At 49.8% G+C, this 211,002-nt stretch carries 216 protein-coding genes, 1 tRNA gene, 1 other RNA gene, 8 pseudogenes and 1 other annotated feature (1 of these 227 cut by a window edge); of the genes and pseudogenes, 129 read left to right on the top strand and 97 right to left on the bottom strand.

Annotation, left to right across the window (positions count from 1 at the left end; all coding sequences use genetic code 11):
• Positions 1 to 166: 166 nt before the first annotated feature.
• The 6 genes and pseudogenes from C3D30_RS11525 (at position 167) to C3D30_RS11500 (ending at position 3,226) form a co-directional block, all read left to right on the top strand.
• A pseudogene (locus tag C3D30_RS11525) lies at positions 167 to 899 on the top strand (helix-turn-helix domain-containing protein).
• Positions 900 to 1,087: 188 nt separating this feature from the next.
• A complete protein-coding gene (essD, locus tag C3D30_RS11520) occupies positions 1,088 to 1,303 on the top strand; it encodes a phage lysis protein EssD (protein WP_000839582.1) in 216 nt (71 codons plus the stop codon).
• Positions 1,303 to 1,800, top strand: a complete 498-nt coding sequence (gene rrrD / locus C3D30_RS11515; protein ID WP_001135277.1) for a lysozyme RrrD — start codon at positions 1,303 to 1,305, stop codon at positions 1,798 to 1,800. The genes essD and rrrD overlap by 1 nt, the downstream gene beginning before the upstream one ends.
• Positions 1,797 to 2,255: a lysis protein gene (locus tag C3D30_RS11510; RefSeq protein ID WP_001082731.1), complete on the top strand. Its 459-nt coding sequence runs from the start codon at positions 1,797 to 1,799 to the stop codon at positions 2,253 to 2,255. The genes rrrD and C3D30_RS11510 overlap by 4 nt, the downstream gene beginning before the upstream one ends.
• 201 nt (positions 2,256 to 2,456) lie before the next feature.
• Positions 2,457 to 2,954: a KilA-N domain-containing protein gene (locus tag C3D30_RS11505; RefSeq protein WP_000839225.1), complete on the top strand. Its 498-nt coding sequence runs from the start codon at positions 2,457 to 2,459 to the stop codon at positions 2,952 to 2,954.
• Positions 2,951 to 3,226 (top strand): hypothetical protein, encoded by a 276-nt coding sequence (locus C3D30_RS11500; RefSeq protein WP_001283922.1) that lies wholly within the window; start codon positions 2,951 to 2,953, stop codon positions 3,224 to 3,226. The genes C3D30_RS11505 and C3D30_RS11500 overlap by 4 nt, the downstream gene beginning before the upstream one ends.
• Before the next feature lie 588 nt (positions 3,227 to 3,814).
• Here the strand turns inward: C3D30_RS11500 and C3D30_RS11485 are convergent.
• Positions 3,815 to 4,225, bottom strand: coding sequence for a DUF1398 domain-containing protein (locus C3D30_RS11485; protein WP_000079508.1), 411 nt, complete (start codon positions 4,223 to 4,225; stop codon positions 3,815 to 3,817).
• Between the two features lie 57 nt (positions 4,226 to 4,282).
• Entirely contained in the window at positions 4,283 to 4,516 is a 234-nt protein-coding gene (locus tag C3D30_RS11480) for a YlcI/YnfO family protein (protein WP_001331705.1), read from the bottom strand.
• Positions 4,517 to 4,904: 388 nt separating this feature from the next.
• Between C3D30_RS11480 and C3D30_RS11470 the strand changes: the two genes are divergently transcribed.
• The 26 genes and pseudogenes from C3D30_RS11470 to appY all read left to right on the top strand — a co-directional run bounded on the left by C3D30_RS11470 (position 4,905) and on the right by appY (position 27,798).
• Entirely contained in the window at positions 4,905 to 5,450 is a 546-nt protein-coding gene (locus C3D30_RS11470) for a DNA-packaging protein (protein ID WP_000453587.1), read from the top strand.
• Positions 5,425 to 7,350, top strand: coding sequence for a phage terminase large subunit family protein (locus tag C3D30_RS11465; RefSeq protein WP_020240606.1), 1,926 nt, complete (start codon positions 5,425 to 5,427; stop codon positions 7,348 to 7,350). The genes C3D30_RS11470 and C3D30_RS11465 overlap by 26 nt, the downstream gene beginning before the upstream one ends.
• Positions 7,347 to 7,553: a phage head-tail joining protein gene (locus C3D30_RS11460; RefSeq protein WP_000193669.1), complete on the top strand. Its 207-nt coding sequence runs from the start codon at positions 7,347 to 7,349 to the stop codon at positions 7,551 to 7,553. Before C3D30_RS11465 ends, C3D30_RS11460 begins: the two co-directional genes overlap by 4 nt.
• Positions 7,550 to 9,151, top strand: coding sequence for a phage portal protein (locus tag C3D30_RS11455; RefSeq protein WP_001552789.1), 1,602 nt, complete (start codon positions 7,550 to 7,552; stop codon positions 9,149 to 9,151). The genes C3D30_RS11460 and C3D30_RS11455 overlap by 4 nt, the downstream gene beginning before the upstream one ends.
• Positions 9,132 to 10,463, top strand: coding sequence for a S49 family peptidase (locus tag C3D30_RS11450; protein WP_001516225.1), 1,332 nt, complete (start codon positions 9,132 to 9,134; stop codon positions 10,461 to 10,463). The genes C3D30_RS11455 and C3D30_RS11450 overlap by 20 nt, the downstream gene beginning before the upstream one ends.
• A gap of 9 nt (positions 10,464 to 10,472) precedes the next feature.
• A complete protein-coding gene (locus tag C3D30_RS11445) occupies positions 10,473 to 10,805 on the top strand; it encodes a head decoration protein (RefSeq protein ID WP_000146971.1) in 333 nt (110 codons plus the stop codon).
• 55 nt (positions 10,806 to 10,860) lie between these two features.
• On the top strand, positions 10,861 to 11,886 hold the full coding sequence (locus tag C3D30_RS11440; protein WP_000118191.1) for a major capsid protein: 1,026 nt from the start codon (positions 10,861 to 10,863) through the stop codon (positions 11,884 to 11,886).
• Between the two features lie 41 nt (positions 11,887 to 11,927).
• Complete coding sequence (locus tag C3D30_RS11435; RefSeq protein ID WP_000158882.1) at positions 11,928 to 12,323, top strand: DNA-packaging protein FI; 396 nt, start codon at positions 11,928 to 11,930, stop codon at positions 12,321 to 12,323.
• 11 nt (positions 12,324 to 12,334) lie between these two features.
• The gene (locus C3D30_RS11430; RefSeq protein WP_000753007.1) at positions 12,335 to 12,688 is read left to right on the top strand and encodes a head-tail joining protein; all 354 of its coding nucleotides are present in this window, start codon (positions 12,335 to 12,337) and stop codon (positions 12,686 to 12,688) included.
• Between the two features lie 11 nt (positions 12,689 to 12,699).
• Positions 12,700 to 13,278 carry a phage tail protein gene (locus tag C3D30_RS11425; RefSeq protein ID WP_000975075.1) on the top strand — a complete coding sequence of 193 codons (579 nt, stop codon included), beginning with the start codon at positions 12,700 to 12,702 and terminating at the stop codon, positions 13,276 to 13,278.
• On the top strand, positions 13,275 to 13,670 hold the full coding sequence (locus C3D30_RS11420; protein ID WP_000683145.1) for a phage minor tail U family protein: 396 nt from the start codon (positions 13,275 to 13,277) through the stop codon (positions 13,668 to 13,670). Before C3D30_RS11425 ends, C3D30_RS11420 begins: the two co-directional genes overlap by 4 nt.
• A 7-nt stretch (positions 13,671 to 13,677) precedes the next feature.
• Positions 13,678 to 14,418: a phage tail protein gene (locus tag C3D30_RS11415; protein WP_024165097.1), complete on the top strand. Its 741-nt coding sequence runs from the start codon at positions 13,678 to 13,680 to the stop codon at positions 14,416 to 14,418.
• 15 nt (positions 14,419 to 14,433) lie between these two features.
• A complete protein-coding gene (gene gpG, locus C3D30_RS11410) occupies positions 14,434 to 14,856 on the top strand; it encodes a phage tail assembly chaperone G (RefSeq protein ID WP_000479163.1) in 423 nt (140 codons plus the stop codon).
• Positions 14,838 to 15,272, top strand: a complete 435-nt coding sequence (locus tag C3D30_RS11405) for a phage tail assembly protein T (protein WP_000459470.1) — start codon at positions 14,838 to 14,840, stop codon at positions 15,270 to 15,272. The genes gpG and C3D30_RS11405 overlap by 19 nt, the downstream gene beginning before the upstream one ends.
• The gene (locus tag C3D30_RS11400) at positions 15,265 to 17,826 is read left to right on the top strand and encodes a phage tail tape measure protein (RefSeq protein WP_000840308.1); all 2,562 of its coding nucleotides are present in this window, start codon (positions 15,265 to 15,267) and stop codon (positions 17,824 to 17,826) included. The genes C3D30_RS11405 and C3D30_RS11400 overlap by 8 nt, the downstream gene beginning before the upstream one ends.
• Positions 17,823 to 18,152 carry a phage tail protein gene (locus tag C3D30_RS11395; protein ID WP_000847332.1) on the top strand — a complete coding sequence of 110 codons (330 nt, stop codon included), beginning with the start codon at positions 17,823 to 17,825 and terminating at the stop codon, positions 18,150 to 18,152. The genes C3D30_RS11400 and C3D30_RS11395 overlap by 4 nt, the downstream gene beginning before the upstream one ends.
• Positions 18,152 to 18,850, top strand: coding sequence for a phage minor tail protein L (locus tag C3D30_RS11390; RefSeq protein WP_001152574.1), 699 nt, complete (start codon positions 18,152 to 18,154; stop codon positions 18,848 to 18,850). Before C3D30_RS11395 ends, C3D30_RS11390 begins: the two co-directional genes overlap by 1 nt.
• A 5-nt stretch (positions 18,851 to 18,855) precedes the next feature.
• Entirely contained in the window at positions 18,856 to 19,599 is a 744-nt protein-coding gene (locus tag C3D30_RS11385; protein WP_032141264.1) for a C40 family peptidase, read from the top strand.
• Positions 19,596 to 20,168 (top strand): tail assembly protein, encoded by a 573-nt coding sequence (locus C3D30_RS11380; protein ID WP_000847703.1) that lies wholly within the window; start codon positions 19,596 to 19,598, stop codon positions 20,166 to 20,168. The genes C3D30_RS11385 and C3D30_RS11380 overlap by 4 nt, the downstream gene beginning before the upstream one ends.
• 60 nt (positions 20,169 to 20,228) lie before the next feature.
• Positions 20,229 to 23,711: a phage attachment tail tip protein J gene (gene gpJ, locus C3D30_RS11375; RefSeq protein WP_105270861.1), complete on the top strand. Its 3,483-nt coding sequence runs from the start codon at positions 20,229 to 20,231 to the stop codon at positions 23,709 to 23,711.
• 58 nt (positions 23,712 to 23,769) lie between these two features.
• Positions 23,770 to 24,133 (top strand): annotated as a pseudogene (locus C3D30_RS20855) (prophage tail fiber N-terminal domain-containing protein); the annotation flags it as partial.
• Positions 24,134 to 24,576: 443 nt separating this feature from the next.
• Complete coding sequence (locus tag C3D30_RS20850; RefSeq protein WP_420315587.1) at positions 24,577 to 25,791, top strand: phage head spike fiber domain-containing protein; 1,215 nt, start codon at positions 24,577 to 24,579, stop codon at positions 25,789 to 25,791.
• Positions 25,788 to 26,066, top strand: coding sequence for a hypothetical protein (locus C3D30_RS11365; RefSeq protein ID WP_000654170.1), 279 nt, complete (start codon positions 25,788 to 25,790; stop codon positions 26,064 to 26,066). Before C3D30_RS20850 ends, C3D30_RS11365 begins: the two co-directional genes overlap by 4 nt.
• Before the next feature lie 12 nt (positions 26,067 to 26,078).
• Positions 26,079 to 26,372, top strand: a complete 294-nt coding sequence (locus tag C3D30_RS11360; protein ID WP_000355360.1) for a hypothetical protein — start codon at positions 26,079 to 26,081, stop codon at positions 26,370 to 26,372.
• A 19-nt stretch (positions 26,373 to 26,391) separates the two neighbouring features.
• Positions 26,392 to 26,502 (top strand): annotated as a pseudogene (locus tag C3D30_RS11355) (tail fiber assembly protein); the annotation flags it as partial.
• Positions 26,503 to 27,048: 546 nt separating this feature from the next.
• Positions 27,049 to 27,798, top strand: coding sequence for a DNA-binding transcriptional activator AppY (gene appY, locus C3D30_RS11350; RefSeq protein WP_000386784.1), 750 nt, complete (start codon positions 27,049 to 27,051; stop codon positions 27,796 to 27,798).
• Positions 27,799 to 28,047: 249 nt separating this feature from the next.
• Here appY and ompT read toward each other — a convergent pair whose 3' ends face one another.
• The gene (gene ompT / locus C3D30_RS11345; protein ID WP_001201818.1) at positions 28,048 to 29,001 is read right to left on the bottom strand and encodes an omptin family outer membrane protease OmpT; all 954 of its coding nucleotides are present in this window, start codon (positions 28,999 to 29,001) and stop codon (positions 28,048 to 28,050) included.
• Between the two features lie 535 nt (positions 29,002 to 29,536).
• Here ompT and C3D30_RS11340 point away from each other — a divergent pair.
• Positions 29,537 to 29,704: pseudogene (locus C3D30_RS11340) on the top strand (isocitrate/isopropylmalate family dehydrogenase); the annotation flags it as partial.
• Between the two features lie 110 nt (positions 29,705 to 29,814).
• On the opposite strand, the pseudogene C3D30_RS11335 reads toward C3D30_RS11340, so the two are convergent.
• Positions 29,815 to 30,088, bottom strand: a pseudogene (locus tag C3D30_RS11335) (IS3 family transposase); the annotation flags it as partial.
• 864 nt (positions 30,089 to 30,952) lie between these two features.
• On the opposite strand from C3D30_RS11335, the gene C3D30_RS11325 reads away from it, so the two are divergent.
• The 3 genes and pseudogenes from C3D30_RS11325 to C3D30_RS11315 form a co-directional block, all read left to right on the top strand.
• A tRNA-Ile gene (locus C3D30_RS11325) sits at positions 30,953 to 31,028 on the top strand.
• 769 nt (positions 31,029 to 31,797) lie between these two features.
• A pseudogene (locus tag C3D30_RS20845) lies at positions 31,798 to 31,884 on the top strand (lysis protein); the annotation flags it as partial.
• Between the two features lie 10 nt (positions 31,885 to 31,894).
• Positions 31,895 to 32,157, top strand: a pseudogene (locus C3D30_RS11315) (transposase); the annotation flags it as partial.
• A gap of 110 nt (positions 32,158 to 32,267) precedes the next feature.
• On the opposite strand, the gene C3D30_RS11310 reads toward C3D30_RS11315, so the two are convergent.
• Positions 32,268 to 32,984, bottom strand: coding sequence for a YebC/PmpR family DNA-binding transcriptional regulator (locus C3D30_RS11310; protein ID WP_000532905.1), 717 nt, complete (start codon positions 32,982 to 32,984; stop codon positions 32,268 to 32,270).
• A gap of 299 nt (positions 32,985 to 33,283) precedes the next feature.
• Positions 33,284 to 33,613, bottom strand: a complete 330-nt coding sequence (locus C3D30_RS11305) for a YkgJ family cysteine cluster protein (RefSeq protein WP_010345776.1) — start codon at positions 33,611 to 33,613, stop codon at positions 33,284 to 33,286.
• A gap of 876 nt (positions 33,614 to 34,489) precedes the next feature.
• Between C3D30_RS11305 and pdeG the strand changes: the two genes are divergently transcribed.
• Together pdeG and ymgF are read left to right on the top strand one after the other, a co-directional pair.
• Positions 34,490 to 36,013, top strand: a complete 1,524-nt coding sequence (pdeG, locus tag C3D30_RS11295; RefSeq protein WP_105286893.1) for a cyclic di-3',5'-guanosine monophosphate phosphodiesterase PdeG — start codon at positions 34,490 to 34,492, stop codon at positions 36,011 to 36,013.
• A gap of 171 nt (positions 36,014 to 36,184) precedes the next feature.
• Positions 36,185 to 36,403, top strand: coding sequence for a cell division-associated protein YmgF (ymgF, locus tag C3D30_RS11290; protein ID WP_105286892.1), 219 nt, complete (start codon positions 36,185 to 36,187; stop codon positions 36,401 to 36,403).
• Positions 36,404 to 36,709: 306 nt separating this feature from the next.
• On the opposite strand, the gene C3D30_RS11285 is transcribed toward ymgF, so the two are convergent.
• From C3D30_RS11285 to minC, 6 genes are all read right to left on the bottom strand, one after another.
• Positions 36,710 to 37,045, bottom strand: coding sequence for a YmgD family protein (locus tag C3D30_RS11285; protein ID WP_000178040.1), 336 nt, complete (start codon positions 37,043 to 37,045; stop codon positions 36,710 to 36,712).
• Between the two features lie 3 nt (positions 37,046 to 37,048).
• Positions 37,049 to 37,393, bottom strand: a complete 345-nt coding sequence (locus C3D30_RS11280; protein WP_000730702.1) for a YMGG-like glycine zipper-containing protein — start codon at positions 37,391 to 37,393, stop codon at positions 37,049 to 37,051.
• Between the two features lies 1 nt (position 37,394).
• A complete protein-coding gene (locus C3D30_RS20840; RefSeq protein ID WP_370906317.1) occupies positions 37,395 to 37,547 on the bottom strand; it encodes a hypothetical protein in 153 nt (50 codons plus the stop codon).
• Between the two features lie 446 nt (positions 37,548 to 37,993).
• The gene (gene minE / locus C3D30_RS11275; protein ID WP_001185665.1) at positions 37,994 to 38,260 is read right to left on the bottom strand and encodes a cell division topological specificity factor MinE; all 267 of its coding nucleotides are present in this window, start codon (positions 38,258 to 38,260) and stop codon (positions 37,994 to 37,996) included.
• Positions 38,261 to 38,263: 3 nt separating this feature from the next.
• On the bottom strand, positions 38,264 to 39,076 hold the full coding sequence (minD, locus tag C3D30_RS11270) for a septum site-determining protein MinD (protein ID WP_000101043.1): 813 nt from the start codon (positions 39,074 to 39,076) through the stop codon (positions 38,264 to 38,266).
• Between the two features lie 23 nt (positions 39,077 to 39,099).
• Positions 39,100 to 39,795, bottom strand: a complete 696-nt coding sequence (minC, locus tag C3D30_RS11265) for a septum site-determining protein MinC (protein ID WP_010345785.1) — start codon at positions 39,793 to 39,795, stop codon at positions 39,100 to 39,102.
• 128 nt (positions 39,796 to 39,923) lie between these two features.
• Here minC and C3D30_RS11260 point away from each other — a divergent pair, with 128 nt between their 5' ends.
• From C3D30_RS11260 to ycgN, 3 genes are all read left to right on the top strand, one after another.
• A complete protein-coding gene (locus C3D30_RS11260) occupies positions 39,924 to 40,217 on the top strand; it encodes a YcgL domain-containing protein (RefSeq protein ID WP_021550642.1) in 294 nt (97 codons plus the stop codon).
• A 71-nt stretch (positions 40,218 to 40,288) separates the two neighbouring features.
• The gene (locus C3D30_RS11255) at positions 40,289 to 40,948 is read left to right on the top strand and encodes a fumarylacetoacetate hydrolase family protein (protein ID WP_000284294.1); all 660 of its coding nucleotides are present in this window, start codon (positions 40,289 to 40,291) and stop codon (positions 40,946 to 40,948) included.
• Between the two features lie 92 nt (positions 40,949 to 41,040).
• Positions 41,041 to 41,487: a cysteine cluster protein YcgN gene (gene ycgN, locus C3D30_RS11250; protein ID WP_016231670.1), complete on the top strand. Its 447-nt coding sequence runs from the start codon at positions 41,041 to 41,043 to the stop codon at positions 41,485 to 41,487.
• A 543-nt stretch (positions 41,488 to 42,030) separates the two neighbouring features.
• Here the strand turns inward: ycgN and znuB are convergent.
• Together znuB and znuC are read right to left on the bottom strand one after the other, a co-directional pair.
• Positions 42,031 to 42,816: a zinc ABC transporter permease subunit ZnuB gene (gene znuB, locus C3D30_RS11245; protein ID WP_000571472.1), complete on the bottom strand. Its 786-nt coding sequence runs from the start codon at positions 42,814 to 42,816 to the stop codon at positions 42,031 to 42,033.
• Positions 42,813 to 43,568: a zinc ABC transporter ATP-binding protein ZnuC gene (gene znuC, locus C3D30_RS11240; RefSeq protein WP_000202981.1), complete on the bottom strand. Its 756-nt coding sequence runs from the start codon at positions 43,566 to 43,568 to the stop codon at positions 42,813 to 42,815. Before znuC ends, znuB begins: the two co-directional genes overlap by 4 nt.
• Positions 43,569 to 43,646: 78 nt before the next feature.
• Between znuC and znuA the strand changes: the two genes are divergently transcribed.
• The 3 genes from znuA to lpxM all read left to right on the top strand — a co-directional run bounded on the left by znuA (position 43,647) and on the right by lpxM (position 47,007).
• The gene (gene znuA / locus C3D30_RS11235) at positions 43,647 to 44,579 is read left to right on the top strand and encodes a zinc ABC transporter substrate-binding protein ZnuA (RefSeq protein WP_024195121.1); all 933 of its coding nucleotides are present in this window, start codon (positions 43,647 to 43,649) and stop codon (positions 44,577 to 44,579) included.
• Positions 44,580 to 44,594: 15 nt separating this feature from the next.
• Positions 44,595 to 45,917, top strand: a complete 1,323-nt coding sequence (mepM, locus tag C3D30_RS11230) for a murein DD-endopeptidase MepM (protein ID WP_001184035.1) — start codon at positions 44,595 to 44,597, stop codon at positions 45,915 to 45,917.
• 118 nt (positions 45,918 to 46,035) lie between these two features.
• Entirely contained in the window at positions 46,036 to 47,007 is a 972-nt protein-coding gene (gene lpxM / locus C3D30_RS11225; protein ID WP_010357026.1) for a lauroyl-Kdo(2)-lipid IV(A) myristoyltransferase, read from the top strand.
• Positions 47,008 to 47,128: 121 nt separating this feature from the next.
• Here the strand turns inward: lpxM and pyk are convergent, their stop codons facing one another.
• Together pyk and hexR are read right to left on the bottom strand one after the other, a co-directional pair.
• Positions 47,129 to 48,571, bottom strand: a complete 1,443-nt coding sequence (gene pyk, locus C3D30_RS11220) for a pyruvate kinase (protein ID WP_000091160.1) — start codon at positions 48,569 to 48,571, stop codon at positions 47,129 to 47,131.
• A 126-nt stretch (positions 48,572 to 48,697) separates the two neighbouring features.
• On the bottom strand, positions 48,698 to 49,567 hold the full coding sequence (gene hexR, locus C3D30_RS11215; protein ID WP_001056712.1) for a DNA-binding transcriptional regulator HexR: 870 nt from the start codon (positions 49,565 to 49,567) through the stop codon (positions 48,698 to 48,700).
• A gap of 22 nt (positions 49,568 to 49,589) precedes the next feature.
• On the opposite strand from hexR, the gene C3D30_RS20600 reads away from it, so the two are divergent.
• The 4 genes from C3D30_RS20600 (at position 49,590) to kdgA (ending at position 54,104) form a co-directional block, all read left to right on the top strand.
• Positions 49,590 to 49,889 carry a hypothetical protein gene (locus C3D30_RS20600; RefSeq protein WP_000156104.1) on the top strand — a complete coding sequence of 100 codons (300 nt, stop codon included), beginning with the start codon at positions 49,590 to 49,592 and terminating at the stop codon, positions 49,887 to 49,889.
• A 15-nt stretch (positions 49,890 to 49,904) separates the two neighbouring features.
• Positions 49,905 to 51,380 carry a glucose-6-phosphate dehydrogenase gene (zwf, locus tag C3D30_RS11205; protein ID WP_000301722.1) on the top strand — a complete coding sequence of 492 codons (1,476 nt, stop codon included), beginning with the start codon at positions 49,905 to 49,907 and terminating at the stop codon, positions 51,378 to 51,380.
• Between the two features lie 234 nt (positions 51,381 to 51,614).
• On the top strand, positions 51,615 to 53,426 hold the full coding sequence (gene edd / locus C3D30_RS11200; RefSeq protein ID WP_001069467.1) for a phosphogluconate dehydratase: 1,812 nt from the start codon (positions 51,615 to 51,617) through the stop codon (positions 53,424 to 53,426).
• Between the two features lie 36 nt (positions 53,427 to 53,462).
• Entirely contained in the window at positions 53,463 to 54,104 is a 642-nt protein-coding gene (gene kdgA, locus C3D30_RS11195; protein ID WP_000800514.1) for a bifunctional 4-hydroxy-2-oxoglutarate aldolase/2-dehydro-3-deoxy-phosphogluconate aldolase, read from the top strand.
• 56 nt (positions 54,105 to 54,160) lie between these two features.
• On the opposite strand, the gene purT is transcribed toward kdgA, so the two are convergent.
• On the bottom strand, positions 54,161 to 55,339 hold the full coding sequence (purT, locus tag C3D30_RS11190) for a formate-dependent phosphoribosylglycinamide formyltransferase (RefSeq protein ID WP_105286891.1): 1,179 nt from the start codon (positions 55,337 to 55,339) through the stop codon (positions 54,161 to 54,163).
• 141 nt (positions 55,340 to 55,480) lie between these two features.
• Here purT and yebG point away from each other — a divergent pair, with 141 nt between their 5' ends.
• The 4 genes from yebG (at position 55,481) to ptrB (ending at position 59,453) form a co-directional block, all read left to right on the top strand.
• Positions 55,481 to 55,771: a DNA damage-inducible protein YebG gene (gene yebG, locus C3D30_RS11185; RefSeq protein WP_000257576.1), complete on the top strand. Its 291-nt coding sequence runs from the start codon at positions 55,481 to 55,483 to the stop codon at positions 55,769 to 55,771.
• A 66-nt stretch (positions 55,772 to 55,837) separates the two neighbouring features.
• On the top strand, positions 55,838 to 56,194 hold the full coding sequence (gene yebF / locus C3D30_RS11180; RefSeq protein ID WP_105286890.1) for a protein YebF: 357 nt from the start codon (positions 55,838 to 55,840) through the stop codon (positions 56,192 to 56,194).
• Between the two features lie 329 nt (positions 56,195 to 56,523).
• Positions 56,524 to 57,183: a tellurite resistance TerB family protein gene (locus tag C3D30_RS11175; RefSeq protein WP_105286889.1), complete on the top strand. Its 660-nt coding sequence runs from the start codon at positions 56,524 to 56,526 to the stop codon at positions 57,181 to 57,183.
• Positions 57,184 to 57,392: 209 nt separating this feature from the next.
• Positions 57,393 to 59,453: an oligopeptidase B gene (ptrB, locus tag C3D30_RS11170; protein ID WP_000936903.1), complete on the top strand. Its 2,061-nt coding sequence runs from the start codon at positions 57,393 to 57,395 to the stop codon at positions 59,451 to 59,453.
• On the opposite strand, the gene exoX is transcribed toward ptrB, so the two are convergent.
• The 3 genes from exoX to holE all read right to left on the bottom strand — a co-directional run bounded on the left by exoX (position 59,450) and on the right by holE (position 61,124).
• Complete coding sequence (gene exoX, locus C3D30_RS11165) at positions 59,450 to 60,112, bottom strand: exodeoxyribonuclease X (protein ID WP_000944292.1); 663 nt, start codon at positions 60,110 to 60,112, stop codon at positions 59,450 to 59,452. The two genes, ptrB and exoX, sit on opposite strands and share 4 nt — an antisense overlap.
• Before the next feature lie 24 nt (positions 60,113 to 60,136).
• Positions 60,137 to 60,793, bottom strand: coding sequence for a carbon-nitrogen hydrolase family protein YobB (gene yobB, locus C3D30_RS11160; RefSeq protein WP_000222244.1), 657 nt, complete (start codon positions 60,791 to 60,793; stop codon positions 60,137 to 60,139).
• A gap of 100 nt (positions 60,794 to 60,893) precedes the next feature.
• Positions 60,894 to 61,124: a DNA polymerase III subunit theta gene (gene holE / locus C3D30_RS11155; RefSeq protein ID WP_000916765.1), complete on the bottom strand. Its 231-nt coding sequence runs from the start codon at positions 61,122 to 61,124 to the stop codon at positions 60,894 to 60,896.
• Between the two features lie 138 nt (positions 61,125 to 61,262).
• Between holE and yobA the strand changes: the two genes are divergently transcribed.
• From yobA to pphA, 4 genes are all read left to right on the top strand, one after another.
• Entirely contained in the window at positions 61,263 to 61,634 is a 372-nt protein-coding gene (yobA, locus tag C3D30_RS11150) for a CopC domain-containing protein YobA (protein ID WP_000255066.1), read from the top strand.
• Between the two features lie 3 nt (positions 61,635 to 61,637).
• The gene (gene copD, locus C3D30_RS11145) at positions 61,638 to 62,510 is read left to right on the top strand and encodes a copper homeostasis membrane protein CopD (RefSeq protein ID WP_105286888.1); all 873 of its coding nucleotides are present in this window, start codon (positions 61,638 to 61,640) and stop codon (positions 62,508 to 62,510) included.
• 12 nt (positions 62,511 to 62,522) lie between these two features.
• Complete coding sequence (locus C3D30_RS11140; protein WP_105286887.1) at positions 62,523 to 62,864, top strand: YebY family protein; 342 nt, start codon at positions 62,523 to 62,525, stop codon at positions 62,862 to 62,864.
• A 409-nt stretch (positions 62,865 to 63,273) separates the two neighbouring features.
• Positions 63,274 to 63,930, top strand: a complete 657-nt coding sequence (pphA, locus tag C3D30_RS11135) for a protein-serine/threonine phosphatase (protein WP_105282436.1) — start codon at positions 63,274 to 63,276, stop codon at positions 63,928 to 63,930.
• Here the strand turns inward: pphA and C3D30_RS11130 are convergent, their stop codons facing one another.
• The 5 genes from C3D30_RS11130 to yebS all read right to left on the bottom strand — a co-directional run bounded on the left by C3D30_RS11130 (position 63,931) and on the right by yebS (position 69,986).
• Positions 63,931 to 64,122: a YdfD/YebW family protein gene (locus C3D30_RS11130; protein ID WP_000457830.1), complete on the bottom strand. Its 192-nt coding sequence runs from the start codon at positions 64,120 to 64,122 to the stop codon at positions 63,931 to 63,933.
• 105 nt (positions 64,123 to 64,227) lie between these two features.
• On the bottom strand, positions 64,228 to 64,464 hold the full coding sequence (locus tag C3D30_RS11125) for a DUF1480 family protein (RefSeq protein ID WP_010345804.1): 237 nt from the start codon (positions 64,462 to 64,464) through the stop codon (positions 64,228 to 64,230).
• A 117-nt stretch (positions 64,465 to 64,581) separates the two neighbouring features.
• Positions 64,582 to 66,021 carry a 16S rRNA (cytosine(1407)-C(5))-methyltransferase RsmF gene (gene rsmF / locus C3D30_RS11120; RefSeq protein ID WP_105286895.1) on the bottom strand — a complete coding sequence of 480 codons (1,440 nt, stop codon included), beginning with the start codon at positions 66,019 to 66,021 and terminating at the stop codon, positions 64,582 to 64,584.
• Between the two features lie 79 nt (positions 66,022 to 66,100).
• Positions 66,101 to 68,734, bottom strand: coding sequence for a lipid-binding membrane homeostasis protein YebT (yebT, locus tag C3D30_RS11115; RefSeq protein WP_000076946.1), 2,634 nt, complete (start codon positions 68,732 to 68,734; stop codon positions 66,101 to 66,103).
• Positions 68,703 to 69,986 carry a membrane integrity lipid transport subunit YebS gene (gene yebS / locus C3D30_RS11110; RefSeq protein WP_001207286.1) on the bottom strand — a complete coding sequence of 428 codons (1,284 nt, stop codon included), beginning with the start codon at positions 69,984 to 69,986 and terminating at the stop codon, positions 68,703 to 68,705. Before yebS ends, yebT begins: the two co-directional genes overlap by 32 nt.
• Before the next feature lie 129 nt (positions 69,987 to 70,115).
• Here yebS and msrC point away from each other — a divergent pair, with 129 nt between their 5' ends.
• The 4 genes from msrC (at position 70,116) to htpX (ending at position 74,549) form a co-directional block, all read left to right on the top strand.
• Positions 70,116 to 70,613 (top strand): free L-methionine (R)-S-oxide reductase MsrC, encoded by a 498-nt coding sequence (msrC, locus tag C3D30_RS11105; protein WP_001373833.1) that lies wholly within the window; start codon positions 70,116 to 70,118, stop codon positions 70,611 to 70,613.
• A gap of 96 nt (positions 70,614 to 70,709) precedes the next feature.
• On the top strand, positions 70,710 to 71,408 hold the full coding sequence (gene proQ, locus C3D30_RS11100; protein ID WP_105286886.1) for an RNA chaperone ProQ: 699 nt from the start codon (positions 70,710 to 70,712) through the stop codon (positions 71,406 to 71,408).
• Positions 71,409 to 71,427: 19 nt separating this feature from the next.
• A complete protein-coding gene (gene prc / locus C3D30_RS11095; protein ID WP_001055792.1) occupies positions 71,428 to 73,476 on the top strand; it encodes a carboxy terminal-processing peptidase in 2,049 nt (682 codons plus the stop codon).
• A gap of 191 nt (positions 73,477 to 73,667) precedes the next feature.
• Entirely contained in the window at positions 73,668 to 74,549 is an 882-nt protein-coding gene (gene htpX, locus C3D30_RS11090; RefSeq protein ID WP_000984500.1) for a protease HtpX, read from the top strand.
• Between the two features lie 45 nt (positions 74,550 to 74,594).
• Here the strand turns inward: htpX and C3D30_RS11085 are convergent, their stop codons facing one another.
• Entirely contained in the window at positions 74,595 to 75,968 is a 1,374-nt protein-coding gene (locus tag C3D30_RS11085) for an MFS transporter (protein ID WP_105286885.1), read from the bottom strand.
• Positions 75,969 to 76,144: 176 nt separating this feature from the next.
• On the opposite strand from C3D30_RS11085, the gene kdgR reads away from it, so the two are divergent.
• Positions 76,145 to 76,936, top strand: coding sequence for a DNA-binding transcriptional regulator KdgR (gene kdgR / locus C3D30_RS11080; protein WP_105286884.1), 792 nt, complete (start codon positions 76,145 to 76,147; stop codon positions 76,934 to 76,936).
• Between the two features lie 141 nt (positions 76,937 to 77,077).
• Here the strand turns inward: kdgR and C3D30_RS11075 are convergent, their stop codons facing one another.
• Positions 77,078 to 77,317: a YobH family protein gene (locus C3D30_RS11075; protein ID WP_001211004.1), complete on the bottom strand. Its 240-nt coding sequence runs from the start codon at positions 77,315 to 77,317 to the stop codon at positions 77,078 to 77,080.
• A gap of 157 nt (positions 77,318 to 77,474) precedes the next feature.
• Between C3D30_RS11075 and mgrB the strand changes: the two genes are divergently transcribed.
• The 5 genes from mgrB (at position 77,475) to rlmA (ending at position 79,987) form a co-directional block, all read left to right on the top strand.
• Positions 77,475 to 77,618: a PhoP/PhoQ regulatory lipoprotein MgrB gene (gene mgrB / locus C3D30_RS11070; RefSeq protein WP_000714530.1), complete on the top strand. Its 144-nt coding sequence runs from the start codon at positions 77,475 to 77,477 to the stop codon at positions 77,616 to 77,618.
• 74 nt (positions 77,619 to 77,692) lie between these two features.
• A complete protein-coding gene (locus tag C3D30_RS11065) occupies positions 77,693 to 77,980 on the top strand; it encodes a YebO family protein (RefSeq protein ID WP_001006854.1) in 288 nt (95 codons plus the stop codon).
• 666 nt (positions 77,981 to 78,646) lie between these two features.
• Positions 78,647 to 78,763 carry a DUF2627 domain-containing protein gene (locus tag C3D30_RS11055; RefSeq protein ID WP_032141266.1) on the top strand — a complete coding sequence of 39 codons (117 nt, stop codon included), beginning with the start codon at positions 78,647 to 78,649 and terminating at the stop codon, positions 78,761 to 78,763.
• Between the two features lie 39 nt (positions 78,764 to 78,802).
• Positions 78,803 to 79,012 carry a transcription antiterminator/RNA stability regulator CspE gene (cspE, locus tag C3D30_RS11050; RefSeq protein WP_001062678.1) on the top strand — a complete coding sequence of 70 codons (210 nt, stop codon included), beginning with the start codon at positions 78,803 to 78,805 and terminating at the stop codon, positions 79,010 to 79,012.
• Positions 79,013 to 79,177: 165 nt separating this feature from the next.
• Entirely contained in the window at positions 79,178 to 79,987 is an 810-nt protein-coding gene (gene rlmA / locus C3D30_RS11045) for a 23S rRNA (guanine(745)-N(1))-methyltransferase (RefSeq protein ID WP_105286883.1), read from the top strand.
• Here rlmA and mntP read toward each other — a convergent pair.
• From mntP to manX, 5 genes are all read right to left on the bottom strand, one after another.
• Entirely contained in the window at positions 79,984 to 80,550 is a 567-nt protein-coding gene (gene mntP, locus C3D30_RS11040; protein WP_001353153.1) for a manganese efflux pump MntP, read from the bottom strand. The genes rlmA and mntP overlap by 4 nt on opposite strands.
• A 416-nt stretch (positions 80,551 to 80,966) precedes the next feature.
• On the bottom strand, positions 80,967 to 81,425 hold the full coding sequence (locus C3D30_RS11030; protein WP_105286881.1) for a DUF986 family protein: 459 nt from the start codon (positions 81,423 to 81,425) through the stop codon (positions 80,967 to 80,969).
• Positions 81,426 to 81,480: 55 nt separating this feature from the next.
• Positions 81,481 to 82,332, bottom strand: a complete 852-nt coding sequence (gene manZ, locus C3D30_RS11025) for a PTS mannose transporter subunit IID (RefSeq protein WP_001516270.1) — start codon at positions 82,330 to 82,332, stop codon at positions 81,481 to 81,483.
• Between the two features lie 12 nt (positions 82,333 to 82,344).
• Positions 82,345 to 83,145, bottom strand: coding sequence for a PTS mannose transporter subunit IIC (gene manY / locus C3D30_RS11020; protein ID WP_000406930.1), 801 nt, complete (start codon positions 83,143 to 83,145; stop codon positions 82,345 to 82,347).
• Between the two features lie 62 nt (positions 83,146 to 83,207).
• Positions 83,208 to 84,179, bottom strand: a complete 972-nt coding sequence (manX, locus tag C3D30_RS11015) for a PTS mannose transporter subunit IIAB (protein WP_000150535.1) — start codon at positions 84,177 to 84,179, stop codon at positions 83,208 to 83,210.
• A gap of 316 nt (positions 84,180 to 84,495) precedes the next feature.
• On the opposite strand from manX, the gene C3D30_RS20735 reads away from it, so the two are divergent.
• Both C3D30_RS20735 and yoaE read left to right on the top strand, forming a co-directional pair.
• Entirely contained in the window at positions 84,496 to 84,654 is a 159-nt protein-coding gene (locus C3D30_RS20735; protein WP_272941839.1) for a protein YoaL, read from the top strand.
• Entirely contained in the window at positions 84,642 to 86,198 is a 1,557-nt protein-coding gene (gene yoaE / locus C3D30_RS11000) for a CNNM family cation transport protein YoaE (protein ID WP_000394977.1), read from the top strand. Before C3D30_RS20735 ends, yoaE begins: the two co-directional genes overlap by 13 nt.
• Positions 86,199 to 86,201: 3 nt before the next feature.
• Here the strand turns inward: yoaE and pdeD are convergent, their stop codons facing one another.
• The 4 genes from pdeD to pabB all read right to left on the bottom strand — a co-directional run bounded on the left by pdeD (position 86,202) and on the right by pabB (position 91,421).
• A complete protein-coding gene (gene pdeD / locus C3D30_RS10995; RefSeq protein ID WP_016231673.1) occupies positions 86,202 to 87,800 on the bottom strand; it encodes a cyclic di-3',5'-guanosine monophosphate phosphodiesterase PdeD in 1,599 nt (532 codons plus the stop codon).
• Positions 87,801 to 87,929: 129 nt separating this feature from the next.
• Entirely contained in the window at positions 87,930 to 89,294 is a 1,365-nt protein-coding gene (gene sdaA / locus C3D30_RS10990) for an L-serine ammonia-lyase (RefSeq protein WP_000624293.1), read from the bottom strand.
• A 183-nt stretch (positions 89,295 to 89,477) separates the two neighbouring features.
• The gene (locus tag C3D30_RS10985; RefSeq protein ID WP_000386576.1) at positions 89,478 to 90,056 is read right to left on the bottom strand and encodes a CoA pyrophosphatase; all 579 of its coding nucleotides are present in this window, start codon (positions 90,054 to 90,056) and stop codon (positions 89,478 to 89,480) included.
• Between the two features lie 3 nt (positions 90,057 to 90,059).
• A complete protein-coding gene (gene pabB / locus C3D30_RS10980) occupies positions 90,060 to 91,421 on the bottom strand; it encodes an aminodeoxychorismate synthase component 1 (RefSeq protein WP_105286880.1) in 1,362 nt (453 codons plus the stop codon).
• Between the two features lie 73 nt (positions 91,422 to 91,494).
• Between pabB and C3D30_RS10975 the strand changes: the two genes are divergently transcribed.
• Entirely contained in the window at positions 91,495 to 91,674 is a 180-nt protein-coding gene (locus tag C3D30_RS10975; RefSeq protein ID WP_000457334.1) for a YoaH family protein, read from the top strand.
• Positions 91,675 to 91,859: 185 nt separating this feature from the next.
• On the opposite strand, the gene C3D30_RS10965 is transcribed toward C3D30_RS10975, so the two are convergent.
• Both C3D30_RS10965 and C3D30_RS10960 read right to left on the bottom strand, forming a co-directional pair.
• Positions 91,860 to 92,159: a DUF1889 family protein gene (locus C3D30_RS10965; protein ID WP_001111982.1), complete on the bottom strand. Its 300-nt coding sequence runs from the start codon at positions 92,157 to 92,159 to the stop codon at positions 91,860 to 91,862.
• Positions 92,160 to 92,600: 441 nt separating this feature from the next.
• Positions 92,601 to 92,945, bottom strand: a complete 345-nt coding sequence (locus C3D30_RS10960; RefSeq protein ID WP_024191110.1) for a RidA family protein — start codon at positions 92,943 to 92,945, stop codon at positions 92,601 to 92,603.
• Positions 92,946 to 93,076: 131 nt separating this feature from the next.
• Between C3D30_RS10960 and yoaA the strand changes: the two genes are divergently transcribed.
• The 5 genes from yoaA (at position 93,077) to rnd (ending at position 99,448) form a co-directional block, all read left to right on the top strand.
• Entirely contained in the window at positions 93,077 to 94,987 is a 1,911-nt protein-coding gene (gene yoaA, locus C3D30_RS10955; protein ID WP_000128823.1) for a DNA repair helicase YoaA, read from the top strand.
• 57 nt (positions 94,988 to 95,044) lie between these two features.
• Positions 95,045 to 95,740, top strand: a complete 696-nt coding sequence (gene tsaB, locus C3D30_RS10950; protein WP_001220970.1) for a tRNA (adenosine(37)-N6)-threonylcarbamoyltransferase complex dimerization subunit type 1 TsaB — start codon at positions 95,045 to 95,047, stop codon at positions 95,738 to 95,740.
• A 39-nt stretch (positions 95,741 to 95,779) separates the two neighbouring features.
• Complete coding sequence (yeaY, locus tag C3D30_RS10945; RefSeq protein ID WP_000290576.1) at positions 95,780 to 96,361, top strand: Slp family lipoprotein YeaY; 582 nt, start codon at positions 95,780 to 95,782, stop codon at positions 96,359 to 96,361.
• Between the two features lie 204 nt (positions 96,362 to 96,565).
• Entirely contained in the window at positions 96,566 to 98,251 is a 1,686-nt protein-coding gene (gene fadD / locus C3D30_RS10940; protein WP_105286879.1) for a long-chain-fatty-acid--CoA ligase FadD, read from the top strand.
• An 81-nt stretch (positions 98,252 to 98,332) separates the two neighbouring features.
• On the top strand, positions 98,333 to 99,448 hold the full coding sequence (gene rnd, locus C3D30_RS10935) for a ribonuclease D (RefSeq protein ID WP_021550660.1): 1,116 nt from the start codon (positions 98,333 to 98,335) through the stop codon (positions 99,446 to 99,448).
• A 54-nt stretch (positions 99,449 to 99,502) separates the two neighbouring features.
• Here rnd and yeaX read toward each other — a convergent pair whose 3' ends face one another.
• The 4 genes from yeaX to dmlA all read right to left on the bottom strand — a co-directional run bounded on the left by yeaX (position 99,503) and on the right by dmlA (position 104,626).
• Entirely contained in the window at positions 99,503 to 100,468 is a 966-nt protein-coding gene (gene yeaX, locus C3D30_RS10930) for a carnitine monooxygenase reductase subunit YeaX (RefSeq protein WP_105286878.1), read from the bottom strand.
• Positions 100,469 to 100,523: 55 nt separating this feature from the next.
• A complete protein-coding gene (gene yeaW / locus C3D30_RS10925; protein WP_105286877.1) occupies positions 100,524 to 101,648 on the bottom strand; it encodes a carnitine monooxygenase, oxygenase subunit YeaW in 1,125 nt (374 codons plus the stop codon).
• A gap of 31 nt (positions 101,649 to 101,679) precedes the next feature.
• Entirely contained in the window at positions 101,680 to 103,290 is a 1,611-nt protein-coding gene (gene yeaV, locus C3D30_RS10920; protein ID WP_000987501.1) for a BCCT family transporter YeaV, read from the bottom strand.
• A gap of 250 nt (positions 103,291 to 103,540) precedes the next feature.
• Positions 103,541 to 104,626, bottom strand: a complete 1,086-nt coding sequence (dmlA, locus tag C3D30_RS10915; protein ID WP_105286876.1) for a multifunctional D-malate/3-isopropylmalate/tartarate dehydrogenase — start codon at positions 104,624 to 104,626, stop codon at positions 103,541 to 103,543.
• Positions 104,627 to 104,728: 102 nt separating this feature from the next.
• On the opposite strand from dmlA, the gene dmlR reads away from it, so the two are divergent.
• The 5 genes from dmlR to C3D30_RS10890 all read left to right on the top strand — a co-directional run bounded on the left by dmlR (position 104,729) and on the right by C3D30_RS10890 (position 107,529).
• Positions 104,729 to 105,646, top strand: a complete 918-nt coding sequence (gene dmlR / locus C3D30_RS10910) for a DNA-binding transcriptional regulator DmlR (protein WP_016158134.1) — start codon at positions 104,729 to 104,731, stop codon at positions 105,644 to 105,646.
• Between the two features lie 132 nt (positions 105,647 to 105,778).
• Positions 105,779 to 106,417, top strand: a complete 639-nt coding sequence (leuE, locus tag C3D30_RS10905) for a leucine efflux protein LeuE (protein WP_000457214.1) — start codon at positions 105,779 to 105,781, stop codon at positions 106,415 to 106,417.
• 170 nt (positions 106,418 to 106,587) lie between these two features.
• Entirely contained in the window at positions 106,588 to 106,947 is a 360-nt protein-coding gene (gene yeaR / locus C3D30_RS10900) for a DUF1971 domain-containing protein YeaR (RefSeq protein WP_000939314.1), read from the top strand.
• Positions 106,948 to 106,950: 3 nt separating this feature from the next.
• Positions 106,951 to 107,133 (top strand): DUF1869 domain-containing protein, encoded by a 183-nt coding sequence (locus C3D30_RS10895; RefSeq protein ID WP_000513737.1) that lies wholly within the window; start codon positions 106,951 to 106,953, stop codon positions 107,131 to 107,133.
• Positions 107,134 to 107,280: 147 nt separating this feature from the next.
• Positions 107,281 to 107,529, top strand: coding sequence for a GlsB/YeaQ/YmgE family stress response membrane protein (locus C3D30_RS10890; protein WP_000512152.1), 249 nt, complete (start codon positions 107,281 to 107,283; stop codon positions 107,527 to 107,529).
• A 57-nt stretch (positions 107,530 to 107,586) separates the two neighbouring features.
• Here C3D30_RS10890 and yoaJ read toward each other — a convergent pair whose 3' ends face one another.
• From yoaJ to C3D30_RS10875, 3 genes are read right to left on the bottom strand one after another with little or no spacing between them, the layout of a single operon-like run.
• On the bottom strand, positions 107,587 to 107,661 hold the full coding sequence (gene yoaJ / locus C3D30_RS10885; RefSeq protein ID WP_001386836.1) for a protein YoaJ: 75 nt from the start codon (positions 107,659 to 107,661) through the stop codon (positions 107,587 to 107,589).
• A 2-nt stretch (positions 107,662 to 107,663) separates the two neighbouring features.
• Positions 107,664 to 107,762, bottom strand: a complete 99-nt coding sequence (locus tag C3D30_RS10880; protein ID WP_032155883.1) for a YoaK family small membrane protein — start codon at positions 107,760 to 107,762, stop codon at positions 107,664 to 107,666.
• A 32-nt stretch (positions 107,763 to 107,794) separates the two neighbouring features.
• On the bottom strand, positions 107,795 to 108,820 hold the full coding sequence (locus tag C3D30_RS10875) for a sensor domain-containing diguanylate cyclase (RefSeq protein WP_010349484.1): 1,026 nt from the start codon (positions 108,818 to 108,820) through the stop codon (positions 107,795 to 107,797).
• Positions 108,821 to 109,004: 184 nt separating this feature from the next.
• Here C3D30_RS10875 and C3D30_RS10870 point away from each other — a divergent pair, with 184 nt between their 5' ends.
• On the top strand, positions 109,005 to 109,259 hold the full coding sequence (locus C3D30_RS10870) for a putative hemolysin (protein WP_000691925.1): 255 nt from the start codon (positions 109,005 to 109,007) through the stop codon (positions 109,257 to 109,259).
• Positions 109,260 to 109,280: 21 nt separating this feature from the next.
• Here C3D30_RS10870 and C3D30_RS10865 read toward each other — a convergent pair whose 3' ends face one another.
• Positions 109,281 to 109,628: a DUF488 domain-containing protein gene (locus C3D30_RS10865; protein WP_010349485.1), complete on the bottom strand. Its 348-nt coding sequence runs from the start codon at positions 109,626 to 109,628 to the stop codon at positions 109,281 to 109,283.
• Positions 109,629 to 109,682: 54 nt separating this feature from the next.
• Positions 109,683 to 110,864: a 2-nitroimidazole transporter gene (gene nimT / locus C3D30_RS10860; protein WP_000621406.1), complete on the bottom strand. Its 1,182-nt coding sequence runs from the start codon at positions 110,862 to 110,864 to the stop codon at positions 109,683 to 109,685.
• A 96-nt stretch (positions 110,865 to 110,960) separates the two neighbouring features.
• Between nimT and C3D30_RS10855 the strand changes: the two genes are divergently transcribed.
• Positions 110,961 to 111,755: an AraC family transcriptional regulator gene (locus C3D30_RS10855; RefSeq protein WP_000972229.1), complete on the top strand. Its 795-nt coding sequence runs from the start codon at positions 110,961 to 110,963 to the stop codon at positions 111,753 to 111,755.
• Here the strand turns inward: C3D30_RS10855 and C3D30_RS10850 are convergent.
• Entirely contained in the window at positions 111,739 to 112,185 is a 447-nt protein-coding gene (locus C3D30_RS10850; RefSeq protein WP_000460713.1) for a DUF441 domain-containing protein, read from the bottom strand. The two genes, C3D30_RS10855 and C3D30_RS10850, sit on opposite strands and share 17 nt — an antisense overlap.
• Positions 112,186 to 112,354: 169 nt before the next feature.
• Here C3D30_RS10850 and yoaI point away from each other — a divergent pair, with 169 nt between their 5' ends.
• Positions 112,355 to 112,459, top strand: a complete 105-nt coding sequence (gene yoaI, locus C3D30_RS10840; protein ID WP_000999631.1) for a small membrane protein YoaI — start codon at positions 112,355 to 112,357, stop codon at positions 112,457 to 112,459.
• On the opposite strand, the gene yeaK is transcribed toward yoaI, so the two are convergent.
• From yeaK to yeaG, 5 genes are all read right to left on the bottom strand, one after another.
• Positions 112,460 to 112,963 (bottom strand): mischarged aminoacyl-tRNA deacylase, encoded by a 504-nt coding sequence (gene yeaK / locus C3D30_RS10835; RefSeq protein WP_000138049.1) that lies wholly within the window; start codon positions 112,961 to 112,963, stop codon positions 112,460 to 112,462.
• Between the two features lie 42 nt (positions 112,964 to 113,005).
• Positions 113,006 to 114,496 carry a diguanylate cyclase DgcJ gene (gene dgcJ, locus C3D30_RS10830; protein WP_010354168.1) on the bottom strand — a complete coding sequence of 497 codons (1,491 nt, stop codon included), beginning with the start codon at positions 114,494 to 114,496 and terminating at the stop codon, positions 113,006 to 113,008.
• Between the two features lie 180 nt (positions 114,497 to 114,676).
• A complete protein-coding gene (locus C3D30_RS10825; RefSeq protein WP_123058449.1) occupies positions 114,677 to 116,020 on the bottom strand; it encodes a sensor domain-containing diguanylate cyclase in 1,344 nt (447 codons plus the stop codon).
• Positions 116,021 to 116,300: 280 nt separating this feature from the next.
• The gene (locus tag C3D30_RS10820) at positions 116,301 to 117,584 is read right to left on the bottom strand and encodes a YeaH/YhbH family protein (RefSeq protein WP_000219690.1); all 1,284 of its coding nucleotides are present in this window, start codon (positions 117,582 to 117,584) and stop codon (positions 116,301 to 116,303) included.
• Positions 117,585 to 117,707: 123 nt separating this feature from the next.
• On the bottom strand, positions 117,708 to 119,642 hold the full coding sequence (gene yeaG / locus C3D30_RS10815; RefSeq protein ID WP_001019882.1) for a protein kinase YeaG: 1,935 nt from the start codon (positions 119,640 to 119,642) through the stop codon (positions 117,708 to 117,710).
• Positions 119,643 to 120,077: 435 nt separating this feature from the next.
• On the opposite strand from yeaG, the gene mipA reads away from it, so the two are divergent.
• Positions 120,078 to 120,821: a scaffolding protein MipA gene (gene mipA / locus C3D30_RS10810; RefSeq protein ID WP_000163764.1), complete on the top strand. Its 744-nt coding sequence runs from the start codon at positions 120,078 to 120,080 to the stop codon at positions 120,819 to 120,821.
• A gap of 89 nt (positions 120,822 to 120,910) precedes the next feature.
• Positions 120,911 to 121,765, top strand: coding sequence for a methylglyoxal reductase YeaE (gene yeaE, locus C3D30_RS10805; RefSeq protein ID WP_001186328.1), 855 nt, complete (start codon positions 120,911 to 120,913; stop codon positions 121,763 to 121,765).
• Between the two features lie 50 nt (positions 121,766 to 121,815).
• Here the strand turns inward: yeaE and C3D30_RS10800 are convergent, their stop codons facing one another.
• Both C3D30_RS10800 and gapA read right to left on the bottom strand, forming a co-directional pair.
• Entirely contained in the window at positions 121,816 to 122,700 is an 885-nt protein-coding gene (locus tag C3D30_RS10800) for a D-hexose-6-phosphate mutarotase (RefSeq protein WP_010349492.1), read from the bottom strand.
• An 83-nt stretch (positions 122,701 to 122,783) separates the two neighbouring features.
• Positions 122,784 to 123,779 (bottom strand): glyceraldehyde-3-phosphate dehydrogenase, encoded by a 996-nt coding sequence (gapA, locus tag C3D30_RS10795; RefSeq protein WP_000153502.1) that lies wholly within the window; start codon positions 123,777 to 123,779, stop codon positions 122,784 to 122,786.
• Between the two features lie 341 nt (positions 123,780 to 124,120).
• Between gapA and msrB the strand changes: the two genes are divergently transcribed.
• Both msrB and C3D30_RS10785 read left to right on the top strand, forming a co-directional pair.
• Positions 124,121 to 124,534, top strand: coding sequence for a peptide-methionine (R)-S-oxide reductase MsrB (gene msrB / locus C3D30_RS10790; RefSeq protein WP_001284609.1), 414 nt, complete (start codon positions 124,121 to 124,123; stop codon positions 124,532 to 124,534).
• Between the two features lie 41 nt (positions 124,535 to 124,575).
• Entirely contained in the window at positions 124,576 to 124,848 is a 273-nt protein-coding gene (locus C3D30_RS10785; RefSeq protein ID WP_010345857.1) for a YeaC family protein, read from the top strand.
• A gap of 156 nt (positions 124,849 to 125,004) precedes the next feature.
• Here the strand turns inward: C3D30_RS10785 and pncA are convergent, their stop codons facing one another.
• The 4 genes from pncA to sppA form a co-directional block, all read right to left on the bottom strand.
• Entirely contained in the window at positions 125,005 to 125,646 is a 642-nt protein-coding gene (pncA, locus tag C3D30_RS10780) for a bifunctional nicotinamidase/pyrazinamidase (RefSeq protein ID WP_001120530.1), read from the bottom strand.
• Positions 125,647 to 125,656: 10 nt separating this feature from the next.
• Positions 125,657 to 126,673, bottom strand: coding sequence for an asparaginase (ansA, locus tag C3D30_RS10775; protein WP_001170164.1), 1,017 nt, complete (start codon positions 126,671 to 126,673; stop codon positions 125,657 to 125,659).
• Between the two features lie 131 nt (positions 126,674 to 126,804).
• Complete coding sequence (locus tag C3D30_RS10770) at positions 126,805 to 127,515, bottom strand: SIMPL domain-containing protein (RefSeq protein ID WP_001030439.1); 711 nt, start codon at positions 127,513 to 127,515, stop codon at positions 126,805 to 126,807.
• 115 nt (positions 127,516 to 127,630) lie between these two features.
• Positions 127,631 to 129,487 carry a signal peptide peptidase SppA gene (gene sppA / locus C3D30_RS10765; RefSeq protein ID WP_001259801.1) on the bottom strand — a complete coding sequence of 619 codons (1,857 nt, stop codon included), beginning with the start codon at positions 129,485 to 129,487 and terminating at the stop codon, positions 127,631 to 127,633.
• A 161-nt stretch (positions 129,488 to 129,648) separates the two neighbouring features.
• Between sppA and C3D30_RS10755 the strand changes: the two genes are divergently transcribed.
• The 3 genes from C3D30_RS10755 (at position 129,649) to topB (ending at position 133,320) form a co-directional block, all read left to right on the top strand.
• Positions 129,649 to 130,200: an NAD(P)H nitroreductase gene (locus C3D30_RS10755; protein WP_105286875.1), complete on the top strand. Its 552-nt coding sequence runs from the start codon at positions 129,649 to 129,651 to the stop codon at positions 130,198 to 130,200.
• A 116-nt stretch (positions 130,201 to 130,316) separates the two neighbouring features.
• Complete coding sequence (selD, locus tag C3D30_RS10745; RefSeq protein ID WP_001298241.1) at positions 130,317 to 131,360, top strand: selenide, water dikinase SelD; 1,044 nt, start codon at positions 130,317 to 130,319, stop codon at positions 131,358 to 131,360.
• 4 nt (positions 131,361 to 131,364) lie between these two features.
• Complete coding sequence (gene topB / locus C3D30_RS10740) at positions 131,365 to 133,320, top strand: DNA topoisomerase III (protein WP_105286874.1); 1,956 nt, start codon at positions 131,365 to 131,367, stop codon at positions 133,318 to 133,320.
• 72 nt (positions 133,321 to 133,392) lie between these two features.
• Here the strand turns inward: topB and gdhA are convergent, their stop codons facing one another.
• The gene (gene gdhA, locus C3D30_RS10735) at positions 133,393 to 134,736 is read right to left on the bottom strand and encodes an NADP-specific glutamate dehydrogenase (protein WP_000373052.1); all 1,344 of its coding nucleotides are present in this window, start codon (positions 134,734 to 134,736) and stop codon (positions 133,393 to 133,395) included.
• 323 nt (positions 134,737 to 135,059) lie between these two features.
• On the opposite strand from gdhA, the gene C3D30_RS10725 reads away from it, so the two are divergent.
• Positions 135,060 to 135,332 (top strand): YnjH family protein, encoded by a 273-nt coding sequence (locus C3D30_RS10725; protein WP_105286872.1) that lies wholly within the window; start codon positions 135,060 to 135,062, stop codon positions 135,330 to 135,332.
• Here C3D30_RS10725 and nudG read toward each other — a convergent pair.
• Positions 135,292 to 135,705, bottom strand: coding sequence for a CTP pyrophosphohydrolase (gene nudG, locus C3D30_RS10720; protein WP_105284794.1), 414 nt, complete (start codon positions 135,703 to 135,705; stop codon positions 135,292 to 135,294). The genes C3D30_RS10725 and nudG overlap by 41 nt on opposite strands.
• Before the next feature lie 86 nt (positions 135,706 to 135,791).
• Here nudG and C3D30_RS10715 point away from each other — a divergent pair, with 86 nt between their 5' ends.
• Positions 135,792 to 136,412 carry a CDP-alcohol phosphatidyltransferase family protein gene (locus C3D30_RS10715; RefSeq protein ID WP_010348804.1) on the top strand — a complete coding sequence of 207 codons (621 nt, stop codon included), beginning with the start codon at positions 135,792 to 135,794 and terminating at the stop codon, positions 136,410 to 136,412.
• Between the two features lie 8 nt (positions 136,413 to 136,420).
• Here the strand turns inward: C3D30_RS10715 and ynjE are convergent, their stop codons facing one another.
• The 9 genes from ynjE to xthA form a co-directional block, all read right to left on the bottom strand.
• On the bottom strand, positions 136,421 to 137,728 hold the full coding sequence (gene ynjE / locus C3D30_RS10710) for a thiosulfate sulfurtransferase YnjE (RefSeq protein ID WP_105286871.1): 1,308 nt from the start codon (positions 137,726 to 137,728) through the stop codon (positions 136,421 to 136,423).
• Positions 137,729 to 137,794: 66 nt separating this feature from the next.
• Entirely contained in the window at positions 137,795 to 138,448 is a 654-nt protein-coding gene (locus C3D30_RS10705) for an ATP-binding cassette domain-containing protein (protein ID WP_105286870.1), read from the bottom strand.
• On the bottom strand, positions 138,448 to 139,983 hold the full coding sequence (locus C3D30_RS10700) for an ABC transporter permease family protein (RefSeq protein ID WP_105286869.1): 1,536 nt from the start codon (positions 139,981 to 139,983) through the stop codon (positions 138,448 to 138,450). Before C3D30_RS10700 ends, C3D30_RS10705 begins: the two co-directional genes overlap by 1 nt.
• Positions 139,956 to 141,122, bottom strand: coding sequence for an ABC transporter substrate-binding protein (locus C3D30_RS10695; RefSeq protein WP_105286868.1), 1,167 nt, complete (start codon positions 141,120 to 141,122; stop codon positions 139,956 to 139,958). The genes C3D30_RS10700 and C3D30_RS10695 overlap by 28 nt, the downstream gene beginning before the upstream one ends.
• Positions 141,123 to 141,131: 9 nt before the next feature.
• Positions 141,132 to 141,680, bottom strand: coding sequence for a carboxymuconolactone decarboxylase family protein (locus C3D30_RS10690; RefSeq protein ID WP_105286867.1), 549 nt, complete (start codon positions 141,678 to 141,680; stop codon positions 141,132 to 141,134).
• Positions 141,680 to 142,387, bottom strand: a complete 708-nt coding sequence (locus tag C3D30_RS10685; protein ID WP_021550676.1) for a TVP38/TMEM64 family protein — start codon at positions 142,385 to 142,387, stop codon at positions 141,680 to 141,682. Before C3D30_RS10685 ends, C3D30_RS10690 begins: the two co-directional genes overlap by 1 nt.
• A 14-nt stretch (positions 142,388 to 142,401) precedes the next feature.
• Positions 142,402 to 143,079: a lipoprotein YdjY gene (gene ydjY / locus C3D30_RS10680; RefSeq protein ID WP_000939194.1), complete on the bottom strand. Its 678-nt coding sequence runs from the start codon at positions 143,077 to 143,079 to the stop codon at positions 142,402 to 142,404.
• A gap of 4 nt (positions 143,080 to 143,083) precedes the next feature.
• Entirely contained in the window at positions 143,084 to 143,794 is a 711-nt protein-coding gene (locus C3D30_RS10675) for a TVP38/TMEM64 family protein (RefSeq protein ID WP_010356792.1), read from the bottom strand.
• A 166-nt stretch (positions 143,795 to 143,960) separates the two neighbouring features.
• The gene (gene xthA / locus C3D30_RS10670) at positions 143,961 to 144,767 is read right to left on the bottom strand and encodes an exodeoxyribonuclease III (protein WP_000673948.1); all 807 of its coding nucleotides are present in this window, start codon (positions 144,765 to 144,767) and stop codon (positions 143,961 to 143,963) included.
• A 444-nt stretch (positions 144,768 to 145,211) separates the two neighbouring features.
• Between xthA and astC the strand changes: the two genes are divergently transcribed.
• From astC to ves, 7 genes are all read left to right on the top strand, one after another.
• Positions 145,212 to 146,432, top strand: a complete 1,221-nt coding sequence (astC, locus tag C3D30_RS10665; protein WP_105286866.1) for a succinylornithine/acetylornithine transaminase — start codon at positions 145,212 to 145,214, stop codon at positions 146,430 to 146,432.
• The gene (gene astA / locus C3D30_RS10660; protein ID WP_000989448.1) at positions 146,429 to 147,463 is read left to right on the top strand and encodes an arginine N-succinyltransferase; all 1,035 of its coding nucleotides are present in this window, start codon (positions 146,429 to 146,431) and stop codon (positions 147,461 to 147,463) included. Before astC ends, astA begins: the two co-directional genes overlap by 4 nt.
• Positions 147,460 to 148,938 carry a succinylglutamate-semialdehyde dehydrogenase gene (gene astD / locus C3D30_RS10655; RefSeq protein WP_105286865.1) on the top strand — a complete coding sequence of 493 codons (1,479 nt, stop codon included), beginning with the start codon at positions 147,460 to 147,462 and terminating at the stop codon, positions 148,936 to 148,938. Before astA ends, astD begins: the two co-directional genes overlap by 4 nt.
• On the top strand, positions 148,935 to 150,278 hold the full coding sequence (gene astB, locus C3D30_RS10650) for an N-succinylarginine dihydrolase (RefSeq protein ID WP_105286864.1): 1,344 nt from the start codon (positions 148,935 to 148,937) through the stop codon (positions 150,276 to 150,278). The genes astD and astB overlap by 4 nt, the downstream gene beginning before the upstream one ends.
• Positions 150,271 to 151,239, top strand: a complete 969-nt coding sequence (gene astE, locus C3D30_RS10645) for a succinylglutamate desuccinylase (RefSeq protein ID WP_000368468.1) — start codon at positions 150,271 to 150,273, stop codon at positions 151,237 to 151,239. Before astB ends, astE begins: the two co-directional genes overlap by 8 nt.
• A 329-nt stretch (positions 151,240 to 151,568) precedes the next feature.
• Entirely contained in the window at positions 151,569 to 152,054 is a 486-nt protein-coding gene (gene spy, locus C3D30_RS10640; protein WP_001228965.1) for an ATP-independent periplasmic protein-refolding chaperone Spy, read from the top strand.
• 202 nt (positions 152,055 to 152,256) lie between these two features.
• Positions 152,257 to 152,832, top strand: a complete 576-nt coding sequence (gene ves, locus C3D30_RS10635; RefSeq protein ID WP_010345878.1) for an environmental stress-induced protein Ves — start codon at positions 152,257 to 152,259, stop codon at positions 152,830 to 152,832.
• Here the strand turns inward: ves and cho are convergent.
• Together cho and nadE are read right to left on the bottom strand one after the other, a co-directional pair.
• Positions 152,792 to 153,679 (bottom strand): excinuclease Cho, encoded by an 888-nt coding sequence (gene cho / locus C3D30_RS10630; protein ID WP_105286863.1) that lies wholly within the window; start codon positions 153,677 to 153,679, stop codon positions 152,792 to 152,794. The genes ves and cho overlap by 41 nt on opposite strands.
• A 229-nt stretch (positions 153,680 to 153,908) precedes the next feature.
• Entirely contained in the window at positions 153,909 to 154,736 is an 828-nt protein-coding gene (gene nadE / locus C3D30_RS10625) for an NAD(+) synthase (RefSeq protein ID WP_000175014.1), read from the bottom strand.
• Positions 154,737 to 154,936: 200 nt separating this feature from the next.
• On the opposite strand from nadE, the gene osmE reads away from it, so the two are divergent.
• The 7 genes from osmE to chbG all read left to right on the top strand — a co-directional run bounded on the left by osmE (position 154,937) and on the right by chbG (position 160,823).
• Positions 154,937 to 155,275: an osmotically-inducible lipoprotein OsmE gene (osmE, locus tag C3D30_RS10620; RefSeq protein ID WP_001039038.1), complete on the top strand. Its 339-nt coding sequence runs from the start codon at positions 154,937 to 154,939 to the stop codon at positions 155,273 to 155,275.
• Between the two features lie 300 nt (positions 155,276 to 155,575).
• Complete coding sequence (gene chbB, locus C3D30_RS10605) at positions 155,576 to 155,896, top strand: PTS N,N'-diacetylchitobiose transporter subunit IIB (RefSeq protein WP_000412169.1); 321 nt, start codon at positions 155,576 to 155,578, stop codon at positions 155,894 to 155,896.
• A 73-nt stretch (positions 155,897 to 155,969) separates the two neighbouring features.
• Positions 155,970 to 157,328 carry a PTS N,N'-diacetylchitobiose transporter subunit IIC gene (chbC, locus tag C3D30_RS10600; protein ID WP_000073031.1) on the top strand — a complete coding sequence of 453 codons (1,359 nt, stop codon included), beginning with the start codon at positions 155,970 to 155,972 and terminating at the stop codon, positions 157,326 to 157,328.
• A gap of 51 nt (positions 157,329 to 157,379) precedes the next feature.
• Positions 157,380 to 157,730: a PTS N,N'-diacetylchitobiose transporter subunit IIA gene (chbA, locus tag C3D30_RS10595; RefSeq protein ID WP_000968919.1), complete on the top strand. Its 351-nt coding sequence runs from the start codon at positions 157,380 to 157,382 to the stop codon at positions 157,728 to 157,730.
• Between the two features lie 7 nt (positions 157,731 to 157,737).
• Positions 157,738 to 158,580, top strand: coding sequence for a transcriptional regulator ChbR (chbR, locus tag C3D30_RS10590; RefSeq protein ID WP_000983663.1), 843 nt, complete (start codon positions 157,738 to 157,740; stop codon positions 158,578 to 158,580).
• A 119-nt stretch (positions 158,581 to 158,699) separates the two neighbouring features.
• A complete protein-coding gene (celF, locus tag C3D30_RS10585; protein ID WP_105286862.1) occupies positions 158,700 to 160,052 on the top strand; it encodes a 6-phospho-beta-glucosidase in 1,353 nt (450 codons plus the stop codon).
• A gap of 12 nt (positions 160,053 to 160,064) precedes the next feature.
• Positions 160,065 to 160,823: a chitin disaccharide deacetylase gene (gene chbG / locus C3D30_RS10580; RefSeq protein WP_105286861.1), complete on the top strand. Its 759-nt coding sequence runs from the start codon at positions 160,065 to 160,067 to the stop codon at positions 160,821 to 160,823.
• A gap of 46 nt (positions 160,824 to 160,869) precedes the next feature.
• Here the strand turns inward: chbG and katE are convergent, their stop codons facing one another.
• Entirely contained in the window at positions 160,870 to 163,131 is a 2,262-nt protein-coding gene (katE, locus tag C3D30_RS10575) for a catalase HPII (protein WP_105286860.1), read from the bottom strand.
• Between the two features lie 182 nt (positions 163,132 to 163,313).
• Between katE and cedA the strand changes: the two genes are divergently transcribed.
• Positions 163,314 to 163,577 carry a cell division activator CedA gene (gene cedA, locus C3D30_RS10570; protein ID WP_001241546.1) on the top strand — a complete coding sequence of 88 codons (264 nt, stop codon included), beginning with the start codon at positions 163,314 to 163,316 and terminating at the stop codon, positions 163,575 to 163,577.
• Between the two features lie 45 nt (positions 163,578 to 163,622).
• Here the strand turns inward: cedA and tcyP are convergent, their stop codons facing one another.
• From tcyP to hxpB, 3 genes are all read right to left on the bottom strand, one after another.
• Positions 163,623 to 165,014 carry a cystine/sulfocysteine:cation symporter gene (tcyP, locus tag C3D30_RS10565; RefSeq protein ID WP_001010734.1) on the bottom strand — a complete coding sequence of 464 codons (1,392 nt, stop codon included), beginning with the start codon at positions 165,012 to 165,014 and terminating at the stop codon, positions 163,623 to 163,625.
• Between the two features lie 132 nt (positions 165,015 to 165,146).
• Complete coding sequence (locus tag C3D30_RS10560; protein ID WP_105286859.1) at positions 165,147 to 165,737, bottom strand: metal-dependent hydrolase; 591 nt, start codon at positions 165,735 to 165,737, stop codon at positions 165,147 to 165,149.
• 162 nt (positions 165,738 to 165,899) lie between these two features.
• The gene (hxpB, locus tag C3D30_RS10555; protein WP_000106839.1) at positions 165,900 to 166,568 is read right to left on the bottom strand and encodes a hexitol phosphatase HxpB; all 669 of its coding nucleotides are present in this window, start codon (positions 166,566 to 166,568) and stop codon (positions 165,900 to 165,902) included.
• Positions 166,569 to 166,714: 146 nt separating this feature from the next.
• On the opposite strand from hxpB, the gene C3D30_RS10550 reads away from it, so the two are divergent.
• Complete coding sequence (locus C3D30_RS10550; RefSeq protein WP_000222184.1) at positions 166,715 to 167,251, top strand: YniB family protein; 537 nt, start codon at positions 166,715 to 166,717, stop codon at positions 167,249 to 167,251.
• A 40-nt stretch (positions 167,252 to 167,291) separates the two neighbouring features.
• Here the strand turns inward: C3D30_RS10550 and C3D30_RS10545 are convergent, their stop codons facing one another.
• The 3 genes from C3D30_RS10545 to pfkB all read right to left on the bottom strand — a co-directional run bounded on the left by C3D30_RS10545 (position 167,292) and on the right by pfkB (position 169,578).
• Positions 167,292 to 168,152, bottom strand: a complete 861-nt coding sequence (locus C3D30_RS10545) for a fructosamine kinase family protein (protein ID WP_000267675.1) — start codon at positions 168,150 to 168,152, stop codon at positions 167,292 to 167,294.
• A gap of 105 nt (positions 168,153 to 168,257) precedes the next feature.
• Entirely contained in the window at positions 168,258 to 168,548 is a 291-nt protein-coding gene (gene ghoS, locus C3D30_RS10540; RefSeq protein WP_000896962.1) for a type V toxin-antitoxin system endoribonuclease antitoxin GhoS, read from the bottom strand.
• A 97-nt stretch (positions 168,549 to 168,645) separates the two neighbouring features.
• Entirely contained in the window at positions 168,646 to 169,578 is a 933-nt protein-coding gene (gene pfkB, locus C3D30_RS10535; RefSeq protein WP_000251743.1) for a 6-phosphofructokinase II, read from the bottom strand.
• 286 nt (positions 169,579 to 169,864) lie between these two features.
• Between pfkB and C3D30_RS10530 the strand changes: the two genes are divergently transcribed.
• Positions 169,865 to 170,623 carry a DUF481 domain-containing protein gene (locus tag C3D30_RS10530; RefSeq protein WP_000771389.1) on the top strand — a complete coding sequence of 253 codons (759 nt, stop codon included), beginning with the start codon at positions 169,865 to 169,867 and terminating at the stop codon, positions 170,621 to 170,623.
• Positions 170,624 to 170,682: 59 nt separating this feature from the next.
• Here C3D30_RS10530 and yniD read toward each other — a convergent pair whose 3' ends face one another.
• Positions 170,683 to 170,790, bottom strand: coding sequence for a small membrane protein YniD (gene yniD, locus C3D30_RS10525; protein WP_001142445.1), 108 nt, complete (start codon positions 170,788 to 170,790; stop codon positions 170,683 to 170,685).
• 300 nt (positions 170,791 to 171,090) lie between these two features.
• Here yniD and thrS point away from each other — a divergent pair, with 300 nt between their 5' ends.
• The 14 genes from thrS to selO all read left to right on the top strand — a co-directional run bounded on the left by thrS (position 171,091) and on the right by selO (position 183,842).
• Positions 171,091 to 173,019 (top strand): threonine--tRNA ligase, encoded by a 1,929-nt coding sequence (thrS, locus tag C3D30_RS10520; protein ID WP_001144184.1) that lies wholly within the window; start codon positions 171,091 to 171,093, stop codon positions 173,017 to 173,019.
• Between the two features lie 3 nt (positions 173,020 to 173,022).
• Positions 173,023 to 173,565 (top strand): translation initiation factor IF-3, encoded by a 543-nt coding sequence (infC, locus tag C3D30_RS10515; protein ID WP_001700733.1) that lies wholly within the window; start codon positions 173,023 to 173,025, stop codon positions 173,563 to 173,565.
• 92 nt (positions 173,566 to 173,657) lie between these two features.
• On the top strand, positions 173,658 to 173,855 hold the full coding sequence (gene rpmI, locus C3D30_RS10510; RefSeq protein ID WP_001124225.1) for a 50S ribosomal protein L35: 198 nt from the start codon (positions 173,658 to 173,660) through the stop codon (positions 173,853 to 173,855).
• A 52-nt stretch (positions 173,856 to 173,907) separates the two neighbouring features.
• Positions 173,908 to 174,264 (top strand): 50S ribosomal protein L20, encoded by a 357-nt coding sequence (gene rplT, locus C3D30_RS10505; RefSeq protein WP_000124850.1) that lies wholly within the window; start codon positions 173,908 to 173,910, stop codon positions 174,262 to 174,264.
• 116 nt (positions 174,265 to 174,380) lie between these two features.
• Positions 174,381 to 174,505, top strand: a sequence feature (Phe leader region).
• Positions 174,387 to 174,431 carry a pheST operon leader peptide PheM gene (gene pheM, locus C3D30_RS10500; RefSeq protein ID WP_001386830.1) on the top strand — a complete coding sequence of 15 codons (45 nt, stop codon included), beginning with the start codon at positions 174,387 to 174,389 and terminating at the stop codon, positions 174,429 to 174,431. (Overlaps the previous feature by 45 nt.)
• 208 nt (positions 174,506 to 174,713) lie before the next feature.
• On the top strand, positions 174,714 to 175,697 hold the full coding sequence (gene pheS, locus C3D30_RS10495) for a phenylalanine--tRNA ligase subunit alpha (RefSeq protein ID WP_000018588.1): 984 nt from the start codon (positions 174,714 to 174,716) through the stop codon (positions 175,695 to 175,697).
• A 14-nt stretch (positions 175,698 to 175,711) separates the two neighbouring features.
• Positions 175,712 to 178,099, top strand: a complete 2,388-nt coding sequence (pheT, locus tag C3D30_RS10490) for a phenylalanine--tRNA ligase subunit beta (RefSeq protein ID WP_105282746.1) — start codon at positions 175,712 to 175,714, stop codon at positions 178,097 to 178,099.
• 4 nt (positions 178,100 to 178,103) lie between these two features.
• A complete protein-coding gene (gene ihfA / locus C3D30_RS10485) occupies positions 178,104 to 178,403 on the top strand; it encodes an integration host factor subunit alpha (RefSeq protein ID WP_001229265.1) in 300 nt (99 codons plus the stop codon).
• Positions 178,404 to 178,503: 100 nt separating this feature from the next.
• The gene (btuC, locus tag C3D30_RS10480) at positions 178,504 to 179,484 is read left to right on the top strand and encodes a vitamin B12 ABC transporter permease BtuC (protein WP_105284808.1); all 981 of its coding nucleotides are present in this window, start codon (positions 178,504 to 178,506) and stop codon (positions 179,482 to 179,484) included.
• A 62-nt stretch (positions 179,485 to 179,546) separates the two neighbouring features.
• Positions 179,547 to 180,098 (top strand): bifunctional thioredoxin/glutathione peroxidase, encoded by a 552-nt coding sequence (btuE, locus tag C3D30_RS10475; RefSeq protein WP_001154179.1) that lies wholly within the window; start codon positions 179,547 to 179,549, stop codon positions 180,096 to 180,098.
• Positions 180,098 to 180,847: a vitamin B12 ABC transporter ATP-binding protein BtuD gene (gene btuD, locus C3D30_RS10470; RefSeq protein ID WP_000029455.1), complete on the top strand. Its 750-nt coding sequence runs from the start codon at positions 180,098 to 180,100 to the stop codon at positions 180,845 to 180,847. The genes btuE and btuD overlap by 1 nt, the downstream gene beginning before the upstream one ends.
• Positions 180,848 to 180,924: 77 nt before the next feature.
• A complete protein-coding gene (locus C3D30_RS10465) occupies positions 180,925 to 181,389 on the top strand; it encodes a C40 family peptidase (RefSeq protein WP_001209771.1) in 465 nt (154 codons plus the stop codon).
• 240 nt (positions 181,390 to 181,629) lie between these two features.
• Positions 181,630 to 182,343 (top strand): EAL domain-containing protein, encoded by a 714-nt coding sequence (locus C3D30_RS10460; RefSeq protein ID WP_016158169.1) that lies wholly within the window; start codon positions 181,630 to 181,632, stop codon positions 182,341 to 182,343.
• A 62-nt stretch (positions 182,344 to 182,405) separates the two neighbouring features.
• The gene (gene selO, locus C3D30_RS10455) at positions 182,406 to 183,842 is read left to right on the top strand and encodes a protein adenylyltransferase SelO (RefSeq protein ID WP_000175584.1); all 1,437 of its coding nucleotides are present in this window, start codon (positions 182,406 to 182,408) and stop codon (positions 183,840 to 183,842) included.
• Positions 183,843 to 183,845: 3 nt separating this feature from the next.
• On the opposite strand, the gene hemP is transcribed toward selO, so the two are convergent.
• From hemP to ppsR, 3 genes are all read right to left on the bottom strand, one after another.
• Entirely contained in the window at positions 183,846 to 184,037 is a 192-nt protein-coding gene (hemP, locus tag C3D30_RS10450; RefSeq protein ID WP_010349995.1) for a hemin uptake protein HemP, read from the bottom strand.
• Between the two features lie 131 nt (positions 184,038 to 184,168).
• Complete coding sequence (aroH, locus tag C3D30_RS10445; protein ID WP_001082211.1) at positions 184,169 to 185,215, bottom strand: 3-deoxy-7-phosphoheptulonate synthase AroH; 1,047 nt, start codon at positions 185,213 to 185,215, stop codon at positions 184,169 to 184,171.
• Between the two features lie 156 nt (positions 185,216 to 185,371).
• Positions 185,372 to 186,205: a posphoenolpyruvate synthetase regulatory kinase/phosphorylase PpsR gene (gene ppsR, locus C3D30_RS10440; protein WP_000368056.1), complete on the bottom strand. Its 834-nt coding sequence runs from the start codon at positions 186,203 to 186,205 to the stop codon at positions 185,372 to 185,374.
• Positions 186,206 to 186,536: 331 nt separating this feature from the next.
• Between ppsR and ppsA the strand changes: the two genes are divergently transcribed.
• A complete protein-coding gene (gene ppsA, locus C3D30_RS10430) occupies positions 186,537 to 188,915 on the top strand; it encodes a phosphoenolpyruvate synthase (protein WP_000069365.1) in 2,379 nt (792 codons plus the stop codon).
• 55 nt (positions 188,916 to 188,970) lie between these two features.
• On the opposite strand, the gene fadK is transcribed toward ppsA, so the two are convergent.
• The 5 genes from fadK to C3D30_RS10405 are packed head-to-tail and all read right to left on the bottom strand — an operon-like array spanning position 188,971 to position 194,030.
• Positions 188,971 to 190,617, bottom strand: coding sequence for a medium-chain fatty-acid--CoA ligase (gene fadK, locus C3D30_RS10425; protein ID WP_105286858.1), 1,647 nt, complete (start codon positions 190,615 to 190,617; stop codon positions 188,971 to 188,973).
• Between the two features lie 56 nt (positions 190,618 to 190,673).
• The gene (locus C3D30_RS10420; RefSeq protein WP_105286857.1) at positions 190,674 to 190,967 is read right to left on the bottom strand and encodes a ferredoxin family protein; all 294 of its coding nucleotides are present in this window, start codon (positions 190,965 to 190,967) and stop codon (positions 190,674 to 190,676) included.
• Entirely contained in the window at positions 190,964 to 192,253 is a 1,290-nt protein-coding gene (locus tag C3D30_RS10415) for an FAD-dependent oxidoreductase (protein ID WP_105286856.1), read from the bottom strand. Before C3D30_RS10415 ends, C3D30_RS10420 begins: the two co-directional genes overlap by 4 nt.
• A 54-nt stretch (positions 192,254 to 192,307) precedes the next feature.
• Positions 192,308 to 193,246 (bottom strand): electron transfer flavoprotein subunit alpha, encoded by a 939-nt coding sequence (locus tag C3D30_RS10410; protein WP_105286855.1) that lies wholly within the window; start codon positions 193,244 to 193,246, stop codon positions 192,308 to 192,310.
• 19 nt (positions 193,247 to 193,265) lie between these two features.
• Complete coding sequence (locus C3D30_RS10405; protein WP_105284813.1) at positions 193,266 to 194,030, bottom strand: electron transfer flavoprotein; 765 nt, start codon at positions 194,028 to 194,030, stop codon at positions 193,266 to 193,268.
• Between the two features lie 314 nt (positions 194,031 to 194,344).
• Between C3D30_RS10405 and C3D30_RS10395 the strand changes: the two genes are divergently transcribed.
• The gene (locus C3D30_RS10395; RefSeq protein ID WP_000284822.1) at positions 194,345 to 195,256 is read left to right on the top strand and encodes an AraC family transcriptional regulator; all 912 of its coding nucleotides are present in this window, start codon (positions 194,345 to 194,347) and stop codon (positions 195,254 to 195,256) included.
• Between the two features lie 42 nt (positions 195,257 to 195,298).
• On the opposite strand, the gene C3D30_RS10390 is transcribed toward C3D30_RS10395, so the two are convergent.
• From C3D30_RS10390 to ydiK, 9 genes and pseudogenes are all read right to left on the bottom strand, one after another.
• Complete coding sequence (locus C3D30_RS10390; protein ID WP_105286854.1) at positions 195,299 to 196,450, bottom strand: acyl-CoA dehydrogenase; 1,152 nt, start codon at positions 196,448 to 196,450, stop codon at positions 195,299 to 195,301.
• Between the two features lie 13 nt (positions 196,451 to 196,463).
• On the bottom strand, positions 196,464 to 198,059 hold the full coding sequence (locus C3D30_RS10385; protein ID WP_105286853.1) for an acyl CoA:acetate/3-ketoacid CoA transferase: 1,596 nt from the start codon (positions 198,057 to 198,059) through the stop codon (positions 196,464 to 196,466).
• 146 nt (positions 198,060 to 198,205) lie between these two features.
• Positions 198,206 to 198,964: a type I 3-dehydroquinate dehydratase gene (aroD, locus tag C3D30_RS10380; protein ID WP_000860205.1), complete on the bottom strand. Its 759-nt coding sequence runs from the start codon at positions 198,962 to 198,964 to the stop codon at positions 198,206 to 198,208.
• Between the two features lie 30 nt (positions 198,965 to 198,994).
• Positions 198,995 to 199,861: a quinate/shikimate dehydrogenase gene (gene ydiB / locus C3D30_RS10375; RefSeq protein WP_000383454.1), complete on the bottom strand. Its 867-nt coding sequence runs from the start codon at positions 199,859 to 199,861 to the stop codon at positions 198,995 to 198,997.
• A gap of 11 nt (positions 199,862 to 199,872) precedes the next feature.
• Positions 199,873 to 201,127: pseudogene (locus C3D30_RS10370) on the bottom strand (MFS transporter).
• Positions 201,128 to 201,353: 226 nt separating this feature from the next.
• Entirely contained in the window at positions 201,354 to 202,568 is a 1,215-nt protein-coding gene (locus tag C3D30_RS10360; RefSeq protein WP_000841936.1) for an MFS transporter, read from the bottom strand.
• Positions 202,569 to 202,667: 99 nt separating this feature from the next.
• A complete protein-coding gene (locus tag C3D30_RS10355; protein WP_105286851.1) occupies positions 202,668 to 203,024 on the bottom strand; it encodes a YdiL family protein in 357 nt (118 codons plus the stop codon).
• A 135-nt stretch (positions 203,025 to 203,159) separates the two neighbouring features.
• An RNA gene (gene rprA, locus C3D30_RS10350) (antisense sRNA RprA) lies at positions 203,160 to 203,267 on the bottom strand.
• Positions 203,268 to 203,453: 186 nt separating this feature from the next.
• Positions 203,454 to 204,566, bottom strand: coding sequence for an AI-2E family transporter YdiK (ydiK, locus tag C3D30_RS10345; RefSeq protein ID WP_000248654.1), 1,113 nt, complete (start codon positions 204,564 to 204,566; stop codon positions 203,454 to 203,456).
• A 388-nt stretch (positions 204,567 to 204,954) separates the two neighbouring features.
• Here ydiK and ydiJ point away from each other — a divergent pair, with 388 nt between their 5' ends.
• From ydiJ to sufB, 5 genes are all read left to right on the top strand, one after another.
• Complete coding sequence (gene ydiJ, locus C3D30_RS10340; RefSeq protein WP_105286850.1) at positions 204,955 to 208,011, top strand: D-2-hydroxyglutarate dehydrogenase YdiJ; 3,057 nt, start codon at positions 204,955 to 204,957, stop codon at positions 208,009 to 208,011.
• Complete coding sequence (gene menI, locus C3D30_RS10335) at positions 208,008 to 208,418, top strand: 1,4-dihydroxy-2-naphthoyl-CoA hydrolase (protein ID WP_000637978.1); 411 nt, start codon at positions 208,008 to 208,010, stop codon at positions 208,416 to 208,418. Before ydiJ ends, menI begins: the two co-directional genes overlap by 4 nt.
• 99 nt (positions 208,419 to 208,517) lie before the next feature.
• The gene (locus C3D30_RS10330; protein ID WP_001296104.1) at positions 208,518 to 208,706 is read left to right on the top strand and encodes a YdiH family protein; all 189 of its coding nucleotides are present in this window, start codon (positions 208,518 to 208,520) and stop codon (positions 208,704 to 208,706) included.
• Positions 208,707 to 209,258: 552 nt separating this feature from the next.
• Positions 209,259 to 209,627 (top strand): Fe-S cluster assembly scaffold SufA, encoded by a 369-nt coding sequence (gene sufA / locus C3D30_RS10325; protein ID WP_000367151.1) that lies wholly within the window; start codon positions 209,259 to 209,261, stop codon positions 209,625 to 209,627.
• Between the two features lie 8 nt (positions 209,628 to 209,635).
• Positions 209,636 to 211,002, top strand: partial view of a Fe-S cluster assembly protein SufB gene (gene sufB, locus C3D30_RS10320; RefSeq protein WP_069916654.1) — the 5' portion only. The gene runs 121 nt beyond the window's last position; the window shows 1,367 of its 1,488 coding nt (coding positions 1-1,367); its start codon is at positions 209,636 to 209,638; its stop codon lies off the right edge, out of view.

Raw genomic sequence — 211,002 nt, 5'->3', positions numbered from 1 at the left:
CAGCTATATATAATATAACAGATTGGTTTAATAATTTGTCTTTGTGAGTTAAATACATAATTTTATACTTGTGATGCAATGAGATTTTCCTTATTGTTGAACTGGCGAATATTGATTTTCCACCTATACTTACCTGGTGTAACCCCAATGATATCAGGTGGATAATATGCCATACATATGTTCTATCATTTTGGTGTTGAACTCGTTTGATGTCCGAATTGGTAAAGAAGATATTTTGTTTAAAAAAGGAAGTGCTGTTCTCATTGATTACAATTTAAAAGATTTTTTTTTCATCAAATATAGATCATGTAATGATCGTAGATGTTGAAGAGAAAACAGTTAATGATTTCTTTAAAAGCAACACACTCTCACCTTTTTCTGTAAGAAGGTTTTATCCGGCATACTTGATGGTGGAATGTGAAGATTTTTCATTGTTAAAGAACTTGATTGCATGCTTGAATTGTGATGGCAGAACTGTGGATTTTGTTAGAAATCAAATATCACTTGCATGTCTTGCTATCTTATCTTCAGAGAAAATAGTGCAAAGTTTTTTATTTGGATGTCTTAATAGTTTAGGAAGTAAAGTTAAGGCTATTATTCACACGGATATATCTGCAACATGGAGACTTTGTGATATATCTTCAAGACTGTATCTGAGTGAAAGTCTGTTAAAAAGAAAATTAAAGCACGAAGGCTTATCATTTAGTAAATTAATTCTTGAAGAGCGAATGGTGATGGCGGAAAGGTTATTAAGCTACAATTTATATTCTGTTGGAAAAGTTGCTGAGATATGCGGTTATGAAAACACGTCATATTTTGTAAGTGTTTTCAGAAGATATTTTGGTGTTCCTCCCCATCAATATTCATCAAGATTTTTTTTAGAAAAAGACATGATGTAACGTGATGCGTTTTAATGATTTTGTAATTTTCGTATTTGATAATTGTATGATGCTTTCAGCTACGCCAGAATAATCGCTGGCGTTTTTCTTTTTGAATAGATGTTCAAGCCTTACGCTAATGTAACTTCTATACCTTTCCTCTTCGTTCCGAACCGTGTACACCATCCGTTATTTGCGGAGGTGAGGCTATGAAATCCATGGATAAGTTAACAACGGGCATTGCCTACGGCACCTCCGCAGGCAGTGCTGGCTACTGGTTTTTACAGCTGCTCGATAAAGTCACGCCCTCACAGTGGGCAGCAATAGGTGTGCTGGGTAGCCTGGTATTTGGCCTGCTGACGTACCTGACAAACCTTTATTTCAAGATTAAAGAAGATAAGCGCAAGGCTGCGAGAGGTGAATAATGCCTCCATCATTACGAAAAGCCGTTGCTGCTGCTATTGGTGGCGGAGCAATTGCTATAGCATCAGTGTTAATCACTGGCCCAAGTGGTAACGATGGTCTGGAAGGTGTCAGCTACATACCATACAAAGATATTGTTGGTGTATGGACTGTATGTCACGGGCATACAGGAAAAGACATCATGCTCGGTAAAACGTATACCAAAGCAGAATGCAAAGCCCTCCTGAATAAAGACCTTGCCACGGTCGCCAGACAAATTAACCCGTACATAAAAGTTGATATACCGGAAACAATGCGCGGCGCTCTTTACTCGTTCGTTTACAACGTGGGCGCTGGCAATTTCAGAACATCGACGCTTCTTCGCAAAATAAACCAGGGCGATATCAAAGGCGCATGTGATCAGCTACGTCGCTGGACATATGCTGGCGGTAAGCAATGGAAAGGTCTCATGACTCGTCGTGAGATTGAGCGTGAAATCTGTTTGTGGGGTCAGCAATGAACAGAGTAACCGCGATTATCTCCGCTCTGGTTATCTGCATCATCGTCTGCCTGTCATTGGCTGTTAATCATTACCGTGATAACGCAATCGCCTACAAAGAGCAGCGCGATAACAAGGCCAGTGAACTGGAGAAGGCGAACGCCACCATCGCTGACATGCGGAAGCGTCAACGTGATGTAGCAGAACTCGACGCAAGATACACAAAGGAGCTTGCTGATGCTAACGCGACTATCGAAAGTCTCCGTGCTGATGTTTCTGCTGGGCGTAAGCGCCTGCAAGTCGCCGCCACCTGTGCAAAGTCAACGACCGGAGCCAGCGGCATGGGCGATGGAGAAAGCCCAGGACTTACAGCAGATGCTGAACTCAATTATTACCGTCTCCGAAGTGGAATCGACAAGATAACCGCGCAGGTTAACTACCTGCAGGAATACATCAGGACGCAATGCCTGAAATAATTTTTTTGCAAATCACAAAGTCCATTTAATGAGCCTCGCGATGCGGGGCTTTTTGCAATAAATGCGTACCGCAACGCATGTTTTTTACACCGAACCTGCCCCTTTGGAATGGGCCTTTGAGGATACCAGTTAGTGCTGGCGAGCCTCGGTGGGCTGGTTTCCTGTGCGGCAAAGGTTCATTTCAAAGAGTAGGTACACGCTATGAAATCATTAACCCTCTTCAATCAACCAATTCGTATCGGTGAAGATGGCATGATCTGCCTCACTGATATGTGGAAAGCCAGTGGTAAAAGTGAATCTGAATCGCCTTACCACTACCTGCGAAACAAGCAGACCAAAGAGTTCTTAGCCGAGCTGGAGAAAAACCACGAATCTGTGGTTTTTACTGAGCGCGGTGTACACGGTGGAACATATGGCGGGAAGTTTGTTGCTTACGATTATGCGGCTTGGTTAAACCCCGGGTTCAAGTACGCGGCCTATAAAGTCCTCGATGACTACTTCACCGGAGAACTTCAGCATCGCAACAGCTTAAGTGCGCAGCTCAACATGAAATGTCATGAGTTTGACCAGAAGAAAGACATGGCGAGCTTCTGCGGACAAGGGCTGGCAGCATGGCGCTATACGAAGCCAGTGTTGGTCGCTGAGATTAACTCCCTGGCTAACCAGCTGCAGATTACGATCCCCGGGCTTCCGGGATGAGTGATCGGGTTATTGAATGCGCCTCCAGAGCGGGGCGCGACTTCTCAGAGTTCATGAAAGGCGAGAAGGGCATGATGGAAGCATTGGCCTCGGTGGATGAGTTTGGCGAGCAGCTGCGCCTCAACGGCTGTGTCAATCATCACTTTGTTAGCTACATGATGCGGAACTCGATCATGCAGGCATTCATGGACATGGCAAAAGCCGAGAGGAAAGAAGAGCGCCGGCGTAAGCGAGCGGAAGCAAAAGCAAAAGCAAAAGCAAAAGTGAAGTAGCCATTACAAAGCCCATTTACGGGTGGGCTTGATAATGAAACCGGAATTTATTCTGGGCCACCAGTTAACGGCAGTACCACGAAACAACCCAAGCCAGTAAGTGGGGAAATAACACCGGCAGCCACTGAAAGATGAACCTCCTGCCTTATGGCAAAAAAGATTCTTTGTGGTGGCGGACTGATGGAAAGACATCCTAATTTCAGCCAAACATTGAAGGAGTTGTTATGTCAACAGAAGGTTTCAATAACCCATCAAAATTCCGGGATGAGTGGGATAGCAGCGTAAAGAGTAAGTGATGCCATCACAAAAGCCATTCCCTACAGAGTGGCTTTGATAATGGCTTATACCCTACACGGGATAACTTAACTGATATCCCTTTTAAAGGATAAAGGTATTCAAGCCTGACACATCATGCGCTGTATCGTCGCCGTATTCCCGTATTAACAGAGACCGTAGCCTGACGGGGAACTCCTTCTGCGCGAGTGTGCGGGAATAATCAAAAACGATGCACACCGGGGTTACCGGGTACACATATTTCATCATGCCAGCGAGTCCGGTTCTGGCACGGAAGAAACCGGACGTTATGATTTAGTGCGGAAATATTTGTGTAGTGTTCTGAATGTTCTCAGTAAAGAGTAATGAATTATCAAAGGTATAGTAATATCTTTTGTTTTCGTGGATATTTGTAATCCATCTGAAAACCCCTGCTGTAGCAAGATTTTTCCTGTATTCGTAAAATGATAACTCTCCTGATTTGAATCCTTTTAAGGTGGCTTCTATAAGGCATTTATTTTTTGAAAATCTTACATTTACAACCTTACCCTGTCCTTTTATTAAAACCGTATTATCGTTTTCAAGAACAAGATGAATATTCTCTGTGGCTAAATAGTAAATGTAATGTGAGACATTGTGACGTTTTAGTTCAGAATAAAACCAGTGATAGTTTAAATTATTTCGCACTTTATCGAATATTTGTTTAAAAATGGCAACCTGAGCCATTGTAGTACCTTCCATGTGATATGATGGGGCGTAGTCTGCACGATTATCTAAATTGCTTCAATCTGGTCTGACCTGTTTTCTGAGCAATTCAGTAATGTCACTCTTTTCTTTGTTTGCTTCAGGCGAAACTCTTTTTTCTGAGCACAGTCTCCGGCGGCAGGCTTCAATGACCCAGGCTGAGAAATTCCCGGACCCTTTTTGAACAAGAGCGATGTTAATTTGTTCAATCATTTGGTTAGGAAAGCGGATGTTGCGGGTTGTTGTTCTGCGGGTTCTGTTCTTCGTTGACATGAGGTTGCCCTGTATTCAGTGTCGCTGATTTGTATTGTCTGAAGTTGTTTTTACGTTAAGTTGATGCAGATCAATTAATACGATACCTGCGTCATAATTGATTATTTGACGTGGTTTGATGGCGTAGATGCACGTTGTGACATGTAGATGATAATTATTATCATTTTGCGGGTCCTTTCCGGCGATCCGACAGGTTACGGGGCGGCGACCTCGCGGGTTTTCGCTATTTATGAAAATTTTCCGGTTTAAGGCGTTTCCGTTCTTCTTCGTCGTAACTTAATGTTTTTATTTAAAATACCCCCTGAAAAGAAAGGAAACGACAGGTGCTGAAAACGAACTTTTGGGCCTCTGTCGTTTCCTTTCTCTGTTTTTGTCCGTGGAATGAACAATGGAAGTCAACAAAAAGCAGCTGGCTGACATTTTCGGTGCGAGCATCCGTACCATTCAGAACTGGCAGGAGCAGGGAATGCCCGTTCTGCGAGGTGGCGGGAAGGGTAATGAGGTGCTTTATGACTCTGCCGCCGTCATAAAATGGTATGCCGAAAGGGATGCTGAAATTGAGAACGAAAAGCTGCGCCGGGAGGTTGAAGAACTGCGGCAGGCCAGCGAGACAGATCTGCAGCCAGGGACTATTGAGTACGAACGCCATCGACTTACGCGTGCGCAGGCCGACGCACAGGAGCTGAAAAATGCCAGAGACTCCGCTGAAGTGGTGGAAACCGCATTCTGTACTTTCGTGCTGTCGCGGATCGCAGGTGAAATTGCCAGTATTCTCGACGGGATCCCCCTGTCGGTGCAGCGGCGTTTTCCGGAACTGGAAAACCGACATGTTGATTTCCTGAAACGGGATATCATCAAAGCCATGAACAAAGCAGCCGCGCTGGATGAACTGATACCGGGGTTGCTGAGTGAATATATCGAACAGTCAGGTTAACAGGCTGCGGCATTTTGTCCGCGCCGGGCTTCGCTCACTGTTCCGGCCGGAGCCACAGACCGCCGTTGAATGGGCGGATGCCAATTACTATCTCCCGAAAGAATCCGCATACCAGGAAGGGCGCTGGGAAACACTGCCCTTTCAGCGGGCCATCATGAATGCGATGGGCAGCGACTACATCCGTGAGGTGAATGTGGTGAAGTCTGCCCGTGTTGGTTATTCCAAAATGCTGCTGGGTGTTTATGCCTACTTCATAGAGCATAAGCAGCGCAACACCCTTATCTGGTTGCCGACGGATGGTGATGCCGAGAACTTTATGAAAACCCACGTTGAGCCGACCATCCGCGATATTCCGTCGCTGCTGGCGCTGGCCCCGTGGTATGGCAAAAAGCACCGGGATAACACGCTCACCATGAAGCGTTTCACCAATGGGCGTGGCTTCTGGTGCCTGGGCGGTAAAGCGGCAAAAAACTACCGTGAAAAGTCGGTGGATGTGGCGGGTTATGATGAACTTGCTGCTTTTGATGATGATATTGAACAGGAAGGCTCTCCGACGTTCCTGGGTGACAAGCGTATTGAAGGCTCGGTCTGGCCAAAGTCCATCCGTGGCTCCACGCCCAAAGTGAGAGGCACCTGCCAGATTGAGCGTGCAGCCAGTGAATCCCCGCATTTTATGCGTTTTCATGTTGCCTGCCCGCACTGCGGGGAGGAGCAGTACCTTAAATTTGGCGATAAAGAGACGCCGTTTGGCCTCAAATGGACGCCGGATGATCCCTCCAGCGTGTTTTATCTCTGCGAGCATAATGCCTGCGTCATCCGCCAGCAGGAGCTGGACTTTACTGATGCCCGTTATATCTGCGAAAAGACCGGGATCTGGACCCGTGATGGCATTCTCTGGTTTTCGTCATCCGGTGAAGAGATTGAGCCGCCGGACAGTGTGACCTTTCACATCTGGACGGCGTACAGCCCGTTCACCACCTGGGTGCAGATTGTCAAAGACTGGATGAAAACGAAAGGGGATACGGGAAAACGTAAAACCTTCGTGAACACCACGCTCGGTGAGAGGTGGGAAGCGAAAATCGGCGAACGTCCGGATGCTGAAGTGATGGCAGAGCGGAAAGAGCATTATTCAGCGCCCGTTCCTGACCGTGTGGCTTACCTGACTGCCGGTATCGATTCCCAGCTGGATCGCTACGAAATGCGCGTATGGGGATGGGGGCCGGGTGAGGAAAGCTGGCTGATTGACCGGCAGATTATTATGGGCCGCCACGACGATGAACAGACGCTGCTGCGTGTGGATGAGGCCATCAATAAAACCTATACACGCCGGAATGGTGCAGAAATGTCGATATCCCGTATCTGCTGGGATATTGGGGGCATTGACCCGACCATTGTGTATGAACGCTCGAAAAAGCATGGGCTGTTCCGGGTGATCCCCATTAAAGGGGCATCCGTCTACGGTAAGCCGGTGGCCAGCATGCCACGTAAGCGAAACAAAAACGGGGTTTACCTTACCGAAATCGGTACGGATACCGCGAAAGAGCAGATTTATAACCGCTTCACACTGACGCCGGAAGGGGATGAACCGCTTCCCGGTGCCGTTCACTTCCCGAATAACCCGGATATTTTTGATCTGACCGAAGCGCAGCAGCTGACTGCTGAAGAGCAGGTCGAAAAATGGGTGGATGGCAGGAAAAAAATACTGTGGGACAGCAAAAAGCGACGCAATGAGGCACTCGACTGCTTCGTTTATGCGCTGGCGGCGCTGCGCATCAGTATTTCCCGCTGGCAGCTGGATCTCAGCGCACTGCTGGCGAGCCTGCAGGAAGAGGATGGTGCTGCAACCAACAAGAAAACACTGGCAGATTACGCCCGTGCCTTATCCGGAGAGGATGAATGACGCAACAGGAAGAACTTGCCGCTGCCCGTGCGGCACTGCATGACCTGATGACAGGTAAACGGGTGGCAACAGTACAGAAAGACGGACGGCGAGTGGAGTTTACGGCCACTTCCGTGTCTGACCTGAAAAAATACATTGCGGAGCTGGAAGTGCAGACCGGCATGACACAGCGACGCAGGGGACCTGCAGGATTTTATGTATGAAAACGCCCACCATTCCCACCCTTCTGGGGCCGGACGGCATGACATCGCTGCGTGAATATGCCGGTTATCACGGCGGTGGCAGCGGATTTGGTGGGCAGTTGCGGGCGTGGAACCCACCGAGTGAAAGTGTGGATGCAGCCCTGCTGCCCAACTTTACCCGTGGCAATGCCCGCGCAGACGATCTGGTACGCAATAACGGCTATGCCGCCAACGCCATCCAGCTGCATCAGGATCATATCGTCGGGTCTTTTTTCCGGCTCAGTCATCGCCCAAGCTGGCGCTATCTGGGCATCGGGGAGGAAGAAGCCCGTGCCTTTTCCCGCGAGGTTGAAGCGGCATGGAAAGAGTTTGCCGAGGATGACTGCTGCTGCATTGACGTTGAGCGAAAACGCACGTTTACCATGATGATTCGGGAAGGTGTGGCCATGCACGCCTTTAACGGTGAACTGTTCGTTCAGGCCACCTGGGATACCAGTCCGTCGCGGCTTTTCCGGACACAGTTCCGGATGGTCAGCCCGAAGCGCATCAGCAACCCGAACAATACCGGCGACAGCCGGAACTGCCGTGCCGGTGTGCAGATTAATGACAGCGGTGCGGCGCTGGGATATTACGTCAGCGAGGACGGCTATCCTGGCTGGATGCCGCAGAAATGGACATGGATACCCCGTGAGTTACCCGGCGGGCGCGCCTCGTTCATTCACGTTTTTGAACCCGTGGAGGACGGGCAGACTCGCGGTGCAAATGTGTTTTACAGCGTGATGGAGCAGATGAAGATGCTCGACACGCTGCAGAACACGCAGCTGCAGAGCGCCATTGTGAAGGCGATGTATGCCGCCACCATTGAAAGTGAGCTGGATACGCAGTCAGCGATGGATTTTATTCTGGGCGCGAACAGTCAGGAGCAGCGGGAAAGGCTGACCGGCTGGATTGGTGAAATTGCCGCGTATTACGCCGCAGCACCGGTCCGGCTGGGAGGCGCAAAAGTGCCGCACCTGATGCCGGGTGACTCACTGAACCTGCAGACGGCTCAGGACACGGATAACGGCTACTCCGTGTTTGAGCAGTCACTGCTGCGGTATATCGCTGCCGGCCTGGGTGTCTCATATGAGCAGCTTTCCCGGAATTACGCCCAGATGAGCTACTCCACGGCACGGGCCAGCGCGAACGAGTCGTGGGCGCACTTTATGGGACGGCGAAAATTCGTCGCATCCCGTCAGGCGAGCCAGATGTTTCTGTGCTGGCTGGAAGAGGCCATCGTTCGCCGCGTGGTGACGTTACCTTCAAAAGCGCGCTTCAGTTTTCAGGAAGCCCGAAGTGCCTGGGGGAACTGTGACTGGATAGGCTCCGGTCGTATGGCCATCGATGGTCTGAAAGAAGTTCAGGAAGCGGTGATGCTGATAGAAGCCGGACTGAGCACCTACGAGAAAGAGTGCGCGAAACGCGGTGACGACTATCAGGAAATTTTTGCCCAGCAGGTCCGTGAAACGATGGAGCGCCGCGCGGCTGGTCTTAAACCGCCCGCCTGGGCGGCTGCAGCATTTGAATCCGGGCTGCGACAATCAACAGAGGAGGAGAAGAGTGACAGCAGAGCTGCGTAATCTCCCGCATATTGCCAGTATGGCCTTTAATGAGCCGCTGATGCTTGAACCCGCTTATGCGCGGGTTTTCTTTTGTGCGCTTGCAGGCCAGCTTGGGATCAGCCGCCTGACGGATGCGGTGTCCGGCGACAGCCTGACTGCCCAGGAGGCACTCGCGACGCTGGCATTATCCGGTGATGATGACGGACCACGACAGGCCCGCAGTTATCAGGTCATGAACGGCATCGCCGTGCTGCCGGTGTCCGGCACGCTGGTCAGCCGGACGCGGGCGCTGCAGCCGTATTCGGGGATGACCGGTTACAACGGCATTATCGCCCGTCTGCAACAGGCTGCCAGCGACCCGATGGTGGACGGCATTCTGCTCGATATGGACACGCCAGGCGGAATGGTGGCGGGAGCATTTGACTGCGCTGACATCATTGCCCGTGTGCGTGACATAAAACCGGTATGGGCGCTGGCCAACGATATGAACTGCAGTGCAGGTCAGCTGCTTGCCAGTGCCGCCTCCCGGCGTCTGGTCACGCAGACCGCCCGGACAGGCTCCATCGGCGTCATGATGGCTCACAGTAATTACGGTGCTGCGCTGGAGAAACAGGGTGTGGAAATCACGCTGATTTACAGCGGCAGCCATAAGGTGGATGGCAACCCCTACAGCCATCTTCCGGATGACGTCCGGGAGACACTGCAGTCCCGGATGGATGCAACCCGCCGGATGTTTGCGCAGAAGGTGTCGGCATATACCGGCCTGTCTGTGCAGGCTGTGCTGGATACAGAGGCTGCAGTGTACAGCGGTCAGGAGGCCATTGATGCCGGACTGGCTGATGAACTTGTCAACAGCACCGATGCGATCACCGTTATGCGTGATGCACTGGATGCACGTAAATCCCGTCTCTCAGGAGGGCGAATGACCAAAGAGACTCAATCAACAACTGTTTCAGCCACCGCTTCGCAGGCTGACGTTACTGACGTGGTGCCAGCTACGGAGGGCGAAAACGCCAGCGCGGCGCAGCCGGACGTGAACGCGCAGATCACCGCAGCGGTTGCGGCAGAAAACAGCCGCATTATGGGGATCCTCAACTGTGAGGAGGCTCACGGACGCGAAGAACAGGCGCGCGTTCTGGCAGAAACCCCCGGAATGACCGTGGAAACGGCCCGCCGCATTCTGGCCGCAGCACCACAGAGTGCACAGGCGCGCAGTGACACTGCGCTGGATCGTCTGATGCAGGGTGCACCGGCACCGCTGGCTGCAGGTAACCTGGCATCTGATACCAATAAAGAATTACTTAATACACCTGAAGCTTTACCGGTATAAGAGGCAGTTATGGCGTCAAAAGAAGAGTTTAACCATTACCAGCCGCTGGGTAACAGTGATCCGGCTCATACAGCAATTGCGCCTGGCGGATTGAGTGCGAAAACGCCTGCAATGACCCCGCTGATGCTGGATGGCACTACCCGTAAGCTGGTTGTGTGGGATGGCACCACCGACGGTGCAGCCGTTGGCATTCTGGCGGTTGCTGCTGACCAGACCAGCACCACACTGACGTTCTACAAGTCCGGCTCGTTCCGTTATGAGGATGTGCTCTGGCCGGAGGCTGCCAGCGACGAGACTAAAAAACGGACCGCGTTTGCCGGAACGGCAATCAGCATCGTTTAATCTTCCCCTTCATCAACAAAGGCCGCCTGTGCGGCTTTTTTTATGGAAATAATTTATGTCTGTATATACAACTGCAGAATTACTGGCATCGACCCAGCATCACTTTAAGTTCGATCCGCTGTTTCTGCGTCTCTTTTTCCGTGAAACCTATCCTTTCACCACGGAAAAAGTCTATCTCTCACAAATTCCGGGACTGGTAAACATGGCGCTGTACGTTTCGCCGATTGTTTCCGGTGAGGTTATCCGATCCCGTGGCGGCTCCACCTCTGAATTTACGCCGGGTTATGTCAAGCCGAAGCATGAGGTGAATCCGCAGATGACCCTGCGTCGCCTGCCGGATGAAGATCCGCAGAACCTGGCTGACCCGGCTTACCGTCGTCGCCGTATTATTCGGCAGAATATGCTGGATGAAAATCTGGCGATTGCCCAGGTCGAAGAGATGCAGGCAGTTTCTGCCGTGCTTAAGGGCAAATACACCATGACCGGTGAAGCCTTCGATCCGGTTGAGGTGGATATGGGCCGCAGTGCGGCGAATAACATCACGCAGTCCGGCGGCACGGAGTGGAGCAAGCGTGACAAGTCCACGTATGACCCGACCGACGATATCGAAGCCTACGCGCTGAACGCCAGCGGTGTGGTGAATATCATCGTGTTTGATCCGAAAGGCTGGGCGCTGTTCCGTTCCTTCAAGGCCGTCAAGGAGAAGCTGGATACCCGTCGCGGCTCTCATTCCGAGCTGGAGACAGCGGTAAAAGACCTGGGCAAAGCGGTGTCTTATAAGGGAATGTATGGCGATGTGGCCATCGTCGTGTATTCCGGACAGTACGTGGAAAACGGCGTCAAAAAGAACTTCCTGCCGGACAACACGATGGTGCTGGGGAACACTCAGGCACGCGGTCTGCGCACCTATGGTTGCATTCAGGATGCGGACGCACAGCGCGAAGGCATTAACGCCTCTGCCCGTTACCCGAAAAACTGGGTGACCACCGGCGACCCGGCGCGTGAGTTCACCATGATTCAGTCAGCACCGCTGATGCTGCTGGCTGACCCTGATGAGTTCGTGTCCGTACAACTGGCGTAATCATGGCCCTTCGGGGCCATTTTCTCTCTGTGGAGGAGTCCATGACGAAAGATGAACTGATTGCCCGTCTCCGCTCGCTGGGTGAACAACTGAACCGTGATATCAGCCTGACGGGGACGAAAGAAGAACTGGCGCTCCGTGTGGCAGAGCTGGAAGAAGAGCTTGATGACACGGGCGACACTGCCGGTCAGGATACCCCTCTCAGCCCGGAAAATGTGCTGACCGGACATGAAAATGAGGTTGTATCAGCGCAGCCGGATACCGTGACTGATACGGCTGATCTGGTCACGGTTGTGGCACTGGTGACGCTGCATACTGATGCACTTCACGCCACGCGGGATGAGGCTGTGGCATTTGTGCTGCCGGGAACGGCGTTTCGTGTCTCTGCCGGTGTGGCAGCCGAAATGACAGAGCGCGGCCTGGCCAGAATGCAATAACGGGAGGCGCTGTGGCTGATTTCGATAACCTGTTCGATGCTGCCATTGCCCGCGCCGATGAAACGATACGCGGGTACATGGGAACGTCAGCCACCATGACATCCGGTGAGCAGTCCGGCGCAGTAATACGTGGTGTTTTTGATGACCCTGAAAATATCAGCTATGCCGGACAGGGCGTGCGCGTTGAAGGCTCCAGCCCGTCCCTGTTTGTCCGGACTGATGAGGTGCGGCAGCTGCGGCGTGGAGACACGCTGACCATCGGTGAGGAAAATTTCTGGGTAGATCGGGTTTCGCCGGATGATGGCGGAAGTTGTCATCTCTGGCTTGGACGGGGCGTACCGCCTGCCGTTAACCGTCGCCGCTGAAAGGGGGATGTATGGCCATAAAAGGTCTTGAGCAGGCCGTTGAAAACCTCAGCCGTATCAGCAAAACGGCGGTGCCTGGTGCCGCCGCAATGGCCATTAACCGCGTTGCTTCATCCGCGATATCGCAGTCTGCGTCACAGGTTGCCCGTGAGACAAAGGTACGCCGGAAACTGGTAAAGGAAAGGGCCAGGCTGAAAAGGGCCACGGTCAAAAATCCGCAGGCCAGAATCAAAGTTAACCGGGGGGATTTGCCCGTAATCAGGCTGGGTAATGCGCGGGTTGTCCTGTCCCGCCGCAGGCGTCGTAAAAAGGGGCAGCGTTCATCCCTGAAAGGTGGCGGCAGCGTGCTTGTGGTGGGTAACCGTCGTATTCCCGGCGCGTTTATTCAGCAACTGAAAAATGGCCGGTGGCATGTTATGCAGCGTGTGGCCGGGAAAAACCGTTACCCCATTGATGTGGTGAAAATCCCGATGGCGGTGCCGCTGACCACGGCGTTTAAACAGAATATTGAACGGATACGGCGTGAACGTCTTCCGAAAGAGCTGGGCTATGCGCTGCAGCATCAACTGAGAATGGTAATAAAGCGATGAAACATACTGAACTCCGTGCAGCCGTACTGGATGCACTGGAGAAGCATGACACCGGGGCGACGCTTTTTGATGGTCGCCCCGCTGTTTTTGATGAGGAAGATTTTCCGGCAATTGCCGTTTATCTCACCGGCGCTGAATACACGGGCGAAGAGCTGGACAGCGATACCTGGCAGGCGGAGCTGCATATTGAAGTTTTCCTGCCTGCTCAGGTGCCGGATTCAGAGCTGGATTCGTGGATGGAGTCCCGGATTTATCCGGTGATGAGCGATATCCCGGCACTGTCAGATTTGATCACCAGTATGGTGGCCAGTGGCTATGACTACCGGCGCGACGATGATGCGGGCCTGTGGAGTTCAGCCGATCTGACTTATGTCATTACCTATGAAATGTGAGGACGATATGCCTGTACCAAATCCAGCAATACCGGTGAAAGGTGCCGGAACCACCCTGTGGGTTTATAACGGGAGCGGCGACCCTTATGCAAACCCGCTTTCAGACGTTGACTGGTCGCGTCTGGCTAAAGTTAAAGACCTGACGCCCGGCGAACTGACCGCTGAGTCCTATGACGACAGCTATCTCGATGATGAAGATGCAGACTGGACTGCGACCGGACAGGGGCAGAAATCTGCCGGAGATACCAGCTTCACGCTGGCGTGGATGCCCGGAGAGCAGGGGCAGCAGGCGCTGCTGGCGTGGTTTAATGAAGGCGATACCCGTGCCTATAAAATCCGCTTCCCGAACGGCACGGTCGATGTGTTCCGTGGCTGGGTCAGCAGTATCGGTAAGGCGGTGACGGCGAAGGAAGTGATCACCCGCACGGTGAAAGTCACCAATGTGGGACGTCCGTCGATGGCAGAAGATCGCAGCACGGTAACAGCGGCAACCGGCATGACCGTGACGCCTGCCAGCACCTCGGTGGTGAAAGGGCAGAGCACCACGCTGACCGTGGCATTCCAGCCGGAAGGCGCAACCGACAAGAGCTTCCGTGCGGTGTCTGCGGATAAAACAAAAGCCACCGTGTCGGTCAGTGGTATGACCATCACCGTGAAAGGTGTTGCTGCAGGCAAGGTCAACATTCTGGTCGTATCCGGTAATGGTGAACTTGCTGCGGTTGCAGAAATCAACGTCACCGCCAGTTAATCCGGAGAGTCAGCGATGTTCCTGAAAACCGAATCATTTGAACATAACGGTGTGACCGTCACGCTTTCTGAACTGTCAGCCCTGCAGCGTATTGAGCATCTCGCCCTGATGAAACGACAGGCAGAACAGGCGGAGTCAGACAGCAACCGGAAGTTTACTGTGGAAGACGCCATCAGAACCGGCGCTTTTGTGGTGGCGATGTCCCTGTGGCATAACCATCCGCAGAAGACAAAGCTGCCTTCCATGAATGAAGCCGTTAAACAGATTGAGCAGGAAGTGCTTACCACCTGGCCCACGGAGGCAATTTCTCATGCTGAAAACGTGGTGTACCGGCTGTCCGGTATGTATGAGTTTGTGGTGAATGATGCTCCTGAACAGGCAGATGACGCCGGGCCTGCAGAGCCTGTTTCTGCGGGAAAGTGTTCGACGGTGAGCTGAGTTTTGCCCTGAAACTGGCGCGTGAGATGGGGCGACCCGACTGGCGTGCCATGCTTGCTGGGATGTCATCCACGGAGTATGCCGACTGGCACCGCTTTTACAGTACCCATTATTTTCATGATGTTCTGCTGGATATGCACTTTTCCGGGCTGACATATACCGTGCTCAGCCTGTTTTTCAGCGATCCGGATATGCATCCGCTGGATTTCAGTCTGCTTAACCGGCGTGAGGCTGACGAAGAGCCTGAAGATGATGTGCTGATGCAGAAAGCGGTAGGGCTTGCCGGAGGCGTTCGTTTTGGCCCGGACGGGAAAGAAGTTATCCCCGCTTCCCCGGATGTAGCGGACATGACGGAGGATGACGTAATGCTGATGACAGTATCAGAAGGGATCGCAGGAGGAGTCCGGTATGGCTGAACCGGTAGGCGATCTGGTCGTTGATTTAAGTCTGGATGCGGCCAGATTTGACGAGCAGATGGCCAGAGTCAGGCGTCATTTTTCCGGTACGGAAAGTGATGCGAAAAAAACAGCGGCAGTCGTTGAACAGTCGATGAACCGGCAGGCGCTGGCTGCACAGAAAGCGGGGATTTCCGTCGGGCAGTATAAAGCCGCCATGCGTATGCTGCCTGCACAGTTCACCGACGTGGCCACGCAGCTTGCAGGCGGGCAAAGTCCGTGGCTGATCCTGCTGCAACAGGGGGGTCAGGTGAAGGACTCCTTCGGCGGGATGATCCCCATGTTCCGGGGGCTTGCCGGTGCGATCACCCTGCCGATGGTCGGGGCCACCTCGCTGGCGGTGGCGACCGGTGCGCTGGCGTATGCCTGGTATCAGGGCAACTCAACCCTGTCCGATTTCAACAAAACGCTGGTCCTTTCCGGCAATCAGTCGGGGCTGACGGCAGATCGTATGCTGGTCCTGTCCAGAGCCGGGCAGGCGGCAGGGCTGACGTTTAACCAGACCAGCGAGTCACTCAGCGCACTGGTTAAGGCGGGGGTAAGCGGTGAGGCTCAGATTGCGTCCATCAGCCAGAGTGTGGCGCGTTTCTCTTCTGCATCCGGCGTGGAGGTGGACAAGGTCGCTGAAGCCTTCGGGAAGCTGACCACTGACCCGACGTCGGGGCTGACGGCGATGGCGCGCCAGTTCCATAACGTGACGGCGGAGCAGATTGCGTATGTTGCTCAGTTGCAGCGTTCCGGCGATGAAGCCGGGGCATTGCAGGCGGCGAACGAGGCCGCAACGAAAGGGTTTGATGACCAGACCCGACGCCTGAAAGAGAACATGGGCACGCTGGAAACCTGGGCAGACAGGACAGCACGGGCATTCAAATCCATGTGGGATGCGGTGCTGGATATTGGTCGTCCTGATACCGCTCAGGAGATGCTGATTAAGGCAGAGGCTGCGTTTAAGAAAGCGGACGACATCTGGAATCTGCGCAAGGATGATTATTTTGTTAACGATGAAGCGCGGGCGCGTTACTGGGATGACCGTGAAAAGGCCCGTCTTGCGCTTAAAGCCGCCCGAAAGAAGGCTGAACAGCAGAGTCAACAGGACAAAAATGCGCAGCAGCAGAGCGATACCGAAGCGTCACGGCTGAAATATACCGAAGAGGCGCAGAAGGCTTACGAACGGCTGCAGACACCGCTGGAGAAATATACCGCCCGTCAGGAAGAACTGAACAAGGCACTGAAAGACGGGAAAATCCTGCAGGCAGATTACAACACGCTGATGGCGGCGGCGAAAAAGGATTATGAAGCGACGCTGAAAAAGCCGAAACAGTCCGGCGTGAAGGTGTCTGCGGGCGATCGTCAGGAAGACAGTGCTCATGCTGCCCTGCTGACGCTTCAGGCAGAACTCCGGACGCTGGAGAAGCATGCCGGAGCGAATGAGAAAATCAGCCAGCAGCGCCGGGATTTGTGGAAGGCGGAAAATCAGTTCGCGGTACTGGAGGAGGCGGCACAACGTCGCCAGCTATCCGCACAGGAGAAATCCCTGCTGGCGCATAAAGATGAGACGCTGGAGTACAAACGCCAGCTGGCTGTACTTGGCGATAAGGTCACGTATCAGGAGCACCTGAATGCGCTGGCGCAGCAGGCGGATAAGTTCGCACAGCAACAACGGGCAAAACGGGCAGCCATTGAGGCGAAAAACCGGGGGCTTACTGACCGGCAGGCAGCGCGGGAAGCCACAGAACAGCGCCTGAAGGAACAGTATGGCGATAATTCGCTGGCGCTGAATAACGTCATGTCAGAGCAGAAAAAGACCTGGGCGGCTGAAGACCAGCTTCGCGGGAGCTGGATGGCAGGCCTCAAGTCCGGCTGGAGTGAGTGGGAAGAGAGCGCCACGGACAGTATGTCGCAGGTTAAAAGTGCAGCCACGCAGACCTTTGATGGTATTGCGCAGAATATGGCGGCGATGCTGACCGGCAGTGAACAGAACTGGCGCAGCTTCACCCGCTCCGTGCTGTCCATGATGACAGAAATTCTGCTTAAGCAGGCAATGGTGGGGATTGTCGGGAGTATCGGCAGCGCCATTGGCGGGGCTGTTGGTGGCGGCGCATCAGCGTCAGGCGGTACAGCCATTCAGGCAGCTGCGGCGAAATTCCATTTTGCGACCGGAGGATTTACGGGAACCGGCGGCAAATATGAGCCAGCGGGGATTGTTCACCGTGGTGAATTTGTCTTCACTAAGGAGGCAACCAGCCGGATTGGCGTGGGGAATCTCTACCGGCTGATGCGCGGCTATGCCACCGGCGGTTATGTCGGTACACCGGGCAGCATGGCGGACAGCCGCTCGCAGGCGTCCGGGAAGTTTGAGCAGAATAACCATGTGGTGATTAACAACGACGGCACGAACGGTCAGATAGGGCCACAGGCGCTGAAGGCGGTTTATGACGTAGCCCGTAAGGCGGCAATGGATGTTGTGACCGGGCAGATGCGCGATGGTGGTCTGTTCTCCGGAGGTGGACGATGAAAACCTTCCGCTGGAAAGTGAAACCCGGTATGGATGTGGCTTCGGCCCCTTCCGTAAGAAAGGTGCGCTTTGGTGATGGCTATTCTCAGCGAGCGCCTGCCGGGCTGAATGCCGACCTGAAAACGTACAGCGTGACGCTTTCTGTTCCCCGTTGGGAGGCCACGGCGCTTGAGTCGTTTCTGGCTGAGCACGGGGGCTGGAAATCCTTTCTGTGGACGCCGCCTTATGAGTGGCGGCAGATAAAGGTGACCTGCGCAAAATGGTCGTCGCGGGTCAGTATGCTGCGTGTTGAGTTCAGCGCAGAGTTTGAACAGGTGGTGAACTGATGCAGGATATCCGGCAGGAAACACTGAATGAATGCACCCGTGCGGAGCAGTCGGCCAGCGTGGTGCTCTGGGAAATCGATCTGACAGAGGTCGGTGGAGAACGTTATTTTTTCTGTAATGAGCAGAACGAAAAAGGTGAGCCGGTCACCTGGCAGGGGCGACAGTATCAGCCGTATCCCATTCAGGGGAGCGGTTTTGAACTGAATGGCAAAGGCACCAGTACGCGCCCCACGCTGACGGTCTCTAACCTGCACGGCATGGTCACCGGTATGGCGGAAGACCTGCAGAGTCTGGTCGGCGGAACGGTGGTCCGGCGTAAGGTTTACGCCCGTTTTCTGGATGCGGTGAACTTCGTTAACGGAAACAGCGACGCCGATCCGGAGCAGGAGGTGATCAGCCGCTGGCGCATCGAACAGTGCAGCGAACTGAGCGCGGTGAGTGCCTCTTTTGTACTGTCCACGCCGACTGAAACGGATGGTGCTGTTTTTCCGGGGCGCATCATGCTGGCTAATACCTGCACCTGGACCTATCGCGGTGATGAGTGCGGTTATCACGGTCCGGCTGTCGCGGATGAATATGACCAGCCGACGTCCGATATCACGAAGGATAAATGCAGCAAATGCCTGAGTGGCTGTAAGTTTCGCAATAACGTCGGCAACTTTGGCGGCTTCCTTTCCATTAACAAACTTTCGCAGTAAATCCCATGACAGAGACAGAATCAGCGATTCTGGCGCACGCCCGACGATGTGCGCCAGCGGAGTCGTGCGGCTTCGTGGTGAGAACGCCGGAGGGGGAAAGATATTTTCCCTGCGTGAATATCTCCGGTGAGCCGGAGGAGTATTTCCGGATGTCGCCGGAGGACTGGCTGCAGGCAGAGATGCAGGGTGAGATTGTGGCGCTGGTCCACAGCCATCCCGGTGGTCTGCCCTGGCTGAGTGAAGCCGACCGGCGGCTGCAGGTGCAGAGTGATTTACCGTGGTGGCTGGTCTGCCGCGGGGAGATTCATAAATTCCGCTGTGTGCCGTATCTCATCGGGCGGCGCTTTGAGCACGGGGTGACGGACTGTTACACGCTGTTCCGGGACGCTTACCATCTGGCGGGGATTGAGATGCCGGATTTTCACCGCGAGGATGACTGGTGGCGTAACGGTCAGAATCTCTATCTGGATAATCTGGAGGCCACAGGGCTGTATCAGGTGCCGTTGTCAGCGGCGCAGCCGGGCGATGTGCTGCTGTGCTGTTTTGGTTCATCGGTGCCGAATCATGCCGCCATTTACTGCGGCGACGGCGAGCTGTTGCACCATATTCCTGAACAACTGAGCAAACGAGAGAGGTATACCGACAAATGGCAGCGACGCACACACTCCCTCTGGCGTCACCGGGCATGGCACGCATCTGCCTTTACGGGGATTTACAACGATTTGGCCGCCGCATCGACCTTCGTGTGAAAACGGGGGCTGAAGCCATCCGCGCACTGGCCACACAGCTCCCGGTGTTTCGTCAGAAACTGAGCGACGGCTGGTATCAGGTACGGATTGCCGGGCGGGACGTCAGCACGTCCGGGTTAACGGCGCAGTTACATGAGACTCTGCCTGATGGCGCTGTGATTCATATTGTTCCCAGAGTCGCAGGGGCCAAGTCAGGTGGCGTATTCCAGATTGTCCTGGGGGCTGCCGCCATTGCCGGATCATTCTTTACCGCCGGAGCCACCCTTGCAGCATGGGGGGCAGCCATTGGGGCCGGTGGTATGACCGGCATCTTGTTTTCTCTCGGTGCCAGTATGGTGCTCGGTGGTGTGGCGCAGATGCTGGCACCGAAAGCCAGAACTCCCCGTACACAGACAACGGATAACGGCAAACAGAACACCTATTTCTCCTCACTGGATAACATGGTTGCCCTGGGCAATGTTCTGCCGGTTCTGTACGGTGAAATGAGCGTGGGGTCACGCGTGGTTTCTCAGGAGATCAGCACGGCAGACGAAGGGGATGGTGGTCAGATTGTGGTGATTGGTCGCTGATGCAAAATGTTTTATGTGAAACCGCCTCCGGGCGGTTTTATCGTTTATGGAGCATGACGAATGGGTAAAGGCAGCAGTAAGGGGCATATCCCGCGCGAAGCGAAGGACAACCTGAAGTCCACGCAGCTGCTGAGTGTGATCGATGCCATCAGCGAAGGGCCGGTTGAAGGTCCGGTGGATGGATTAAAAAGCGTGCTGCTGAACAGTACGCCGGTGCTGGACAGTGAGGGGAATACCAATATATCCGGCGTCACGGTGGTGTTCCGGGCCGGTGAGCAGGAGCAGACACCGCCGGAGGGATTTGAATCCTCCGGCTCCGAGACGGTGCTCGGTACAGAAGTGAAATATGACACGCCGATCACCCGGACCATCACGTCGGCAAACATTGACCGTCTGCGTTTTACTTTCGGCGTGCAGGCACTGGTGGAAACCACCTCAAAGGGGGACAGGAATCCATCGGAAGTCCGCCTGCTGGTTCAGATACAACGTAACGGTGGCTGGGTGACGGAAAAAGACATCACCATTAAGGGTAAAACCACTTCACAGTATCTGGCCTCGGTGGTGGTGGATAACCTGCCGCCGCGCCCGTTCAGTATCCGGATGCGCAGGATGACGCCGGACAGCACCACAGACCAGCTGCAGAACAAAACGCTCTGGTCGTCATACACCGAAATTATCGATGTGAAACAGTGCTACCCGAACACGGCACTGGTCGGCGTGCAGGTGGACTCGGAGCAGTTCGGCAGTCAGCAGGTGAGCCGTAATTATCATCTGCGCGGGCGTATTCTGCAGGTGCCGTCGAATTATAACCCGCAGACGCGGCAATACAGCGGTATCTGGGACGGAACGTTTAAACCGGCATACAGCAACAACATGGCCTGGTGTCTGTGGGATATGCTGACCCATCCGCGCTACGGCATGGGGAAACGTCTTGGTGCGGCGGATGTGGATAAATGGGCGCTGTATGTCATCGGCCAGTACTGCGACCAGTCAGTGCCGGACGGCTTTGGCGGCACGGAGCCGCGCATCACCTGTAATGCGTACCTGACCACACAGCGCAAGGCGTGGGATGTGCTCAGTGATTTCTGCTCGGCGATGCGCTGTATGCCGGTATGGAACGGGCAGACGCTGACGTTCGTGCAGGACCGACCATCAGATAAGGTGTGGACCTATAACCGCAGTAATGTGGTGATGCCGGATGATGGCGCGCCGTTCCGCTACAGCTTCAGCGCCCTGAAGGACCGCCATAATGCCGTTGAGGTGAACTGGATTGACCCGAACAACGGCTGGGAGACGGCGACAGAGCTCGTGGAGGATACGCAGGCCATTGCCCGTTACGGCCGTAACGTCACGAAGATGGATGCCTTTGGCTGTACCAGTCGGGGGCAGGCACACCGCGCCGGGCTGTGGCTGATTAAAACGGAGCTGCTGGAAACGCAGACCGTGGACTTCAGCGTGGGTGCTGAAGGGCTTCGCCATGTACCGGGGGATGTCATTGAAATCTGCGATGATGACTATGCCGGTATCAGCATCGGTGGGCGTGTGCTGGCGGTGAACAGCCAGACCCGGACGCTGACGCTCGACCGTGAAATCACGCTGCCATCCTCCGGCACCACGCTGATAAGCCTGGTTGACGGGCAGGGGAATCCGGTCAGCGTGGAGGTCCAGTCCGTCACCGACGGTGTGAAGGTGAAAGTGAGCCGTGTTCCTGACGGCGTTGCCGGATACAGCGTGTGGGGGCTGAAGCTGCCGATGCTGCGCCAGCGCCTGTTCCGCTGTGTGAGTATCCGTGAGAACGATGACGGCACGTATGCCATCACTGCCGTGCAGCATGTACCGGAGAAAGAAGCCATCGTGGATAACGGGGCGTACTTTGACGGCGACCAGAGCGGAACGGTGAACGGTGTCACGCCGCCCGCGGTGCAGCACCTGACTGCAGAAGTCACCGCAGACAGCGGGGAATACCAGGTGCTGGCGCGCTGGGACACGCCGAAGGTGGTGAAGGGGGGGAGCTTTATGCTTCGCCTGACCGTGGCAGCGGATGACGGCAGTGAGCGGCTGGTCAGCACGGCCAGGACGACGGAAACCACATACCGCTTCAGGCAACTGGCGCTGGGGAACTACAGGCTGACAGTCCGGGCGGTAAATGCGTGGGGGCAGCAGGGGGATCCGGCGTCGGTATCGTTCCGGATTGCCGCACCGGCAGCGCCATCGCGGATTGAGCTGACGCCGGGCTATTTTCAGATAACCGCAACGCCGCATCTTGCCGTTTATGATCCGACGGTACAGTTTGAGTTCTGGTTCTCGGAAAAGCGGATTGCGGATATCAGGCAGGTTGAAGCCAGCGCGCGTTATCTTGGTACGGCGCTGTACTGGATAGCCGCTAGTATCAATATCAAACCGGGCCATGATTATTATTTTTACATTCGCAGTGTGAACACCGTTGGCAAATCGGCATTTGTGGAGGCTGTTGGCCAGCCGAGTGATGATGCATCCGGCTATCTGGATTTTTTCAAAGGAGAGATAGGGAAAACCCATCTGGCTCAGGAGTTGTGGACGCAGATTGATAACGGTCAGCTTGCGCCTGACCTGGCTGAAATCAGGACGTCCATTACGGATGTCAGCAATGAAATCACGCAGACCGTCAATAAGAAACTGGAAGACCAGAGTGCAGCGATCCAGCAGATACAGAAGGTTCAGGTTGATACAAATAATAACCTGAACAGCATGTGGGCTGTGAAGCTGCAGCAGATGCAGGACGGACGCCTTTATATCGCGGGTATTGGTGCCGGTATTGAGAATACCCCTGACGGTATGCAGAGTCAGGTGCTGCTGGCGGCGGACAGGATTGCGATGATTAATCCTGCGAATGGCAATACAAAGCCGATGTTTGTTGGTCAGGGCGATCAGATATTTATGAATGAAGTGTTCCTGAAATATCTGACGGCTCCCACCATTACCAGCGGCGGTAATCCTCCGGCATTTTCCCTGACACCGGACGGGCGGCTGACGGCGAAAAATGCGGATATCAGCGGTAACGTGAACGCGAACTCCGGGACGCTCAACAATGTCACGATTAATCAGAACTGCCGGATTCTGGGAAAACTGTCAGCCAACCAGATTGAAGGCGATATTGTTAAAACGGTGGGAAAAGCCTTTCCGAGAAATAGCAGTTATGCCAGCGGTACAATAACGGTCACGGTGTACGATGACCAGGCTTTTGACCGTCAGATAGTAATCCCCCCCGTTCTGTTTCGCGGTGGTAAGCATGAAAACTTCAACAGCAACAACCAACAGTCATACTGGTATTCAACCTGTAAGCTGCAGGTGCTGAAGAACGGACAGGAAATCTTTCAGCAACCCGCGACGGATGTCAGCAGGGTATTTTCATCAGTCATTGATATGCCTGCCGGACACGGCCATGTCACCCTGACTTTCAATGTTTCTTCATATGGTGCAAATAACTGGACGCCAACGACCAGTATCAGCGACCTTCTTGTTGTCGTGATGAAGAAATCAACAGCCGGCATCAGTATCAGTTGAATTTTAAAACCCAAATTCGGGCACCAGAAATGGTGCCTTTTTTATTTGTGGAGTGAATATGGCAGTACAGATTTCAGGTGTGCTGAAAGACGGTGCAGGAAAACCGATACAGAACTGCACCATTCAGCTCAAAGCAAAACGTAACAGCACCACAGTTGTGGTGAACACGGTGGCCTCAGAAAATCCGGATGAAGCCGGACGTTACAGCATGGATGTTGAGTATGGCCAGTACAGCGTCGCCCTGCTGGTTGAAGGTTTTCCGCCTTCACATGCCGGGACCATCACCGTGTATGAGGATTCTAAGCCGGGGACATTGAATGATTTTCTGGGCGCTGCAACAGAAGATGATGTTCGTCCGGAGGCACTGTATCGTTTTGAAAAGATGGTGGAAGAGGCGGCACGCAACGCTGAAGCCGCCTCTCAGAGCGCAGCGGCAGCAAAGAAATCAGAAACAGCAGCGGCATCGTCCAGGAACGCGGCGAAAACATCAGAGACGAATGCAGGTAACAGCGCGAAAGCGGCAGCTTCTTCAAAAACAGCCGCACAAAATGCAGCAACAGCGGCAGAACATTCAGAGACAAATGCCCGTGCGTCAGAGGAAGCCTCCGCAGACAGTGAAGAGGCTTCCCGCCGTAATGCAGAGTCAGCCGCTGAAAATGCCGGAATCGCCACCACAAAAGCGCGGGAGGCCGCAGCAGACGCAACAAAGGCCGGGCAGAAAAAGGATGAGGCTCTGTCGGCAGCGACACGAGCAGAAAAGGCGGCAGATCGCGCAGAAGCCGCAGCGGAAGTGACTGCAGAGCCCTATGCGAATATAGTGCCGCCGCTGCCTGATGTATGGATACCGTTTAACGATACACTGGATATGATTACGGGGTTTTCGCCATCATATAAAAAGATTGTTATTGGTGACGATGAAATAACAATGCCAGGCGACAAGATTGTTAAGTTTAAACGTGCTTCAACAGCAACGTATATTAATAAGTCCGGCCAACTCAAGCTTGCTGAAGTTGATGAACCGCGATTTGAGCGCGATGGCTTATTGATTGAAGGACAGAGGACAAATTATCTGAGGAACTCAAATAAACCAGACTCATGGACTGTTCATTCCGCACTGAATAAAACATTTGGCACTGATAAACAGGGGTTCAATTATGCCACGGTGACACCCACGGAAAGTATAGTGGGAACAACAGGTGGCTATACTGTGCATGGTGTGGTTGCAGCAGACAGATTCCCGCTGGCAAGTGGTGAATGTTTCACTTTTTCGTGCCGGGTTAAAGGCGCTAAAGCACGATGCAGGTTAAGAGTTTCAGTTATTATTGGTGGAACAGATACCTTCTCTGCTGACTCTTATCTTGATCTGGATACCCGGATCGCAACAGTAAGCGGTAATACATCCCTTATAACAGCCAAAGCTGAACAACAGGGCGAGTGGACCTACTATGAGGCCACTTATACAGCTAATACGGACATTGATACCGTTAACTGTGCTTTTTATATGACAAATAAAATAAGTAATGAGCCATTCTATGATGACTCAACATTAACCATGACGACGCCGCAAATTGAACTGGGCAATACGGCATCGTCATTTATTGTAACTACAATGCCAACAACACGCGCAAGTGATGTGGTTACTATCCCATCGCAGAATAACCTGTCAACACGGCCTTTTACGGTATTGTGCGAAGTAAGCAGGAACTGGAGTACACCGCCCAATGTTGCGCCAAGGATATTTGATGTTGGAGGGCACAGTATTGATGATAATTATTTATCGCTGGGGTTTGTTTCAACAGGAAAGATAAGCGCCAACGTAGGAATGGTTCAGCCACAAATTGCCTCAGATGGAGAAAGGTTCATTGTGGGTGTGAGAGCTAAATCTGATTTATCAGTAAATGCAATATGCAATGGTAATTATACAACAAACCTTAATGGTAAAATATTTGGAGTTACAGCAACATCGTACCGGTTTGGTGGGCAGACCGCAGCAGGAACGCGTCATTTGTTTGGACACATCAGAAATTTCAGAGTCTGGTTTAAAGAATTAAATGACAGGCAAATCAAGGAGGCAGTATGAAAGATTTAACTTTGAAATTTCCTGGAAACAGAGAGTTTAAATCCTTCCTGTCATCTCTTGACTGGGAGGAAGATGAAGACCTCCAGAATAAACTGTTAGTCGATGAAATTGGTTTCACCTACACAGAAACAGGGGTAACTGAAGAGGGAGAACCTGTCTGTATCCGGAATGACGGTTATTTTGTCAACATTCGCATTCTTGATGACTTGTTTGATGTTTCTGTATTCTCTGATTATGTCGTGGAGCTGGAAACACCGCTTCGGGAATGGAGCTGAAAGGAGGAAATAATGGATATAAGCCCCTTACTTCATGCACTTTGTGCTGTGGCTGCGCAGATACTGGTTGGTCTTTTTACCGGAAACTGGGCTTACGGAGCGATAGCTGGTTGTACGTTCTTCATTGCGCGTGAACACACCCAGGCAGAATATCGCTGGATTGAAATGTTCGGACATGGCAAGCGTATGAATATGCCGTGGTGGGGCGGTTTTGATCCGCGAGCTTGGGATGTGGCAAGCCTGATGGATTTTGCTGTGCCGGTGGTGGCGTGTCTGCTGGTCTGGCTGTTGGTTAATCGTGGGTGAAAAAAGGTGAGCTGTATATGCAACGGAGGAAGAAACCCCGTTGCTGGAAGCCAGGAAAAAGTATCGGGTGTTGCTAAACCGTGTGGACACTTCCGTAGCACCAGATATCGAGTGGCTTATTCAACCATAATAAACAGTATGTATATCATAGGTTATTAATTGTGAGTTTTTTCGGTGTGTTATTTGTTTGTTTGATGTTATGCTTTTGCGCCCCAAAAGGTTGTTTAGATGTATTTTATCAATTGATTTTCAATATCGTTTAATAAAGAAAAATTAAGCAAGCTGGATGTTGGTTTTTTGTTAATTGAATGGTTCTAATAATGTTTTTTTACTGTTGTTGAATGTGACTTGATAAGAAATGCAAGTAAAAATGATACTCTTTTTATTTTAAATTCAAACGGTTGACATATATATAGCAAGAGGTTTCAGGTGCGTTGTAGTGAGTTTATGTTAATAAAAAGCATAGTAATCGTTGAAAAAATGTAACTTTGAAATACGTTAGAATAAAAAACAATATACATATAATAATTTAATCTTAAATGAAATTTATTAAAATTTGCAAACTATAATTTTGTGTATAAAAATATAAATGCACATCATCCTGATTATGATTGTGTATTTAATTGGTTGTTATTTGACTACTATCAACTTGTTTTAATTTTATGATAGGTGCAAGATGGATTATGTTTGCTCCGTAGTTTTCATCTGTCAATCATTTGATTTAATTATAAACAGGAGAGTTATCTCGTTCAAAAAAAATTCATTGTTTATTGTAAGCGACAAAATTAGAAGAGAGTTACCAGTATGCCCCTCTAAACTAAGAATTGTTGATATAGATAAGAAAACATGTTTATCCTTTTTTATCGACGTGAATAATGAGTTGCCTGGCAAATTTACTCTTGATAAGAATGGCTATATTGCTGAAGAGGAACCTCCATTATCGCTTGTTTTTTCTCTGTTTGAAGGGATTAAAATAGCAGACTCACACTCCCTTTGGTTAAAAGAAAGACTATGTATATCCTTACTTGCCATGTTCAAAAAACGCGAAAGTGTAAATTCATTTATACTAACAAATATAAATACATTTACCTGTAAAATTACTGGAATAATCAGTTTTAATATTGAGCGGCAATGGCATTTAAAAGATATTGCGGAATTGATTTATACGAGTGAAAGTTTAATAAAAAAAAGATTAAGGGATGAAGGAACGTCATTTACTGAAATATTGAGAGATACTAGGATGAGGTATGCAAAAAAACTCATAACTTCAAACTCTTATTCTATCAATGTCGTAGCCCAGAAATGTGGCTATAACAGTACTTCATATTTCATATGTGCATTTAAAGATTATTATGGTGTCACGCCATCTCATTATTTTGAGAAAATAATCGGCGTCACAGATGGAATAAACAAAACAATTGACTGATAATATTTATTACAAGTTGTCTACATGTTAATTATAATATTATACAGCGTGTTTTTTGATGTGATATTCTGGAACCATTAATTTGTAATTGGGTTGCTGTCGCCTATTTTATACACACTATAATTGATGGTTTTCTATGTGATTTAGTTAATAACCTTCTGGGTTTATTTTAAGGGTTAATTGTTACATTGAAATGGCTAGTTATTCCCCGGGGCGATTTTCACCTCGGGGAAATTTTAGTTGGCGTTCTTAAAATGTGTACTTAAGACCAGCAGTAGTGATGAAGTTATAGTTTTCTATGCCTGCTCCATTTTTGCTGTAGTCTGAAGTGTTATTATTGTGATCATAAAGTGAAGTATTACCTTTTTTATTCGTAACCCGATTCCATGCGCCTTCAACATAAACTTTTGCGTTAGGTGTGACGTAATAACCTGCATTGACTGCAACAGAATAGTAATTTTGGTCTTTGACCTTACTGCGATAAGTGATTCTTTTTCCCGGGTCATAGTGTTCATCGTTATCAGATGATTCCACCCAGCCGCTGTATTTAAATGTGCCACCTAGCTCAAAATCTTCATAACGATAACTTCCAGTCAAGCCAATGTAGGGCATTTTAAAACGTTGTTTGTAGCCGATTGCTCTTTCTCCATTCGGGAAGGAGCCGATATCATCTCTGAATCCCTCCTCAGAACTGTAGATATAGGAACCACCTCTGGCTGTAAAGCTATAACGGCTTTCCTGATATCCGGCCATGAGTCCCAGGCGGTAATTGGGTTCGTTGAGGAGCCAGCCTTTGATATTCAGATCAAATTCGTTGGCATAATTGAGTTGTGTATCAGGATGTCTACTTTCATCCGTCCAGGTTCCGGGGTTACTGGAATCCATCCAGTCCTGATCGACCATATTGCCACCTCGGCTGCCGAGTGTTGTCCAACCAGCAGCCCCGATAGATATCTGAGGCATCAAATCCCAATTAATTGCACCTTTAATAATTGCAGCGTTATTGAATTTCCAGTCAAGTTGACTGACTTTTCGGCTTCCTTCTTCGGCTAGATAAACACGCTCTTTTGTTTTTCCGCTCAGAGTTCCAAGACTAATGTCCGCATTTATGTTGTCAGGAGTAAACGATAAAGTCTCGGTAGAAGCAAAAGAGTTGATCGCAATAGGGGTTGTCAGGACTATTCCCAGAAGTTTCGCCCGCATAAAAGTTCTCCATTCAATCGTTTTAATGATTGAATATGTATTTTTTATATCTAACTTAATGAGTCAATTACATATTGCTCCACTGTTTATATTTTGTTTAGTATTGAATGATTATCACAATGCGCTATCTGTTTTTGGTTTAATTATCTGTTATTGTTTCATATTGCGGTTTTACTGTGTGGTTTTTTTATGATTTTGTGGTGCTTTTATCTATTTAAGTGCCATGCCTTTAGAGGCATATAAGCGAAAATAGCATGAGGTTTATCCTCAATTACTATGTTTTTTAGTACAAAAAAGAGGGACAAAACTGAGACACATAAGGCCTCACAAAGGTCTGCAAGGCCTCACATGTATTGAGATGTTAATAAAATGTAGGCTTGTAATTTTGATATAAATGGTAGATAAAACCTTTCCCCAAAATAAAAACGAACGTCAATGAAATCAAACGGTTGAATAAAGTTGATTTTGGCTAATAAAAAGACAATAAAATAATTTTTATCATTAAATATCAATGAATTGAACTTAATGTTTTTATATACTGCTGCGCCATATGGGCTGGACTGAAGCGGCTGACCTGATTGTTAAAGGTATGGAAGGCGCAATCAACGCGAAGACCGTAACCTATGACTTCGAACGTCTGATGGAAGGCGCTAAGCTGCTGAAATGTTCAGAGTTTGGTGATGCGATCATCAAGAATATGTAATCACTACATGTGTTAAATATTATAACGGGCGTATAACACGCCCGTTTTTTTGTTAGCTTGCTAAGGGTTATCAAAACCCTCTGATAGTTTGGTGGGCAGATAGCAGTTCTACTCATTGTGGAGATGCTTTTTTCTCCGGCCGAACTGTGGCTGATGGCATGTAGCTCAAGTACCTGACTGCGTAATACGGCACGTCTGCCGTCTGGTTAGTATTTGTAGCTACTGCGATGAACCCTGAACACGTGGCAGAGAGTGACTACAGGATAACACGCCCTGAGTTTCCCGATTATCGAGAACTGTTCAAGGGAGCCGCATCAAGAGCACGGTAGCCTTTTTAAATATCTCGTTTTCCATTTCAATTCGTTGTCGCTTTTTCTTTAGCTTACTTTTCCCGTATCTGTGATAAGTTAAGCGCAATGATAGACTTTTTATGTCTGTGTTAGGATATTAATACAAACCCGCAGATATACAGTTTTTTGCATCGATAATTCACAGGTAAATCCGAAAAAATCTTCGCCAGCGGACTGTCGGAGATGAAATGTTCAGCCTTGATTTATGCTCAGCAATTTCGGAAAACTGACTAGTTGATATATATAGTGTGGTCTGTAAACACATTGATTGTGAACGTCAATATCTTGTCAGGGTCTCACTACATAGTCGCAATGCATCATTCAGAACCTTATAACTCTCCTGTGTAGCATCTTTTATACCAGTCTCCCTTATTGGTCTTCCTTCTGTTGAATATTCGATCCAGAATGAACCAGAGAAGTTTGACATTTTGTATGTTGCGAATTCTTTTGCATTAATAGGCAGCCTGGTGCCATTGAGATCCATTATATAACCACTTTCATGGATGGACCTGGAAAGGCAATTGATTATTTCGTTTATTGGGACACTACTGTCTAAGTGAGGATGCTCCACAACGGCTCCTGTACAGAGAATGCTTAGAAATATTATAAAAACATTTTTTTTCATAGTTAAGATATTTTATAATGTTTTTGATATGTGGTCTATCGTGGTGATAGATATATCTGTTGAATCCTTTTGTTTCAAAATATGATGAAATTTTTGTTTTGATAATTGTTAAAGCCTTACTTGTTTTTATAAGGTGATATAAATCATCAAAATATACAATACGATTAATACCTTTATTTGATAAGAAAATATCAACTTTTATTTTTCTTTTATTTATAATGCGATAATGTAGACTGTATATATATGTTTCTAAGGGAGTAAATTCGTTTTTCTGGCCCTTTAGCTCAGTGGTGAGAGCGAGCGACTCATAATCGCCAGGTCGCTGGTTCAAATCCAGCAAGGGCCACCAACCATACAGTCATTAGCTCAGCAGGCAGAGTCACTGACTTGTAACCAATGGGGCACCAGTTCAATTCAGGTAGTCGGTACCATGCGTTGATGTTAAAAAATCATCGCATGGTGAATCCTCTGTGCGAAGGGGAGAACAGCAGATCGCTATCACTCCTTTTTCTTTATTTGAGCAAATTTTGATATTGTGCCGAAATAGTATAAACCTGCCGTTGAGTGGATTTTGTTGTTTCGGATGCAGGAAAATCCGTAATTATCATATTCCGATAACAAATTAATTGTATTTGATAAAATTATGTATTTTCGAGATTATGGTATTGATACCATTTTTCTTATTTGTTAAAAAATCCCTGCATGGTGAATCCCCCTGTGCGGAGGGGCATATCAGCAAGGTTGCAAATATCCTTCGGCTTTAGCGGCAATATTGCGGGTTCGGATGCTGATGCCGGACTCACCGGGAGGCACCCGGCACCATGCAGATGATGGAACATTGCGCATACAAAAACCTGCCCTTCTCCGGAAGGGCTTTTTTATGGGCAAGTATCATGAGTTATATATCGGATATTTTTATTGCCTTTCGATATTAGTTACAAGGTACAGGACTGTGCAATACCTGAACCTATATGTAATGTGTTGAATTCATAAGATTGCCAGTAGGCGCCCTTTTTATTTGCTGACGTTAGCCTCGTTGCTCACTGCAATCTGATTTATTCAATAGCCCTTCTTCAGGGTGATATCGATAATCAGAGGTATCAGAAGCTGAGGACATTTCCTTTACTGATATGCAGCTGTGCCAGTGCGATGTTGCTGTACTCGATGCGAAATACATAAAGGAGTTAGCCGATGCGAAAGCAGAATGCTGTGTATGTGGAGATCCCGTCGAAAATGAGCGTATCGAGGTTAATGGGCTGTCTGAAGGGTAAACGCAGTCTGATGCTCTATGAGCATTTAGAGATCTAAAATTCAAATACAGGAACAGGGAATTTTGGTGTAGAAGTTATTATTTAGATACGCTGGGTAAGAACACAGCGAGGATACAAGAATATATAAAGCACCAGCTCGAAGAAGATAAAATTGGCGAACAATTATTGAACCCATATCCAGGCAGCTTGTTTACGGGTCGTAAGTAACGAAGTTGAATGCAAATGTTAGATCATATGCACCAGTTAGGGCGCGGCTGGAAACAGAGCCTTATAGGCGCATCTGAAAAACCTCCGGCATAGCCGGAGGATATTTATAATTAGAGATTGGCAACGTTATGATAAACTTTTTGGACATCATCATCATCTTCGAGGGCATCAACAAGCCCTTCAAAGATTTCTAAATCTTCTGGTGAAAGTTCAACTTCTGATTGAGCAATCAATTCTAATTCTGTTGTTGAAAACTCAGTAATGCCGGCAGCTTTCAGAGCTGCAATTCCTTTGTGAAGATCTGTAGGTTCAGTATAAATAACGATGCTTCCTTCTTCTTCAGTTACATCACGAACATCTACTTCGGCATCGAGCAAGATTTCAAAAATATGGTCAGGATTTGTTCCTTTAAATACAATCACACCAGTATTGTCAAACATATAGCTGACAGAACCTGCTGCTCCAATATTTCCGCCTTTTTTATTGAAAATTGTGCGAATATTAGCAATTGTACGATTAACATTTGAAGTCAACGTTTCAGCGATAATCATTGAACCATTTGGTCCAAAGCCTTCATAACGTCCTTGTACGAACGTTTCATCTCCGCCACCTTTGGCTTTATCAATGGCTTTATCAATAACGTGTTTTGGAACTTGTGCCTGCTTCGCACGTTCAATAACGAATTTTAAAGATGTGTTTAATTCTGGGTCTGGTTCACCTTGTTTAGCGGCAGCATAGATTTCCACACCGAATTTTGCATATATTTTAGACGTTGCACCGTCTTTAGCCGTTTTTTTAGCAACAATATTGGCCCATTTACGTCCCACTGGAATGATCTCCTCGAAATTTATTTACATTACTGACAAGTTGATAACCTGTGTTTATTCGCCATATTATAGCATAACACGGAAAAAATCGTCTATGAAAAATAAAATATGATAATGTTACAGATGTACTTTAATTTCATCAATGTTTAATAATTATTGATGAGCTGTTTTATAATTTATTTTGGTTTTCTTCTGTGTTTATTATTAATGGTTTGACCGCGACAGTAATGTCGCGGCATATTTGGTTTTACTACCTGGATATATTGTTGAGGATGACGATCGTACAGGGCTAATTAAATTTAAATTGGAGGTAGTCCATATTTAGCTCGGGCGCGATTACATGCCTCATTAATTTCACCATGCTCGCCTGACATGGCGAATTCTCTACATGTGGATGAGCGGTTTTTATATATTGTGCAGCAGGCGTTTTTTCCAGGCGTTCCTGCCAGGGCAATACAGCGTGGGTTCTTCTGGTTAGTACCGCGCATACATCGGTGGTAAGGGGATATCTGCTCAGTAAGATGAGCCGGTATGGTTCCGCCTGCATCATCAGCTTCGGCCCAGTAAAAAGAGACGCGGAAAAATGCACAACAGGCACCACACGCCATGCATGGATTCAGATTGCTCATAATTCACCAGTACTTCTATATAAATATCACAACAAAACCGCAGACACGACGTATAAAGGCGCGTGCCTGCGGCAGGCTGGCGAACTTTCTATAGTGCGAGTATTGAATGATTACCAGCCGTTATCAATTTTACATATCTATTTAGATATGACCAGACAAGTTGAATGCAATCAGGAAGAGTTAATCTTTACAATTTGTAACATGGGGGGGAAGAAAATGTCTTACGTAACCAGAGTTCGCATTATATGGTTTCTATAGCCTGACTTGCTAAATAAGAATCTATCGCGCTCTTTCTAATTCTAACTGGTTATAGATGTTATCAGAAAAAGTTATTTTTCTGGTTTTCAAAAATGTAAAAAATACACGTTTTGACTTGTACAATTTATATCACTGCTCTCGGTTTTTCACATTCATTCCAGTGACATTGCTGTATGTAATGGATCTGATTTTGGATGCCGCTATTGATGGATACAGTCTGTTATGAGCAGGTGCCGTGTGCTATTGAAGAAAAAGCTGGGTCGCGTAGAGTAACAATTTACACTGCCTTACCTCGGTATCACCTTTACTGTCCCCATCGACGTTGTACCAGTTCAGCATATCCTTACTCATTGATATAGTTAAGTATTAAAGGATGAGTACACAGAGAACGTTGCCTACCCAATATTCTTGTTCTGGTTTGTTGCTCAATACGTCTTCTCTGCCTTAGGGGCAATCAATTAACGCGCACTTGAGATTTTTATCCAACATTGAAGGTATTGCGGCATAGTGGGGTAAAATTTCATCAAGAACGTGGATATTTCTGATTCTCTCTACCATGCTCTCTGTAGACGCCAGATTGAGCGAATGAACAGAGAATAATGGTCCTGGGACACGCGAATGCGCAATACACTTATCCCCATCCTCGTTGCGGTGTGCCTGTTTATTACTGGCGTCTCTATTTTGAATATTCAGCTCTGGTATTCCGCAAAAGCAGAGAGTCTTGCAGGGGCGAGGTACGCCGCCAACAACATTAATCATATTCTTGAGGAAGCGTCACAGGCGACTCAAACGGCAATGGAAATTGCAGGGAAGAGGTGCGATCTGGATGAACAATATCAGCTAGGTACAGAAGCCGCGCTGAAACCCCATCTGCGGACGATCATCATTCTCAAACAAGGTGCGGTCTGGTGTACATCGCTGCCGGGTAATCGAGTACTGCTATCTCGTATTCCTGTGATACCTGACAGTAATTTGCTGTTGGCTCCGGCGCTTGACACTGTAAATAGATTACCCATTCTGCTCTATCAGATTCAGTTCGCTGAGACGCGTATTCTGGTGACTATTAGCGACCAGCATATCCGTGGGGCGCTCCATGTGCCGTTGAAGGGGGTGAAATATAGTTTGCGCGTGGGGGATAATATTATTGGGCCGTCGGGAGATGTGACAACTCTCAATGGCAGACATCAACTTTCTGGACGGGTTAACTCCACTGAATATCATTTCAGTATTATCTATAACCAGCCGCCACTATTTAGCTTTACCAGAATGATAGACAAAGGTTTGGGTATTTTGATATTCAGCTTGTTAATATCCTGTTCCGCTGCCTTTTTACTTGATAAATATTTCAATAAAATAGACACACCTGAAGAGATTCTGCGTAGAGCGATAAGTAATGGTGAGATTGTGCCTTTTTACCAACCGGTAGTTAATGGTCGGGAAGGGACGTTACGCGGCGTAGAAGTCCTTGCCCGATGGAAACACCCACGTGGAGGATATATTTCACCTGCAGCGTTTATTCCACTTGCTGAAAAATCAGGGTTGATAGTTCCGCTCACTCAAAGTTTGATGAGTCAGGTCGCCACACAAATGAACGCGATCGCCAGTAAACTGCCGGAAGGATTTCATGTTGGGATCAATTTTAGCGCCTCGCATATTATTTCGCCGACATTTGTTGAAGAATGTCTGACATACCGCGACAGCTTCACTCGCCATGATTTGAATCTCGTTCTTGAAGTTACCGAGCGTGAAGCGTTGCATGTTGATGAAAATTTGGTTCAGCGATTGAACATTCTGCATGAAAATGGTTTTGTAATCGCGCTGGATGATTTTGGTACGGGCTACTCAGGACTTTCTTATCTCCATGATCTGCACATCGATTATATTAAGATTGATCACAGTTTCGTCGGTCGGGTCAATGCAGATCCTGATTCCACCCGGATTCTGGACTGTGTGCTGGATCTGGCGCGCAAACTTTCTATCAGTATTGTCGCCGAAGGCGTCGAGACGAAGGAGCAGCTCGACTATTTGAACCAGAATAATATTACGTTCCAGCAAGGGTACTATTTCTATAAACCGGTGACGTATATTGAACTCGTCAAAATTATTCTGTCAAAACCGAAGGTGAAAGTGGTTGTTGAGTGAATATTGTACTAATTGATATAGCATGATGATATTTGGCTGAAAATTGATCAGCAAGGCGATGAAATGGTGCAATTGTAGACAGGTAATTAGCTCGTTGCTTCTTGTTACTATTGTTCATTATTTTGTTTGCTATAATTGTCTGAAGATTTTGTCAGGATCACCGTAAGTAGCATGAACAAAAGTAATAGCCTGGATTATTTCTCTTTGTATATCATCTTTTCCATTGCGTTTATGCTGATCTCCATCCTGATTATCCTGGTCGCCAAACCCAGCATCTGGCTAGGAGAAGTGCTTGTTACCATAAATTTAATCAATGCACTGGTTTGGTTGGTAATCAATTTGCTTAACCGGTTAAGAGAGAAGCTGGTAAGCCAAAAGGATCAGCATTAATCCTTCTTTTCAATAAGTTTTGACACTCTGGGCTTACAGGATATTTAGTCTGGAATGCTTATAAATCCAATCAGTAGATGATTCATCTTTGAAACTGGAAAAACTGGTCAGGTTTAGTTTTGGGGAAATTACTCTGCGGTGAGGAGTGTGTATACGTATATGATTGCAGTAAAATAGTTTTTGATACAGTGAAAACTGACGGAATAAACCAAAGCCAAATACTAACACTTCATTTTTGTTTATAAGCATATCCATCCGCTAAAAATATACCGCGTCGAATAAATCGGCGCGGTACTACATTAACTATTATTTTTTGCCGATGGCACGCATGGTGTCATCAATTGCGGTAATTAACAGCATTTGCGGATCTTTAGCACAAACCTGATTCAGTTTTTCTACCACTTTGGCACTCAGTTCTGGAGATTGCTCAATTTTTAAATCACGGCTAGTAACGCTGGCATTACCCATTACCGCGACGATATCTGCAACCTGTGCGCTGTCAGTTTTTGCCATTTCGTTGGCTTCTGCGCAAGTAATGTAGGTTTCTGCCGGCAGGCCGTTCTTAATATTATAATCCTGCGCCCAGGTCATTGGTGCGAAAACAAACAGTCCAGCCAGTAAAGCAAATTTTTTCATCGTCATACCTTATTTCATTTTACCCAGAATGGCACCACCTGTACCACCAATCACAGCACCTTTAATCGCGCCTTCCAGACCATTGCCGGTCAGGACGCCTGTAACTGCGCCAACGGCCGCGCCTACTTTTGCGCCTTTACGGGCATTTTTACCATCGCGACCTTTTTCAGTTACTGCGCCAACACCTGCACCTACAGCAGCACCTTTCAGTACGCCATTTACACCATTGCCAGTCAGTAAGCCTACGCCTGCGCCTAACAATGCGCCTTTAGTGGTGCGATTCATATCCGCCATGGCTGGCGTGGAGCAGAGTAATATTGAGATGAGCCCGAAGGCGAGTGTTTTTTTCTTCAACTTAGATGTCCGGTATTAAGTAAGTTGCACACACAATAATTTCGTCTTCAATTAAGAGCAGCTTAACTAAAGAACGCTCGATATTATTCAGATCATTCAAAATGAGCGCGGTTTGTATAATAAGAGTTATGTTTTTTGCTTGAATGGGAATAATCTTAAATAAGAATTAACTCATTGATTTTGAATATTTTATTCAAGAAATGTCATCAAATGTTAACATTGCATTGCAAAGGTAAGGCAATCTGAAATATCAATATTATTGTGTAATTTATATGTGAACAATATTTGTCAGAAAACGTAATGTCAGTGATTTTATTGTGGTGGCGATAATGTGAATTAGTTGCGACTTAATTTGACGCTAAAGCTTGAAGGGGGAGTGTTACCGTTTATACAAAACAGGAGGTAATTCCCATTTCCTGTACTAACAACGCAGCAACCAAATGAGCGAACTCAACAGAGGGAAGGGGGCTGTGCCTGGACGCCGATGACAACATTACTTAATAGCGAACCAGGGAAGAGAAAAATTTAACCAGGGTGTAATCTGACAGATACCTGTATAAATAACCGGTAACTGTCAGATCGGACCTGAGCTAATACAGCTTATTTCAGCTCTTCTGCTTCCGGCAGGGTCACGTTCAACTCAAGAATGGAAATATCACCATCTTTTTGCTCAAGCTGTACGGTCACCATCTCGGGATCGATTTGTACGTATTTACAAATGACCTCAAGAATATCTTTACGCAACTGGGGCAGATAGTGTGGTTCTGCATCGCTGCGACGGCGTTCAGCAACAATAATTTGCAACCGTTCTTTTGCAATGTTGGCCGTGTTTTTCTTCCGTGAGAGAAAGAAATCGAGTAATGCCATAACTTATCCTCCGAACAAGCGTTTGAGGAAGCCTTTCTTCTCTTCTTCAATGAAGCGGAAAGGACGTTCTTCTCCCAACAGACGTTCTACGGTATCAGCGTAGGCTTTACCCGCATCGGCGTTGATATCGAGAATAACCGGTTCCCCCTGGTTAGAGGCGCGCAATACTGATTGATCCTCTGGGATCACGCCGACGAGCTTGATGCGCAGGATCTCCAGCACGTCTTCCATGCTCAACATGTCTCCTTTGTGCACGCGACCAGGGTTATAGCGCGTTAACAGCAGGTGCTCTTTAATGGGTTCTTCGCCGTTTTCTGCGCGACGTGATTTCGACGCCAGAATACCTAAAATACGGTCAGAGTCACGAACTGATGAGACTTCCGGGTTGGTGGTAATAATGGCCTCATCAGCGAAATAAAGAGCCATTAATGCACCGGTTTCAATACCCGCCGGTGAGTCACAAACGATAAACTCAAAGTCCATCGCTTTCAGGTCATCAAGAACTTTGGCCACCCCTTCGCGGGTGAGGGCGTCTTTATCGCGAGTTTGCGATGCCGGGAGAATATAGAGATTATCAGTACGCTTATCCTTAATTAACGCCTGATTTAGCGTTGCATCGCCCTGAATGACGTTGACGAAATCGTAAACGACCCGGCGCTCGCAACCCATAATCAGGTCGAGATTACGCAAGCCGATATCAAAATCGATCACGACAGTTTTCTTTCCCTTCTGGGCCAAACCAGTGGCGATGGCCGCGCTGGAGGTTGTCTTTCCAACGCCCCCTTTCCCCGAAGTAACAACAATAATGCGTGCCATAAAAATTCCTTGTTAAAAAGGGATCAATTTAACGATTGAACGGTCAAAGCGTTTTCGACTAATTGCAGTCGTGCCGCTTTGCCATAAAATTCTGCTGGGATTTTATCGCTCAGCCAGTATTCACCGGCGATAGATACCAGTTCTGCCATCAGACTCGTACAAAATATTTGTGCTTCCCGGTCACCACTTGCCCCGGCTAGCGCACGACCGCGCATCATGCCATAGACATGAATGTTACCATCTGCGATCAATTCTGCCCCTGCGCTAACATGGCTTGTAACAATCAGATCACATTGTGGCGCATAAATGCGCTGACCGGAACGTACAGGGGTATCTATTAAGCGCGTTTTTGTGTCCGGTGTTGTATTTTTCGCAGGAACCTGGGGGGCCGGTGCTGGACGTGGCGCTTTTTCCTTTCCTTCAGTCAGGATTGGCAACCCCATCTTTTCGATTTCAGCTTTCAGCTTCGCATTTTTGCAGCCACTGACACCAATGATCCGCAAGCCTGTTGCTGAGATAGCTTTGTGCATTGCTGGCCAGTTGACCTGTTCTTCGAGGCCACTGACATTGAGTACGATGGGAGCATGATTTAAAAATGCCGGAGCCTGAGCGATTTTGTCTTCCAGCGCCTGATGAATAACCTTAGGTTCTGCCTCATGCAGATGAACCACAGATAAGGTGAAGCTGCTACCTTTAAGCTCGATTGGCGTGTTTGACATCCTGGCCTTACTCAATTAGCTAATTACCATCATCATCAGCGTGCGATGATATTACGAAGACTATAAGGCATGTTATAGTCTGGATTATATTGAGGCAAGTCACCCCCCCATTTATTCAGAGTAAAATTATGTTTTGTGTGATCTATCGAAGTAGTAAACGTGACCAGACCTATTTATATGTTGAAAAAAAAGACGACTTTTCACGTGTTCCAGAGGAGCTGATGAAAGGTTTTGGTCAACCGCAACTTGCGATGATTCTTCCATTGGATGGGAGAAAGAAACTGGTAAATGCCGATATTGAGAAAGTTAAACAGGCCTTAGCTGAGCATGGCTATTATCTTCAATTGCCACCACCTCCTGAGGATTTGCTGAAGCAACATCTTTCTGTGATGGCGAAAAATACAGACGGCACTAAAAAATAACCAATATCCGGCGGTGGCATCATATTTGTCGGAGCGGGTTTTAAGATCCACGATGAAGTGAGAGGAGCGTTATGTATCAACATCACAACTGGCAAGGTGCGCTGCTGGATTATCCGGTGAGTAAAGTAGTTTGTGTTGGCAGTAATTATGCCAGGCATATTAAAGAGATGGGGAGTGAAGTGCCTGAAGAGCCCGTGTTGTTCATTAAACCTGAAACGGCACTGTGCGATCTGCGCCAGCCATTGGCTATCCCCTCAGATTTCGGTGCGGTTCATCATGAAGTGGAACTGGCTGTGTTGATTGGGGCGACGCTACGTCAGGCCACGGAAGAGCATGTGCGAAAAGCTATTGTGGGTTACGGCGTGGCGCTCGATCTGACATTACGTGATATTCAGGCAAAAATGAAGAAAGCCGGGCAGCCGTGGGAAAAGGCCAAAGCGTTTGATAACTCTTGTCCACTTTCCGGGTTTATTCCCGCCGCAGAGTTCACTGGCGATCCGCAAAATATATCGCTGGGGCTGAGCGTAAACGGCGAACAACGCCAACAAGGTACGACTGCGGACATGATCCATAAAATCGTTCCGCTGATTGCTTATATGAGCAAGTTTTTTACCCTCAAGGCAGGTGACGTTGTGTTAACAGGCACGCCTGATGGTGTCGGCCCGCTACACAGTGGCGATGAACTGACTGTTACTTTCGATGGTCATTCTTTGACAACTCGCGTTTTGTAATACTTTTTTGCCGCCTGAATGAGGCGGCAAAACTTGCATCGCTGTGCCAGACTGGTTATAAGGTGCGTTTTAACGTAATGGCGGAACACCTGATGAGCGATATACCTTTCTGGCAAAGTAAAACCCTTGATGAAATGAGCGATGCAGAATGGGAGTCGTTGTGTGATGGTTGTGGTCAGTGCTGCCTGCATAAACTGATGGATGAAGACACCGACGAAATCTACTTCACTAACGTCGCTTGCCGTCAGCTTAATATTAAAACCTGTCAATGTCGGAACTACGAACGCCGCTTCGAGTTTGAACCCGACTGCATTAAATTAACCCGCGAAAACCTGCCAACATTCGAATGGCTACCGATGACCTGTGCTTATCGGTTGCTGGCGGAAGGGAAGACATTGCCAGAGTGGCATCCGCTGATGACTGGTTCGAAAGCGGCAATGCACGGTGAGCGAATCTCTGTACGTCATATTGCAGTGAAAGAATCAGAAGTGATCGACTGGCAGGATCATATACTCAATAAACCGGACTGGGCGCAGTGAGTAGTTGAAACAGAAGGGGTTACTTTCTCGTTTTGAACGGGGCACTGTTGGTGCATCAGAACTGAAATTTACATCCAGAATTGCCAGGGGATTGTCATTATTATTTGCCCCCAATGCGAACAGAAAAATGCCCCTCTGTGCAGTAATGAAGATTGGATTTACTCCTGCACTTAATGCCCGGCGAGCAAATGTGCTGCAATTCATACACCTTACGAACTTATACTGATACTCCTATTTCTCGGTGCTACATTCCTGTATTTATTGCCAGTTTCCAGAGACTGCTTATCTGCTCACTCACGTTTTTTCGAGAGAACGATGATATTTTTCGCGGGTTAGTGGATCTGGTTTCGCTTTTTCGTGGAGAAATAACTGCAAAGGAAAATTCTTAATATCGTCGTTTAATTTGTCGAATGCGGACATGGATTTTATGCAGACCATATAAACATTCTCTGGTCGCTCGTTCTTACAGAATGGTTTTTTGGTGATACTCGTAATGCGGTGACCTGGTCGATGAAACTGGCACTGTATAGTGCCAGTCGCAATTTAGTTGGCTTGCTTTTTCATCATACTGATAATAAACAACAGCGCCGCACACAGCACCACCGACGGGCCTGCTGGCGTATCGTAAAACGCGGAAAAGGTTAAACCACCAGTTACGGCAATCATCCCCACCAAAACCGCGACACCAGCCATCTGCTCCGGCGTGCGGGCAAAACGACGTGCAGTAGCCGCAGGAATAATCAGCAGCGAGGTAATAATCAACGCGCCGACAAATTTCATTGCCACGCCAATCGTCAATGCCGTCACCAGCATCAACAATAATTTTACGCGCTGTAATTTTACGCCATCGACAAACGCCAGATCCGGGCTAATCGTCATCGACAGTAAATTGCGCCATTGCCAGAACAGAATTGCCACCACGATGACCACGCCAATCGCAATGGAGATAAGATCTTCCGGCGTCACTGCCAGCAAATCACCGAACAGATATGCCATCAAGTCAACGCGAATGTTAGACATCAGGCTGACGACGACCAGACCCAGCGACAAAGCACTGTGCGCCATAATTCCCAATAATGTATCGATCGCCAGTTGTGGGCGCTTTTCCAGCCATACCAGACCGCCCGCCAGCAGCAGCGTAACCGCAATCACTGCATAGAAAGGATTCACATCCAGTAGCAGGCCAAACGCGACGCCAAGTAAAGATGCATGCGCCAGCGTGTCGCCGAAATAAGACATACGGCGCCAGACAACAAACGAACCCAGCGGACCAGCAGCACAGGCCAGCATGATCCCGGCTAACCAACCAGGAAATAATAATTCAATCATGAGCGATCATTTCCCCGACGCAGAATAATCCGCCCCTGTAAATCATGGCGGTGATTATGATGATGGCGATATATACCCAGCTGCTCAGCGCCGCGAGGTCCAAACATCGAAATAAATTCTGGATGCAGGGAAACGACTTCCGGTGTGCCGGAACAACAGATGTGGTGATTGAGGCAAAGTACTTCATCGGTTTTTGCCATCACCAGATGCAGATCGTGAGAAACCATTAATACGCCACAATCCAGTTCGCGACGCAGTTGATCAATCAGGTCGTACAACGCAACCTGACCATTTACATCCACGCCTTGAGTGGGTTCATCCAGCACTAATAATTGCGGTTGATTTAACAACGCGCGCGCCAGCAGTACACGCTGCGTTTCGCCGCCAGAGAGCTTTTGCATTGGCGCGTCAATCAGATGCCCGGCCTGAACGCGTTTCAGTGCGGGCAGAATGTCTTCTTTATATGTACCGGGGCGTAAGCGTAAAAAACGGTTTACGGTCAGTGGCAACGTGGTGTCGAGATAGAGCTTTTGCGGCACGTAGCCGATACGCAGTTTTCCGTGGCGCTTGATAACACCTTCATCTGGTGTTACCAGCCCGAGCACAACCCGCACCAGCGTCGACTTACCTGCGCCGTTCGGCCCAAGTAAGGTCAAAATTTTTCCAGGTTTAAGTTCCAGCGACACATCAGAGAGGACGCGGCGTTGGCCAAAAGAAACCGAGACATTTTCCAGGGAAACCAGACTTGTCATGTTAATTTTAGTCTTGCAGTAGTCATGAAATGTTATAATATCACACTTCTTGTATTCATTACGATGATTGGTCGCATTATGTTACATAAAAAAACGCTTCTTTTCGCAGCATTATCCGCCGCTCTCTGGGGTGGTGCAACACAGGCGGCAGATGCCGCCGTTGTTGCTTCGCTTAAACCTATTGGATTCATCGCTTCCGCCATTGCTGATGGGGTAACAGAGACTGAAGTATTACTGCCTGATGGTGCTTCTGAACACGATTATTCACTGCGTCCATCGGATGTAAAACGCTTACAGAACGCGGACTTAGTCGTCTGGGTTGGCCCGGAGATGGAAGCGTTTATGCAAAAGCCGGTGAGCAAATTACCTGAGGCGAAACAGGTAACGATTGCGCAGCTAGATGATGTGAAACCGATGCTGATGAAAAGTATTCACGGCGATGATGATGATCATAACCACGCGGAAAAAAGTGACGAAGATCACCATCACGGCGATTTCAACATGCATCTTTGGCTCTCCCCAGAGATAGCGCGGGCTACAGCGGTTGCAATCCATGAAAAATTAGTGGAACTTATGCCGCAAAGTCGAGCCAAACTTGACGCCAACCTGAAGGATTTTGAGGCACAATTAGTTGCAACCGATAAACAGGTTGGTAATGAGCTCGCGCCGCTCAAGGGAAAAGGTTATTTCGTTTTTCATGATGCTTACGGCTACTTCGAAAAACAATTCGGACTGACACCGCTTGGTCATTTTACCGTTAACCCAGAGATTCAACCGGGCGCGCAGCGTTTACATGAAATAAGAACACAGTTGGTTGAGCAAAAAGCAACCTGCGTTTTTGCTGAACCACAGTTCAGGCCAGCGGTCGTTGAAAGCGTCGCACGAGGGACATCCGTTCGTATGGGAACGTTGGATCCCCTTGGGACGAATATCAAACTGGGTAAAACAAGCTATTCAGAATTTCTGAATCAATTAGCCAACCAGTACGCGAGCTGCCTGAAAGGAGATTAATGAGGAAGTGATTACGTGCAACAGATAGCCCGCTCTGTCGCCCTGGCGTTTAATAATTTACCGCGACCACACCGCGTTATGTTGGGGTCGCTCACCGTTCTTACTCTGGCCGTCGCTGTCTGGCGGCCCTATGTTTACCACCGCGACGCCACGCCAATTGTTAAAACCATTGAGCTGGAACAAAACGAAATCCGTTCACTCTTACCTGAAGCCAGTGAACCGATTGATCAAGCCGCACAAGAAGATGAAGCCATTCCGCAAGATGAACTGGACGACAAGATCGCCGGAGAAGCGGGTGTGCATGAATATGTTGTTTCCACAGGCGATACGCTAAGTAGCATCCTCAATCAATATGGTATTGATATGGGTGATATCACCCAACTGGCTGCTGCGGATAAAGATCTGCGTAACCTGAAAATTGGTCAACAACTCACCTGGACATTAACCGCAGAGGGCGATTTACAACGTCTGACCTGGGAAGTTTCTCGTCGGGAAACGCGTACCTATGACCGCACTGCAGCAAACGGTTTTAAAATGACCAGCGAAATGCAGCAAGGGGAGTGGGTTAATAATCTACTGAAAGGCACTGTAGGGTCGAGCTTTGTTGCCAGCGCCAGAAGTGCTGGTTTAACCAGTGCTGAAGTGAGCGCAGTGATTAAAGCGTTACAGTGGCAGATGGACTTTCGGAAGGTTAAAAAAGGCGATGAATTTGCGGTATTAATGTCACGTGAAATGCTTGATGGCAAACGTGAACAAAGCCAGTTACTGGGCGTACGTTTGCGTTCTGAAGGTAAAGATTACTACGCTATCCGTGCCGAAGATGGCAAGTTCTATGATCGTAACGGTACTGGTCTGGCGAAAGGATTCTTGCGATTCCCGACGGCGAAGCAGTTCCGTATCTCGTCTAACTTTAACCCGCGTCGTCTGAACCCGGTAACAGGCCGCGTTGCGCCGCACAGGGGCGTTGATTTCGCGATGCCACAGGGTACGCCGGTACTTTCGGTGGGTGACGGTGAAGTGGTTGTAGCCAAACGCAGTGGCGCCGCAGGTTATTATGTTGCGATCCGTCATGGCCGCACCTATACCACGCGTTATATGCACCTGCGCAAGATTCTGGTGAAACCGGGGCAGAAGGTAAAACGTGGCGATCGTATCGCGCTTTCTGGTAATACCGGGCGTTCAACCGGGCCGCATTTGCACTATGAAGTATGGATCAACCAGCAGGCCGTAAACCCGCTGACGGCGAAACTGCCGCGTACCGAAGGGCTGACTGGCTCCGATCGCAGTGAGTTCCTGGCGCAGGCCAAAGAGATTGTGCCGCAGCTACAGTTTGATTAATTAACACCCATTCGCAGCCGGTACGCAGTCAGTACCGGCTTTTTTATTTGGTGCGGGGCAAGTTGCGCCGCTACACTATCAGCAGATTGATATTTGCCTTATCCGAAACTGGAAAAGCATGGAAACGAAAAAAAATAATAGTGAATACATTCCTGAGTTTGATAAATCCTTTCGCCATCCGCGTTACTGGGGAGCCTGGTTGGGTGTGGCGGCGATGGCCGGCATTGCCTTAACCCCTCCGAAATTCCGCGATCCCATTCTGGCGCGGCTGGGACGTTTTGCCGGACGATTGGGTAAAAGCTCACGTCGTCGTGCGTTAATCAATCTGTCTCTTTGCTTTCCAGAACGTAGCGAAGCTGAACGCGAAGCGATTGTGGATGAGATGTTTGCCACAGCGCCGCAGGCGATGGCGATGATGGCAGAACTGGCGATACGCGGGCCGGAAAAAATTCAGCCGCGCGTAGACTGGCAGGGACTGGAAATCATCGAAGAGATGCGGCGTAACGACGAGAAAGTGATCTTTCTGGTGCCGCACGGCTGGGCGGTAGATATCCCCGCGATGCTGATGGCCTCGCAAGGGCAGAAAATGGCGGCGATGTTCCATAATCAGGGCAATCCGGTTTTTGATTATGTCTGGAACACCGTGCGTCGTCGTTTTGGCGGTCGTCTACATGCGAGGAATGACGGCATAAAACCGTTCATCCAGTCGGTTCGTCAGGGGTACTGGGGCTATTATTTGCCCGATCAGGATCATGGCCCGGAGCACAGTGAATTTGTTGATTTCTTTGCAACCTATAAAGCGACGCTGCCCGCGATTGGTCGTCTGATGAAAGTGTGTCGTGCGCGTGTCGTACCGTTGTTTCCGATTTATGACGGCAAGACGCATCGTTTGACGATTCAGGTGCGCCCGCCGATGGATGACTTGTCAGAGGCTGATGACCATACCATTGCGCGGCGGATGAATGAAGAAGTCGAGATTTTTGTTGGTCCGCGACCAGAGCAATACACCTGGATTTTAAAATTGCTCAAGACTCGCAAACCGGGCGAAATCCAGCCTTATAAACGTAAAGATCTTTATCCTATCAAATAGAAAAAGCCTCTCACGAAGAGAGGCTTTCGTCTGATGATAAGTTCAAGTTTGCTTCAAATCTGTTGAATTATCATTGAATTGCAGGCCGGGCAAGGCGTTTTCACCGTATCCGGCAATGTACTTACTCTACGGTTAAAATACGCGTGGTATTGGTAGAACCCACGGTACTCATCACATCGCCCTGGGTGACAATTACCAGGTCACCAGACATCAGGTAGCCTTTATCGCGCAGCAGATTTACCGCTTCGCTGGCAGCAACCACGCCATCATTCGCGCTGTCAAAATAGACCGGCGTTACACCACGATAAAGCGCAGTCAGATTCAGGGTGCGCTCATGGCGAGACATCGCAAAAATCGGCAGTCCGGAGCTGATACGGGAAGTCATCAGCGCGGTACGACCTGATTCGGTCATGGTGATGATAGCGGTAACACCTTTCAGGTGGTTAGCCGCATACATCGCGGACATGGCGATAGCTTCTTCCACATTGTCGAATTGAACGTCCAGACGATGTTTAGACACGTTGATGCTTGGGATTTTTTCCGCACCCAGGCAAACGCGCGCCATGGCTGCAACGGTTTCTGACGGATACTGACCCGCAGCGGTTTCTGCAGACAACATTACTGCGTCAGTACCATCCAGCACGGCGTTTGCCACGTCCATAACTTCTGCTCGAGTCGGCATTGGGTTGGTAATCATTGACTCCATCATCTGGGTCGCAGTGATTACCGCACGGTTCAGCTGACGCGCGCGACGAATCAACGCTTTCTGAATGCCGACCAGTTCAGGATCGCCAATTTCTACGCCGAGGTCGCCACGTGCAACCATCACCACGTCAGAGGCGAGAATAATGTCGTCCATCGCGTCCTGGCTGCAAACTGCTTCTGCACGTTCAACCTTGGCGACAATTTTCGCATCACAACCTGCGTCGCGCGCCAGACGGCGAGCATAGTTCAGATCTTCGCCGCAGCGAGGGAAGGAGACAGCCAGGTAATCCACGCCAATCAGCGCCGCAGTCTGGATATCTGCTTTATCTTTCTCGGTCAGTGCTTCAGCCGACAGGCCGCCGCCGAGTTTGTTGATCCCTTTATTGTTGGAGAGAGGGCCGCCGACGGTCACTTCGGTGAACACTTTCATGCCCTGGACTTCCAGCACTTTTAACTGAACGCGACCGTCGTCGAGCAGCAAAATATCGCCAGGCACGACGTCAGCAGGCAATCCTTTATAGTCGATACCGACTTTTTCTTTATCGCCTTCACCTTTCCCCAGGTTGGCGTCCAGCAGGAATTTATCCCCAATATTGAGGAATACCTTACCTTCTTTAAAGGTAGATACACGAATCTTTGGCCCCTGAAGGTCACCCAGAATAGCCACATGACGCCCCAGTTTTGCGGCAATTTCACGAACTTTATCCGCGCGCATTTTGTGATCTTCAGGCGAGCCGTGAGAAAAGTTCATACGTACAACGTTTGCGCCGGCAGCGATAACTTTTTCAAGGTTATTATCGCGATCAGTAGCAGGGCCTAACGTGGTAACGATTTTGGTTCTGCGAAGCCTTCTGGACATGTAATACTCCGTTGACTGAAACTACAAGGTGTTGCTTGAACATGAAATCCGAATGAAATAAAGCCATTTTGGCGATAAATTAATCTCATTCGGATGTCGTATAAGATTAGAACAGTGGCAATCGTTTTAACGATCGTCACTTAAATTAAGTAACTGCTTATCAAAACGCGATTCCTTGAGAGCTTCCTTGACCCGCTTCAAGTTATCTCTGAATTTTGCGCCGCGTCGCAAAGTAAATCCTGTTGCCAGCACATCTATCACGGTCAACTGGGCAAGTCGAGAGACCATGGGCATATAAATGTCAGTATCTTCCGGTACGTCGAGGGTAATTGCCAGCGTTGCTTCCCGGGCGAGTGGTGTACCAGCAGAGGTGAGGGCAATCACCATTGCGTCGTTTTCCCGCGCCAGTTGTGCCAGTTCAACCAGATTTTTGGTCCTGCCGGTGTGGGAAATCAACACAACGACGTCTCCATCGCTACAGTTCATACAACTCATTCGCTGCAGTACGATATCGTCCGAGTAGATCACCGGAACATTGAAGCGAAAAAACTTATTCATTGCATCGTGAGCAACAGCGGCAGAAGAACCTAACCCGAAAAAGGCAATTTTCTTCGCCTGGGTGAGGAGATCAACAGCACGATTGACGGCGGACTTATCCAGCGAGTGGCGGACGTGATCGAGAGTAGCCATTGCCGACTCAAATATTTTCCCTGTGTATGATTCAACGCTGTCATCTTCACTGACGTTGCGATTAACATAGGGTGTGCCATTAGCCAGACTTTGCGCCAGATGCAGTTTAAAATCAGGAAAACCGCGAGTGTCCATGCTGCGACAGAATCGATTGACTGTCGGTTCGCTAACATTGGCTTCCAGTGCCAGCGCAGCAATACTCGAATGGATCGCGTTGTCGGGCGAGACAAGAATGACCTCGGCAACTTTGCGTTCTGATTTGCTCAAATGTTCCAGCTGAGACTGGATTTTTTCCAGCATATTCATGATGTAAAGAGACTCACGGGTAATGACGATTTCCACACTGAAAGAAATCGAAATGCAGTTTTGTCAGATATTACGCCTGTGTGCTGTGTTAATGACAAAAGCAGATAAAAAAGTTGTTATTTTTTTTCATAACATGATCAGTGTCAGATTTTTACCCAAAGGAAAACGATGGTTTTTTTATCAGTTTTGCCGCACTTTACGCGCTTTTGCCGTAATCGCACGGGTGGATAAGCGTTTACAGTTTTCGCAAGCTCGTAAAAGCAGTACAGTGCACCGTAAGAAAATTACAATTATACCCAGGCTTAAGTACCGGGTTAGTTAACCTAAGGAGAATGACATGGCGGTAACGCAAACAGCCCAGGCCTGTGACCTGGTCATTTTCGGCGCGAAAGGCGACCTTGCGCGTCGTAAATTGCTGCCTTCCCTGTATCAACTGGAAAAAGCCGGTCAGCTCAACCCAGACACCCGGATTATCGGCGTAGGGCGTGCTGACTGGGATAAAGCGGCATATACCAAAGTTGTCCGCGAGGCGCTCGAAACTTTCATGAAAGAAACCATTGATGAAGGTTTATGGGACACCCTGAGTGCGCGTCTGGATTTTTGTAATCTCGACGTCAATGATACGGCTGCATTCAGTCGTCTCGGTGCGATGCTGGATCAAAAAAATCGTATCACCATTAACTACTTTGCCATGCCTCCTGGCACCTTTGGTGCAATCTGCAAAGGGCTGGGTGAGGCGAAACTGAACGGCAAACCGGCACGCGTGGTGATGGAAAAACCGCTGGGTACGTCGCTGGCGACCTCGCGTGAAATCAACGATCAGGTAGGCGAATACTTCGAGGAGTGTCAGGTTTACCGTATCGACCACTATCTGGGTAAAGAAACGGTACTGAACCTGCTGGCGCTGCGTTTTGCTAACTCACTGTTTGTGAACAACTGGGACAATCGCACCATTGATCATGTTGAGATCACGGTGGCAGAAGAGGTTGGGATCGAAGGGCGCTGGGGCTATTTCGATAAAGCCGGTCAGATGCGCGATATGATCCAGAACCACCTGCTACAAATTCTCTGCATGATTGCGATGTCTCCGCCGTCTGACCTGAGTGCCGATAGCATCCGGGATGAAAAAGTGAAAGTACTTAAGTCGCTGCGCCGCATTGATCGCTCTAACGTGCGTGAAAAGACGGTGCGTGGGCAGTACACCGCAGGTTTTGCGCAGGGCAAAAAAGTACCGGGTTATCTGGAAGAAGAGGGCGCGAACAAAAGCAGTAACACGGAAACCTTCGTGGCGATCCGCGTCGACATCGATAACTGGCGCTGGGCTGGCGTACCGTTCTACCTGCGTACCGGTAAACGTCTGCCGACTAAATGCTCTGAAGTGGTGGTCTATTTCAAAACGCCAGAACTGAATCTGTTTAAAGAATCCTGGCAGGATCTGCCGCAGAACAAATTAACCATCCGTCTGCAACCTGATGAGGGCGTGGATATCCAGGTACTGAATAAAGTTCCTGGTCTTGACCATAAACATAACCTGCAAATCACTAAGCTGGATCTGAGCTATTCAGAAACCTTTAATCAGACACATCTGGCTGATGCTTACGAACGTCTGTTGCTGGAAACGATGCGCGGTATTCAGGCGTTGTTTGTGCGTCGCGATGAAGTAGAAGAAGCGTGGAAATGGGTGGATTCTATTACTGAAGCCTGGGCGATGGACAACGATGCACCGAAACCGTATCAGGCCGGAACCTGGGGACCTGTTGCCTCGGTGGCGATGATTACTCGTGACGGTCGTTCCTGGAATGAGTTTGAGTAATATCTCGACTTATCCTTACGGGTTATTTTACCGGTAACATGATCTTGCACAGATTGTAGAGTAATTTTTACACTTTTGAGCCTCGTGTGGATTCACCCACGAGGCTTTTTTTATTACACTGACTGAAACGTTTCTGCCCTATGAGCTCCGGTTACAGGCGTTTCAGTCATAATTTTCCTGAATGAAACGCGTTGTGAATCATCCTGCTCTGACAACTCAATTTCAGGAGCCTTTATGAATCCACAATTGTTACGCGTAACAAATCGAATCATTGAACGTTCGCGCGAGACTCGCTCTGCATACCTCGCCCGGATCGAACAAGCGAAAACTTCGACCGTTCATCGTTCGCAGTTGGCATGTGGTAACCTGGCACACGGTTTCGCTGCCTGCCAGCCAGAAGACAAAGCCTCTCTGAAAAGCATGTTGCGTAACAATATTGCTATCATCACCTCCTACAACGACATGCTCTCTGCCCACCAGCCTTATGAACACTACCCGGAGATTATTCGTAAAGCACTGCATGAAGCCAACGCGGTCGGTCAGGTTGCAGGTGGTGTTCCGGCTATGTGCGATGGTGTAACCCAGGGGCAGGACGGCATGGAACTGTCGCTGCTAAGCCGCGAAGTGATTGCAATGTCTGCGGCGGTGGGGCTGTCCCATAATATGTTTGATGGCGCGCTGTTTCTCGGCGTGTGCGACAAGATTGTCCCGGGTCTGACGATGGCAGCCCTGTCGTTTGGTCATTTGCCTGCGGTGTTTGTGCCGTCTGGACCGATGGCAAGCGGTTTGCCAAATAAAGAAAAAGTGCGTATTCGCCAGCTTTATGCCGAAGGTAAAGTGGACCGCATGGCACTACTGGAGTCAGAAGCCGCGTCTTATCATGCGCCGGGAACATGTACTTTCTACGGTACTGCCAACACCAACCAGATGGTGGTGGAGTTTATGGGGATGCAGTTGCCAGGCTCTTCTTTTGTTCATCCGGATTCTCCGCTGCGCGATGCTTTGACCGCTGCCGCTGCGCGTCAGGTTACACGCATGACCGGTAATGGTAATGAATGGATGCCGATCGGTAAGATGATCGATGAGAAAGTGGTGGTGAACGGTATTGTTGCACTGCTGGCGACCGGCGGCTCCACTAACCACACAATGCACCTGGTGGCGATGGCGCGTGCGGCGGGTATTCAGATTAACTGGGATGACTTCTCTGATCTTTCTGATGTCGTACCGCTGATGGCGCGTCTCTACCCGAACGGCCCGGCTGATATTAACCACTTCCAGGCGGCGGGTGGTGTACCGGTGCTGGTACGTGAACTGCTCAAGGCGGGTCTGCTGCATGAAGATGTCAACACGGTAGCGGGTTTTGGCCTTTCGCGTTATACCCTCGAACCGTGGCTGAATAACGGTGAGCTGGACTGGCGCGAAGGCGCAGAAAAATCGCTCGACAGCAATGTGATTGCTTCCTTCGAGCAGCCTTTCTCTCATCATGGCGGGACAAAAGTGTTAAGCGGTAACCTGGGCCGTGCGGTTATGAAGACCTCTGCCGTACCGGTAGAAAACCAAGTGATTGAAGCGCCTGCGGTTGTTTTTGAAAGCCAGCATGACGTTATGCCGGCCTTTGAAGCGGGTTTGCTGGACCGCGATTGTGTGGTCGTTGTCCGTCATCAGGGGCCAAAAGCGAACGGAATGCCAGAATTACATAAACTCATGCCGCCACTTGGTGTATTATTGGACCGGTGTTTCAAAATTGCGTTAGTTACTGATGGACGACTCTCTGGTGCTTCAGGTAAAGTGCCGTCAGCTATCCACGTAACACCAGAAGCCTACGATGGCGGGCTGCTGGCAAAAGTGCGCGACGGGGACATCATTCGTGTGAATGGACAGACAGGCGAACTGACGCTGCTGGTAGACGAAGCGGAACTGGCTGCTCGCGAACCGCACATTCCTGACCTGAGCGCGTCGCGCGTGGGAACAGGACGTGAATTATTCAGCGCCTTGCGTGAAAAACTGTCCGGTGCCGAACAGGGCGCAACCTGTATCACTTTTTAAGACGACAAATTTGTAATCAGGCGAGAGAAAACTCTGATGAAAAACTGGAAAACAAGTGCAGAATCAATCCTGACCACCGGCCCGGTTGTACCGGTTATCGTGGTAAAAAAACTGGAACACGCGGTGCCGATGGCAAAAGCGTTGGTTGCTGGTGGGGTTCGCGTTCTGGAAGTGACTCTGCGTACCGAGTGTGCAGTTGATGCTATCCGTGCTATCGCCAAAGAAGTGCCTGAAGCGATTGTGGGTGCCGGTACGGTGCTGAATCCACAGCAACTGGCAGAAGTGACCGAAGCGGGTGCACAGTTCGCAATCAGCCCGGGTCTGACTGAGCCACTGCTGAAAGCGGCGACTGAAGGTACAATTCCTCTGATCCCAGGGATCAGCACTGTTTCCGAACTGATGCTGGGTATGGACTACGGCCTGAAAGAGTTCAAATTCTTCCCGGCTGAAGCTAATGGCGGCGTGAAAGCCCTGCAGGCGATCGCAGGTCCGTTCTCCCAGGTGCGTTTCTGCCCGACTGGTGGTATTTCTCCGGCTAACTACCGTGATTACCTGGCGCTGAAAAGCGTACTGTGCATCGGTGGTTCCTGGCTGGTTCCGGCGGATGCGCTGGAAGCGGGCGATTACGACCGTATTACTCAACTGGCGCGTGAAGCAGTAGAAGGCGCTAAGCTGTAAAAATTAAAAATGCCCGATTGTGAATCGGGCATTTTTGTCGCTTGCTTTTAACAGATTTAACCTTGCACTTTCACCTGACCGGCGGCGTGCTTCGCGCGTTCAATCGCCTCATCAACACTCTCTGCGGTCGCCAGAGCCACACCCAGACGACGGCTGCCATCAATTTCCGGCTTACCAAATAATCTAATCTGTAGACCTGCGCCTACGGCATTCTGCACATTATCAAACGTGACATTCTGACTGGTCAGTTGCGGCAGGATAACGGCTGAAGCGGCTGGACCATACTGGCGGATCCCACCAACAGGCAGTCCAAGGAACGCGCGTACATGCAGGGCAAACTCTGAGAGATCCTGAGAAATTAACGTCACCATCCCGGTGTCATGCGGGCGAGGGGAGACTTCACTGAAAATCACCTCATCACCACAGACAAACAACTCGACACCAAACAGCCCATAACCGCCCAGTGCCAGCACTACTTTACGGGCAATCTCCTGCGCACGTTCAAGGGCAAGTGGGCTCATTTGCTGCGGTTGCCATGATTCACGGTAGTCTCCATCTTCCTGACGATGACCTACTGGCGCACAGAAATGGACACCATCCACGGCGCTGACGGTCAGTAGTGTAATTTCGAAGTCAAACTTAACCACGCCTTCAACAATCACACGACCCGCTCCGGCGCGACCACCTTGCTGGGCGTACTCCCACGCCTGAGCAAGTTGTTCGGCAGAGCGAATAAATGTCTGCCCCTTGCCGGAAGAACTCATCACCGGTTTAACAATACAGGGATAGCCAATGGCGGCAACCGCCTCGCGAAAAAGGTTTTCGCTGTCGGCAAAACGATACGTTGAAGTGGGAATATGAAGCTCTTCTGCCGCCAGACGGCGGATGCCCTCGCGATTCATGGTTAATTTTGTCGCGCGCGCGCAGGGGACAACATTCAGTCCTTCCTCTTCAAGCTGGATCAGCATATCGGTGGCAATAGCTTCAATCTCTGGCACGATATAGTGCGGCTTTTCCAGTTCAACCACGCGGCGCAATGCATCACCATCCAGCATATTAATGACATGGGAGCGGTGCGCGACATGCATGGCTGGCGCGTCGGCATAGCGATCAACCGCAATCACCTCTACGCCGAGGCGCTGGCACTCGATTGCCACTTCTTTACCCAGTTCACCGGAACCTAATAACATCACGCGAGTTGCTGCCGGACGCAGCGCAGTGCCTAATAACGTCATAACGAATATCCCCTGATTAATTCCGCGTGAAGTATAAACGAAAACGTTTGCGTGTGTCTTTATTGCTTGATTGCTTGCGTTGATTTCTCAACTGAAAAGAAATATACTGTATAAAATTACAGTTATGATGAGAGGCTGCAAATGGCGGTTGAAATTAAATACGTAGTCATTCGTGAGGGCGAAGAGAAGATGTCGTTTACCAGCAAAAAGGAAGCCGATGCTTATGACAAAATGCTTGATACGGCGGATCTGCTCGACACCTGGCTGGCAAATTCCCCGGTCAAAATGGAAGACGAGCAACGTGAAGCTCTTTCACTGTGGCTGGCAGAACAGAAAGATGTCCTGAGTACCATTCTGAAAACAGGCAAATTACCGTCTCCGCAGGTGGTCGATAATAGCAACGATGCGGAAGATGAGACCCACGCCGCCTGAAGCAACTTGCGCTCCTGACAATTTGTACCATGCTTTCTCCTGAATCATTGTGCTATGGAGAAAAACATGAAAAAAAGAGGAGCGTTGTTGGGGCTGTTACTGCTTTCTGCCTGCGCATCAGTTTTCGCTGCAAATAACAAAACCAGCAAGTCGGTAACTTTCCCAAAGTGTGAAGGTCTGGATGCAGCCGGAATTGCCGCGAGTGTAAAACGCGATTATCAACAAAACCGCGTAGCGCGCTGGGCAGACGATCAAAAAATCGTTGGTCAGGCAGATCCGGTAGCGTGGGTCAGTTTGCAGGATATTCAGGGTAAAGATGATAAATGGTCAGTTCCGCTGACTGTGCGCGGTAAAAGTGCCGATATTCATTATCAGGTAAGCGTGGACTGTAAAGCGGGAATGGCCGAGTATCAGCGTCGTTAATGGCTAGTAGTCATTGCGCATCATTCCTGGCGGATGCGGCGTAAAAGCTTGTCCGCCTTACAATACTTCAGACCCGTAGGCATGATAAGGCGCGACCGCATCGCAGCAGGCAATCAGCAACAGATAATCCCAATCAATCCTTCCCCCAAATTTCCAACATAGCATTTCCAACATAGCAGCTCCACAGCAAGCACCTTATCTGACGCGAATTTCCGTCGCTGACTTCCTTTTCGGTCCGCTTATTTGCGCATCTTTTGCCGCAATATACACTTTCTGACATCCTCATCCGCTATGCTACAGGCACTAAAAATGGTTATTGAGGAGCAAATATGGCTAACTGGTTAAATCAACTGCAATCCCTTCTTGGGCAAAACAGTTCTTCTACCTCCTCGTCTACGGATCAGGGATTGGGCAAACTTTTAGTGCCGGGCGCATTAGGCGGGCTGGCAGGGCTGCTGGTCGCAAATAAATCAGCACGTAAACTTCTCACGAAATATGGCACCAATGCGTTGCTGGTTGGCGGCGGAGCGGTAGCGGGTACGGTGCTGTGGAACAAATACAAAGATAAAATTCGTGCGGCGCATCAGGATGAACCGCAGTTCGGTACTCAAAGCACGCCGCTGGATGAGCGTACGGAACGTTTGATCCTTGCACTGGTCTTTGCCGCTAAAAGTGATGGTCATATTGATGCCAAAGAACGTGCGGCTATCGACCAGCAATTGCGTGAAGCCGGCGTGGAAGAGCAGGGGCGTGTACTCATTGAGCAGGCAATTGAACAACCGCTGGATCCGCAGCGCCTGGCGAACGGGGTTCGTAATGAAGAAGAGGCGCTGGAAATCTATTTCTTGAGCTGTGCAGCTATTGATATTGATCATTTCATGGAGCGTAGCTACCTGAATGCATTGGGCGACGCGCTGAAAATTCCCCAGGATGTTCGTGAAGGGATCGAACGCGATCTCGAACAGCAAAAGCGCACTTTGGCGGAATAATTCCGCTCTCTGGATAGCCCGATAGTTGAGTTTATCTGGCTATCCAAAACCGCACAGCCATTTGAACGGACTGATTTTCTCTGTCAGCATATCATTCGATATCCACGCCATTACCTGTCATCATCTGAGCAATGACAACCCTGTTTCGCTTGCATCCCGGGTGAGTTTTGCCACCCTTATAAGATGTTTCAACCAGAAAGAACAATAACATGCTACCAAAAGCTGCCCGCATTCCCCACGCCATGACGCTTCATGACGATACGCGCATCGATAATTACTACTGGCTGCGGGACGACACACGCTCGCAGCCGGAAGTACTGGACTACCTGCAACAAGAAAATAGCTACGGTCATCGGGTGATGGCCTCGCAACAAGCCTTGCAGGATCGCATATTAAAGGAAATTATCGACCGTATTCCGCAAAGAGAAGTTTCTGCGCCCTACATCAAAAATGGCTACCGCTACCGGCATATTTATGAACCTGGCTGTGAATATGCCATCTACCAGCGTCAGTCGGCGTTCAGTGAAGAGTGGGATGAGTGGGAAACATTGCTCGATGCCAACAAGCGCGCGGCGCACAGTGAGTTTTATTCGATGGGCGGAATGGCAATTACCCCCGATAACACCATTATGGCGCTGGCAGAAGATTTCCTTTCGCGACGCCAGTACGGCATCCGTTTTCGCAATCTTGAAACGGGCAACTGGTATCCCGAATTGCTGGATAATGTCGATCCCAGCTTTGTCTGGGCGAATGACTCGTGGACTTTCTATTATGTGCGTAAGCATCCGGTGACGCTGCTGCCTTATCAGGTTTGGCGCCACGCCATCGGGACTCCGGCATCGCAAGATAAACTGATCTACGAAGAAAAAGACGATACCTATTACGTCAGTTTGCATAAAACGACATCGAAGCACTATGTAGTCATTCACCTGGCCAGCGCCACCACCAGTGAAGTTCGCTTGCTGGACGCGGAAATGGCCGATGCCGAGCCGTTTGTTTTTCTGCCGCGCCGCAAAGATCACGAATACAGTCTTGATCACTACCAGCATCGGTTTTATGTGCGTTCCAACCGCAACGGCAAAAACTTTGGCTTATACCGTACCCGTATGCGTGATGAGCAACAGTGGGAAGAGTTAATTCCGCCACGCGATAACATCATGCTGGAAGGATTTACGCTGTTTACCGACTGGCTGGTGGTTGAAGAGCGTCAGCGCGGGTTAACCAGTTTGCGCCAAATTAACCGCAAGACACGGGAAGTCATCGGCATTGCCTTTGATGATCCGGCCTACGTGACCTGGATTGCCTACAATCCAGAACCTGAAACCGCGCGATTGCGTTACGGTTATTCCTCCATGACCACGCCAGATACTTTGTTTGAACTGGATATGGATACCGGCGAGCGCCGCGTGCTGAAACAAACTGAAGTACCCGGTTTTGATGCGGCGAATTACCGCAGTGAACACTTGTGGATCACTGCCCGGGATGGCGTCGAAGTTCCGGTTTCGCTGGTCTATCATCGTAAGCACTTCCAGAAAGGCAACAATCCGCTGTTGGTATACGGTTATGGTTCTTACGGCGCAAGCATTGATGCCGATTTCAGTTTTAGCCGCCTGAGTTTGTTGGATCGTGGATTTGTCTACGCCATTGTGCATGTTCGTGGTGGCGGCGAACTGGGGCAACAATGGTACGAAGACGGTAAATTCCTGAAGAAGAAAAATACGTTTAATGATTACCTTGATGCCTGCGATGCATTGTTAAAACTGGGCTATGGCTCTCCTTCGCTCTGTTATGCAATGGGAGGCAGTGCGGGGGGAATGCTGATGGGGGTCGCGATTAACGAACGCCCCGAGCTGTTCCACGGCGTTATCGCCCAGGTGCCGTTTGTTGATGTTGTAACAACGATGCTTGATGAATCAATACCTCTTACCACTGGCGAATTTGAAGAGTGGGGGAATCCGCAGGATCCGCAATATTATGAGTATATGAAAAGCTACAGCCCGTATGACAACGTCACCGCGCAGCCTTATCCGCATTTGCTGGTAACGACCGGTTTACACGATTCACAGGTGCAATACTGGGAACCGGCAAAATGGGTGGCTAAATTGCGCGAGCTTAAAACCGATGACCATCTGTTATTGCTGTGTACCGACATGGACTCAGGGCACGGCGGTAAATCGGGGCGCTTCAAATCTTACGAAGGTGTGGCGATGGAATATGCTTTTCTGGTTGCGCTGGCGCAGGGGACATTACCCGGTCAGCCAGCGGCTTAAGCATTCTCCAGATAATGCTTCAACGTTAAACGCAATTCCGGGCTCATACTGTCGAGGTTATTAAACAACCAGCGCAGGTAGCCCGGATCGCGCTCTGCAACTTCTGATACTGCTTTACCGCGATACTTGCCAAACGTGAACGTCGTTAACAATGATGGACGTCCAGTGATATCCGCCATTTGTTCCACCGTCCAGCCGGATGTGTTCATAATATCGATAAGCAAGGCTGCGGTGATGTAACAGTCATACAGCGCACGGTGGTGATGCAAGCCTGGCGGCGTTTGTACACTGAGTTTACGTGTTTTATACAACGCCATATTGCTGTACTTGATTCCTGGCCACAAACGACGAGCCAGTTTCATCGTGCAGATCCACTCGCCAGGCATTTCAGGCAGTACGCGGCGGTCAAAGCTGGCGTTGTGTGCGACATACCATTCACTACCATAGTAGTGCGGGATCACCTCCTCAATCCACGGTTTGTCGGCGACCATGGCTTCGGTAATTCGGTGAATTGCCATAGCCTGTGGGCTGATGGGACGGTCGGGGCGCACCAGGTGGCTCATGGGGTTGACGATTTTCCCGTCAACCACATCAACTGAGGCAATCTCGACGATCCCTCCCTGTAAACCGCAGGTTTCTGTATCGATAATACGCAGCATGGCAAAACTCCGGGCCGAAAACGCCTAGCGTAATGGAATGATATCGCCTTGCCAACCCTGCGGTGTGCGTTGACCAACTAACAATAACGAACCGCGATCGGCGCGAACAATAAGGCTGCCATGCTCATCCCATAGCGCGCTGTTGCCCCGGGCATTAGCCATCAGTACGGCGATGGAGAACTGATGTGAGAAAAATTGTAAGTGGCGAGTAGAAGCTAACAGGTCGGGCTCACTGATGCACTGACCGGTGGTAAACAGCGAACAGGTTGGGGGCATATCAATGCCTTCAGGTTGTCCATCCACCACAGTGATGGTTTTCGAATGTCGATCCAGACATGCGCCGTGGCTTTGATGATAAATTCCGGGCGCGTTCATCCCTGGGGCGAATACTGCAATACCACGAATAAAACGTTCATTATGTTCAACGGGGAGGCCGGTAATAATGGTCATTCGCCATGTTGTCGCGGCATAACAAAGCGGGGCTAACAGCGAAAGGTCGGGCGGGGCAGGCAGAGATCGTCGTTTATAATCACAGCCCAATAGAGAAAGCGAGGGAAAAACTAAAAGTTCGCACTGCTGTCTGGCGGCAGCCCTCACGAACTCCAGATGATGGGCTACCTGCTCAGTGAGTGAGGCATTACGAGGCTCATATTGTGCTGCTGCGACTTTCCTGTATGTCATGATGACTTCCTTTTCACAGTGTCCGCAAATATTGGTGCGTATAAGAAAATACTCACAATTTAGCAGGCATCATGTAAGAAAGTGTAACTTAATATAAGGTTTATTTAAGTTTAGGCTCGTAAGGTAAACGTGACAGATTTACAGAGGCGAGACGGTGGGTGATAAGGCGCTCACGAAACCAGCTTCGCAGGTGTTCCGGTTGTTCACGTTCAACCGCCTCAGCAATTACCGGCATATTGTAACGTTCTTTAAATGCCACCCCGGCAGCCGCCAGATCGACATTAACTTTATCCATTTCAGTTTGATCCAGTTTAGCCAGATTCTTCAGCATATTGTGTCTCCTCGTTAATTGCGGGCAAAAGTTACTAAGAGTCAGCCAGGATGGCAAGCCGGAATTGATGATCCTCGACTCTATCATTAGACAAGGTTATGCTCTGTAAAAAAGTTATTACAAAAAGGAATAGATAATATGGTTTCAACTGCACGTTCTCTTCGTTACGCACTCGTATTTTTTGCCGCTTCGCTGGCGCCTTCTGTCTGGGCACATGCGCATCTGACGCATCAGTATCCTGCGGCGAATGCGGAGGTTACTGCTGCCCCACAGGCCATTACTTTAAACTTCTCTGAAAGTATTGAACCCGGATTCAGCGGCGCCAAAATCATCGGTTCAAAGAATGAAGATATTAAAACATTACCCGCGAAGCGTAATGAACAAGACAAAAACCAATTGATTGTTCCGCTTGCCGACGCCCTGAAGCCCGGAAGTTATACCGTCAACTGGCATGTTGTCTCGGTGGACGGGCATAAAACCAAAGGGCATTACACCTTTACAGTGAAATAAAACATGCTGGCGTTTACCTGGGTCGCACTGCGATTTATCCATTTTACCTCCCTGATGCTGGTCTTTGGCTTCGCGATGTATGGCGCATGGCTGGCTCCAATGGCACTTCGTCGCTTGCTGACGAAACGTTTTCTGCGTTTACAACAACATGCTGCCGTCTTGAGTTTGAGCAGCGCCGCTGCGATGTTCGCCGTTCAGGGCGGGTTGATGGGCGCGGGATGGTCGGATGTGGTTTCGTTGAACATTTGGCAATCGGTGTTACAAACGCAGTTTGGTGGTGTCTGGATTTGGCAAATCGTTCTCGCCCTCGTTACGCTAACTGTAGCTCTGATGCAACCAGGGAACATGCCACGTTTGTTGTTTGTGCTAACTACCGCGCAATTTATCCTGATGGCGGGAGTAGGACATGCGACGTTAAACGAAGGATTAACGGCGAAAATCCATCAGACGAATCACGCTGTACATCTGATTTGCGCGGCTGCATGGTTTGGTGGCTTGCTGCCGGTTGTCTGGTGTATGCGGTTGGTGAAAGGGCGCTGGCGACGTCAGGCCATTCATGCACTGGTGCGATTCTCCTGGTGTGGGCATTTTGCGGTGATTGGCGTGCTGGCAAGCGGCGTGCTTAATGCATTATTCATTACCGGATTTCCCCCAACACTTGCGACTTACTGGGGGCAACTTTTATTGCTCAAAGCCATACTGGTGATGATTATGGTAGCCATTGCACTGGCAAATCGTTATGTTCTGGTGCCACGGATGGGGCAAGATGAAGACCGTGCGGCTCCGTGGTTTGTGTGGATGACAAAACTCGAATGGGCGATAGGTGCGGTAGTGCTGGTGATTATCAGCCTGCTGGCAACTCTCGAACCTTTTTGATGGATTACGAAAATGATGAAAAAAAGTATTCTGGCATTTGTATTGCTTACCAGTTCGGCAGCGGCGCTGGCGGCGCCACAAGTGATCACCGTTAGTCGCTTTGAAATTGGCAAAGACAAATGGGCATTTAATCGTGAAGAAGTGATGCTGACATGCCGACCGGGCAATGCGCTGTATGTCATTAACCCCAGCACTCTGGTGCAGTACCCTTTGAACGATGTCGCGCAAAAAGAAGTTACCAGCGGAAAGACCAACGCCCAGTCTATCTCAGTGATCCAGATTGATGATCCTAACAAACCAGGTGAAAAAATGAGTCTGGCACCGTTTATTGAAAGAGCTGAGAAACTCTGTTAATTATCTATAGTAGTCTTTTGATTTCCAATAAAAAACCGCCCGTATGCTTTCACCAGAACGGGCGGTTTTTAACATTTAAGAGGATGATAAACGCGCTTTTTTTCTGACCACTTTACGCGCGGACTGGAAAACCTGGCGTCGTCATCTATTCTTAAAGGGCAAGGCAACTAAGCCTGCATTAATGCCAACTTTTAGCGCACGGCTCTCTCCCAAGAGCCATTTCCCTGGACCGAATACAGGAATCGTGTTCGGTCTCTTTTTATCTATAAAGCCAGTTTGATGATTACATCACAGTTTTTACTGCACTGACTTCACCATCAACCATAACACACACTCTACTGCTTCAGTCCAGGCTTTTTTAACATTCTTGTTAAGATAATGTGATCTTCTGCGCGGGAGTAAGGAATTGATGAAACAGGCGAGACACATCTATCAGAAGATTGATGGCAGTCAGTGGCGACATATCTGGCTGGTGGGGGATATTCATGGCTGCCTGGCGCAACTGCGTAAGAAATTGTGGCACTGCCGGTTTGACCCGTGGCAAGACTTGCTGATCTCGGTTGGTGACGTTATCGATCGTGGCCCGGAGAGTTTGCGTTGCCTGCAATTACTGGATCAACGCTGGGTCAGAGCGGTAAGGGGCAATCATGAGCAGATGGCGATAGATGCGCTGGATTCACAGCAGATGTCTTTGTGGTTTATGAATGGCGGTGACTGGTTTGCCACACTGACCGGGCGCCAATGTGAGCAGGCGAGAATGGCGCTGGAAAAGTGCTGGTCTTTGCCGTGGATAATTGAATTAAGCTGTAGTAGCGGATTGCATGTCATCGCCCATGCGGATTACCCCAACGATATTTATGAGTGGCATAAGGAAGTCGATCTGCATCAGGTGTTGTGGAGTCGATCGCGATTGCGTGGGAGTCAAAAAGGGCAGGGAATTACAGGTGCCGATCATTTCTGGTTTGGGCATACGCCATTACGGCATCGCGTGGATATCGGTAACTTGCATTATATTGATACCGGCGCCGTCTTCGGAGGTGAGTTGACTCTTGTGCAACTGCAATAATTAAAAGTCACTGTGCTCGTGTGCAGGTCGCCAGAAACCATCAATAAAATCCTCAATCGGAAAACAGCCGCCGTGACGGATCCGTTGATCGTCCATTGAATAGAGGCACTGCTGTTCCGTATTGTAGACATCAACCACAATATCGTCACAACCAGCGTCCAGATAGCAAACAAAAAGTACCAGCGCGAACATTTCATCCTCGAAGTGCGGTGCCGTACCGTTAAGTTTAGGGGAGATTTTACAACGGGGGAAATAACCAGGATAAATAACCCGTCATGCCGACGGGTTCTTTTTGGATCAGGCAAGACGCATAATCCAGGCATCAGACTTTTGATCGTAGCGGGTACGGTAAAGGACAGAGTGTTCGCCGTTTAGCAGGGCTGGAATGCTGGTTTCGGCGTCCCAGGCATCAAGTTGCATACATAAATCCGGGTCAGATTTACAGGGGATGGTTAACGTTCGGTCACCAGGCGATTCGCCGGTTAACTCGCCGTCGTCGATTTCAAAAGCGCCTATGCGTACACTGGTTTTCATCTTCATGCTCTCCATTTAAGTGCCGGTTGTGGTACGACCAGTCCGATCGCACCATTTTTCAGCGTAGTTGAGGCAGCCGAATGCGCCAGTCAAAACGTGCGCTTTTTTTGTGCGTTGTCAGGCGTTACCGGTAAACAGTTTTCCGTCACGTACCAGCTCCCGTGGGTAACTGTTTTTCAGCCGTGAGCCAATACGTTTGGCTAAACCGATTGGCTGATGCTGGAAGGTGACCAGCACATCATCCGTAACTGGTGCGGTTTGCGGGTAGACGTCGCGCCCGCGATACCACTCTTCCGCTTCCTGTGGTGTCAGTTCAAACGCGTTAGTGTGGTCGGGGGAGGCAAGGGCAATGACGGCTTCATGCTGCCAGCGATAACCTTTGTTATGCGTTTCAGCAAGTTTAATCCCCAGACGGGAAAACCGGACCTTACCGATCAACGCTTCAATGCCCACCGGGAATAACCAGATTTCTTTATCGCGCTGCCAGAGGCGCAGGTTTTCATCCCAGTTTAAGCCGACACTTGCAGCTGCCTGCCGAATTTGTGCGGTTTCGCGATCTTTCACCGGGGTAAACGGAAAATTGCCCACTTTATATTTCGGCGCAGGCAACGCGGGAATCGCCTGAGTTTTACGCAGACGAGCAACGAAAAAGCCTTCGCAATCATAAATTTGTGGGAAGACGTGCAAAAAGCCTTCCTCGGTCAGCGCCTTGTCCGCGCCAGAGAAGAGATCGCCCAGCGGTAAAAACTCTACAGCATCAGGGTAAGTCTCTTTCAGCCACAGGCAAACGGCTTCGTTCTCTTCCCGGTTTAAAGTACAGGTCGAGTAAACCAGCGTGCCGCCAGGACGTAACGCATGAAAGGCACTGTCGATCAGTTCCCGCTGGGTGGCTGCGATCTCCTGATTGCTTTCTGGTGACCAGTTTTTCAGCGCATCGGGATCTTTACGCACCACACCTTCGCCGGAGCAGGGAGCATCCAGCAAAATAGCATCGAACATTTCTGGCAACGCTGCACCAAACACGCGACCATCAAAATGAGTCAGAGCCACGTTACTGATACCGCAGCGGCTGATATTGGCATGTAACACTTTAACCCGGCTGGCGGAAAACTCATTGGCAAGGATAGCCCCTTCGTTATTCATCCGTGCGGCAATCTGCGTCGTTTTTGAGCCTGGTGCAGCAGCGACATCCATCACCCGCTGTGGGGCGTTACCGTCGGCAAACAATGCGGCAACGGGCAACATTGAACTGGCTTCCTGAATATAAAACAGGCCACTCAAATGCTCAGCGGTACTGCCCAGCGGTAATGCATCTTCATCGTCGCGTTCAATCCAGAAACCTTCTTCACACCACGGAATTGGCGTAAGCGTCCAGTCATAAGGAGCGGTTAATTGCAGGAAATCAGCAACGGAGATTTTCAGCGTATTAACGCGAATGCTGCGGCGCAACGGGCGCTGACAGGCGGCAAGAAAATCATCAAATGAGAGCGTCGAAGGCATTGCTTCACGCATTTGCGTCAGAAAGGCGTCCGGGAAATAAACGGTGTGTTGGGCCACGAGCATGTACCACTGGCAAAAAAACAGGCGCGCAGTTTAGCATAAACGCTCCGGCGCAGGTACGCCGGAGCAGTGTGCATTATTTGGGTAGCGCGGTTCCCCACTCACGCCACTCTTTCGGTTCGCTTTCCAGCAACAAGAAGTGTTTGCCTTCCTGGGCTTTCGGTGCCAGCGGAGTACCAGGCGGAGTGGCAAAAGCGATCCCACCACGGATAAACTGGTTAAACGTACCGGTTTTCACTACGCCACCCGTAAGACCAAAGTCCAGACTGTAGCCCGATGCCAGCCAGAAGACGGAATTGTTACGCACCAGGTGTTGATAACGTTTACTAATGCGCATCGCAATCATCACCCGATCCGATAGTGTGCCCAGCGTCATTCCAGTGACCGTACCCACTTCCAGACCACGGAACAGTACCGGTGTACCGATGCCTAACGATCCGGCCTCTGGCGCTTCAACAATAATGCTTAAGCCATCCAGGTAACGAGAATCGGTAATGGTAGCCTCCTGTAATTCAAAGTCGCGGCGAGGATTTCCACGACCGGGTTCGACATTGATATACGGCTGGAGGATGGTATCAAGGTGCTCAACGCCGGCTGCCGAAATCTGCGGTGTGACCACCGAAAAGCGTGTACCACCGCGAGCGAAAGTCTGGACATATTCCGGATAGAGCACCGCTTTTGCCTGTACTTCATTACGTGCGGTTATCAGATCCAGCGTCTGGATTTGCCCGATATCAATACCGAGGTAGCGAATTGGCATACCGACTGCCAGTTTTCCGGCATCAAAAGCGTGGAGCGTAATCTGCCCGCCGACGGCACGAGCCGCCGTTTCTGACGCATACAGAATACGCTTATCGCCTTTACGCTGGCTGGCGCTGGCGCCGCTGAGGTTATCGAAGCTGATAGCCCCCTTTAACGCCCGTGAAAGTGGCGAAGCCTGTACGGTCAGGCCGCTACCATTAAGCTGAACTTTCGCCCCGCCTTCTGCCCAGAACACGCTGTTGCTGGTCAGAAGGTTGCGATATTCCGGCTTAATATGCAGGTCGATATCAAAGGCGTTAGCCCGTGGGCGCACGGTGATGACTTCGCCAACCTCAAACTTACGGTACAGCACTACCGATCCCGCCTGCACGTCTGGTAATGTTTCTGCACTCAAACTCACGGTCGTGGTGGGCAAATCGCTAAGGCTGTTTTCCAGGGCTTTTTCCAGATTGGCATAAAGCGGATAGCTGGCTTTCATTTCGCCTGTATCGCCCGGCAGAATACGTATTCCTCCGTTGATCCATTCAGAGGCGCTGGCACCGAGAAACTCAACGCCGTCCAGTCCCACTTTCACATCGACACGGCTGTTGACGACAAATTTGCTGTCGCCTTTTACCAGCTCGCGATGCTGTGGTTCAATGGCGACGGTAAAGGTGACGCCTTTGCTGGTGAGTTTACGTTCAATTACCTGACCGACCTGCACGCCATGCAGAATGAGCGGCTGGCCTGCATCAATACCGTAACTTTCTGGCGCGGTCAGGGTCAGCGTCAGAACATCAGGTTCATGCAGCAGGGCTTTCTCCCCAGGCACAACGACAAACTCCTTGCGCGGCTCACCATCGCCTGGCACCAGCTCGAAGGTTTTGCCCGTGAGCAGGGCGCTGAGGTTGGCATCGCTGAGGGATAATTTCGGGTTGCGTAATTCGATGCGGGTATTTTCCCGTAACAGCGTTACGACGCTGGGATCAACGGTCATTTCTCCGGTGACTTTGCCGCCTGGGTTTAAATCCAGTTTCGTCAGTTGTCCGACTTCCAGCCCCTGATACATTAACGGCGTTGAGTCGGCGGTTAATCCGGCACCGCTCGGCAGTTCCAGTTTTATGATTACCCCACGCTGGCTGTGGGCGAGATCTTCATACAAACCAAAGGTATCTTCCGCTTCAGCAGGTTTCGACTCTTCCGGCGAATCGAAGGCAATCGCACCGTTAACCAGCGCAGCCAGACTTTCCAGTTTCACTTTCGCACCACTGATACTGACATTGGCATCAACGCCAGAAACGTTCCAGAAGCGACTCCCTTTTTTCACCAGATCGGTAAAACGCCGCTCAATCAGGACATCAATCACCACGCCCTGGTTATTGGGGTTGATCGCATAGTCGTAGACACGTCCCACCGGGATCTTGCGAAAATAGACCAGCGAACCACTATTCAGCGAACCAAGATCGGGAGCCTGTAGGTGGATCATCAGATCACCATTATCCAGTCGATATTTCGGTTGGGTATCGAGGGCGACAAAGTGATCCTGCTCTTTGCCTTTGCCTGGCATCATGCCGATATAGTTACCCCCAACCAGCGCATCCAGCCCGGAGACACCTGCCAGAGAGGCTTTTGGTGTCACCAGCCAGAACTGCGTCTCTTCGCGCAGCGCATCTTTCATATCGGACTTGATGCTGACCCTGACTTCAATCTTACGAAGATCATCGCTGAGGCTGACATCCTGAACTGTTCCGACTTCAACACCCTGATAACGAACAGGTGTGCGGCCAGGGACAATGCCGTCCGCCGACATAAAGTCGATGGTGACGGTGTTCCCCCGATCCTGATAACTGTCCCAAATCAGCCAGCCGGCAATCATTAGCGCAATGAACGGCAGTAGCCAGAAAGGTGAGATACGGCGTTTAGTTTTAATCTGCGCTTCAGTCGTCGAAGCGGGCGTTTCCTGACTCATGTGCATCCCAAAGTAAGCGGCTGTCCAGCCATTCCACTGCAAGAATAGTTAAAATAACCGCTGCGCCGAAATAAAACGCAGCCGGTCCCATAGTAAAAGCGAGGATCTGATCGCGATTGATCAGCGACATAGTTAAAGAAATGACAAACAGATCGAGCATCGACCAGCGACCAATCCAGGTCACCATTCGCAGTAACAGTATTCGCGTGCGTAGCCCTTGCTGGCATTTAAAATGAATGCTCAATAATAAAGTGAACATAACAATCACTTTGGTAAACGGCACCAGAATACTGGCGATAAACACAATTCCGGCGACCGCAATATTGCTATTTGCCAGCGACATAATGCCGGAAAGAATCGTATCTTCTTGTCGTCCACCGTTCAGATAAATGATCGAGATAGGCAACAGGTTGGCTGGTAACAACAAGACGACTGAAGCCAACAGCGCCGCCCAACATTTTTGAAGACTATGATGACGACGCAGGCGAAGCGGGATATGGCAGCGGGGGCAGCGACCGCGCGGATCAGGGTAGCCGGTAAAGTGACACCCCAGGCAAACGCGTAGTTTCGCGTCCCTGCGCGTGGCAGGGCGTTCAGGATAAAATCGCTCCCACAGCTGTTCAACATTAAGATGTGACAACGTCACCGTCGTTAAAATCACCAACGCCACAAAAGAGAATAAGCCGACACCAGCCTGGATATGGGCATAATCCTGTACCTTTATAGAAGCAACACCAATGCCGACCAGGTAGATATCCAGCATCACCCACTCTTTCAGTCGCTCAAGCATCAGCAGTACCGGGCGTAAGTTCATCCCCAGTCGGTTGCCAAACCACAAATAAGCAATAGATGTGACGAGGATAAGTGGGGCGCCGATAACGCAGAAAAACACCATCGCGCCCGTTACAGGATCACCTTGTTTAGTCATTTGCCAGATGCCTTGCATGACATTGGCGTCAATACGAATACCTAACAGCCAGATATGCAACAGTGGTTCGCCCCAGGCAAACGGCATCAGCAACAGCATGGTGAACGCCATTGCCGCCAGGCGCGTTAGCGACCAGTCACGCCCGTCACGAATTTTGGCCTGACAGCGCGGACAATAGGCACTTTGATGCGAATTTATCTCGGGCAGGCTAAACAGCATGTCACATTGCGGGCAACGTTGGTAATCACCACGCGGCAGTTCCTCGCCGATTGAGCTCACTGTTATCTTTTTTGTTGGCGTAATTTGCGGGGTGTTAAGTGCCATGACGAGCCAAATATAGTAAGAATTAGCATTAATCTTAACCCATGATGGGAATGATCTTGAGCATTAACGCATTTAATGCTTATTTTAATAGGCTGGCAGTTTCAGGTAAGACAACTAAGTGATTATATAATGAACAAAACAGAATTTTACGCGGACTTAAACCGCGACTTTAATGCGCTGATGGCGGGAGAAACCAGTTTTCTGGCAACGCTGGCAAACACCAGCGCGTTGTTATACGAACGTCTGACAGACGTAAACTGGGCCGGTTTTTATTTACTTGAGGACGATACGCTGGTGCTCGGACCATTTCAGGGCAAAATTGCCTGTGTACGGATCCCCGTCGGGCGCGGCGTGTGTGGCACTGCGGTTGCCCGCAATCAAGTACAACGAATCGAGGATGTTCACGCTTTTGACGGGCATATTGCTTGTGATGCGGCGAGTAATTCTGAAATTGTCCTGCCGCTGGTGGTGAATAATCAGATTATTGGTGTTCTCGACATCGACAGTACCGTCTTCGGTCGCTTTACAGACGAGGACGAGCAAGGCTTACGTCAGCTTGTGGCACAGCTTGAAAAGGTGCTTGCAACGACGGATTACAAAAAATTCTTTGCGAGCGTCGCAGGATAATCAACGGATAACGTAGCATTTACTGATGGCGTCATTATAATGACGCCTGTTCATGCCTGCGCTTGTTGGCTACGTCCGTTGTAATCAGGAAATTTCATGGAAAATCAACCTAAGTTGAATAGCAGTAAAGAAGTAATCGCGTTTCTGGCCGAACGTTTTCCCCACTGTTTCAGTGCGGAAGGTGAAGCGCGTCCGCTGAAAATCGGTATTTTTCAGGATTTGGTCGATCGTGTTGCCGGGGAAATGAACCTGAGCAAAACGCAACTGCGATCTGCTTTACGTCTCTACACTTCGAGCTGGCGTTACCTTTACGGTGTTAAACCCGGCGCAACGCGTGTCGATCTTGACGGCAACCCATGCGGTGAGCTGGACGAGCAGCATGTAGAACATGCTCGCAAACAGCTTGAAGAAGCGAAAGCACGCGTTCAGGCTCAGCGTGCTGAACAGCAAGCGAAAAAACGCGAAGCTGCCGCAGCTTCTGGTGAGAAAGAAGATGCACCACGCCGCGAACGTAAACCACGTCCTGCCGCGCAACGCCGTAAAGAAGGCGCCGAGCGCAAACCTCGCGCGCAAAAACCGGCTGAGAAAGCGCCAAAAACAGTAAAAGCACCTCGCGAAGAACAGCATACCCCGGTTTCTGACATTTCAGCTCTGACTGTCGGACAAGCCCTGAAGGTGAAAGCTGGTCAAAACGCGGTGGATGCCACCGTATTAGAAATCACCAAAGACGGCGTCCGCGTCCAACTGAATTCGGGTATGTCTTTGATTGTGCGCGCAGAACACCTGGTGTTCTGAAACGGAGGCCGGGCCAGGCATGAACATGTTTTTTAGGCTTACCGCGTTAGCTGGCCTGCTTGCAATAGCAGGCCAGACCTTCGCTGTAGAAGATATTACGCGTGCTGATCAAATTCCGGTATTAAAGGAAGAGACGCAGCATGCGACTGTGAGTGAGCGCGTAACGTCGCGCTTCACCCGTTCCCATTACCGTCAGTTCGATCTCGATCAGGCGTTCTCGGCCAAAATCTTTGACCGCTACCTGAATTTGCTTGATTACAGCCACAATGTGCTGTTGGCAAGCGATGTTGAACAGTTCGCGAAAAAGAAAACCGAGTTGGGCGATGAACTGCGTTCAGGCAAACTCGACGTTTTCTACGATCTCTACAATCTGGCGCAAAAACGCCGTTTTGAACGTTACCAGTATGCGTTGTCTGTACTGGAAAAGCCGATGGATTTCACCGGCAACGACACTTATAACCTTGACCGCAGCAAAGCGCCCTGGCCGAAAAACGAGGCCGAGTTGAACGCGCTGTGGGACAGCAAAGTCAAATTCGACGAGTTAAGTCTGAAGCTAACGGGAAAGACGGATAAAGAAATTCGTGAAACCCTGACTCGCCGCTACAAATTTGCTATTCGTCGTCTGGCGCAAACCAACAGCGAAGATGTTTTCTCGCTGGCAATGACGGCGTTTGCACGCGAAATTGATCCGCATACCAACTACCTTTCTCCGCGCAATACCGAACAGTTCAATACTGAAATGAGTTTGTCGCTGGAAGGTATTGGCGCAGTGCTGCAAATGGATGATGACTACACCGTTATCAATTCAATGGTGGCGGGTGGGCCGGCAGCGAAGAGTAAAGCTATCAGCGTTGGTGACAAAATTGTCGGTGTCGGACAAACCGGTAAACCGATGGTTGATGTGATTGGCTGGCGTCTTGATGATGTCGTTGCCTTAATCAAAGGGCCGAAAGGCAGTAAGGTTCGTCTGGAAATTTTACCTGCGGGTAAAGGAACCAAGACCCGGACAGTAACGCTGACGCGTGAGCGCATTCGTCTGGAAGACCGTGCAGTTAAAATGTCTGTGAAGACTGTCGGCAAAGAAAAAGTCGGTGTACTGGATATTCCGGGCTTCTATGTTGGCTTGACGGACGATGTCAAAGTTCAACTGCAGAAACTGGAAAAACAAAATGTCAGCAGTGTCATTATCGACCTGCGTAGTAACGGTGGTGGGGCGCTGACTGAAGCTGTATCGCTCTCAGGGCTGTTTATTCCTTCCGGTCCGATTGTGCAGGTTCGTGATAACAACGGCAAGGTTCGCGAAGATAGCGATAACGACGGTCAGGTTTTCTATAAAGGCCCGTTGGTGGTGCTGGTTGACCGTTTCAGTGCTTCGGCTTCGGAAATCTTTGCTGCTGCCATGCAGGATTACGGTCGTGCGCTGGTTGTGGGTGAGCCGACATTCGGTAAAGGCACAGTCCAGCAGTATCGTTCTCTGAACCGCATCTACGATCAGATGTTACGTCCTGAATGGCCGGCGCTGGGTTCAGTACAGTACACAATCCAGAAATTCTATCGCGTTAACGGCGGCAGTACGCAACGTAAAGGCGTAACGCCAGATATCATCATGCCTACGGGCAATGAAGAGACGGAAACCGGTGAGAAATTCGAAGATAACGCGCTGCCGTGGGATAGCATTGATGCTGCAACCTATGTGAAATCAGGAGACTTAACGGCGTTTGAACCGGAGTTGCTGAAGGAACATAATGCGCGTATTGCGAAGGATCCTGAGTTCCAGAACATCATGAAGGATATCGCTCGCTTCAACGCCATGAAGGACAAACGCAACATCGTTTCTCTGAATTACGCTGTGCGTGAAAAAGAGAATAACGAAGACGATGCGACGCGTCTGGCGCGGTTGAACGATCGCTTTAAACGCGAAGGAAAACCGGAGTTGAAGAAACTGGACGATCTGCCAAAAGATTACAAGGAGCCAGATCCGTATCTGGATGAAACAGTAAACATCGCGCTTGATTTAGCGCGTCTGGAAAAAGCCAGACCTGCGGAACAGCCCGCTCCCGTCAAGTAACATCAATCAGGCACAAGAAATTGTGCCTGATTTTTTAACAGTGGCAAGATGCCGTAAATCAGATGCTACAAAATGTAAAGTTGTGTCTTTCTGGTGACTTACGCGCTATCCGGACTTGAAAATAGTCACGTAGCCCATACGATGTGGGTATCGCATATTGCGTTTTGTTAAACTGAGGTAAAAAGAAAATTATGATGCGAATCGCGCTCTTCCTGCTAACGAACCTGGCCGTGATGGTCGTTTTCGGGCTGGTACTGAGCCTGACAGGGATACAGTCGAGCAGCGTTCAGGGGCTGATGATTATGGCCTTGCTGTTCGGTTTTGGTGGTTCCTTCGTTTCGCTTCTGATGTCCAAATGGATGGCATTACGATCTGTTGGCGGGGAAGTGATCGAGCAACCGCGTAACGAAAGGGAACGTTGGCTGATCAATACTGTTGCAACCCAGGCACGTCAGGCTGGGATTGCTATGCCGCAAGTGGCTATCTACCATGCGCCGGATATCAACGCCTTTGCAACCGGTGCGCGCCGTGATGCTTCTCTGGTTGCTGTCAGCACCGGTTTGTTGCAAAACATGAGCCCGGATGAAGCCGAGGCAGTAATCGCTCACGAAATCAGCCACATTGCCAATGGTGATATGGTCACGATGACGCTGATTCAGGGCGTGGTGAACACCTTCGTTATCTTTATTTCTCGTATTCTCGCGCAACTGGCTGCTGGCTTTATGGGCGGTAACCGTGACGAAGGTGAAGAGAGCAACGGCAACCCTCTGATCTACTTTGCTGTCGCGACGGTGCTGGAGCTGGTATTTGGTATTCTGGCGAGCATTATTACCATGTGGTTCTCGCGTCATCGTGAATTCCACGCCGATGCGGGGTCTGCCAAACTGGTTGGGCGTGAAAAAATGATTGCCGCGCTGCAGCGCCTGAAAACCAGCTATGAGCCGCAAGAAGCAACCAGCATGATGGCTTTCTGCATTAATGGTAAATCGAAATCGCTGAGTGAGCTGTTCATGACTCACCCGCCGCTGGATAAACGTATTGAAGCTCTGCGCACGGGTGAATATCTGAAGTAATATGAAGTAAATGCTAAAAAGCGCGTCCTGGTCGACGCGCTTTTTTTATGGCTGAGATCGTGGTTGGGTAATCCGTAACCCACTGACGCAAGCAGCAATCACGGCCAGAATAGCCGCAGTCATCAGCGAGACGTGCGTACCATTATCGCCAAACTGATTTAACATCAGAGCCACCAGAGCCGCGCCGCTACTCTGACCAAGCAGACGAGCTGTACCTAACATGCCACTGGCACCACCGCTACGTTCTCGAGGAGCGGAGGTGATGATGGTGTGGTTATTGGGTGACTGGAATAAGCCAAATCCGGCGCCGCATAAGACCATTGGCCAGATAATGTTGATATCCGCAGGAGAAGCGGGCAGCAGAACCAGTGAAAACAGACCCGCAGCCATAATGAACAATCCCAAAGCACCAAGTAACCCTGCATGTACGCGTTCTATCAGATAGCCTGCCAGCGGTGCCATCACCATGGTAGCTAACGGCCACGGCGTCAGGAGTAAACCCGTTTCTACTTCACTGCGCCCAAGCACGGTTTGCAGGTAAAAGGGCAGGGAAACCATTGCCAACATCTGTGCGCAGAAAGAGCAAATAGATGTGCAAATAGAAAGTGAAAACAGCGGAATGCGCAGTAAATCCACCGGTAGCAGCGGTACGGGAAGAGCGAGCTGGCGGCGAATAAAGAAAATACCCACGACAACCATTACCGCCAGTTCCGCAGCAATCAACGTCAGCGATTGCCCCTGAGCGAAACCACTCAACGCAGTAATAAGCAGGCCGAAGGTTAACGCGTTCATCACGGCGCTGGGCAGGTCAAAACGCGGCTTACTGGAGCGAGAACCATTAGGTGGCAGAAAACGCATCGCCAGAAGCAGAGCGATAATACCCAACGGCACGTTGATTAAAAATAACCATTTCCAGGAAGCAAAGGAAAGAATTGCCGCTGCAATTGTCGGACCGGCAGCCGAGGAGACGGCGACAATAAACGAGTTAATTCCCATCCCCCTACCCAGAAAACGCTGCGGGTAGATCAGGCGGATAAGTGCAGTATTGACGCTCATCAGTGCTGCGCCGCCGAAACCTTGTATTACGCGCGCCAGGGTGAGCATTTGCAGCGAATCAGAAAGGGCGCAGAACAGCGAAGACAACAGAAAAACCACCAGACCGCATTTGTAAATGCGTCGGTAGCCAAACATATCTCCCAGAAACGAGAATGAGAGCAAAGAGACGACAATGGCGATTTGATAGGCGTTCACTACCCAGATGGAGCTGGCTGGCGTGGCATGAAGGTCTGTGGCGATTGTTGGTAAGACGACGTTGGCGATAGCGCCGTCGAGGACCGCCATCGAAATACCAATAATAATGGTCAAAATCGCGCCGTATCGCTGAGGCAACGGCAGACCATCGGCCTGAACTTTTGGCATAGGAATTTTATATCTTTTGGTAATAATCAACAGGGTTATGATTCTAGCACTGATATTCACTGCGGATGTCGCAGAATTGTAACTAACCGGCAAAAGATGGATTGCGACCACCCAGGCACGAAATTATAATAAAAAACAGTTCTGATTTTTATAAAACACTCGCAATGAGGTGATAAATGGCTAACGCAGATCTGGATAAACAGCCTGATTCTGTATCTTCTGTACTGAAAGTTTTTGGCATTCTGCAGGCGCTGGGCGAAGAGCGCGAAATAGGGATAACCGAGCTGTCACAGCGCGTCATGATGTCAAAAAGCACCGTTTATCGCTTTTTACAGACCATGAAAACCCTGGGCTATGTGGCGCAGGAAGGGGAGTCGGAGAAATATTCGCTGACGCTAAAATTGTTTGAACTGGGCGCCCGGGCGTTACAAAATGTTGATCTTATTCGTAGCGCAGATATCCAGATGCGTGATCTTTCCCGCCTGACCAAAGAGACCATCCACCTTGGTGCGCTGGATGAAGACAGCATTGTTTACATCCACAAAATTGACTCTATGTACAATTTGCGCATGTATTCACGGGTTGGTCGTCGTAATCCGCTTTACAGTACTGCGATTGGTAAAGTCTTGCTGGCCTGGCGCGATCGTGATGAAGTGAAGCAAATCCTTGAAGGCGTTGAGTATAAACGCAGTACCGATCGTACCATTACCAGCACGGAAGCGTTATTACCGGTGTTGGATCAGGTGCGTGAGCAAGGTTATGGCGAAGATAACGAAGAGCAGGAAGAGGGGCTGCGCTGTATCGCAGTTCCGGTATTTGACCGCTTTGGCGTGGTTATTGCTGGTTTGAGTATTTCCTTCCCGACCCTGCGTTTTTCTGAGGAGCGTTTGCAGGAGTACGTGACTATGCTGCATACGGCGGCGCGTAAAATTTCCTCTCAAATGGGGTATCACGACTATCCGTTCTGATTAGAGGAAGAACCTGTCTGTATAATATTCAGACAGGTTCTGTATTTCGCGTGAGTTAAATAAAGTTACAAATGGCGTAACATAGTACGCTATGGCGATGAATGTGCTTTTTATCTTCGGTTTAAGTAGTTATTTATGCCTTTAACCATTATCTACAACGTTATTGCTTTTACGTAACAGCGGGCAATCTGTTATCCCGAAAAGCCCACTTTTAGTGTGCAGATATTGTACCGTGCTGGTGCCTCTGGCGGTCAGATAGGAACATTGCAAACCTAACCCTGCGGCATTTTCCTTGCTTCCAATCAGAACGCCATATCCGCTTAGTAATAATCCTGTCCATACCAGTGCTATCAACATAATTGTGCGAATAATGAATCGCATTATGACCTCTTCTCTTTTTTGTTCGCCTAATCGTAGCGGTAATATGGGCTGAAGCAAGCGTATAGTTCCGAAAAAGCACGAATATCGACATAGTTAGGCGCTGTTTAACTAACGCATGATAGTTTAATGACATAAGGTAGTTTAAACGGAGACTGGAGTGAAAAAGTTTCGATGGGGCGTTCTGGTTGTCGCTGTGCTGGCTTGCTTGCTGCTATGGGCGCAGGTATTCAATATGATGTGCGATCAGGATGTACAATTTTTCAACGGAATTTGTACCATCAATCAATTTATCCCATGGTGATATCATTTTTTCAACAGTAGATTTCCTTCCTGTGTAGCAGTGGTAGAATGGCGCCTCTACTTAGAGGTGGTGAAATGAACGAAGTTGTAAATTCAGGCGTGATGAACATTGCGTCTTTGGTTGTATCGGTGGTTGTTCTCGCTATTGGGCTCATCTTGTGGTTTTTCATCAACCGTGCCAGTTCACGGACTAACGAACAGATTGAACTTCTTGAGGCATTGCTGGATCAGCAAAAACGGCAAAATGCGCTGTTACGTCGTTTGTGCGAAGCAAGCGAACCTGAAAAAACGAATGCCAGTGCTGCTGAGAACCAAAAAGCTGCTGAAGATGACGATATCATCCGTCTGGTAGCTGAACGGTAATTCTTCCTCAAATTTGAGTAACCCAGGTGCAGACGGGTTACTCATCTTATCATTCATATATGCACTATAGTGGTGCAATTGATTCAAATTAATACTCTGGTCTGACTTCAATTATTTATCGTGTTATTTATTTCATAATATCGATATCAGAAAAAGATATTTACCTCACTAAGTCATTGGGATGTTTACATCGGAATAGTGATCAATCACGGTATTGTTTATTAGCGAAACGTTTCTCTTCTCACTTTTTAGTAATTCATCAATTTTTCTTATTTTAAAATAATAATATGCCTTAAGTATAGTTTCTTCATTGTGTTCGTGTTTGTTGTTAACTGACTGTTTTGTGAGGTGAATTTATATAATATTTTATTCGTTATATATCATAAAAAGTGATATCGCTCGCATTGCGTAATAAGTTGTAGTGCTGCTCTGGAAGAACTGAAGTTATTGAACTATGTTAGAAACTGCATCAGGTCAAGTATCTGTTTGTAATGGTATGGTTAAGTGCATCGATATATCGGCACGTATTCCGTTGCATAAATGTGCAAAAAAGTGGAAGGCGTATCGAGATTTGTGCGGCTGATCGAGACATGTTTAAAAATGGCTTGCCATAATTAACGTTGTATGTGATAACAGTTTCGGGTTAAACGAGGTACAGTTCTGTTTATGTGTGGCATTTTCAGTAAAGAAGTCCTGAGTAAACACGTTGTCGTTGAATACCGCTTCTCTGCCGAGCCTTATATTAGTGCCTCATGCAGTAATGTGTCAGTTTTATCTCTGTAATGCCTGCGGGCGAAGAAAACAATCTAAGGAATTTTTCAAATGGCAAAGATTAAAGGTCAGGTTAAGTGGTTCAACGAGTCTAAAGGTTTTGGCTTCATTACTCCGGCTGATGGCAGCAAAGATGTATTCGTACACTTTTCCGCTATTCAGGGTAATGGCTTCAAAACTCTGGCCGAAGGCCAGAACGTTGAGTTCGAAATTCAGGACGGCCAGAAAGGTCCGGCAGCTGTTAACGTAACAGCAATCTGATCGAAACCACTGATCTGAAGTGTAAACGCGCTTCAATCTCGCTATAAAGCCTCGTCCAAATGCGAGGCTTTTTACTTTGTTTTATTCACGCTCTTGCCTGCGGATATTTGCCCGACGCGCAATTCGCGTTACACTTGCGGCCTTTAGTATCCTGCCGGAGTTGTCATGTCGTTTTCCTGTCCACTTTGTCATCAGCCGCTATCGCTTGAAAAAAACAGCTATATCTGTCCCCAACGGCATCAATTTGATATGGCGAAAGAGGGATATGTTAATTTGCTGCCCGTTCAGCATAAACGATCCCGCGATCCGGGCGACAGTGCGGAAATGATGCAAGCGCGGCGCACATTTTTAGATGCCGGCCATTATCAGCCGCTTCGTGATGCGATAGTCGCTCAATTGTGTGCTTGTCTTGATGAGCACGCAACGGCAATACTGGATATTGGCTGTGGGGAAGGGTATTACACTCATGCTTTTGCTGAGGCATTGCCGGGTGTGACTACTTTTGGTCTGGATGTCTCTAAGGTTGCGATTAAAGCTGCGGCGAAACGTTATCAGCAGGTTACCTTTTGTGTCGCTTCCAGCCACCGTCTGCCGTTTTCTGATAGCAGTATGGATGCCATTATCCGTATCTACGCGCCGTGCAAAGCAGAAGAATTAGCGCGCGTGGTCAAACCGGGAGGATGGGTCATTACCGCTACCCCGGGACCACGACATTTAATGGAGCTGAAGGGGCTGATTTACGACGAAGTACATCTACATGCGCCCCATACGGAACAACTGGAAGGTTTTACATTACAGCAGAGCGATGAATTGTGTTATCCGATGCGCCTGCGCGGAGATGAGGCCATTGCGTTGTTACAGATGACTCCGTTTGCCTGGCGCGCCAAGCCAGAAGTCTGGCAAACGCTGGCGGCAAAAGAAGAATTTGATTGCCAGACGGACTTTAATATTCACGTCTGGCAACGAACAAATTAGCCGTGGTAGTGCGTCCAGAGGATCTGGACGCCAATGCCAATAAGCACCAGCCCGCCAAGAATTTCCGCTTTTTTCCCAATAATTGAACCGATAAAGCGACCCACCATCATACCTAATGTTGACATGATCAAGGTGGCGCAGCCAATCGCCAGAGCAGTAGCAATAATATTAACTTGCAGGAAAGCAAGACCAACACCCACAGCCATGGCATCCAGGCTGGTGGCAATCGCGGTGGTTACCAGTAGCCAGAAACCGTGTCGACGGCGCGGCTCTTCATCTTCATCATCTGCGCCACGAAAACCCTCAATAATCATTCGCCCGCCGAGGAATATCAGCAGAACAAACGCAATCCAGTGGTTCCATTCAAGGACAAACCTGCTGGCTAACATGCCCATTCCCCAGCCGATCAGCGGCGTCAGGGTTTCGACAGCACCAAAAATAAGGCCGGTTCGCAACGCTTCAGAAAATTTCGGTTTATGGAGGGTGGCACCTTTACCGATTGATGCAGCAAATGCATCCATCGACATACCAAACGCAAGAAGAACAGTAGCAGTGATATTCATGACAACGTCCTGACCGGGGTATCCATAAAACACATCACCGCCCCCAGCAAACATGCACACATGAACGACAAGAAGCGCCCATGCAGGCATAGCGATTGATGTGCATATGGTCTCGCCTGACTGAAGGTGTTCAGTCCGTACGTGCCACGTTTTGCAACGAGTATGTTGACACGTACATTTCCGGAGTCTGGAAATCGGCTACTCCCCAAATGAGGGCGCAACCTTAACATATTTTGAGAATATAAAACAACTGTTGGAATATATTATTTCATTGCATTATTGATAACGATTTTCATTTAGATTTATATATCAATAAAACGTTAAAATAAATAACAAATAAGGGAATGGATAATATAGCCGAAGCTATGTCTGGTTATTAAGAATACACTAAACATAGCTTCGGCTAAATCTATAACTTATTGAGTAGACACGAGAAGTTTATAAATCTTTTCCAGATCGTCGATATTTCGAACGCGGATTAACAAACGGCGCTGTTCTAATTGCATAACCAGTACGCCATCTTCCGATAAGTTCATCGCTCTAATTCGGCGATATTCAATCCAGACATTGGCGAAGAAAAAACCTTGCTGTTTAAAAATGATTTTCGGAACCCGGATCCAGAAAATATAAAAGCCCATTAGCGCCAGTGTACTTAATAACCAAGTGGTTATTTGTGCGCCATGGTTGGTCACATTGTTATAGATAAGAATGACAATCAGCCCGACGAAGATAACGCTATCGATGCGACCGCGCCGGAGCAAAGGAATTGCCAGCAGGGTGGGGCCGTTGCGTCGGGGCATGATGAACTGATCGTATATCGCAAAGGCAAGTAGTGCGGCGATGAACAGAATCAGTACCAGATCCGTGATTGTCATTAATCCTCCAGATAAAAAAAACGGGGCCAATAGGCCCCGGTAGTGTACAACAGTATTACAGTCCCAGCAGGCCGCAAGCGTAACCAGCGATACCGATGACGAAGAAGCCAACGATGATCCACAGAGGGTTAACTTTTTTGCGCAGCAGCCACATACAGGCGAAGGTCAGCAACAGCGGCACCAGGCCTGGCATTAACTGGTCAAGAATGGTCTGAACAGTGGTAACGTGCTCTTTACCCGTCTGGTCGGTGATGCGAGAGACAACCAGCGGGATGTTGACATGTGTCCACTTGTTAACCAATGCCCCCATGACAAACAGGCCGAGAATAGACGCCCCTTCCGTCAGTTTTTGCAGGAAGCCGCCACCCATATCTTTAACGATATCGATACCTTTGGAGTAACCATACGCTACGCCGTAGTAACGGGTTGCCAGACGTACCAGGTTAAACAGGATAAAGAACAGCAGCGGACCTAACAGGCTGCCGCTCATCGCGATCCCGGCACCCAGCGCCGCGAATACCGGACGTACCGTACCCCAGAATATTGGGTCGCCCACGCCTGCCAGCGGCCCCATCAGACCTACTTTGATACCGTTGATAGCACCGTCGTCGATCTCTGCGCCGTTAGCACGCTGTTCTTCCAGCGCCAGGGTTACGCCGAGGATTGGCGCCGCCACAAACGGTTGGGTGTTAAAGAATTCGAGGTGACGTTTAATCGCCTGTTTACGGGCATCGTTGTTCTCAGGGTAGAGGCGACGAATCGCCGGAACCATAGAGAAGCAGAAACCCAGTGCCTGCATACGTTCGAAGTTCCATGAACCCTGGAAGAGGTTAGAACGCAGGAAGACGCCACGAATATCACTCGGAGTGAGTTTTTTCTCGGTGGTAGTTTTAGTTGTATCAACCATTTCGCTCACCTGTTAGTCCAGTTCGTTATCGAGATCGTTGTTACCAGCAGCCTGAACAGGCGCACCGGCTACGCGGTTATATTTCGGGCTAAGTTGGATGTAGAGCACTGCCATAACAGTACCAATCACACCCAGAGCAACCAGGTTAAAGTTGGTGAATGCGGCGGTTACGAAGCCGAGGTAGAAGAACGGCATCAGGTAGCCTGCACGCATCATGTTGATAACCATTGCATAACCAACCACCACGATCATGCCACCGGCGATATTCAGACCATTAGTCACCACTTCCGGAATGGCGTTCAGCATGTTCTGAACTTCACTGGTGCCTACAGACAGCGCAACAATCACGGCTGGGATAGCCACACGCATCGCTTGCAGGAACAGAGAAGAAACGTGGATCCAGGAAATTGCCGTCAGGTTGCCATTATCAGCCGCCTTATCCGCAGCGTGCTGGAAAGCAACGGTGATGGTACGAACGATGATGGTCAGCACCTGGCCCGCAGCGGCCAGCGGGATTGCCAGCGCGATACCAGCACCGATGCTCTGATGACCGGCGATAACCAGAATGGTAGAAATGATGGAAGCCAGAGCGGCATCAGGCGCAACTGCGGCACCGATGTTCATCCAGCCAAGCGCGATCATTTCCAGAGTACCACCGATAATAATACCGGTTTTCATATCGCCAAGAACAATACCCACCAGGGTACAGGCGATTAGCGGACGGTGAAACTGAAATTCATCGAGGATTGATCCCATACCTGCGATACAGGCTACGATAAATACCAGCACAATTTGAAGAGTGGTAATCTCCATTGTACTTCTCCTGTTTACGTAAGACTTAAGTGTGAAAACTGAGTGATAATCAACACAATACGTTACTTATCGATTTTGCTGATCAGATCCATCATTTTCAGTTTCGGATCGGTGGAAACCTTACGGACTTCCAGCTCGATACCACGGGCATTCAGTTTTTTGAACGCTTCGATATCTTTTTCATCAACCGAAACCGCGTTATTCACCTGGGTTTTACCCTGACGGAATGCCATACCGCCAACGTTAACAGAGGTAATTTTCACGCCGCCTTCCACGAGGCGCTCAACATCTGTCGGATTGGTGAATAACAGCATTACACGTTCGCCAGCATATTTCGGGTTGTTGTAGACGCGGATCATCTTGGCAACATCAACCACGTGTGCTGTTACGCCCGGAGGTGCAACCTGGGTGAGCAGTGTCTTACGAACGGTATCCGCAGCCACTTCATCACTAACAACGATAATACGGGAGACATTGGTTTCTTTAGTCCAGCGGGTAGCGACCTGACCGTGAATCAGACGATCGTCGATACGCGCAAGGCCAATAACCATGTAGTCATTTGGTCCCATTGGTTTTGCAGGAGCGGGAGCCGCTTTTGGTGCTGCGGCAGCGGGCGCTGGTGCGGATTTTTCAACCGGTTTGGCTTTCAGTGCTTTCACGCCTTCACGGCCTGTTTCTACAGCCAGCGCCACCAGTTCATCAAAGCCTGGGTCATCATCACGGGCCATTAACGTCTCCACCAGCATTGGAATGTTAACGCCTGCGATCACTTCATAATGCTCTTTGTCGACGACAATACGGCTGGCAGCATTGAACGGGCTGCCGCCCCATGTATCAACGAGAAACAGCACGCCTTTAGTGGTGTCGAGTTTTGCCAACTGAGCGTTGTACTTTTCGATCAGCGTCTCGGCATTTTCACCTGGAACGAAATCGATCCAGCCGACGTTTTCCTGCTCGCCTAACAGCATCTCTGCCGTTTTAAGCAACTGCTCTGCAGCCCAACCATGTGTGCCTATAACAATAGCAATGGTCACTTGCTACCTCCTTTATTATTGTTAACACCTCAACGTGCCAGATGTATTTTTTGAATCGTCGTCCACAATCGAATCGATTCAGATAAGGGTTACAACCAAAAACCCCTGCGTTTCGCGATTTATTTTAGATAGCGAAAAAAATATTTTATGTGATGAAGATCCGTAATTTAACTTTGGATTAGCAAAATTCCGAAAGGTAAAATATCCTCGTTACATTCGTTTGCAAAGGAAGGTAAATCTTTGCCAAATCAGAGTTCTCTCTGATATGTTTAACTCCCGTTTAACAATCAAGGAGTATGGGGCAGCAGCCCGCAGTATGGATCGTCACCGACGTCATTTCAGCATCAGGCCTTTCAGCGCCTGCCTTTCTGGCATTTTTTGCCGCACCTTTTGTTTGCATTTTGTCGTTACGCCTGCATTATTTCTGGCGCCGAATAGCTATTCCTTAAGCAGGAGCTTGTCATGGAATTCTTAATGGACCCCTCGATTTGGGCGGGGCTACTCACGCTTGTCGTTCTTGAAATCGTGTTGGGTATCGATAACCTGGTTTTTATCGCCATTCTTGCCGATAAACTGCCGCCAAAACAACGTGATAAAGCACGTTTGTTGGGGCTGTCGCTGGCGCTGATCATGCGTCTGGGACTGTTATCGCTGATTTCATGGATGGTCACCCTGACCAAACCGCTATTTACCGTGATGGATTTTTCCTTCTCCGGCCGCGATCTGATTATGTTGTTCGGGGGGATATTCTTGCTGTTTAAAGCGACAACGGAGCTGCATGAACGGCTGGAAAACCGCGATCATGATTCTGGTCATGGCAAAGGCTATGCCAGTTTCTGGGTGGTCGTAACACAGATTGTCATCCTCGATGCCGTCTTTTCGCTGGATGCGGTGATTACTGCAGTAGGGATGGTCAACCATCTGCCGGTGATGATGGCGGCGGTGGTGATTGCAATGGCGGTCATGTTGCTGGCGTCGAAGCCGCTGACGCGATTCGTTAACCAGCATCCAACGGTAGTGGTGCTCTGTCTGAGCTTCCTGTTAATGATTGGTCTGAGTCTGGTAGCAGAAGGTTTTGGTTTCCACATTCCGAAAGGTTACCTGTATGCCGCGATTGGCTTCTCGATCATTATCGAAGTATTTAATCAAATTGCGCGCCGTAACTTTATTCGTCACCAGTCGACTTTACCGCTGCGTGCACGTACTGCCGATGCCATCCTGCGTTTGATGGGCGGTAAACGTCAGGCGAATGTTCAGCATGATGCGGATAACCCGATGCCGATCCCCGTGCCGGAAGGTGCGTTTGCCGAAGAAGAGCGATACATGATTAACGGTGTACTGACACTGGCGTCGCGCTCTCTGCGCGGAATTATGACGCCGCGCGGCGAAATCAGCTGGGTTGACGCTAACCTTAGTGTCGATGAAATCCGTGAGCAGTTGCTTTCTTCGCCACATAGCCTGTTCCCGGTATGTCGCGGTGAACTGGATGAAATCATCGGCATCGTGCGTGCGAAAGAATTGCTGGTGGCACTGGAAGAGGGCGTTGATGTAGCGGCGATTGCTTCGGCGTCTCCGGCGATTATCGTTCCGGAAACCCTCGATCCGATCAACCTGTTGGGCGTGCTGCGTCGTGCTCGCGGTAGTTTTGTTATCGTTACCAACGAGTTTGGTGTGGTGCAAGGTCTGGTTACGCCTCTGGATGTGCTGGAAGCCATTGCCGGTGAGTTCCCGGACGCTGATGAAACGCCGGAAATTATTACCGACGGCGACGGTTGGCTGGTAAAAGGTGGTACAGACCTCCACGCCTTACAGCAGGCGCTTGATGTTGAGCACCTTGCCGATGACGATGATATCGCGACGGTCGCAGGCCTGGTGATTTCTGCAAATGGTCACATCCCGCGTGCTGGCGATGTGATTAACGTAGGGCCGTTGCATATCACCATTGTTGAAGCTAACGATTATCGTGTTGATCTGGTTCGCATTGTTAAAGAGCAACTGGCGCACGACGAAGACGAATAATCATTAACGAAATCGCATAACGGGCGTGATATGTCCATTATGCCGGGCGGGCGGCGGTTGGCTGCCCGCCAGCCATTTTGGGAAATCACGCAGCGGCATTGGTTGCGCGTACAAATACCCTTGTAAAATATGCACCCCATGACGGCGTAAATATTTTGCCTGTTCTTGCGTTTCTACGCCCTCCGCCACCAGTTCAATATTCAGCCTTTGCCCCAACGCAATGATGATATCGGTTACCGTCGAGTTAACCGCGTCTGAACCAATTGCAGCGGTGAATGACTTATCAATTTTCAGGACGTCAGGGCGTAACGTTTCCAGCCAGGAAAACGAACTGTTGCCGGTGCCGAAATCATCAATCGCCAGTTTGACGTTTTTACGATGCAGTTCGCGGGCAATCCGATAATCAACATCCAGTAGGGCATCGCGCTCGGTTATTTCAAGGATAAGTTGCTGAATCGGGTGAGCACTGAACCAGTACTGATTAAGATCTTTCAACAGCACGCCACGGCGAAAATGGCTGGGAGCGACGTTGATCCCAATGTGAAACTGGCTGCTCATTGGAAAAACGTGGATTTGACGGATGGTTTCCATCATCACATAACGGGTAAGCGGCGCTATCAGGTGATGTTCTTCCGCAATAGGGATAAACACATCCGGCGAGATCCAACCCTGACGAGGGTTATTCCAGCGCAGCAATATCTCTACGCCAATACATTGCTGACTACGTGCGTTTAGTAAAGGTTGACAAAATAGCTCGAACTCATGTTGTGCAAGACCAAGATTAATTTCGCGCGAAAAACTCATTCTGTGTGCGGTTGCCAGCCATGCAACATAACCCACCAGTAAACTCAACAGTACAGCCAGCGGGAGCTGGCTGGGAAGATGGTGCAACGCCAGTTCCGTCGCACCAGGTCCACTGACGCTAATGGTAAAAGGAAAATTCTGCGATGAAACCTGGTAACGCTCATTGCCATTAAGCGGAGGTAAAGAATCAACCAGGCCGTCATCATAGAGTAAATGGCGATCGGCCACCGTCAGGCTGGCGTTTCTGATTTGCGGCAACTGCGGTTCCAGCAACATCGTCGTCAATAGCTCAATGTTGATCATCTCCAGAACGCCATCACCGCTATGTGATGGCGAGGGATACCACTGGATCAGCACTGGGCTACCTTTAATCAACACGCGATCGGTGGTAAGACGCAGAAGAGCCTGTGGGGCAGGCAAATCGGCCTGGATATCATGAACAGGGACATTTCGATAGCCAAAGATACTGGAGCAATAGAGCGTACCGTTTTGAACCAGGCCAATAGAACGCACGGTTTGCAGTTTGGCGGCCTGCTTGCGTAGAGGCAAATGAGTAACTGAGCACGGGAGGCCAATCAACGGAAGTAAAAGCTCGCGTCCTTCCTGAAGGGGTTGTAAGACTTTATCCAGCTCTTCAACAGCGTGATTGGCGAAGAGGATCACCCGCTGTTGATTTAAGTTACGCTGTGAAATAAACCGCACGCTTAGTGTCGCCACAAGCGTAAAGAGTGCGCAAATTGTACAAACAATCATTCGATTACGGCGATAGGTTTTAATGATCCGTTGTGCTTTTTGCATGCGGGCCGCCCTGTAAGCGCATGGCAACAAACGCCTGACGCAACAGTGGAAGTGTAGTGGGGAAATTTACAGCAGACGAGAAAGCGGGAGAAATTCGCCCATCCGTTGCAGATGGGCGAAAGAAAAGTATTAGTCACACTGGACTTTAATTGCCAGACCGCCGCGAGAGGTTTCACGGTATTTGGCGTTCATGTCTTTACCCGTTTCGTACATTGTCTCGATGACCTTATCCAGCGAGACGCGCGGTGCACTGGTGCGGCGTAAGGCCATGCGTGCGGCATTGATCGCTTTCACAGAGGCAATGGCGTTACGTTCAATGCACGGCACCTGAACCTGACCCGCAACCGGGTCACAAGTCAGACCAAGGTTGTGTTCCATGCCAATTTCCGCCGCCACGCAAACCTGTTCCGGGCTACCGCCCAACAGTTCTGCAAGACCCGCAGCAGCCATTGAACAGGCAACACCCACTTCGCCCTGACAACCTACTTCAGCACCGGAAATAGAGGCGTTCATTTTATACAAAGCGCCAATTGCCCCGGCCGCCATAAAATAGCGGGTATAGATGTCCGGGCTGACCGATTCAATAAAGTGGTCATAGTAAGCCAGCACTGCCGGAACGATGCCACACGCACCGTTGGTTGGTGCAGTTACCACGCGACCACCCGCAGCGTTTTCTTCGTTTACCGCCAGCGCAAACATATTTACCCAGTCGATGACATTCATCGGATCGTTAGACAGTTTATCGCTGGAAACCAGCATCCGGCGCAGGGCAGACGCACGGCGCGGAACACGCAGCGGGCCAGGCAATACGCCTTCGGTATTCATCCCGCGATCAATACATGCCTGCATGGTTTGCCAGACATGAGCAAAATATTCATCGATCTCTTTTTTGCTGTGCAGCGCCAGTTCGTTTTGCATTGCCAGGCCGGAAAGGGAATAGCCGGTTTCATTGCAGTACGCCAGCAGCTCGGTGGCGGATTTGAACGGATACGGCACGCTCACGTCGTTTGCGGCATCCTGACCAAAATGTTCTTCATCGACGATAAAGCCGCCGCCGATGGAATAATAAGTTTTGCTGTAGACGACTTCATCGCCGTTATAAGCGTGGATTTGCATACCGTTTTCATGCAACGGCAGGTTGCCGTTATGAAAACGCATTCCGTTGTCACGCGGAAAATCCACTTCATGTCGACCCTGCGCCAGCAGCAGGCGTTCGCGCTCTTCTACGTCGCGAATAAAACCGGGAATACTGTCGATATCCACGGTGGCAGGTTCGTTACCTGCAAGACCCATAATAATGGCGATATCGGTATGGTGGCCTTTACCCGTCAGCGACAGTGAACCATAAACGTCCACGGCAACGCGGGTAACGCTATCCAGTAAGCCTTTTTCGACCAGATCATCGACGAACTGTTTACCTGCCTTCATAGGCCCTACGGTATGGGAAGATGAGGGGCCAATCCCCACCTTAAACATGTCGAATAGACTAATCACGATAATACTCCTGACAAGGTGACTGGACTTCCAGTAACGAACTAATAACAACGCATAGTGTAAGAGGGAACGCGGCGACAGGCTTAACTATTCACATGAATTAAACTAATCAAAAACCGCGATTTAACTAATATTGCGATGATTGTCTCAAGTAGTGTTTTGTAGATGTAAAGATAAGTATAGTCAGGATTTCACACCAATTTGCAGCGCCAGCTCACGAATTATGCCTGCGGTCATTCCCCATACAAAATACTGTTCGTACCAGGAAAGCCATACCCGATGTGAATCACCACGGCGGTAGATATCTAAAGGGTGATAACGACCCAGATGTAATGCCTGGGCGAGCGGCATTTCAAACACTGCGGAAACTTCATCTTCACTGGCGCGATAAGGTAAATCAGGCGGGATAATGCCGACCACTGGCGTTACCTGGTAGCCAGTTACGCTATCGACAGGCGGCAGCACACCGATAACTTCTACGGCGGAAGGGGGAATAGCGACCTCTTCTTCAGCTTCGCGCAGCGCGGCGGCGATCACTGACACATCAGTATCATCTACAGCACCACCAGGAAACGCCACCTGTCCGGCGTGTTTGCGCAGATGAATCGAACGCTGTGTGAGCAATAACCCCGGCTGCGACCGGCGAACGATGGGGATTAACACGGCAGCCTGACGACGATTTAAGGTTTCCCGGTTTATTTGCGGGCGCAAAAGCTGAAAGCGCGATAAAAAATCATCAAGCGTCAGGCTACGGTAGTCCACGTCTTACTTCTCCAGTTGGCGTAATATCCTATTAACTTTATCAAAAGTTTCCTGATATTCCGCTTCTTCCTGACTATCGGCGACAATACCGCCGCCCGCAGAACAGTAAATTTGACCGTTAATGGCAGTCAGCGTGCGGATGGTGATGCTGGTATCCATATTGCCACAGAAGCTCAAATAGCCAATGCTTCCGCACCAGGCGTTGCGTCGCTGCGGTTCCAGTTCATCGATAATTTCCATTGCCCGTACTTTCGGTGCTCCGGTGATTGAGCCTCCGGGAAAAGCCGAGCGCAGCAGATCGCTGGCATGAAGTTGTTCAGGTAGTTGAGCCGTAATGGTGCTCACCAGGTGGTGCACAGCGGGAAAAGGTTCCACCACAAACAGTTCCGGCACTTTGACTGAACCTGGCACAGCAACGCGACCAATATCATTACGCATTAAATCAACAATCATCAGGTTTTCAGCGCGATCTTTTGGCGAGTTCGCCAGTTTTTCTGCCTGTTTGCTATCTTCCTGAGGATCGGGCAGACGCGGCAGTGTGCCTTTAATCGGACGGGTCTGGATCTCACCGTCATCACAAAGAATAAAACGCTCTGGCGAGAGGCTTAAAATTGTGCCTTGTTCCAGGCGCAGGAAGGCACTAAACGGCGCGTGATTGGCCTGATTAAGCTGAACGAATGCCTGCCATTCATCACCGCAATAGGTAGCCTGAAAACGCTGGGCGAGATTCACCTGGTAACAGTCGCCACTGTGCAGATACTCCTGCACCTGACGAAATTTTTCGCCATACTGTTCGCGGTTCATATTAGATTGCCAGGCAGAGGTTAGCGCAAAATCACCCTGCGGTGTGATTTGCTGGTTTTCCAGCCAGGCCAGACGGGCATTGACATCATCATGACTCAGCAAAGAAACAGTCTGGTGCTGGTGGTCGACAATCAGTGCCCAGTCGTAGATACCTACCGCCATATCAGGCAGGTCGATATCTCTCTGTGCCACTTCTGGCAGTGACTCAAAACGGCGACCCAGATCGTAACCAAATAAACCCAGCGCGCCACCCTGAAATGGCAAATCATCGTTATGCGACGGGTGAATGTTTGCACGCTCCAGCGCCTGCTGGAGTACTGTTAACGGATCGTCAGTGGTTGTTGTGCGGGTTTCTCCTTTACACACAACAGTTTCACTGCCGTAAGTTGTTAAGGTGCAAATCGGGTCTGCCACCACAATATCAAAGCGGCTATACGGATGATCGGCATAGCCAGAGTGCAAAAGCATCGCCCACGGCAGGTGGTTTAAGCGGGCAAAATAAAATTCAGCGGCGTCCTGACGCCAGGGTAAAGTAATCACAGCGGGAGATAACGTCTTCATCAGTCCTGACTCTACTGGCTATGTGCCGGGTAGCATGAAATAATTAGCGCCAACAATTTAGCAGGAGTTAACAATGTTTGCAGGTTTACCTTCACTCACCCATGAACAGCAGCAAAAAGCCGTTGAGCGTATTCAGGAACTGATGGCACAGGGGATGAGCAGCGGTCAGGCAATCGCACTGGTAGCCGAAGAGTTACGCGCCAACCATTCCGGCGAGCGGATCGTGGCGCGTTTTGAGGATGAAGATGAGTAATACAATGTTGGTTTCAACAGGGCGCATTATGACAAGCGAACCATTTGGCCCGTAGCGTTTGAACCAGAAAATTGTGGGGCTGTACTGGTTGAATGAATTAAGCAGTGTTTTTGATGGTTAGAAAAAAGGACGCTTTTCTGTGATAAAAAAGCGTCCTGGCTCATTTTTGTTGGTAGAGATTTAACTTATACCAGTGCTTTGAGCTCTTCCTGCATATAAGAGGAAAAGTATTCTGGATTTTTAATCACCACGCGTTCACCAGACTCCATTTTTTTTGCCCATCCCACCATTTTTTCCGTGAATCCAGGATTCCAGCCTTCCTGTTCGGCTCGCGCAGTAATATCGGCGGCACTCGCGGGTACTCCCAGTTCTTTCAAATATTTAAATATTCCCTTCGCCGTACTTTCATTCATAGAGCTGGGGGTTGGTGTAGATATATCCATGGCACCAATAAAATCCAGGGCTTTATCTATTACAGCAGGCATATTCTTGTCCTTAAATTAACCACGTGATCGATAAGGCTATATATGACATTAAATTGCGCCTAATATCAAAAGGATTATAACGATATCTCATTAGTTAACCTGTTGACATTCAGGTATTTTAAAGGTAGCAGGTCATGGCGGGTTATCTAGTGATGTGCCGAAAATTAACAGCGAATCGTAGTGCCCCAGCCAGATTGTTCAGGCAAGGAAGGACAAGAAAGAAAAGCAGCGTAAGTTAATCGAGTGATTAACGTAATGGTTTGGTTTTTGCGATTAATATCATTTTTGTATAAATGAGGCGGAAATCATAAAAATAAATTATCAGCCGGGGTGCTACCCATCTAAAGTAAGATCTTAAGCACTGGCCGATTTGTTCATAATCGACCAGTTTTCCGATAAATTATCGTGTGATTTTTGCCTTGATATAATTATCTTCCGGAATTAGACCGCCGCAATAATTTTAATTTCAACTTTATACTTCGGGTTCATCAATCCCGCTTGTACCGTGCAGCGCACAGGTGCATGACCCGCGACAACCCAGGCGTCCCAGGCTTTATTCATTGCAGCGAAGTCGTTTTTATCGGCCAGGAAAATCGTGGCATCCAGAATACTCGACTTATTGCTGCCCTGTTTTGCCAGCACTGCGTCAATTTGCGCCAGCGTATTCGCGGTCTGCTCAAACGCATCGGCATCGAGGTTTTCCGGTACACCGGTGTAGTAGAGCGTGTTGTTGTGGATCACCACATCAGACCAGCGGGCTTCGGCGTCAATACGAACGATAGTCATCATTTTGTCCTCATCATCATTCCATTTTTGTGCTGCAAAGACTGCCACAATGTAAGGTCGCCGTCACCACTTCAGCTGGCGAAAAGCAACCTGGCCTGACATAATCCCTGTTCAAATCAACAGGGGGTAGTGTGACGGACGATTTTGCACCAGACGGTCAACTGGCGAAAGCGATACCTGGCTTTAAGCCGCGTGAACCACAGCGACAGATGGCGGTAGCCGTCGCTGGGGCGATAGAAAAAAGCCAGCCGCTGGTGGTGGAAGCGGGAACCGGTACAGGCAAAACCTACGCTTATCTTGCCCCTGCGCTGCGGGCGAAAAAGAAAGTCATTATCTCGACCGGCTCTAAAGCATTGCAGGATCAGCTCTACAGCCGCGATTTGCCGACGGTGGCAAAGGCGTTGAAATACACTGGCAACATGGCGTTGCTGAAAGGGCGCTCAAACTATCTCTGCCTCGAACGTCTCGAACAGCAGGCGCTGGCGGGCGGCGATCTGCCGGTACAAATTTTAAGCGATGTGATCCTGCTACGCTCCTGGTCTAATCAAACCGTCGATGGTGATATCAGCACCTGTGTCAGTGTCGCGGAAGATTCGCAGGCATGGCCGCTGGTCACCAGCACCAACGATAACTGCCTCGGCAGCGACTGCCCGATGTATAAAGATTGCTTTGTGGTCAAAGCACGCAAAAAAGCGATGGATGCCGATGTGGTGGTGGTAAACCATCATCTGTTTCTGGCGGATATGGTGGTAAAAGAAAGTGGGTTTGGCGAACTGATCCCGGAAGCAGACGTCATGATCTTCGACGAAGCCCACCAGTTGCCGGACATTGCCAGCCAGTACTTTGGGCAGTCACTCTCCAGTCGACAATTGCTCGATCTGGCAAAAGACATCACCATCGCCTATCGCACTGAATTAAAAGACACTCAACAGTTGCAAAAGTGCGCCGACCGCCTTGCCCAGAGCGCGCAGGATTTTCGTCTGCAACTCGGTGAGCCGGGTTATCGCGGCAATCTGCGCGAACTGTTAGCTAATCCGCAAATTCAGCGAGCGTTTTTACTGCTCGATGACACCCTTGAACTTTGTTATGACGTGGCGAAATTGTCGCTGGGGCGTTCCGCGTTGTTGGATGCGGCATTTGAACGCGCTACGTTATATCGCACACGACTGAAACGGCTAAAAGAGATCAATCAGCCAGGCTACAGTTACTGGTACGAATGTACTTCGCGCCATTTTACATTGGCGCTTACGCCGTTAAGCGTGGCGGATAAATTCAAAGAGTTAATGGAGCAAAAGCCCGGTAGCTGGATCTTTACCTCGGCAACATTGTCGGTGAATGACGATCTGCATCATTTCACCTCTCGGCTTGGGATAGAACAGGCGGAGTCGTTGCTGTTACCCAGCCCGTTTGATTACAGCCGCCAGGCGTTACTCTGTGTGCCGCGTAACCTGCCGCAAACCAATCAACCGGGTTCCGCACGGCAACTGGCGGCAATGCTGCGACCGATCATCGAAGCCAACAATGGTCGTTGTTTTATGCTTTGTACCTCGCACGCCATGATGCGCGATCTGGCTGAGCAATTCCGCGCCACCATGACGCTTCCTGTGTTGTTACAGGGCGAAACCAGCAAAGGACAACTGTTGCAGCAGTTTGTCAGCGCCGGTAACGCGCTTCTTGTGGCGACCAGCAGTTTCTGGGAAGGGGTGGACGTGCGCGGCGATACGCTGTCGCTGGTGATTATCGACAAGTTGCCGTTTACCTCGCCGGATGACCCGCTGTTAAAAGCGCGCATGGAAGATTGTCGTTTGCGCGGTGGCGACCCGTTCGATGAAGTGCAACTGCCGGATGCGGTCATTACTCTCAAGCAGGGCGTAGGGCGACTGATTCGCGACGCCGACGATCGCGGCGTGCTGGTGATTTGTGACAATCGACTGGTGATGCGCCCTTACGGTGCGACGTTCCTCGCCAGCCTGCCGCCCGCGCCGCGTACCCGTGACATTGCCCGTGCGGTTCGCTTCCTTGCGATACCATCCTCCAGGTAATTTGTTATTGAGTATGGTATGATGCGCGCCTTTTTATTGATCTAAGCACGAAGACCCATGCGAATTCTGGCTATCGATACCGCGACAGAGGCCTGCTCTGTCGCCCTGTGGAACGACGGTACTGTCAACGCTCATTTTGAGCTTTGCCCTCGTGAACATACTCAACGAATCTTACCGATGGTGCAGGATATCCTGACCACCAGCGGAACCTCCCTGACTGACATTAATGCTCTGGCTTACGGACGTGGCCCCGGTAGCTTTACCGGCGTGCGTATTGGTATTGGCATTGCGCAAGGGCTGGCGCTTGGCGCGGAGCTGCCGATGATTGGCGTCTCCACGCTAATGACGATGGCGCAAGGGGCGTGGCGCAAAAACGGCGCAACCCGCGTGCTGGCAGCCATTGACGCGCGGATGGGCGAAGTTTACTGGGCTGAATATCAGCGTGATGAAAACGGTATCTGGCACGGTGAAGAAACCGAAGCCGTACTCAAACCAGAACTCGTTCATGAGCGGATGCAGCAGCTTTCCGGTGACTGGGTGACGGTGGGGACGGGCTGGCAAGCCTGGCCGGATCTTGGCAAAGAGAGCGGGCTGGTTCTGCGCGATGGTGAAGTGTTACTGCCCGCCGCAGAAGATATGCTGCCGATTGCCTGTCTGATGTTTGCCGAGGGTAAAACGGTGGCGGTGGAACATGCCGAGCCGGTTTATTTACGTAACAACGTCGCGTGGAAGAAACTTCCGGGCAAAGAATGAATCTTAAGAGTATGCCCTGAGAAAAAAAGGAGTCGCATCATGGCGGTTCAAAAGAATGTTATCAAAGGCATACTGGCAGGTACGTTTGCGCTAATGCTGAGCGGTTGTGTCACTGTGCCGGACGCCATTAAAGGCAGCAGTCCCACGCCGCAACAAGATTTAGTTCGGGTGATGAGCGCGCCGCAACTGTACGTTGGTCAGGAGGCGCGCTTTGGTGGCAAAGTGGTTGCGGTACAAAACCAGCAGGGGAAAACCCGTCTGGAAATTGCCACCGTACCGCTCGATAGCGGAGCCAGGCCGACGCTGGGAGAGCCTTCTCGCGGGCGCATTTATGCAGATGTGAATGGTTTTCTTGATCCGGTCGATTTCCGTGGACAACTGGTCACGGTAGTTGGGCCAATCACCGGTGCGGTTGACGGCAAAATCGGCAACACGCCCTATAAATTTATGGTGATGCAGGTAACGGGTTATAAACGTTGGCATTTAACCCAGCAGGTGATTATGCCGCCTCAGCCGATTGATCCGTGGTTTTATGGCGGTCGAGGCTGGCCCTATGGTTACGGCGGATGGGGCTGGTATAATCCTGGCCCCGCGAGAGTACAAACAGTTGTAACTGAATAATTGCTTGTTTTTAAAGAAAAAGAAACAGCGGCTGGTCCGCTGTTTCTGCATTCTTACGGTAAATATAAAAATAAATAGTGACGCGCTTCGCAACCTTTTCGTTGGGGAATTATCAAGCTGGTATGATGAGTTAATATTATGTTAACAACATGTATGTCACTTGGGGTTGCGATGACGACGAACACGCATTTTAGAGGTGAAGAATTGAAGAAGGTTTGGCTTAACCGTTATCCCGCCGATGTTCCGACGGAGATCAACCCTGACCGTTATCAATCTCTGGTGGATATGTTTGAGCAGTCGGTCGCGCGCTACGCCGATCAGCCAGCGTTTGTGAATATGGGGGAGGTGATGACCTTCCGCAAGCTGGAAGAGCGCAGTCGCGCATTTGCCGCTTATTTGCAACAAGGGCTGGGGCTGAAGAAGGGCGATCGCGTTGCGCTGATGATGCCTAACTTATTGCAATATCCGGTGGCGCTGTTTGGTATTCTGCGTGCCGGGATGATCGTCGTAAACGTTAACCCCTTGTATACTCCACGCGAACTTGAGCATCAGCTCAACGACAGCGGCGCATCGGCGATTGTCATCGTGTCTAACTTTGCCCATACCCTGGAAAAAGTGGTCGATAAAACCGCCGTCCAGCACGTTATTCTGACCCGTATGGGCGATCAGCTTTCCACGGCAAAAGGCACGGTAGTTAACTTCGTTGTTAAATACATCAAACGTCTGGTGCCGAAATACCATCTGCCAGATGCTATTTCATTTCGTAGCGCCCTGCATAACGGCTACCGGATGCAGTACGTCAAACCTGAACTGGTGCCGGAAGATTTAGCCTTCCTGCAATACACCGGCGGCACCACTGGTGTGGCGAAAGGCGCGATGCTGACTCACCGCAATATGCTGGCAAACCTGGAGCAGGTTAACGCGACCTATGGGCCGCTGCTGCATCCGGGTAAAGAGCTGGTGGTGACGGCGCTGCCGCTGTATCACATCTTTGCACTAACCATTAACTGCCTGCTGTTTATTGAGCTGGGCGGGCAGAACTTATTAATAACCAACCCACGCGATATTCCGGGGCTGGTGAAAGAGTTAGCGAAATACCCGTTTACCGCTATCACCGGCGTTAACACCTTGTTCAACGCGTTGCTGAACAATAAAGAGTTCCAGCAACTGGATTTCTCCAGTTTGCATTTGTCCGCAGGTGGCGGGATGCCCGTTCAGCAAGTGGTAGCAGAACGTTGGGTGAAACTGACCGGACAATATCTGCTGGAAGGTTATGGCTTAACCGAGTGTGCGCCGCTGGTGAGCGTTAACCCGTATGATATTGATTATCACAGCGGTAGCATTGGATTACCGGTGCCATCGACGGAAGCCAAACTGGTGGATGATGATGATAACGAAGTACCACCGGGGCAACCAGGCGAACTTTGTGTCAGAGGTCCACAGGTGATGCTGGGCTACTGGCAGCGCCCGGATGCCACCGATGAAATCATCAAAAATGGTTGGTTACACACTGGCGATATCGCAGTGATGGATGAAGAAGGATTCCTGCGCATTGTCGATCGTAAAAAAGACATGATTCTGGTTTCCGGCTTTAACGTCTATCCCAACGAGATTGAAGATGTGGTCATGCAGCACCCAGCCGTACAGGAAGTGGCGGCTGTTGGCGTACCTTCTGGCTCCAGTGGTGAAGCGGTGAAAATCTTCGTAGTGAAAAAAGATCCATCGCTTACCGAAGAGTCACTGGTGACCTTTTGCCGCCGTCAGCTCACGGGCTACAAAGTACCGAAGCTGGTGGAGTTTCGTGATGAGTTACCGAAATCTAACGTCGGAAAAATTTTGCGACGAGAATTACGTGACGAAGCGCGCGGCAAAGTGGACAATAAAGCCTGAGCGTTAAGTCAGTCGTCAGACGCCGGTTAATCCGGCGTTTTTTTTGACGCCCACTAAAGAGAATACAATTTGAATTACCAAATGATTACCACGGACGATGCGCTGGCTTCTTTGTGTGAAGCCGTCCGTGCCTTTCCGGCGATAGCCCTGGATACTGAATTTGTACGTACGCGCACTTATTACCCGCAGCTGGGGTTGATTCAACTTTTTGATGGCGAGCATCTGGCGCTAATCGATCCACTCGGGATCACCGACTGGTCACCGCTGAAAGCGATCCTGCGCGATCCTTCCATCACCAAATTTCTCCATGCGGGCAGTGAAGATCTGGAAGTGTTCCTCAATGTCTTTGGTGAATTACCACAACCCCTGATTGACACGCAAATCCTCGCCGCATTCTGCGGACGCCCGATGTCATGGGGGTTTGCCTCCATGGTAGAAGAGTATTCCGGCGTTACGCTGGACAAGAGTGAATCGCGCACCGACTGGCTCGCCAGACCGCTAACCGAACGTCAGTGCGAATACGCGGCGGCGGATGTCTGGTATCTGTTACCGATCACCGCAAAACTGATGGTTGAAACCGAAGCCTCTGGCTGGCTACCTGCGGCGCTGGATGAATGTCGCCTGATGCAAACGCGTCGTCAGGAGGTCGTTGCGCCGGAAGATGCCTGGCGTGATATCACCAATGCCTGGCAGCTACGTACACGTCAGTTGGCCTGTTTGCAACTGTTAGCCGACTGGCGACTGCGCAAGGCGCGGGAGCGAGATCTGGCGGTGAACTTTGTCGTGCGTGAAGAACATTTGTGGTCGGTAGCGCGTTATATGCCAGGGAGTCTGGGCGAACTGGACAGTCTGGGCTTATCCGGTAGTGAAATTCGCTTCCACGGTAAAACGCTGCTGGCGCTGGTAGAGAAAGCGCAGGCATTGCCGGAAGAGGCCTTACCGCAGCCAATGCTTAACCTGATGGATATGCCCGGTTATCGCAAAGCGTTTAAAGCGATTAAGTCGCTGATTACTGACGTGAGCGAAACGCACAAGATCAGCGTCGAATTGCTGGCATCGCGTCGGCAAATCAACCAACTGCTGAACTGGCACTGGAAATTAAAACCGCAGAACAATTTGCCTGAGCTGATTTCCGGCTGGCGTGGTGAGTTGATGGCGGAAGCATTACATAATTTATTGCAGGAATATCCGCAGTAAAACGTTCGTAAGCCGGACAAGGCGCAACCAGCGCCGCATCCGGCTTCGGATAAACTACAAATCCAACACCAGTCGTTTACCCTTCGCGCGCGAACAACAGATCAACATACTCTGCTGGCTGGCGCGCTCTTCATCGCTAAAATACTGGTCCCGATGATCGGCTTCACCTTCCAGAATTGCTGTTTCACAGGTTCCGCATACCCCTTCACGACATAAACATTCCACTTTTGCCGCTTTGTTATTTTCAATGACCTGCAAAATGGTCATCTCTTCTGGTACTACAAACTCTTTCCCGGAACGGGCGAGTACCAGCGTAAAGGCATCGCCGGTTTTGTCTTCAATAGCAAATTGTTCAAAGTGTAGCGTGTTGGAGGCGATACCCAGACGCGCTGCTTCACTTCTCAGCGCGTCATTCAGAGCCTCGGGGCCACAGGTATAAATGTGTGTGCCTGGGGCGACATCCGCCAATAATCGCACTAATTCGAGTCGCGTTCCGATCGATGAGTGATGAAAATGAATCTTATCAGTCTGCGGATGTTGGTTTAATTCATCACGAAACGCGCAACTTTCTGGACTCCGCGAACAATAATGTAACTGCCAGTCGACGTCCGTGTGTTGCAACTCTGCCAGATGCGACAGGAAAGGGGTGATACCAATGCCGCCCGCGATAAACAGATGCTTTCGAGCCGAGGGAACCAGAGCAAACAGGTTATTGGGTGTCGAGATGGTCAACCGATCGCCCGCTTTTACCTGCTGATGCAAAAAGCGTGAACCGCCGCGCGAGTTTTCTTCCAGCCGAACGGCAATCTGATAACAAGAGGTGTCGAGCGGTGAACTTAGTAGTGAATAAGCATTGCTGTACTGGTTATCACCATCGCTCATCTGCACAATGATGTGACTTCCGCCGGTGAACGCAGGCAGCGGTTTGCCATCGGTTGTCACTAGCGTGAAGCATTTCACCTGTTCGGTAAGCGGTTCAACCTGGCTCACCTGTACTTCAAACATTTGATAGTCTGACATTGCTGTACTCCATCAAAAATCAGCCCGGCGGCGGAAAATACCGCCGCCGATGTCATTAGTCCTTAAACACCTGCGCCAGCAGATTATGGAAATGGGCGATACCGTGTTCGGAAATTCCGCTACCGCTACTGTCGGCCATGATGCGCCCCTGACCACGATAGCCACGCGATTTCAGCCCTTTCTGCACGCTTTCAACCAGCCGTAAATCTTCCGGGCGGAACACATCGCGATACCACTCAATCAGCGATTTTTGCTCGTCGGTTAGCTCTTCATTGGTGAAGTAGATATCGTAGTTTTGTAGGGTAGTTTCAGAATCCACCGGGAATTCATAAATGACTGTCATCATCCCTTTGATTGGCGTCACGTTCAGCATAGTGCACGGCCACAGCCAGAAACCGTGGAACGCAGCGTCTGTACCTTCTTCAAATTTAAAAGACTGCTCGGACGGTTTGGCGAAACCGTATTGCAGCGTCCAGTTGCCGTGCATGGTGTGCCAGTAACGATCAACCTGAACGGAGTCTGAGAAACCTGGATGCGCCGGACCACAGTGATAGCATTCGAGATAGTTATCGACAATGTTCTTCCAGTTAGCAGGTGTGCGGGTAGTAAAACGAGCCGCCAGTTTCAGGTCGTGGACTTCCGGGCAGGCTTCCAGCACTTTTGCCGCCAGGCCTGGTAGCTGATCTTCTACGCTGGTGGCGTTGGGATCCATGTTGATGAAGACGAATCCGGCATATTCTTCCAGACGCACCGGAACCAGTTGCGCTTTGTCGCTATCGAAATTGGCGACGTTTTCACAGTTACGCGCATGGGCCAGGTTGCCATCGAGTTTGAATGCCCAGGCGTGATACGGGCAGGTAATCACATTTTTCGCTTTCCCTTCACCGCTCAATAACTGATGACCACGGTGCGGGCAAACGTTATAGAACGCGCGCAAAACCTTATCACGACCGCGTACCAGCACGATGCTTTCGCCAATGATCTCACGCGTTACGTAATCATTGGCATTCGTCAGTTCGCTACTGTGAGCGACGCAAATCCAGCTTTTGGCAAAGACGTTCTCTTTTTCGTGTTCAAAGGCGTTCTGATCGGTATAAAAACGGGCAGGAATGGTCCACGCCTCTTGCGGGTTAGCGCAAAAATTTCCGGGTAGTACAAAGTCAGGGCTCAGATTGCTCATAGGGATACCTTTATCGTTAGGATGATGGCGCTCAGTTGTCGCCTTTGAATACGGTTCCCGCAGGGAGCACTGGCGTTTTTTCCGGGGCTTCAACCGGTGTCTGCGGGAGATAATGTTCAATTTGATGAGCCGGAATATCGGCGTAATCCTGTTTCAGCCAGCGAATAAATCCGCCCACTTTCACCAGTAAAATGGCGAGGAAGGGAAGGGCAGTGAGCACGACGGTAGTTTTCATGGTTTCCAGCGATGCACCGGTGAACAGAATTGAAAGCGGGATCAGGGTGATTACCACGCACCAGAAAAGACGCAGGCCACGGTCTGGATCATCACCTTCCTGAAGATTCCGCGTGCTGGTCGCTGCCATGGTGTAGGCCACTGCATCCATATGCGAGGCGAGGAAAATAATCATCACGCCCAGATAAGCGGCGAGGAACAATTTACCGGCTGGCAACGACATCAGAACTTGTTGAACGGCCGTTTCACCGCCCAACGTTTCCAGCACCTGCGGAACGTTGATTATCCCTTTGATAAACTGATGAATAGCAAAACTTTCCATCACGCCGAAGAAGAACCAGCAGCCGACGGTGCTACCGAGGATCAACCCCCAGATAACTTCTTTGATCTTACGACCACGTGATACGCGGGTGACGAACATTGCCACGCCGGGGGTGTAAGAGATCCACCAGAGCCAGTAGAAAACGGTCCAGTTGCGGGTAAATGAGCCATCGCCAAGCGGATCGGTGAATAAGCTCATCTGTAAGAAGTTTTGTGTGGTCAGGCCGATGGCATTGATGATGCTGTTAGTAATAAATTCGGTTGGACCGACAATCAAAACCAGCAATGGCAGCAGGAATGCGCCCCAGCCGACCATTTTGCTCAGACGTTGTAAACCGTTGTTGATACCTATCCACGAACTAAGGCAAAAAATGCCGCCGGAAAGCAGGATCACAAATGCCTGCACGGTGAAGTTATCCGGCAAACCGGTCAGCGCGGAAAGCCCACGGGTAAAGGTTGCCGCCGTCACCACCAGAGAAATGGTCAGCGCGCCGACAGTGGCGATCAGAAACATCAAATCGACCAGTTTTCCCCATGGGCCTTGCGGGCGAACACCGGTAATGGCAGCAATAATGCCGGAAAGACTCAGACCTTTATTTTTCCGCACATGGAAGTGGTAAGCCATGATTAATGAGGCCAGCGTATAAGTTGCCCAGGCGCTGATGCCCCAGTGGAAAAAGGAGTAGGGAACGCTAAATTCCAGTGCCTGCTGTGAACGCGGCACGATATTTAAACCAGGCGTTTGATAATAATAGGCCCACTCCGCTACGCCCCAATAAAGCGTGGAGGAACCTAATCCGGCACAAATAAACATAAACAGCCAGGAGAGCGTACTGTATTCCGGCTTACCTTCGCCAAGACGAATATTGCCATATTTGCTGGTGGCTAAATAAATTACCAGCCCCATTGCCAGCAAAACTAATACCTGTACGGCGGAACCCAGCGTGCGGGTAACTAAACTGTATATTGCGTTGGCCGCGTCGGCCGACTGTTGCGGAAAAAGGCTTAATGTGGCTGCGATGAAAAGAATGGCCACCAGGCTGATGCTAATCAGCGGCAAATCTTTTTTCTTAACATTGCTCATCATGAGTCATCTCCTGGGCATAAAAGCCCGTCGCTGGCTTTTGCCAGTTGTAATTATTTGCAGGGTAATGAACTTTTTGTTGTGTTTAACAAATTGATTATTTACATGTTACATAAATTAAACAATTAAGAATACGGAAAGCCATAAAACACGGAACGGAAACAATAAAAGGTGAAATGACGCAGGTTATTTACTGTAAAGAACGAATAAAAAAACCGCGTCAGTGACGCGGTTCAAATAAACTGGTTCGACCTTAACGCAAAATAATTTTGCAAATCGCGTCGGTAACCTGTGGCGTGGTGGCATTACCTTTCATATCGGGTGTTTTCGGCCCGTGAGCAATCACTTCTTCAATCGCTGCCAGAATGCCGTTGTGCGCTCGCTGGAAACGCTCATCGCCATTGCCGAGAAAATCGAGCATCATTGCACCGGCCCAAATTGTGGCGATAGGGTTAGCAATATTTTTCCCGTAGATATCCGGCGCAGAGCCGTGGACTGGCTCGAAGAGCGACGGGAAAGTGCGTTCCGGATTCAGGTTGGCGGATGGGGCAATGCCGATGGTGCCGGTGCAGGCCGGGCCAAGATCGGAAAGAATATCGCCAAATAAATTAGACGCTACCACCACATCAAAGCGTTCCGGTTGCATCACAAAGCGCGCACAGAGAATATCAATATGCTGCTTGTCCCAGCGGATTTCCGGGTAATTTTCTGCCATTGCTTCTACTCGCTCATCCCAGTACGGCATACTAATGGCTAAACCGTTAGATTTCGTGGCAGAAGTCAGGGTTTTGCGCGGGCGGCTTTGTGCCAGCTCAAAAGCATATTGCAAAATGCGATCGACGCCACGGCGGGTAAATACCGATTCCTGAATGACAACTTCATGTTCTGTTCCCTCGTTCAGTCGACCGCCCAGAGACGAGTATTCGCCTTCCGTATTTTCGCGCACCACGTAAAAATCGATGTCGCCGGGTTTTTTACCCGCCAGCGGACAGGGAACGCCGGGAAAGAGGCGTACCGGGCGCAGGTTGACGTACTGATCAAACTCGCGGCGAAATTTCAGCAGCGATCCCCATAACGAAATATGGTCCGGAACGGTATCCGGCCAGCCGACGGCACCAAAGTAGATAGCGTCGAAACCGCTGAGTTGTTCATGCCAGTCGTCCGGCATCATTTTGCCGTGATGGCTGTAATACTCGCAGCTTGCCCACTCCATCTGCTCAAAACTTAAGGCAAAGCCCCAGCGTTCAGCAGCAGCCTGTAACACACGAATCCCTTCAGGAAGGACTTCTTTGCCAATCCCGTCTCCAGGGATCGCAGCAATACGCATCGTTTTCATCATTAGGTTCTCACTTCCTGATCAGCAAAATTGACAACTCCACCATCCTATAATTGACTGATCAGGAATTAATCCCCGCAACTGGTGAAACATAAAACACGAATCATGAATAATTTACCGCTGCTGAACGATTTGCGCGTCTTTATGCTGGTGGCTCGCCGGGCTGGTTTTGCCGCCGTGGCGGAAGAATTAGGCGTTTCACCGGCCTTCGTCAGCAAGCGCATCGCCTTGCTGGAGCAAACTCTGAACGTGGTGCTATTACACCGCACCACCCGTCGCGTCACCATTACCGAGGAAGGTGAGCGGATTTATGAATGGGCGCAGCGGATTTTGCAGGATGTCGGGCAGATGATGGATGAGCTTTCCGACGTGCGCCAGGTGCCGCAGGGAATGCTGCGTATTATCAGCAGTTTTGGTTTTGGACGGCAGGTGGTAGCTCCGGCACTGTCAGCACTGGCGAAGGCGTATCCGCAACTGGAGTTACGTTTTGATGTGGAAGACCGGTTGGTCGATTTGGTCAATGAAGGGGTCGATCTGGATATTCGTATTGGCGACGACATTGCACCTAACTTAATTGCCCGTAAACTGGCGACCAATTACCGTATTCTCTGCGCGTCGCCGGAGTTTATTGCGCGATATGGTGCACCGAAACATTTAACGGATCTTTCTGCATTACCCTGCCTGGTCATAAAAGAGCGCGATCATCCGTTTGGTGTCTGGCAATTGCGCAATAAAGAGGGTCACCATGCCATTAAAGTCACCGGACCGATGTCGTCTAATCATGGTGAAATTGTCCATCAGTGGTGTCTCGATGGACAAGGGATTGCGCTGCGCTCCTGGTGGGACGTTAGTGAAAATATTGCCAGTGGACATCTGGTACAGGTTTTACCTGAATATTATCAGCCAGCAAATGTCTGGGCTGTTTATGTCTCAAGGTTGGCGACATCCGCAAAAGTAAGGATTACGGTAGAGTTTTTGCGCCAGTATTTTGCAAATCATTACCCGAATTTTTCACTGGAATGAGCGCCATTTTTTACTCTATTCTCAGGTTATTGTCAGGTTAAAACCTGATTTTCTCCTTTCTAAGCCGTTGCGGATTGGTTAGCATATTCACCTTTAATCGCGCATGATCCAAAGAGAATTAAAGAGGTTAACGTGTTCGCAGAATATGGGGTTCTGAATTACTGGACCTATCTGGTTGGGGCCATTTTTATCGTGCTGGTGCCAGGGCCGAATACCCTGTTTGTGCTTAAAAATAGCGTTAGCAGTGGAGTGAAAGGCGGTTATCTTGCGGCCTGTGGTGTATTTATTGGCGATGCAGTATTGATGTTTCTGGCGTGGGCCGGTGTAGCAACCTTAATTAAGACCACACCGATATTATTCAATATTGTACGTTATCTTGGCGCGTTTTATTTGCTCTATCTGGGGAGTAAAATTCTTTACGCTACCCTGAAGGGTAAAAATAGCGAGGCTAAATCAGATGAACCTCAATATGGCGCTATTTTCAAGCGTGCGTTAATTTTGAGTCTGACCAATCCGAAAGCCATTTTGTTCTATGTGTCGTTTTTCGTACAGTTTATCGATGTTAATGCGCCACATACGGGGATTTCATTCTTTATTCTGGCGACAACTCTGGAACTGGTAAGCTTCTGTTATTTGAGCTTCCTGATTATTTCTGGTGCTTTTGTCACGCAGTACATTCGTACCAAAAAGAAACTGGCTAAAGTGGGCAACTCGCTGATTGGCCTGATGTTTGTGGGTTTTGCCGCACGACTGGCGACGCTGCAGTCTTGATGCTTTCAGCCCGCGATGCTGCGGGCTTCCCTCCTGAAATACATCTATATTTCGCCTGGATGACGTTAAAAAGTAACCAATAAATGGTATTTAAAATGCAAATTATCAGGCGTACCCTGAAACGGCTGGAATAAATGGTTTTCAGCATATTTACCGAAGGAGGGAAAAGGATGCTGCAAATCCCACAAAATTACATTCATACGCGCTCAACACCTTTCTGGAATAAACAAACTGCGCCTGCCGGAATATTCGAACGTCATCTTGATAAAGGAACGCGTCCGGGTGTTTATCCACGCCTGTCCGTTATGCATGGGGCGGTCAAATATCTCGGCTACGCCGATGAACACAGCGCAGAACCTGATCAGGTGATCCTCATCGAAGCAGGTCAATTCGCAGTGTTCCCGCCGGAAAAGTGGCACAATATTGAAGCCATGACTGACGATACTTATTTCAACATCGACTTCTTCGTTGCTCCTGAAGTCCTGATGGAAGGTGCAAAACAACGGAAAGTCATTCATAGCGGGAAATGAATTATGGGCAAAGCAACGTATACCGTAACCGTCACCAATAACAGTAATGGCGTTTCTGTCGATTACGAAACAGAGACGCCGATGACATTACTGGTGCCAGAAGTGGCGGCCGAAGTGATAAAAGATCTCGTCAATACCGTGCGTTCTTATGACACGGAAAATGAACATGATGTGTGTGGTTGGTAATTATTGCTAATGTAGATGGCGCTAATTCTGCGCCATCGTAAAAAAAATGCTCTGTGACACATATCACAATTCTTGCCTCTCTTATGTTGTGCTATGCTTTTTATCAGCGACTAACCCGCTAATGCAAAACAGATAAGTGAGGAAACAATGGGCATTCTGTCATGGATTATTTTTGGACTTATTGCCGGTATTCTGGCGAAGTGGATCATGCCTGGTAAAGATGGTGGTGGATTCTTTATGACCATCCTGCTGGGAATTATCGGTGCCGTAGTTGGTGGATGGATCAGTACACTGTTTGGTTTTGGCAAAGTCGATGGCTTCAACTTTGGTAGTTTTGTGGTTGCCGTGATTGGTGCGCTGGTCGTGCTGTTTATCTACAGAAAAGTCAAAAGTTAATACTGAAAAGCACAAAGGCTGCCTACAGGCAGCCTTTGCTATTTTTTCGACGCGGTATTACCACCATCCCAGCTCGGTGCCAAGAACGACAATAATCGCCACGCCCATCATAATAATCGTTGTTTTTTTCATCTTTATGCCCCTGGGGCCGCATAGCCGCCAATAAAAAACCACGCTAAAAATATGACTGCCGTAATAAAGATCACGACGGGAAAAACAATACCGATTCGCATGTTACCACCAAAGAAAAGGATGTGAATACGCCTCAGGAGTGCCTGTCTGAATGCGCGACAAAAGGGGGTTTCTGTTTGTGTTTTTTCTCCTGATACATCGCGATATCGGCAGCATGTAGGGCACTGTCTGCATCGGTGGTTTCAGGATCCACTTCTACTACGCCAAGACTGGCGCCAGGATAAAACAGATCAATATCACCCAGGTGATATTCTCCACGTATTTGCTGTTGGATACGCTCACGCAGTGACTGGATATCGGCATTTTCATTAGCCAGGGCAACGACCAAAAATTCATCGCCGCCGAGACGACCAATAATCTCGCCATTCTGATGTAGCCTGGTGAGGCGCTCGCCAACCTGAATAAGAAACAGATCGCCGCTATTGTGACCAAATCGGTCGTTGATTAATTTGAAGTTATCCAGGTCGATAAAAGCAATAATTGCCTTACGCTTCAGATGCCGAGCGAGGGAAAACAGCGTCGTCAGATTATCAAAAATCGCCCGCCGATTCGGTAGGCCGGTCAAAGAGTCGGTGTAAGATTGCGCAATCAGAGCGGCATTGGCTTCACGTAATTGCTCAACCAGCGCCTCTTTTTGAATATATTGTGCAATCAGTCCGGCGAATAGCTGCAAAACCTGCTCTGCGCGTTCACTCCACGGGCGCTTTTCACTGCTGGCGGCGCAAAGCGTGCCATAGAATGATCCATCCGGTAAGTGAATTGGTGTGCTCAGGAATGTGGTAATACCAAGATTGCGTGCCGCAATGCAGTCACCCCAACGGCCTGGAACTTCATCGCTGAAAAAACAGTTTTCATCAATGGCGCGTTTGCACAACGAGTAATCCCACGAGACGGTAAAATTCTCCGGGATGTGCATTTTCTGGCTGTTACGGGCAAACAGGATATGTTGCAGTCGCGCGTCAATATCCACCTTTGTCAAATAGGTCGATTCCATGTCGGTGACCATTTCCAGCATCTCCAGAAGTTGCCGAACCAGACTTTCCAGAGAATGTTCTGAGGCGAGTGACTGCGAGACGCGGGCAATAATCTGATCTGACACGAAAGAACTCCAGGATACGGCGGGTAAAATGCTGATTATTTAATCTTTGCAGGCATGATAAAACATCATCAAAGAAGATGAAACTAGCCGTAATATATTTTAAGTGAATGTAAAGGAAATAGTGCTGCAAAACAAAACGATACCGCGATACTCTAAGGCGTAGATAAACGTATGAGATCAACGAATGAAAATTATCAGTTTTACTCTGCCTTGCCTGTTAATTCTTGCGGGATGTTCAACCACTTCTCAACCCGACGCACCAAAACCGCCGCATGTTGGGATGGCGAATCCGGCGTCGGTCTACTGCCAACAGAAAGGCGGTACGCTCATTCCCGTGCAGACATCGCAAGGGGTCAGCAACAATTGCAAATTACCGGGCGGTGAAACGATTGATGAATGGGCATTATGGCGACGGGATCATCCGGCGGGTGAAAAATAACCGCCGGATGCCAGGCTAAAATCACAAGCTTCGCAGCCAGTCGGCCAGCACCAGCGCATGGTTTTGCGTGGTATTTTTTGCCGAGTAGAGCAGGGTCAGCGGCTGTTTTTGGGCGATTTCCGCCAGCCGTTTCCCTTCTGGCTCGTGTTGCGCCAGTTCTGCAATATATTGTTCGCGAAAGGTTTTAAAATCGATCACTTCGCCGTGAAAGGCTTTGCGCAGTTCCGTTGACGGCGTGATCTCTTTATCCCACTCATCAAGTGCTAAATCAGTTTTCTTGATACCACGCGGCCAGAGACGGTCGACCAGTACGCGATAACCATCGCTCTGTTCAGCCGGATCATAAACGCGTTTACACTGAATATTCATCGTGTTTGTTCTCCCTTTCACGCATGATTTGCATCGTCACTATAGCACCGGACATCAACGAATTTCTTTGTCTCTTCCGGCGCAAAGTCCAAAAATCGCCATCAGCAGTGAAAGAATTGCGACAACAATCAGTGGCGTGGACCAGTCACCGTTAGCATCGTGTATTTTGCCCATTAGCGGCGGCCCACAAGCTGCCAGCAGATACCCGACGGATTGTGCCATACCCGAAAGAGCAGCGGCCTGATGCGCAGAGCTTGCTCGCAGTCCGATAAACGTTAGTCCAAGTATCATTGTTGCCCCGGAACCAAAACCGAAAAGCAGAGTCCAGGTGACAGCGTGTGCTGGCATAAAGCAGAGCCCAACCGCACCCACTGCGCACATTAAGGCGACCAGAGCGGCAATACCGCGTTGATCTTTCACATGATGTAAGAAAAGTGGGATCAGCAAACCGGGAGCAGCAGTGGCTAATTGCAACAAACCATGCAGCGAACCTGCCTGTGCCTCGCTGTAGCCGTGACTGATGAGGATCGCCGGAAGCCAGCCGATAATCACGTAATAGACCAGTGAGTTGATCCCAAGAAACAATGTGACCTGCCAGGCAAGCGGCGAACGCCAGATACCCCGGGTATGTAAGGCGCGTGAGGTACTCAAATTCACATGTTGTTGATTACGCCATTGCGGCAGCCATATAAATAGAGCCAGCAGAGGAAAACACATCAGCATGAGCAACGCGCCCTGCCAGCCAAAACCGTTCAAAGCCAGCGGCACCACCAGAGCTGACCCCAGAGCCGCTGCAGCGCCCATCGTCAGGGAATATGCGCCGGTAAGTCTGGCGACGGAATGGGGAAAATCGCGTTTAATGAGACCTGGTAGCAAGACATTCCCTAATGCAATCCCACAGCCAATGATAATCGTACCGCCAAATAATAAGTAAGCCGAAGGAAGAGAGCGAATTGCTATGCCAGCACAAATCAAAAGTAATGCTGCCACCAGGCTGCGCTCTATACCAAAACGACGTGCCACCGACGCGGCAAGAGGAGATATCAGCGCAAAGGCTAATAAAGGTAAGGTCGTCAGTAACCCTGTTTGCGCCGTCGTCAGTGAGTAAGCGGAACGAATGGTATCCAGTAACGGTGCTACGCCGGTGAAGGTAACACGGAGTGTGGTGGCAATCATTAGAACGCCGGCTATCAGGACAATCCTGTTTTTGCCGCTTAATGAAGTTGAACGGATCATAGATATCTCATTGTTACAAGCGAGGCTCTACCTTACTGTTTTTATTGTTATGTTGAATCAAGCTAAAATGACAAATTATCGCTAAATTCGGACAAAATGATGCACAGGTTAAATCTCAATGGTTATGAACCCGATCTTCACCATGAAACGGCGGTCGCATTTTGTATTCATGCCGGAAAGGATGAATTGACCAGTCCTGTACATCAGCACCGCAAAGGGCAGCTGATACTGGCTCTGCGTGGAGCCATTACCTGTACGGTGGAAAATGCGCTGTGGATGGTGCCGCCACAATATGCAGTATGGATTCCAGGCGGTGTGGAGCATAGTAATCAGGTAACAGCGAATGCCGAGCTTTGTTTTTTATTTATTGAATCCAGTGCGGTGATAATGCCGGGCAAATGTTGCACGCTGAAAATTGCGCCTTTATGTCGTGAATTAATTTTAACGCTGGCAAAAAGAACAGCAGCTCAACGTGCTGAACCAATGACGCGCAGATTAATTCAGGTGCTGTTTGATGAACTCCCTCAGCAACCGCAACAACAGTTGCAGTTACCCGTTTCTTCGCACCCCAAAATCCGCGTGATGGTGGATACGATGGCAAAAGAGCCCGTCGAATGGGGGACATTGGGGCAATGGGCAAATTTTTTTGCGATGAGTGAACGCAATCTCGCCAGGTTGATAGTTAAAGAAACGGGGTTGAGCTTTCGTCAGTGGCGTCATCAGTTGCAGCTCATTCTGGCACTTCAGAGGTTAGTGAAAGGCGATAGTGTTCAGAAAGTGGCGCATATGCTGGGGTATGATTCAACAACGGCTTTTATTACCATGTTTAAGAAAGGCCTGGGGCAAACGCCAGGCCGGTATATTGCGGGATTAACTACTGTTTCCCGATGATCAGAGAGACCAGACCTGCGGCAATAAGCGGACCGACCGGCACACCGCGAAACAGCGCCACGCCTAAAATCGTGCCCACCAGCAGCCCGGCAACCAGTTGCGGCTGACTGCCCATCAAGGTCACGCCGCGTCCGCCAAGCCAGGAGACAATCACTCCCACGGCAATTGCCACCAGCGATTTCCAGTTCAGAAACGAGTGAATAAGTGTCGATGGCGGCAGTGTCCCGCTGGCTACAGGAGCCATTACGCCGATAGTAAGAATGATTATCCCGATACTCAGTCCTTGTTTTTCGATCCACGGGAAAAAGGTGCTTAACGGTGTGACGCGGACAATGATTAACACCAGAATTGAAACGGCGACAGTGGTGTTGTGGCTGATAAAGCCCAGCGCAGCTAACCCGAGCAGGATCAGCAAAGTGACATCAAACATCGTGGTTTCCTTGCCAAAAAATAATAAGCCTGCCTACTTTACGCCTGCTGATGAGAGGAAGCAGAGAACAATTACGTGTTATGCATAAAAAATCAGGCAAATTGTCATCAAATTGCCATTTGTGTGCGCTAACAATAACGTGAAAACAGGTATCCCCTGGGGTAAGACCATGAACGATCAAATGTTCGTTGAGACACTGATTATCACGTCATCGTTTTTTGCCATTGCGGTTGTGCTGGTGCTATCTGTTCTGCTTATTGAACGAACCAGCTAGTTACGTAGTACGACGGAATTTGACCAGTTCGGGTTGTGCAATGCGTAAATAATCTGCGGTGTTCAGAATAACGGATTTATCCAGCATACCCGCGTTGAAGGCGATCTCATCGAATCGCTCAAAGAGTAGCGGGTCGGCAACCAGTTTGAGTTTTGGGTGGAAGCTGAATGGCGGGATAGCACCGAAGACACAGCCTGTCAGTTCATCGACTTCCGCCGGGCTGGCCAGCGAAGCACGTAACCCGCCGATGTGGCTGGCGAGTTGGCTAAGGTCAGCTTGTTGATCGGCAGCGAGGATCGCCAGAACATGCTGATTTACGCCATTACCTTTGACTTTACACACCAGTGCCTTAGCACCCTGACCTAAAGCGGTGCCACGAATTTCTGACACCGCTTCGCATTTACCCACCGCTTCGTGGGTAACGATGCGAAAGTTAGCGCCTTCTTGTGATAATAAAGCGATTAACCGCTGATGCGTCACGCTTCCTTTAGCCATTTCAGTCATTTCATGCTCCTGAGATTACAAGCAAACAACCACAGAAGATTATCATGAACGGCTGTTTTTGTTCTGCTTATTGACATATAAACGCTCATCGGAAGCTTTATATGCATCATGTAACGTATCGTTTTCTTTCATCGCGTAAATACCGGAAGAGAAGCCGATCTCTTTCTGCGGCGCGATATGTTGCAGACGTTTTTCGATACGTTCAGGCAGTTGTGCTGCAATTTGCGGCGTCGAATCGACCAGAATAATGCAAAATTCGTCTCCACCGAGACGGATGGCATAATCGCTTTTACGAATCGACTGTTTAATCGCCTGAGCTAATAACGTAATGGCTAAATCGCCCTCCTGATGACCGAGGGTGTCATTTATTTGCTTTAACTTGTCCATGTCAATCGCAATAAACATCACCGAAGAACCGGATTGCACCAGTTTCTGCAAACGCTGCTCAAGTTCAGGCGTTAATATTTTGCGATTATATAGCCCGGTCATCGCATCACTGATATTTTCGCGAGTCACGTTTTGGTACAGGCGGAAGTGCATCCGTACCATGTTGAGTAATATCAATGCTGTCAGCAGCCAGAATACAACGCTTTTCCATGATGATGTAATAAAGTAAAGAATATCAATGGATAACGAAACACGAATGCCGCCAGGCAAGTCATGGACGTAACTGACATACTGAAACAGATTATCTTCGCTCTGATTGATAATAATGTCGCGTCCCGAATCGGTATCGGTTAGCGTAACATTGAGAAAACGCCAGAGGAGAGGGCGGTCATGAGTGTAAAAAATATTGCGCAGATTGTTTTTACTAATATCCAGCAACACAATACCTTTTAATTGCCCGGCAACATAGACTGGCGTCAGCAAACTCATCACATTCTGTTTAGTACGCTGATCCTGGTAAATGCTCGATAATACGGTGCGACCGGTAAACACTTTTTCAATATCTTTACGATCAATACCAATGCTTCCTGACTGCAGGAAGGACCAGTTATTCATCGCGAAGTATTCAACATTGACCGGCTCGTAAAAATAGACATAGCGGTCATTGAGATCGAGATAATAGTGAAATTTCTCTTCGGCCATCCCAAGACCGGAACCGTAATCATCCTGGTGGCGGTTACCTTCCACCGCCTGATCAAATGCCGGTAATAGCGCCGCTGCTTCGACAATTGTGTCGCAGTCAGTGGATGCGGTCTGCAATGTTCCGTGTAAATCCGCATAAGTATGGGCAGTCAGGTTTAAGCCATGGGTATTGTTGGCAGACTCAAAAGCCTCACAGATGGCATGTCGCTGTTCTGGCGACACCTCAGACTGTTTCGCAGCAAGCGCGCGCATCACGTGTGCGGCAATGCTCTGATTTTGATACTTGTCGTAGAGAAAGGAGGAGTCTGCTTTCTGGACGATATAACGCAAATAAGCACTCATAGCCCTGTCGCTGGCGACAAGTTCAAAAATAAGGAAGGAAGATGTCAGCACAATGACACTTGCGGCGATAAAATGCCGGAGCATTCTATGGTGCAATTTCATGATAAATGGCACTCCTTCGGTTAGTGAAACGAGAAAACCAGATAAAGTTCGATTGCGGCCTGGTACAGGGGCGCTAATTATACTCATCTCTGCGCCGCTGGGGAGGGGAAATTTAGGGGTATTGGTAATAAATTGTATGCCAGAGCCATGCAAAAAGCATGGCTTTGAATAATTTTGCACTCAAATATAATGAATAATCACTTTGTTGCCGCCATCGGTTTTCGCCTCACATAACGCTTTATCTGCTTCCGTCATGACAAGCGAGATATTACGCGTATCACCCGTGCAAAAAACACAGCCAATGCTGATGGTCATTTGTTCAGGGACATTATATCTATTACTAAAACCGGTCAGGAGCTCGACATTTTTACGCACCCGATCGGCGATAATTTTTGCCTGGGCGGTATTCAATTCGGTAAATAGCAAGCCAAACACTTCACCATCCAGACGTGCGAAGATGTCATCGGGGCGGATACTTTGCTGGATAATATCGACAATGGAAACCAGAACTTTATCGCCCACATGATGGCCCCATTGAGCATTTATACGTTTGAACTGGTTAATATCTACCAGCATAATACAAAAATCCTTCACAACAGTGCGAGAGAGTAATGACTCTACACTGTTGAAAAAGTGACGACGGTTATAAATATTGGTCAGTACATCATGAACCGCTAGTTTGCTGGAAAGTTGTAGTTCCTGAAATATATTATATATCAAGAAGGTGACAACAAACAGTTTACTCGAAACCTCAATGCCACGACTGATATACCAGATAGTATAATTATATTCATCCAGAGTCAGTAGTAACAAGTTACAGCAGAGCGATGCCAGACATAATAATGCAATTGACGGCCACAGCTCGCTTGCTAATTGTGTACGCATGATAATAAAAAACAGTAAACACGCCCACAGACAAACCAAAATCTTGGTGTAGTTAATTCCCCAGCTCGCCGTATGACTATCCGGACAATAATCTACGACATACAAAGAGTAGTCAGGATTATAGCTGCTCAGGTTGTGTGCCAGAAAAGGGAAAAATATAAAAGGTATCAGCGCCAGCAACAAGATACAGGTTTTTTTCTTGTTGTTCGTCAGGATGCTATTTCGTCCATAACAGTAGAGAGCCAGTGCGGTTAAGCAAATGAAACTTAGCTGACGAAATAGATATAATATGGAAATATCATTCGACTTCGTCTGAATAAGTGTGCTGTCATTGATAGGCTTATGAATAATGAAAATGGTTTCAGTTAAATAGAAAAGACCACTTAAAAAAGCAAGACTTAAAATGAGTGTTGGGAAAATATCACGCTTAATGAAATATTTCATTAGCATGAAAAGAAAGATGATGGAGTTGAGGAAAAATAAAGCCACAACAACCATCAGGTAATTCATCTGTGGGATGAGTTTTATATTGGTGTTTTCGTTATATAAAGTGGTGATGCAAAATAAAATTAATGTCAGTAATAAGCTGAAAATAAAAAAGCTTTGAGCTTTTAATTTTTGTGTACCCATAGAAACCATAAAAAGGAGAGCAATGTGAGTGCTGGATTTTATTGATGGCAGAGATATATAGTTTTGACCAGGATCAAATTTCCTTATCGATAAAAAAATAATTAAAGAATACCCCTGAAAAAAAACGTGTTAACAGAATTATTTTTTCCGAATGATTTTTTTATGGAACTAAATTCTGTAAAGCTGATGCCGACATATTTAAAGCAATTGTAAACTAACGTATGTAATAAATGAATTAATTTACAGTGAGCTAAAAATCAGCCAGGCAATAATGACCCGGCTGATGGTTTTAGTCTTTAGTAGTTGCATTTTGTTTATGGAATAGCTCGCGGAACACAGGATAAATATCATCCTGATCGCGGATATGCTGCATCGCAAAGTTTTCGAAAGTAGATTGCAGATGCTCATATTCCCGCCACAATGTTTGATGAGCGCGGCGGGTAATTTCGATATAGCTGTAATAACGAACAACGGGCAACAATTTTTTCGCCAGAATTTCATGGCAAAGCGGAGAGTCATCAGCCCAGTTATCGCCGTCCGACGCTTGTGCCGCGTAGATATTCCACTGCGCCGGGTTATAACGCTCTTTCACTACTTCATCCATCAGTTTCAGGGCGCTGGAAACAATGGTGCCGCCAGTTTCCTGCGAGTAGAAAAACTCATGTTCATCAACTTCTTTCGCCTGGGTATGGTGGCGGATATAAACGACTTCGACGTTCTTGTAGGTTCTGCTGAGAAACAGATACAGTAATATATAAAAACGTTTGGCCATATCTTTGGTGGATTGATCCATCGACCCGGAAACGTCCATCAGGCAAAACATCACCGCCTGACTGGAGGGATCGGGGCGCTTCTCATAATTCTTGTAACGTAAATCGAAGGTGTCGATGAACGGAACACGTTCAATTTTGGCGCGTAATTCGGCAATCTCTTTGCGCAGCCGTTCCTCCTCCAGCAATTGCGCAGGTTCACTGTTGCTGATGATGGCCAGATTTTCTTCCAGAGCATGAAGTTCCCGCCGCTTGCCTGCGGTCATCGCGGTACGTCGCGCCAGTGAGTTCTGCAATGAACGCACCACGCTGATATTGGCAGGAACGCCGTTAGCGGTGTAGCCTGCCCGATGCGTTTTATATTCGGTCAACTGGCGTTGCTGGTTTTGTTTCAGATTGGGTAAGGCTAAATCTTCAAACAGCAGGTCGAGATATTCGTCTTTCGAAATCTGGAAGACAAATTCATCCTGACCTTCACCGTCCTGACTGGCCTGACCCTGACCACTGCCGGAGCCACCGCCGCCACCCTGGGGACGTTCAATTCGATCATTCTGTACAAAATGGTCATTGCCCGGATGAACGCGATGGCGCAGGCCGCCACGCCCCTGATGAAACATCGGTTCGCTAATATCTTCCGTTGGGATAGAAACGGACTCGCCGCTGTCGACGTCGGTCACCGAACGCTTATTGATGGCCTCGGAGATCGACTGTTTGATTTGCGCTTTATAACGGCGTAAAAAACGCTGGCGATTCACCATGCTTTTGTTTTTGCCGTTCAGACGCCGGTCAATAAACCAGGTCATATGCCCCCCGTACTGCATTTGCCAACTGTATGCTGCACCTGTATTGCCGGATGCGCTTCGCTTATCCGGCCTGCGGTTCGCTGTCGTTGTCGGCCCGGTAACATGTACACCGGGCCGTTGTTGTTAAGACGATTTACGTACGCGCAAATACCATTCGCACAGTAAACGCACCTGTTTACGGGTGTAGCCTTTTTCCATCATACGGTCGACAAAATCGTCGTGTTTCTTCTGCTCGTCGGTTGAGGTTTTGGCGTTAAACGAAATGACCGGCAACAACTCTTCGGTATTGGAGAACATTTTCTTCTCGATAACCGTGCGCAGTTTTTCGTAGCTGGTCCAGTTCGGATTGCGTCCGCTGTTATTCGCCCTGGCGCGCAGCACGAAGTTGACAATCTCGTTACGGAAATCTTTCGGATTGCTGATCCCCGCCGGTTTTTCAATTTTCTCCAGCTCGGCGTTAAGAGATTCGCGGTCAAACAGCTGCCCGGTATCCGGGTCGCGATATTCCTGATCCTGGATCCAGAAATCCGCATAGGTGACATAACGGTCGAAAATGTTCTGCCCATATTCGGAATAGGATTCGAGATAAGCTGTCTGGATCTCTTTACCGATAAACTCGGCATATTTCGGGATCAGATAACCTTTCAGGAACTCCAGATAGCGTTCTGCCTGCTCTTGCGGGAACTGCTCGCGCTCAATCTGCTGTTCAAGAACGTAGAACAAGTGAACCGGGTTAGCCGCCACTTCCACGTGATCGAAGTTGAACACGCGGGAGAGGATCTTAAACGCGAAACGCGTGGACAGACCGTTCATCCCTTCATCGACGCCTGCGTAATCACGATATTCCTGATACGACTTGGCTTTCGGGTCGGTATCTTTCAGGCTTTCGCCATCGTAAACGCGCATCTTTGAATAAATGCTGGAGTTTTCTGGCTCTTTCAGACGCGAAAGAATGGAAAAACGTGACAGCGTTTCAAGCGTACCTGGCGCGCATGGGGCGTGGGTCAATTCACTGTGATTAAGCAGTTTCTCGTAGATTTTGATCTCTTCGGAAATGCGCAAGCAATACGGCACCTTCACGATGTAAACACGGTCGAGGAAGGCTTCGTTGTTTTTGTTATTACGGAAAGTGACCCATTCGGATTCGTTCGAGTGGGCGAGAATAATCCCGTTGAACGGCAGGGCGGAGATACCTTCCGTCCCGTTGTAGTTACCTTCCTGGGTGGCGGTCAACAGGGGATGCAGCACTTTTATCGGTGCTTTAAACATCTCGACAAATTCCATGATCCCCTGGTTTGCACGGCACAGCGCACCGGAATAACCATAGGCGTCCGGATCGTTCTGCGCGTAGTGTTCGAGTTTACGAATATCGACTTTCCCTACCAGCGCGGAGATGTCCTGGTTATTCTCATCGCCGGGTTCCGTTTTGGCGATGGCAATTTGTTGCAGAATAGACGGCCAGACCTTCACAACCCGGAATTTAGTGATGTCGCCACCAAACTCATGCAGACGTTTCGCAGCCCACGGCGACATGATGGTGCCGAGATAACGGCGAGGAATGCCATACTCTTTTTCCAGGATCTGCGCATCTTCCTGTGGATTGAACAGACAGAACGGATGATCGTTGACCGGGCTGCGTTCACCGTTGGCGCTCAATACATAAATAGGCACGAGCTGCATTAATGATTTCAGTCGCTCAGCAAGCGATGATTTACCCCCACCTACAGGCCCCAGCAGATACAGGATTTGTTTCTTCTCTTCCAGCCCCTGAGCCGCGTGTTTCAGATAAGAGACAATCTGTTCAATCGCGTCTTCCATGCCGTAAAACTCTTCAAACGCCGGATAACGTGCAATGACCCGGTTGGAAAAGAGTCGAGAAAGTCTGGGCTCCTGGGCCGTATCGACCATGACCGGCTCACCAATAGCCATCAATAGCCGCTCAGCCGCGTTGGCATAAGCACTGCGATCTTGCCGACAAGTGGTAAGAAACTCCTGCAGTGTGAACTCTTCGTCCTTGGCAGCTTCATATCGCTGGCGATAGTGATCGAATATATTCATGGTATGCCGTCCTTTCGTTTTTTAGCACAGGTTAAGAGCCGTTCATATGAATAGTAGAGGCTCCCGGAAGAGGTAAACTGAACGACGTCTCTTGCTAAAACACAGCAACTCTCATGCCATCTTACCGACTGCGAGAACAACGTGCCCGGTGATACACCTTCAAAATTAAGCGTAGATGGCAAATGGAAAACTTGCCTGCATGGCTTTCTGGATTTCAATGGCATATCAACAACTCATCCATAAAAATTGCATAATTAATGTAAAGAATATTGCCGCCAGTAACGCAAAATTCATTCAGGTGTAAGCCCGATGTCATCAGCGTCAGGAAAATTAAACAGTTACCTTTAGAAATGAAAATGTAAAAAGGTTGGGTTTCGATGTATTGACGGGTAAACTTTGTCGCCCGCTAAACATTTGTTTAAGGAATGATTAATTGTGACCAAACTCAAACTTCTGGCACTTGGAGTGCTTATCGCAACGTCTGCAGGCGTAGCGCACGCTGAAGGTTTTTCCCTGGGCGCAGGCGTAGGTGTCGTTGAACACCCCTATAAAGATTACGATACCGATGTTTACCCAGTACCGGTAATCAACTATGAAGGCGATAACTTCTGGTTCCGTGGCTTAGGTGGTGGTTACTACCTGTGGAATGACGCAACGGATAAACTTTCAATTACCGCTTACTGGTCGCCGCTTTACTTCAAAGCCAAAGACAGTGGCGATCACCAAATGCGCCACCTGGATGACCGTAAGAGCACCATGATGGCCGGTCTGTCCTACGCACACTTTACCCAGTACGGTTATCTGCGTACCACTTTGGCAGGCGACACACTGGATAACAGCAACGGTATCGTGTGGGATATGGCCTGGTTGTACCGTTACACCAACGGCGGCCTGACCGTGACTCCGGGTATCGGTGTGCAGTGGAACAGCGAAAACCATAACGAATACTATTATGGCGTATCGCGCAAAGAATCCGCTCGCAGCGGTCTGCGTGGCTATAACCCGAATGACAGCTGGAGTCCTTACCTGGAGCTGAGTGCCAGCTACAACTTCCTCGGCGACTGGAGTGTTTACGGCACCGCACGCTACACCCGTCTGTCTGATGAAGTTACCGACAGCCCGATGGTGGATAAATCCTGGACTGGTCTGATTTCTACCGGGATCACCTACAAATTCTGATAATGCATCTTTCCAGGGCATTTTGTGCATAAAAACAGGGCGTGACGCCCTGTTTTGCATTACGGTGGAGCAAAAACCTGGAGGAAACAATGCAACAAAAAATGATTCCGTTTAGTGGCGATGTCTCACTGCCAGCCGTAGGGCAGGGAACATGGTATATGGGCGAAGACGTCAGCCAGCGCAAAACCGAAGTGGCTGCACTACGCGCGGGCATTGACCTCGGTTTAACCCTCATTGATACCGCCGAAATGTATGCCGATGGCGGTGCCGAGAAGGTGGTCGGTGAGGCATTAACCGGTCTGCGTGATAAAGTCTTTCTCGTCTCTAAAGTCTATCCGTGGAATGCCGGCGGACAAAAAGCGATTAACGCATGTGAAGCCAGTTTACGCCGACTCAATACGGATTATCTCGATCTTTACTTATTACACTGGTCTGGCAGTTTCGCTTTTGAAGAGACTGTTGCAGCGATGGAAAAACTGATCGCTCAGGGCAAAATCCGTCGCTGGGGTGTTTCTAATCTTGATTATTCTGACATGCAGGATCTCTGGCAGGTGCCGGGAGGAAATCAGTGTGCCACTAATCAGGTGCTTTATCATCTCGGCTCACGAGGGATTGAGTATGATCTACTCCCCTGGTGCCAGCAACAGCAGATGCCAGTGATGGCTTACAGTCCGTTAGCCCAGGCCGGGCGGTTGCGCAATGGGCTGCTAAAAAACGCGGTGGTCAATGAAATTGCGCAAGCTCACAATATCAGCGCGGCACAAGTATTGCTGGCGTGGGTAATCAGCCATCAGGGCGTGATGGCGATTCCAAAAGCGGCAACTATCGCGCATGTTCAACAAAATGCAGCAGTGCTTGAGGTTGTGCTTTCGTCAGAGGAATTAGCCATGCTGGATGAAGCGTATCCGGCACCAAAAGGTAAAACTGCGCTGGATATGGTGTGATGTTGGGAAATGCCGGATGCATCGCACCCGGCATATAAAACTAGCACAAATTAGCGTTTCGCAACGCGAATGGATTGTGCCAGATGTGAAGGTTGCTCTTTGGTCGTTTTTTGTGCCTCAGAGGCGTAAGCGGTTTCTACGCAGACAAAGGTTTTGTAACCATCATCTGGCATATCGCCCATGCTGACTGAAAGAGCCGGGCCTGGGTTCCAGCCGACGACGTTCAGATGATGCTGGTGACCAACGGTAATAATACGATTCAACGCTTCGTCATTAATCACACTGCAATCTTGCGGATTCAGATACACGCGATCGGTACGATCAGGGAAGGTCTGAACACCGTCGGTCAGTACATCTTCTTTCGCGTCATTCACTTTATCAATGAAGCGATCGCCCAGACCACTGACGCTTACCTTAGCAATATCACCCACGTTAAAGTAGGTATGCAGGGCAGAGGTGGTTTCAAATTCGCCATGCGCTTCAAGATCGATTTCACAGGTTTCACCCACGCGGAAATGCGCTAACAGTGTAAAGTCGTGCGGCCAGTATTTTTTCGTCTCGTCGCTTTGCGTCAGTTCGAAAGTCAGTGTCACGCTATCGGCATCTTCACTATGCGATTTCAGCGTCCACGGCAGAATACGGGCAAAACCATGCGCAGGCAGACCTTGTTGTGCTGCCGGACCAAACCACGGCCAGCAAACTGGCACGCCACCGCGAATGGCGACGCCATTTTTGAACGGAGTGTTATTGCTCAACCACAGAACGTCTTCTTCACCCGCAGGCTTCCATGAGAGAAGGTGTGCGCCCTGTAATGCAAAAGAGGCTTTTACCTGGGGATGATCGACCACAATGAGGTCCAGTTCATCCAGTTTACGACGGGAGAGGACAGGGGAAATTTGTTCGATGACCGGAAGGGCGAAAATTTTCTTAATCATGACGCAGTCCTTTAACTTCATTTCATCAGGTAAAAAAAAGAGCGACCGAAGTCGCTCTTTTTAGATCACAAAGTCATCTCAACTTATTTGGAGATGTGAGCGATCAGATCCAGAACTTTGTTGGAGTAACCGGTTTCGTTGTCGTACCAGGATACCAGTTTCACGAAGTTGTCGTTCAGAGCGATACCAGCTTTAGCATCGAACACGGAAGTGCAAACTTCGCCGTTGAAATCGGTAGATACTACGTCATCTTCGGTGTAGCCCAGAACGCCTTTCATTTCGCCTTCAGCAGCAGCTTTAACGGCAGCTTTGATCTGCTCGTAAGTTGCAGCTTTTTCCAGACGAACGGTCAGGTCAACTACGGATACGTTCGGGGTCGGAACGCGGAACGCCATGCCAGTCAGTTTGCCATTCAGTTCTGGCAGTACTTTACCTACAGCTTTAGCAGCACCGGTAGAGGACGGGATGATGTTCTGGGAAGCGCCACGGCCGCCGCGCCAGTCTTTGTGAGACGGGCCATCAACGGTTTTCTGAGTAGCGGTAGTAGCGTGAACGGTGGTCATCAGACCTTCGATGATGCCGAAGTTATCGTTGATAACTTTAGCCAGCGGAGCCAGGCAGTTGGTGGTGCAGGAAGCGTTGGAAACGATGTCCTGGCCAGCATATTTGTCGAAGTTAGCGCCTTTAACGAACATCGGAGTGTTGTCTTTAGACGGACCAGTCATAACCACTTTTTTCGCACCAGCGGTGATGTGTTTACGAGCAGTTTCGTCAGTCAGGAACAGACCGGTTGCTTCAGCGACAACGTCAACACCAACTTCGTCCCATTTCAGGTTAGCCGGATCACGTTCAGCGGTAACACGGATTTTTTTACCGTTAACGATCAGATGACCGTCTTTCACTTCAACGGTGCCGTCGAAACGACCGTGAGTGGAGTCATATTTCAGCATGTATGCCATGTAATCAGCGTCTAACAGGTCGTTGATTGCAACGATCTCGATGTCAGAACGTTTCTGAGCAGCACGGAAAACAATGCGACCGATACGGCCAAAACCGTTGATACCTACTTTGATAGTCATATATTCCACCAGCTATTTGTTAGTGAATAAAAGGTTGCCTGTAAAATTACAAAAACCTTACGCAGCGTCAAGCGGAATCGTGTCAATCATTGCGACAAATCAATCCTGTGCCTAAGCATTACGCGACTGACTCGCCTCACTCTTCCTTTGGGCTTGAGACCACATGGGGTCGGCGCCCAGAATTTTAAAGGGCAATTACGATAAAAATGTGATTTTTATCACGTTTTAAGTGCTGCCATTTCGTTGAGATCAAGTTTAGAACAAAATTTTGCGAGTTGGTGTTAATGTTTTGTTAGAATAAGTCACGTAATGTGAGCGTGATTAAAGTGAGATGTGAGCAAATGGCTAACAAACCTTCGGCAGAAGAACTGAAAAAAAATTTGTCCGAGATGCAGTTTTACGTGACACAGAATCACGGGACGGAGCCGCCATTTACTGGACGTTTATTGCATAATAAGCGCGACGGCATTTACCACTGTTTGATCTGCGACGCCCCTCTGTTTCATTCTCAAACCAAGTATGATTCAGGCTGTGGCTGGCCCAGTTTTTATGAGCCGGTGAGTGAAGATTCAATCCGTTATATCAAAGACTTGTCACATGGAATGCAGCGGATAGAAATTCGTTGCGGAAACTGTGATGCTCATCTGGGCCATGTTTTTCCCGACGGTCCACAACCCACAGGCGAACGTTATTGTGTTAACTCGGCATCGTTGCGCTTTACTGATGACGAAAATGGCGAAGAAATCAACGGTTGAAAAAACGATTCAGCAACTTATTCCACAGGAGCGGGAAAATTATGAATCTTGATGAAATAATCAACAGTATGACGCCTGAGGTTTACCAGCGTTTATCGACAGCCGTTGAACTGGGTAAATGGCCAGATGGTGTTGCATTGACTGAAGAACAAAAAGAGAACTGTCTGCAACTGGTGATGCTGTGGCAAGCGCGAAACAATACCGATGCGCAACATATGACTATCGATACGAACGGTCAGATGGTCATGAAGAGCAAACAACAGTTGAAAGAAGATTTTGGTATCACGGCAAAACCAATTGCCATGTTTAAGTGAATGAATTCTCCCCTTTGTAGAGCGTTTATGAAGGAAGGGGATAATCTTTACTGTCGCGTGTTGGTTGTTTGATTTAACAACCAACATGCCAGATGCACCGCTGACGCACTTTATCTGGCCTACAACGGCAGTACAGAATTGTAGGCCAGCGTAAAATTATCCCTGCGTCTCTTCCCAGTCCGCCAGCGTGTATAGCGTTGCCCCAGCGGCTGACATCTCCATAAACGCGTGCGCGCTGTCCCGGGGCTGGATATTCACGCCACGACAACCATCGGTAATCACGTTCACGCTATAACCTGCCTGCAATGCGTCCAGCACGGTAAACTTCACGCAATAGTCGGTAGCCAGCCCCATAACGATCAATTCATTGATTTCATGTTCGCGCAACCAGTCATCAAGCGCGGTTTTCTGCCGACGTCCGTTATCAAAAAAAGCACTATAACTGTCAACTAAAGGGTTTTCGCCTTTATGGAACACAGCGGCGATCGCTTTTTGATTCAGTAACGGATGTAATTGTGCGCCTTCACTGTTCTGCACACAGTGTTCAGGCCAGAAAGTTTGCGGCAGGCCGTCGAGTTGCCCCTGCGTATAAGGTTCTACACCGTGCTGGCTGGCAAAACTGCCATGGTTAGCCGGGTGCCAGTCCTGACTGGCAATAACCGCTTCTCCGCGCGACTGGCACCAGTCAATAAGGCGGTTAGCAACATCCACTGTGCTGTCACCTTCCGGTACGGCGAGCGCGCCACCAGCACAGAAATCATTTTGTAAATCGACCAGTAACAGGGCGCGATGGGGCATTGCAGTCTCCTTAATCATCCGGCGTCAGTTCGCCGCGCAGGTTTTGGCTCATGGCCTTACGAATGGTTTCGGTATCCAGTCCCTGGCTAAGCAGGTAGTGCAGTTTGGTTAATGTGGCTTCTACAGTCATATCCGCGCCGCCAATAACCCCGGCATGGGCGAGGGCGTTACCGGTAGCGTAACCCCCCATGTTCACTTTACCGGACATACATTGTGTCAGGTTGACCACCACAATACCGCGATCGCTGGCCTCTTGTAATTCTTGCAGGAAGGCTTTGTTTTGCGGCGCATTGCCCACGCCATATGAGCGCAAAATCAACGCCTTCACCGGTTGGCGGAGGAAATTGCGCACAACGTCAGCAGAAATCCCCGGATAAATTGTTACCACACCGATCGGTTGTGGGGTGATCGGATGAACGATCAGTTCACCTTCGCCGTGCGGTGCTGGGGGCGTATTTAAACGACGGATGTGAATACCGGCTTCCAGCAATGGAGGAAGATTTGGTGACGCAAAGGCATCAAAACCATCGGCATGGGCTTTGGTTGTGCGGTTACCGCGATACAGACGGTTATTAAAAAAGAGTGTTACTTCGTTGATCGGGTAATTCGCCGCAACATACAGCGCATTCAGCAAATTGATTTGTCCGTCAGAGCGTAATTCGGCTAAGGGAATTTGTGACCCTGTCACAATGACCGGTTTGCCGAGGTTCTCCAGCATGAACGACAGCGCAGAAGCGGTATAGGCCATCGTATCGGTGCCGTGCAGAATGACAAAACCATCATAGTCGTCATAGTGCGCTTTAATATCTTCAGCAATATGCTGCCAGTCTTCCGGCGTCATATCAGAAGAATCCATCAGCGGTGTATATTCATGAATAGTGAAATCTGGCATCTCCGGGCGATGGAACTCCGGCATCAGCGCCAGTTGGCGTTGCAAATGACCTGACACCGGAATATAACCCTGCTCGGAACGCTGCATCCCGATGGTCCCGCCCGTGTAGGCGACATAGATAGATTTCTTTTGCATGATATTGATATGAATGATGTAGAAAGAGCAAAAGTATATACGTGAGGCAGGGGGAGCGCACCTGGATACTCTGTGGATATGAGAAAAGTACGGCGGAACAGAGGAACTGGCGTCCCGCCGGATAAAAGTGGTTAATCCTGCAACGCATAGGTTACGGTCGTGACTACGCGCACTGTTTTATTAATCGCCGTAGGATCATCTTCGTCACTGCCACTGGCGAAGATCTGGAATACGCCTTGTGATGCATCGCTAATGGAACCTACCTGGCTACCTGAGTCCGTTGCAAATTGTAATGCTGCGTTGCGTGCATCTTTGGTGGCGGCAGCAATCATCTCAGCGCGCAGTGCGCCAATACCATTAAAGCGATAGGCGACTTTGCTCTCGGCGATAGCGCCATCCGTAGCAACTTGCAGTTCATTTAATTTAGCGACAACTTTTTCGACAGCAGCAACGTTATGAGTTTTTATCGTAACGGAGCCGTCGGCGTTATAGCGTGGCATTGTGGGATCATCTTTGAGATAAAAGGAATCCGTTCGTTTACTGGTCCACTGACCGAGGTTTATCTCTTTGTCGTTAATCCCCTGAGCGTTGAGTTCGGCAACAATTTTTTTCTGTGCGTCTTCCAGTTTTGGGAAAAGCTCGCCGGGAACATTACCTTTAAAGTTAATCGCAATTGTTAATTCTGCCGTATCTGCGCGAACTTCTTTTTCCGAAAGCCCCCGCACGTTTACATAGCGGTTGTTGGTCTTTAAATGTTTAACACCATCGCCGACGAAATAACCACAGGCGCTGATCCCCAGTCCGAGGACAATAGCGGCAATTAAAGAGGGTGCCTTATTCACTGATGACTCCTTATCAGATGCTAAATGAGCAAGGCAATGTAATGGAGGGTGGGAGTGAAAGACAGTCCGGTTCAGGAATGTGGCCGACAGCATATCGGCCACATATTTACAGAAATTAACGCACGTTGGCGCAGGTTAGGCAAAACGCATAACGGTTTTGCGGGTCGTTAAACGCTGCCAGCTTGTCGCTTTCGCTTTTCACGGTAGAGGCTACCGAAGCCAGTGGGGCAGGTAACATGGCCTGGAGCGCATCTGGCAACATCGCCCGGACAGAACCTGACATGTTGTCCATCACTTTGTCGAAGAAGGTCGGTTCATCGACGTAATATTCCAGATGCCACTGCTTCAGTTTTGCCAGTTCTGCCGCTTTTGCGACCGCATCATCGAAATCACCGAGGCTATCGACCAGACCGTTAGCTTTCGCATCCTGACCAGTCCAGACATGCCCCTGAGCGATTTTATCAATCTGTTCCGGCGTCGATTTGCGCGCATCGGCAACCAGCGTGATAAAGCGTTTGTAGCCATTCTCAATGCTTAACTGCATCATCTGCTGCGCTTCCGGCGGCAGTGCTTTAGTGATGGAAACATCCGCCAGCGGTGAAGTTGAGACGCCATCGGTATGAACACCAATCGAATCCAGACTGTTTTCGACGGTAGTGATCACGCCGAAAATACCAATAGAGCCGGTCAGGGTGCTGGGGTTAGCCACAATGTAATTAGCCGGAGTGGAGATCCAATAGCCGCCGGATGCCGCCATGCCGCCCATTGACACAACCACAGGTTTGCCCGCTGCTCTGGCTGCTGCCAGTTCAGAGCGGATCACCTCAGAGGCCGTAACGCTGCCGCCAGGGCTATTAACGCGCAGAACAATCGCTTTCACTTTTGGATCAAGACGAGCATCGCGGATTTGTGCCGCAGTGGTATCACCGCCTACATTCCCCTGAGTTTCCTCGCCATCCATAATTGCACCATTGGCAAACACTACACCGATGCCATCACCGCTATCTGCCGGAGTTTTCAGTGCGTAATCGTAATAGCTAATGGCGCGATAATTTTTATCCGACTTACTCCAGCCGAACTCTTTGGTCAGGGCTTTTTCGATTTCGGCACTTGACGCCAGCGCATCCACCAGTTTGTTATCCAGCGCATACTTCGCGGTATCGCCGCCAGTTTTGGTTAAACCATCAAGCAAACCTTGCGCCCCAGGGAATACCTGCTGGGCAGGGATCTGGCGGTTAGCGGCAACGGTATTAAGATAGTTTTGCCACAGCTCACCAATCCAGCGACTATCGGCTTCGCGGGCTGCGGGCGACATGTCATCACGAATAAACGGTTCAACGGCAGATTTATACGTACCAACGCGGAACACATGAGTGGAAACTTTTAACTTATCCAACAACGATTTGTAGTACAGACCGTTGGTGGCAAGGCCATGTAGGTCGACCACACCTTGCGGGGAAAGCCAGATTTTATTGGCGAAACTGGCAAGATAATACTGCCCCTGACTGTAGTTCTCGCCAATGGCATAAACCGGTTTACCGCTGTCACGAAACTCTTTCAGAGCTTTGCCGATGTACTGCATGGAAGGCTGATCGCCGCCCGCGAAGTTTTTCAGATCCATCACGATACCGGTGATATTTCGGTCGTCCTTCGCCTGACGAATGGTGTTGACGATATCAAACAGCGAGTTTTCCTGCAGACGATCGGAACTGGCACCAAGCAACTGACGACTTAACTTACTAAACCGCTGCGAACTGTCGGGCTTATCGACGATCACGCCAGAAATATCAAGCAGCAGTGCGCCACGACTGGCGGTTTCTTTCGAATCACCACCGCTGACCTGCATCCAGATCCCAACGCCAACCAGCACGAGAAAAATAAAGAACAGGTTAAGTACCATTTCACGGACGAAATTCAGCAGACGCCACGTCCATTTAAAAAATCCGGCAATAAATCGCCAAAGGGTTCGCATGTATTCTCCCAGACTAAAAGTTACACCTGTTGCAGGTGCAAGTGATGTGGTTATCGTAATGACCCAACCGGCACTTGTCAGCAGGAATCATGGACTGTGCTGTAACAAAATCCACTCTCGTGTTAATTTTGTGAATAAACATCATGACAGGAGTTAATCAAATGGATGCACTCGAACTATTGATCAACCGCCGTAGCGCCTCCCGTCTGGCTGAGCCAGCGCCAACGGGTGAGCAGCTGCAAAATATCCTGCGCGCGGGTATGCGTGCGCCAGACCATAAATCCATGCAACCGTGGCATTTCTTTGTGATTGAAGGGGAAGGGCGTGAGCGTTTCAGCGCCGTTCTGGAACAGGGGGCGATTGCTGCCGGTAGCGATGAAAAAGCAATCGACAAAGCGCGTAATGCGCCGTTCCGGGCGCCGCTCATCATAACAGTGGTGGCGAAATGCGAAGAAAATCATAAAGTCCCGCGCTGGGAGCAGGAAATGTCGGCGGGTTGCGCGGTTATGGCAATGCAAATGGCGGCGGTTGCCCAGGGCTTTGGCGGCATCTGGCGCAGTGGCGTATTAACTGAAAGCCCGGTGGTGCGTGACGCATTCGGCTGTCGCGAGCAGGATAAAATTGTCGGATTTCTCTATCTCGGTACGCCACAACTGAAAGCGTCAACGTCGATAAACATTCCGGACCCGACACCGTTTGTGACTTATTTTTGATAAAAACGGCAAAACTGTGTGGATTGTGAGCAAAGGCGCAGTAATTCAGACACTCTCACTTATCACTTCACGGAATGAGGGTTACCATACCCGGATTGCATTGACAGGAGATGTCCATGAGCGAGAACTCGATTCGTTTGACCCAATACAGCCACGGAGCCGGTTGCGGCTGTAAAATTTCCCCAAAAGTGCTGGAAACTATCCTGCACAGCGAGCAGGCGAAGTTTGTTGATCCGAATTTGCTTGTGGGTAACGAAACCCGCGACGATGCGGCGGTGTACGATCTGGGCAATGGCACCAGCGTTATCAGCACCACCGACTTCTTTATGCCGATTGTTGATAATCCTTTCGATTTTGGTCGCATTGCGGCGACTAACGCCATCAGCGATATCTTCGCGATGGGCGGCAAACCGATTATGGCAATTGCGATCCTCGGCTGGCCGATTAACAAACTGTCCCCGGAAATTGCTCGCGAAGTCACCGAAGGTGGTCGCTACGCATGTCGTCAGGCGGGTATTGCGCTGGCTGGCGGTCACTCCATCGACGCGCCGGAACCGATTTTCGGTCTGGCGGTAACGGGGATCGTTCCAACTGAGCGGGTGAAGAAAAACAGTACCGCACAAGCCGGATGTAAACTGTTCCTGACGAAACCGCTGGGGATTGGCGTTCTTACCACTGCGGAGAAAAAATCACTCCTGAAACCGGAACATCAGGGACTGGCGACGGAAGTGATGTGCCGGATGAACATCGCAGGCGCGTCCTTTGCCAACATCGAAGGCGTAAAAGCGATGACTGACGTGACTGGTTTTGGTCTGCTGGGGCATTTGAGCGAAATGTGTCAGGGCGCAGGCGTACAGGCACGTGTCGACTATGACGCGATCCCGAAACTGCCGGGCGTGGAAGAGTACATTAAGCTGGGCGCAGTACCTGGCGGCACCGAACGCAACTTTGCCAGCTATGGTCATCTGATGGGTGAAATGCCGCGTGAAGTGCGCGATCTGCTGTGCGATCCGCAAACTTCCGGCGGTCTGCTGCTGGCGGTAATGCCAGAGGCTGAAAACGAAGTAAAAGCTACCGCTGCTGAATTTGGTATCGAACTGACGGCGATTGGCGAACTGGTGCCTGCGCGCGGCGGTCGTGCCATGGTTGAGATCCGTTAATTCAATGCGGTTATTTATTGCCGAAAAACCGAGTCTGGCGCGCGCTATTGCTGATGTCCTGCCCAAACCGCACCGTAAAGGCGATGGCTTTATCGAGTGCGGTAACGGTCAGGTGGTGACCTGGTGTATTGGTCACCTGCTTGAGCAGGCGCAGCCAGACGCCTACGACAGTCGCTATGCGCGCTGGAACCTGGCCGATCTCCCCATTGTCCCGGAAAAGTGGCAATTACAGCCACGCCCCTCCGTGACCAAACAACTTAACGTCATCAAACGCTTTCTGCATGAAGCCAGCGAAATTGTTCATGCCGGAGACCCGGATCGCGAAGGGCAATTGCTGGTGGATGAAGTGCTGGATTACCTGCAACTGGAACCGGAAAAGCGCCAGCAGGTGCAGCGTTGCTTGATTAACGATCTGAACCCGCAGGCGGTTGAACGGGCGATCGATCGTCTTCGTTCCAATAGCGAGTTTGTGCCGCTATGCGTTTCTGCGCTGGCGCGAGCGCGTGCCGACTGGTTATACGGCATCAATATGACCCGCGCGTACACCATTCTCGGTCGCAATGCGGGTTATCAGGGCGTACTTTCCGTTGGACGCGTGCAGACGCCTGTGCTCGGGCTGGTGGTGCGCCGCGACGAAGAAATTGAAAACTTCGTGGCGAAAGATTTCTATGAGGTCAAAGCGCATATAGTGACGCCTGCCGATGAGCGATTTACCGCTATCTGGCAACCGAGCGAAGCGTGTGAGCCGTACCAGGATGAAGAAGGGCGCTTGTTGCATCGTCCGCTGGCGGAGCATGTGGTCAACCGCATCAGCGGTCAACCGGCTATTGTCACCAGTTATAACGATAAACGGGAATCAGAATCCGCGCCGTTGCCGTTTTCGCTTTCGGCGTTGCAGATTGAAGCGGCAAAACGCTTTGGTCTGAGTGCGCAGAACGTACTTGATATCTGCCAGAAGTTGTACGAAACGCACAAACTGATCACTTATCCGCGTTCCGATTGTCGTTATTTGCCGGAAGAACATTTTGCCGGACGTCAGGCGGTGATGAATGCTATCAGCGTTCATGCGCCGGGCTTGTTACCGCAGCCGGTGGTTGATCCAGATTTACGCAACCGCTGCTGGGATGACAAAAAGGTCGATGCGCACCACGCCATCATCCCGACCGCGCGGAGTTCTGCCATCAACCTGACGGAGAACGAAGCGAAGGTCTATAACCTGATTGCCCGTCAGTATTTGATGCAGTTCTGTCCGGATGCGGTGTTCCGCAAATGTGTTATCGAACTGGACATTGCCAAAGGAAAATTTGTCGCTAAAGCCCGTTTTCTTGCTGAAGCAGGCTGGCGCACGCTGTTAGGCAGCAAAGAGCGTGATGAAGAAAACGATGGTACACCGCTGCCGGTGGTAGCGAAAGGCGATGAGTTATTGTGTGAAAAAGGTGAAGTGGTAGAGCGGCAAACTCAGCCACCACGTCATTTCACCGATGCAACGCTGCTTTCAGCGATGACCGGGATCGCGCGCTTTGTGCAGGACAAAGATCTGAAAAAGATCCTTCGTGCGACCGATGGCCTGGGGACGGAAGCAACGCGTGCCGGGATTATTGAACTGCTGTTCAAGCGTGGTTTCCTGACCAAAAAAGGGCGCTATATCCACTCCACCGACGCCGGAAAAGCGTTATTCCATTCGCTGCCAGAGATGGCGACACGACCGGACATGACGGCACACTGGGAATCGGTGCTGACGCAAATCAGCGAAAAGCAGTGTCGCTACCAGGACTTTATGCAGCCGCTGGTGGGGACGCTTTACCAATTGATTGATCAGGCAAAACGTACGCCAGTGCGGCAGTTTCGCGGCATAGTGGCACCGGGTAGTGGAGAAGAGAAGAAAAAGGCTTCACCACGCAAGCGAGCGGTGAAAAAAAGCCCGCCATCAGAAGACGCGGGCAGTGGAGCGATAACATAAAGGTCTGATGTAGTAGATTTTTGTAGGCCGGATGCGGCGTTCACGCCGCATCCGGCACAAACGCCTGATGACTTAAATCACGCCTTGCGCCAGCATCGCATCCGCAACCTTCACAAAACCTGCAATATTCGCGCCCTGCACGTAGTTGGTTTGCTCACCTTCACCACCGTGTTCAACACAGGCGTGGTGGATATCCAGCATAATGTGGTGTAAACGCGCATCAACCTTCTCGGCTTTCCAGCCCAGACGCGCAGCGTTTTGCGCCATTTCCAGCCCCGATGTTGCTACACCGCCAGCATTAGCTGCTTTACCCGGTGCAAACAGTACGCCTGCCTGCTGGAACAGTTCAGTTGCTTCAATGGTCGTTGGCATATTTGCCCCTTCCGCCACCGCTTTAACACCATTGGCGATAAGCTGATGTGCGGCGTCAACATCCAGTTCGTTCTGGGTCGCGCATGGCAGGGCGATATCCACCGGCACAGACCACGGCTGTTGGCCTTCGAGATAGACCAGACCAAATTCTTTGGCGTAATCTGCCACGCGACCATCGCGGCTGGATTTGATTTCGATAAGACGCGCCAGTTTCTCTTTCGTGAATCCACTTTCATCAACCACGGTGCCGCTGGAGTCTGATGCTGTAACCACACGAGCACCAAATTCCATCGCTTTTTCGATAGCGTACTGGGCGACGTTGCCGGAGCCAGAAACGGAAACACGCATTCCTTCAAAACCCATACCGTGGCGTTTCAGCATCGCTTCCGTGAAATAAACCAGACCGTAACCGGTAGCTTCCGGGCGAATCAGACTGCCGCCAAAAGATAGCCCCTTGCCGGTGAAGACGCAGGCGGTATTGTTGGAGAGCTTTTTCATCATCCCCGCCATAAAGCCGACTTCACGCCCACCAACGCCGATATCGCCCGCCGGAACGTCGGTATCTGCACCCAGGTGACGGTACAGTTCGGTCATCAGCGCCTGGCAGAAACGCATCACTTCGCCTTCGCTTTTCCCTTTTGGATCGAAATCGCTGCCGCCTTTACCACCGCCCATCGGCAGGGTGGTCAGGGCATTTTTAAAGGTTTGCTCGAAGCCGAGGAATTTAAGAATGGAGAGGTTTACGGACGGATGGAAACGCATACCACCTTTATACGGACCGATGGCGGAGCTGAACTGGACACGCCAGGCGCGGTTAACTTGTACCTGATTGCGATCATCAACCCACACTACGCGAAACTGGATCACGCGCTCCGGTTCAACCAGGCGCTCCAGTAACGACATCTGGCGATATTTTGGATTTTGTTCAAGAAAAGGCCAGAGAGTGGTCATTACTTCACGAACGGCTTGCGCGAACTCGGTTTGATTCGGGTCGCGCTTTTGGACATGGTTGAGGAATGACTCCAGAGAATATGTCTGATCCATAGATATAAAACCCTTATATATTAATACGATTGTGCTTATGTTGTTTATGTCATGTGCTTTTGCAGTTTTCGACTATACCATCAAGAATGTGACGGTAAGCAAGAAAAAAATGACACCGGAAAGCAAATTAATAATGTATGGAAGTTATAAAAGTCACCTAATGTCAGGTGCGTTTTATCAGACCTGGAAAACCGGGCGCATTTTCAAGGGGGATCCGTCGGCTGGATAAGGCGTTCACGCCGCATCCGGCAACCAGACGCTAAAGTTTTCCCGCCTGGTTACCGTTATCAGAACCAGAGGCAACGAAAAATAAGGAGTTTCTTGTGAGTCGAGCATTACTCGCCGTAGCGTTGGTATTTCCATTATTTGCGCTGGCTAACCCGCAATATCGTCCGGATGTGGAAGTGAATGTGCCGCCGGAGGTGTTTAGTTCTGGCGGGCAATCAGCGCAGCCCTGTAACCAGTGCTGCGTTTATCAGGATCAAAATTATTCGGAGGGCGCAGTGATTAAAGCGGAGGGGATACTGCTGCAATGCCAGCGGGATGACAAAACCATTAGCACCAATCCGCTGGTCTGGCGGCGCGTAAAGCCATAAACGCATGAAGTAGTGGAATATCAGCAGGAGCCAGCGGATATTGCAATGCTTCCTCTGGCAGACACCAGACCAGCGCCTGATGTTCGTGTGCCTGTAACGTACCGTGGAAGTCCGGTACGTGCCAGGCATGAAGATGGATAATCCGGCCAGACACTTCCCGCTGATGGCTGGCAACATATTCACCAACCGTTGCGTCAATGCCCAGTTCTTCGCGCAATTCCCGTACCAGCGCCTGTGGCTGACTTTCATCCGGTTCGACTTTGCCACCGGCAAACTCCCATAACCCCGCCTGATCGCTATGGGCGGGGCGTTGTGCGAGTAAAATTTTGCCATCCCGTTCGATAATGGCGGCAACCACTTCAATCATTTTCATAAATTACCCACGGGCAGATAAGCGAAAAATGCCATAATATCCGCACTGTTGCCCGATCAGAAGGGCTTTATATTTAAGGAGTGCCCGTGTTAGACCGCCATCTTCATCCGCGAATTAAACCGTTGTTGCATCAGTGCGTGCGGGTTCTTGATAGACCCGGTATAACGCCAGATGGTTTAACGTTAGTGGGGTTTGCCATCGGTGTGCTGGCACTGCCGTTTCTGGCGCTGGGATGGTATCTGGCGGCGCTGATTGCCATTTTGCTCAACAGGTTGCTTGATGGTCTGGACGGCGCGCTGGCGAGGCGCAGAGGGTTAACTGACGCAGGCGGTTTTCTTGATATTTCTCTCGATTTCCTCTTTTACGCGCTGGTGCCGTTTGGTTTTATTCTCGCCGCACCAGAACAAAACGCGCTGGCCGGAGGCTGGCTGTTGTTTGCGTTTATCGGCACGGGCAGCAGTTTTCTCGCGTTTGCTGCGCTGGCGGCGAAGCACCAGATTGATAACCCCGGCTATGCACATAAATCTTTTTACTATCTGGGGGGATTAACCGAAGGCAGCGAGACGATTTTGCTGTTTGTCCTGAGTTGCCTCTTTCCGGCCTATTTCTCGTGGTTTGCGTGGATTTTTGGCGCGCTGTGTTGGATGACGACATTTACGCGAGTGTGGAGTGGGTATCTGACGCTGAAGTCGCTTCAGCGTCAGTAATTGCCGTGTTATTTGCTACTGTCCGGGGCGCGTTCACCGGTTGCTACCGGATTTTTCGGATCGCTGCTCCATTCATACCAGCCGCCGTCGTAAACGGAGACATTCTTCCAGCCCATTGCGCGCGCATACATAAAGGTTTCTGAGGCGCGCCAGCCGGTGCCGCAATAGAACGAGACTTGTTGATCTGGTTTGATATTCCATGCTTTCAACATAGCGGTAATATCATCGGCGCTACGCATGGTGCCATCCGGGTTATGGAAATCTTCCATATGCGTCGAGTCGCTACCAGCGTGTCCCCAACGTGCTCCGGCTATTTCACCTTTTGGCTTGATGTAGCTGTAACCGCTGGTCGTACCGATAAATTCTGGCCACGAACGAATGCTTACCAGTGAAGCATCCTGACGATGCAGTAGTCCACGTGCCTGCTCCATATCGAGCATCAGTTGCGGTTGCGCCGGGATCTTCACGCCGAAGTCAGGTTCCGGTTTCACTTTCGGTGGCGTACCGCGCTCAACGGGCAGACCCGCATCGGACCAGGTTTGCCAGCCGCCGTCCAGCAGGCGCACATCTTTCACCCCTGCGTACAGCATAATCTGTGCCACGCGCGCTGCGGCGTAAACGTCTCGCCCGTACAGAATGACCGTGGTGTCATGGCGAATGCCGTGCTTTGCCAGCATCGCTTTCAGTTGCTCATCAGAAACTTTGTTCCACAGCGGTTCGCTTTCAACTTCGTTGGTATCGATGTAGTCAGCGCCGGGAATATGGCTGATAAGGTAAAACTTTGGTGCGCCCCAGGCTGCTTCAATGACTTTCCAGTCACCGGCAGGTTTTGCCGTAACCTCTTTACCTTGTTGCAGGTCATGCAGCCATTGCGGGTAAACCAGTTGCTCAAAGTGCGGCAGTTTTTGCAGGCGGGAAGGTTCGCTTAGCGCGTCACTCAGGATGGAGATATGCGTAAAGCCTGCTTTTTGCAGACGCGTTTTGACGGCTTCGACGTCTTTGTCATTACCGTATAACGCCACCGGCACATCGGCTTTCAGGTTATGTTGCTTGATCCACTCGTTGAGCTGTTCGGCGCTCATTTTGTCGAGCCAGCTTGCAGAAAGGTTTAAGGCGGCAGGTTCATGACCTGAAGGGCCATTTAAAGTTTGTGGCCAGCCGTTATAAAACGCGCTGGGGCGAGTATCTATCGCTTTGCCATTTTGTTGTTGAAGCTGGTCAAAAGTAAGAGGCTTCGCCAGTTCAGCGGCCCACGAAGAAGCGCAAGCCAGCCCTAAAGCCATTGCCAGCGCGGTCATTTGAGAAACACGTTTCATCGAAAATCCCGACATTGTAGTTTTGAGTGCGCCATTCTGAACTGGCGCATGAGGAAAAACTTTGCGTTATCGCAGTTTGTTGTAATTTTCTGACCACTGCATCATATCCAGAACCAGGCCACCAGCGGGAACATCCTGGAGATCGTGCGTTACCTGAACGACGGGGATCGCCAGTTCGCGAACTTCGCTGAACACCCACTGGCGAAAACTGTCGCGCAAAGCCACGTCAAGACGGCTGAATGGTTCATCGAGTAATAATGCTTTGGGTTGGGCGAGAAGGGCGCGTAGCAGAGCTACCCGTGCCCGCTGACCACCAGACAGAGTTGCCGGATCCTGATGGAAAGTATCACCAAGTCCCGCGCGCTCAAGCGCATCATTCACGGCATTGTGCCTTGCAACACCTTTGAGTGTCGCCGGTAGCGCCAGCAGTAAATTTTGCCCGACACTGAACTGGTCAAATAACAGCGCATCCTGGAAAAGAATGCCAACCTGGCGCTGTGCAGTCGGCAGCATGTCGATCCGCTGCTCATTGAGCCATAGCTCACCTGTACAAGAAAACTGCCCGGACAGCGCGCCAATCATCCAGGAAAACAGCGTGGATTTACCACAGCCTGATGGCCCCATTAACGTGACAATGTCACCTTTGGTGGCCGTAAAGTTGACGTTCTTTAGTAAGCAGGTTCCTGGCAAACGTAGCGAAACATCTTTCACGCAGAGCATTAGCGGAGTCCTTGTCTGACATAACCTACCCATTTTGCAAGCAGGGCGGTCAGGGCAAAAATAATAAGCGGTAACAGCAGTTGCCATAAAGCCTGGGCGGCGAGGATACCGTTGCTGCCGCCGCTACTTAACGCCACCGCTTCTGTCGTCAGCGTCGGGAAACGTCCCGCACCGAGCCACAGCGTCGGCATATATTGCGCAATACTCACTGAAAATCCGACAGCGAACGCAATTAGCGCGGGGCGTAGCATAAGCGGGAATTTCACATAACAGAATATTTTGGCTTGTGACCAGCCCAGCGTTTGTGCAATCAAAATTAATCGCGAGTCGATGCGCCGCCAGGCGGGTTGCAGGATAAACAGCATCCACGGCATCACCCACAGCAGATGCCCCCAGATCACCGCCGTCCAGCTACCATCCAGGTTGAGCCATAACGCCAGCGTGTATTGACCTGCCACTAATGGCAGTGCCGGTAATAAAATGGGCATCCATAACCATAGCTGGCGACGCTTTGGCCCCCATTCCAGCCACAGCAGTAACAGGATCAACGCGATGAATGTCGCGACCAGAGCCATAGTCAGGCTATTGAGTAGCGCCTCAAGATTGATCGTCGATTGATCCGCGAGGATCGCCAGCAGAACCACACAGAGCACCCCCGTTAATGGTAATAACCTCGCCAGCGTATAGCCGGGCAGTAAAGCCGTGGCTGGTTTGCGAACGCCATCTTCGCGGGGAATGGTGTTCCTCCAGGCGCGCCATAACAGATAGCCCAGCAAAACACAGGTGGCGAGTAACGCCATCAGCAGCAGGCTGGCGAGCGCGCCTTTAATCTGTTGATCTGTATCGCCCTGAGTTAACCACTGCCAGCTAATTACTGCCAGCGTCGGTGGATTACCTGGCCCAAGGATAATTGCTACATCCACGACCGACAGCGTCCATGCGACAATCGCCAGCATCGCCATTGCCAGAGCAGGAGCGACGGAGGGCAACAGCAGCCAGTTCAGGCATTGCCAGCGGCTGTAGCCCAGTGAATCCATCACTATAACCTGCTGTAGCAGCCGTTTTTCACTTAGCACGGCTGACAAGATCCACAGCAGAAATGCGCTTTCTTTCAGCGCCAGAGTGAAACCCAGCCCAATACCTAATTTGTCCATTGGCGGAGTGAAATACGGGAAATAGTCGTAAAGCAGGCCGCCGTCAGCAAAGAGTAGAAGGGCGCTGGTGGCAAAAGCCACGTGGGGAATGGCGAGCAGCCACGGCAGACGGGCGCACAGATGCAGCCATTTTACGCCAGGCCACAGCGCGACAATCACCAGCAGGGCAATCAACAACGCTCCGACCGCCGCGATAGTCGTCGAAACCAGCGTCGCCAGTAATGCCTGTGGTAACTGCGGGTCGGCAAATAACGCCTGCCAGTGCGTCAGCGACAAGGCAGGCGCTATCAGCGTGAAAGCTGCCGGGATTAGCGGTGCGTAAATCACCGCCACCATCGCCCACAGCAGAAAGATTAATGCGTACCGTAACGGCGTAGCCATTCTTGTTCCAGCGCATTTACCCAGCTTGCATGTGGTTCCGCCAGTACCGGCGGCAGATTCTGCGGCATTCTTGATTGCAATGTTTCACGCTGCGTGTCAGGCAGTTTCTGTGGATCGAGAACCGAAGGATCGCCCCAGACAGCGGGATCCGCTTTACGCAGTTGCGCATCGGGTGAGAGCAGGAAGTTGGCGACAACCTTCGCCGCAGCACTGGCATTCGCATTGGCTGGAATGGTGACGAAATGGACGTTGCCAAGCATCCCCTCGCTAAAGCCGAAGCTGTAACTGCTTGCTGGCAAATCACCGCTGGCTATTTTTTGTTGTGCATGAGCGGGGTTAAAGGTTAGCGACAGGCGCAATGTACCGGCTTTCAGCAGAGCATCCATTCGTGCAGGCGAAGGCGGAAAATCCTTTCCTTCGCGCCACAAATACGGATGCAGCGCATCAAGATATTGCCACAAGGGAGCAGTGACACGGGCGAAAGTCGCATCGTCCGGCGCTGCTTTTAATGCGGCGGGGTCTGGCGTCAGCATAATCAGCAACTGTTCCAGAAACGCCGTGCCTGTGAAGTCCGGTGGGCGCGGATAAGTCACCGTGCCGGGATTGGCTTTGGCAAACTCCAGTAACGCTTGCGGTGTTTGTGGTGGCTGTGGCGTAACATCGCGGCGGGCGATAAACGTCAGTTGTGCGCCCCCCCAGGGCGATTCCGCGCCTTCGGTCGGCACAGAAAAATCTTCCCGTACCGGTAGTTGCGTATCGACGTAACGCCAGTTGGGTAGAGCCTCCGCCCAGCCGGTTTGTAATAAATTGGCCTCTTTTAAGGTGCGGAAGTTTTCACCATTTACCCACAGAAGATCCACCGAACCGCCTGTTTTGCGCCCGGCAGCGGCCTCCGTCTGAATGCGTTTTACTGCGTCTGCGGCATCCGCCAGGCGGACAATCTTCAGGTTTATATCGTAATGGGTTTTCATCTCGCCGCTAACCCAGTCGAGATAGCGGTTAATTGCCGTATCGCCGCCCCAGGCGTTAAACCAGACGGTTTGCCCTTTGGCGTCGTTTTTGATTTCCTGCCAGTCACTGGCATGTGTTGCCAAAGAAAACAGCGATAACAATCCCAGCAACCACACACAATGGCGCATCATCTCTCCTTAAGAACGTTTTTCAGGAAGTCGGCACAGCCCCTGAGCGGGAATGTCCATGGCAGAATTAAAACGGGCTGACAGATTTTGCAGGCCGATCAATGCTGTCAGCTCGGTGAGTGCCTGAGCGTCAAAATGGGCAGCCAGTCGGGTACGCAGGGCATCATCGACCGTTGGCGGCGTGACGCTCGCAGCTTCGGCGTATTCCAGCGCCAGCCGCTCCTCATCGCTGAACAGCGGGCTTTGCCGCCAGTCAGCCACCGCCAGCAGTTTGTCAGTGCTACCGGTACGCTCCGCGACTTTCATACTGGTGATATCCACACAAAACTCACACAGACACATTTGTGCAATGCGTGCGCTGACAAGCGATCGCACCACCGGATCGAGCGGTGAGCGTTTGCGCTCCAGCCAGCCGACAAACATCGACACCAGATAAAAGATAAACGGAATTCGCCCCCACCAGCGAATTGGGCTTAGCACCTCGCCATAATGGCGACGATGCAGCCACGCCTGCGGACGTAAAATCAAAGGAATTTTGCTAAGCGGCGGTAAACCCATCAGGCATTCCTCTTCTGGCGTTCAAGCCATATTTTTTTCGCCATAAAAATCACCACGGTCAGGGCAAACAGGATAAACAGTCCGGTGACAAACCAGAATGTGCCGCCCGTTAACATGCTGCCCGCCCAGGAATAGACGATGGTTGCGGGTAGCTGACCAAGCCCGGTGGCGATAAAAAACGAGCGAAAACGTATTGAAGTCAATCCGGCAGCATAGCTGATAGGATCGAAAGGGACAAAAGGCAATAACCGACATACCAGGATGGTGTGTTTGCCGTAGCGGGTAAAAAAGCCGTCCATGCTGTTAAGCACGGTTTTACCGGTTAACTTTTCCACTACTTCGCGACCCATCACTCTGGCGATAAAAAAGCACAGCGCCGCACCTGCCATCGAACTGGTCCACGACAGCAAACCGCCCCAGAATGCGCCAAACAGCGACGCATTGGCAAAGGTTATCAAAAAAGCAGGCAGCGGTGCGGCAATGGCCTGTAAGATCATTAAGAAGAACGAGACCACAGCCGCCTGTGTGCCGTAAGACTGAATAAAACGTTCTATACCCTGTTGATCCACGGCGGCAAATGCCGCAACGCTGCGATTGATAAACTCATGGACGCCGGGAAGCAGCGCCCATGCCAGCAGCACAGCGAACAACAGGATGATGATGGTGGCACGATAGTACCAGATTTTACGCGATTGCATTTTCATCATCCTTTATCCTGGTTTTATTCGGCAATTTTAAAGGTAACCGTTGCCAGCGTGTTATCTGCCGGGAGAACCGACGCATTGCCTTTGAATTGCACTTCACCGCGTTTTTCCACTGCCCCATAAGTGTATGTCGCATTGCTGACGATACCGACCGGGCAGCTATCGAGACACACCAGGCAGCCAGTTTTCTTCTCTTCTGCCGCCGCTAAATTACCGCCAAAGCGCATGTCCAGTTTCTTGCCATTGCTATCGACAATCACCTCATCGAAGGAATACGCTTTTGCCGCCCCTTGCCAGTTGACCGAAATATCCAGTTTGCTGCCCGCCACATGGGTCGTTTCTTTATTATCCATCGTCATGTTTTCGCCCGGCGTGCCACCGGCCTGTTTCAGGGCTTCATAAAATGCTTTCGGGGTCGCATAACCCATAAACAGCGATTTATGTCCGTTGGAGCCATCTTTAAACACAATGCCGTGGCGGGTATCGTCTGTCAGAAAACGACCATTAATTTGCACTAACATGGTGACCGTATGGTTATTGGCATCGACACGCAGTGGCTGGCTGGCGGAAAGCCCGTCGTATTCCACTTTTGCCACCGTATTTTCTTTTTGATCGCAGCCACTAAGCCCTGCGGTTGCCAGTAAACACAGTGCAGCCAGTCCTTTTTTCCATGACGCTGAATAATGTTGCAACATCGTTCTATCCTTCATTTTTGGGGTGAGTAAGTGGGCTGCGGCGTGAAGCAGACAGATCCACATGTTTGTGTCGGGCGTAGAGTCTGGCGAACTGAACGAGAATAAACAGCGCCAGTCCTGCCAGACAGAGTTTTAAAATAAAGCGCAGCGTAATGCCCTCACTGGCGAGATCGCTTGCCATTACGGTATAAATAACTATTCCGGGCAGAGTAGTTAATGCCGAAATAAGGGTATAAGGCCAGAAGGCGATGGCGGTTAATCCATAAGCATAATTTTGAATATTGTAAGGAAATAGCGGGATTAAGCGGGTCAAAATAAGAAAATCGATACCGTTACGCGTAATACCTTTTTCTATGGCCTGAAAAGTGTGGCTATGACCAACGTATTTCAGCAGTAAATCACGTCCCAGCCAGCGTGCCAAAAGGAAGGAGCATGACGAGGCCAGCGTGGCGGCAATTAATGAAAGAAACGTCCCTAAGAGCGGGCCAAAGACTATTCCTCCGGCGATCACCAGTATGCTACCCGGTAACAGAAAGAGAGTGGCGATGATGAATAACAGAATATAGAGGCTATAACCGAAAAATCCGCTCTGGCGAATAAGCGCCTGTAAGTGAGGTAAATCGGTGAGCAGATCGAATAAACCGAAAGTGTGGATAGCGTAAATGACCAGCGCAAAAATAAGACAGGCAAAAAGAAATTTACGCTCAGCGTTCATCGTGGAGTTTCCTATATCAAACTTGATAATAGAGAAGTGGTCAGACAACTAAAAACGCAGTGACGGTATAACAAAGGACGGCGGGCAACAAATCATTACTGACAGTTTGTTGATTTTTCTCAAGGTTAATTCTCCTGACCCAGAGTGAGCCAGGAGAACAGAGAAATTAGCGGCGGAAGGTCGCCCACACTGGGGCGTGATCGGACGGTTTTTCCATGCTGCGAATTTCATAGTCGATGCCGGTTTCTACGCAACATTCTGCCAGCGGTTGGCTGGCGAGAAGCAGGTCGATGCGCAGACCACGGTTATCGTCAAAACCTTTTGAGCGGTAATCAAACCACGAGAAACGATCTGCCGTTTCCGGGTTCGCATGGCGGAAAGTATCCACCAGACCCCAGCTAATCAGTCTCTCCATCCATTCGCGTTCTTCTGGCAGGAAAGAACATTTACCGGTACGCAGCCAGCGTTTGCGGTTCTCTTCGCCAATGCCGATATCGAGGTCTGTAGGGCTGATATTCATATCGCCCATAATCAGCACCGGATTCTCACGCTTGAGTTCGGTTTCCAGGTAGTTTTGCAGGTTCTGGTAAAACTGCGCTTTCGCCGGGAATTTAATCGGGTGGTCGCGGCTTTCACCCTGCGGAAAGTAGCCGTTGATCACGGTGACATTGCCCAGCGGCGAGGGAATTTCCGCCATAATAATTCGTCGTTGAGCCTCTTCGCCGTCGCCGGGGAAGCCGCGACGCACAGCAATCGGCGTCTCTTTGGTCAGCAGCGCCACGCCATAATGGCCTTTCTGCCCGTGATAAAAGACGTTGTAGCCAAGCTTTGCTACTTGTTCGAGCGGAAACATATCATCATGAACTTTTGTCTCCTGCAAACCAATCACATCCGGTTGGTGCTTTTCGACGATGGCTTCAAGCTGGTGTGGTCTGGCGCGCAGACCGTTGATATTAAAAGAGACAAATTTCATAGTCGCTGCCATTTATTCAGATAAAGAGTGCGTGGATGTTAGCAGAAATTCGCCGTGCTTACTGCCTGTTGTTAAGTGATTTGATCGATGGTTGTTAATGATGCCAACGATGGCGCAAAAAATGCCCGTTTTTGGTGCAGTTGCGTCAGCATGGCGCAGTAATTTCCAGTAAATTTCGTCAACGATCACAATTCCAGAATTATATTTTACTTCTGCATAACATTTCGTTTTTTATTCTTTTTATTCATCAGTATCGCAAACGTATTCACTTTATATGCACTTCAGGTGCATATCGCTGGGTTGTAACGCCTTGATTTCCAGTTAACTGCCGCCGTTTATGCACTTTTACCACTGGCTGGCACGAACCCTGCAATCTACATTTACAGCGTAAACGCTACTTATTATTAACATATAAATAACTATTTATTTACTGTGGGGGTCGCTATGTCTCAGCCAATTACGCGTGAAAACTTTGATGAATGGATGATACCTGTTTACGCTCCGGCACCGTTTATTCCGGTACGTGGCGAAGGTTCGCGCTTGTGGGATCAGCAGGGGAAAGAGTATATCGACTTCGCGGGTGGCATTGCAGTGAACGCACTGGGTCATGCGCATCCGGAACTGCGGGAGACGCTGAACGAGCAGGCGAGTAAGTTCTGGCATACCGGTAATGGTTACACCAACGAGCCAGTATTACGGCTGGCGAAAAAGCTCATTGACGCGACGTTTGCCGATCGCGTGTTCTTCTGTAACTCCGGCGCGGAAGCCAACGAAGCGGCGTTGAAACTGGCGCGCAAATACGCTCACGACCGCTACGGTAGCCATAAGAGCGGCATCGTGGCGTTTAAAAATGCTTTCCACGGGCGCACGCTGTTTACCGTTAGTGCCGGCGGGCAGCCAGCCTATTCACAGGATTTCGCGCCACTGCCGCCGGATATCCGCCATGCCGCGTATAACGATATTAATTCTGCCAGTGCGCTGATTGACGACTCCACCTGCGCGGTGATTGTCGAGCCAGTACAGGGCGAAGGCGGCGTGGTGCCAGCCAGCAAGGCATTTTTGCAGGGATTGCGTGAGTTATGCGATCGCCACAATGCATTGCTGATTTTCGATGAGGTACAAACCGGCGTCGGGCGTACCGGTGAACTTTATGCCTATATGCACTACGGGGTGACGCCCGATCTGCTGACCACCGCTAAAGCTCTGGGCGGAGGTTTCCCGGTTGGTGCGCTGCTGGCAACCGAAGAGTGCGGTCGGGTGATGACCGTTGGCACTCACGGCACCACCTATGGTGGTAATCCGCTGGCCTCGGCGGTGGCGGGTAAAGTGCTTGATCTCATCAACACGCCAGAGATGCTTAATGGTGTCAAACAGCGTCACGACTGGTTTGTTGAGCGTCTTAATATCATTAATCATCGCTGCGGTTTGTTCAGTGAAATTCGCGGATTAGGTCTGTTGATTGGCTGTGTGCTGAATACGGATTACGCCGGGCAAGCGAAACAGATCTCTCAGGAGGCGGCGAAAGCAGGCGTGATGGTGCTGATTGCGGGTGGCAACGTGGTGCGTTTTGCGCCGGCGCTCAACGTCAGCGAAGAAGAGGTGACGACCGGACTGGATCGCTTTGCCGCTACTTGCGAACGCTTTGTTAGCCGGGGTTCATCATGATGGTCATCCGTCCCGTTGAGCGCACCGATGTCGCAGCCTTAATGCAGCTTGCAGGTAAAACGGGCGGCGGCCTGACGTCGCTCCCTGCCAATGAAGCCACGCTTTCGGCGCGTATCGACAGATCCATTAAAACCTGGCAGGGCGAATTACCCGAAAGCGAGCAGGGTTATGTGTTCGTGCTGGAAGAGAGCGAGACAGGCACCGTGGCGGGTATTTGCGCTATTGAGGTGGCTGTCGGGCTAAACGATCCCTGGTACAACTATCGCGTCGGTACGCTGGTTCACGCTTCGAAAGAGTTGAATGTCTATAACGCGCTACCGACGCTGTTTCTCAGTAATGATCACACCGGAAGCAGTGAGTTATGCACGCTGTTCCTCGACCCGGAGTGGCGCAAAGAGGGCAATGGCTATTTGCTGTCGAAATCGCGCTTTATGTTTATGGCGGCTTTTCGTGACAAGTTTAACGACAAAGTGGTCGCCGAAATGCGCGGGGTGATTGATGAGCACGGCTATTCGCCGTTCTGGCAAAGCCTCGGTAAACGCTTCTTTTCGATGGATTTTAGCCGCGCTGATTTTCTCTGCGGTACTGGTCAAAAGGCGTTTATCGCTGAACTGATGCCAAAACATCCGATCTATACGGACTTTTTATCCCAGGAAGCGCAGGACGTTATCGGCCAGGTGCATCCGCAAACAGCCCCCGCGCGTGCGGTGCTGGAAAAAGAAGGTTTTCGCTACCGTAACTATATCGACATCTTCGACGGTGGGCCGACGCTGGAGTGCGACATCGACCGTGTTCGCGCCATCCGCAAAAGTCGGCTGGTGGAAGTCGCGGAAGGGCAGCCAGCGCAGGGGGATTTCCCGGCCTGTCTGGTCGCCAATGAAAATTATCACCATTTCCGCGTGGTACTGGTGCGTGCCGATCCGGCAACCCAGCGTTTGATTTTAACCGCCGCACAACTGGACGCTCTCAAGTGCCACGCCGGGGAGCGCGTTCGTCTGGTGCGCCTGTGCGCAGAGGAGAAAACAACATGACTTTATGGATCAACGGCGACTGGGTGACGGGGCAGGGCGAACTTCGCGTGAAGCATAATCCGGTATCGGGCGACGTATTATGGCAAGGCAATGATGCCGATGCCGCTCAGGTGGAGCTGGCTTGTCGTGCTGCTCGCGCCGCGTTTCCGCGTTGGGCGCGGCTCTCCTTTGGCGATCGTCAGGTAAGAGTTGAACGCTTTGCCGGACTGCTGGAAAGCAATAAAGCCGAATTAACGGCGATTATTGCCAGAGAAACAGGCAAACCGCGCTGGGAAGCGGCAACCGAAGTGACGGCAATGATTAATAAAATCGCTATTTCAATCAAGGCATATCACGTGCGCACGGGCGAGCAGCGCAGCGAAATACCAGATGGGGCGGCGAGTTTGCGCCATCGCCCACACGGCGTACTGGCGGTGTTTGGACCGTACAATTTCCCAGGGCATTTGCCGAACGGGCATATCGTTCCGGCGCTGCTGGCAGGCAACACAATTATCTTTAAACCCAGCGAACTGACACCGTGGAGCGGCGAGGTGGTAATGCGCTTATGGCAGCAGGCTGGCTTGCCGCCGGGTGTGCTGAATCTGGTGCAGGGGGGGCGCGAAACGGGTCAGGCGCTGAGTGCGCTGGAAGATCTCGACGGTTTGCTGTTTACCGGCAGCGCCAACACTGGCTACCAGCTGCATCGCCAGCTCTCCGGTCAGCCGGAAAAAATCCTCGCCCTCGAAATGGGCGGCAATAACCCGCTGATTATTGATGACGTGGCGGATATCGACGCCGCTGTCCACCTGACTATTCAGTCAGCATTTGTCACTGCCGGGCAACGCTGCACTTGCGCCCGCCGTTTAATGCTGAAAAGCGGGGCGCAGGGCGATGCGTTCCTTGCTCGCCTGGTTGCCGTTAGCCAGCGGTTAACGCCGGGTAACTGGGATGACGAACCACAGCCGTTTATCGGTGGGCTGATTTCTGAACAGGCCGCGCAGCAGGTTGTTACCGCCTGGCAGGAACTGGAAGCGATGGGCGGGCGAACCCTGCTTGCGCCACGTTTGCTGCGCGCAGGAACATCATTGCTGACGCCGGGGATCATCGAAATGACGGGCGTTGTGGGCGTGCCGGATGAAGAAGTGTTTGGGCCGCTATTGCGCGTCTGGCGTTATGACACCTTTGATGAGGCGATTAAGATGGCGAATAACACTCGCTTTGGTCTCTCTTGCGGGCTGGTTTCACCGGAGCGGGAAAAGTTCGATCGACTGTTACTGGAAGCGCGGGCGGGGATCGTCAACTGGAACAAACCGCTTACCGGCGCTGCCAGTACTGCACCATTCGGCGGCGTTGGCGCTTCCGGCAACCATCGCCCCAGCGCCTGGTATGCCGCAGATTATTGTGCCTGGCCGATGGCTAGCCTGGAGTCAGACACGTTAACGTTGCCTGCGACGCTTAACCCCGGTCTGGATTTCTCCGATGAGGTGGTGCCATGAACGCCCGGGAAGTGAATTTCGACGGGTTGGTGGGGCTGACACATCATTACGCGGGCCTGTCGTTTGGTAATGAAGCCTCTACCCGTCACCGTTTTCAGGTCTCTAATCCGCGACTGGCGGCAAAACAGGGTTTACTGAAAATGAAAGCCCTTGCTGATGCGGGATTCCCCCAGGCGGTGATCCCTCCGCACGAGCGACCGTTTATCCCGGTTTTGCGTCAACTGGGATTCAACGGCAGCGATGAACACGTGCTGGAAAAGGTTGCCCGTCAGGCTCCGCACTGGCTTTCCAGCGTCAGTTCCGCTTCGCCAATGTGGGTAGCGAATGCAGCTACGGTAGCGCCATCCGCTGATACGCTGGATGGCAAAGTGCATCTGACCGTCGCCAACCTGAACAATAAATTTCACCGTTCGCTGGAAGCGCCCGTCACCGAATCGCTGTTAAAAGCGATTTTTAACGATGAAGAGAAGTTCACCGTTCATTCTGCTTTGCCGCAGGTGGCGATGCTGGGGGATGAGGGGGCGGCAAACCACAATCGGCTCGGTGGTAACTATGGCGATCCCGGTATTCAGCTTTTTGTGTACGGGCGAGAAGAGGGCAATGGCACGCGACCTTCCCGTTATCCGGCGCGGCAAACCCGTGAAGCCAGTGAGGCGGTCGCCAGGTTGAATCAGGTGAATCCACAGCAGGTGGTTTTTGCCCAGCAAAACCCGGACGTTATCGACCAGGGTGTTTTTCATAATGATGTCATTGCGGTGAGTAACCGCCAGGTGCTGTTTTGCCATCAGCAGGCGTTCGCCCGCCAGGCGCAATTACTGGCAAACCTGCGCGCGCGGGTGAACGGTTTTATGGCGATAGAAGTTCCGGCTGCACAGGTTTCCGTAGCGGATGCTGTCTCGACTTATCTGTTTAACAGCCAGTTACTGAGCCGTGATGATGGTTCGATGGTGTTGGTGCTGCCGCAGGAGTGTCGGGAACACGCTGGGGTATGGCGTTATCTCAATGAATTGCTTGCTGCCGATAACCCGATAAGCGAACTGAAAGTTTTTGATTTGCGCGAAAGCATGGCAAACGGCGGCGGCCCTGCGTGCCTGCGGTTACGCGTGGTGCTGACGGCAGAAGAATATCAGGCGGTAAATCCGGCAGTGATGATGAACGATACCTTGTTTAATACGCTCAATGGCTGGGTGGATCGCTACTATCGCGATCGTCTTACTGCCGCCGATCTTGCTGACCCGCAATTGCTGCGTGAAGGAAGGGAAGCTCTGGATGCACTGACTCGTTTACTGAATCTCGGTTCGGTTTACCCGTTTCAGCGGGAGGGAGGGGGTAATGGATAATTTTCTTGCCCTGACTTTAACGGGCAAAAAGCCAGCCATAACAGAGCGGGAAAACAACGGTGTCCGCTGGCGCTGGCTGGGCGACGGGCTGCTGGAACTGACGCCGTTAACGCCACCGCAGGGTGCGCTGGTGATTTCTGCGGGAATACACGGTAATGAAACCGCGCCGGTAGAAATGCTCGATGCTTTGCTTGGCGCGATTCTCCACGGCGAGATCCCTCTACGCTGGCGGCTGCTGGCGATCCTTGGAAATCCCCCGGCGCTGAAGCAAGGGACACGTTATTGCCATAGCGATATGAATCGAATGTTTGGCGGACGCTGGCAGCGATTTGCCGAAAGCGGCGAAACGTGCCGTGCGCGCGAACTGGAACAGTGTCTGGAAGATTTTTATGAACAGGGTAAAGAGTCTGTTCGCTGGCACCTTGATCTGCATACCGCGATTCGTGGTTCGTATCACCCACGGTTTGGTGTTTTACCGCAACGTAATATTCCCTGGGACGAAAACTTTCTGACATGGCTGGGTGCGGCAGGGCTGGAGGCATTGGTGTTTCACCAGGCGCCGGGGGGCACGTTTACCCATTGTAGTGCCGAACATTTCGGTGCACTGGCGTGTACGCTGGAACTTGGTAAAGCATTGCCATTTGGCAAAAACGATCTTCGCCAGTTTTCACCCACCGCCAGCGCGATTGCTGCGCTGTTATCTGGCGTGAGTGTCGGTACTGAGAGAACGTCGCCGCTACGCTATCGGGTCGTTTCGCAAATTACCCGCCACTCATCATCCTTCGAACTGCATATGGCAAGCGAGACGCTGAACTTCACGCCGTTTAAGAAAGGAACGTTGTTGGCGCAGGATGGTGAGGAACATTTTACTGTGACTCATGATGTTGAGTATGTGTTATTCCCTAATCCATTGGTGGCGACGGGATTACGTGCGGGATTAATGCTGGAAAAAATAACCTAATACTTGCCCGCAGAAATCATTCTGCGGGTATTTACTGGCTTTTTAATGAAATAATGCGGATTAATCCTGGTTATTTGCTTTATTTATCACCAGTCATCAGGTATAGTTCTTCATAATTTCTGCAAAATCAGTGTGTTGTAATATTTCATCATCACTCTCCATCAAATTTTCTTTTTTTCTCCATAATTGGCGCAAAAGTGTTTTTTACACTTTCATTGTTTTACCGTTGCTCTGATTAATTGACGCTAAAGTCAGTAAAGTTAATCTCGTCAACACGGCACGTTACTTAAGAAAGCCGTAATAAATAACTGAAAGGAAGGATATAGAATATGCGTAAATTAACTGCACTGTTTGTTGCCTCTACCCTGGCTTTTGGCGCGGCTAACCTGGCCCATGCCGCCGATACCACTACCGCAGCACCGGCTGACGCGAAGCCGATGATGCACCATAAAGGTAAATTCGGTCCGCATCACGACATGATGTTTAAAGATCTGAACCTGACCGACGCGCAGAAACAGCAGATTCGCGAAATCATGAAAGGCCAGCGTGACCAGATGAAACGCCCGCCGCTGGAAGAACGCCGCGCAATGCATGACATTATTGCCAGCGATACCTTCGACAAAGCGAAAGCTGAAGCGCAGATCGCAAAAATGGAAGAACAGCGCAAAGCTAACATGCTGGCGCACCTGGAAACCCAGAACAAGATTTACAACATCCTGACGCCGGAGCAGAAAAAGCAATTTAATGCTAATTTTGAGAAGCGTCTGACAGAACGCCCTGCGGCAAAAGGTAAAATGCCTGCAACTGCTGAATAATCTTTCAGCCTGACAACTTAAGACCGCCGGTCTTGTCCACTACCTTGCAGCAATGCGGTGGACAGGATCGGCGGTTTTCTTTTCTGTTCTACAACTTTTGCAAAAAAAACCTAATCACCACTAAGGTAAATCACCCGAGTTGCCGATAACAATCCACGGTTGCCTGAACGATAACAATGAAAAGAGTATGCCGGGAGCGAGTATGGAATACTTTGATATGCGTAAAATGTCGGTGAACCTGTGGCGAAACGCTGCCGGTGAAACTCGGGAAATCTGTAGCTTTCCTCCGGCAAAACGTGATTTTTACTGGCGTGCCAGCATTGCTTCCATTGCGGCAAATGGTGAGTTTTCGTTGTTTCCGGGAATGGAAAGGAGCGTGACGCTGCTGGAAGGCGGTGAGATGCTCCTTGAAAGCACTAACCGTTTTAGCCATACCTTAAAGCCGCTACAGCCTTTTGCTTTCGCGGCGGATCAGGTGGTAAAAGCGAAACTGACTGAAGGTCAGATGTCAATGGATTTCAACATTATGACGCGCCTTGATGCCTGTAAAGCGAAAGTCAGAATTGCCGATCGCACGTTCACCACTTTTGGCTCACGCGGTGGGGTGGTGTTTGTGATTAGCGGAGCGTGGCAACTGGGCGACAAGCTGTTGACTACCGACCAGGGCGCGTGCTGGTACGATGGCAGGCACACCCTGCGGCTTTTGCAACCGCAAGGCAAACTGCTGTTCAGTGAAATTAACTGGCTGGCAGGCTATTCACCGGATCAAGTTCAGTGATTTCATAGTTGCCGGAAAGCAGCGGTTTACAGAGGATTTTATAACCGTCGTGATCAAACCCGGCGGGTGTACGGATTAACGTTGCAGCCTCTTCTAACGAATTAACCTCGCCCAGCCACAGCCAGTTATGAATAATATGATATTGGGTCATTTCCGGATGCTGTTCTTTCAGCGCCACCGCACCTCGCCACGGCCAACAAACAACCCGCAAACGCTCCAGAGACTGGCGCAAACGTAGCGCATGAGCGTCATGGCTCTCTTTACCGCAGCACGCCCCGGCGCAACGTTTTAGCGCCGAACGAAAACAAGCGCGCCCGCGACTTAACGGTTCCAGCCCGAGCAGGCCATAACAAAGTTTTTGTTCATCGGCGATGGTCTGTAACGCTTGTAAAGCCGCACGACGGTTGGCAAACAGGCCGAATAAGTTTGCTGCGGTAGAAAAATCCACGTCTTTGGCATACACCACATCGACACGCTTTTCATTCAGTTGCAGGGCACAGAGCTGGCGATTACGGCGCAAGCGTTTATTAAACAGTGGCTGTTGTTCTTTGATTAATCGCGCTTCGAGGAGTAGAGCGCCAATTTCGCCTGCGGTGCAGATCCAGCTAATTCGCCGGGATTGCCGCAGCATGGCGGCTTCATCCGGAGTGCGTAAATGAGAAAGCACCCGGCTGCGGATATTAACGCTTTTGCCGATATAGAGCGGCATGGTGTCACTTTCGCCATGAAACAGATACACCCCTGGTCGGGTGGGTAAGTCATTAAGGAATGAACGTAAATGTTCGGGATATTCGTAGATTGCCGCCGCTTCAAATTCTGGCCGCAGGGAAGTTAAACGCCGTACCACTGTTGACTCCAAATGCTGGTTATCTATCCAGTGTAACAGGCGGGAAACGATTAAAAAAGAGGCGGGTCGATGACAAAAGTAACACCGCCTGATGCGCTACGCTTATCAGGCCTACTCGACTACTGCAATGTACTGAATTTGCAAAGTTTTGTAGGCCGAATAAGGCGTTCACGCCGCATCTGGCATGAACAAAGCACTCTTTTTTGCACAAGCCATTATGTGCAAATGATTACTTTTTCCAGAAATCATCGAAAACCGTAATTGGCGGACGGCGTTTATGTTCGGTTTTCAGATACCAGTTTTCTATTGTTCTGGCGACCTGTTCGGGTACGGCTTTCCCTTCCAGATAGTCATCGATATTGTCATAGCTCACGCCGAGTGCCACTTCATCTGGCAGGGAAGGGCGGTCATCTTCCAGGTCGGCTGTTGGCGCCTTCTTATAGAGATGTTCCGGGCAACCTAATGCCGCCAGTAACTGTTTGCCCTGACGCTTGTTCAGACGGTATAGCGGGTTAATGTCAGTACCACCGTCACCGTATTTAGTGAAGAATCCGGTAATGGCTTCTGCCGCATGATCGGTGCCAACCACGACACCGTTGGTCATGCCTGCAATGCTGTATTGCGCTTTCATCCGCTCACGCGCTTTTTCATTGCCGCGAACGAAATCACTTAATTCAATACCCGCCTCGCGCAGCGCCTGTTCGCTGGCCAATACCGCGCCCTTGATATTCACGGTTAATACGCGATCCGGTTGAATAAAGGCAATAGCGTCCTGACAATCCTGTTCATCAGCCTGAACACCGTAGGGCAGGCGCACGGCAATGAATTGCAGTGCCTCGTTGCCCGTTTCCTGACGTAGCTCGTTAATTGCCATTTGACACAGTTTCCCGGCAAGAGTGGAGTCCTGACCGCCGCTGATCCCGAGCACCAATGATTTAATGAACGGGTAGGTTTGCAAATAGCTTTTCAGAAAATCGATGCTGCGGCGAATTTCCTCTTCAGCATTAATCTGCGGTTTTGCGCCCAGCGCCTTTATTATTTGTTGTTGCAATGTCATTGAACCCCTCCAGACAGAAAAATAAAACTTCCTTAAAGCTAACCCGTTGCTACAGAAACGACAAGCGACAGCAGGTTGAATGGCGGTTAAAACGTCATACAGGAATCCTCTGAAAGCAGAGCCGTTTCGTTCACAGGCTTGAAAAAGCGCCCAATGTATTCCAGGCTTATCTAACACGCTGATAAACAAGAGGACGGAATATGAACAAGAATATGGCAGGAATTCTGGGTGCAGCGGCGGTATTAACCATGCTGGCAGGTTGTACGGCGTATGATCGTACCAAAGACCAGTTTGTACAGCCTGTGGTGAAAGACGTCAAAAAAGGCATGAGCCGGGCGCAGGTTGCACAAATTGCGGGTAAACCTTCGTCTGAAGTGAGCATGATCCATGCTCGTGGTACTTGCCAGACCTATATCCTGGGTCAACGTGATGGTAAAGCAGAAACCTATTTTGTCGCGTTAGATGATACCGGACATGTCATCAACTCCGGCTATCAGACCTGTGCCGAATACGACACCGATCCACAAGCAGCGAAGTAATTTCTTCGCCTGAAAGCTTGAGTTACAACGGAAACCGGCCATTACGCCGGTTTTTTTTTGCCCCGTGTTCTTATTTATTGTCGCGAATTATTTAACCGAAATGTGAAGAAGGTCATAACAACAGGTCAAGGAGAGACAATTTGTATGGTCAAAGAAATACTATCGTTCAGGTCAATACCGTATACTCTTTTCAGCCACCAAAAAAAGTCATGTTGGTTTCGCAAGTTACCCAGAGCATGGAAGCAGGTGAAGGCTTGCGGAGTGTCTGGCTGACAGATAATCGTTGATGAGGGCAGTTTTATGGAAAAGAAACACATTTATCTGTTTTGTTCTGCGGGCATGTCTACCTCTTTACTGGTATCAAAAATGCGCGCACAGGCAGAAAAATATGAAGTTCCGGTCATTATTGAAGCATTTCCGGAAACACTGGCGGGTGAAAAAGGTCAGAATGCCGATGTCGTGTTATTAGGGCCGCAGATTGCTTATATGTTGCCCGAAATCCAGCGTTTGTTACCCAACAAACCCGTTGAAGTCATTGATTCACTATTATATGGCAAAGTCGATGGTTTAGGCGTGCTTAAGGCTGCAGTTGCAGCAATTAAAAAAGCCGCAGCAAATTAATTTTTCCGTCAAAGAGTTATTTCATAAATCTATACCGCAATACTTTAATTGCGGTTTTTAAGGGTATTTTTCTATGAGTAATGTTATTGCATCGCTTGAAAAGGTACTCCTCCCTTTTGCAGTCAAAATAGGAAAACAGCCACACGTTAATGCAATCAAAAACGGCTTTATTCGCTTAATGCCGTTAACCCTTGCGGGGGCCATGTTTGTATTAATCAATAACGTTTTTCTGAGCTTTGGGGAGGGGTCGTTTTTTTACTCCTTAGGTATTCGCCTCGATGCCTCAACCATTGAAACACTCAATGGCCTGAAAGGTATTGGTGGAAACGTATACAACGGAACATTAGGGATTATGTCTTTAATGGCGCCGTTTTTTATCGGTATGGCGCTGGCAGAAGAGCGTAAAGTCGATGCGCTCGCGGCAGGGTTGTTATCCGTTGCGGCATTTATGACCGTCACGCCTTATAGTGTCGGTGAAGCTTATGCGGTCGGCGCAAACTGGTTAGGTGGCGCGAATATCATTTCCGGGATTATTATCGGCCTGGTGGTGGCAGAAATGTTTACCTTTATTGTCCACCGCAACTGGGTGATTAAATTACCCGACAGTGTACCGACATCGGTCTCACGTTCTTTCTCAGCATTAATTCCCGGCTTTATTATTCTTTCTGTGATGGGAATTATTGCCTGGGCGCTGAATACCTGGGGCACTAACTTCCATCAGATTATTATGGATACCATCTCGACGCCGCTGGCATCGTTGGGTAGCGTGGTCGGCTGGGCGTATGTGATCTTTGTTCCGCTGCTGTGGTTCTTCGGTATTCACGGTGCTCTGGCGCTGACCGCGCTGGACAACGGCATTATGACGCCGTGGGCGCTGGAAAACATCGCCACCTATCAACAATATGGCTCCGTCGAAGCGGCGCTGGCAGCCGGTAAGACCTTCCATATCTGGGCCAAGCCGATGCTGGATTCCTTTATTTTCCTCGGGGGCAGCGGTGCGACCCTGGGGCTGATTCTGGCTATCTTTATCGCTTCTCGCCGTGCTGACTATCGTCAGGTGGCAAAACTGGCGCTGCCGTCGGGCATCTTCCAGATTAATGAACCGATTCTGTTTGGTCTGCCGATTATCATGAACCCGGTGATGTTTATCCCGTTTGTTCTGGTGCAACCTATTCTGGCGGCAATTACTCTGGCGGCGTACTACATGGGCATCATCCCACCGGTGACTAACATTGCACCGTGGACCATGCCAACCGGTCTGGGAGCCTTCTTTAATACTAACGGTAGCGTCGCCGCATTGCTGGTCGCACTCTTCAACCTTGGCATCGCAACGCTGATATATCTGCCATTTGTCGTGGTGGCAAACAAAGCGCAGAACGTGATTGATAAAGAAGAGAGCGAAGAAGATATTGCTAACGCCCTGAAATTTTAATCGACGCTGGCACGGGCAACTCGTGCCAGTAAGAATAGAGAGGAACGATGTATGATGGATCTCGATAATATTCCTGATACGCAAACGGAAGCTGAGGAACTGGAAGAAGTGGTGATGGGGCTTATCATCAACTCCGGACAAGCGCGCAGCCTGGCGTATGCGGCGCTGAAGCAGGCGAAGCAGGGCGATTTTGCAGCGGCAAAAGCCATGATGGATCAGTCGCGAATGGCCTTGAATGAAGCGCATCTGGTACAGACGAAACTGATTGAAGGCGACGCGGGTGAAGGCAAGATGAAAGTGAGTCTGGTGCTGGTTCACGCCCAGGATCATTTAATGACTTCCATGCTTGCACGTGAACTGATTACCGAATTAATTGAGCTTCATGAAAAACTGAAGGCATAAGGAGTCGATGATGCAGCCAGTGATTAATGCGCCGGAAATTGCCACTGCCCGTGAACAGCAGTTGTTTAATGGCAAAAATTTCCATGTGTTTATCTACAATAAAACTGAAAGTATTACTGGATTGCATCAGCATGACTATTATGAATTTACCCTGGTTTTAACTGGTCGTTATTTCCAGGAGATTAACGGTAAGCGCGTGTTGCTGGAACGGGGCGATTTTGTTTTTATTCCGTTAGGATCACACCATCAAAGTTTTTATGAGTTTGGTGCCACGCGCATATTGAACGTTGGGATCAGTAAACGTTTTTTTGAACAGCATTATTTGCCGTTGTTGCCTTATTGCTTTGTTGCTTCACAGGTTTACCGAACAAATAATACTTTTCTTACCTATGTGGAAACGGTGATTTCTTCATTGAATTTCAGCGAAACCGGTCTGGAAGAATTTGTTGAGATAGTCACTTTTTATGTCATTAACCGTTTACGTCATTACCGCGAAGAACAGGTGATTGATGATGTGCCACAGTGGTTAAAAAGTACGGTTGAAAAGATGCATGATAAAGCGCAGTTCAGTGAGAATGCGCTGGAAAATATGGTGATGTTATCGGCTAAATCGCAGGAGTATTTGACGCGTGCGACTCAGCGATATTATGGCAAAACGCCGATGCAGATTATTAATGAAATCCGCATTAACTTTGCCAAAAAACAACTGGAAATGACCAACTATTCTGTGACTGATATTGCATTTGAAGCGGGTTATAGTAGCCCAAGCCTGTTTATTAAAACGTTTAAGAAACTAACATCTTTTACACCAAATAGTTATCGTAAGAAATTGACTGAATTTAATCAGTAGCTATTGTCACTGAACATTAAATTTACATGCGTGCCTTATTTATCCTGGGGAGACCGGGATATTCCTGACGTAGAGGCAGGTATGAATAATATTAGTATTTCCTGATGAAGGGAGAAATTATGAGCCAGAAATTAAAAGTCGTCACTATTGGTGGCGGGAGTAGTTATACCCCGGAACTGCTGGAAGGATTTATTAAGCGTTATCACGAATTGCCGGTGACTGAATTATGGCTGGTGGATGTCGAAGGTGGTAAAGCAAAACTGGATATTATCTTTGATCTCTGCCAACGGATGATTGATAACGCTGGTGTACCGATTAAACTTTATAAAACGCTTGATCGTCGTGAGGCGCTGAAAGGGGCAGATTTTGTCACTACCCAACTGCGCGTAGGTCAATTACCAGCACGCGAACTGGATGAACGTATTCCGTTAAGTCATGGTTATCTTGGCCAGGAAACTAATGGTGCGGGTGGCCTGTTTAAAGGTCTGCGCACCATTCCGGTGATTTTTGACATCGTAAAAGATGTCGAAGAACTTTGTCCGAATGCGTGGGTGATCAACTTCACTAACCCGGCGGGAATGGTCACTGAAGCCGTTTATCGTCATACCGGATTTAAACGCTTTATCGGCGTGTGTAATATTCCGATTGGCATGAAAATGTTTATCGGCGATGTTTTAGCCTTGAATGAGAACGATGATTTATCTATCGATCTGTTCGGCCTGAACCACATGGTGTTTATTAAGGATGTGTTGGTAAATGGCAAATCACGTTTCGCCGAATTGCTTGATGGTGTGGCATCCGGGCAGTTAAAAGCATCTGGCGTTAAAAATATTTTCGATCTGCCGTTTAGCGAAGGTTTAATTCGGGCACTGAACCTGTTGCCGTGTTCCTATTTGCTTTATTACTTCAAGCAAAAAGAGATGCTGGCGATTGAAATGGGTGAATACTACAAAGGCGGCGCGCGTGCGCAGGTGGTACAGAAAGTCGAGAAGCAACTCTTTGAGCTGTATAAAAACCCGGATCTGAAAGTGAAACCGAAAGAGCTGGAGCAGCGCGGTGGGGCTTATTACTCTGATGCAGCGTGCGAAGTCATCAACGCTATCTACAACGACAAGCAAACGGAACATTACGTTAATATCCCGCATCATGGGCATATTGATAATATTCCGGCAGACTGGGCGGTAGAAATGACCTGCACGCTGGGGCGCGATGGCGCGACGCCACATCCGCGCATTACGCATTTCGATGACAAAGTGATGGGGCTGATTCACACCATCAAAGGCTTCGAGATTGCGGCCAGCAACGCAGCACTTAGCGGGGAATTTAACGATGTGTTACTGGCGCTAAACCTTAGCCCGTTGGTGCACTCCGATCGTGATGCTGAGCTGCTGGCACGCGAGATGATTCTGGCGCACGAGAAATGGCTGCCAAACTTTGCCGACTGCATAGCAGAACTTAAAAAAGCACATTAATCGGGGCTGATTATGGAACGCTTACTGATTGTTAATGCCGATGATTTTGGCTTAAGCAAAGGTCAGAACTACGGCATTATCGAGGCCTGTCGCAATGGGATTGTCACGTCGACGACGGCGCTGGTGAATGGTGAAGCTATCGACCATGCGGTGCAGTTGAGTCGCGATGAACCGAGTCTGGCAGTTGGAATGCACTTTGTTCTCACCCTGGGCAAGCCGCTGACTGCAATGCCGGGTTTAACCCGCGAAGGTGTGTTGGGGAAGTGGATCTGGCAACTGGCGGAAGAAGATGCTTTACCGCTGGAGGAAATTGCTCAGGAACTTACCAGTCAGTATCTGCGTTTCATTGAGCTATTTGGGCGCAAACCAACGCACCTTGATAGCCATCATCATGTGCATATGTTCCCGCAGATTTTCCCGATTGTGGCGAAGTTTGCGGCTGAAGAGGGGATTGCGTTGCGCATCGACCGTCAGCCGCTATCTTATGATGGTGATTTACCGGCTAATCTGCGCAGCTCGCAGGGATTCAGTAGCGCGTTCTATGGTGAAGAGATTAGCGAGTCACTGTTTCTGCAAGTGCTGGATGATTCCAGTCATCGTGGTGAACGTTCGCTGGAAGTGATGTGCCATCCGGCGTTTGTCGATAATACAATTCGCCAGAGTGCTTATTGCTTTCCACGGTTAACGGAGCTGGAAGTGTTGACATCCGCATCGCTGAAGTATGCCATTGCCGAGCGAGGTTATCGGTTGGGTAGTTATCTTGATGTGTAAGATGGTTTGTAAAGTCACTCCCCTGGGGGAGTGACTTTATTCATATTTACGCCGGAATTTTATCAATCTTAGGAATTCGTGACCATACACGGTGCGCTGCCATTAGCGTTAACAGTTCATCCATAAAACTACCGTCGGCGCTGTCGGCTTCCACAATCCCTTCTTCACCCTGGTCATCAACCTTGATTGTCGCCTTAAACTTGCGCGCATCGCCCGCCAGCGCAATCGGTTTAAGGTGCTTATAGGCTTCCATCAGATAGTAGTTTGCATCGCCGTTGTCTGCGATATCGGCGATATTGCCGCAAGGGACAATGACCGCATCAACCGTCAGCGATGGCGCCCCGGCAAAGGTTGCTGCTATCGGCAACACCGTACCGTCATCGGTAGTGACTTCGCCCATCCGTGAGTAAAGCAGTTTGGCATGAACGCCTTTGGCTTTCAGCGCCTTCAGAATTGCCAGAAGGTCTGCGGATTTCACTTCATCATTAAGCAAAATAGCTACCACACGGCCTTTCACATCACCGTCAGGAATGGCATACAAGCTTAACGCAGGATCTTTTTTCAGCCCGCTTACGTCCGGTGGCGGCGTAATATTCAGCTGGTCGTCAGTCAGTTCGATACCGAGATTTTTTGCTACCGCCTGCGCCAGGTTAAGATCGATATGCGCTAACTGGTCAACGACGCGTTCACGAATATAAGGTCGTACAACTTTGCTTAACTCAAAACTGAAACCATCGACTATATGGCGCTGCTCGAACGGCGTTTGACTTAGCCAGAACAGGCGCGGATGGGAATAATATTCGCCAAACGATGGACTGCGCTCGCGAACTTTATTGCCTTCCACGCGCTCCTGATATGATTCAAAACCGCCGCGTTTTGGCCCCGGCGGCGTTTCGCGCGGCCAGTTATCGTTGATCGAGTTCGGTTCGTAATTCGCCGGGTTAGTGTCGATTCCCATCCGATGCATACCGTCACGCTGGAAATTGTGGTACGGGCAGGTAGGGCGATTAATCGGAATTTCATGAAAATTCGGCCCGCCAAGACGGCTGATTTGTGTATCGGTATAAGAGAACAAACGTCCCTGCAACAGCGGATCGTTGGTGAAATCCAGACCAGGGACAATATGACCAGGATGGAAAGCTGCCTGTTCGTTTTCGGCAAAGAAGTTATCCGGGTTACGGTTAAGCACCATTTTGCCGACGCGCTGAACGGGTACTAACTCTTCCGGGATGAGTTTCGTTGGGTCAAGCAGGTCGAAGTCGAATTTGAATTCATCTTCTTCGGGGATCAACTGGAAGCCCAGTTCGTATTCCGGGAAATCGCCTGCTTCAATGGCTTCCCACAGTTCGCGGCGGTGGAAGTCTGGATCACGTCCGGTGAGTTTCTGCGCTTCATCCCACACCAGTGAGGCTTTACCTGCCAGTGGTTTCCAGTGGAAACGCACAAAGGTCGCTTTACCTTCGGCGTTAATCAGGCGGAAGGTGTGAATGCCGAAGCCTTCCATGGTGCGGTAACTGCGTGGTATTCCGCGATCTGACATCGCCCACATCACGTTGTGGAGCGTTTCTGGTTGCAGGGATACATAATCCCAGAAGGTGTCGTGGGCGCTTTGCCCTTGCGGAATTGCCCAGTGCGGTTCCGGTTTTACCGCATGAACAAAATCTGGGAATTTATGCGCATCCTGAATAAAGAAGATTGGTGTGTTATTACCAACAAGGTCAAAAATACCCTCTTCGGTATAGAACTTGGTGGCAAAACCACGGATATCACGCACCGTATCTGCCGAACCTGCGCCACCCTGAACGGTAGAAAAACGCACGAACACCGGGGTGATTTTGTTCGGATCTGACAGGAAGTCGGCTTTGGTGATATCGCTTAAGTTTTTATACGGCTGGAAATAACCGTGAGCGGCTGACCCACGCGCGTGAACGATACGTTCCGGAATACGTTCATGGTCGAAGTGGGTGATTTTCTCGCGCAGAATAAAATCTTCCAGCAGCGTTGGACCACGGCTACCGGCACGCAGTGAGTTTTGATCGTCGGCGATGCGCACGCCCTGATTAGTGGTCAGCGCATAATTTTCACTGCCTTTGCGTACGTCTTCCAGAGATTTTAGTTTTTCGTTACGCGTATCAGGGGCTTTCAGACTCCCTGGGGCGGTAGGTTGTGCGCCTGGCGGTGTTGGTTCAGCCGCTGGACGATAAGATCCGTCTTCAGGTGCCAGTGAGTCCATTCCCGGTTTCGCTTCGCTGGAGTCGTGTAGTGGTGACTGGTGCTGATGTGGGTTCTTTTCGTTATGTTGCGACATTGAACTCGTCTCCTTAATTCATTACTGAAAGGGCCGCTGTTTTGGTCAAAAAACCCTCTAACTATAGACCATCAGGGTGATCCCGCTCTGGAAGTGGTGCCAGAGAAGGTATTCGGGAATATACGCAAAGCAGGACGGACGGGGGGTAAATCAGCTAAACTACAATTTTTCTGATTTTTAATATGCGTTTAGTGAAGCCAGTAATGAAGAAACCGCTACGTCAGCAAAACCGCCCGATTATTAGCTATGTTCCTCGCACGGAACCTGCGCCGCCAGAACATGCGATTAAGATGGATTCGTTTCGCGATGTCTGGATGCTGCGTGGCAAATATGTTGCGTTTGTTCTGACGGGGGAGTCATTCCTGCGCTCACCAGCATTTAGCGTGCCGGAGTCCGCCCAGCGTTGGGCTAACCAAGTGCGCCAGGAAAATGAGATCGAAGAATAAAAAAACGCCTGTCGAATGACAGGCGTTTTGCGTTATGAACCAGGATTAACGGTGTGCCAGTTCGGCGTCGTCTTCGCTGTCCAGAATGGACTTATCGGTTTGCTTCAGCCACTGGCTGGTCAGCGTACCTGCGGTCATTGAGCCGCTCACGTTCAATGCAGTTCGACCCATATCGATAAGCGGTTCAACGGAGATTAACAGAGCCACTAGCGTTACCGGCAGGCCCATCGCCGGCAGAACAATTAACGCGGCGAATGTTGCACCGCCACCAACACCTGCAACACCTGCTGAACTCACTGTGACGATACCGACGAGTGTTGCAATCCACATCGGGTCCAGCGGGTTAATGCCCACCGTTGGCGCAACCATCACCGCCAGCATTGCCGGATACAAACCGGCACAGCCGTTCTGACCAATGGTCGCCCCAAAAGAGGCGGCGAAACTGGCGATAGATTCAGGAACACCCAGACGACGCGTTTGTGCTTCAACGTTCAGTGGAATAGACGCTGCACTGGAGCGACTGGTGAAAGCAAACGTCAGCACCGGCCACACTTTACGGAAGTATTTCAGCGGACTCACGCCATTAATACCCAGCAGAATGCCATGCACTGCAAACATAATGATAAGACCCAGGTAGGACGCGACAACGAAGCTACCCAGCTTAATGATGTCTTGCAGGTTGGAACCGGCAACCACTTTGGTCATCAGCGCAAGCACGCCGTAAGGGGTTAGTTGCATGACCAGGCGAACCAGTTTCATCACCCAGCTTTGCAGTGTGTCGATAGCTGTTAAAACGCGTTCACCTTTCGGCGCATCATCTTTCAGCAGTTTCAGCGCCGCGACGCCGAGGAATGCGGCAAAAATTACCACGCTGATAATTGATGTCGGATTCGCACCGGTCAGATCGGCAAACGGGTTTTTCGGGATAAAAGACAGAATGAGTTGCGGAACACTTAAATCCGCGACTTTACCGACATAGTTGCTTTCGATAGCGTTCAGACGGGCAGTCTCAGCGCCACCCTGAACCAGACCTTCAGCAGTCAGACCAAACAGGTTAGTCACCAGCACACCGACCAGCGCCGCAATCAGCGTGGTAAACAGCAGCGTACCGATGGTCAGAAAACTGATTTTTCCTAACTGAGATGCGTTATGCAGGCGAGCAACCGCGCTCAGAATAGAGGCGAATACTAACGGCATAACGATCATTTGCAGTAGCTGAACATAGCCGTTACCGACAATGTTAAACCACTGTACAGAATCTTTAAGTACCTGGCTGTCAGAACCATAAATGGTATGCAGAGCAAGGCCAAAGACCACGCCCATCACCAGACCCACCAGTACTTTTTTTGCCAGACTCCACTGTTTGTGGCGGGCCTGAGCCAGCACAAACAATAGAACAACGAACACCACGATGTTCGCAATTAATGGAAAGTTCATCCCCGTTCTCCTGATCTTATTATTTCTATCACTGTGTAACAGTCATAGTGTTGGCGCAAGATTAACAGAACTGTGAGCTGGCTCTTATATTCAAATGGAATTGCTTATTCCAGAAAGGTGATTTTTGCTTTTTTAGTATTCAACCTGGTGCTTAATAAGGCGATGAAACTGGATCTGCAAGGTATTGATCATTTGCGATGACCAACGAACCGCGCTGTTTTCAGGCAGAGAATGGGGCATCCACACCGACCAGACAAATAATGCCATGCAGAGAAAACGTTCCAGCTGATTGCCCTTTTGTGGCACCAGAATTGGCAGGCGAAAGCGCCAGCGACACGGCCAGAGCAGGGGAACACCAGCCGGTGTCAGCATATCGGCAAGAATATGACTCAAATAACCCAGCACCATACCTTGCAGTGCATCAGCCGGAATAAACCAGCTTTCCGGAACTTTGAGGTAAAAGGTTGCCAGCAGGGCAAATACAGCCAGCAAACTGTGGGTAAATCCACGGTGTCCAAATGCGCGGGCAATGGGTTTTGATATCCACTTTAATCGCTGCCCAAGAAACGATTTTGGGTGGTCGATGTCCGGTAACAGACACGTTAAGATCGCGGAAGGGACAATATGCCACCAGTCACCCTGTGCCAGCACGGGTGTCAGCTCGGCATTTTTGGCAAATACCGCACAAGCAATAGAAAAGAGAAGGTGACCTTCCGCCGTCATGATAAAACTCACTAAACTGTCGATACGTACAGTATAGGATTTTTATACAGTGCGCGGAAGTGGTGACGGTGTAACTCTTTATCACAAAATGATGATAAATCCGCCAGTTGAATAAAAATTCAGATAAAAAGCCAGGGGCAGTTATGACACTGCCCGATTTTATTAGCCGAGGAGGTCGGTCGCGGTCAATTCGGTGAGAGATGAAAGTTTTACGTTCGCCAACACAAAACGTGGATCATTTTGCGCTTCGGGCGCGGGGACGACGATAGAACGCATACGTGCCGCTTTAGAGGCGATCATGCCATTTACAGAGTCTTCCAGCGCCACGCAGGCGAGAGGATCAACCCCCAGTTTTGCTGCACAGTCGAGATACACTTGTGGATGCGGCTTGCTGTAAGGCAGCTTTTCGGCGGAGGCGAGGGCATCGAAACTGTCACGTAAGTTAAACATGGTCAGCACTTTTTCCAGCATATGCAAAGGTGACGCGGAGGCCAGACCTACCAATAATCCTTGTTCTTTGCATAGCGCAACGGCCTCACGCACACCAGGCAGTAATGGTCGCGTCTCTTCAACCAGTGAAATGGCACGGGCAATAACCCGTTCAACTACCTCCTGACGACTCGGCCCATTCCACGGTTGCCGGGCATACCACAGATCAACCACCATATCGATGCGTAAACCTAAGGTGTCCGGTAGCTCGTTACGACGGGAGATATCTACCCCCAGGCTTGCCATCACATCCAGTTCGGCTCGATCCCATAAAGGTTCTGAGTCGATAAGTAATCCATCCATATCGAAAATTGCAGCAAGAATCTGACGCGGGGTTGACATTACAACCTCTCCTTTAGAGCATTATGTGTAAGGTATTAAGCAGTGCTTATGATTAAGCGCCTATCATATCGCCTTTAAAGAATGGGCGAAAACAGATATCTACAGGTAAACTAATTGAAACGACGCGTCTTAATCAAGGAGAACTCATGACGTATCAACAAGCTGGACGCATTGCTGTTTTGAAAAGGATTTTGGGTTGGGTGATTTTTATACCGACACTTGTTTCCACGTTAATTTCCTTGCTGAAGTTTATGAATGTTCGGCAAGAATCCCAGGAAGGTATCAATGCTGTAATGCTCGATTTTGCGCATGTCATGATCGATATGATGCAGGCGAATACGCCTTTTCTGAATCTGTTCTGGTACAACTCACCGACGCCCAATTTTAATGGTGGTGTGAACGTTATGTTTTGGGTGATTTTCATCCTGATATTTGTGGGTCTTGCGTTGCAAGACTCTGGTGCCCGTATGAGCCGCCAGGCGCGCTTTTTGCGCGAAGGTGTTGAGGATCAACTCATTCTGGAGAAGGCTAAAGGGGAAGAGGGGTTAACGCGTGAGCAGATTGAGTCACGCATTGTGGTGCCACACCATACTATTTTCTTACAGATTTTCTCACTCTATATCCTGCCGGTAATTTGTATTGCTGCGGGGTATGTGTTCTTTTCTTTGCTTGGATTTATTTAAGTAAAAGGCCGCATGGAGCGGCCATTATCATCAATCCACATCACGCAGCTAACAATCTATCCAGTGACTGCTGGGCAATAACCAAATGCTGGCCGCCAAACAACCTTGCACGGTTAAGTAACGTGTAGAGTTGGTAAATCGGCTGACGTTCGAGGAAATCTGCCGGTAGCGGTGAAACGGACTGATAGCCGTCATAGATTTGTGGCGGCTGTTCGGTATGCAGCGGTAACATCGCCAGATCGCACTCTCTGTCGCCCCAGTAACAGGCAGGGTCGAATATATACGGCCCCTCCGGGCCCAGAGCGCAGTTGCCGGACCATAAATCACCGTGTAACAGTGAAGGCTGTGGCTGATGTGAACTCAGACGCTGCTGAATATGCTCGACGATGGCGTCGATATTGCCGAAGGCGATCCCTTTTTCTGCCGCCAGTTCCAGTTGCCAGCCAATACGTTGTTCAGCAAAGAACGTTGACCAGCGACGTTGCCAGGTGTTGGGTTGTGGAGTAGTGGAAAGTGCGTTGTCAAAATCGAGGCCAAATTGCGGCTGGTCACTCCATTGATGCAGGTGCGCAATTTGCTGTCCTAAAATAAATGCGTTATGTGCATCCAACGGGCGAGGCGGGAGATAGTCCATCACCAAAAAACTGTAGTCGCGGTCAGCGCCAACAGCCCAGACTTTAGGCACGGTGACGGTTTTACTGCGCGACAGTAATTCCAGTTGGTCGGCTTCGGCGGTAAAACCGGAAAGCAGTTCCCTTTCATCACATTTGACGAAAAAGTCACGTCCTGCATAGCGTAAATGCCATGCGGCATGGACTTCTCCGCCAGGCAGTTCATTACGCAGTTCGATTTCGCCTTCACCTAACTGCTCGCTCAAAAGACGACTGATTGCCTGCCACATGATGTCTCTCCCATGTTGTCTGCCAGATCATAAGGTTAGCGCAGGAATGCGGTGCAAAAACACGAGCTAACGCACACCACAGACTGATTATTGCCCAAAAACCATTTATTTTCTGTTGCTATGCCAGTCCTCCCAGGTGGTGATTATGATCTCTGGGTCTTTGCCTGTGGCGCTTTGGGTGAGTGCGGCAACCAGCTCTCTTATTTCATCTTCACTTTGAGTACTGATAAGCCCAAAGGTGTTCGTTCCCAGCTCATGGATATTTCCGTCATCATCCGTCATGGTCAGTAAAAAACCGTCGCGTGTCAGAAAGTTATTTAACTCATTAATTTCAGTTAATGTGTCTTCATGCAACATGACAGTAATGACATAACGGACAAGATCGCCACCAGCCATAATTCACCTCTTTGTTATCACGTGATTTTTTAGCATAGTCGGAGAAACGCGTTGTCGACAGGTTTATGGTGATTCCCCCAATATTGGGGGAATATCTCTATGAATGGGAAAGGTAAGCGTAAATTTTTTGCGTATCATCATGGGAGCACAGGCGGGTTCCCTGATTGAGCGTGGCGGCGCTGCCCGCAGCGACCCCAAAACGGACCATCTCTGCAAGAGAGGCATTTTCCGCCAGTTTCAGCGTCATCGCGCCGACCATGCTGTCGCCTGCACCGACGGTACTCTGGCTTTTCACCGGTGGTGGCACGACCTGAATACAGTTTTCGCTGTCCACTCCCAGCGCGCCCTGCGGACCAAGGGAAACGACAACCCGCCTGGCCTTACCGCTATTAACGATTTCCTGCGCGGCTTTGCGCACATCATCAGGTTGGGTGAGTTCGCGGTTAACCAGTGCACTGAGCTCTTTCTGGTTAGGCTTAACCAGTTCAATATTGCCAATGGCCAGGGCTGCACTTAAAGCCTCGCCAGAACTGTCGACGATGCAGCGAATCCCTTGTCTTTGCGCAGCGGAAATAAGCTGAGTTAATTTTTCCAGCTTCACACCTGGGGGCAGGCTTCCGCTGATGACCAGGATGGCTCCAGATTCAATTTCCAGAACTTGCTCTTCAAGTTGACGAAATTCATCGTCACTTAATGTCGCGCCAGGCATGACAAATCGGTACTGCTCACCTGTAGACTCCACATGTACGTGCAGATTCTGGCGGGTCCAGTCTTTTGCTTCGACGGTCGCAACCGGGACATTTTCATCAGCCAGCAGTGAAACCAGATGTTCGCCAGTCGCTCCGCCAGCCGGGAAGATTGCCGTGGCGCTCCCACCAAGGTGAGCAATGGCGCGGGCGACGTTAATACCGCCGCCACCAGGCTCGAACACCGGGGCGGTACAACGCAGTTTTCCTTCGGGATAAATTTGCGGGGTAATTGTTGCGCTATCGAGAGAGGGCGCAAGTGTCAACGTATAGATACGTACCATCATTTCCTCCTATAGGCTGATTTCAGTCTGGCACTGAATCAGTGGAAAGTGAAGAAATTAACAATATGATTTATTGGATATTTATATGAAAATAATAAGATGAAGATATATAAATAAATATTTGTTTTCGTAATGTGCTTATTCAAAAAATGAAATAAGAAGTCGTTGCTAAGTTTTTCACTCCTTTTTATAATTTGTCACCTTTCCAGGGACGCTACTCTTTGATCCTTAAGAAAGTTTCCGGGACCGCGATGGTCTCTTTTTTTGTTGTACGGACTTTTAATAAATGAAGCTTTTGAAGACAGTTCCTGCCATCGTTATGCTGGCGGGGGGTATGTTTGCGTCTCTGAATGCAGCTGCCGATGATTCCGTTTTTACTGTCATGGACGATCCTGCCAGCGCCAAAAAACCTTTTGAAGGTAATCTGAATGCAGGCTACCTTGCACAATCAGGTAACACGAAAAGTTCTTCACTAACGGCTGATACCACTATGACCTGGTATGGGCATTCTACTGCCTGGTCGCTGTGGGGGAATGCCAGTAATACTTCTTCTAACGATGAGCGTTCTTCGGAAAAATATGCGGCGGGCGGGCGTAGCCGTTTTAATTTAACTGACTATGACTATTTATTTGGTCAGGCAAGCTGGCTGACAGACCGCTATAACGGTTATCGCGAACGCGATGTGCTGACTGCGGGTTATGGTCGCCAGTTTTTGAATGGTCCGGTACACAGCTTCCGCTTTGAATTCGGTCCTGGCGTGCGTTACGACAAATATACCGACAATGCCAGTAAAACCCAGCCGCTGGGTTATGCTTCCGGGGCTTACGCGTGGCAGTTGACCGACAACGCGAAAATTACCCAGGGCGTTTCCGTCTTTGGCGCGGAAGATACGACGCTGAACTCGGAAAGCGCGTTAAATGTGGCTATTAATGAACATTTCGGTCTAAAGGTGGCGTACAACGTTACATGGAACTCTGAACCGCCTGAATCGGCTCCAGAACATACTGATCGCCGAACAACGTTATCGCTGGGATATAAAATGTAATTACTGCCGGGCCGCGACGAGCGGTCTGGCTTTTTCGTTAGCTAATCGCATTTTACCATTCAACCCCAAATCATTGCCGCCCAACGCAGTAACAGCATTGCGCCACAAATAGCCAGCAACACCACCACCATCTTCCAGTGTTTTTTGTCAAAACGTTTTGTCGGCATGTGTTTTCCTGCGTATTTCGAGTGGTCAATATCCGAGTGTAACAAAATGGGCAGGCGTTGCCTGTATTGATTTATATCATTTCGATCATGATGATTGCCGCTTTGCCCGATAACAAATACCGTGTAAACTGCCAGACGGTATTATCAGAAAGTGGGTGTAGGTCTGGCATCGCTAATCAGCATGTTATGACATATTTCGCAGAGTGAAGCGGGAATCAGCCCAAACCTTTTTGGTAAATTTCATATGAATCTTTGTATGTGATCTTGCGTATGGGTCACCACTGCAAATAAGGATATAACATGCCTGTTATTACTCTTCCTGATGGCAGCCAACGCCATTACGACCACGCTGTAAGTCCCATGGATGTTGCGCTGGACATTGGTCCAGGTCTGGCGAAAGCCTGTATCGCAGGGCGTGTAAATGGCGAGCTGGTTGATGCTTGCGATCTGATTGAAGACGACGCACAACTGTCGATCATTACCGCAAAAGACGAAGAAGGTCTGGAGATCATTCGTCACTCCTGCGCGCACCTGTTAGGGCACGCGATTAAACAACTTTGGCCGCATACCAAAATGGCAATCGGCCCGGTTATTGACAACGGTTTCTATTACGACGTTGATCTTGACCGCACGTTAACCCAGGAAGATGTCGAAGCACTCGAGAAGCGGATGCATGAGCTTGCTGAGAAAAACTACGACGTCATTAAGAAGAAAGTCAGCTGGCACGAAGCGCGTGAAACGTTTGTTAAACGCGGCGAGAGCTATAAAGTCTCCATCCTGGACGAAAATATTGCCCATGATGACCAGCCTGGCCTCTATTTCCATGAAGAATATGTCGATATGTGCCGTGGTCCGCACGTACCGAATATGCGTTTCTGCCATCATTTCAAACTGATGAAAACGGCAGGCGCTTACTGGCGCGGCGACAGCAACAACAAAATGTTGCAGCGTATTTACGGTACTGCGTGGGCAGACAAAAAAGCCCTCAACGCTTACCTGCAGCGCCTGGAAGAAGCCGCTAAACGCGATCACCGTAAAATCGGCAAACAGCTTGACCTGTATCATATGCAGGAAGAAGCGCCGGGTATGGTATTCTGGCACAACGACGGCTGGACAATCTTCCGTGAACTGGAAGTATTCGTTCGTTCTAAACTGAAAGAGTACCAGTATCAGGAAGTAAAAGGTCCGTTCATGATGGACCGCGTCCTGTGGGAAAAAACCGGTCACTGGGACAACTACAAAGATGCAATGTTCACCACCTCTTCAGAGAACCGTGAATACTGCATTAAGCCGATGAACTGCCCGGGTCACGTACAAATTTTCAACCAAGGGCTGAAGTCGTATCGCGATCTGCCGCTGCGTATGGCCGAGTTCGGTAGCTGCCACCGTAACGAGCCGTCAGGTTCTCTGCATGGCCTGATGCGTGTACGTGGTTTTACCCAGGATGACGCGCATATCTTCTGTACTGAAGAACAAATTCGCGATGAAGTTAACGGATGTATCCGTTTAGTCTATGATATGTACAGCACTTTTGGCTTCGAAAAAATCGTGGTCAAACTTTCCACTCGTCCTGAAAAACGTATTGGCAGCGACGAAATGTGGGATCGTGCTGAGGCGGATCTGGCGGTTGCGCTGGAAGAAAACAACATCCCGTTTGAATATCAACTGGGTGAAGGCGCTTTCTACGGTCCGAAAATTGAATTTACCCTGTATGACTGCCTCGATCGTGCATGGCAGTGCGGTACAGTACAGCTGGACTTCTCCTTGCCGTCTCGTCTGAGCGCCTCTTATGTAGGCGAAGACAACGAGCGTAAGGTTCCGGTAATGATTCACCGCGCAATTCTGGGGTCAATGGAACGTTTCATTGGTATCCTGACCGAAGAGTTCGCTGGTTTCTTCCCGACCTGGCTTGCGCCAGTGCAGGTTGTTATCATGAATATTACCGATTCTCAGTCTGAATACGTTAACGAATTGACGCAAAAACTATCAAATGCGGGCATTCGTGTTAAAGCAGACTTGAGAAATGAGAAGATTGGCTTTAAAATCCGCGAGCACACTTTGCGTCGCGTCCCATATATGCTGGTCTGTGGTGATAAAGAGGTGGAATCAGGCAAAGTTGCCGTTCGCACCCGCCGTGGTAAAGACCTGGGAAGCATGGACGTAAATGAAGTGATCGAGAAGCTGCAACAAGAGATTCGCAGCCGCAGTCTTAAACAATTGGAGGAATAAGGTATTAAAGGCGGAAAACGAGTTCAAACGGCGCGCCCTAACCGTATCAATGGCGAAATTCGCGCCCAGGAAGTTCGCTTAACAGGTCTGGAAGGCGAGCAGCTTGGTATTGTGAGTCTGAGAGAAGCTCTGGAGAAAGCAGAAGAAGCCGGAGTAGACTTAGTCGAGATCAGCCCTAACGCCGAGCCGCCGGTTTGTCGTATCATGGATTACGGCAAATTCCTCTATGAAAAGAGCAAGTCTTCTAAGGAACAGAAGAAAAAGCAAAAAGTTATCCAGGTTAAGGAAATCAAATTCCGTCCTGGTACAGATGAAGGCGACTATCAGGTAAAACTCCGCAGCCTGATTCGCTTTCTGGAAGAGGGTGACAAAGCCAAAATCACACTGCGTTTCCGTGGTCGTGAGATGGCGCACCAGCAAATCGGTATGGAAGTGCTTAATCGCGTGAAAGACGATTTGCAAGAACTGGCAGTGGTCGAATCCTTCCCAACGAAGATCGAAGGCCGCCAGATGATCATGGTGCTCGCTCCTAAGAAGAAACAGTAAGGCCATCAAGTAATCATTCCTGTGGGCTTCGGCTCACAGGGTGATTCGCCTTTGTTTCTGTTTATCAACAATGCGAAGTGGAAGTTATTAAAATGCCAAAAATTAAGACCGTACGCGGTGCTGCTAAGCGCTTCAAAAAAACCGGTAAAGGTGGTTTTAAGCACAAGCACGCTAACCTGCGTCACATTCTGACCAAAAAAGCGACCAAACGTAAACGTCACCTGCGTCCGAAAGCCATGGTTTCCAAAGGCGATCTGGGTCTGGTAATCGCGTGCCTGCCGTACGCATAAGCCGTTAACGTTTTTAACTTTTTAATTAGAATATAGATACAGGAGAGCACATATGGCTCGCGTAAAACGTGGTGTTATTGCACGCGCACGTCACAAGAAAATTTTGAAACAAGCTAAAGGTTACTACGGTGCGCGTTCTCGCGTATACCGCGTTGCCTTCCAGGCTGTTATCAAAGCTGGTCAGTATGCTTACCGTGACCGTCGTCAACGTAAGCGTCAGTTCCGTCAACTGTGGATTGCGCGTATCAACGCAGCAGCACGTCAGAACGGTATTTCTTACAGCAAATTCATCAATGGCCTGAAAAAAGCCTCTGTTGAAATCGACCGTAAGATCCTGGCTGATATCGCAGTATTCGACAAAGTAGCGTTCACCGCTCTGGTTGAAAAAGCGAAAGCAGCTCTGGCATAAGCCAGTTGGAAGAGGGAGCTAGTCTCCCTCTTTTCGTTTCAACACTATCAGAACATTGACTTTTATCGCCGTAGCCTTTTCAATAAAGGTCTTTTGAAGAGTACCAAAAGGTAACGCAAGCAATGAATGCTGCTATTTTCCGCTTCTTTTTTTACTTTAGCACCTGACTCCAGGAGGCTAGCGCGTGAGAAGAGAAACGGAAAACAGCGCCTGAAAGCCTCCCAGTGGAGGCTTTTTTTGTATGCGCGTTTTGAGAAATAAAAAGCCTGTCTCATCAGGCGTAATTGTCGCAGCCAGTTTGGACACGGCCAGCGCGGAGAAACCGGAGCGTACTTAAGTACGTGAGGATTTCGAGCACTGCCCAGGACAAAATGGCAAGTAAAATAGTCTGATGGGATAGGCTCTAAGTCCAACGAACCAGTGTCACCACTGACACAATGAGGAAAACCATGTCACATCTCGCAGAACTGGTTGCCAGTGCGAAGGCGGCCATTAGCCAGGCGTCAGATGTTGCCGCGTTAGACAATGTGCGCGTCGAATATTTGGGTAAAAAAGGGCACTTAACCCTTCAGATGACGACCCTGCGTGAACTGCCGCCAGAAGAACGCCCGGCAGCCGGTGCGGTTATCAACGAAGCGAAAGAGCAGGTGCAGCAGGCGTTGAATGCGCGTAAAGCTGAACTGGAAAGCGCGGCGCTGAATGCGCGTCTGGCGGCAGAAACTATTGATGTCTCCCTGCCTGGTCGCCGTATTGAAAATGGCGGTCTGCATCCGGTGACCCGTACCATCGACCGTATCGAAAGTTTCTTCGGTGAGCTTGGCTTTACCGTGGCGACCGGGCCGGAAATCGAAGATGATTATCATAACTTCGATGCTCTGAACATTCCTGGTCACCACCCAGCGCGCGCTGACCACGACACTTTCTGGTTTGATGCAACCCGCCTGCTACGTACTCAGACGTCTGGCGTACAGATCCGTACCATGAAAGCTCAGCAGCCGCCGATTCGTATCATCGCGCCTGGACGTGTTTATCGTAACGACTACGACCAGACCCACACGCCGATGTTCCATCAGATGGAAGGTCTGATTGTTGATACCAACATCAGCTTTACCAACCTGAAAGGCACGTTGCACGACTTCCTGCGTAACTTCTTTGAAGAAGATTTGCAAATTCGTTTCCGTCCTTCCTATTTCCCGTTCACCGAACCGTCTGCAGAAGTCGACGTCATGGGTAAAAACGGCAAATGGCTGGAAGTGCTGGGTTGTGGGATGGTGCATCCGAACGTGCTGCGTAACGTTGGTATCGACCCGGAAGTTTACTCTGGTTTCGCCTTCGGGATGGGAATGGAGCGTCTGACCATGTTGCGTTATGGCGTCACCGACCTGCGTTCATTCTTCGAAAACGATCTGCGTTTCCTCAAACAGTTTAAATAAGGCAGGAATAGATTATGAAATTCAGTGAACTGTGGTTACGCGAATGGGTGAACCCAGCGATTGATAGCGACGCGCTGGCGAATCAAATCACCATGGCGGGTCTGGAAGTTGACGGTGTAGAACCCGTTGCAGGTAGCTTCCACGGCGTGGTTGTCGGTGAAGTGGTTGAGTGTGCCCAGCATCCGAACGCGGACAAACTGCGTGTGACGAAAGTCAATGTTGGCGGCGATCGCCTGCTGGATATCGTCTGCGGTGCGCCAAACTGCCGTCAGGGGCTGCGTGTGGCGGTAGCGACTATTGGTGCTGTTCTGCCAGGTGATTTCAAAATTAAAGCGGCGAAACTGCGTGGCGAACCGTCTGAAGGGATGCTGTGCTCCTTCTCTGAGCTGGGTATTTCTGACGATCACAACGGCATTATCGAACTGCCAGCGGATGCGCCAATTGGCACCGACATCCGCGAATACCTGAAACTTGATGACAACACTATCGAAATCAGCGTTACGCCAAACCGTGCCGACTGCTTAGGCATCATTGGTGTTGCGCGTGACGTGGCTGTGCTGAATCAGCTACCGCTGATTGAACCGGAAATCGTTCCGGTTGGTGCGACCATCGACGACACGCTGCCGATTGCAGTAGAAGCGCCGGAAGCCTGCCCGCGTTATCTTGGTCGTGTGGTTAAAGGCATTAATGTTAAAGCGCCAACCCCGCTGTGGATGAAAGAAAAACTGCGTCGCTGCGGTATTCGTTCTATTGATGCGGTAGTTGACGTGACCAACTATGTGCTGCTCGAACTGGGCCAGCCGATGCACGCTTTCGATAAAGATCGTATTGAAGGCGGCATTGTAGTGCGGATGGCGAAAGAGGGTGAAACGCTGGTGCTGCTCGACGGTACTGAAGCGAAGCTGAATGCTGACACCCTGGTCATTGCCGACCACAACAAGGCGCTGGCGATGGGCGGCATTTTCGGTGGCGAACACTCTGGCGTAAATGAAGAAACGCAGAACGTCCTGCTGGAATGTGCTTTCTTCAGCCCGCTGTCTATCACCGGTCGTGCTCGCCGTCATGGTCTGCATACCGATGCGTCTCATCGTTACGAGCGTGGTGTTGATCCGGCACTGCAGCACAAAGCGATGGAACGTGCGACCCGTCTGCTGATTGACATCTGCGGCGGTGAAGCTGGCCCGATTATCGATATCACTAACGAAGCAACGCTGCCGAAGCGTGCGACCATCACTCTTCGTCGTAGCAAACTGGATCGCCTGATCGGCCATCATATTGCTGATGAACAGGTGACTGACATTCTGCGTCGTCTCGGCTGTGAAGTGACCGAAGGCAAGGACGAGTGGCAGGCTGTTGCGCCAAGCTGGCGTTTCGACATGGAGATTGAAGAAGATCTGGTCGAAGAAGTGGCGCGTGTTTACGGCTACAACAACATCCCGGATGAGCCAGTACAGGCGAGCCTGATTATGGGCACTCATCGTGAAGCTGACCTGTCACTCAAGCGCGTGAAAACGCTGCTCAACGACAAAGGCTATCAGGAAGTGATCACTTACAGCTTCGTTGATCCGAAAGTTCAACAGATGATCCATCCGGGCGTTGAAGCCTTACTGCTGCCAAGCCCGATTTCCGTTGAAATGTCGGCAATGCGTCTTTCTCTGTGGACTGGCCTGCTGGCAACCGTGGTGTACAACCAGAACCGTCAGCAAAACCGTGTGCGTATTTTCGAAAGCGGTCTGCGTTTCGTGCCGGATACTCAGGCACCGTTGGGCATTCGTCAGGATCTGATGTTAGCTGGTGTGATTTGCGGTAACCGTTACGAAGAGCACTGGAACCTGGCAAAAGAGACCGTTGATTTCTATGATTTGAAAGGCGATCTTGAATCCGTTCTCGACCTGACCGGTAAACTGGCTGACGTTGAGTTCCGTGCAGAAGCGAATCCAGCACTGCATCCGGGACAATCCGCAGCGATTTATCTGAAAGGTGAACGTATTGGTTTTGTTGGGGTTGTTCATCCTGAACTGGAACGTAAACTGGATCTTAACGGTCGCACTCTGGTGTTTGAACTGGAGTGGAACAAGCTCGCAGACCGCGTGGTGCCTCAGGCGCGTGAGATTTCTCGCTTCCCGGCGAACCGTCGTGACATCGCGGTTGTGGTCGCAGAAAACGTTCCCGCAGCGGATATTTTATCCGAATGTAAGAAAGTTGGCGTAAATCAGGTAGTTGGCGTAAACTTATTTGACGTGTACCGTGGTAAGGGTGTTGCGGAGGGGTATAAGAGCCTCGCCATTAGCCTGATCCTGCAAGATACCAGCCGTACACTTGAAGAAGAGGAGATTGCCGCTACCGTCGCCAAATGTGTAGAGGCATTAAAAGAGCGATTCCAGGCATCATTGAGGGATTGAACCTATGGCGCTTACAAAAGCTGAAATGTCAGAATATCTGTTTGATAAGCTTGGGCTTAGCAAGCGGGATGCCAAAGAACTGGTTGAACTGTTTTTCGAAGAGATCCGTCGCGCTCTGGAAAACGGCGAACAGGTGAAACTCTCTGGTTTTGGTAACTTCGATCTGCGTGATAAGAATCAACGCCCGGGACGTAACCCGAAAACGGGCGAAGATATTCCCATTACAGCACGGCGCGTGGTGACCTTCAGACCCGGACAGAAGTTAAAGAGCCGTGTCGAAAACGCTTCGCCCAAAGACGAGTAATCTGATCTAACTAAAAAGGCCGCTCTGCGGCCTTTTTTCTTTTCACTCCCGGCGAGTCACCGTAAAATCAACAGCATTACTCTGCAGCTGAACGGATACCATGCTGACACTAGCCCGCCAACAACAGCGACAAAATGTACGCTGGTTATTTAGCCTGTCAGTATTAATGCTGCTGGCGCTTCTTTTAAGCCTTTGTGCTGGTGAACAATGGATCTCACCAACTGACTGGTTTACCCCCCGAGGCGAGCTTTTTGTCTGGCAAATACGTCTTCCACGCACGCTGGCTGTATTGCTGGTTGGTGCGGCGCTGGCGTTATCCGGCGCAGTAATGCAGGCGTTATTTGAAAACCCGCTTGCAGAACCCGGGTTACTCGGCGTCTCTAATGGCGCTGGTGTAGGGCTTATTGCTGCTGTATTGCTGGGGCACGGGCAATTACCTGAGTGGGCGCTGGGGCTTTGTGCCATTGCTGGTGCACTCATTATCACTTTAATTCTCCTGCGTTTTGCCCGCCGTCATCTTTCGACCAGCCGATTATTGCTGGCGGGAGTTGCATTAGGGATTATCTGTAGTGCATTAATGACGTGGGCTATCTACTTTTCCACATCGGTTGATTTGCGCCAGTTAATGTACTGGATGATGGGCGGCTTTGGCGGTGTTGACTGGCGGCAAAGCTGGCTGATGGTAGCGTTGATCCCGGTATTGTTGTGGATTTGCTGTCAGTCCAGACCGATGAATATGTTAGCTCTTGGTGAGGTCTCGGCGCGACAGCTGGGGCTGCCTCTTTGGTTCTGGCGCAATGTGCTGGTAGCAGCGACCGGCTGGATGGTCGGCGTCAGTGTGGCGCTTGCTGGTGCTATTGGATTTATTGGTCTGGTGATCCCGCATATTCTGCGGCTGTGCGGGTTAACCGATCACCGTGTTTTACTTCCTGGCTGTGCTCTGGCAGGCGCTACGGCATTGCTACTCGCTGATGTCGTCGCTCGTCTGGCACTGGTTTCCGCCGAGCTGCCAATTGGTGTAGTCACCGCTACGTTGGGCGCACCGGTGTTTATCTGGCTATTGTTAAAAGCAGGACGTTAGCCGTAAAAAGAAGGTCTATGATTAAAAGCTAAGATTTTTACTGACCACATCCAGGAGACACGATGCAAGATTCCATTCTGACGACCGTAGTGAAGGATATCGACGGTGAAGTGACCACGCTGGAGAAATATGCCGGTAATGTACTGTTGATTGTCAATGTTGCCTCAAAGTGTGGCTTAACGCCGCAATATGAGCAGCTGGAGAATATTCAGAAAGCCTGGGCCGATCGTGGTTTTGTCGTACTGGGATTCCCGTGCAACCAGTTTCTTGAGCAAGAGCCGGGCAGTGATGAAGAGATTAAAACTTACTGTACAACCACCTGGGGAGTGACGTTCCCGATGTTCAGTAAGATTGAGGTCAATGGTGAAGGTCGCCATCCGCTGTATCAAAAACTGATTGCCGCAGCGCCGACCGCAGTCGCGCCGGAAGAAAGCGGATTCTATGCGCGCATGGCCAGTAAGGGACGTGCGCCACTGTATCCTGATGATATTTTATGGAATTTTGAGAAATTCCTGGTAGGCAGGGACGGCAAGGTCATCCAGCGTTTTTCCCCGGATATGACGCCGGAAGATCCCATTGTAATGGAAAGTATTAAACTGGCGTTGGCAAAATAATGTCTATTGTGATGCAGTTGCAGGATGTAGCGGAATCAACCCGCCTGGGGCCGCTTTCGGGTGAAGTTCGGGCAGGGGAGATCCTGCATCTGGTGGGGCCAAACGGCGCGGGTAAGAGTACCTTGCTGGCGCGAATGGCCGGAATGACCAGCGGTAAGGGAAGCATTCAGTTCGCGGGGCAACCACTGGAAGCATGGTCCGCAACAAAACTCGCGCTGCATCGCGCCTATCTTTCGCAACAACAAACACCGCCATTTGCTATGCCGGTCTGGCATTACCTGACCCTGCATCAGCATGATAAAACGCGTAGCGATCTGCTAAATGATGTCGCTGGGGCGCTGGCTCTTGATGACAAGCTCGGACGTAGCACCAATCAACTTTCCGGTGGTGAATGGCAACGCGTACGTCTTGCTGCGGTGGTGCTGCAAATCACGCCGCAAGCCAATCCTGTAGGGCAATTGCTGCTTCTCGATGAACCCATGAACAGCCTTGACGTTGCCCAACAAAGTGCGTTAGACAAAATTCTGAGCGCGCTGTGCCAGCAAGGACTGGCGATTGTGATGAGCAGTCACGACCTTAATCACACATTGCGTCACGCGCATCGTGCGTGGCTGCTAAAAGGCGGGAAATTGCTGGCCAGTGGACGCCGGGAGGAAGTTCTGACACCGCCTAATCTGGCGCAGGCCTATGGGATGAATTTCCGCCGTCTGGACATTGAAGGTCACAGAATGCTGATTTCGACTGCCTGATAACAATAGCATCTTGAAAATCGGGTAATTTCGACGCTAAATTAATGCAAGAATAAAAAACAGAGGATTCGTACGGAATGCGTTTCTGCCTTATTTTAATCACAGCACTGTTTCTGGCTGGGTGTAGCCATCATAAAGCGCCGCCACCAAACGCCAGACTTTCTGACTCTATTACCGTGATTGCCGGTTTGAACGATCAACTACAAAGCTGGCATGGCACACCTTATCGTTATGGTGGTATGAGTCGTCGTGGGGTTGACTGCTCAGGCTTTGTGGTCGTAACGATGCGCGATCGTTTCGATTTGCAGTTGCCGCGTGAAACAAAGCAACAGGCCTCTATCGGTACTCAAATTGATAAAGACGAGTTGCTGCCAGGCGATCTGGTTTTCTTCAAAACCGGCTCTGGGCAAAATGGTTTACATGTGGGTATTTATGATACCAATAACCAATTTATTCACGCCTCTACCAGCAAAGGGGTGATGCGCTCTTCCCTTGATAATGTTTACTGGCAGAAAAATTTCTGGCAAGCGAGAAGAATCTAGTATGTCGAAAAGGACGGTGATGTGTCATCGTCCTTTTACTTCTGAATACCGTAGTATTTTTCAGACAAAAATTCCGTAAATGGAATATTCGTTTATAATTAGAATAATCTAAAAAAGGACCCATGAAAAAGTGGTTAACAAGGAACAAATGAAAGTTATCCTTTCTGTTTTTTTTATGTTTTATGGTCTCATCCTTTTTAGCCGGATTTGTAAAAATATTTCTGGAGAAGGGCGATTACCATGAAGATTTTACTGGATAATGTTTATCATTCTGATTGCTATTTCCTGCCGATAAGAGATAGCCGGCAAAATCTTGTTGGGGTTGAATTAATAACCCATTTCTCCAGTGAAGACGGTATGGTTCGCATCCCGACGACGCGGGTTATGGCGCAGCTTTCCGAGGAACAGCATTGGCAGCTATTTGCCGAGCAGCTAGAATTACTTAAATCATGCCAACATTTTTTTATTCAACACAAATTTTTCGCATGGATTAATTTGACGCCACAAGTAGCAAGATTATTATTAGGTGCTAATAATTACGCAGACCAACTATTAAAATTCCCTTTCATTGAATTGCGGATTAATGAAAATTATCCACAACTTAATGAAGGAAAAGACAATTGTAATCTCTTGCGCTTATCACAAATTTCTCCGTTGGTGTTGGGGAATTTAGGTGCGGGCAACAGCAACATGAAAGCAATATTTGATGGTCTTTTCACTCGAGTTATGTTGGATAAAGGCTTTGTTAAGCAACAAATAGCTAATACATCCTTCGCGCCATTTATTCGTGCTATTCATACGCAAATTTCGCCTTGTTGCAGCTATATCATTGCGGCAGGTATCGATACCTCAGAAATGTTGGCGCGAATCACACCGTATGGTTTTCATGCCCTACAAGGATGCTTATGGCCTGCTGTTCCCGTCAGTCAGGTAACAACGCTGGTTCAGCGATAACCCTTTTGTTTGCTGGTGTTTAAGATGAGGGTAACCGTCTACACTATCAGACAGGAGGATCTATGACCCTGTCTTTTATTACCCGCTGGCGCGATGAATTGCCAGCAACTTATACAGCACTTTCCCCCACGCCTTTAAATAATGCCCGGCTGATTTGGCATAATGCTGAACTGGCTAACACGCTGGGTATTCCATCGTCGCTGTTTGAACGTGGTGCTGGCGTCTGGGGGGGAGAAACATTACTGCCTGGCATGTCGCCACTGGCGCAGGTCTACAGCGGTCATCAGTTTGGCGTCTGGGCGGGCCAGTTGGGTGACGGGCGTGGCATTCTTCTCGGTGAGCAACAACTTGCCGATGGCACAACAATGGACTGGCATCTGAAAGGAGCGGGGCTGACGCCTTATTCGCGCATGGGCGATGGACGGGCGGTATTACGCTCTACGATTCGTGAAAGTCTCGCCAGTGAGGCGATGCATTATCTGGGCATTCCGACGACGCGCGCTTTAAGCATCGTTACCAGCGATACGCCAGTTTACCGGGAAACGGTAGAATCAGGCGCGATGCTAATGCGCGTGGCGCAAAGCCATCTGCGATTTGGTCACTTCGAACACTTTTACTATCGCCGCGAGCCGGAAAAGGTTCGCCAGTTGGCTGACTTCGCCATCCGTCATTACTGGTCACATCTTCAGGATGATGAGGATAAATACCGTCTCTGGTTTACCGATGTTGTCGCACGTACCGCGTCGTTAATTGCTCACTGGCAGACAGTCGGTTTTGCTCATGGTGTTATGAACACTGACAACATGTCGATTCTCGGACTGACGCTCGATTATGGGCCGTTCGGCTTCCTCGATGATTACGAGCCTGGTTTTATCTGTAATCACTCTGACCATCAGGGGCGTTATAGTTTTGATAATCAGCCTGCCGTCGCGTTGTGGAATTTACAGCGTCTGGCACAGACATTGTCGCCATTTATTGCTGTGGATGCGCTCAATGCGGCGCTGGATAGCTATCAACAGGTTTTGTTGACACATTATGGGCAACGAATGCGGCAGAAACTGGGCTTTATGACGGAACAAAAAGAAGATAACGCGCTGCTGAATGAATTATTCAGTTTGATGGCGCGAGAGCGCAGCGACTATACCCGTACATTTCGCATCCTTAGCCTGGTTGAACAGCGCAGTCCGGCATCGCCACTGCGTGATGAGTTTATTGATCGTGCGGCATTTGATGACTGGTTTGCCCGTTATCGGGCGCGTTTGCAGCAAGATAACGTCACCGACAGCGAACGTCAGCAACTTATGCAAAGCGTCAATCCGGCGTTGGTGTTGCGCAACTGGCTAGCACAACGAGCCATTGAGGCGGCGGAACAGGGCGATATGACGGAATTACACCGCCTGCATGAGGCGTTGCGAAATCCTTTCAGCGACAGAGATGATGATTATGTCAGCCGTCCACCGGACTGGGGCAAACGGCTGGAAGTCAGCTGCTCAAGTTAAACGCTACTTTGTCAGTAGCAGTTTGCCAGCCTGGGTTTTACGGAGCAGATATTCTTGTCCGTCATGATCAATGATCAGTTTGCCATCCGGACCTAACAGTGTCTGGCTGGCAATGCGTCGAACAGGCTGCGGGGAAGAGGCCTTCTGACTTGCATCCGTTTTAGGCGTGAGTCTGCTGCTATCCGTATAGCTCATAAAAACTAATAATAATTGATATAACAATGATTCTTATTATCAATACAATCTTGCGCCAGGGCAAGTAATAATTCATTGATAAGACAAGCTATTGAGCAGAAATGCCCATTCCAGACGGAACGGGCATGTATTCAGAAGCGGGTATCCACCGCAGAGGCGAGTTTTTCGACCAGGTGTTCGGTATCTTCCCAGCCTAAACACGGATCGGTAATTGACTGACCGTAAGTGAGCGGTTGACCACCGACGATTTTTTGCGTTCCTTCGCGCAGGAAACTTTCCGCCATAATTCCGGCAATCGCGGTAGAGCCATTGCGGATTTGCTGGCAAATATCCTCACAAACCTCTAACTGGCGACGATGCTGCTTCTGGCAATTGCCGTGGCTGAAATCCACTACCAGATGTTCAGGTAAATCAAACTCGTGCAGCGTATCGCAGGCGGCGGCGATATCATCGGCATGGTAATTCGGCTTTTTGCCGCCGCGCATAATAATGTGACCATACGGGTTGCCGCTGGTCTGATAGATGGTCATCTGACCGTTTTTGTCTGGTGAGAGGAACATATGGCTGGCGCGCGCCGCGCGAATCGCGTCCACGGCAATACGCGTGTTGCCATCAGTACCATTTTTAAAGCCTACCGGGCATGAGAGCGCGGAAGCCATTTCGCGGTGGATCTGGCTTTCGGTAGTGCGTGCGCCAATCGCGCCCCAGCTAATTAAGTCAGCAATAAACTGACCGGTCACCATATCGAGAAACTCGGTCGCGGTGGGAACGCCCAGCTCATTTACCTGCAACAGTAACTTACGCGCCAGTTCGAGGCCGTGATTTACCCGATAGCTGCCGTTTAAATCCGGATCGGAAATTAATCCTTTCCAGCCGACAACGGTTCGTGGTTTTTCAAAATAGGTGCGCATTACGATTTCCAGCCGTGACTGGTACTGGTTGCGCAGCGCCTGCAGACGGGTGGCGTACTCCATTGCAGCGGTGAGATCGTGGATCGAGCAGGGGCCAATAATGACCAACAGTCGCTTGTCTTCACCATTCAGTATTTTTTCAATTCTGCGGCGGGAATCGGTGACATGGCTGGCGACGCCAGGCGTTACGGGATACCGTAGCGCGAGTTCGGCGGGCGTTACCAGACTCTCGATACGCGCAGTACGGAGTTCGTCAGTTCTGTTCATTACAAGTCTCAGAAATTTGTTGCTTCAACGGCAGGACTACCGGGAAGTGATGCGCATCACGATAAACCAATCCCTGCTGATTTCAAGTGCGAGGCAGGTTACGCCTCGCTCAATTGACGGCATAATAACAAAAAAGCGAACTCTTATACTAGTTTTCTAGTACATTCTCCGGCTAAGACCCATGATATCGAGGATCTTGGTGGCAATCTCTTCTACCGAATAATTGGTACTGTTGATCCACGGGATCTGATTTTTACGGTACAACGCTTCTACTTCCGCGACTTCCATCCGACACTGACGAAGCGAGGCATAGCGACTGTTTTCCCGACGCTCTTCGCGAATAGCCGCCAGACGCTCAGGGTCGATGGTTAGCCCGAACAGTTTATGCTGTAGCGGTTTAAGGGACGCGGGAAGCACCAGATTATCCATGTCATCGGCAATAAAGGGGTAGTTTGCCGCGCGGATACCAAACTGCATCGCCAGATACAGACTGGTGGGAGTTTTACCGCAACGAGAAACGCCGAGCAGGATCACCTGTGCCTGATCCAGATTTCGCAACGAAATGCCGTCATCATGAGCGAGGGTGTAATCAATCGCCGCAATGCGCGCATCATATTTATTAAGGTTGTTGGGATTCAGGCCGTGGGTTCGATGGGCAATCGGTGTCGGGTCCAGCTTCATTTCTTGTTGTAGCGGGGCAACCAGCGCCTGAACGATATCCTGACAAAAACCTTCACTTTGCAAGATGATGGCGCGAATTTCCGGTAACACGATGGAGTAGAAGACCAGTGGGCGCACACCTGTTTGCTGATAAATCGCGTCTATTTGGTCTTTCACCGCCCGCGCCCGGCTCTCATTTTCGACAAACGGCAGCGTAATGCTGCTGATAGTAACGGGAAATTGCGACATCACTGCGTGTCCTAATACCTCCGCAGTTATTGCCGTACCATCAGAAATATAAAAAACGTGGCGATCAACAGCATTATCCATTTTGTTCTTCCCGTGATGCAGACATAATTCTATGAAAGCATAAATTAAAAACGTACAGAAGCGTAGAACGTTATGCCTGGTTTATAAAATGAACCTTTAATTTTATTTTTTATGAAAACAGCATTTCATTTTTCGGTTTCGTTTATACCGATGGTTTATGTGGGAATTATCGAAGATAACAGATTTGCGCAACGCTGGGATCAGTCTTAAAAAGTAAAAAAATATATTTGCTTGAACGATTCACCGTTTTTTTCATCTGGTTAAATATGCAAAGATAAATGCGCAGAAATGTGTTTCTCAAACCGTTCATTTATCACAAAAGGATTGTTCGATGTCCAACAATGGCTCGTCACCGCTGGTGCTTTGGTATAACCAACTCGGCATGAATGATGTAGACAGGGTTGGGGGCAAAAATGCCTCCCTGGGTGAAATGATTACTAACCTTTCCGGAATGGGCGTTTCCGTTCCGAATGGCTTCGCCACCACCGCCGATGCGTTTAACCAGTTTCTGGATCAAAGCGGCGTAAACCAGCGCATTTATGAACTGCTGGATAAAACGGATATTGACGATGTTACCCAGCTTGCGAAAGCAGGCGCGCAAATCCGCCAGTGGATTATCGACACTCCCTTCCAGCCTGAGCTGGAAAACGCCATCCGCGAAGCCTATGCACAGCTTTCCGCCGATGACGAAAACGCCTCTTTTGCGGTGCGTTCCTCCGCCACCGCAGAAGACATGCCGGACGCCTCCTTCGCCGGTCAGCAGGAGACCTTCCTCAACGTTCAGGGTTTTGACGCCGTACTGGTGGCAGTGAAGCATGTCTTTGCTTCCCTGTTTAACGATCGCGCCATCTCTTATCGCGTTCACCAGGGGTATGATCACCGTGGCGTGGCGCTCTCAGCCGGTGTTCAGCGGATGGTGCGTTCCGACCTCGCATCTTCTGGCGTGATGTTCTCCATTGATACCGAATCCGGTTTCGACCAGGTGGTGTTTATCACTTCCGCATGGGGTCTCGGTGAGATGGTTGTGCAGGGCGCGGTTAACCCGGATGAGTTTTACGTGCATAAACCGACGCTGGCGGCGAATCGCCCGGCTATCGTGCGCCGTACCATGGGGTCGAAAAAAATCCGCATGGTCTACGCGCCGACTCAGGAGCACGGCAAGCAGGTTAAAATTGAAGATGTGCCACAGGAACAACGTGACATCTTCTCGCTGACCAACGAAGAAGTGCAGGAACTGGCAAAACAGGCCGTACAAATTGAGAAACACTACGGTCGCCCGATGGACATTGAGTGGGCGAAAGATGGCCACACCGGCAAACTGTTTATTGTGCAGGCACGTCCGGAAACCGTGCGTTCACGCGGTCAGGTCATGGAACGTTATACGCTGCATTCACAGGGCAAGATTATCGCCGAAGGCCGCGCTATCGGTCATCGCATTGGCGCGGGGCCGGTGAAAGTCATCCATGACATTAGCGAAATGAACCGCATCGAACCTGGCGACGTGCTGGTCACTGACATGACCGACCCGGACTGGGAACCGATCATGAAGAAAGCCTCTGCCATCGTCACCAACCGTGGCGGACGTACCTGTCACGCGGCGATCATCGCCCGTGAACTGGGTATTCCGGCGGTGGTAGGGTGTGGCGATGCGACTGAACGGATGAAAGACGGTGAGAAGGTCACCGTTTCCTGCGCTGAAGGCGACACCGGTTACGTTTATGCTGAGTTGCTGGAATTTAGCGTGAAAAGCTCCAGCGTGGAAACCATGCCGGATCTGCCGCTGAAAGTGATGATGAACGTCGGTAACCCGGATCGTGCGTTTGACTTTGCCTGTCTGCCAAATGAAGGCGTAGGTCTGGCGCGCCTGGAATTTATCATCAACCGCATGATTGGCGTTCACCCGCGCGCACTGCTTGAGTTTGACGACCAGGAACCGCAGTTGCAAAACGAAATCCGCGAGATGATGAAAGGCTTTGATTCCCCGCGTGAATTTTACGTTGGTCGTCTGACTGAAGGGATCGCGACGCTGGGCGCTGCGTTTTATCCGAAGCGCGTCATTGTCCGTCTCTCTGATTTTAAATCCAACGAATATGCAAACCTGGTCGGTGGCGAGCGTTACGAGCCGCATGAAGAGAACCCGATGCTGGGCTTCCGTGGCGCCGGTCGCTACGTTTCTGATAGCTTCCGCGACTGCTTCGCGCTGGAGTGTGAAGCGGTGAAACGTGTGCGCAACGACATGGGGTTAACCAACGTTGAGATCATGATCCCGTTCGTGCGTACCGTTGACCAGGCGAAAGCGGTGGTTGAAGAACTGGCGCGTCAGGGGCTGAAACGTGGTGAGAACGGGCTGAAGATCATCATGATGTGTGAAATTCCGTCCAACGCCTTGCTGGCAGAACAGTTCCTCGAATATTTCGACGGCTTCTCTATCGGCTCAAACGACATGACGCAGCTGGCTCTTGGCCTGGATCGTGACTCCGGCGTGGTGTCTGAACTGTTTGATGAGCGCAACGATGCCGTGAAAGCACTGTTGTCGATGGCGATCCGTGCCGCGAAGAAACAGGGCAAATACGTCGGGATTTGCGGTCAGGGGCCGTCTGACCACGAAGACTTTGCCGCATGGTTGATGGAAGAGGGGATCGACAGCCTGTCTCTGAACCCGGACACCGTAGTGCAAACCTGGTTAAGTCTGGCTGAACTGAAGAAATAAAATATAACCCCGGCGACAATATGTCGCCGGGGTTAGCTATTTGCGGAAACGGGTCTTATTCAGTAATTGCGCAATAACCCTCGGTTAATCGCTGAATAATATCTTTTCTGAGCAAAAATTTTTGTATTTTACCGGATGCAGTGCGGGGTAACTTTTCAGTTATCACAATATGTTCAGGGTATTTATATTTCGCTACCCGTTTACGGCTAAAAAATGCCACCACATCTTCCAGCGATAATGAATGATGTGGCGATTTTAATACAATATAAGCACACGAGCGTTCGCCTAAGCGTTCATCGGGCATCGCAACTACGCAGGCATCATGAATTTTGGGATGCTGTAACAATATATCCTCTACTTCACGGCTGCTAATATTTTCTCCGCCACGGACAATAATATCTTTCTTGCGTCCGGTTATTTTTATATAACCCGCCTCATCCATACAACAGAGATCGCCACTGTAATACCAGCCTTTATCATCCAGCGCACGGGCGGTTAATTCAGGTTCATCAAAATAACCCATAAACACATTGGGGCCGCGCGAGGCCTCTTCACCTTCACAACCGGCCGGTAAGGTCTTGCGTGCGTCATCGACGACTTTGATTTCCACGCCAGCGGCAGCGTAACCATCGGTATGCATAAAGCGCGACAACGGATCGTCGAGATTCACCACCGCGTGCGGCGAGCTTTCTGTGGAGCCATAAACACTTAACAATTTAATGCCGCGTTGTTGGCATTCTCGCGCCACTTTTTTGGGGATCGTGGTGCCACCGCAAAGAAAGAAACGCAGCGCAGAAAGATCTGCGGGCTGTTTTTCCAGTAAATTCAAAAGGTCATAGACAAATGGCGTTGCGCCGAGCATACAGGTGCAACGTTGTTGCTCAAGCAACGAGAGACAGGTTTCAGGGGTGAAAATATCTAACAAGACGCTCCGTGCGCCTACCAAAAACGGCGCCGTTACGCCATGCAGAAAACCTGTCGCATGACCCAGCGGTGCCGGCATCATAAAAACATCCAGCCAGGTCAGATTCAGCCGCGCACAATATGCCCGTTCGCTGGCGAGAATATTATTATGTGTCAGCATCACGCCCTTTGGCATACCTTCAGTTCCGGAGGTAAACAGCACCGCCGCTAATTCATCGCCGTGAACCGATATCGCCGTCATCAGCGGGGTATTATCGGTAATAATCTGGCTTAACGAGAGAGACGATGTGGCGGGAGCCAGTTTGTCCACGCCGACAATTTGTTGCAGATGTGGAAGCTGATTTTGCAGCGGCAGGATTAAATCTACCGGACGCGTTTGTTTAAACAACGTCGGGGCAAAAAACATTTTGGCCTGGCACTTATTGAGCACCCACACCAGTTCCGCTTCTCGCCAGGAAGGCAACAACGGCACGGAAACTGCGCCGGTTTTCAGGCAGGCGAGATAGATAACGGTAAATTCACACCAGCCGGGCAGTTGAAATGCGACGCGATCGCCGGTTTCAATACCGTTCGCCAGCATCCAGTTTGCCAGACAGCTCGCGGCCTGATCGAGCGCGCTATAGGTGTACGCTGCGCCATGATTATCGACCACGGCAATTTTGTCTGGCATCGCACGAGCGGTCTGCTGCCAGTAATCGGCCAGCGAAGCATCACCCCATAACCCTTGCTGCCGATAGGCTGCACGACGCTGCGCGTTAAACGTTAATGTCACTTTCATTTTGGACTCTCGAAACAAAACGTCAGGCCCGATGTGCGGGCCTGTGGGATGCGTGATTAACCGTAGCGGAAATCAATACCGAAAGTGCCAGCAGGGTATTGCCATTGTTCGAGGATAGTGTTGCCGCAAAGCACCCGACAGGTTCCGCATTCGAGACAACCGGCAGAATCAAAATGAATATTTCCCGCCTCATCCTGTTTATAAAGTCCGGCCGGGCAGGCTTTCATTAATTTACGAAATTCATTGATATCAGGGTTTGCCGCCAGAATGATGTGCGGATGTCCCTCATCAACATGGAATTTATTGACGCCTAATTTGACGTCAACATTAACCGTAGCATTCTGGCTCATAGTGCGGTTGCTCCCTTAATGCCATCTTTGAGCAAGTTGATCAGCCCGATTTTCTTCGCATGTCCCATGATCATCTTGCGCACCGGCTGGTTAGGTTTGCCGTCGATGGTGAACATATCGTTCATGATGTCGGCGACCATGCGCGGGTATTGGCTAAACAGGCGCGGGGTTTCCATCAGTGCCGGGATTTTGCGAAAATGCTGCATATCGCGCATGACGCAACTCTGTTCCAGCTCACGTTTGTATTGCGCCAGACTGCTGGTGGAGAAATCCGCGCGTTCTTTGGCGGCAATCACCGTTGTGGCTGCAGCCTGTGCCGACGCGATGGCTAAATCCATCCCGCGAACCGTAAAGCCCAGATTGAGGCAGAAACCGGCGGCGTCACCGACGATCATCACACCATCGTTAACCAGTTGCGGCACCATCGCCAGACCACCTTCCGGCACCATATGCGCGGAATATTCAAGCAGTTTGCCACCGCTAATTAGCGGGCGTATGGCGGGGTGCTGTTTAAAATCTTCCAGCATTTGCGGCACGCTTTTTTGCGCATGGGCGATATCACCCAATCCGCAGACCAGACCCAACGATACGGAGTCGTGATTGGTATAAAGGAATCCGCCGCCCATTAATCCGTCAGAAGGAGAACCGGCAAACAGCCAGGCGGCGCCTTCATTGTCGGTAACGTTAAAGCGATCGTTGATTTGTTCTGGCGTGAGGCCAATGACCTCTTTAACACCAACAGCGTAATGATGCGGATCGGAGGCGGGAACCATTCCCAGCGAACGACCAAGAATTGAGTTAACGCCATCAGCCAGAATCACCACATTCGCTTCGAGAATATCATCCCCGGCCTGGACGCCAGTGACCTTGTTTCCTTCGCGAACCAGCGCATCGACGCGAACGCCCGGGATAAACTGTGCACCTGCCTGTTCTGCTTGTTCCATCAGCCACGGATCGAGGCGGTTGCGCAATACGGTATAAGACGCTTGCTGCGGGGCATCCGGTTGCTCACGGTGAAAATCGAGGGTAACGGCGCTCTCTTCGGTTAAGAAGGAGATTTTCTCGCGTGTGACCTTGCGTTCAACCGGCGCAGATGCAGCAAAGCCGGGAATAATAGCCTCAAGCGTGTGGGCATAAAGACGCCCGCCAGTCATATTCTTGCATCCGGCGCTGTCACCGCGTTCTATCACCAGGACATCCAGTCCGGCTCGCGCCATCACCAGTGCGGCAACGCTACCGGCAACGCCCGCACCGACCACAATGGCATCAAATTTGTCATCCGACATGCGTTATGCTCCCTTCCCGCTGCGTTAACAGCGGGATATGTGGTTGAAAAGGAATTAGCGATTCAAATGGCTAATCAGGGCAGGGACGACGTTGTAGATATCGCCCACCAGACCGTAGTCGGCATAGTTAAAGATTGGCGCGTTTTTATCTTTATTGATGGCGACAATCACTTTTGCGCCGTTGCCGCCGACCATATGCTGGATCTGCCCGGAAATCCCCAGCGTCAGGTAGAGATCGGATTTCAGCAACACGCCGGAGACGCCGATATAACGTTCACGTTCCATCCAGTTCTCGCCTTCGGCAATCGGGCGTGAGCAGCCGACTTCAGCATTCAGCGCCGCCGCCAGTTCGTGAACCATTTTCAGATCATCCTGAGCCGCCAGACCACGCCCGACGCCGACCACGCGTTTCGCTTTACTCAGATCCACACTGCTTGCCGCTTTAGCGCGGCGTTCGCGACAGAGAATTTCATGACGCGGGGCAACGTAAGGCACCGTTTCAATCGGGCATTGATGAGAAGCATTGCTCGTGCACGGTTCCTGAACACCGGGCGCAAGGGTAATTATCGCCAGCGGGCTGGTGATTTTTTCCTGAGCGAACGCTAACCCGCCATACATACGGTGCTCGGCGTAAATGTGACCATCGACAACATCCACTGCTGTGGCATCGTTTACGAGCGCTGCATTCAGTTGCACACTTAACCGTGCTGCCAGAGCTTTACCGCGTTTTGTCGCGGCCATTAGCAACATAGCGGGGTGTTTATCTTTAAGCAGGGCAGCAATGCTTTCAGCGTAATTTTCAGTGCGTTGCAGCGCAGCGTTTTGCTCAAGAACATAAATACATTTTGGGCCATAAGGCATAACCGCCTGCGCCTGGTCGGCATTTTGCACAATGGCATACACCTGTTGTCCCCATTGCTGCGCGCCGCCAAACAGTTCGGCATAACGTTCAGGATTATCGCTAAAGACCCAGACGTTGTTTAATTGACTCATCGTTTCTTCTCCGTAGGCTTTAGTTCAGGGCTTTCTTCAGGTGTTCCGCCAGCTCGGCAATCGCTTCCGGCGAATCGTTATCGAGAATGATGTGTTTACGTTCTGTTTGTGGCGGTACGCGAATGCCGGTCAGTTCAGCAAGTGGCGCGCTCTGGCTCCAGCCGATATCACTCGCCTGCCACTGGTTCACCGGTTTTTTGCCTGCACCGAGAATGGCTTTCATGGAGGGGATACGTGGAACGTTGATATCAGACGTGACGCAAAGTACGGCGGGAAGCGAGAGTGCAATAACCTCAACTTCCTCTTCGAGTGTGCGTTCAGCCACCAGTGTATCGCCCTGACGCGCAATGGCACTCACCGCATTAATCACCGGAAGTTGCAATATTTCCCCCACCAGCAGACCGACCTGCTGGGCATAGAGATCGCCGGAACCTTCACCAAAGATCAGTACATCAAAGCCGATTTTTTCTGCTGCGGTTGCCAGCGCCTTTGCGGTATCGACGGGCAGCGCGTGTTCAAGTTGGGCATCCTGCACCATATAAAGACTATGTGGCCCGCGTGATAACACGTCTTTGCGCACTTTTGAGTTCTGCAACAACGAACCGCCAACCGTCAGCGCGGCTATCTCGTCGTCATCCGTTGCGAGCTGGCTTGCAGCTTCAATGGCATTGAGATCGAACTGGCTGATTTTGGCGTCGGCATTGTCGAAATTAAGGGTGTATTCGGGAGTGACAACAATGTCCTGTTCTTCAGGCACCAGCTTAAAGCAGGTTATTATTTTCATGATTTCTCCTGTGGGTCGCATACGGAACCATCTCCGATGGAAGGTAAAAATGGCCTGAAAATAGTGTGCGATAGCAGTGCGGGGTTTTCGACGGAGCAAGCTGTTTTCCTTGCCAACAATCTTGCAAAAAAAATGCGATCGCTAAAACAAAAGTGCAGTTAGCGGCAATATTGTTATGCCATGACCGTACAATCTTGCATTCGGTGTAAATAATCTTGTTTAGCTCTCGCTAAACGCGGTTGTATAACCGCAATACACGCCGTATTTTATCCGGCATATATTGCTTTTGCTTGCTCATGGATAGGGAGGTTGTCATGTATCAACGCTGTTTTGATAATGCCAGCGAAACGCTGTTTGTCTCTGGAAAAACGCCACGGCTTTCACGTTTTGCATTTAGCGATGATCCCAAATGGGAGTCTGGACATCACGTTCATGACAATGAAACTGAGCTGATTTATGTCAAGAAAGGGGTGGCAAGGTTTACCATTGACTCCTCGTTATATGTAGCCCATGCCGATGACATTGTGGTGATAGAACGCGGCAGACTTCATGCGGTGGCTTCTGATGTCAACGATCCAGCAACGACCTGTACCTGTGCGCTGTACGGTTTTCAGTTTCAGGGGGCAGAGGAAAACCAGCTTCTGCAACCGCATTCATGTCCGGTAATTGCCGCAGGGCAGGGAAAAGAGGTCATTAAAACCTTATTTAATGAGTTAAGCGTGATTTTGCCGCAAAGTAAAAATAGTCAGATATCTTCGTTATGGGACGCATTTGCCTATACATTAGCAATTCTTTACTACGAAAATTTTAAAAATGCATATCGTTCGGAGCAGGGGTATATTAAAAAAGATGTTCTGATAAAAGATATTCTCTTCTACCTGAATAATAACTATCGCGAAAAAATCACCCTGGAACAGTTATCGAAAAAGTTTCGTGCCAGCGTCAGCTATATTTGTCATGAATTTACTAAAGAATATCGAATTTCCCCTATTAATTATGTTATTCAACGGCGTATGACGGAAGCAAAATGGCTGCTGACTAATACTGATTTATCACAGGCAGAGATCTCCTGGCGTGTGGGTTATGAAAATGTCGATCACTTCGCCAAACTGTTTTTGCGCCATGTCGGCTGTTCGCCCAGTGATTACCGCAGGCAATTTAAAAACTGTTTTGCGGAACAAGAGACCTTTTCTGAATTTCCTCAACCCGTAAGTCTTGCCGGATAAATCTGGCGGCGCAGTTTTGCAAGAAGCTGCGCCGCCTGCAGATTATTTGTTCTGATAATCTTTCAGGATCTGCCGACCTGCCACGTAAATCATAATTTCGTCTGTACCGCCGCCGATACGTTCACAGCGGACATCACGCCAGAAGCGGGAAACGCGCGCTTCATCGGTATAGCCCAGACCGCCCATGATTTGAATCGCATCATCAATAACTTCCATCGCGGTACGTGCGCAGTACAGTTTTGCCAGCGCCGCGCTGGTGCGCAGTGACTGATGCTGGTCAGCTTGCCATGCCACTTTCAGCACCATGTTGCGCATGTTGTCGATCTTAATCGCCATCAGCGCCAGTTTTTCCTGGAGCATCTGGTTATGCCCAATCGGCTTACCAAAAGCGACACGCTGGTTGGCATAGCGGGCTGCATCTTCGAAGGCGCATTCGGCAAAGCCGGTGCTGCGTGCGGCGTTGATCAGGCGCTCCATCTCAAAGTTGTACATCACATTGAGGAAGCCCATTCCTTCTTCGCCCACCATGTCGCTCTCTTCAACCTCTACGTTGTCGAGATAAACTTCGCAGGTGCTGAGCATATGCCAGCCGATTTTATGCAGTGGGTTGATCTTAATACCAGGCTTACCGGAGTCGACCCACCAAAGGGTGAAGGCTTTTTTCGGATCTTTCGGTTGCGGATCGCGCGCCAGCACCAGCATGTACGGATACTCTTTCGCGCCGGTAATAAAGGTTTTCTGTCCGTTGATATAAACCTTGCCATTTTTACGCGTGTAAGTGGTGGTGGCGCTGTTGTTGTCTGAGCCAGCGCCCGGTTCCGTCAATGCCAGGGCATAGGCGGGATCACCCGTTTCCAGGGTGCTTTCTGCCGTTTTACGTAGCTGCTCTGCAGAACCGAAGCGGCGCATACTGTGAATACACTGACCGTTGGTAATCAAAAACGCTGGAGCACCGCATTTTGACACTTCCATCAGCGCCAGCATTTGGGTGACGTAATCCGCAGGGATACCGCCAAATTCTTCCGGCACGCCAAGCATGGAAATACCGTTATCCGCCAGCGCCCGCATAAACTCACGCGGATATGTCCCGTTTTGATCGCAGGTGCGGAAATACTCTTCCGGGAAGTTAGTCGTAATCAACTCGCGAATACTGGCCAACAGCAGTTCTTGTTCTTCAGTTAAAGAAAAATCCATCGTTATACTCCTGTTAATGAGCCGCTTCAGGCAGGACAAAACCCATCGCCGCATCGATAAATAATCTTTCGTCCATTAGTTTGAGTTCTGGCGAAATAACTGGGGTGAAATCCATTTTGTCGAGAATATCTTTTTGTAAATCGACACCGGGAGCGATTTCGATTAAATGCAGACCATCTTCTTTCAGCGTGAATACGGCGCGTTCAGTGATATAACGAACATCCAGTCCCCGTTCAAGAGCAATTTTTCCACTAAACGTGATTTCCGGTAGTTCACGGATAAATTTCTTCACCCGTCCTTCCTGAACGATATTTAATTTACCGTCGGAAATTTCTGTTTTTAAACTTCCTGCGGTTAACGTGCCACAGAAAATAATTTTCTTCGAGGTGGCGCTGATATCAATAAATCCGCCGGTGCCCATGATTTTGCCATTGAATTTATGTACGCCGACGTTACCGTACTGGTCCACTTCGGCAAAACTCAAATAACAAACATCCAGACCACCGCCGTGGTAAAAATCGAACTGGGACGTCATATCCAGAATGGCGCGGGTATTAACATTTGCGCCAAAGGCGATACCTTGCGAGGTAATACCGCCAATCGGACCCGTTTCCACAGTCAGAATAAAGTCATCAGCACATCCTTCTTCCCGGGCGACCAGACCAATGCCATCGGCAATACCGACGCCGACATTACCGACCGCACCTTTACGCATTTCGTATAGTGCGCGCCGTGAAACTAATTTACGCTGATTAAGCGGCAGACTAAGTTTGGTACTGTCATCAAGGGTGAAGTCGCCAGAAATAAAACGGTTAACTGGTGCGCCGCCATACAACTGGGTTTGATCCGGATCGACAACGACAATATCTACCAGGTAGCCCGGAATACGCACCGCCTTCGGATGCAGCGTGGCTTTCTTAACCATTTTCTGCACCTGCATCATTACGATACCGCCGTTATTGTGCACCGCCTGAGCAATGACCAGCGCGTCGAGATACATCACTTCATCTTCAAAGGTGGCATAGCCTTCGCTGTCGCAGGTGGTGGCGCGAATAAAGGCGATATCCGGCGCAATCGCTTTGTAATAGAGATATTCTTTATTATCAAACTCGACCAGTTTAATCAGGTCTTCTTTGGTCACTTCATTAAGTTTGCCGCCTTGTTGACGAGGGTCGACGAATGTACCAATACCAATATCACTAATAATACCTGGCTGGTGAGCAGCGGCGGCGCGTAAGGTTTGTGTAAGTACGCCTTGTGGATAGTTATAAGCAATAATTTTATTATGTTCTGCGAGATCAGAAATACGCGGCGATTGTCCCCAGTGACCGCATAATGCCCATTTCACCAGGCCTTCTTGCGCCAGCGGACTAATACCACGGTCGGCGCGATCGCCAAGCCCCGTAGGGCTAATAATTGATAAATTACGTGGCGTTTGAGTCTGTTTATATTTATCAGCAAGAGCAGTAATTAATGTGGTGGCTTCCAGAATACCGCCGCCAGCGCCTAAGACACAAAGCGTTGCTTCGTCGGGAATATAATTCACCGCTTCCTGTGCCGACAGGACCGGCACTCGTCCATTAATACGAGGTGGTTTTACAGGTTTCATTATTTTTTCCTGATTCAGGTGTGAATTTCCCTGCGCCAGCCAGAAAAAATAGCGCGCAGGTATCCACGGAATATTTTTATTAAATACTCTTAAAACACTTGTTTTTATTTCGGCGGGTGAGGGTGTTCCCGCCGGAATGTTATTGATTATGCCTGATGCAAAATAGTTAATACTGTGCGCAAATCATTCACTGATATTTGCCCAGGGGCAGAGGCTTTTTTTACTGCGCCAAAGGTTGCCGCCGAACCGAAAACTTCACCCGCCAGACGGGAAATTACGCCAGTTTTTGCCATCGACATCGTAATGATTGGACGATCGGCATACTGTTCCTGCATCTCCAGGGTCGCGGCAAGTAACGTCAGCACATCGCTGGTGCTTTGTGGCATCAGCGCAATTTTGGGAATATCAGCGTCGAAGGACTGCATTTTGCGCAGACGGGCGATGATTTCTTCGGCCTCCGGTGTTTTATGAAAGTCATGGTTGGACATGACAACTTTCACATCATGCGCATGGGCGTAGGCGACGGTTTCTTTAACCTGATCATCGCCGGTAAATAACTCCAGATCGATCATATCGACCAGACCGCTGTCGATGGCTGCGCGATTGAGTGCAATATAAGCCTCGGTGGAAATCGCCTGCTCGCCGCCTTCTTTGGCACTGCGGAAGGTAAACAGCAGTGGTTTTTCCGGCATTACCTCGCGGATAGCTTTTGCCGCTGCCATGACCGACTCTACGCAGGAGAGGTCGGCAAAGTGATCCACGCGCCACTCCAGAATATCAAAGTCTGCTTCACGATAGACGAGAGCTTCAGACTTCACGCTGGCGATATCTTTCGCCATCAGCGAGACGATGATTTTTGGTGCGCCCGTGCCAATGACGAGATCTTTTACAGTTACGGTTTTCATTTCTTACCCTTTCTGCACGCGGTCAGCCTGTCAGGCGCCGAACCCCATGACCTGTTTAACATATTCCAGAGGGAAATCTTTGCCAGTCCATAACGTGAACTGTTCAGCCCCTTGCCACAACAACATGCCGTATCCATCAATCGTTTTGCAACCCGCTTGTTGCGCCTGCTGCAATAACTTCGTCATATGCGGGTTATATACGCATTCAGTGACCAGAAGTCCTGGATGTAACAAGCTGATATCATTAACTAATGATTCATTCTCAAGAGGTTTCATACCCACTTTGGTGCCGTTGGTTAAAATGTCAGCAGAAGCCAGCGCCTCGGCAAAGGCCTGTTGATCGGCGAGATCCGTAACTGTGACGACGCAATCGGTGTTTTCGTTGACCCGTTGCGCGAAGGCGAGGGCTTTATCAAAAAACTCATCCCGACGGTTAAAGAGTTTAATTTCTTTTAACCCTTCAATCGCCCCCTGCGCGCCAATTGCCGTTGAGGCGCCACCGGCACCTAACAGCACCATCGTTTTGCCTTTGATATCAAAACCGCTCTCTTTAATGGCGCGAATATGGCCTGTGCCGTCGGTGTTATAACCGCGCAGGTAGCCGTTATCATTAACGATGGTATTGATGGCGCCCACCAGTTTCGCCGCAGGCGTTAATTCATCAACATATTCACACGCCAGTTGTTTGTTCGGCATCGACACACCGGTACCGCGCATTTTTAAGGCTTTTAATCCTTCAATCGCACCGGCAAAGCTATCGTTATCCACCTCAAAGGCCATATAGGTAAATGGTAATCCTGCTTTTTCTAAAGCTTTATTTTGCATTTCAGGCGATAAACTATGGCGGATAGGATAGGCCATCAGTCCAATCAATTCGTATTTAGCAGTAACATCCATAATTAACTCCTTTAACCTCTGTGCTTAATTGTGTTTAAAATAACGCTCACCTAACCGGATATCATTTTGGGGAATAATGAATACGCGGTAATAGCGAATGAAAACAATAATCGCGGTAATCAGAGCCAGCAGCGCGAAAGTAAAATCGAGAACGATGATATATTGCAGGCCGATATTTGACAGATAACCAGTAATCAGAGGAATAACAAAGTTTGCCAGGCCTCCCATCATCATATAAATACTGGTAACTTTGGCTTTGCTTTTGGGGAAAAACTCCGACATGACCGAAACGCCGAGTTGTAAAATGCCGCCAGCTGCTGAGAAACCGATAACAAAGGCTCCGGCATTACACACTAGCGGAGAAGGGTAGAGATAGATAATAGCAGCAGTTACCGTTGCCAGTGCAGAGTTAAATACGTTAGCCCAGATGGGGCGTACTATTTTTTTCAGTAGCGCGGCAAAAATAAAGACACAGACCAGCGAACCCATACTGTAATAAGAGATGGTTTTTAATGCCTCGGCTTCCGACATACCAGCAAATGCCATTGCATATTTGGGCATCCACACCACAATTACATAAAAGGTCGAGAATGCGGCGACACCGAACAGTACCGATGAAACACCTTCCAGCCAGACTAACGGTTTACTGTTCATTTGCGGTAATTCATTAGCAACGCTGGCGTCCACTAATTGGCTGGGGAATTTGCTTTTCAACAGCATCAGCGTGATCAGTACAAACAGGATGCCCGGAATAATCAGCCCATAGCCGTACCAGATGTTATTCAGCAGCATATAACTCACCAGCATTGGATAGAACATTTGCCCGAATGACACCATTGCTTTAACCAGTATTACCGCCGACCCGGAGGCTTTCGGAAAGCATTCCATTAACGCCGGGTAACCACCGGTATCCAGCGCCGAGTTAGCGATACCTACGCACACTGCCAGACAGTAAGCGAGAGTTAAATTCGGGCAAGCGGGAATACCAAAGAAGAACAACAGATACATGGCGACTGCCATTAATATTACCGCTCGCCGACCAAATTTGTCGGAGATCACACCGAAGAATAAAATACTGATCAGGCGACCCAGGCCAATACCAGAAATTAAATAAGCAATACCCGCGTTGTCAGTCGAAAATTTTTCTGCCAAAGTTGACATGTTCTGTGCAAGTGTAATAACACTAATGCCGTGCAGGAAATAACTGAAGTAAATACAAAGAACAGCCAGGATAAATGGCGTGCTGAAAGCCTTATTTTGAGACATTTTCACAGCTCCTTGCTGAAAGATAATTTTGTTACCGTACGTATTGTTCTTCGACGGTTTTCATAATCACTATACTGAAGATGATTTTCCCTGGGTACATGGCATAAAGTTTATGTTTCCAGGTATATTGCATGAGATAGTTTGTTTTTGACCGTGATTTCCCCTAATTAGCGCAGAAAGATTAATTTATCCGTAAGATCTTGCATGTCCTGAAAAGAATATTGCATTACCCATCCGTAGCGACATTTTCTTTTAGCGATGGATGTTGTGTTTCCTTGTGGCTGCGTAAGCCAATAAACAGCGCCAGTAAAAATCCGACGGCAGCGATGGCGGTATCGAACCACATAATATCGGCAATACTTCTTTGTGATAGATGAGCCGTAATCAACGGAATGGTAAAGGTTGCAATACTTCCCGCACTGTAATAAATACCCGTAGCTTTACCTTTAGCGTAGGGAAAACGCTCAGCCATTAACGTCAGGCCAATTTGTACAACGCCTCCAGCAGAGGTAAAACCAATAACGAAAGCGAATGTTATTACCACATAAAATATGGGATACAGGCAAACGGTGAGCAGGGCAATAAATGAGATAAAAGTGTACAGCATCAACAATGTTGTCGGGTGAATCGCTTTACGAATGAGCGGTGCACTAATAAATACGCAAAGCAGCGATCCCACGGTGTAGATGCTGAGTAATTTGATCGACATTGTGTATGACATGCCAGCGACAAATTGCCCGTATTGTGCCAGCCACTGGCTGACCAGATAAAACGTTGCCATTGAGATATAGCCATATAAGGTATAACTGGCTAAATCGATTATTGAGCAGCGATGCCTCGCAGAAGTGGTTGTTTTATTTACTGCCGGTAAGCGACGACCCGGATGCGGTGGAAATGTACAGCGGCATAAAAATAGACCGTTAATAATCATAATGCCTGCGGCAATCATAAAAGACCAACCAAACCACAGTTCGGCCCACACTAACAGGCTGATGATTAGCGGCAATAAAAATTGCCCGCTGGAAACAAAGGCTTTAATTAAAATATTGGCTGTACCCGGCGAATGAGGAAAGGCTTCCATCAGGCTGGGATAAGTGCCTGCATCGAGAAAACTGTTTGCCATTCCGGCCAGAAAACCAAAAACATAAGCGATAATAATGTTATTGGTGTGCAGGATGCCAAAAAAGAAGGCGATATAGCAGCACATACCGAGAATGATAAACGGTCGTCGACCGAAGCGATCGGATAATAAGCCAGAAAGAAACAGGACGCTTAATCGACCAATGCCTAATGATGAGATAACAATCGAGACACCTGCCGCATTGGTATGCCAAAGCGTCTCCAGCGAGGCCATATTCAGAGTCATCAAAATGACGCCCATACCATGTACCAGGTAATTGAAATACAACCCCAGCGCGGTAGGGAGATAGGGACTTTTCATAAGATCCACTTAGCAACTTTGCTTTAAAAAATGTGACGATATTGCGTCAATATCCGGTCATTATTCTTGTAATAATGGCTATTGATTCCCGTTAAAATGTCAACAAAGACGCTCAAGGTTGTGCGCATATAACTCAGCGGCTACTGATTGATAAATCTTCCAGTCAATAAAATCGCCGTCAGGGTAGACACGTTGAAACGCGGTTAAATCAGGGAAGAAGCGCATGGTGTTATTGCCGATGCGGTTATTTATTTTCTCTATGATGGTGTGAAGATGTTTTTTTCTTTGCTGACGCATAGCCAGCAATTTTTCAACGACGCTATCAGGAATGGCGCTTTTGCCATTTTCCCAGTGCCGCCAGCTTTCGCTGTCACCTGTCTGGGCAATCCAGGTCGCGCATTCATCAACAGTCATGGCAAAAATATGGCGTAGTGCCTGGAGTTCATAAGCGTTCATAGGTAATCGCTGCATCAAAAAATAGAATAAAATATAAATAACATTATCAGCCAGCTAACGGCTTGAAGAGAGTCACAGTATCTTGTGCAACATTATTGGAAAGAATGAATGGCGAGATAAGTAAACGGAAAAATGTTAAAAAAAAGCCCATCGTGGGAGATGGGCAAAGACTACACACAGCAATTCGTTGTTTCACTCAGGGGATTTCCATACTTATAAATCAATATGTTGATTTATAACCGTGAGCTAATAGTAGGCATACGGACTTTTTGCGTCGATCAGATTCGTCTCATTAGTTTAAAAACTGTAAAGAATTTGCGACAGGTACTACCAGCTGAATGGAGGTAAGCGGGGAAATACGAGGTTGAGAAATGAAATATCAATTAGCGATGGTTAACAATCAGGCGGCAGAGCCGCCTGATGAGAGAGTTACTTATTCGGCTTTTCAATTTCGCCCAGTTCTTCGAGAATTTCTTCCGGCTGGTCAGTCGGTGGCGGGACTTCTTCCACCCACGCGGCAAACAGACGCCAGGAAACGGCTAACAGAACCGGACCAATAAACAGACCGATCATCCCGAAGGCAATCAAACCACCGATAACACCGGAGAGGATCAGGATCAGCGGTAAATCGGCACCCATGCGAATTAACATCGGGCGAATCACGTTATCCAGTGTGCCAACCACACCACTCCACACCAGCAATACCGTGCCCCAGGTGGTATCACCGGTCCAGTAGAGCCAGATAATCGCCGGAATCAACACCGGCAGCGGGCCAAGCTGGACAAGGCAGGAGAGGATCATTAACACCGTCAGCAGCGTTGCGTAAGGAACGCCGGATACCGCCAAACCGATACCGCCAAGAACCGCCTGCACCAACGCCGTTACCACCACGCCCAGCGCCACCGCACGGATAGCCTGCGCCGCCAGCAGGACTGCGGCATCACCGCGAACGCCTGCCAGACGAGTTGCAAAATGGCGAATGCCTTGCGCTACCTGTTCACCGCGCCAGTACAGCAGGGCGCTGAAGAGAAGCATGAGCGCACAATGCACCATAAATCGCCCGATATGCGCCGCCTGCCCAACAAACCAGGTGGTGGTGGTGCCAATATAAGGACGGACTTTCGCCATGATCGCCGTACCCCCCATATCCAGCAAATTGTGCCAGCCTGCATACAGCTTCGCGCCAATCACCGGAATGGTATTAAGCCACGCCAGATCGGGTAACGTCATGTCGCCGCTGGAAATGGCTTTAATCAACGGCCCACTGCCATCGACGATACTGTTAACCAATAAGGCAATAGGGATGATAAACACCATCACTAATAACAGCGTCATCACCAGAACGGCGAGCGAACGGCGACCAAACATGATCTTTTGCAAGCGTAACAATACCGGCCAGGTAGCGATCACCACCGTACCGGCCCACGCAAAGCCGAGAACGAAGGGTTGAACAATCCACAGACATGCCACAATCATGATGGCTAAAAACAGCACCGAAAGCAGAATTTGTGCGACATCCCTGGGCTGACGAACATTTACCATAACTACTTTTCACCTTTTTTGTGCGTCAAATCGTCGACGCGACGTGAACACGCGAAACTCACCTGCATAATGATGAGCAATTTCAGCGGTTTTTAACAGGCCGATTCTGCCCTTAATTCTGATGGGCGTGTAAGAAAAAAATGTGGTACAACAATTCAGGCAACACGCAAACGGTTTACTCGTCGTATTTCAAGTTGCATGTGCTGCGGCTACGTTCGTTCACCCCAGTCACTTACTTTTGTAAGCTCCTGGCGTTCACTCGCTTGCCGCCTTCCCGCAACTCGAAATCCATAGAGTAAACACACATCACCTTTCAGTGCGCTATTGCAGCAGCCTGAAAGAACTGTGTATCGACCTACATCACAGACCGCAGGAAAGGGTCAATATAATGATTCCACAGATTTCTCAGGCACCCGGCGTCGTTCAACTGGTGCTTAATTTTTTGCAAGAGCTGGAGCAGCAGGGGTTTACCGGCGATACGGCGACAAGTTATGCCGATCGTCTGACAATGTCGACCGACAACAGTATTTACCAACTTCTCCCCGATGCAGTGGTATTTCCGCGTTCGACCGCAGATGTGGCATTAATCGCTCGTCTGGCTGCGCAAGAACGCTATTCATCGCTGATCTTCACCCCGCGCGGTGGCGGTACTGGCACAAACGGTCAGGCGCTCAACCTGGGGATTATTGTTGATATGTCCCGCCATATGAACCGCATCATCGAAATTAACCCTGAAGAGGGCTGGGTGCGCGTTGAAGCGGGGGTAATTAAAGATCAGCTTAACCAGTACCTGAAACCGTTCGGTTACTTTTTTGCGCCGGAACTTTCAACCAGCAACCGGGCAACGCTCGGCGGGATGATCAATACCGATGCTTCCGGTCAGGGCTCGCTGGTCTATGGCAAAACGTCAGATCACGTGCTCGGCGTGCGGGCGGTGTTGTTGGGGGGCGATATTCTCGATACGCAACCTTTACCCGTCGAACTGGCAGAAACGCTGGGTAAAACCAATACCGCTATCGGGCGTATCTATAAAACGGTTTATCAACGCTGCCGTCAGCAACGCCAATTAATCATCGACAAATTCCCCAAACTTAACCGCTTTCTTACCGGTTACGATCTGCGTCATGTCTTTAACGATGAGATGACTGAGTTCGACCTGACGCGAATTCTGACGGGTTCAGAAGGGACGCTGGCCTTTATTACCGAAGCGCGACTGGATATTACTCGCTTGCCGAAAGTGCGCCGTCTGGTGAACGTCAAATATGACTCTTTTGACTCCGCGCTGCGTAACGCGCCGTTTATGGTTGAGGCGCGGGCGCTTTCGGTAGAGACGGTGGACTCAAAAGTGCTGAATCTGGCGCGGGAAGATATTGTCTGGCATTCCGTCAGCGAGTTGATTACTGACGTGCCCGAGAAAGAGATGCTCGGGCTGAACATTGTGGAATTTGCTGGTGATGATGAGGCGCGGATTGACGAGCGGGTAAATGCACTCTGTGCGCGGCTGGACGAACTTATCGCTAGTCAGCAAGCAGGCGTCATTGGCTGGCAGGTGTGCCGCGAGCTGGCAGGCGTTGAACGTATCTATGCGATGCGTAAAAAAGCCGTAGGCCTGCTTGGCAATGCAAAAGGCGCCGCCAAGCCCATTCCGTTTGCCGAAGATACCTGCGTACCGCCGGAACATCTGGCGGATTATATAGCCGAATTTCGCGCGCTGCTCGACAGCCACGGCTTAAGCTACGGTATGTTCGGTCACGTCGATGCGGGTGTTTTGCACGTTCGTCCGGCGCTGGATATGTGCGATCCGCAACAAGAGATTTTGATGAAGCAAATCTCTGATGACGTGGTGGCGTTGACTGCGAAATATGGTGGATTGTTGTGGGGCGAGCACGGTAAAGGTTTTCGCGCCGAATACAGCCCGGCGTTTTTCGGTGAGGAACTTTTCGCAGAACTGCGCAAAGTTAAAGCGGCATTTGACCCGCATAATCGACTAAACCCAGGGAAAATTTGTCCGCCAGAAGGTCTCGATGCACCGATGATGAAAGTGGACGCGGTGAAGCGCGGTACATTTGACCGGCAGATCCCCATCGCGGTACGTCAGCAGTGGCGCGGAGCAATGGAATGTAACGGCAACGGTTTATGCTTCAACTTTGATGCCCGCAGCCCCATGTGTCCGTCGATGAAGATCACCCAGAACCGGATTCATTCACCGAAAGGGCGCGCAACACTGGTGCGTGAATGGCTACGTTTGCTGGCTGACCGTGGTGTTGATCCTCTAAAACTGGAACAAGAACTGCCGGAATCGCGAGCCAGTTTGCGGACGTTAATTGCCCGCACGCGCAATAGCTGGCACGCAAATAAAGGCGAATATGACTTCTCCCACGAAGTGAAAGAGGCGATGTCAGGCTGTCTGGCCTGTAAAGCCTGTTCGACCCAGTGCCCCATCAAAATTGACGTGCCGGAGTTCCGCTCTCGTTTCCTGCAACTCTATCACACCCGTTATTTACGCCCGCTGCGCGACCATCTTGTGGCGACGGTCGAAAGTTATGCGCCGCTGATGGCGCGAGCGCCGAAGACGTTTAACTTCTTCATTAACCAGCCGCTGGTGCGCAAACTGTCGAAAAAACATATCGGCATGGTCGACTTGCCGCTGCTGTCAGTTCCCTCGCTGCAACAACAAATGGTGGGGCATCGCTCGGCAAATATGACGCTGGAACAGCTTGAAGCTCTCAATGCTGAGCAGAAAGCGCGCACGGTGTTGGTGGTGCAAGACCCTTTCACCAGCTATTACGATGCGCAAGTGGTGGCAGATTTTGTCCGTCTGGTCGAAAAATTAGGTTTCCAGCCTGTGTTACTGCCATTCTCGCCGAATGGTAAAGCCCAGCACATCAAAGGATTCCTTAATCGTTTTGCGAAGACGGCGAAAAAGACGGCGGATTTCCTCAACCGTATGGCGAAGCTGGGAATGCCAATGGTGGGGGTCGATCCAGCCCTGGTTCTTTGTTATCGCGACGAATACAAACTCACTCTCGGCAAGGAACGCGGCGAGTTTAACGTTCTGCTGGCGAATGAATGGCTGGCAAGCGCACTTGAGTCACAGCCAGTGGCTGCGGTCAGCGGTGAACCATGGTATTTCTTTGGTCACTGTACCGAAGTCACCGCCTTGCCGGGGGCGCCAGCACAATGGGCCGCGATATTTGCCCGTTTTGGCGCGAAGCTGGAAAATGTCAGTGTGGGTTGTTGCGGTATGGCGGGGACTTACGGACATGAAGCGAAAAATCATAAAAACTCGCTTGGGATCTATGAGTTATCCTGGCATCAGGCGATGCAGCGTCTGCCGCGAAATCGCTGTCTGGCGACCGGATATTCCTGCCGTAGTCAGGTAAAACGGGTTGAAGGCACGGGGGTACGCCATCCTGTGCAGGCATTACTGGAGATTATTAAATGATATGGAAACGTAAAATCACTCTTGAGGCGCTGAACGCCATGGGTGACGGAAACATGGTGGGGTTGCTGGATATTCGTTTTGAACATATTGGTGATGACACCCTGGAAGCGACAATGCCGGTAGACTCGCGGACAAAGCAGCCTTTCGGGCTGCTGCATGGCGGTGCGTCCGTGGTGCTGGCCGAAAGTATTGGTTCCGTTGCCGGTTATTTATGTACCGAAGGTGAGCAAAAAGTCGTTGGTCTGGAAATCAATGCTAACCATGTTCGCTCGGCACGAGAAGGGCGAGTTCGCGGCGTTTGCAAGCCGCTGCATCTTGGTTCACGTCATCAGGTCTGGCAGATTGAAATCTTCGACGAGAAAGGTCGTTTGTGCTGTTCATCACGATTGACGACCGCCATCTTGTGACGTTGTCACCAGAAAAGTGTGACGCATATTGCCTTTGGTTATTATCTGCACAGTAAACGGTGGTATACTGTGCAGGTCTTGTCTAAAAGCGAGGATGCTATGTCTACTCAACTTGATCCCACCCAACTGGCCATTGAATTTTTACGCCGTGACCAGAGCAATCTTTCACCTGCCCAATACCTCAAACGTCTGAAACAACTAGAACTTGAATTCGCTGATCTGCTTACTCTCTCTTCTGCTGAATTAAAAGAAGAAATCTACTTTGCCTGGCGTTTGGGCGTGCATTGATTCTGACTGAACGCAGTTAGTGTGCCCCATCGACCTGGATTAATTCCAGTCCAGGTCTGACGACTTTCTTCTGACTTCTCCCATTTTTACCCGCTTGATCTTGTTTAAAAAGAATACAAATCGCAGGTTGTGTTAAAACGCCGGCTTAGTCTTATGAGATTATTCTTATCGCCCCTTCAAGAGCTAAGCCACTGTGAGTGCCGGAGATAAGCGCCGGATGGGGTAGAAACCCTTAAGTCTGTGTTGAACAGACTTAAGGGTTTTCTTATTTCTGAACGAGCCACTTTTTTACCTATCTCTTAAATAGTCATTTTCAATACAACTTTTTCTTTTCCATCACAGTCTTAAATGTCCTCCGGTAATAATCATTAACTAACAATGAGATACCTAATTCTTAGCGTGCCTGTTAAGCCGCACATCAGGGTCTATGCTTATTAAATGCAGGCAAAAAGCATGTTTTACGGTAAAGCCCCTGTGTTTGCCGGGTTGAACTGATAATCATTATCACTAACATGCTGTTATACGCTGAAAGCGATGAAGTGAGGTAAATCGATGGACATGCATTCAGGAACCTTTAACCCAGAGGATTTCACCTGGCAAGGCTTAACGCTAACCCCCGCAGCGGCGGTACACATCCGTGAGCTAGTGGCGAAGCAACCAGGCATGGTCGGTGTGCGCTTAGGTGTGAAGCAAACGGGCTGCGCGGGCTTTGGCTATGTACTCGACAGTGTTAGCGAGCCGGACAAAGACGATCTGCTGTTTGAACACGACGGCGCGAAGCTGTTCGTCCCCTTACAAGCAATGCCGTTTATTGATGGCACGGAAGTTGATTTCGTTCGCGAAGGACTCAATCAGATATTTAAATTTCACAACCCGAAAGCCCAAAATGAATGTGGCTGTGGCGAAAGCTTTGGGGTATAGGCGGTACTATGTCTCGTAATACTGAAGCAACTGACGATGTCAAAACCTGGACCGGCGGCCCGCTGAATTATAAAGAAGGATTCTTCACCCAATTAGCGACTGATGAACTGGCTAAGGGCATAAACGAAGAGGTAGTGCGCGCAATCTCGGCGAAGCGTAATGAGCCGGAGTGGATGCTGGAGTTTCGTCTCAACGCCTATCGCGCATGGCTGGAGATGGAAGAACCGCACTGGCTGAAGGCGCACTACGACAAGCTGAATTATCAGGATTATAGCTATTACTCCGCGCCTTCATGTGGTAACTGCGATGACACCTGTGTTTCTGAACCGGGCGCGGTGCAACAAACTGGCGCGAACGCCTTTTTAAGTAAAGAGGTTGAAGCGGCATTTGAGCAGTTGGGCGTTCCCGTACGGGAAGGCAAAGAGGTGGCGGTGGATGCCATTTTCGATTCTGTTTCGGTTGCCACCACTTATCGCGAAAAACTGGCGGAGCAGGGGATCATTTTCTGTTCCTTTGGCGAGGCGATTCACGATCACCCGGAACTGGTGCGTAAATATCTCGGCACCGTGGTTCCGGGGAATGACAACTTTTTTGCCGCGCTCAATGCAGCGGTGGCTTCCGACGGTACGTTTATTTATGTGCCTAAAGGCGTACGCTGTCCGATGGAGCTTTCCACCTATTTCCGCATTAACGCAGAAAAAACCGGGCAGTTTGAGCGCACCATTCTGGTAGCCGACGAAGACAGCTACGTCAGCTACATTGAAGGCTGCTCCGCACCAGTGCGTGATAGCTACCAGCTACACGCGGCGGTGGTGGAAGTCATCATCCATAAAAACGCCGAGGTGAAATATTCCACGGTGCAAAACTGGTTCCCTGGCGATAACAACACCGGCGGTATTCTCAACTTCGTCACCAAGCGTGCTCTGTGCGAAGGCGAAAACAGCAAAATGTCGTGGACACAATCGGAAACCGGTTCAGCCATTACCTGGAAATACCCAAGCTGCATTTTGCGCGGCGATAACTCCATCGGTGAGTTCTACTCGGTGGCGCTGACCAGCGGTCATCAGCAAGCTGATACCGGCACCAAGATGATCCACATCGGTAAGAACACCAAATCGACCATTATCTCGAAAGGGATCTCTGCCGGACACAGCCAGAACAGTTATCGCGGGCTGGTAAAAATCATGCCGACGGCAACCAATGCGCGCAACTTCACTCAGTGCGACTCAATGCTGATTGGCGCTAATTGCGGGGCGCATACCTTCCCGTATGTCGAATGTCGCAATAACAGCGCACAACTGGAGCACGAGGCAACGACATCGCGTATTGGTGAAGATCAGCTGTTTTACTGCCTGCAACGCGGGATCAGCGAAGA

Origin of the sequence: Escherichia sp. MOD1-EC5433, assembly GCF_002966005.1 — a bacterium.
GTDB classification, from domain to species: Bacteria; Pseudomonadota; Gammaproteobacteria; order Enterobacterales; family Enterobacteriaceae; genus Escherichia; species Escherichia ruysiae.
The sequence above is the reverse complement of the archived record's forward strand: the minus strand, read 5'-3'. Positions and strand labels throughout refer to the sequence as shown.

Coding starts and splice junctions, on each gene's coding strand:
- essD (WP_000839582.1), top strand. CDS start 1,088: ATGAAATCCATGGATAAGTTAACAACGGGCATTGCCTACGGCACCTCC.
- rrrD (WP_001135277.1), top strand. CDS start 1,303: ATGCCTCCATCATTACGAAAAGCCGTTGCTGCTGCTATTGGTGGCGGA.
- C3D30_RS11510 (WP_001082731.1), top strand. CDS start 1,797: ATGAACAGAGTAACCGCGATTATCTCCGCTCTGGTTATCTGCATCATC.
- C3D30_RS11505 (WP_000839225.1), top strand. CDS start 2,457: ATGAAATCATTAACCCTCTTCAATCAACCAATTCGTATCGGTGAAGAT.
- C3D30_RS11500 (WP_001283922.1), top strand. CDS start 2,951: ATGAGTGATCGGGTTATTGAATGCGCCTCCAGAGCGGGGCGCGACTTC.
- C3D30_RS11485 (WP_000079508.1), bottom strand. CDS start 4,225: ATGGCTCAGGTTGCCATTTTTAAACAAATATTCGATAAAGTGCGAAAT.
- C3D30_RS11480 (WP_001331705.1), bottom strand. CDS start 4,516: ATGTCAACGAAGAACAGAACCCGCAGAACAACAACCCGCAACATCCGC.
- C3D30_RS11470 (WP_000453587.1), top strand. CDS start 4,905: ATGGAAGTCAACAAAAAGCAGCTGGCTGACATTTTCGGTGCGAGCATC.
- C3D30_RS11460 (WP_000193669.1), top strand. CDS start 7,347: ATGACGCAACAGGAAGAACTTGCCGCTGCCCGTGCGGCACTGCATGAC.
- C3D30_RS11455 (WP_001552789.1), top strand. CDS start 7,550: ATGAAAACGCCCACCATTCCCACCCTTCTGGGGCCGGACGGCATGACA.
- C3D30_RS11445 (WP_000146971.1), top strand. CDS start 10,473: ATGGCGTCAAAAGAAGAGTTTAACCATTACCAGCCGCTGGGTAACAGT.
- C3D30_RS11440 (WP_000118191.1), top strand. CDS start 10,861: ATGTCTGTATATACAACTGCAGAATTACTGGCATCGACCCAGCATCAC.
- C3D30_RS11435 (WP_000158882.1), top strand. CDS start 11,928: ATGACGAAAGATGAACTGATTGCCCGTCTCCGCTCGCTGGGTGAACAA.
- C3D30_RS11425 (WP_000975075.1), top strand. CDS start 12,700: ATGGCCATAAAAGGTCTTGAGCAGGCCGTTGAAAACCTCAGCCGTATC.
- C3D30_RS11420 (WP_000683145.1), top strand. CDS start 13,275: ATGAAACATACTGAACTCCGTGCAGCCGTACTGGATGCACTGGAGAAG.
- C3D30_RS11415 (WP_024165097.1), top strand. CDS start 13,678: ATGCCTGTACCAAATCCAGCAATACCGGTGAAAGGTGCCGGAACCACC.
- gpG (WP_000479163.1), top strand. CDS start 14,434: ATGTTCCTGAAAACCGAATCATTTGAACATAACGGTGTGACCGTCACG.
- C3D30_RS11400 (WP_000840308.1), top strand. CDS start 15,265: ATGGCTGAACCGGTAGGCGATCTGGTCGTTGATTTAAGTCTGGATGCG.
- C3D30_RS11395 (WP_000847332.1), top strand. CDS start 17,823: ATGAAAACCTTCCGCTGGAAAGTGAAACCCGGTATGGATGTGGCTTCG.
- C3D30_RS11390 (WP_001152574.1), top strand. CDS start 18,152: ATGCAGGATATCCGGCAGGAAACACTGAATGAATGCACCCGTGCGGAG.
- C3D30_RS11385 (WP_032141264.1), top strand. CDS start 18,856: ATGACAGAGACAGAATCAGCGATTCTGGCGCACGCCCGACGATGTGCG.
- gpJ (WP_105270861.1), top strand. CDS start 20,229: ATGGGTAAAGGCAGCAGTAAGGGGCATATCCCGCGCGAAGCGAAGGAC.
- C3D30_RS20850 (WP_420315587.1), top strand. CDS start 24,577: ATGATTACGGGGTTTTCGCCATCATATAAAAAGATTGTTATTGGTGAC.
- C3D30_RS11365 (WP_000654170.1), top strand. CDS start 25,788: ATGAAAGATTTAACTTTGAAATTTCCTGGAAACAGAGAGTTTAAATCC.
- C3D30_RS11360 (WP_000355360.1), top strand. CDS start 26,079: ATGGATATAAGCCCCTTACTTCATGCACTTTGTGCTGTGGCTGCGCAG.
- appY (WP_000386784.1), top strand. CDS start 27,049: ATGGATTATGTTTGCTCCGTAGTTTTCATCTGTCAATCATTTGATTTA.
- ompT (WP_001201818.1), bottom strand. CDS start 29,001: ATGCGGGCGAAACTTCTGGGAATAGTCCTGACAACCCCTATTGCGATC.
- C3D30_RS11305 (WP_010345776.1), bottom strand. CDS start 33,613: ATGAGCAATCTGAATCCATGCATGGCGTGTGGTGCCTGTTGTGCATTT.
- pdeG (WP_105286893.1), top strand. CDS start 34,490: ATGCGCAATACACTTATCCCCATCCTCGTTGCGGTGTGCCTGTTTATT.
- ymgF (WP_105286892.1), top strand. CDS start 36,185: ATGAACAAAAGTAATAGCCTGGATTATTTCTCTTTGTATATCATCTTT.
- C3D30_RS11285 (WP_000178040.1), bottom strand. CDS start 37,045: ATGACGATGAAAAAATTTGCTTTACTGGCTGGACTGTTTGTTTTCGCA.
- minE (WP_001185665.1), bottom strand. CDS start 38,260: ATGGCATTACTCGATTTCTTTCTCTCACGGAAGAAAAACACGGCCAAC.
- minD (WP_000101043.1), bottom strand. CDS start 39,076: ATGGCACGCATTATTGTTGTTACTTCGGGGAAAGGGGGCGTTGGAAAG.
- minC (WP_010345785.1), bottom strand. CDS start 39,795: ATGTCAAACACGCCAATCGAGCTTAAAGGTAGCAGCTTCACCTTATCT.
- C3D30_RS11260 (WP_021550642.1), top strand. CDS start 39,924: ATGTTTTGTGTGATCTATCGAAGTAGTAAACGTGACCAGACCTATTTA.
- C3D30_RS11255 (WP_000284294.1), top strand. CDS start 40,289: ATGTATCAACATCACAACTGGCAAGGTGCGCTGCTGGATTATCCGGTG.
- ycgN (WP_016231670.1), top strand. CDS start 41,041: ATGAGCGATATACCTTTCTGGCAAAGTAAAACCCTTGATGAAATGAGC.
- znuB (WP_000571472.1), bottom strand. CDS start 42,816: ATGATTGAATTATTATTTCCTGGTTGGTTAGCCGGGATCATGCTGGCC.
- znuC (WP_000202981.1), bottom strand. CDS start 43,568: ATGACAAGTCTGGTTTCCCTGGAAAATGTCTCGGTTTCTTTTGGCCAA.
- znuA (WP_024195121.1), top strand. CDS start 43,647: ATGTTACATAAAAAAACGCTTCTTTTCGCAGCATTATCCGCCGCTCTC.
- lpxM (WP_010357026.1), top strand. CDS start 46,036: ATGGAAACGAAAAAAAATAATAGTGAATACATTCCTGAGTTTGATAAA.
- pyk (WP_000091160.1), bottom strand. CDS start 48,571: ATGTCCAGAAGGCTTCGCAGAACCAAAATCGTTACCACGTTAGGCCCT.
- hexR (WP_001056712.1), bottom strand. CDS start 49,567: ATGAATATGCTGGAAAAAATCCAGTCTCAGCTGGAACATTTGAGCAAA.
- C3D30_RS20600 (WP_000156104.1), top strand. CDS start 49,590: ATGACGATTTCCACACTGAAAGAAATCGAAATGCAGTTTTGTCAGATA.
- zwf (WP_000301722.1), top strand. CDS start 49,905: ATGGCGGTAACGCAAACAGCCCAGGCCTGTGACCTGGTCATTTTCGGC.
- edd (WP_001069467.1), top strand. CDS start 51,615: ATGAATCCACAATTGTTACGCGTAACAAATCGAATCATTGAACGTTCG.
- kdgA (WP_000800514.1), top strand. CDS start 53,463: ATGAAAAACTGGAAAACAAGTGCAGAATCAATCCTGACCACCGGCCCG.
- purT (WP_105286891.1), bottom strand. CDS start 55,339: ATGACGTTATTAGGCACTGCGCTGCGTCCGGCAGCAACTCGCGTGATG.
- yebG (WP_000257576.1), top strand. CDS start 55,481: ATGGCGGTTGAAATTAAATACGTAGTCATTCGTGAGGGCGAAGAGAAG.
- yebF (WP_105286890.1), top strand. CDS start 55,838: ATGAAAAAAAGAGGAGCGTTGTTGGGGCTGTTACTGCTTTCTGCCTGC.
- C3D30_RS11175 (WP_105286889.1), top strand. CDS start 56,524: ATGGCTAACTGGTTAAATCAACTGCAATCCCTTCTTGGGCAAAACAGT.
- ptrB (WP_000936903.1), top strand. CDS start 57,393: ATGCTACCAAAAGCTGCCCGCATTCCCCACGCCATGACGCTTCATGAC.
- exoX (WP_000944292.1), bottom strand. CDS start 60,112: ATGCTGCGTATTATCGATACAGAAACCTGCGGTTTACAGGGAGGGATC.
- yobB (WP_000222244.1), bottom strand. CDS start 60,793: ATGACATACAGGAAAGTCGCAGCAGCACAATATGAGCCTCGTAATGCC.
- holE (WP_000916765.1), bottom strand. CDS start 61,124: ATGCTGAAGAATCTGGCTAAACTGGATCAAACTGAAATGGATAAAGTT.
- yobA (WP_000255066.1), top strand. CDS start 61,263: ATGGTTTCAACTGCACGTTCTCTTCGTTACGCACTCGTATTTTTTGCC.
- copD (WP_105286888.1), top strand. CDS start 61,638: ATGCTGGCGTTTACCTGGGTCGCACTGCGATTTATCCATTTTACCTCC.
- C3D30_RS11140 (WP_105286887.1), top strand. CDS start 62,523: ATGATGAAAAAAAGTATTCTGGCATTTGTATTGCTTACCAGTTCGGCA.
- pphA (WP_105282436.1), top strand. CDS start 63,274: ATGAAACAGGCGAGACACATCTATCAGAAGATTGATGGCAGTCAGTGG.
- C3D30_RS11130 (WP_000457830.1), bottom strand. CDS start 64,122: ATGTTCGCGCTGGTACTTTTTGTTTGCTATCTGGACGCTGGTTGTGAC.
- C3D30_RS11125 (WP_010345804.1), bottom strand. CDS start 64,464: ATGAAAACCAGTGTACGCATAGGCGCTTTTGAAATCGACGACGGCGAG.
- yebT (WP_000076946.1), bottom strand. CDS start 68,734: ATGAGTCAGGAAACGCCCGCTTCGACGACTGAAGCGCAGATTAAAACT.
- yebS (WP_001207286.1), bottom strand. CDS start 69,986: ATGGCACTTAACACCCCGCAAATTACGCCAACAAAAAAGATAACAGTG.
- msrC (WP_001373833.1), top strand. CDS start 70,116: ATGAACAAAACAGAATTTTACGCGGACTTAAACCGCGACTTTAATGCG.
- proQ (WP_105286886.1), top strand. CDS start 70,710: ATGGAAAATCAACCTAAGTTGAATAGCAGTAAAGAAGTAATCGCGTTT.
- prc (WP_001055792.1), top strand. CDS start 71,428: ATGAACATGTTTTTTAGGCTTACCGCGTTAGCTGGCCTGCTTGCAATA.
- htpX (WP_000984500.1), top strand. CDS start 73,668: ATGATGCGAATCGCGCTCTTCCTGCTAACGAACCTGGCCGTGATGGTC.
- C3D30_RS11085 (WP_105286885.1), bottom strand. CDS start 75,968: ATGCCAAAAGTTCAGGCCGATGGTCTGCCGTTGCCTCAGCGATACGGC.
- kdgR (WP_105286884.1), top strand. CDS start 76,145: ATGGCTAACGCAGATCTGGATAAACAGCCTGATTCTGTATCTTCTGTA.
- C3D30_RS11075 (WP_001211004.1), bottom strand. CDS start 77,317: ATGCGATTCATTATTCGCACAATTATGTTGATAGCACTGGTATGGACA.
- C3D30_RS11065 (WP_001006854.1), top strand. CDS start 77,693: ATGAACGAAGTTGTAAATTCAGGCGTGATGAACATTGCGTCTTTGGTT.
- C3D30_RS11055 (WP_032141266.1), top strand. CDS start 78,647: ATGTGTGGCATTTTCAGTAAAGAAGTCCTGAGTAAACACGTTGTCGTT.
- cspE (WP_001062678.1), top strand. CDS start 78,803: ATGGCAAAGATTAAAGGTCAGGTTAAGTGGTTCAACGAGTCTAAAGGT.
- rlmA (WP_105286883.1), top strand. CDS start 79,178: ATGTCGTTTTCCTGTCCACTTTGTCATCAGCCGCTATCGCTTGAAAAA.
- mntP (WP_001353153.1), bottom strand. CDS start 80,550: ATGAATATCACTGCTACTGTTCTTCTTGCGTTTGGTATGTCGATGGAT.
- C3D30_RS11030 (WP_105286881.1), bottom strand. CDS start 81,425: ATGACAATCACGGATCTGGTACTGATTCTGTTCATCGCCGCACTACTT.
- manZ (WP_001516270.1), bottom strand. CDS start 82,332: ATGGTTGATACAACTAAAACTACCACCGAGAAAAAACTCACTCCGAGT.
- manY (WP_000406930.1), bottom strand. CDS start 83,145: ATGGAGATTACCACTCTTCAAATTGTGCTGGTATTTATCGTAGCCTGT.
- C3D30_RS20735 (WP_272941839.1), top strand. CDS start 84,496: ATGGATCGTCACCGACGTCATTTCAGCATCAGGCCTTTCAGCGCCTGC.
- yoaE (WP_000394977.1), top strand. CDS start 84,642: ATGGAATTCTTAATGGACCCCTCGATTTGGGCGGGGCTACTCACGCTT.
- pdeD (WP_016231673.1), bottom strand. CDS start 87,800: ATGCAAAAAGCACAACGGATCATTAAAACCTATCGCCGTAATCGAATG.
- pabB (WP_105286880.1), bottom strand. CDS start 91,421: ATGAAGACGTTATCTCCCGCTGTGATTACTTTACCCTGGCGTCAGGAC.
- C3D30_RS10975 (WP_000457334.1), top strand. CDS start 91,495: ATGTTTGCAGGTTTACCTTCACTCACCCATGAACAGCAGCAAAAAGCC.
- C3D30_RS10965 (WP_001111982.1), bottom strand. CDS start 92,159: ATGCCTGCTGTAATAGATAAAGCCCTGGATTTTATTGGTGCCATGGAT.
- C3D30_RS10960 (WP_024191110.1), bottom strand. CDS start 92,945: ATGACTATCGTTCGTATTGACGCCGAAGCCCGCTGGTCTGATGTGGTG.
- tsaB (WP_001220970.1), top strand. CDS start 95,045: ATGCGAATTCTGGCTATCGATACCGCGACAGAGGCCTGCTCTGTCGCC.
- yeaY (WP_000290576.1), top strand. CDS start 95,780: ATGGCGGTTCAAAAGAATGTTATCAAAGGCATACTGGCAGGTACGTTT.
- rnd (WP_021550660.1), top strand. CDS start 98,333: ATGATTACCACGGACGATGCGCTGGCTTCTTTGTGTGAAGCCGTCCGT.
- yeaX (WP_105286878.1), bottom strand. CDS start 100,468: ATGTCAGACTATCAAATGTTTGAAGTACAGGTGAGCCAGGTTGAACCG.
- yeaW (WP_105286877.1), bottom strand. CDS start 101,648: ATGAGCAATCTGAGCCCTGACTTTGTACTACCCGGAAATTTTTGCGCT.
- yeaV (WP_000987501.1), bottom strand. CDS start 103,290: ATGATGAGCAATGTTAAGAAAAAAGATTTGCCGCTGATTAGCATCAGC.
- dmlA (WP_105286876.1), bottom strand. CDS start 104,626: ATGATGAAAACGATGCGTATTGCTGCGATCCCTGGAGACGGGATTGGC.
- dmlR (WP_016158134.1), top strand. CDS start 104,729: ATGAATAATTTACCGCTGCTGAACGATTTGCGCGTCTTTATGCTGGTG.
- yeaR (WP_000939314.1), top strand. CDS start 106,588: ATGCTGCAAATCCCACAAAATTACATTCATACGCGCTCAACACCTTTC.
- C3D30_RS10895 (WP_000513737.1), top strand. CDS start 106,951: ATGGGCAAAGCAACGTATACCGTAACCGTCACCAATAACAGTAATGGC.
- C3D30_RS10890 (WP_000512152.1), top strand. CDS start 107,281: ATGGGCATTCTGTCATGGATTATTTTTGGACTTATTGCCGGTATTCTG.
- C3D30_RS10880 (WP_032155883.1), bottom strand. CDS start 107,762: ATGCGAATCGGTATTGTTTTTCCCGTCGTGATCTTTATTACGGCAGTC.
- C3D30_RS10870 (WP_000691925.1), top strand. CDS start 109,005: ATGAAAATTATCAGTTTTACTCTGCCTTGCCTGTTAATTCTTGCGGGA.
- C3D30_RS10865 (WP_010349485.1), bottom strand. CDS start 109,628: ATGAATATTCAGTGTAAACGCGTTTATGATCCGGCTGAACAGAGCGAT.
- nimT (WP_000621406.1), bottom strand. CDS start 110,864: ATGATCCGTTCAACTTCATTAAGCGGCAAAAACAGGATTGTCCTGATA.
- C3D30_RS10855 (WP_000972229.1), top strand. CDS start 110,961: ATGATGCACAGGTTAAATCTCAATGGTTATGAACCCGATCTTCACCAT.
- C3D30_RS10850 (WP_000460713.1), bottom strand. CDS start 112,185: ATGTTTGATGTCACTTTGCTGATCCTGCTCGGGTTAGCTGCGCTGGGC.
- yoaI (WP_000999631.1), top strand. CDS start 112,355: ATGAACGATCAAATGTTCGTTGAGACACTGATTATCACGTCATCGTTT.
- yeaK (WP_000138049.1), bottom strand. CDS start 112,963: ATGACTGAAATGGCTAAAGGAAGCGTGACGCATCAGCGGTTAATCGCT.
- dgcJ (WP_010354168.1), bottom strand. CDS start 114,496: ATGAAATTGCACCATAGAATGCTCCGGCATTTTATCGCCGCAAGTGTC.
- C3D30_RS10825 (WP_123058449.1), bottom strand. CDS start 116,020: ATGGTTTCTATGGGTACACAAAAATTAAAAGCTCAAAGCTTTTTTATT.
- C3D30_RS10820 (WP_000219690.1), bottom strand. CDS start 117,584: ATGACCTGGTTTATTGACCGGCGTCTGAACGGCAAAAACAAAAGCATG.
- yeaG (WP_001019882.1), bottom strand. CDS start 119,642: ATGAATATATTCGATCACTATCGCCAGCGATATGAAGCTGCCAAGGAC.
- yeaE (WP_001186328.1), top strand. CDS start 120,911: ATGCAACAAAAAATGATTCCGTTTAGTGGCGATGTCTCACTGCCAGCC.
- C3D30_RS10800 (WP_010349492.1), bottom strand. CDS start 122,700: ATGATTAAGAAAATTTTCGCCCTTCCGGTCATCGAACAAATTTCCCCT.
- gapA (WP_000153502.1), bottom strand. CDS start 123,779: ATGACTATCAAAGTAGGTATCAACGGTTTTGGCCGTATCGGTCGCATT.
- msrB (WP_001284609.1), top strand. CDS start 124,121: ATGGCTAACAAACCTTCGGCAGAAGAACTGAAAAAAAATTTGTCCGAG.
- C3D30_RS10785 (WP_010345857.1), top strand. CDS start 124,576: ATGAATCTTGATGAAATAATCAACAGTATGACGCCTGAGGTTTACCAG.
- pncA (WP_001120530.1), bottom strand. CDS start 125,646: ATGCCCCATCGCGCCCTGTTACTGGTCGATTTACAAAATGATTTCTGT.
- ansA (WP_001170164.1), bottom strand. CDS start 126,673: ATGCAAAAGAAATCTATCTATGTCGCCTACACGGGCGGGACCATCGGG.
- sppA (WP_001259801.1), bottom strand. CDS start 129,487: ATGCGAACCCTTTGGCGATTTATTGCCGGATTTTTTAAATGGACGTGG.
- C3D30_RS10755 (WP_105286875.1), top strand. CDS start 129,649: ATGGATGCACTCGAACTATTGATCAACCGCCGTAGCGCCTCCCGTCTG.
- selD (WP_001298241.1), top strand. CDS start 130,317: ATGAGCGAGAACTCGATTCGTTTGACCCAATACAGCCACGGAGCCGGT.
- topB (WP_105286874.1), top strand. CDS start 131,365: ATGCGGTTATTTATTGCCGAAAAACCGAGTCTGGCGCGCGCTATTGCT.
- gdhA (WP_000373052.1), bottom strand. CDS start 134,736: ATGGATCAGACATATTCTCTGGAGTCATTCCTCAACCATGTCCAAAAG.
- nudG (WP_105284794.1), bottom strand. CDS start 135,705: ATGAAAATGATTGAAGTGGTTGCCGCCATTATCGAACGGGATGGCAAA.
- ynjE (WP_105286871.1), bottom strand. CDS start 137,728: ATGAAACGTGTTTCTCAAATGACCGCGCTGGCAATGGCTTTAGGGCTG.
- C3D30_RS10705 (WP_105286870.1), bottom strand. CDS start 138,448: ATGCTCTGCGTGAAAGATGTTTCGCTACGTTTGCCAGGAACCTGCTTA.
- C3D30_RS10700 (WP_105286869.1), bottom strand. CDS start 139,983: ATGGCTACGCCGTTACGGTACGCATTAATCTTTCTGCTGTGGGCGATG.
- C3D30_RS10695 (WP_105286868.1), bottom strand. CDS start 141,122: ATGCGCCATTGTGTGTGGTTGCTGGGATTGTTATCGCTGTTTTCTTTG.
- C3D30_RS10690 (WP_105286867.1), bottom strand. CDS start 141,680: ATGGGTTTACCGCCGCTTAGCAAAATTCCTTTGATTTTACGTCCGCAG.
- C3D30_RS10685 (WP_021550676.1), bottom strand. CDS start 142,387: ATGATGAAAATGCAATCGCGTAAAATCTGGTACTATCGTGCCACCATC.
- ydjY (WP_000939194.1), bottom strand. CDS start 143,079: ATGTTGCAACATTATTCAGCGTCATGGAAAAAAGGACTGGCTGCACTG.
- C3D30_RS10675 (WP_010356792.1), bottom strand. CDS start 143,794: ATGAACGCTGAGCGTAAATTTCTTTTTGCCTGTCTTATTTTTGCGCTG.
- xthA (WP_000673948.1), bottom strand. CDS start 144,767: ATGAAATTTGTCTCTTTTAATATCAACGGTCTGCGCGCCAGACCACAC.
- astC (WP_105286866.1), top strand. CDS start 145,212: ATGTCTCAGCCAATTACGCGTGAAAACTTTGATGAATGGATGATACCT.
- astA (WP_000989448.1), top strand. CDS start 146,429: ATGATGGTCATCCGTCCCGTTGAGCGCACCGATGTCGCAGCCTTAATG.
- astD (WP_105286865.1), top strand. CDS start 147,460: ATGACTTTATGGATCAACGGCGACTGGGTGACGGGGCAGGGCGAACTT.
- astB (WP_105286864.1), top strand. CDS start 148,935: ATGAACGCCCGGGAAGTGAATTTCGACGGGTTGGTGGGGCTGACACAT.
- astE (WP_000368468.1), top strand. CDS start 150,271: ATGGATAATTTTCTTGCCCTGACTTTAACGGGCAAAAAGCCAGCCATA.
- spy (WP_001228965.1), top strand. CDS start 151,569: ATGCGTAAATTAACTGCACTGTTTGTTGCCTCTACCCTGGCTTTTGGC.
- ves (WP_010345878.1), top strand. CDS start 152,257: ATGGAATACTTTGATATGCGTAAAATGTCGGTGAACCTGTGGCGAAAC.
- nadE (WP_000175014.1), bottom strand. CDS start 154,736: ATGACATTGCAACAACAAATAATAAAGGCGCTGGGCGCAAAACCGCAG.
- osmE (WP_001039038.1), top strand. CDS start 154,937: ATGAACAAGAATATGGCAGGAATTCTGGGTGCAGCGGCGGTATTAACC.
- chbB (WP_000412169.1), top strand. CDS start 155,576: ATGGAAAAGAAACACATTTATCTGTTTTGTTCTGCGGGCATGTCTACC.
- chbC (WP_000073031.1), top strand. CDS start 155,970: ATGAGTAATGTTATTGCATCGCTTGAAAAGGTACTCCTCCCTTTTGCA.
- chbA (WP_000968919.1), top strand. CDS start 157,380: ATGATGGATCTCGATAATATTCCTGATACGCAAACGGAAGCTGAGGAA.
- chbR (WP_000983663.1), top strand. CDS start 157,738: ATGATGCAGCCAGTGATTAATGCGCCGGAAATTGCCACTGCCCGTGAA.
- celF (WP_105286862.1), top strand. CDS start 158,700: ATGAGCCAGAAATTAAAAGTCGTCACTATTGGTGGCGGGAGTAGTTAT.
- chbG (WP_105286861.1), top strand. CDS start 160,065: ATGGAACGCTTACTGATTGTTAATGCCGATGATTTTGGCTTAAGCAAA.
- katE (WP_105286860.1), bottom strand. CDS start 163,131: ATGTCGCAACATAACGAAAAGAACCCACATCAGCACCAGTCACCACTA.
- cedA (WP_001241546.1), top strand. CDS start 163,314: ATGCGTTTAGTGAAGCCAGTAATGAAGAAACCGCTACGTCAGCAAAAC.
- tcyP (WP_001010734.1), bottom strand. CDS start 165,014: ATGAACTTTCCATTAATTGCGAACATCGTGGTGTTCGTTGTTCTATTG.
- C3D30_RS10560 (WP_105286859.1), bottom strand. CDS start 165,737: ATGACGGCGGAAGGTCACCTTCTCTTTTCTATTGCTTGTGCGGTATTT.
- hxpB (WP_000106839.1), bottom strand. CDS start 166,568: ATGTCAACCCCGCGTCAGATTCTTGCTGCAATTTTCGATATGGATGGA.
- C3D30_RS10550 (WP_000222184.1), top strand. CDS start 166,715: ATGACGTATCAACAAGCTGGACGCATTGCTGTTTTGAAAAGGATTTTG.
- C3D30_RS10545 (WP_000267675.1), bottom strand. CDS start 168,152: ATGTGGCAGGCAATCAGTCGTCTTTTGAGCGAGCAGTTAGGTGAAGGC.
- ghoS (WP_000896962.1), bottom strand. CDS start 168,548: ATGGCTGGTGGCGATCTTGTCCGTTATGTCATTACTGTCATGTTGCAT.
- pfkB (WP_000251743.1), bottom strand. CDS start 169,578: ATGGTACGTATCTATACGTTGACACTTGCGCCCTCTCTCGATAGCGCA.
- C3D30_RS10530 (WP_000771389.1), top strand. CDS start 169,865: ATGAAGCTTTTGAAGACAGTTCCTGCCATCGTTATGCTGGCGGGGGGT.
- yniD (WP_001142445.1), bottom strand. CDS start 170,790: ATGCCGACAAAACGTTTTGACAAAAAACACTGGAAGATGGTGGTGGTG.
- thrS (WP_001144184.1), top strand. CDS start 171,091: ATGCCTGTTATTACTCTTCCTGATGGCAGCCAACGCCATTACGACCAC.
- rpmI (WP_001124225.1), top strand. CDS start 173,658: ATGCCAAAAATTAAGACCGTACGCGGTGCTGCTAAGCGCTTCAAAAAA.
- rplT (WP_000124850.1), top strand. CDS start 173,908: ATGGCTCGCGTAAAACGTGGTGTTATTGCACGCGCACGTCACAAGAAA.
- pheS (WP_000018588.1), top strand. CDS start 174,714: ATGTCACATCTCGCAGAACTGGTTGCCAGTGCGAAGGCGGCCATTAGC.
- pheT (WP_105282746.1), top strand. CDS start 175,712: ATGAAATTCAGTGAACTGTGGTTACGCGAATGGGTGAACCCAGCGATT.
- ihfA (WP_001229265.1), top strand. CDS start 178,104: ATGGCGCTTACAAAAGCTGAAATGTCAGAATATCTGTTTGATAAGCTT.
- btuC (WP_105284808.1), top strand. CDS start 178,504: ATGCTGACACTAGCCCGCCAACAACAGCGACAAAATGTACGCTGGTTA.
- btuE (WP_001154179.1), top strand. CDS start 179,547: ATGCAAGATTCCATTCTGACGACCGTAGTGAAGGATATCGACGGTGAA.
- btuD (WP_000029455.1), top strand. CDS start 180,098: ATGTCTATTGTGATGCAGTTGCAGGATGTAGCGGAATCAACCCGCCTG.
- C3D30_RS10465 (WP_001209771.1), top strand. CDS start 180,925: ATGCGTTTCTGCCTTATTTTAATCACAGCACTGTTTCTGGCTGGGTGT.
- C3D30_RS10460 (WP_016158169.1), top strand. CDS start 181,630: ATGAAGATTTTACTGGATAATGTTTATCATTCTGATTGCTATTTCCTG.
- selO (WP_000175584.1), top strand. CDS start 182,406: ATGACCCTGTCTTTTATTACCCGCTGGCGCGATGAATTGCCAGCAACT.
- hemP (WP_010349995.1), bottom strand. CDS start 184,037: ATGAGCTATACGGATAGCAGCAGACTCACGCCTAAAACGGATGCAAGT.
- aroH (WP_001082211.1), bottom strand. CDS start 185,215: ATGAACAGAACTGACGAACTCCGTACTGCGCGTATCGAGAGTCTGGTA.
- ppsR (WP_000368056.1), bottom strand. CDS start 186,205: ATGGATAATGCTGTTGATCGCCACGTTTTTTATATTTCTGATGGTACG.
- ppsA (WP_000069365.1), top strand. CDS start 186,537: ATGTCCAACAATGGCTCGTCACCGCTGGTGCTTTGGTATAACCAACTC.
- fadK (WP_105286858.1), bottom strand. CDS start 190,617: ATGAAAGTGACATTAACGTTTAACGCGCAGCGTCGTGCAGCCTATCGG.
- C3D30_RS10420 (WP_105286857.1), bottom strand. CDS start 190,967: ATGAGCCAGAATGCTACGGTTAATGTTGACGTCAAATTAGGCGTCAAT.
- C3D30_RS10415 (WP_105286856.1), bottom strand. CDS start 192,253: ATGTCGGATGACAAATTTGATGCCATTGTGGTCGGTGCGGGCGTTGCC.
- C3D30_RS10410 (WP_105286855.1), bottom strand. CDS start 193,246: ATGAGTCAATTAAACAACGTCTGGGTCTTTAGCGATAATCCTGAACGT.
- C3D30_RS10405 (WP_105284813.1), bottom strand. CDS start 194,030: ATGAAAATAATAACCTGCTTTAAGCTGGTGCCTGAAGAACAGGACATT.
- C3D30_RS10395 (WP_000284822.1), top strand. CDS start 194,345: ATGTATCAACGCTGTTTTGATAATGCCAGCGAAACGCTGTTTGTCTCT.
- C3D30_RS10390 (WP_105286854.1), bottom strand. CDS start 196,450: ATGGATTTTTCTTTAACTGAAGAACAAGAACTGCTGTTGGCCAGTATT.
- C3D30_RS10385 (WP_105286853.1), bottom strand. CDS start 198,059: ATGAAACCTGTAAAACCACCTCGTATTAATGGACGAGTGCCGGTCCTG.
- aroD (WP_000860205.1), bottom strand. CDS start 198,964: ATGAAAACCGTAACTGTAAAAGATCTCGTCATTGGCACGGGCGCACCA.
- ydiB (WP_000383454.1), bottom strand. CDS start 199,861: ATGGATGTTACTGCTAAATACGAATTGATTGGACTGATGGCCTATCCT.
- C3D30_RS10360 (WP_000841936.1), bottom strand. CDS start 202,568: ATGAAAAGTCCCTATCTCCCTACCGCGCTGGGGTTGTATTTCAATTAC.
- C3D30_RS10355 (WP_105286851.1), bottom strand. CDS start 203,024: ATGAACGCTTATGAACTCCAGGCACTACGCCATATTTTTGCCATGACT.
- ydiK (WP_000248654.1), bottom strand. CDS start 204,566: ATGGTAAATGTTCGTCAGCCCAGGGATGTCGCACAAATTCTGCTTTCG.
- ydiJ (WP_105286850.1), top strand. CDS start 204,955: ATGATTCCACAGATTTCTCAGGCACCCGGCGTCGTTCAACTGGTGCTT.
- menI (WP_000637978.1), top strand. CDS start 208,008: ATGATATGGAAACGTAAAATCACTCTTGAGGCGCTGAACGCCATGGGT.
- C3D30_RS10330 (WP_001296104.1), top strand. CDS start 208,518: ATGTCTACTCAACTTGATCCCACCCAACTGGCCATTGAATTTTTACGC.
- sufA (WP_000367151.1), top strand. CDS start 209,259: ATGGACATGCATTCAGGAACCTTTAACCCAGAGGATTTCACCTGGCAA.